178 protein-coding genes, 2 tRNA genes and 1 riboswitch are annotated in these 197,526 nt (G+C 71.3%); of the genes, 69 read left to right on the forward strand and 111 right to left on the reverse strand.

What is annotated here, in order from left to right; all coding sequences use genetic code 11:
- The first annotated feature begins 417 nt into the window (after positions 1-417).
- On the forward strand, positions 418-867 hold the full coding sequence (locus tag ABZ906_RS40840; RefSeq protein WP_361391505.1) for a PTS glucose transporter subunit IIA: 450 nt from the start codon (positions 418-420) through the stop codon (positions 865-867).
- A gap of 77 nt (positions 868-944) precedes the next feature.
- Complete coding sequence (gene ptsP, locus ABZ906_RS40845) at positions 945-2,615, forward strand: phosphoenolpyruvate--protein phosphotransferase (RefSeq protein WP_361192050.1); 1,671 nt, start codon at positions 945-947, stop codon at positions 2,613-2,615.
- A 60-nt stretch (positions 2,616-2,675) separates the two neighbouring features.
- Here the strand turns inward: ptsP and ABZ906_RS40850 are convergent, their stop codons facing one another.
- Positions 2,676-3,572 carry a hypothetical protein gene (locus ABZ906_RS40850; RefSeq protein WP_361391508.1) on the reverse strand — a complete coding sequence of 299 codons (897 nt, stop codon included), beginning with the start codon at positions 3,570-3,572 and terminating at the stop codon, positions 2,676-2,678.
- 75 nt (positions 3,573-3,647) lie between these two features.
- Positions 3,648-5,630: an acetoacetate--CoA ligase gene (locus ABZ906_RS40855; protein WP_361391511.1), complete on the reverse strand. Its 1,983-nt coding sequence runs from the start codon at positions 5,628-5,630 to the stop codon at positions 3,648-3,650.
- Between the two features lie 214 nt (positions 5,631-5,844).
- Here ABZ906_RS40855 and ABZ906_RS40860 point away from each other — a divergent pair, with 214 nt between their 5' ends.
- On the forward strand, positions 5,845-8,238 hold the full coding sequence (locus ABZ906_RS40860) for a glycoside hydrolase family 31 protein (protein ID WP_361391514.1): 2,394 nt from the start codon (positions 5,845-5,847) through the stop codon (positions 8,236-8,238).
- 34 nt (positions 8,239-8,272) lie between these two features.
- Here ABZ906_RS40860 and ABZ906_RS40865 read toward each other — a convergent pair whose 3' ends face one another.
- Positions 8,273-8,833, reverse strand: a complete 561-nt coding sequence (locus ABZ906_RS40865) for an NUDIX domain-containing protein (protein ID WP_361391517.1) — start codon at positions 8,831-8,833, stop codon at positions 8,273-8,275.
- 73 nt (positions 8,834-8,906) lie between these two features.
- Between ABZ906_RS40865 and ABZ906_RS40870 the strand changes: the two genes are divergently transcribed.
- The 5 genes from ABZ906_RS40870 to glpK all read left to right on the forward strand — a co-directional run bounded on the left by ABZ906_RS40870 (position 8,907) and on the right by glpK (position 14,114).
- Positions 8,907-9,713 carry a M15 family metallopeptidase gene (locus tag ABZ906_RS40870; protein WP_361391519.1) on the forward strand — a complete coding sequence of 269 codons (807 nt, stop codon included), beginning with the start codon at positions 8,907-8,909 and terminating at the stop codon, positions 9,711-9,713.
- 102 nt (positions 9,714-9,815) lie between these two features.
- Positions 9,816-10,241: a zinc ribbon domain-containing protein gene (locus ABZ906_RS40875; protein WP_361391789.1), complete on the forward strand. Its 426-nt coding sequence runs from the start codon at positions 9,816-9,818 to the stop codon at positions 10,239-10,241.
- Entirely contained in the window at positions 10,238-11,428 is a 1,191-nt protein-coding gene (locus tag ABZ906_RS40880) for a lipid-transfer protein (RefSeq protein WP_361391522.1), read from the forward strand. The genes ABZ906_RS40875 and ABZ906_RS40880 overlap by 4 nt, the downstream gene beginning before the upstream one ends.
- A 395-nt stretch (positions 11,429-11,823) precedes the next feature.
- Positions 11,824-12,579: an MIP/aquaporin family protein gene (locus ABZ906_RS40885; protein WP_361192071.1), complete on the forward strand. Its 756-nt coding sequence runs from the start codon at positions 11,824-11,826 to the stop codon at positions 12,577-12,579.
- A gap of 14 nt (positions 12,580-12,593) precedes the next feature.
- Positions 12,594-14,114 carry a glycerol kinase GlpK gene (gene glpK, locus ABZ906_RS40890; protein ID WP_361391525.1) on the forward strand — a complete coding sequence of 507 codons (1,521 nt, stop codon included), beginning with the start codon at positions 12,594-12,596 and terminating at the stop codon, positions 14,112-14,114.
- 107 nt (positions 14,115-14,221) lie between these two features.
- Here glpK and ABZ906_RS40895 read toward each other — a convergent pair whose 3' ends face one another.
- From ABZ906_RS40895 to ABZ906_RS40915, 5 genes are read right to left on the reverse strand one after another with little or no spacing between them, the layout of a single operon-like run.
- Positions 14,222-14,827, reverse strand: a complete 606-nt coding sequence (locus tag ABZ906_RS40895) for an ATP/GTP-binding protein (RefSeq protein ID WP_361192076.1) — start codon at positions 14,825-14,827, stop codon at positions 14,222-14,224.
- Positions 14,808-18,470 carry a hydantoinase B/oxoprolinase family protein gene (locus ABZ906_RS40900; protein WP_361391528.1) on the reverse strand — a complete coding sequence of 1,221 codons (3,663 nt, stop codon included), beginning with the start codon at positions 18,468-18,470 and terminating at the stop codon, positions 14,808-14,810. The genes ABZ906_RS40895 and ABZ906_RS40900 overlap by 20 nt, the downstream gene beginning before the upstream one ends.
- A gap of 25 nt (positions 18,471-18,495) precedes the next feature.
- Positions 18,496-18,900, reverse strand: a complete 405-nt coding sequence (locus tag ABZ906_RS40905; RefSeq protein ID WP_361192081.1) for a DUF742 domain-containing protein — start codon at positions 18,898-18,900, stop codon at positions 18,496-18,498.
- 9 nt (positions 18,901-18,909) lie between these two features.
- Positions 18,910-19,350 (reverse strand): roadblock/LC7 domain-containing protein, encoded by a 441-nt coding sequence (locus tag ABZ906_RS40910; protein ID WP_361192084.1) that lies wholly within the window; start codon positions 19,348-19,350, stop codon positions 18,910-18,912.
- Entirely contained in the window at positions 19,347-22,256 is a 2,910-nt protein-coding gene (locus tag ABZ906_RS40915) for a nitrate- and nitrite sensing domain-containing protein (protein WP_361391530.1), read from the reverse strand. The genes ABZ906_RS40910 and ABZ906_RS40915 overlap by 4 nt, the downstream gene beginning before the upstream one ends.
- A 440-nt stretch (positions 22,257-22,696) precedes the next feature.
- On the opposite strand from ABZ906_RS40915, the gene ABZ906_RS40920 reads away from it, so the two are divergent.
- Positions 22,697-23,158 carry a hypothetical protein gene (locus ABZ906_RS40920; RefSeq protein ID WP_361192089.1) on the forward strand — a complete coding sequence of 154 codons (462 nt, stop codon included), beginning with the start codon at positions 22,697-22,699 and terminating at the stop codon, positions 23,156-23,158.
- A 195-nt stretch (positions 23,159-23,353) separates the two neighbouring features.
- On the opposite strand, the gene ABZ906_RS40925 is transcribed toward ABZ906_RS40920, so the two are convergent.
- On the reverse strand, positions 23,354-24,511 hold the full coding sequence (locus ABZ906_RS40925) for an FAD-dependent oxidoreductase (RefSeq protein WP_361391533.1): 1,158 nt from the start codon (positions 24,509-24,511) through the stop codon (positions 23,354-23,356).
- The gene (locus tag ABZ906_RS40930) at positions 24,508-24,828 is read right to left on the reverse strand and encodes a bifunctional 3-phenylpropionate/cinnamic acid dioxygenase ferredoxin subunit (RefSeq protein WP_361192095.1); all 321 of its coding nucleotides are present in this window, start codon (positions 24,826-24,828) and stop codon (positions 24,508-24,510) included. The genes ABZ906_RS40925 and ABZ906_RS40930 overlap by 4 nt, the downstream gene beginning before the upstream one ends.
- Before the next feature lie 190 nt (positions 24,829-25,018).
- On the opposite strand from ABZ906_RS40930, the gene ABZ906_RS40935 reads away from it, so the two are divergent.
- From ABZ906_RS40935 to ABZ906_RS40955, 5 genes are all read left to right on the forward strand, one after another.
- Positions 25,019-25,873, forward strand: a complete 855-nt coding sequence (locus ABZ906_RS40935; protein ID WP_361391536.1) for an IclR family transcriptional regulator — start codon at positions 25,019-25,021, stop codon at positions 25,871-25,873.
- Positions 25,874-26,144: 271 nt separating this feature from the next.
- Positions 26,145-27,230, forward strand: a complete 1,086-nt coding sequence (locus tag ABZ906_RS40940) for an S-(hydroxymethyl)mycothiol dehydrogenase (RefSeq protein WP_361391539.1) — start codon at positions 26,145-26,147, stop codon at positions 27,228-27,230.
- Between the two features lie 41 nt (positions 27,231-27,271).
- On the forward strand, positions 27,272-29,728 hold the full coding sequence (locus ABZ906_RS40945; RefSeq protein ID WP_361391792.1) for an FAD-dependent oxidoreductase: 2,457 nt from the start codon (positions 27,272-27,274) through the stop codon (positions 29,726-29,728).
- 33 nt (positions 29,729-29,761) lie between these two features.
- The gene (solA, locus tag ABZ906_RS40950) at positions 29,762-30,916 is read left to right on the forward strand and encodes an N-methyl-L-tryptophan oxidase (protein WP_361192103.1); all 1,155 of its coding nucleotides are present in this window, start codon (positions 29,762-29,764) and stop codon (positions 30,914-30,916) included.
- 52 nt (positions 30,917-30,968) lie between these two features.
- On the forward strand, positions 30,969-32,096 hold the full coding sequence (locus tag ABZ906_RS40955) for an aromatic ring-hydroxylating dioxygenase subunit alpha (RefSeq protein WP_361391542.1): 1,128 nt from the start codon (positions 30,969-30,971) through the stop codon (positions 32,094-32,096).
- 7 nt (positions 32,097-32,103) lie between these two features.
- Here the strand turns inward: ABZ906_RS40955 and ABZ906_RS40960 are convergent, their stop codons facing one another.
- From ABZ906_RS40960 to ABZ906_RS40980, 5 genes are all read right to left on the reverse strand, one after another.
- Positions 32,104-36,822 (reverse strand): hypothetical protein, encoded by a 4,719-nt coding sequence (locus ABZ906_RS40960; protein ID WP_361391545.1) that lies wholly within the window; start codon positions 36,820-36,822, stop codon positions 32,104-32,106.
- Between the two features lie 68 nt (positions 36,823-36,890).
- Positions 36,891-37,784, reverse strand: coding sequence for a hypothetical protein (locus tag ABZ906_RS40965; RefSeq protein ID WP_361192112.1), 894 nt, complete (start codon positions 37,782-37,784; stop codon positions 36,891-36,893).
- Positions 37,781-37,906 (reverse strand): hypothetical protein, encoded by a 126-nt coding sequence (locus tag ABZ906_RS40970; RefSeq protein ID WP_361391548.1) that lies wholly within the window; start codon positions 37,904-37,906, stop codon positions 37,781-37,783. Before ABZ906_RS40970 ends, ABZ906_RS40965 begins: the two co-directional genes overlap by 4 nt.
- The gene (locus ABZ906_RS40975) at positions 37,903-39,429 is read right to left on the reverse strand and encodes a hypothetical protein (RefSeq protein ID WP_361192119.1); all 1,527 of its coding nucleotides are present in this window, start codon (positions 39,427-39,429) and stop codon (positions 37,903-37,905) included. The genes ABZ906_RS40970 and ABZ906_RS40975 overlap by 4 nt, the downstream gene beginning before the upstream one ends.
- Positions 39,430-39,510: 81 nt before the next feature.
- Positions 39,511-40,227: a GntR family transcriptional regulator gene (locus ABZ906_RS40980; protein WP_361192121.1), complete on the reverse strand. Its 717-nt coding sequence runs from the start codon at positions 40,225-40,227 to the stop codon at positions 39,511-39,513.
- A 170-nt stretch (positions 40,228-40,397) separates the two neighbouring features.
- Here ABZ906_RS40980 and ABZ906_RS40985 point away from each other — a divergent pair, with 170 nt between their 5' ends.
- From ABZ906_RS40985 to ABZ906_RS41005, 5 genes are read left to right on the forward strand one after another with little or no spacing between them, the layout of a single operon-like run.
- Entirely contained in the window at positions 40,398-41,699 is a 1,302-nt protein-coding gene (locus ABZ906_RS40985; RefSeq protein ID WP_361192124.1) for an MFS transporter, read from the forward strand.
- Complete coding sequence (locus tag ABZ906_RS40990; protein WP_361391551.1) at positions 41,696-42,487, forward strand: putative hydro-lyase; 792 nt, start codon at positions 41,696-41,698, stop codon at positions 42,485-42,487. Before ABZ906_RS40985 ends, ABZ906_RS40990 begins: the two co-directional genes overlap by 4 nt.
- Positions 42,488-42,522: 35 nt before the next feature.
- Positions 42,523-43,287: a 5-oxoprolinase subunit PxpA gene (locus ABZ906_RS40995; protein ID WP_361192130.1), complete on the forward strand. Its 765-nt coding sequence runs from the start codon at positions 42,523-42,525 to the stop codon at positions 43,285-43,287.
- A complete protein-coding gene (locus ABZ906_RS41000) occupies positions 43,284-43,919 on the forward strand; it encodes an allophanate hydrolase subunit 1 (protein WP_361391554.1) in 636 nt (211 codons plus the stop codon). The genes ABZ906_RS40995 and ABZ906_RS41000 overlap by 4 nt, the downstream gene beginning before the upstream one ends.
- On the forward strand, positions 43,916-44,785 hold the full coding sequence (locus ABZ906_RS41005; protein ID WP_361391557.1) for a biotin-dependent carboxyltransferase family protein: 870 nt from the start codon (positions 43,916-43,918) through the stop codon (positions 44,783-44,785). Before ABZ906_RS41000 ends, ABZ906_RS41005 begins: the two co-directional genes overlap by 4 nt.
- Positions 44,786-44,801: 16 nt before the next feature.
- Here ABZ906_RS41005 and ABZ906_RS41010 read toward each other — a convergent pair whose 3' ends face one another.
- The 5 genes from ABZ906_RS41010 to ABZ906_RS41030 form a co-directional block, all read right to left on the reverse strand.
- Positions 44,802-45,659, reverse strand: coding sequence for an SGNH/GDSL hydrolase family protein (locus ABZ906_RS41010; RefSeq protein ID WP_361391560.1), 858 nt, complete (start codon positions 45,657-45,659; stop codon positions 44,802-44,804).
- Positions 45,656-46,960 carry a glycosyltransferase gene (locus tag ABZ906_RS41015; RefSeq protein WP_361391563.1) on the reverse strand — a complete coding sequence of 435 codons (1,305 nt, stop codon included), beginning with the start codon at positions 46,958-46,960 and terminating at the stop codon, positions 45,656-45,658. Before ABZ906_RS41015 ends, ABZ906_RS41010 begins: the two co-directional genes overlap by 4 nt.
- Positions 46,957-48,087 carry a glycosyltransferase family 1 protein gene (locus tag ABZ906_RS41020; protein ID WP_361391566.1) on the reverse strand — a complete coding sequence of 377 codons (1,131 nt, stop codon included), beginning with the start codon at positions 48,085-48,087 and terminating at the stop codon, positions 46,957-46,959. Before ABZ906_RS41020 ends, ABZ906_RS41015 begins: the two co-directional genes overlap by 4 nt.
- Positions 48,088-48,221: 134 nt before the next feature.
- A complete protein-coding gene (locus tag ABZ906_RS41025) occupies positions 48,222-49,640 on the reverse strand; it encodes a HEAT repeat domain-containing protein (protein WP_361391569.1) in 1,419 nt (472 codons plus the stop codon).
- A gap of 302 nt (positions 49,641-49,942) precedes the next feature.
- Positions 49,943-50,335: an ankyrin repeat domain-containing protein gene (locus ABZ906_RS41030; protein ID WP_361192150.1), complete on the reverse strand. Its 393-nt coding sequence runs from the start codon at positions 50,333-50,335 to the stop codon at positions 49,943-49,945.
- Positions 50,336-50,631: 296 nt separating this feature from the next.
- On the opposite strand from ABZ906_RS41030, the gene ABZ906_RS41035 reads away from it, so the two are divergent.
- On the forward strand, positions 50,632-50,826 hold the full coding sequence (locus tag ABZ906_RS41035) for a hypothetical protein (RefSeq protein ID WP_160503705.1): 195 nt from the start codon (positions 50,632-50,634) through the stop codon (positions 50,824-50,826).
- 48 nt (positions 50,827-50,874) lie between these two features.
- Entirely contained in the window at positions 50,875-52,527 is a 1,653-nt protein-coding gene (locus tag ABZ906_RS41040; protein WP_361391572.1) for an ATP-binding protein, read from the forward strand.
- 256 nt (positions 52,528-52,783) lie between these two features.
- On the opposite strand, the gene ABZ906_RS41045 is transcribed toward ABZ906_RS41040, so the two are convergent.
- Positions 52,784-54,283 (reverse strand): PLP-dependent aminotransferase family protein, encoded by a 1,500-nt coding sequence (locus ABZ906_RS41045; RefSeq protein WP_361391575.1) that lies wholly within the window; start codon positions 54,281-54,283, stop codon positions 52,784-52,786.
- A 64-nt stretch (positions 54,284-54,347) separates the two neighbouring features.
- On the opposite strand from ABZ906_RS41045, the gene ABZ906_RS41050 reads away from it, so the two are divergent.
- The 4 genes from ABZ906_RS41050 to ABZ906_RS41065 all read left to right on the forward strand — a co-directional run bounded on the left by ABZ906_RS41050 (position 54,348) and on the right by ABZ906_RS41065 (position 57,917).
- On the forward strand, positions 54,348-55,103 hold the full coding sequence (locus ABZ906_RS41050) for a hypothetical protein (protein ID WP_361391578.1): 756 nt from the start codon (positions 54,348-54,350) through the stop codon (positions 55,101-55,103).
- Positions 55,100-55,867, forward strand: a complete 768-nt coding sequence (locus ABZ906_RS41055) for a glycerophosphodiester phosphodiesterase (protein WP_361391580.1) — start codon at positions 55,100-55,102, stop codon at positions 55,865-55,867. Before ABZ906_RS41050 ends, ABZ906_RS41055 begins: the two co-directional genes overlap by 4 nt.
- Positions 55,868-55,915: 48 nt before the next feature.
- On the forward strand, positions 55,916-57,286 hold the full coding sequence (locus tag ABZ906_RS41060; RefSeq protein WP_361391583.1) for an MFS transporter: 1,371 nt from the start codon (positions 55,916-55,918) through the stop codon (positions 57,284-57,286).
- Positions 57,287-57,542: 256 nt separating this feature from the next.
- The gene (locus ABZ906_RS41065) at positions 57,543-57,917 is read left to right on the forward strand and encodes an RNA polymerase-binding protein RbpA (RefSeq protein WP_030360404.1); all 375 of its coding nucleotides are present in this window, start codon (positions 57,543-57,545) and stop codon (positions 57,915-57,917) included.
- A gap of 146 nt (positions 57,918-58,063) precedes the next feature.
- Here ABZ906_RS41065 and fxsA read toward each other — a convergent pair whose 3' ends face one another.
- From fxsA to ABZ906_RS41085, 4 genes are all read right to left on the reverse strand, one after another.
- A complete protein-coding gene (gene fxsA, locus ABZ906_RS41070) occupies positions 58,064-58,645 on the reverse strand; it encodes an FxsA family membrane protein (protein WP_361192170.1) in 582 nt (193 codons plus the stop codon).
- Between the two features lie 72 nt (positions 58,646-58,717).
- A complete protein-coding gene (locus ABZ906_RS41075) occupies positions 58,718-59,683 on the reverse strand; it encodes a polyprenol monophosphomannose synthase (protein WP_361391586.1) in 966 nt (321 codons plus the stop codon).
- Positions 59,684-60,176: 493 nt separating this feature from the next.
- The gene (locus tag ABZ906_RS41080) at positions 60,177-61,820 is read right to left on the reverse strand and encodes an amidohydrolase (RefSeq protein ID WP_361391589.1); all 1,644 of its coding nucleotides are present in this window, start codon (positions 61,818-61,820) and stop codon (positions 60,177-60,179) included.
- Positions 61,821-61,890: 70 nt separating this feature from the next.
- A complete protein-coding gene (locus ABZ906_RS41085; RefSeq protein WP_361192179.1) occupies positions 61,891-62,331 on the reverse strand; it encodes an Lrp/AsnC family transcriptional regulator in 441 nt (146 codons plus the stop codon).
- 199 nt (positions 62,332-62,530) lie between these two features.
- On the opposite strand from ABZ906_RS41085, the gene ABZ906_RS41090 reads away from it, so the two are divergent.
- Complete coding sequence (locus ABZ906_RS41090; protein WP_361391592.1) at positions 62,531-62,977, forward strand: hypothetical protein; 447 nt, start codon at positions 62,531-62,533, stop codon at positions 62,975-62,977.
- A 3-nt stretch (positions 62,978-62,980) separates the two neighbouring features.
- On the opposite strand, the gene ABZ906_RS41095 is transcribed toward ABZ906_RS41090, so the two are convergent.
- Positions 62,981-64,072, reverse strand: coding sequence for a phosphotransferase family protein (locus tag ABZ906_RS41095; RefSeq protein ID WP_361391595.1), 1,092 nt, complete (start codon positions 64,070-64,072; stop codon positions 62,981-62,983).
- 45 nt (positions 64,073-64,117) lie between these two features.
- Positions 64,118-65,245, reverse strand: coding sequence for a hypothetical protein (locus ABZ906_RS41100; RefSeq protein WP_361391598.1), 1,128 nt, complete (start codon positions 65,243-65,245; stop codon positions 64,118-64,120).
- Positions 65,246-65,515: 270 nt separating this feature from the next.
- On the opposite strand from ABZ906_RS41100, the gene ABZ906_RS41105 reads away from it, so the two are divergent.
- Complete coding sequence (locus ABZ906_RS41105) at positions 65,516-65,914, forward strand: hypothetical protein (protein ID WP_361391810.1); 399 nt, start codon at positions 65,516-65,518, stop codon at positions 65,912-65,914.
- On the opposite strand, the gene ABZ906_RS41110 is transcribed toward ABZ906_RS41105, so the two are convergent.
- Positions 65,877-67,052, reverse strand: a complete 1,176-nt coding sequence (locus ABZ906_RS41110) for an acyl-CoA dehydrogenase family protein (RefSeq protein ID WP_361391601.1) — start codon at positions 67,050-67,052, stop codon at positions 65,877-65,879. The genes ABZ906_RS41105 and ABZ906_RS41110 overlap by 38 nt on opposite strands.
- Before the next feature lie 388 nt (positions 67,053-67,440).
- Between ABZ906_RS41110 and ABZ906_RS41115 the strand changes: the two genes are divergently transcribed.
- Positions 67,441-68,694, forward strand: coding sequence for a glycoside hydrolase family 18 protein (locus tag ABZ906_RS41115; RefSeq protein ID WP_361192194.1), 1,254 nt, complete (start codon positions 67,441-67,443; stop codon positions 68,692-68,694).
- A 51-nt stretch (positions 68,695-68,745) separates the two neighbouring features.
- Here ABZ906_RS41115 and ABZ906_RS41120 read toward each other — a convergent pair whose 3' ends face one another.
- Entirely contained in the window at positions 68,746-69,372 is a 627-nt protein-coding gene (locus ABZ906_RS41120) for a TetR/AcrR family transcriptional regulator (protein ID WP_361192196.1), read from the reverse strand.
- Between the two features lie 170 nt (positions 69,373-69,542).
- Between ABZ906_RS41120 and ABZ906_RS41125 the strand changes: the two genes are divergently transcribed.
- The 3 genes from ABZ906_RS41125 to ABZ906_RS41135 all read left to right on the forward strand — a co-directional run bounded on the left by ABZ906_RS41125 (position 69,543) and on the right by ABZ906_RS41135 (position 72,060).
- Positions 69,543-70,157 carry a DUF6230 family protein gene (locus ABZ906_RS41125; RefSeq protein WP_361391604.1) on the forward strand — a complete coding sequence of 205 codons (615 nt, stop codon included), beginning with the start codon at positions 69,543-69,545 and terminating at the stop codon, positions 70,155-70,157.
- Positions 70,158-70,222: 65 nt separating this feature from the next.
- Positions 70,223-71,128, forward strand: a complete 906-nt coding sequence (locus ABZ906_RS41130) for a DUF6114 domain-containing protein (RefSeq protein ID WP_361391795.1) — start codon at positions 70,223-70,225, stop codon at positions 71,126-71,128.
- The gene (locus tag ABZ906_RS41135; protein WP_361391607.1) at positions 71,125-72,060 is read left to right on the forward strand and encodes a hypothetical protein; all 936 of its coding nucleotides are present in this window, start codon (positions 71,125-71,127) and stop codon (positions 72,058-72,060) included. Before ABZ906_RS41130 ends, ABZ906_RS41135 begins: the two co-directional genes overlap by 4 nt.
- On the opposite strand, the gene ABZ906_RS41140 is transcribed toward ABZ906_RS41135, so the two are convergent.
- A complete protein-coding gene (locus ABZ906_RS41140; protein WP_361192204.1) occupies positions 72,038-72,199 on the reverse strand; it encodes an SCO1431 family membrane protein in 162 nt (53 codons plus the stop codon). The genes ABZ906_RS41135 and ABZ906_RS41140 overlap by 23 nt on opposite strands.
- A 316-nt stretch (positions 72,200-72,515) precedes the next feature.
- Between ABZ906_RS41140 and ABZ906_RS41145 the strand changes: the two genes are divergently transcribed.
- The 7 genes from ABZ906_RS41145 to ABZ906_RS41175 all read left to right on the forward strand — a co-directional run bounded on the left by ABZ906_RS41145 (position 72,516) and on the right by ABZ906_RS41175 (position 77,900).
- The gene (locus ABZ906_RS41145; protein ID WP_361391610.1) at positions 72,516-73,997 is read left to right on the forward strand and encodes a M1 family metallopeptidase; all 1,482 of its coding nucleotides are present in this window, start codon (positions 72,516-72,518) and stop codon (positions 73,995-73,997) included.
- 126 nt (positions 73,998-74,123) lie between these two features.
- Positions 74,124-74,351: a hypothetical protein gene (locus ABZ906_RS41150; RefSeq protein WP_361391613.1), complete on the forward strand. Its 228-nt coding sequence runs from the start codon at positions 74,124-74,126 to the stop codon at positions 74,349-74,351.
- Between the two features lie 151 nt (positions 74,352-74,502).
- Positions 74,503-74,817: a hypothetical protein gene (locus ABZ906_RS41155; protein ID WP_361391616.1), complete on the forward strand. Its 315-nt coding sequence runs from the start codon at positions 74,503-74,505 to the stop codon at positions 74,815-74,817.
- Entirely contained in the window at positions 74,814-76,175 is a 1,362-nt protein-coding gene (locus ABZ906_RS41160; RefSeq protein WP_361391619.1) for a hypothetical protein, read from the forward strand. The genes ABZ906_RS41155 and ABZ906_RS41160 overlap by 4 nt, the downstream gene beginning before the upstream one ends.
- Positions 76,176-76,183: 8 nt before the next feature.
- Positions 76,184-76,597, forward strand: a complete 414-nt coding sequence (locus ABZ906_RS41165) for a hypothetical protein (protein WP_361391622.1) — start codon at positions 76,184-76,186, stop codon at positions 76,595-76,597.
- A complete protein-coding gene (locus tag ABZ906_RS41170; protein ID WP_361391625.1) occupies positions 76,584-77,216 on the forward strand; it encodes a hypothetical protein in 633 nt (210 codons plus the stop codon). The genes ABZ906_RS41165 and ABZ906_RS41170 overlap by 14 nt, the downstream gene beginning before the upstream one ends.
- Positions 77,217-77,258: 42 nt before the next feature.
- A complete protein-coding gene (locus tag ABZ906_RS41175; protein ID WP_361391628.1) occupies positions 77,259-77,900 on the forward strand; it encodes a hypothetical protein in 642 nt (213 codons plus the stop codon).
- A gap of 49 nt (positions 77,901-77,949) precedes the next feature.
- Here ABZ906_RS41175 and ABZ906_RS41180 read toward each other — a convergent pair whose 3' ends face one another.
- Complete coding sequence (locus tag ABZ906_RS41180; RefSeq protein ID WP_361391630.1) at positions 77,950-79,314, reverse strand: peptidase C39 family protein; 1,365 nt, start codon at positions 79,312-79,314, stop codon at positions 77,950-77,952.
- Between the two features lie 204 nt (positions 79,315-79,518).
- Between ABZ906_RS41180 and ABZ906_RS41185 the strand changes: the two genes are divergently transcribed.
- Entirely contained in the window at positions 79,519-80,151 is a 633-nt protein-coding gene (locus tag ABZ906_RS41185; RefSeq protein ID WP_361391633.1) for a hypothetical protein, read from the forward strand.
- A gap of 445 nt (positions 80,152-80,596) precedes the next feature.
- Positions 80,597-82,468: an AAA family ATPase gene (locus ABZ906_RS41190; protein WP_361192230.1), complete on the forward strand. Its 1,872-nt coding sequence runs from the start codon at positions 80,597-80,599 to the stop codon at positions 82,466-82,468.
- A gap of 21 nt (positions 82,469-82,489) precedes the next feature.
- Here the strand turns inward: ABZ906_RS41190 and ABZ906_RS41195 are convergent, their stop codons facing one another.
- The 10 genes from ABZ906_RS41195 to ribD all read right to left on the reverse strand — a co-directional run bounded on the left by ABZ906_RS41195 (position 82,490) and on the right by ribD (position 90,955).
- Positions 82,490-83,566, reverse strand: coding sequence for a hemolysin family protein (locus ABZ906_RS41195; protein WP_361391636.1), 1,077 nt, complete (start codon positions 83,564-83,566; stop codon positions 82,490-82,492).
- Positions 83,563-84,906 (reverse strand): hemolysin family protein, encoded by a 1,344-nt coding sequence (locus ABZ906_RS41200; RefSeq protein WP_361391639.1) that lies wholly within the window; start codon positions 84,904-84,906, stop codon positions 83,563-83,565. The genes ABZ906_RS41195 and ABZ906_RS41200 overlap by 4 nt, the downstream gene beginning before the upstream one ends.
- A gap of 198 nt (positions 84,907-85,104) precedes the next feature.
- Positions 85,105-85,551, reverse strand: coding sequence for a PH domain-containing protein (locus ABZ906_RS41205; protein WP_361391642.1), 447 nt, complete (start codon positions 85,549-85,551; stop codon positions 85,105-85,107).
- 23 nt (positions 85,552-85,574) lie between these two features.
- Complete coding sequence (gene hisG, locus ABZ906_RS41210) at positions 85,575-86,423, reverse strand: ATP phosphoribosyltransferase (protein ID WP_361192240.1); 849 nt, start codon at positions 86,421-86,423, stop codon at positions 85,575-85,577.
- 52 nt (positions 86,424-86,475) lie between these two features.
- Positions 86,476-86,748: a phosphoribosyl-ATP diphosphatase gene (locus ABZ906_RS41215; RefSeq protein WP_055564821.1), complete on the reverse strand. Its 273-nt coding sequence runs from the start codon at positions 86,746-86,748 to the stop codon at positions 86,476-86,478.
- Between the two features lie 35 nt (positions 86,749-86,783).
- Positions 86,784-87,269, reverse strand: a complete 486-nt coding sequence (gene ribH, locus ABZ906_RS41220; RefSeq protein ID WP_361192242.1) for a 6,7-dimethyl-8-ribityllumazine synthase — start codon at positions 87,267-87,269, stop codon at positions 86,784-86,786.
- A gap of 39 nt (positions 87,270-87,308) precedes the next feature.
- Positions 87,309-88,607, reverse strand: coding sequence for a bifunctional 3,4-dihydroxy-2-butanone-4-phosphate synthase/GTP cyclohydrolase II (locus ABZ906_RS41225; RefSeq protein WP_361391645.1), 1,299 nt, complete (start codon positions 88,605-88,607; stop codon positions 87,309-87,311).
- Positions 88,604-89,191, reverse strand: coding sequence for a nicotinamide mononucleotide transporter family protein (locus ABZ906_RS41230; protein WP_361192744.1), 588 nt, complete (start codon positions 89,189-89,191; stop codon positions 88,604-88,606). Before ABZ906_RS41230 ends, ABZ906_RS41225 begins: the two co-directional genes overlap by 4 nt.
- A 56-nt stretch (positions 89,192-89,247) precedes the next feature.
- Positions 89,248-89,883: a riboflavin synthase gene (locus ABZ906_RS41235; RefSeq protein WP_361391647.1), complete on the reverse strand. Its 636-nt coding sequence runs from the start codon at positions 89,881-89,883 to the stop codon at positions 89,248-89,250.
- 1 nt (position 89,884) lies between these two features.
- Positions 89,885-90,955: a bifunctional diaminohydroxyphosphoribosylaminopyrimidine deaminase/5-amino-6-(5-phosphoribosylamino)uracil reductase RibD gene (gene ribD / locus ABZ906_RS41240; RefSeq protein ID WP_361391798.1), complete on the reverse strand. Its 1,071-nt coding sequence runs from the start codon at positions 90,953-90,955 to the stop codon at positions 89,885-89,887.
- A 210-nt stretch (positions 90,956-91,165) separates the two neighbouring features.
- A riboswitch (FMN riboswitch) is annotated at positions 91,166-91,296 on the reverse strand.
- Positions 91,297-91,428: 132 nt separating this feature from the next.
- On the opposite strand from ribD, the gene ABZ906_RS41245 reads away from it, so the two are divergent.
- The 3 genes from ABZ906_RS41245 (at position 91,429) to ABZ906_RS41255 (ending at position 93,641) form a co-directional block, all read left to right on the forward strand.
- On the forward strand, positions 91,429-92,319 hold the full coding sequence (locus ABZ906_RS41245; protein WP_361391650.1) for an RNA polymerase sigma-70 factor: 891 nt from the start codon (positions 91,429-91,431) through the stop codon (positions 92,317-92,319).
- Between the two features lie 66 nt (positions 92,320-92,385).
- A complete protein-coding gene (locus ABZ906_RS41250) occupies positions 92,386-93,135 on the forward strand; it encodes an NAD(P)H-binding protein (protein WP_361192252.1) in 750 nt (249 codons plus the stop codon).
- Positions 93,132-93,641, forward strand: a complete 510-nt coding sequence (locus ABZ906_RS41255; protein ID WP_361391653.1) for a hypothetical protein — start codon at positions 93,132-93,134, stop codon at positions 93,639-93,641. The genes ABZ906_RS41250 and ABZ906_RS41255 overlap by 4 nt, the downstream gene beginning before the upstream one ends.
- Here ABZ906_RS41255 and ABZ906_RS41260 read toward each other — a convergent pair.
- Positions 93,574-94,758 carry an ROK family transcriptional regulator gene (locus ABZ906_RS41260; protein WP_361391656.1) on the reverse strand — a complete coding sequence of 395 codons (1,185 nt, stop codon included), beginning with the start codon at positions 94,756-94,758 and terminating at the stop codon, positions 93,574-93,576. The genes ABZ906_RS41255 and ABZ906_RS41260 overlap by 68 nt on opposite strands.
- 96 nt (positions 94,759-94,854) lie before the next feature.
- Between ABZ906_RS41260 and ABZ906_RS41265 the strand changes: the two genes are divergently transcribed.
- Together ABZ906_RS41265 and ABZ906_RS41270 are read left to right on the forward strand one after the other, a co-directional pair.
- Positions 94,855-96,075: an MFS transporter gene (locus ABZ906_RS41265; protein ID WP_361391659.1), complete on the forward strand. Its 1,221-nt coding sequence runs from the start codon at positions 94,855-94,857 to the stop codon at positions 96,073-96,075.
- Between the two features lie 171 nt (positions 96,076-96,246).
- The gene (locus tag ABZ906_RS41270; protein ID WP_361391662.1) at positions 96,247-97,689 is read left to right on the forward strand and encodes a solute carrier family 23 protein; all 1,443 of its coding nucleotides are present in this window, start codon (positions 96,247-96,249) and stop codon (positions 97,687-97,689) included.
- Here ABZ906_RS41270 and ABZ906_RS41275 read toward each other — a convergent pair.
- The gene (locus ABZ906_RS41275) at positions 97,668-98,798 is read right to left on the reverse strand and encodes a glycoside hydrolase family 6 protein (protein WP_361391801.1); all 1,131 of its coding nucleotides are present in this window, start codon (positions 98,796-98,798) and stop codon (positions 97,668-97,670) included. The two genes, ABZ906_RS41270 and ABZ906_RS41275, sit on opposite strands and share 22 nt — an antisense overlap.
- A 224-nt stretch (positions 98,799-99,022) precedes the next feature.
- On the opposite strand from ABZ906_RS41275, the gene ABZ906_RS41280 reads away from it, so the two are divergent.
- Together ABZ906_RS41280 and ABZ906_RS41285 are read left to right on the forward strand one after the other, a co-directional pair.
- Positions 99,023-99,727, forward strand: coding sequence for a DUF5995 family protein (locus ABZ906_RS41280; protein WP_361391664.1), 705 nt, complete (start codon positions 99,023-99,025; stop codon positions 99,725-99,727).
- Positions 99,728-99,815: 88 nt separating this feature from the next.
- Positions 99,816-100,748 (forward strand): LLM class F420-dependent oxidoreductase, encoded by a 933-nt coding sequence (locus ABZ906_RS41285; RefSeq protein WP_361192447.1) that lies wholly within the window; start codon positions 99,816-99,818, stop codon positions 100,746-100,748.
- A gap of 58 nt (positions 100,749-100,806) precedes the next feature.
- Here ABZ906_RS41285 and ABZ906_RS41290 read toward each other — a convergent pair whose 3' ends face one another.
- Both ABZ906_RS41290 and ABZ906_RS41295 read right to left on the reverse strand, forming a co-directional pair.
- The gene (locus tag ABZ906_RS41290) at positions 100,807-102,501 is read right to left on the reverse strand and encodes an NAD(P)/FAD-dependent oxidoreductase (protein ID WP_361391667.1); all 1,695 of its coding nucleotides are present in this window, start codon (positions 102,499-102,501) and stop codon (positions 100,807-100,809) included.
- 59 nt (positions 102,502-102,560) lie between these two features.
- Positions 102,561-103,349: a carbon-nitrogen hydrolase family protein gene (locus tag ABZ906_RS41295; RefSeq protein ID WP_361391804.1), complete on the reverse strand. Its 789-nt coding sequence runs from the start codon at positions 103,347-103,349 to the stop codon at positions 102,561-102,563.
- A gap of 342 nt (positions 103,350-103,691) precedes the next feature.
- Between ABZ906_RS41295 and ABZ906_RS41300 the strand changes: the two genes are divergently transcribed.
- Positions 103,692-104,333, forward strand: a complete 642-nt coding sequence (locus ABZ906_RS41300; RefSeq protein WP_361391670.1) for a Repetin — start codon at positions 103,692-103,694, stop codon at positions 104,331-104,333.
- Positions 104,334-104,514: 181 nt separating this feature from the next.
- Entirely contained in the window at positions 104,515-105,069 is a 555-nt protein-coding gene (locus ABZ906_RS41305; protein WP_361192454.1) for a Repetin, read from the forward strand.
- A 27-nt stretch (positions 105,070-105,096) separates the two neighbouring features.
- Here ABZ906_RS41305 and ABZ906_RS41310 read toward each other — a convergent pair whose 3' ends face one another.
- Together ABZ906_RS41310 and ABZ906_RS41315 are read right to left on the reverse strand one after the other, a co-directional pair.
- A complete protein-coding gene (locus ABZ906_RS41310) occupies positions 105,097-105,552 on the reverse strand; it encodes an Lrp/AsnC family transcriptional regulator (RefSeq protein ID WP_190084898.1) in 456 nt (151 codons plus the stop codon).
- Between the two features lie 10 nt (positions 105,553-105,562).
- The gene (locus ABZ906_RS41315) at positions 105,563-107,026 is read right to left on the reverse strand and encodes an amino acid permease (protein ID WP_361192458.1); all 1,464 of its coding nucleotides are present in this window, start codon (positions 107,024-107,026) and stop codon (positions 105,563-105,565) included.
- 330 nt (positions 107,027-107,356) lie between these two features.
- Between ABZ906_RS41315 and ABZ906_RS41320 the strand changes: the two genes are divergently transcribed.
- The 3 genes from ABZ906_RS41320 to ABZ906_RS41330 are packed head-to-tail and all read left to right on the forward strand — an operon-like array spanning position 107,357 to position 110,366.
- On the forward strand, positions 107,357-108,472 hold the full coding sequence (locus ABZ906_RS41320) for an LLM class flavin-dependent oxidoreductase (protein WP_361391673.1): 1,116 nt from the start codon (positions 107,357-107,359) through the stop codon (positions 108,470-108,472).
- Positions 108,469-109,332 (forward strand): SDR family oxidoreductase, encoded by an 864-nt coding sequence (locus ABZ906_RS41325; RefSeq protein WP_361391676.1) that lies wholly within the window; start codon positions 108,469-108,471, stop codon positions 109,330-109,332. The genes ABZ906_RS41320 and ABZ906_RS41325 overlap by 4 nt, the downstream gene beginning before the upstream one ends.
- Before the next feature lie 8 nt (positions 109,333-109,340).
- Positions 109,341-110,366, forward strand: a complete 1,026-nt coding sequence (locus ABZ906_RS41330; RefSeq protein ID WP_361391679.1) for a GDSL-type esterase/lipase family protein — start codon at positions 109,341-109,343, stop codon at positions 110,364-110,366.
- On the opposite strand, the gene ABZ906_RS41335 is transcribed toward ABZ906_RS41330, so the two are convergent.
- Positions 110,333-110,770, reverse strand: coding sequence for a helix-turn-helix domain-containing protein (locus ABZ906_RS41335; protein ID WP_361192466.1), 438 nt, complete (start codon positions 110,768-110,770; stop codon positions 110,333-110,335). The two genes, ABZ906_RS41330 and ABZ906_RS41335, sit on opposite strands and share 34 nt — an antisense overlap.
- A gap of 91 nt (positions 110,771-110,861) precedes the next feature.
- Here ABZ906_RS41335 and ABZ906_RS41340 point away from each other — a divergent pair, with 91 nt between their 5' ends.
- Positions 110,862-111,674, forward strand: a complete 813-nt coding sequence (locus tag ABZ906_RS41340; protein ID WP_361391682.1) for an NAD(P)H-binding protein — start codon at positions 110,862-110,864, stop codon at positions 111,672-111,674.
- An 83-nt stretch (positions 111,675-111,757) separates the two neighbouring features.
- On the opposite strand, the gene ABZ906_RS41345 is transcribed toward ABZ906_RS41340, so the two are convergent.
- From ABZ906_RS41345 to rpe, 5 genes are all read right to left on the reverse strand, one after another.
- Positions 111,758-113,200: a GuaB1 family IMP dehydrogenase-related protein gene (locus ABZ906_RS41345; protein WP_361192472.1), complete on the reverse strand. Its 1,443-nt coding sequence runs from the start codon at positions 113,198-113,200 to the stop codon at positions 111,758-111,760.
- A gap of 66 nt (positions 113,201-113,266) precedes the next feature.
- Positions 113,267-113,737, reverse strand: coding sequence for a barstar family protein (locus tag ABZ906_RS41350; RefSeq protein ID WP_361391685.1), 471 nt, complete (start codon positions 113,735-113,737; stop codon positions 113,267-113,269).
- A 12-nt stretch (positions 113,738-113,749) separates the two neighbouring features.
- Positions 113,750-114,157: a ribonuclease domain-containing protein gene (locus ABZ906_RS41355; protein WP_361391688.1), complete on the reverse strand. Its 408-nt coding sequence runs from the start codon at positions 114,155-114,157 to the stop codon at positions 113,750-113,752.
- 72 nt (positions 114,158-114,229) lie between these two features.
- Positions 114,230-115,258, reverse strand: coding sequence for a sugar-binding domain-containing protein (locus tag ABZ906_RS41360; protein WP_361192480.1), 1,029 nt, complete (start codon positions 115,256-115,258; stop codon positions 114,230-114,232).
- 193 nt (positions 115,259-115,451) lie between these two features.
- Positions 115,452-116,138 (reverse strand): ribulose-phosphate 3-epimerase, encoded by a 687-nt coding sequence (gene rpe / locus ABZ906_RS41365; protein WP_361192482.1) that lies wholly within the window; start codon positions 116,136-116,138, stop codon positions 115,452-115,454.
- Positions 116,139-116,375: 237 nt separating this feature from the next.
- On the opposite strand from rpe, the gene ABZ906_RS41370 reads away from it, so the two are divergent.
- Complete coding sequence (locus ABZ906_RS41370) at positions 116,376-118,553, forward strand: MMPL family transporter (RefSeq protein ID WP_361192485.1); 2,178 nt, start codon at positions 116,376-116,378, stop codon at positions 118,551-118,553.
- On the opposite strand, the gene ABZ906_RS41375 is transcribed toward ABZ906_RS41370, so the two are convergent.
- Both ABZ906_RS41375 and fmt read right to left on the reverse strand, forming a co-directional pair.
- Entirely contained in the window at positions 118,527-119,975 is a 1,449-nt protein-coding gene (locus tag ABZ906_RS41375) for a transcription antitermination factor NusB (RefSeq protein WP_361391691.1), read from the reverse strand. The two genes, ABZ906_RS41370 and ABZ906_RS41375, sit on opposite strands and share 27 nt — an antisense overlap.
- Before the next feature lie 34 nt (positions 119,976-120,009).
- Positions 120,010-120,954, reverse strand: coding sequence for a methionyl-tRNA formyltransferase (gene fmt / locus ABZ906_RS41380; protein WP_361391694.1), 945 nt, complete (start codon positions 120,952-120,954; stop codon positions 120,010-120,012).
- A gap of 257 nt (positions 120,955-121,211) precedes the next feature.
- Here fmt and ABZ906_RS41385 point away from each other — a divergent pair, with 257 nt between their 5' ends.
- Positions 121,212-121,760: a hypothetical protein gene (locus ABZ906_RS41385; protein WP_361192491.1), complete on the forward strand. Its 549-nt coding sequence runs from the start codon at positions 121,212-121,214 to the stop codon at positions 121,758-121,760.
- Between the two features lie 367 nt (positions 121,761-122,127).
- Here the strand turns inward: ABZ906_RS41385 and ABZ906_RS41390 are convergent, their stop codons facing one another.
- The 14 genes from ABZ906_RS41390 to pyrR form a co-directional block, all read right to left on the reverse strand.
- Complete coding sequence (locus ABZ906_RS41390; RefSeq protein ID WP_361391697.1) at positions 122,128-124,287, reverse strand: primosomal protein N'; 2,160 nt, start codon at positions 124,285-124,287, stop codon at positions 122,128-122,130.
- A 122-nt stretch (positions 124,288-124,409) separates the two neighbouring features.
- Positions 124,410-125,618, reverse strand: a complete 1,209-nt coding sequence (gene metK, locus ABZ906_RS41395) for a methionine adenosyltransferase (protein ID WP_361192496.1) — start codon at positions 125,616-125,618, stop codon at positions 124,410-124,412.
- A 315-nt stretch (positions 125,619-125,933) separates the two neighbouring features.
- Entirely contained in the window at positions 125,934-127,145 is a 1,212-nt protein-coding gene (gene coaBC / locus ABZ906_RS41400) for a bifunctional phosphopantothenoylcysteine decarboxylase/phosphopantothenate--cysteine ligase CoaBC (RefSeq protein ID WP_361391700.1), read from the reverse strand.
- Positions 127,146-127,264: 119 nt separating this feature from the next.
- Entirely contained in the window at positions 127,265-127,537 is a 273-nt protein-coding gene (gene rpoZ / locus ABZ906_RS41405) for a DNA-directed RNA polymerase subunit omega (protein WP_005319902.1), read from the reverse strand.
- Between the two features lie 75 nt (positions 127,538-127,612).
- Complete coding sequence (gene gmk, locus ABZ906_RS41410; protein ID WP_351168671.1) at positions 127,613-128,206, reverse strand: guanylate kinase; 594 nt, start codon at positions 128,204-128,206, stop codon at positions 127,613-127,615.
- A 38-nt stretch (positions 128,207-128,244) separates the two neighbouring features.
- Positions 128,245-128,568 (reverse strand): integration host factor, encoded by a 324-nt coding sequence (locus ABZ906_RS41415; protein WP_005319887.1) that lies wholly within the window; start codon positions 128,566-128,568, stop codon positions 128,245-128,247.
- 287 nt (positions 128,569-128,855) lie between these two features.
- Positions 128,856-129,701, reverse strand: coding sequence for an orotidine-5'-phosphate decarboxylase (gene pyrF, locus ABZ906_RS41420; RefSeq protein ID WP_361391703.1), 846 nt, complete (start codon positions 129,699-129,701; stop codon positions 128,856-128,858).
- Complete coding sequence (locus ABZ906_RS41425) at positions 129,698-130,804, reverse strand: quinone-dependent dihydroorotate dehydrogenase (RefSeq protein ID WP_361391706.1); 1,107 nt, start codon at positions 130,802-130,804, stop codon at positions 129,698-129,700. Before ABZ906_RS41425 ends, pyrF begins: the two co-directional genes overlap by 4 nt.
- A 74-nt stretch (positions 130,805-130,878) precedes the next feature.
- A complete protein-coding gene (carB, locus tag ABZ906_RS41430; protein ID WP_361391709.1) occupies positions 130,879-134,187 on the reverse strand; it encodes a carbamoyl-phosphate synthase large subunit in 3,309 nt (1,102 codons plus the stop codon).
- Entirely contained in the window at positions 134,180-135,337 is a 1,158-nt protein-coding gene (gene carA, locus ABZ906_RS41435; RefSeq protein WP_361391712.1) for a glutamine-hydrolyzing carbamoyl-phosphate synthase small subunit, read from the reverse strand. Before carA ends, carB begins: the two co-directional genes overlap by 8 nt.
- On the reverse strand, positions 135,334-135,906 hold the full coding sequence (locus ABZ906_RS41440; RefSeq protein WP_361391715.1) for a hypothetical protein: 573 nt from the start codon (positions 135,904-135,906) through the stop codon (positions 135,334-135,336). Before ABZ906_RS41440 ends, carA begins: the two co-directional genes overlap by 4 nt.
- Entirely contained in the window at positions 135,903-137,189 is a 1,287-nt protein-coding gene (locus ABZ906_RS41445) for a dihydroorotase (protein WP_361192515.1), read from the reverse strand. The genes ABZ906_RS41440 and ABZ906_RS41445 overlap by 4 nt, the downstream gene beginning before the upstream one ends.
- The gene (locus ABZ906_RS41450; RefSeq protein ID WP_361192763.1) at positions 137,189-138,169 is read right to left on the reverse strand and encodes an aspartate carbamoyltransferase catalytic subunit; all 981 of its coding nucleotides are present in this window, start codon (positions 138,167-138,169) and stop codon (positions 137,189-137,191) included. The genes ABZ906_RS41445 and ABZ906_RS41450 overlap by 1 nt, the downstream gene beginning before the upstream one ends.
- An 82-nt stretch (positions 138,170-138,251) precedes the next feature.
- On the reverse strand, positions 138,252-138,824 hold the full coding sequence (pyrR, locus tag ABZ906_RS41455) for a bifunctional pyr operon transcriptional regulator/uracil phosphoribosyltransferase PyrR (RefSeq protein ID WP_361192518.1): 573 nt from the start codon (positions 138,822-138,824) through the stop codon (positions 138,252-138,254).
- Between the two features lie 198 nt (positions 138,825-139,022).
- Between pyrR and bldD the strand changes: the two genes are divergently transcribed.
- Positions 139,023-139,523 (forward strand): transcriptional regulator BldD, encoded by a 501-nt coding sequence (bldD, locus tag ABZ906_RS41460; protein ID WP_135330908.1) that lies wholly within the window; start codon positions 139,023-139,025, stop codon positions 139,521-139,523.
- A gap of 207 nt (positions 139,524-139,730) precedes the next feature.
- On the opposite strand, the gene nusB is transcribed toward bldD, so the two are convergent.
- From nusB to ABZ906_RS41525, 13 genes are all read right to left on the reverse strand, one after another.
- A complete protein-coding gene (nusB, locus tag ABZ906_RS41465) occupies positions 139,731-140,165 on the reverse strand; it encodes a transcription antitermination factor NusB (RefSeq protein WP_361192520.1) in 435 nt (144 codons plus the stop codon).
- A gap of 2 nt (positions 140,166-140,167) precedes the next feature.
- Positions 140,168-140,734 carry an elongation factor P gene (gene efp / locus ABZ906_RS41470; RefSeq protein WP_190084875.1) on the reverse strand — a complete coding sequence of 189 codons (567 nt, stop codon included), beginning with the start codon at positions 140,732-140,734 and terminating at the stop codon, positions 140,168-140,170.
- A 60-nt stretch (positions 140,735-140,794) separates the two neighbouring features.
- Positions 140,795-141,901, reverse strand: coding sequence for a M24 family metallopeptidase (locus ABZ906_RS41475; protein WP_361192524.1), 1,107 nt, complete (start codon positions 141,899-141,901; stop codon positions 140,795-140,797).
- Positions 141,902-141,985: 84 nt separating this feature from the next.
- Positions 141,986-142,933 carry a Pro-rich N-terminal domain-containing protein gene (locus tag ABZ906_RS41480; RefSeq protein ID WP_361391718.1) on the reverse strand — a complete coding sequence of 316 codons (948 nt, stop codon included), beginning with the start codon at positions 142,931-142,933 and terminating at the stop codon, positions 141,986-141,988.
- Between the two features lie 162 nt (positions 142,934-143,095).
- Complete coding sequence (gene aroB, locus ABZ906_RS41485; RefSeq protein WP_361391721.1) at positions 143,096-144,199, reverse strand: 3-dehydroquinate synthase; 1,104 nt, start codon at positions 144,197-144,199, stop codon at positions 143,096-143,098.
- Positions 144,196-144,711: a shikimate kinase gene (locus ABZ906_RS41490; protein ID WP_361192528.1), complete on the reverse strand. Its 516-nt coding sequence runs from the start codon at positions 144,709-144,711 to the stop codon at positions 144,196-144,198. Before ABZ906_RS41490 ends, aroB begins: the two co-directional genes overlap by 4 nt.
- The gene (gene aroC, locus ABZ906_RS41495; protein WP_361391724.1) at positions 144,708-145,892 is read right to left on the reverse strand and encodes a chorismate synthase; all 1,185 of its coding nucleotides are present in this window, start codon (positions 145,890-145,892) and stop codon (positions 144,708-144,710) included. The genes ABZ906_RS41490 and aroC overlap by 4 nt, the downstream gene beginning before the upstream one ends.
- A 123-nt stretch (positions 145,893-146,015) precedes the next feature.
- The gene (locus tag ABZ906_RS41500) at positions 146,016-146,843 is read right to left on the reverse strand and encodes a shikimate dehydrogenase (protein WP_361391727.1); all 828 of its coding nucleotides are present in this window, start codon (positions 146,841-146,843) and stop codon (positions 146,016-146,018) included.
- Positions 146,843-148,534: an endolytic transglycosylase MltG gene (gene mltG, locus ABZ906_RS41505; protein ID WP_361391730.1), complete on the reverse strand. Its 1,692-nt coding sequence runs from the start codon at positions 148,532-148,534 to the stop codon at positions 146,843-146,845. The genes ABZ906_RS41500 and mltG overlap by 1 nt, the downstream gene beginning before the upstream one ends.
- A 124-nt stretch (positions 148,535-148,658) precedes the next feature.
- Entirely contained in the window at positions 148,659-149,144 is a 486-nt protein-coding gene (ruvX, locus tag ABZ906_RS41510; RefSeq protein ID WP_361192538.1) for a Holliday junction resolvase RuvX, read from the reverse strand.
- Positions 149,144-151,813 (reverse strand): alanine--tRNA ligase, encoded by a 2,670-nt coding sequence (alaS, locus tag ABZ906_RS41515; protein WP_361391733.1) that lies wholly within the window; start codon positions 151,811-151,813, stop codon positions 149,144-149,146. The genes ruvX and alaS overlap by 1 nt, the downstream gene beginning before the upstream one ends.
- The gene (locus ABZ906_RS41520) at positions 151,813-152,178 is read right to left on the reverse strand and encodes a DUF6167 family protein (protein WP_361192543.1); all 366 of its coding nucleotides are present in this window, start codon (positions 152,176-152,178) and stop codon (positions 151,813-151,815) included. The genes alaS and ABZ906_RS41520 overlap by 1 nt, the downstream gene beginning before the upstream one ends.
- A gap of 7 nt (positions 152,179-152,185) precedes the next feature.
- Positions 152,186-152,635, reverse strand: coding sequence for a DUF948 domain-containing protein (locus ABZ906_RS41525; RefSeq protein WP_361192546.1), 450 nt, complete (start codon positions 152,633-152,635; stop codon positions 152,186-152,188).
- A gap of 160 nt (positions 152,636-152,795) precedes the next feature.
- On the opposite strand from ABZ906_RS41525, the gene ABZ906_RS41530 reads away from it, so the two are divergent.
- On the forward strand, positions 152,796-154,976 hold the full coding sequence (locus ABZ906_RS41530; RefSeq protein ID WP_361391736.1) for an AAA family ATPase: 2,181 nt from the start codon (positions 152,796-152,798) through the stop codon (positions 154,974-154,976).
- Here ABZ906_RS41530 and rpsD read toward each other — a convergent pair.
- From rpsD to ABZ906_RS41550, 4 genes are all read right to left on the reverse strand, one after another.
- Positions 154,964-155,578, reverse strand: a complete 615-nt coding sequence (gene rpsD, locus ABZ906_RS41535; RefSeq protein WP_361192551.1) for a 30S ribosomal protein S4 — start codon at positions 155,576-155,578, stop codon at positions 154,964-154,966. The genes ABZ906_RS41530 and rpsD overlap by 13 nt on opposite strands.
- Positions 155,579-155,947: 369 nt before the next feature.
- Entirely contained in the window at positions 155,948-156,676 is a 729-nt protein-coding gene (locus ABZ906_RS41540) for an HNH endonuclease family protein (RefSeq protein WP_361391739.1), read from the reverse strand.
- A gap of 52 nt (positions 156,677-156,728) precedes the next feature.
- Positions 156,729-158,078: a replication-associated recombination protein A gene (locus ABZ906_RS41545; RefSeq protein WP_361192557.1), complete on the reverse strand. Its 1,350-nt coding sequence runs from the start codon at positions 158,076-158,078 to the stop codon at positions 156,729-156,731.
- Between the two features lie 48 nt (positions 158,079-158,126).
- Entirely contained in the window at positions 158,127-158,786 is a 660-nt protein-coding gene (locus ABZ906_RS41550) for a vitamin K epoxide reductase family protein (protein WP_361192559.1), read from the reverse strand.
- 137 nt (positions 158,787-158,923) lie between these two features.
- On the opposite strand from ABZ906_RS41550, the gene ABZ906_RS41555 reads away from it, so the two are divergent.
- From ABZ906_RS41555 to ABZ906_RS41570, 4 genes are read left to right on the forward strand one after another with little or no spacing between them, the layout of a single operon-like run.
- Positions 158,924-159,814 carry an ABC transporter ATP-binding protein gene (locus ABZ906_RS41555; protein WP_361391742.1) on the forward strand — a complete coding sequence of 297 codons (891 nt, stop codon included), beginning with the start codon at positions 158,924-158,926 and terminating at the stop codon, positions 159,812-159,814.
- A complete protein-coding gene (locus ABZ906_RS41560; RefSeq protein ID WP_361192565.1) occupies positions 159,811-160,665 on the forward strand; it encodes an ABC transporter permease in 855 nt (284 codons plus the stop codon). Before ABZ906_RS41555 ends, ABZ906_RS41560 begins: the two co-directional genes overlap by 4 nt.
- A complete protein-coding gene (locus ABZ906_RS41565) occupies positions 160,662-161,903 on the forward strand; it encodes a sensor histidine kinase (protein ID WP_361391745.1) in 1,242 nt (413 codons plus the stop codon). The genes ABZ906_RS41560 and ABZ906_RS41565 overlap by 4 nt, the downstream gene beginning before the upstream one ends.
- Complete coding sequence (locus ABZ906_RS41570; RefSeq protein WP_361192571.1) at positions 161,900-162,526, forward strand: response regulator transcription factor; 627 nt, start codon at positions 161,900-161,902, stop codon at positions 162,524-162,526. Before ABZ906_RS41565 ends, ABZ906_RS41570 begins: the two co-directional genes overlap by 4 nt.
- A 116-nt stretch (positions 162,527-162,642) precedes the next feature.
- Here the strand turns inward: ABZ906_RS41570 and hisS are convergent, their stop codons facing one another.
- Positions 162,643-163,905: a histidine--tRNA ligase gene (hisS, locus tag ABZ906_RS41575; RefSeq protein WP_361391748.1), complete on the reverse strand. Its 1,263-nt coding sequence runs from the start codon at positions 163,903-163,905 to the stop codon at positions 162,643-162,645.
- A gap of 13 nt (positions 163,906-163,918) precedes the next feature.
- Positions 163,919-164,623, reverse strand: a complete 705-nt coding sequence (locus ABZ906_RS41580) for an MBL fold metallo-hydrolase (protein WP_361391751.1) — start codon at positions 164,621-164,623, stop codon at positions 163,919-163,921.
- Positions 164,624-164,768: 145 nt separating this feature from the next.
- On the opposite strand from ABZ906_RS41580, the gene ABZ906_RS41585 reads away from it, so the two are divergent.
- Both ABZ906_RS41585 and ABZ906_RS41590 read left to right on the forward strand, forming a co-directional pair.
- Positions 164,769-165,596 (forward strand): peptidylprolyl isomerase, encoded by an 828-nt coding sequence (locus ABZ906_RS41585; RefSeq protein WP_361391754.1) that lies wholly within the window; start codon positions 164,769-164,771, stop codon positions 165,594-165,596.
- Positions 165,597-165,729: 133 nt separating this feature from the next.
- Complete coding sequence (locus ABZ906_RS41590; RefSeq protein WP_361192582.1) at positions 165,730-166,962, forward strand: DUF349 domain-containing protein; 1,233 nt, start codon at positions 165,730-165,732, stop codon at positions 166,960-166,962.
- An 85-nt stretch (positions 166,963-167,047) separates the two neighbouring features.
- Here the strand turns inward: ABZ906_RS41590 and ABZ906_RS41595 are convergent, their stop codons facing one another.
- The 15 genes from ABZ906_RS41595 to pgsA all read right to left on the reverse strand — a co-directional run bounded on the left by ABZ906_RS41595 (position 167,048) and on the right by pgsA (position 182,494).
- Positions 167,048-169,633, reverse strand: coding sequence for a RelA/SpoT family protein (locus ABZ906_RS41595; RefSeq protein WP_361391757.1), 2,586 nt, complete (start codon positions 169,631-169,633; stop codon positions 167,048-167,050).
- Between the two features lie 221 nt (positions 169,634-169,854).
- The gene (locus ABZ906_RS41600) at positions 169,855-170,403 is read right to left on the reverse strand and encodes an adenine phosphoribosyltransferase (protein WP_361391760.1); all 549 of its coding nucleotides are present in this window, start codon (positions 170,401-170,403) and stop codon (positions 169,855-169,857) included.
- Positions 170,400-171,527, reverse strand: coding sequence for a protein translocase subunit SecF (secF, locus tag ABZ906_RS41605; RefSeq protein WP_361192589.1), 1,128 nt, complete (start codon positions 171,525-171,527; stop codon positions 170,400-170,402). The genes ABZ906_RS41600 and secF overlap by 4 nt, the downstream gene beginning before the upstream one ends.
- 1 nt (position 171,528) lies before the next feature.
- The gene (gene secD, locus ABZ906_RS41610) at positions 171,529-173,316 is read right to left on the reverse strand and encodes a protein translocase subunit SecD (protein WP_361391763.1); all 1,788 of its coding nucleotides are present in this window, start codon (positions 173,314-173,316) and stop codon (positions 171,529-171,531) included.
- Between the two features lie 170 nt (positions 173,317-173,486).
- Positions 173,487-173,957, reverse strand: a complete 471-nt coding sequence (gene yajC, locus ABZ906_RS41615; RefSeq protein ID WP_361192595.1) for a preprotein translocase subunit YajC — start codon at positions 173,955-173,957, stop codon at positions 173,487-173,489.
- 164 nt (positions 173,958-174,121) lie between these two features.
- The gene (gene ruvB / locus ABZ906_RS41620) at positions 174,122-175,207 is read right to left on the reverse strand and encodes a Holliday junction branch migration DNA helicase RuvB (protein ID WP_361192598.1); all 1,086 of its coding nucleotides are present in this window, start codon (positions 175,205-175,207) and stop codon (positions 174,122-174,124) included.
- Positions 175,208-175,279: 72 nt separating this feature from the next.
- A complete protein-coding gene (gene ruvA, locus ABZ906_RS41625; RefSeq protein WP_361391766.1) occupies positions 175,280-175,888 on the reverse strand; it encodes a Holliday junction branch migration protein RuvA in 609 nt (202 codons plus the stop codon).
- On the reverse strand, positions 175,885-176,460 hold the full coding sequence (gene ruvC / locus ABZ906_RS41630; RefSeq protein WP_361391769.1) for a crossover junction endodeoxyribonuclease RuvC: 576 nt from the start codon (positions 176,458-176,460) through the stop codon (positions 175,885-175,887). The genes ruvA and ruvC overlap by 4 nt, the downstream gene beginning before the upstream one ends.
- A 132-nt stretch (positions 176,461-176,592) precedes the next feature.
- Positions 176,593-177,351: a YebC/PmpR family DNA-binding transcriptional regulator gene (locus ABZ906_RS41635; RefSeq protein ID WP_361192606.1), complete on the reverse strand. Its 759-nt coding sequence runs from the start codon at positions 177,349-177,351 to the stop codon at positions 176,593-176,595.
- 75 nt (positions 177,352-177,426) lie between these two features.
- The gene (pdxT, locus tag ABZ906_RS41640) at positions 177,427-178,035 is read right to left on the reverse strand and encodes a pyridoxal 5'-phosphate synthase glutaminase subunit PdxT (RefSeq protein WP_361192608.1); all 609 of its coding nucleotides are present in this window, start codon (positions 178,033-178,035) and stop codon (positions 177,427-177,429) included.
- Positions 178,036-178,047: 12 nt separating this feature from the next.
- Positions 178,048-178,962 carry a pyridoxal 5'-phosphate synthase lyase subunit PdxS gene (gene pdxS, locus ABZ906_RS41645; protein WP_361192611.1) on the reverse strand — a complete coding sequence of 305 codons (915 nt, stop codon included), beginning with the start codon at positions 178,960-178,962 and terminating at the stop codon, positions 178,048-178,050.
- A 162-nt stretch (positions 178,963-179,124) separates the two neighbouring features.
- Positions 179,125-179,670 (reverse strand): hypothetical protein, encoded by a 546-nt coding sequence (locus tag ABZ906_RS41650; protein WP_361192613.1) that lies wholly within the window; start codon positions 179,668-179,670, stop codon positions 179,125-179,127.
- A gap of 63 nt (positions 179,671-179,733) precedes the next feature.
- On the reverse strand, positions 179,734-180,894 hold the full coding sequence (locus ABZ906_RS41655) for a glycosyltransferase family 4 protein (protein WP_361192615.1): 1,161 nt from the start codon (positions 180,892-180,894) through the stop codon (positions 179,734-179,736).
- A complete protein-coding gene (locus ABZ906_RS41660) occupies positions 180,891-181,829 on the reverse strand; it encodes a phosphatidylinositol mannoside acyltransferase (RefSeq protein WP_361391772.1) in 939 nt (312 codons plus the stop codon). The genes ABZ906_RS41655 and ABZ906_RS41660 overlap by 4 nt, the downstream gene beginning before the upstream one ends.
- On the reverse strand, positions 181,826-182,494 hold the full coding sequence (gene pgsA, locus ABZ906_RS41665; RefSeq protein WP_361391775.1) for a phosphatidylinositol phosphate synthase: 669 nt from the start codon (positions 182,492-182,494) through the stop codon (positions 181,826-181,828). Before pgsA ends, ABZ906_RS41660 begins: the two co-directional genes overlap by 4 nt.
- Before the next feature lie 258 nt (positions 182,495-182,752).
- Here pgsA and ABZ906_RS41670 point away from each other — a divergent pair, with 258 nt between their 5' ends.
- Together ABZ906_RS41670 and ABZ906_RS41675 are read left to right on the forward strand one after the other, a co-directional pair.
- Positions 182,753-184,960: an elongation factor G-like protein EF-G2 gene (locus ABZ906_RS41670; RefSeq protein WP_361192624.1), complete on the forward strand. Its 2,208-nt coding sequence runs from the start codon at positions 182,753-182,755 to the stop codon at positions 184,958-184,960.
- 142 nt (positions 184,961-185,102) lie between these two features.
- Entirely contained in the window at positions 185,103-186,770 is a 1,668-nt protein-coding gene (locus tag ABZ906_RS41675; protein ID WP_361192627.1) for a hypothetical protein, read from the forward strand.
- Between the two features lie 2 nt (positions 186,771-186,772).
- On the opposite strand, the gene ABZ906_RS41680 is transcribed toward ABZ906_RS41675, so the two are convergent.
- Positions 186,773-187,336: an HIT domain-containing protein gene (locus ABZ906_RS41680; RefSeq protein ID WP_361192630.1), complete on the reverse strand. Its 564-nt coding sequence runs from the start codon at positions 187,334-187,336 to the stop codon at positions 186,773-186,775.
- Between the two features lie 67 nt (positions 187,337-187,403).
- Between ABZ906_RS41680 and ABZ906_RS41685 the strand changes: the two genes are divergently transcribed.
- On the forward strand, positions 187,404-188,060 hold the full coding sequence (locus ABZ906_RS41685; protein WP_361391778.1) for a potassium channel family protein: 657 nt from the start codon (positions 187,404-187,406) through the stop codon (positions 188,058-188,060).
- Positions 188,061-188,116: 56 nt separating this feature from the next.
- On the opposite strand, the gene thrS is transcribed toward ABZ906_RS41685, so the two are convergent.
- The 3 genes from thrS to ABZ906_RS41700 form a co-directional block, all read right to left on the reverse strand.
- A complete protein-coding gene (gene thrS, locus ABZ906_RS41690) occupies positions 188,117-190,093 on the reverse strand; it encodes a threonine--tRNA ligase (RefSeq protein WP_361391780.1) in 1,977 nt (658 codons plus the stop codon).
- A 129-nt stretch (positions 190,094-190,222) separates the two neighbouring features.
- On the reverse strand, positions 190,223-191,464 hold the full coding sequence (locus tag ABZ906_RS41695; RefSeq protein WP_361391807.1) for a hypothetical protein: 1,242 nt from the start codon (positions 191,462-191,464) through the stop codon (positions 190,223-190,225).
- A complete protein-coding gene (locus ABZ906_RS41700; protein WP_361391783.1) occupies positions 191,461-192,027 on the reverse strand; it encodes a DUF4365 domain-containing protein in 567 nt (188 codons plus the stop codon). The genes ABZ906_RS41695 and ABZ906_RS41700 overlap by 4 nt, the downstream gene beginning before the upstream one ends.
- Before the next feature lie 169 nt (positions 192,028-192,196).
- Here ABZ906_RS41700 and ABZ906_RS41705 point away from each other — a divergent pair, with 169 nt between their 5' ends.
- On the forward strand, positions 192,197-192,922 hold the full coding sequence (locus ABZ906_RS41705) for a 3'-5' exonuclease (protein ID WP_361192642.1): 726 nt from the start codon (positions 192,197-192,199) through the stop codon (positions 192,920-192,922).
- Between the two features lie 81 nt (positions 192,923-193,003).
- On the opposite strand, the gene ABZ906_RS41710 is transcribed toward ABZ906_RS41705, so the two are convergent.
- Positions 193,004-193,075: transfer RNA gene (locus ABZ906_RS41710), tRNA-Val, on the reverse strand.
- Between the two features lie 62 nt (positions 193,076-193,137).
- Positions 193,138-193,584: an SRPBCC family protein gene (locus ABZ906_RS41715; RefSeq protein WP_361192645.1), complete on the reverse strand. Its 447-nt coding sequence runs from the start codon at positions 193,582-193,584 to the stop codon at positions 193,138-193,140.
- A gap of 92 nt (positions 193,585-193,676) precedes the next feature.
- Here ABZ906_RS41715 and ABZ906_RS41720 point away from each other — a divergent pair, with 92 nt between their 5' ends.
- Positions 193,677-196,097 (forward strand): hypothetical protein, encoded by a 2,421-nt coding sequence (locus ABZ906_RS41720; RefSeq protein ID WP_361391786.1) that lies wholly within the window; start codon positions 193,677-193,679, stop codon positions 196,095-196,097.
- 115 nt (positions 196,098-196,212) lie between these two features.
- On the opposite strand, the gene ABZ906_RS41725 is transcribed toward ABZ906_RS41720, so the two are convergent.
- Positions 196,213-196,284 (reverse strand) — tRNA-Val (locus ABZ906_RS41725).
- A 64-nt stretch (positions 196,285-196,348) separates the two neighbouring features.
- On the reverse strand, positions 196,349-196,780 hold the full coding sequence (locus ABZ906_RS41730) for a TIGR02611 family protein (protein WP_190082528.1): 432 nt from the start codon (positions 196,778-196,780) through the stop codon (positions 196,349-196,351).
- 191 nt (positions 196,781-196,971) lie between these two features.
- Between ABZ906_RS41730 and ABZ906_RS41735 the strand changes: the two genes are divergently transcribed.
- Complete coding sequence (locus tag ABZ906_RS41735; RefSeq protein ID WP_003959770.1) at positions 196,972-197,385, forward strand: SsgA family sporulation/cell division regulator; 414 nt, start codon at positions 196,972-196,974, stop codon at positions 197,383-197,385.
- Positions 197,386-197,526 lie beyond the last annotated feature (141 nt).

Here is a 197,526-nt window from a genome sequence, read left to right on the forward strand (position 1 = left end):
CTGGCGTTGACTTTTGGCACGCTGTTGAGTTCTCAAGGAACGGACGCTTCCTTTGTACTCACCCTCTCGGGCTTTCCTCCGGGCGCTTCCCTTCGTTGTGTTCCAAACTCTATCAGGTCTTTTTCGACTCCCTGACCACTCATCTGCGAGCACGCAGAAGCTGACCCAGGGATTAGGATCTGACTTGATAGATGCCGCCGAGTCCGCACGCTTGATCGCGTCGCTGGCCTCAGGCAGGAGTCCGACTGTACATGGGGCGTTGGGCGGGCGCAAATCGTTTGTGCAGTGCCTCTACTCAGTCATCCGGGACCTCTCACGCGGAACCGGGACTTTTTATGACTTACCCTTCTGCACAGTGCGTCGTCCCGGACAGGCAGTGACGGCGGCTACGACTCTCCGCCCCCTGGGAGGCTTGCCATGACCACCGTGACGTCCCCGCTCGTCGGACGCGCCATCGGGCTCTCCGCTGTACCGGACCCCGTGTTCTCCGGCGCGATGGTCGGGCCCGGCACCGCCATCGACCCCGCGCGCGAGCCTTCTGAGGCTGTCGCGCCCGTCGACGGCATCGTCGTCTCGCTCCACCCCCACGCCTTCGTGGTGGTCGACGACCAGGGGCACGGCGTCCTGACGCACCTGGGCATCGACACGGTCCAGCTCAACGGCGAGGGCTTCGAACTGCTCGTGAACAAGGGTGACACCGTGCAGCGCGGTCAGTCCATCGTGCGCTGGAACCCCGCGGGCGTCGAGGCGGCCGGCAAGTCTCCGATCTGCCCCGTCGTGGCACTCGAGGCCACTGCCGAGTCCCTCTCCGACCTCGTGGAGGATGGCGACGTAAAGGCTGGGGACGCTCTCTTCAGCTGGAAGTGACGTCATCGCCGTCCCTGACGGCAGGTAGGACATCCATCGCGGCGGCTGGGCCCGTCGCTCAATCGGAGACGGGTGCAATGGAGACAACGCTGCGAGGCGTCGGCGTGAGCCACGGTGTGGCGATCGGCGAGGTTCGGCACATGGGGACGGCGGTGCTCGAACCGCCCGCCAAGCAGATTCCCGCGGATGAGGCGGAGCGCGAACAGGGGCGCGCCCGCCAGGCGGTGGAAGCTGTGGCGGCCGACCTGAACGCACGGGGCAACCTGGCCGGCGGTGAGGCTCAGGCCGTGCTCGAGGCACAGGCCATGATCGCCCAGGACCCCGAGCTCATGGCGGACGTCGACCGCCGCATCACTGTCGGCAGCTCCGCGGAACGCGCCGTCTATGACGCGTTCTCGCACTACCGCGAGCTGCTCGCGGGCGCCGGCGAGTACATGGCCGGTCGCGTCGCCGACCTCGACGACGTGCGCAACCGTATAGTCGCCCGGCTTCTCGGTGTTCCGATGCCCGGTGTTCCGGACAGCGACGAGCCCTACATCCTGATCGCGCGCGACCTCGCTCCGGCGGACACGGCGCTGCTCGACCCCACGCTGGTCCTCGGCTTCGTCACCGAGGAGGGCGGGCCGACCAGTCACAGCGCGATTCTCGCGCGGGCGCTCGGCGTGCCCGCCATCGTCGCTCTGCCGGGCGCGGGCGAGCTGGCCGAGGGCACCGTTGTCGCCGTGGACGGCAGCACCGGTGAGATCTTCGTCGAGCCGAGCGCGGAGAAGCGCGGTCAGCTCGAGGCCGCCGCTGCCGAGCGCAAGGCCGCGCTTGCCGCGTCGACCGGTCCCGGTGCGACGTCCGACGGGCACAAGGTGCCGCTGCTCGCCAACGTCGGCGGTCCCGCGGACGTGCCGGCGGCCGTGGAGGCCGGGGCCGAGGGTGTCGGTCTGTTCCGGACCGAGTTCCTCTTCCTCGACGACAGCACCAAGGCGCCGTCGGAGGAGAAGCAGGTCGAGGCCTACCGCGCGGTGCTCGAGGCCTTCCCCGAGGGTCGCGTCGTCGTGCGTGTGCTCGACGCGGGTGCCGACAAGCCGCTCGACTTCCTGACGCCCGCCGACGAGCCGAACCCGGCGCTCGGCGTGCGTGGTCTGCGGTCGCTGCTCGATCACCCCGACGTGCTGCGGACGCAGCTGACGGCGCTGGCGAAGGCCGTGGAAGGGCTGCCGGTCTACCTCGAGGTCATGGCGCCGATGGTCGCCGACCGCATCGACGCCAAGGCGTTCGCCGACGCGTGCCGCGAGGCGGGGCTGCAGGCCAAGTTCGGTGCCATGGTGGAGATTCCGTCGGCCGCGCTGCGGGCGCGCTCGATTCTCCAGGAGGTCGAGTTCCTTTCGCTCGGCACCAACGACCTTGCGCAGTACGCCTTTGCCGCCGACCGTCAGGTGGGCGCCGTGTCCCGGCTCCAGGACCCGTGGCAGCCCGCGCTGCTCGACCTGGTCGCGCTGTCCGCCGAGGCGGCAGCGGCCGAGGGCAAGAGCTGTGGCGTGTGCGGTGAGGCGGCGTCCGACCCGCTGCTCGCCTGTGTGCTGACCGGTCTGGGTGTCACCTCTCTCTCGATGGGTGCGGCGTCCATCCCCTACGTGCGGGCGACGCTGGGCAAGTACACGCTGGCGCAGTGCGAGCGTGCGGCGTCCGCCGCTCGTGCCGCGGACAGCGCCGAGGAGGCCCGGAAGGCCGCGCAGGCGGTTCTGTCCGGCGAGTAGCCGGAAGCCAGGTCCGTGAGGGGCGCTCCATCCGACAGCGATGGGGCGCCCCTTCGGTGTTCAGTGCCGGTGTCCCCCTTCGGGCTCCTCGTCCCCGATGGGCGGTGCGGCGCAGTAGTCGACGCCGGATTCCGGGGCGACGAGGTCTCCTGACGCCGCGTCGGTGCAGTAGGCGTCGAAGACCTCGGCTGCCGTGAGGGGCAGCAGTCGCTCGCCGTGCAGGCGCCATCCCTGGACGCGGTCGGGCCTGCCGTCCGCGGTGGTGCGCATGACCAGGCCCGCGGCGCTGCGGGTGGCGATCCCGACCGCGAGGACCGTGGTGAACTCCAGGGCTTCGGTCTCGTCGAGTGCTGCGTTGCCCTCGCTGTCCTGCGCGACGTGCAGTGCGGCGAGGAGGGTCTCCGGGGTGGTGGGCACGCTGCAGACGAGATGGCGGGTGCCGGGGCCGCCCGCGCTGTCGAGAAGTCGGAGAAGGAGGTCCGAGGCCCGGTTGAAGGCGTCCCGGCCGATGTCCTCGCCGCAGACGGCGCAGGTGCCGAGGCGGGCCAGGAGCATCGTCGCGTACTCCCAGGTGACCTGGCGGACGGCCTCGTCGACGAGGTCGGGGAGCAGCTCGGAGAGGGGCCGGCCGTCGTAGGGGACGGTGGGGCCGGTGGCGGCCAGTTCCGCGGTGAAGCGGGTGCGGCTGGCCGGGGCGTCGGGGTTCAGGCCGGTGTCGGCGCAGTACTCCTCGTACTCCTCGGGGTCGAAGAGGGCGACGGTGGTGTGTCCGCCGTCGGAGGCGAGTGTTCTGAGGAGGCCTTCGGCCTGCCGGAGGTAGGTCTCGTGGTCCTCGAAGGTGAAGGTGCGGTAGCGGCGCATGGCCGCGAAGTCGTCCTCGTCGGCCAACAGGCCGATGGTTCCGGCGACTTCGCGGCGTAGTGCCCGTCGCATGGTGGTGTGTCGCGCGCTGGTCATGATTCCCCCTGCGATCCGTTGATCAGTGCTCACTCACGGTAAGGGCGAGCACTGACAACGGCGGCGGGCGGGAGGTCAGGAGCGGGTTCGGGCCAGGTCCTCGTAGAAGCGGAGCAGGTCGAGGTTGTCGACGGAGCCGGGGTTGACCGCCTTGTCCAGTGCGGTGCCCTGGAGCAGTCGTTTGACCGGGACCTCGATGCGCTTGCCGGTGAGGGTGTGCGGGATGCCGGGGACCTCGATGACCTCGTCGGGGACGTGGCGCGGGGAGAGCTGGGCGCGGATCGTCTGCTTGATGCGGTCGCGGAGTCCGTCGTCGAGGGTGGCGCCGGGGGCGAGGTGGATGAACAGGGGCATCCAGTAGCCGCCGTCGGGCTGTTCGACGCCGATGACGAGGGATTCGCGGATCTCCGGGAGGCGTTCGACGGCTTCGTAGATGTCGGCCGAGCCCATGCGGACGCCCTGGCGGTTGAGCGTGGAGTCGGAGCGGCCGTGGATGACGACCGAGCCGTGCGAGGTCACGGTGATCCAGTCGCCGTGGCGCCAGACGCCGGGGTAGGTGTCGAAGTAGCTGTCGTGGTAGCGGGTGCCGTCCGGGTCGTTCCAGAAGCGGATGGGCATGGACGGCATCGGGTTGGTGACCACGAGTTCGCCGACCTCGTCGACGAGGGGCTTGCCTTGGGGGTCCCAGGCCTGGAGGTCGGTGCCGAGGCCGGGGGCCTGGAGCTCGCCGATGTGTACGGGCAGGGTGGGGACGGCTCCGGCGAAGCAGGAGCAGACGTCCGTGCCGCCGCTGACCGAGGCCATCCACAGGCCGCCGGGGGTGTCCTCGAACTCGTCGTGCAGCCAGCGGAAGCCGTCGGGCGGGAGCGGGGAGCCGGTGGTGGCGACGCACTTCACGGTGGAGAGGTCGAAGTCGCGGGCCGGGTGCACGCCCGCCTTGCGGCAGGCCATGACGTACGCCGCCGATGTGCCGAAGAGGGTGGCCTTCGTGCGTTCGGCGATGCGCCACTGGGCGCCGGTGTCGGGATATCCGGGGCTGCCGTCGTACAGGATGATCGTGGTGCCGGTGAGCAGGCCGGAGACGAGGAAGTTCCACATCATCCAGCCGGTGGACGTGTACCAGAAGAAGCGGTCCTGGGGGCCCAGGTCGCAGTGCAGGCCCAGCTGCTTGAGGTGTTCGACCAGGATGCCGCCCTGGGACTGGACGATGGCCTTGGGCAGGCCGGTCGTGCCGGAGGAGTAGAGCACCCACAGGGGGTGGTCGAAGGGGACCGGCTCGAAGACGGGGGCCGTGTCCGATGCGGTGAGGGCGTCCCATTCCAGGGCGCCTTCGGGGGCCTCGGTGCCCAGCAGAGGGATGTGGACGACGGCGCGCAGGGTGGGCAGTTCGCGGCGGAGTTCGGCGACGGCGTCGCGGCGGTCGTGCTCCTTGCCGCCGTAGCGGTAGCCGTCGACGGTGAACAGGACGACCGGTTCGACCTGCTGGAAGCGGTCGAGGACGCTGCGTGCGCCGAAGTCCGGGGCGCAGGAGGTCCAGACGCCGCCGACGGCCGCGGTGGCCAGGAGGGCGACGACGGCCTGCGGGATGTTCGGGACGTAGCCGCTGACGCGGTCTCCGGGGCGCACGCCGAGGGTGCGCAGCTCTGCCGCCAGGGAGCCGACTTGGCGGCGCAGCTCGCCCCAGGTCACGGCGGCCGGTTCGTGGGTCTCGTCGACGTGGAGGAGGGCCGGGTCGTCCGCGCGCGCGGGGTCCTCCGCCGCGCGCAGTGCGTGTTCGGCGTAGTTGAGGGTGGCTTCGGGGAACCATTCGGCGCCCGGCATCGAGCGGTCGCCGAGTACGCGCGCGTAGGGCGTGGAGAACCGCACGTCGAACCAGTCGGTCACGGCCTTCCAGAACGTGTCCAGTTCGTCCACGGACCAGCGGTGCAGTGCCGCGTAGCCGCCGTCGGCGGGGGCTCCGTGGCGTTCGGCGGCCCACGCCTGGAAACGCGTGACCTGCGCGGCGGCGATCCGTTCCTGGTCGGGCTGCCAGAGCGGCGAGGGGTTCGCTGAGGACATGGGTCGGCTCCCGGACTTTGCGCGTCGTATGCGTGTGCGGTGCGCGCGTGCTGGTTGTGCGCGCGACACGGATGACAGGGACGATGCCACGTGATCGATTTCGGCACCAGGGTGTGCCTCACACAGTCGGCGCGGCGACTATGTGCCGTCTCCCCAGGTGAACGGCAGTTGAACGATGCATACGGGCGGCTTCTTCGGTGGCAGGGTGAGCAGCATGAACGGTCGTGACCTGGTGCGTTCGATGAAGGCGGTCAGTTTGGTCGGTACGGCGCAGGGGTTGCGTGCGGTGCGGTCCTCTTGGCGCAGGCGGCGCGTGGACGCCGCCGGGCTCGCCCCCAGGGGGGCCGAGCGCGCGCGGGTGCCGGGGCCGGTGACGGGTGTGGAGCCGGGGCCGGGGGGCGGGGTGGTGCGGTTCGCCCGTTCCGAGCTGCGGGTGCGGGTCACGACGGGCGGGGCGATCTTCTGGGGCTGGGACGGGGCCGAGCCCGATCCGTCGTACGCGCTCGTCAGCGGGAGTCCGGAGGCGGATCCGAGGGCCGTCCTGGAGCCCGACAAGGAGGGCGGGTGGCGGGTGGTGTCGGAGCGGGCGACGGTGGTCGTCTCGCGCCTCGGCGCGGTGGAGCTGCGGATGCCCGGCGGTCTGATGCTGCGCCGGGATCTGCCGCCTCGCTGGTGGGAGCCGGTCGGCGGGGGTGCGGCGCACTGGCTGCAGCGTTCGCAGGTGGCGGCGGACGCGCGGTTCTTCGGCCTCGGGGGACGCGCGCGGGGGCCTCGGCTGCCGGACGGGACGTACCGCTTGTGGAACACCGATCCGGGGGGCTCGTTCGGGCCCGGCGACGGTCCCTTGTCGATCACCATGCCGGTGCAGTTCGTGGTGGCCGACGCGGGTTGTCATCTGGTGTTCCACGACAACACGTGGGACGGCACCGTTGCGGTGCGCGAGGGCGAGGAGGGTGCGGGGTCCGGGCACGACAGGGCGGGGTCGTGCGAGGTGCGCATGGACGGCGGGCCGCTGCGGTGCTGGGTGGTGGTGGGCACCCCCGCGCGCGTGCTGCACACCTGGGCCTCGCTCACCGGTCCGCCCGCGCTGCCTCCCGCGTGGGCGCTCGGGCACCATCACGCGCGGTGGGGCTTCGGCGGTGAGCAGGAGGTGCGGCGGATCGTCGCGGGCTACCGGGAGCGCGGGCTGCCGCTGGATGCCGTACATCTGGACATAGACCACTACGAAGCGCACCAGGTGTTCACCGTCGACAAGGAGACTTATCCCCGTCTGCCGCAGCTGGCGGACGAGTTGCTCGGGGACGGCGTGCGCCTGGTGTCGATCGTCGATCCCGCGGTGAAGGCGGAGCCCGGCAACGAGGTCTACGACAGCGGCAGGGCGACGGACGTCTTCGTGCGGGACGCGGCTGGGCGGCCGGTGCACGGGCTCGTCTGGTCGGGGGTGTCGGTGTATCCGGACTTCACGGACGCGCGGGTGCGGGCGTGGTGGGGCCGTCTCTACAAGGAGCGGCTGGCCCAGGGGTTCGCGGGCTTCTGGCACGACATGAACGAACCGGTGTCGTTCGCCGCCTTCGGGGAGCCGACGCTGCCCCGCTCGGCCCGGCACTCCCTGGAGGGGCGCGGCGGCGACCACCGCGAGGCGCACAACGTGTACGGCCTCGCGATGGCCCGCGCGGGGTACGAGGGGCTGTGCGAACTGCATCCCAAAGAGCGGCCGTTCTTGTTCTCGCGCTCCGGGTGGGCGGGAATGCAGCGCTACGGAGGGACGTGGTCCGGGGATGTGGCCACCGGGTGGCCGGGGTTGCGGGCGTCCCTGTCGCTGGTTCTCGGCCTGGGGCTGTGCGGTGTGCCGTACTCGGGACCTGATGTAGGCGGGTTCGACGGCAGTCCGTCGCCCGAGCTGTATCTGCGGTGGTTCCAGCTCGGGTCGTATCTGCCGCTGTTCCGCACGCATGCCGCGCTGCGGGCCGGGCGCAGGGAGCCCTGGGAGTTCGGTCCCGAGGTGCTTGAGCACGCGCGCGTGGCGCTCGTCGAACGCCGTCGGCTGCTGCCGTACTTCGTGACGCTCGCGCATCTGGCTCGGCGTACGGGGACGCCGTACGTGCGGCCCTTGTGGTGGGGCAGTCCGGAGGACCGGGCGCTGCGGGACTGCGAGGACGCTTTCCTGCTCGGCGACTGTCTTCTCGTGGCGCCCGTGTTCGAGCCGGGGGCGGTCCGCCGCACGGTGCGGCTGCCTGCGGGCCGTTGGTACGACACGGCGACCGGCAAAGCCTACGAAGGGCCTGCCAGGGTGCTCGTCGAGGCCCCTCTTTCGCGTGTCCCGGTGTTCGCGCGGGCCGGGGCGGTGCTGCCGGTGCGGGGCGATGACGGCGGGCTCGAGCTGGAGGTGTGGGCGCCCGCTCCGGGGCGTACGGGGGGCGGTCTTGTGGTCAGGGACGCGGGTGACGGGTGGGAGCAGCCGGAGATAGAGCGGTTCGCCACGCGGTGGGCCGACGGGCGTGTGGTGGTCGAGCGGGACGGCCGGGCCGCCGAGGACGCCGAGGAGGCGGCGGCGGAGGAGGTCGGGCTGCGGGTGACGGTACGGGGGCTGCCCGAGGGCCGGATGTAGCGTCCCGCGGCACGGGACGCCTCGTCTGACGGCGTCAGATGTAGCGCCCTTCGAACCAGGCGCGCGCCGCGGTTGTGTGCAGCGGGAAGGCCAGTTCGGCGGGGCGGTACAGGAGGTGCCAGCCTTCCGTCTCGTCCGTCGGTGCGGGGTCCGGCAGTTCGGCTGCCGGGCGCTCGGGCAGGAGGCCGAAGAGCAGCAGGTATCCGTCGGGTGCGCTGAGCGCTTCGGCGAGGCGGACGTCGCGGCTCTGCGCGTCGATGCCGGTCTCCTCCCTGAGCTCGCGCACGACGGCGTCCCGCCAGTCCTCCCGCTCGTCGATGAACCCTCCGGGCAGGGCCACTCCCCCGCGCGCGGGGGCGATGGTCCGGGTCACGACGACAAGGGCGGTGCCCCGGTCGTCGTAGACGGGTTGCAGCGCGACCGCCACGGGCAGCGGATTGCGGTAGGCGACCGTGCCGCAGGCGGTGCAGGTGCGGGGCCATGCGGTCAGGTCATCGCCGTAGGGCGACCCGCAGCTCGAACAGTGGGAGCCCGGTGCGAGGTTGGCACCATGCGGGGACGGCCGGGGTGGCGGGGGCGATGGGGGTACGGACACGCCGCGGACTGTATCCGATCACTCCGGTGACGGTCTTTCCCTCCGGCACCGGATCCTGATAGATGGACGGTTCATGACAGGACTTGTCCCCGCCCTGCGGAATCTCGCCGTCGCCGCCACCGCTCTGGCCGCCGTGGCCGCGGCCCCGGCCCCCGCCCACGCCAAGCCCGAGCCCAAGGCTCCCGATGAGTTCGTGGCGTTGCGTGACGTCGACCCGACGATCATCCAGGAGATGCGCTACTTCACGCCGCACAACTTCGTGGGTGTGCCGATCGACGGCTACAAGAAGCCGATGTGCATCCTCACCGAGCCGGCGGCGAAGGCACTGCACAAGGCCCAGCGCACGCTGCTGCGCAAGGGCTACTCCCTCAAGGTGTACGACTGCTACCGGCCGCAGCGCGCGGTCGACCAGTTCGTGGACTGGGCCGAGGATCTCGGCGACGTCCGCATGAAGGAGGAGTTCTATCCCCATGTCGACAAGTCGCGGTTGTTCGAGGACGGTTACATCGCGGCGAAGTCCGGGCACAGTCGCGGCTCGACGCTCGATCTGACGGTGGTGAAGCTGCCCGCCCTGCCCACGCGCCCGTACATCCCCGGAGAGGCGCTCACGCCCTGCTACGGACCCAAGGCCGAGCGGTTCCCCGACAACTCCGTGGACATGGGGACGGGCTTCGACTGTTTCGACACCCTCTCCCACACGGATGATCCCCGGATCACCGGCAAGCAGCGCGCCAACCGCGATCTGCTGCGGGGTGTGCTGGGCAAGGCCGGCTTCGTGAACCTTCCCGAGGAGTGGTGGCACTTCACCTACAAGCCCGAGCTCTTCCCGGACACCTACTTCGACTTTCCCGTGACGCGCCGCTCGCTGCACGGGAAGTAGCGGGTACCGCGCTACTGACGCGATCCGGTTGCCCGTGGCACACTTCTGACGTTCCGTCAGATCTGATGTCCTGGAGGGGCCTTGTCGCGTACGCGTACTCCCGTGGTGGCCGGCTGGTTCGCCGGGGAGGGAGACAACTTCCGTCTTCTGGGCACGCGCTGCTCGGCCTGCGCCAGTGTCTTCTTCCCCCGCGAGGACGGCTTCTGCCGCAATCCCGGATGCCCGGGCGGTGACCTCGACGAGGTGCCGCTCTCCCCGCGCGGCCGCGTCTGGTCGTACACGGACAGCCGCTACCGGCCCCCGGCGCCCTATGTGTCCGATCCGGAACTTCCCTGGCAGCCCTACGCGTTGATCGCTGTGGAGCTCGCGGCAGAGCGGATGGTGGTGCTCGGCCAGGCCGCTCCGGGGGTGCGTGTCGCCGATCTGGAGGTCGGCATGGAGGTGGAGGTCGTCCCCGGTGTCCTCGACGAGGACGCCGAGACGACCTGGACGACGTGGTACTGGCGGCCGGTGGGGGTGGGCGCATGACCAGCGAGGTGGCGGTGCTCGGCGCGGGCATGCACCCGTGGGGCAAGTGGGGCCGGAGTTTTATCGAGTACGGCACGGCGGCGGCCCGCGCGGCGCTCGCCGACGCCGGGGTGGACTGGCGCGACGTGGGTTCGATCGTCGGCGCGGACACGGTGCGCGGCGGCTATCCCGGATACGTGGCCGGGGCGACGTTCGCCAAGGCGCTCGGCTGGCAGGGCGCGCGGGTCGCGAGCGTGTACGCGGCGTGCGCTTCCGGGGCGCAGGCGATCAACACCGCGCGTACGCAGATCCTCGCGGGCCTCGCCGACGTCGTCCTGGTGGTCGGGGCCGACGCGGCGCCCAAGGGCTTCTTCCGGCCTGCGGGAGGCGACCGGCACGACGACCCGGACTGGCTGCGGTTCCGGGTGCTGGGTGCCACCAACCCCACGTACTTCGGCCTGTACGCACGCCGCAGGATGGCTGTGCACGGCGACACGCCGGAGGACTTCGCCCTGGTCAAGGTGAAGAACGCGGCGGCGGGGGCGCTCAATCCGAACGCGCGCTACCGCAAGACCGTCACCGCCGAGGAAGTCGCCGCGTCGGCCGTCGTCGCCGATCCCCTGCGACTGCTCGACATCTGCGCGACCTCCGACGGAGCCGCGGCGCTCGTGCTCTCCAGCATGGATTTCGCGCGACGGCACGGCGCGGCCGACCCGGTGCGCATCCGCGCGGTGTCGACGGTGACGCCCACCTATCCGACCACCGTCCTTGACCTGCCGGACATCGCGACGGACTCCGCCGCCGCCGTGGCACCGGACGACGGGACGTTCCGCGCCTCCATCGCGCGCGCGGCGTACGAGGAAGCGGGCATCGGACCCGACGAGCTCTCCCTCGCGGAGGTCTACGACCTCTCCACCGCCCTTGAGCTGCAGTGGTACGAGGACTTGGGGCTCTGCGGCGAGGGAGAGGGGGCCAAGCTGCTGCGGGAGGGGGCGACCGCTCCGGGCGGACGCATACCGGTCAATCCCAGTGGCGGACTCGCCTCCTTCGGAGAGGCCGTTCCGGCTCAGGCCATTGCCCAAGTGTGCGAACTGACGTGGCAGTTGAGGGGGACGGCCGGGGCGAGGCAGGTGGCGGGGGCGCGCGCGGGGATCACCGCGAACCAAGGTCTCTTCGGGCACGGATCATCGGTCGTCGCGGTGCGCTGAGCTCCGTCAGGGGTCCCGCACTGATCGTCACGGGGCGTGGGCGCGGGCCCGGCGCGGAGGAAGGGCTCACGCCGGTTAACCGTTGCCGTCCGCGACCTTGACGCTCCATCACGCCCGGTGAACACTTCCGGTGTCAGTCGGCATCGCCGCACTTCGGCTCCGCGCCATCCAGGGCCCCTGTACGCGCGAAAGGGCCTGCACGAAGGGCCTGTTCAGCGGGTCATCCCCCTCTGGGCGATGCGACTGCGACGGCACGTTCGCCATGGACGCCGGGCGGGGCGCGGGACACGCCTGCCTTCGGCTGACGTCACCGGGCACAGCCAGACAGTAGTCGTGGGAAGCACCCAGCACGGAGTACCGGGGCCACCGCCCCGGGCGAGGCCCTAGGAGCCGCCATGTACTCGAATGGGGACATCTTCGTCGGTGAGGTCATCGGCACCGCGATACTCATTCTCTTCGGCGCCGGCGTATGCGCCGCCGTCACTCTGACCTATTCGAAGGCCAAAGCCTCCGGATGGATCGTCATCGCCTTCGGATGGGGCTTCGGCGTGATGGCGGGGGCGTACACCGCCGCACCGCTCTCCGGGGGCCACCTCAACCCCGCCGTCACGATCGGCATCGCCATCGACACGGGCGACTGGGACAAGGTCTGGATCTACCTGCTCGGACAGATGGTCGGCGCCATGCTCGGTGCCGTACTCGCGTATCTCGTCTACTTCGCGCAGTTCAACGCCAACGTCCGGCGCGCCACGAAGGACGACGCCCCGGGGGTGGACCAGCCGACGCCGACCCTCGGCATCTTCTCGACCATCCCCGAGATCCGTAACCCGGTCGCCAACCTCCTCACCGAGATCATCGGGACCATCGCCCTGGTGCTTCCGCTCCTCGCCTTCGGCCTGACCGAGGGCCTGGGCGAATCCGGCACGCTCGTGCTGATCGTCGCCTTCCTGGTCGTCGGCATCGGCCTCTCGCTCGGCGGACCCACCGGCTATGCCATCAACCCGGCCCGTGACCTGGGCCCGCGCATCGTGCACACGTTCCTGCCGATCCCGAACAAGGGCACGTCCGACTGGAGTTACGCCTGGATCCCCGTGGCCGGGCCGCTGATCGGCGGAGCGCTCGCAGGTCTCATCTACAACGCAGCCTTCTGACTCAAGGGGTAGCCATGCCGGACAACTCCGAGAAGTTCGTCGCCGCCATCGACCAGGGCACCACCTCCAGCCGCTGCATCATCTTCAATCACGGGGGCGAGATCGTCGCCGTCGACCAGCGCGAGCACCGCCAGATCTTTCCCAAGCCGGGCTGGGTGGAGCACGACGCCGCCGAGATCTGGTCGAAGGTGCAGGCCGTGGTCACGGGCGCGGTCGCCAAGGCCGGGCTCCGCACCGACCAGCTCAGTGCCCTCGGCATCACCAACCAGCGCGAGACGACGGTCCTGTGGGACCGCGCCACGGGCAAGCCGGTGCACAACGCGATCGTCTGGCAGGACACCCGGACGTCGGCCCTCTGCAACGAACTGGGCGGCGCGGACGGCCAGGACCGGTTCCGGGAGCAGACCGGACTGCCCCTCGCGAGCTACTTCTCCGGTCCCAAGGCGGCCTGGCTGCTCGACAACGTGCCGGGGCTCAGGGCCCGCGCCGAGCGCGGCGAGATCGCCTTCGGCACGATCGACTCCTGGCTGATCTGGAACCTCACCGGCGGCACGGACGGCGGCGTGCACGTCACGGACGTCACCAACGCCGGGCGCACCATGCTGATGAACCTGGCCACCCTCCAGTGGGACCAGTCGATCCTGTCCGCGATGAACGTCCCCGAGGCGATCCTCCCGGAGATCAGGTCATCCGCGGAGGTCTACGGCACGGCGGTCGGGCAGCTCTCCGGCGTTCCGGTCGCCTCCGCCCTCGGCGACCAGCAGGCGGCCATCTTCGGGCAGGCCTGCTACGACACGGGGACGGCCAAGAACACGTACGGAACCGGCAGTTTCCTGTTGCTCAACACCGGCAACCGCCCCGTTCCCTCGAAGAACGGGCTGCTCACCACGATGGGCTACAAGATCGGCTCCGAGGCGCCCGTCTACTGCCTCGAAGGGGCGATCGCGATCACCGGCGCCCTCGTGCAGTGGTTCCGCGACCAGCTCGGCATCATCCGCAGCGCGGACGAGATCGAGTCTCTCGCCGCGAGCGTGGAGGACAACGGCGGGGCGTACATCGTGCCCGCGTTCTCCGGCCTCTTCGCGCCCTACTGGCGCTCCGACGCGCGCGGTGTCGTCACCGGACTCACCCGGTACGTGACCAAGGCGCACCTGGCGCGTGCCGTCCTGGAGGCGACCAGCTGGCAGACCCGCGAGGTCGTCGACGCCATGTACCAGGACTCCGGGGTGCAGCTGCGGACCCTGAAGGTGGACGGCGGCATGACCAAGAACAATCTGCTGATGCAGCATCAGGCGGACGTTCTCGGGGTGCCGGTGATCCGGCCGAAGATCACCGAGACGACGTGTCTGGGGGCCGCGTACGCCGCCGGGCTCGCGACCGGCGTCTGGAACGACCTCGACGAGCTGAAGGCGCACTGGCAGCAGGACGCCGAATGGACGCCGTCGATGGAGACGGAAGCGCGCGAGCGTGAGTACCACAACTGGCGCAAGGCGGTGGAGCGCAGCTTCGGCTGGCACGACGACGGCGCGAGCTGAGCCGCGTGCCGAGCCGGGGATGACCGCGGCCCGTACCCCGGTCGGTGGGGGTACGGGCCGCGGCTCTGCACACCATCACGCGTTCACGCCTTCACGCCTTCACGTGCTCACGTCGTCGCGGGCTCCCTGGCCGCGGCGGCGGCCGCCATCGCGTGCTGGACCACTCCGATGAGCACTTCCTTGACGGACTGCCGCTCGCGCGCGTCGCACATGACCACGGGGACACCGGGGTCGAGGTCGAGCGCCTGGCGTACGGCGTCGGCGGGGTAACGGGATGCTCCCTCGAAGCAGTTGACGCCGACGACGAAGGGTATGGAGCGGCGCTCGAAGTAGTCGACGGCCGCGAAGCAGTCCTCGAGGCGGCGGGTGTCGGCGAGGACGACGGCGCCCAGCGCACCGGTGGCCAGCTCGTCCCAGAGGAACCAGAAGCGGTCCTGGCCGGGGGTGCCGAAGACGTAGAGGACCAGATCCTCGCGCAGCGTGATGCGGCCGAAGTCCATGGCGACGGTGGTGGTGTGCTTGCCCGAGACGCCGCTGGTGTCGTCGATCGGGCGGCCCGCCTCGCTGAGCAGCTCTTCCGTGCGCAGCGGCTTGATCTCGCTGACGGCGCCGACGAGCGTCGTCTTGCCCACGCCGAAACCGCCCGCCACCAGGATCTTCAGCGTGACCGGCTCGACGGGGGCCTTGCCGCGCTCAGAACGCTTGAAGATCATCGCTCGCTTCTCCTGGATCAGTTGCTGTGGGACGTGTGCTTGCTTCGGGGGTTGCGCTTGCTGCACCGCTGTCGTGCGGGGCGAGTCCGTATCCGCCGCCGCCCGGAGTCTCGATCACCAGTACGTCGCCGGGGCCCGCGTCCGCGAAGTCGCTGCCCTCCAGCGTCTGGACCCGGCCGTCGGCACGCTCCACACGGCCCGTGCCGAGCGCTCCGGGACTGCCGCCCGCCATGCCGTACGGCGCCACCCTGCGGTGCTGCGAGAGCGTGGAGACCGTCATGGGCTCGCGGAAGCGGATGCGGCGCACGGCCCCGTCTCCACCGCGCCACTGCCCGGTGCCGCCGCTGCCCTCACGTACCGCGAACTCTTCGAGCAGCACGGGCAGGCGCCATTCGAGCACTTCGGGGTCGGTGAGCCGGGAGTTGGTCATGTGGGTCTGGACGACGGACGCACCGTCGAAGCCGTCGCCCGCGCCGGATCCGGAGGCCACCGTCTCGTAGTACTGATGGCGGTCGTTTCCGAAGGTGACGTTGTTCATCGTTCCCGAGCCCTCGGCCTGGACGCCGAGGGCGCCGTAGAGGGCCCCGGTGATCGCCTGCGAGGTCTCGACGTTCCCGGCGACGACGGCCGCCGGAGGCTCGGGCGCGAGCAGGGAGCCGGGCGGCACGATGATGCGCAAGGGGCGCAGGCAGCCGTCGTTGAGCGGGATGTCCTCGGCCACCAGGGTGCGGAAGACGTACAGGACCGCGGCGTTGACCACCGCGAAGGGGGCGTTGAAGTTCGTGGTGAGCTGCGGGGACGTACCGGTGAAGTCGATGGTCGCCGAGCGGGCTTCGCGGTCCACCGAGACGCGGACCCTGATGACGGCCCCCGAGTCGGTCGGATAGGCGAACTCGCCCTCCTCCAGGGCGTCGATGACCCGGCGTACCGCTTCTTCGGCGTTGTCCTGCACATGGCTCATGTACGCCTGGACGACGTCGAGCCCGAAGTTCTCGATCATCCGGGCGACTTCGTCGACGCCCTTCTGGTTGGCGGCGATCTGGGCGCGCAGGTCGGCGAGGTTGGTGGCCGGGTTGCGGGAGGGGTACGGGGCGTCGGTGAGCAGGCTCAGGGTCTCGGCCTCGCGGAACCGGCCGGCCTCCGCCAGGAGCCAGTTGTCGAAGAGGATGCCCTCCTCCTCGATGGTGCGGCTGTTCGCCGGCATGGAGCCGGGGGCGATGCCGCCGATCTCCGCGTGGTGCCCGCGCGACGCCACGTAGAAGAGGATCCGCTCCCCCGGAGTGTCGAAGACCGGCGTGATGACCGTGACGTCCGGGAGGTGGGTTCCGCCGTGGTAGGGGTCGTTGACGGCGTAGGAGTCCCCGGAGCGCATGCTGCCGCCGCGGCGCCGGATGACCTCCTTCACGCTGGTGCCCATCGAGCCCAGGTGCACGGGGATGTGCGGGGCGTTGGCGACCAGATTGCCGTCGGGGTCGAAGAGGGCGCAGGAGAAGTCGAGCCTCTCCTTGATGTTGACCGACTGGGACGTGGACTCCAGGCGGGCGCCCATCTGTTCGGCGATCGACATGAAGAGGTTGTTGAAGACTTCCAGGAGGACGGGGTCGGCCGCGGCGCTCGCGTCGGAACCCTCCGGCACCGCCACGCGTTCCATGACCAGGTGCCCCTCGCGTGTCGTGGCCGCCCGCCAGCCGTCGTCCACGACCGTCGTGGCACCGGCCTCGGCGATGATCGCGGGGCCGTCGACGCTCTCGCCGGGCGGCAGCTCCTCGCGGTGGTGCAGGAGCACGTCGCGCCAGGCGCCGCCGGTGTGCAGGCTCACGGTCCGCGGAGCGCCTGCCCGGCCGTCGCCGGCGAGCGCGGAGAGGTCGGGCTGCTCGGTCAGGCCGGTGGCCTCCACGGAGAGCGCCTCGACGACGACGGGGCGGTCCAGGGTGAAGGAGTAGGTGGTGCGATGGCGGTCTTCGAAGACGCGGATCATGCGGTCCGGCTCGGTGAGTTCCACGGTGAGCGTGGTGTCGGTGCCGTCGTAGCGCAGCTGGGCGCGGCGCGTGACGCGGATGCGGTCCTCGGGCACGTCCTCGGCGCGGAGTTCGGCGCGCGCCGCTTCCTCCAGGTCGTCGGCGGTCTTCAGGACGCGGGGCATCGCGGACGGTTCGAGCGGGGCTTCCACGGACTGCTCGCGCATCGCGGTGGTGTCGGCCAGGCCGATGCCGAGCGCGGAGAGGACACCGGCCATGGGCGGTACGAGGACGGTGCGGATGCCGAGCGAGTCGGCGACCATGCAGGCGTGCTGGCCGCCCGCGCCGCCGAACGTCGTGAGGGCGTAGCGGGTGACGTCGTGGCCCTTCTGGACCGAGATGCGTTTGACGGCGGCCGCGATGTTGGCGACCGCGATCCGCAGATATCCCTCGGCGACCTGCTCGGCGGTGCGGTCGTCGCCGGTGCGTTCCGTGATCTCGCGGGCCAGGTCGGCGAAGCGGTCGCGTACGAGCACGCCGTCGAGCGGCTGGTCGCCGTCCGGTCCGAACACCGGCGGGAAGTGGTCGGGCTGGATGCGCCCGAGGGCGACGTTGGCGTCGGTGACCGTCAGCGGGCCGCCGCCCCGGTAGCTCGCCGGGCCCGGAGTGGCGCCCGCGGAGTCGGGGCCCACGCGGTAGCGGCTGCCGTCGAAGTGCAGGACGGAGCCGCCGCCCGCAGCGACGGTGTGGATGTCCAGCATGGGCGCGCGCAGGCGTACGCCCGCGATCTGCGTGGTGAAGACCCGTTCGTACTCGCCCGCGTAGTGCGAGACGTCGGTGGACGTGCCGCCCATGTCGAAGCCGATGACACGGTCGAAGCCCGCGCGCTGCGACATGCGGGCCATGCCGACGATGCCGCCCGCGGGCCCGGACAGGATCGCGTCCTTGCCGCGGAACTGGCCCGCTTCGGTGAGGCCGCCGTTCGACTGCATGAACATCAGGCGCACGCCGTCCAGTTCGGCGGCGACGTGCCGGACGTAGCGGTGCAGGACGGGCGACAGATAGGCGTCGACGACCGCCGTGTCGCCGCGCGGGACCAGCTTCATCAGCGGGCTGACCTCACTGGAGAGTGAGACCTGCGGGAAACCGGTGCGGACGGCGAGGTCGGCGATCGCCTGCTCGTGGGCGGGGTGCAGATGGCTGTGCATGCAGACGACCGCGACGGCCCGGATGCCGTCTTCGTAGGCCTCGCGCAGCGGTCCGGCGAGCAGCTCCAGGTCCGGGGGCCGCAGGACCTCGCCCTCGGCGGTGACCCGTTCGTCGGCCTCGATGACCCGGTCGTAGAGGAGCTCCGGCAGGACGATCTCGCGGGCGAAGATGCGCGGGCGGTTCTGGTACGCGATGCGCAGGGCGTCGCCGAAGCCCCGCGTGATCACCAGGGCGGTGGGCTCGCCCTTGCGCTCCAGGAGGGCGTTGGTGGCGACGGTGGTGCCCATGCGGACCGTGTCCACGCGGGCGCCGGGGGTCTCGCCCAGGAGCTCGCGGATGCCCGCGACGGCGGCGTCGGCGTAGCGGGACGGGTTGTCCGACAGGAGTTTGTGCGTGAGCAGCCGCCCGTCGGGACGCCGCGCGACGATATCCGTGAAGGTGCCGCCCCTGTCGACCCAGAACTGCCAGCCAGTCACGTCTCATTCCCCGCTTCCGCGCTGCTCAGAGCGCCCGGAGGCCGTTGATCACGTCGCGCAGAATACTCTCGTCCGGCAATTCCGCGGGGGGTACGGGCCGTGTCACGTGCACCAGTTCGTCGTCGACGAGATCGCCGATGAGCACGCGGATCACACCGATGGGGAGGTCCAGTTCGGCCGCCAGTTCGGCGACCGACTGGGGGCTGTCACGGCAGAGCCCGACGATGTCCACGTGCTCCGGAGACAGCGTCCTGTCCGCCTCCGGATCACCGGCACGGGCTTCCGCGATGACGACCGCGATCAGATCGAGGCGGTGCTGGGCCGGACTTGTGGTCCGGCCGCGCGTCATCGCGTACGGGCGCACCACCGGTCCGGCGTCGTCGTCGAACCAGCGAGGCGTCCCCTGTGTCCCCTGACCGTCTTCGCTCATACCCTCCCGCTACCCTCCCGTGGGCAGGTCGGTGCGCGGCGCCGTACCCAGATGCACACCCACCCTCTTGACCAGCAGCGTCATTTCGTACGCGACCAGACCGACGTCGGAGTCGGCGTCCGAGAGGACGGCGAGACAGCTGCCGTCGCCCGCGGCCGTGACGAACAGGAAGGCATCGTCGAGCTCGACCACGGTCTGCCGGACCCGGCCCGCCTCGAAGTGGCGTCCGACGCCCTTGGCGAGGCTGTGGAAGCCGGAGGCGACAGCCGCGAGGTGCTCGCTGTCCTCCCTGGTCAGGTCCTTCGACAGGCCGGTGGGCAGGCCGTCGCCGGAGAGCACGAGCGCCTTGCGGATGCTGGCGACCCGCTGGACCAGTTCGTCGAGGAGCCAGTTCAGCTCTCCCGATCCCCCCGGTCCCGCGGTACGTGCGTCGGCCTTCGGTGCGGTCATCGACCGTCCCCCTCAGATGTCGTTCCTGGTGCTGTGCCGTCGGAGGCGTTTTCGTCCGCGGCGTTTTCTTCACGGCCACGCTGCCAGCCACGCTGGAGCGAAGCCATCCGGCTGCGGACCTCGTCGGCGTCGCGCTCTTCCGGCCTGGTCGAGGCCGGTGCCGAGGCACGCTCCGTACGGTGGTCCGGCCCGTCCTTCAACTGTGGGGCGAGATTGGCCTGGCGTACACGCCGGGGCAGTCCGCCGGGGGCGTCCGCGCGCGGGACTTCGGTGGGCGGGGTCTCCGCGGGCGCGGGTTCCGTGCGCCGGCTGCGGCGCGGGAGGTCCGGCGGTGTGTCGGACGCGGTGACGTCGCGGTGCGGCGGGGAGAGGTCGGGCCAGGCCGACTGCGCCTCGGGGCGGCGCGGCAGGTCGATCGGCTCGGCCGCGCCGCGGTCCCGGTCCACGGCGCCGCCCTGGGGGCGCCCCGCGGGTGCCTGGGAGCGCTCGGGGCGCTCGGGGCGCTCGGGGCGCTCCGGCGGTGTGTCGTCGCCCTGGGCCGCGCCCCGCTGCCTGCTGTGGGTCACGGGGCGGCCGTGCGAGGAGACCAGCTTCGGAGTCCTGCGGCGCGGCAGCTGAACGGGGTCCTCGGGGGACGACTGGGGCAGGTCGCCCGGGCGGGTGGGCTCGCGCTCGCCCGTCTCCCGCTCGTCGCGGGCCTGTTGGTGCTGCTCGTCCCCCGGTACCCCGGTCATCCGGCGGCGCGGGCGGAAGAGCCCGCCGCGCTCGCTGTCCTCGTCGCCGAGGTCGCCGAGGTCTCCCAGATCGCCGAGCGCGCCGGGGTAGGAGTCGAGGCCGGCCATGCCCACCGGCGCCTCCAGCTCGACGGGGCCGTCCAGGACGGATGCGGGCAGCCCCGGCAGCTGTACGGGCACCTGGCCGAGCGCGGCCTGCTTGTCGCCCGCGCCGTCGTGGCCGACGGCTTCCTTGGGCTGCGGCCTGTCGAGACGGAAGCCGATGCCGTTCGTGTCCGGCACGTCGTCCGTGAGCAGCGTCTCCGGGATGAAGACCACGGCGGTGGTGCCGCCGTACGGAGAGGGCTGCAGGGAGACGCGCACGCGCTGTCGCTGGGCGAGGCGGCTCACCACGAAGAGGCCGAGGCGGTCGGTGTCGGAGAGTTCGAACTCCGGGGTCTCCGCGAGGCGCAGGTTGGCGTCCAGGAGCGCGTCGGGCGCCATGCCCAGGCCCCGGTCGTGGATCTCCAGGGTGAAGCCGTTGGCCACGTGCTCACCGAGGACCTGCACGGCGGTGTGCGGAGGCGAGAACACCGTGGCGTTCTCCAGGAGTTCGGCCATCAGGTGGGTGAGGTCGGCGACCGCGGGCCCGGTGACGGCGATGCGCGGCAGGCGGCGCACCTCGATGCGTTCGTAGTCCTCGACCTCGGCGACGGCCGCGCGGACGACGTCCATGAGCTGGACGGGCTTGCGCCACTGCCGGGAGGGGGCGGCGCCGGAGAGGATCACGAGGCCCTCGGCGTGCCGCCGCATGCGGGTGGTGAGGTGGTCGAGGCGGAAGAGGTCGGCCAGTTCGTCGGTGTCCTCGGTCCTGCGCTCCATGGTGTCGAGCAGGGTGAGCTGCTTGTGCAGGAGCACCTGGCTGCGGCGGGCGAGGTTGACGAACACCTCGGAGACGCCGCGGCGCAGGTCGGCCTGTTTGACGGCGGCCTCGACGGCGGCGCGCTGCAGGGTGTTGAGCGCCTGGCCGACCTGGCCTATCTCGTCCTTCTCGTACGTCAGCCGGGGTGCCTCGGTCTCCACGTCGACCTGCTCGCCCGCCGCCAGGCGGCGCAGCACGCCGGGCAGCCGGACACCGGACGCCTCGTGGGCCTCCAGGCGCATGCGGCGCAGGTCGCGGATGAGGCTGCTGCCGATGCGTACGGACATGAAGACCGAGAACAGCAGGGCGAGGAGACCGAAGACGCCGGCCACGACGACGCGCACGATGACGCCGACGGCCACCGGCTCGACGCGGTCCTGGTAGCGGTCGCCCGCCGCCTTGTCGCGCTCGGCGAGTTCCTTGAGCGCCTTGCCCGCCGCGGTGTCCCAGCGTGCCGACGTGACGGCGCGCGGGGTGCCGGGGGCGGATTCGACGACGGCCTTCTCGGCACTCCTCAGCTCCGTCGTCTGGGCGCCGTTCCAGTAGCGCTCGTAGCCGGCGCGCTCGTCCTCCGGAAGCAGCGCGAGGCTGTCCTCGTAGAGCAGCGTGCGCTGGGCCCTGAGATCGGAGATCTCCCTGATCTCGGCCTTGGTGAGGCGGCGCGCGACGAGTGCGGAACCGAGGAGCGCGTCCTCGCGGGAGAGCAGTTCGCGTGCGCGGGTCACCCCGACGAGCGCCCGGCCCTGCTGGTCCATCTTCACGTCGTCGAGGGCGTGCAGGGTCGTCAGGAAGCCGTAGCAGGGGTCGATCAGCTTCGTGTACATCTTCAGCGCGCCCGCGCGGGTGATGGTGCCTTCCTCGACCGTGCGGCGCAGCGATTCAAGCCCCTTGAAGGAGTCCAGGAGCGACGCGAGCCGTTCGGCGGACTGCCCCGTGACCTCGTCCCGTACGTCCGGATGCGCCGCGCTCTCCTCGACCTTGGAGACCATGTCGTCGGTGGCCGTGCGGCTGCGGCGCAGCGCCGCGAGCGCGTCGGAGGCGCGGGGATCGGCGAGATAGACGAGGGTCTGGCGGCGTTCCTGCTGGACGACCCTGGCGGTGTCCTCGATCGGGTAGCCGATTCGGTCGACGACATTGGAGACGTCGATGAGGTCCTTGGCCGCCTGACCGGTGAGGTAAGTGGCGAAACCCCACATCGCGGTCAGGGAAATGAGCGGCACCAGCAGCAATGCCACGATCTTCCGGCGGATGGACTTCCCGCGAAAGCGCATGGCCTCCCCCAGATCGGCCCCCTGCGGCCGCGCTATGGCCGGGGGCACACATGTGCGTCAACAAACGGCGTGAGCCTACTACTGACCCACGAGCAACTCGAAGGCGTGTCCGGACGGATTTCAGCCGTGACGGAAAACGAACGTCCCCAGTTGTCCCTTCAATTCGGGAGATTGCATCCCGCGTGTGGCACATGCCACTCGACACATTCCTTCCCGCCGATCGCCCCAGTTGGCCGGAACCCTTCGCTTTTTTGAACCGAGCGGGAATCTTCCGGGCCTCTCGTTCGTCATTCGGTAAGGGAGTTGGGGACTGCGGGCGCGAGTGGCCCGCACGCCGTCACCAGGTGGCGTAAAGCCGCGTATACCGGGCACCCACTGGGGAGTCGGAACCGCCGACGTCTCATGGAACGGCCCGAGGGCATCGGGGGAGTGACAAGTTGATGGGCACGGCAGAACGCCAGAGGACGACCACGGATGAGTACGGGACATCCGCGGATCAGTCCGGCGGGGCACGCAGGGAGTTGTGGGTCGAGGAGCCGGCGCGCAGGCGGCGCCTGCCCGATCCGGTGCGTACGGCCGCGGTGCGAGCCGTGATCATCGTGGCGCTGACCTTGGTGCAGGCGGTGACCGCGTTCCTGTGCGCGCTGGCCGGATCCTGGCTGTCCTTCCCGATGGTGCTCAGCAGCGTGGCCAGCACGGTGGCCGCCACCTGGGGCGTCCTCGACGTATGGGTGACCCGCCAGGTGTGGAACCAGCGGCACGGCGTGGTGTCGGTGCCGAGCAGCACGGCACGTCAGCTGCGGCGCGAGCGGCGCAGGGCCCGCAGGCAGGCCAGGGCCGCGGGGCGGACCGAGGACCGCATACGGCGGCGCGGCCGGGCGGGGCAGTTGTCGCACTCCTAGGCGCGCGCTCCTGGGCACGCGCTCCTAGGTACGGGCACCCTGACGCGTGCCGCTGAGCGCTCGCGCCCCCGGCGCAGGCGCCTCCGGCACAGGCGCCCCCGGCACAGGCGCCGCCGGGCATACGCGCCCTCGGGCACGCACGGCCGGGCGGGCGCGCCTACGCTCCCGCGAGGGTCAGGCCCGCTCCCGCGAGGGTCAGGCCGCGACGGGCATCGCCGCAGGCAAGCCGCGCCGCATCCGCATGAACGGGCGCGGCCGGTCCACCGCGAGGACCGCCGTGGTCTGCCCGCCGCGCTCGTACGCGGCGAGGAAGCTTGCTTCCTCCGTCGAGCCTTCGAGGACACGCACGGTGTCGTCGGGCCGCCGCCGCCCCGCGAACTGGATGCGGGAGCCGTACTGGTCGGACCAGAAGTACGGCAGGGGGCGCACGGCCTCGGCGGTGCGGCCGGCCAGCAAGTTGCCCACGGCGACGCGGGGTTGCTCGGTGGCGCTCGTCCAGTGCTCGGCGCGCGCGGCGCCGACGCGGGCCACGTCGCCCACGGCGACCACCTGCGGCAGCGCGGTGACGCAGCCGTCGTCGCAGAGCACCCCGTCGTCGAGGGCGAGGGTCGAGCCCGCGAGCCAGCCGGTGTTGGGGGTGGCCCCGATGCCGACGACCACCACATCGGCGGGGAGCAACCGGCCGTCGGCCAGCTCCACCCCGCGCACACGCGTGTCGCCGTACAGCGCGGCGACGCCGGTGCCCGTCACGAGCTCCGCTCCCCCGCGCGCGTGCAGCCCCGCGCACACGGCCGCCATCTGCGCGCCCAGTTGCGGGAGCAGCGGCAGCGGGGCGGCCTCGACGACCGTCACGTCGTGTCCGAGCGCCGCGCACGAGGAGGCGGTCTCGGCGCCGATGAATCCGGCGCCGATCACCACGACCCGTTGCGGCCCCGCGGCCAGCTCCGTGCGCAGGGCGCGGGCGTCGTCCAGGGTGCGCAGGGTGTGCACCCCGGCCAGGGAGGGCCCCGGCAGGCGGCGCGCGGACGCCCCCGTGGCGATGACCACCCCGTCGCTCGCGATGGTGCGGCCGTCCGCAAGGAGTACGGTGCGGCCGCGCGGGTCCAGGCCACGGGCGCGCACCCCGAGCAGCCACTCGGCGGCCAGTTCGCCGGTCTCCTCCTCGTCGGAGAGGGCGAGTTGGTCCTCGCCGGACTTCCCGGAGAGGAAGTCCTTGGACAACGGCGGCCTGTCGTACGGTGGATGCGGTTCGTCGCCGATGATCACGAGCCGTCCGTCGAACCCTTGGGCGCGCAGCTCGCGCGCCGCGTAGAGCCCGGCGAGCGAGGCGCCCACCACGGTGATGGTCCTCATGCGGCGGACCCCTCCTCGGCCACGAGGTGGAGGTGGATCGTGCCGTCGTCGACGCTCACCCGGTGGGTGCGCACGGCGCGGCGGGCGGGCAGACAGGTCGGCCGCCCGGTACGGAGATCGAATGAGGCGGCATGGAGCGGGCATTCGACCAGGCATCCTTCGAGCCAGCCCTCGGAGAGAGAGGCGTCCTGGTGACTGCAGGTGTCGTCGATGGCGTAGATCTCGCCGTCGGCGTTGAACACGGCGACGGGCGGTGTGGTGTCGACACGGACGGATTCGCCCGCGGGGAGGTCTTCAAGGCGGCAGACGGGAATCATGGGCCCCCCTCTTGATCTCTCTCGGCCCGGTCCTGACACCTTCTCGGCCCAGGACCCTTCGGTAACATGATGTTTCGCATGGCGCACGAGGGAGCGCTATGCGCAACAGAATCCGGTCGGGATGCCCGCCGCGTCAAGGGCTTCCCGCAGATGCGGCTTCAACGGGCCGCGAGGTGGTGAGAGTTGAGATATGACCGGCACGCGGAAACAGCCTGATCAGAACGAGGAGCCGCGCGGGATCCGGCCCGGAGGCCAGGCCGCGGAGCCCGGCGAGAAGCAGCCGAAAGCGGCCCCGGCTTCCGTCCAGTCCGTGGACCGCGCGGTCAGCGTCCTGGAGATACTCGCCCGGCTCGGCGAGGCCGGGGTCACCGAGATCGCCGACGAGTTGGGGGTGCACAAGTCGACGGCCTTCCGGCTGCTCGGCGTCCTGGAGAACCGCGGCCTGGTGGGCCAGGCCAAGGACCGCGGGAAGTACTTCCTGGGCGCCGGCGTACTGCGCCTCGCGGGGGCGGCGGCAGTGCGCCTGGACATCTCCCAGGAGGGCGGCCCGGTCTGCCGCGACCTCGCCGACGAGCTGGGCGAGACGGTCAACATCGCGATCCTGGACGACGACGCCGCGGTCAACATCATGCAGGCCCGCGGCCCCGCGTCCGTGACCGCGCAGAACTGGCTGGGCAGGCGCACCCCGCTGCACGCCACCTCCAGCGGCAAGATCCTCCTCGCCCATCTGCCCACCACGCTGCGCGAGGGCCTGATAGCGCGCACGCTGCCCCGTCTGACCGAGCACACGGTGACCGGGACGGTGGCGCTGCGCGGCGACCTCGAGGCCGTCGTCGAGCAGGGCTACGCCATCGCCGTGGAGGAGCTCGAAGTGGGCCTGGCCGCCGTCGCCGCTCCGGTGCGCGCGCACGACGGCAAGGTGATCGGGGCGCTCAGCGCGTCGGGGCCCGTGTACCGCCTGACCGATGACCGGCTCACCGAGCTCGCCAAGCGCACGGTCGCCGCAGCCGTGGAGCTCTCGCGGCGGATGGGGTACGGCTTCTGACGTAGCGTCACTGGACGTGCGGTACGAGGGCGGAACCGGGGAATTCCGGTTCCGCCCTCGTCGCGTTCCGGAGCCCTCCCTCGTCGCGTTCCGGACCCGCGGCGGGCTCTCCCCCGCTCCCGGCCCGGTCCCGTGTCGATCGTGTTTCGCCGTGCCCAGCGGATTTGGCAAGGGTTAACTCCCACCCCTTGACGGCCTCTTGATGGCGTTCCCAGTATGTCTCTCATAGCGCAACCCGTCGTGCAGTGCGCAACAGCAGAGGAGTCTGGCCGTGCCACACGAGGTCCGTGCCGTCGTCGCCCTGAAGAAGGCGGCACCCGTCGAGGTGCAGACGATCGTCGTGCCAGATCCCGGACCGGGAGAGGTACTTGTCTCCGTGCAGGCCTGCGGGGTCTGCCACACGGATCTGCATTACCGGGAAGGCGCGATCAACGACGACTTCCCGTTCCTGCTCGGCCACGAGGCCGCCGGCACCATCGAGGCGGTCGGCGCCGACGTCACCGATCTCGCCCCCGGCGACTATGTGGTCCTTGCCTGGCGCGCCCCCTGCGGATCCTGCCGCTCCTGCCTGCGCGGCCGCCCCTGGTACTGCTTCGACTCACGCAACGCCGCCCAGCCGATGACCCTCCTGGACGGCACCCCGCTGAGCCCCGCCCTCGGCATCGGCGCCTTCGCGGAGAAGACCCTGGTCGCCGCCGGGCAGGCCGTGAAGGTCGACCCGGCGGCCCGCCCCGAGGCCGCCGGGCTCATCGGCTGCGGGGTGATGGCCGGATACGGGGCCGCCGTGAACACCGGCCGAGTGGGCCGCGGCGACACCGTGGCCGTCATCGGCTGCGGCGGGGTCGGCAACGCCGCGATCGCCGGGGCCTCCCTCGCGGGGGCGCGCCGGGTCATCGCCGTCGACATCGACGAGGCCAAGCTCGACGGGGCGACCCGGTTCGGCGCCACGCACACCGTCAACTCCCGGCGTACGGACCCGGTCGAGGCGGTCCGCGAGCTGACCGGCGGTTTCGGGGTGGACGTCGCGATCGACGCCGTCGGCACCCCGCCCACGTACAAGCAGGCGTTCTACATGCGCGATCACGCGGGTGTGCTCGTGCAGGTCGGGGTGCCCGACCCGGAGATGAAGATCGATCTGCCTCTCATCGACCTGTTCTCGCGGGGCGGCGCCCTCAAGTCCTCCTGGTACGGGGACTGTCTGCCGACCCGCGATTTCCCGATCCTCGTCGACCAGTACCTCACCCGCAGGCTCGACCTCGGCGGATTCGTCTCCGAGACCATCACGCTCGACCAGGTCGAGGAGGCCTTCGGCAGGATGCACCGCGGTGAGGTCCTGCGTTCGGTGGTGGTCCTGTGACCGCCGGTTCCGAGGACACCCGCTCCGAGACCACTCGCTCCGTGACCGCCCCTGCCGAGACCGCCTCTCCCCCGGCTCCCCGCGTCATCGTCATCGGCGCCGGCATCGTCGGCTGTTCCCTCGCCGACGAGCTGACCGCCCGCGGCTGGACCGACGTCACCGTCCTCGAACAGGGGCCGCTCCCCGCCCCCGGCGGCTCCACCTCGCACGCCCCCGGCCTGGTCTTCCAGACGGGGCCTTCCAAGACCCTGACCGCGTTCGCCGCGTACACGGTCGAGAAGTTCGGGGCGCTGGAGGTGGACGGCCTCCCCTGTTTCAACCCGGTCGGCGGCCTCGAACTCGCCACCACGCCCGAGCGCTGGGCCGACCTGCACCGCAAGGCGGGGTTCGCGGCCTCCCGGGGCATCCGCGCCGAGTTGGTCGGCCCCGCCCGGTGCAAGGAGATGTGGCCGCTCATCGACGAGAGCAAGGTCATCGGCGGTCTGCACACCCCCGACGACGGGCTCGCCCGGGCCGTGCTCGCCTGCCGCGCGCAGATCGAGCGGGCACGCGCGCGTGGGGCACGCTTTCTCGACCGGCACACCGTCACCGGCATCGAGCAGGAGGCAGGACGCGTCACCGCCGTCGTCACCGACCAGGGCACTTTCCCCGCCGACCACGTCGTGTCGGCCGCCGGATTCTGGGGCCCCGTGATCGGGCGCATGGCCGGCGTCGACATCCCCCTCCTGCCCCTCGCCCACCAGTACGCGAAGACCGAGCCGCTCCCCGGGCTCGCGGGCGTCAACGACCCCCGCACGGAAGCTTCGAAGCCGATCCTGCGCTTCCAGGACCGCGATCTGTACTTCCGCGAGCACACCGACCGCATCGGCATCGGTTCCTACGCCCACCGTCCGCTGCCCGTGGACGCGTTCACCGTCCCGGCCTACGACGACGCACCGCAGATGCCGTCCTCGTACCCCTTCACGGAGGAGGATTTCGCGCCGAGCTGGGAGGACTGCCGGTGGCTGCTGCCCGCCCTGCGTGACACCGAGGTGGCGGAGGGCTTCAACGGCGTCTTCTCCTTCACCCCCGACGGCATGCCGGTCCTCGGCGAATCGCGGGCGCTGCGCGGCTTCTGGCTGGCCGAGGCGGTGTGGGTGACGCACTCCGCGGGCGTGGCCAAGGCGGTCGCCGAGTGGATGGTCGACGGGCGGCCCTCCGTCGACGTCCACGACTGCGACCTCACCCGCTTCGAGGACGCCCAGCGCTCCCCCGCCTACGTCGCCGATCGCGGCGCACAGCAGTTCGTCGAGGTCTACGACGTCATCCACCCCCTCCAGCCCATGGAGCAGCCGCGCCCGCTGCGCGTCAGCCCCTTCTACGCCCGGCAACAGGAGCTGGGAGCCGTCTTCCTGGAGGGCGGCGGCTGGGAGCGCCCGCACTGGTACGAGGCGAACGCCCCGCTCCTCGCGGACGTCGAGGTCCCCCCGCGCGACGCCTGGTCGGCCCGCCACTGGTCACCGATCGCCGCCGCCGAGGCGAAGGCGACCCGCGAGAAGGTCGCCCTCTACGACATGACGCCCCTGCGCCGCCTGGAGGTGTCGGGCCCCGGCGCGCTCGCCTTCCTGCAGCGCATGACCTCCAACAACCTGGCCAAGAAGCCCGGCGCGGTGACGTACACCCTCCTCCTGGACGAGACGGGCGGCATCCGCTCCGACCTCACGGTGGCCCGGCTCGCCCCCGACCGCTTCCAGGTCGGCGCCAACAGCCCGGCCGACCTGGACTGGCTCCTGCGCCACGCCCCCGACGACGTGCACCTGCGGGACATCACGTCGGGGACCTGCTGCATCGGCGTCTGGGGCCCGCTCGCCCGCGAGCTCGTCCAGCCGCTCACCCGCGACGACTTCTCGCACGAGGCGTTCGGCTACTTCCGGGCCAGGGAGACGTACATCGGGCATGTCCCGGTGACCGCGATGCGCCTCTCATACGTCGGTGAGCTGGGCTGGGAGCTCTACACCAGCGCCGACACCGGACTCCGGCTCTGGGACACGCTCTGGGAGGCGGGGCAGCGGCACGGCGTGATCGCGGCCGGGCGTTCCGCGTTCAACAGCCTGCGCCTGGAGAAGGGATACCGCGCCTGGGGCCACGACATGACCGCCGAGCACGACCCGTACGAGGCGGGTGTCGGGTTCGCGGTGCGCATGGACCGGGGCGACTTCGTGGGCCGTGCCGCGCTCGAAAAGCTCGGCTTCCCCGCCCGGAAGCTCACGGCGCTCCTGCTCGACGATCCGGCCGCCGTCGTCCTCGGCAAGGAGCCCGTCCATGTCGACGGAGCCCCGGCCGGGTACGTGACCAGCGCTTCGTACGGCTACACGCTGGGCCGCTGCGTCGCCTACGCATGGCTCCCGCCGCAGGAGACGGGCGCGAGCGTGCACATCGAGTACTTCGGCGAGAAGGTCTCCGCGACGGTCGCCGAAGAACCGCTGTTCGACCCGAAGATGACCCGCATCCGTCGCTAGCGGCCATGCGGCCGCTGTTATGGAGGAAGCTCCGTGTCCCCCACCTATGACGTGATCGTGATCGGCCTCGGCGGCATGGGCAGTGCCGCCGCCCACCACCTGTCCGCGCGCGGCGCCCGTGTCCTCGGCCTGGAGAAGTTCGGCCCCGTCCACAACCGCGGCTCCAGCCACGGGGGTTCGCGCATCACCCGGCAGTCCTACTTCGAGGACCCCGCCTACGTCCCGCTGCTCCTGCGCTCGTACGAACTGTACGCACGCCTGGAGCGCGACACCGGCCGCGAGATCGCCACCCTGTGCGGCGGCGTGATGGTCGGCCGCCCCGAGAGCCGCGCCGTCTCCGGTTCGCTGCTCTCCGCACGGCAGTGGGACCTGCCCCACGAGATGCTCGACGCCCCCGAGATACGCCGCCGCTTCCCCACCCTCAGCCCCCGCGACGACGAGGTGGCGCTCTACGAAGCGCGGGCCGGGCTCGTCCGCCCCGAGAACACCGTCGCCGCGCATCTGCAGCTCGCCACGCGGCAAGGCGCCGACCTGCACTTCGAAGAACCGATGACGCGCTGGGAGCCGTACCGGGACGGCGTTCGCGTGCACACCGCCGAGGACACCTACACCGCTGGGCAGCTGGTCATCTGCCCCGGCGCCTGGGCCCCGCAGCTGCTCACCGACATCGGGGTGCCGTTCACCATCGAACGGCAGGTCATGTACTGGTTCCGGCCGACCGGCGGCGAGCGGCCCTTCCTGCCGCAGAACCACCCGATCTACATCTGGGAGGACGCCGACGACGTGCAGGTCTACGGCTTCCCCGCCATCGACGGACCGGATCTCGGCGCCAAGGTCGCCTTCTTCCGCAAGGGCACGCCCTGTACGCCGGAGAACATCGAACGCACGGTCCACGACCACGAGGTCGCGGCGATGGCGGAGCACATGGCGCGCCATATCCCGTCCCTGCCGGGGCAGTTCCTCAAGGCCGCGACCTGCATGTACTCCAATACGCCCGACGAGCACTTCGTCATCACCCGGCATCCGGCCCACCCCGGATCGGTGACCGTCGCGGCCGGGTTCTCCGGGCACGGCTTCAAGTTCGTGCCGGTCGTCGGCGAGATCGTCGCCGATCTGGCCCTCGACGGCGCCACCGAGCACCCGATCGAACTCTTCGACCCCAGCCGCCTGGCCGCCGCGCCCGCCTGAGGACCACGGACTTGAGCAGTACGGACTTGAGCAGTACGGAGGAGTACGCACCGTGACGACGACCCCCGAGGCCCCGTCCACCGGCAGCCTGATGAGCACGCTGCCGGGACACTTCTACACCGACCCGGAGATCTTCCGGCAAGAGCAGGAACGCGTCTTCGAGTCACTCTGGTTCTGCGCGGTGCGCTCCGCCGACCTCGGCAAACCCGGTGCCTTCCGCACCGTCCAGATCGGCCGCGAGAGCGTACTGATCACCCGTTCCCGCTCCGGGGAGCTGCGGGCGTTCCTCAACATCTGCCGCCACCGCGGCGCCCGGCTGTGCACCGAGGAGGCGGGCGAGGTGCGGCGCGCGCTCCAGTGCCCGTACCACGCGTGGACGTACGACCTGGACGGGAAGCTGGTCGCCGCGCCGAACCTGACGAAGATGCCCGACGTCGACCGCGCCGACTACGGCCTGGTCAAGGTCGCGCTGCGGGAATGGCTCGGCTATGCCTGGGTGTGTCTTGCCGACGAGCCGCCCTCCTTCGAGGAGACCGTCATCGGATCAGCCGTGGAACGCCTGGGCGACGCGGCGTCCATCGAACGCTACGGAACCGACGGGCTCGCCCTCGGCAAGCGCGTCACCTACGACGTGCGCGCCAACTGGAAGCTGATCGTCGAGAACTTCATGGAGTGCTATCACTGCGCGACCATCCACCCCGAACTGACCGAGGTCCTGCCGGAGTTCACCGACGGATTCGCCGCGCAGTACTACGTCGGGCACGGCGCCTCGTTCGGTGACGAGGTCAGCGGCTTCACCGTCGACGGCAGCGCGGGCTTCGACCGTCTGCCCGAGGTCGCCGAGGACCAGGACCGGCGCTACTACGCGATCACGATCAAACCGGCGGTGTTCGTCAACCTCGTCCCCGACCACGTGATCCTGCACCGGATGTTCCCGCTGGCCGAGGACCGCACGGTCGTGGAGTGCGACTGGCTGTACGCACCCGAGGTCGTCGCGTCCGGCGTCGACCTCGCCAAGTCCGTGGAGCTCTTCCACCGGGTCAACGAACAGGACTTCGAAGCCTGCGAGCGCACCCAGCCCGCGATGGCGTCACGCGCCTATCGCGGGGGCGGGGTGCTCGTGCCGACCGAGCACCACATCGGCCTCTTCCACCAGTGGCTGACCGAGCGGCTGGCCTAGGCCGTGCTCAGGAGGTGGGTGCCGGGCGCTTGTACATGCGGGTCGCCGTGATCTCCCCGTGCACCGTCTCCTCGGCCGGGTTCTGCTGCGGCAGGCCCGGCCGCAGGTGCTCCTCGACGCTGATGTACTTCAGCCCTGCCCGCAGGTCCGCGTCGTTCCGCAACCGGATGACCAGCGGGAACTCCGCGAGCGCCGTCGTGTCGAACAGGCCGGTGGTGTAGAGCAGCTGTACCCCGAGCGCGTCCGACACGGCCCGCTGGAGCTCCAGGAGATACGTGGCGTTGGCGCGGCCGATGGGGTTGTCCAGGAAGAGCGTGCCGGCGTGCCGGTGCTTGTCGCGGCCCCGGTCGTTGCTGCGCAGGGCGGCCATCGTGCAGTACAGGGCGATGGCGGCGGTGAGCAGCTGGCCGCCGGAGAAGACGTCGCCCATCTGGCCGACCGGCACCCGCTCGGCGCGCAGCACGGCGTCCGGCTTGAGGATCTCGACGGCGATGCCGCGCGGCTCCAGGGCGGCCTGGACTCCGCGCAGCAGCAGGGACATTCCGTCGCGCCGCAGGTCGGAGTTCTTCTTGACCGCGGCCCGCGTGGCCTCGTCGATGACCTCGCCCAGGCGCTCGGTCAGCGTCGCCTGGTCGGGCTCCTCGAAACGGACGCGCAGGAACTCCTGGCCCGACCACTCCCCCAGGCCCTCGGGCAGCTGCGAGAGGCGCTGGGCCGAGCGGAGCGTGGCCAGCGAGGACTCCACGAGCCCGCGCAGGCGGTCCACGATGCTGTCGCGGTTGCGCTCCAGCTGCTCCAGCTCGTCGGTGAGCACGCGCAGGCGGGGCGCGAAGGCGTCGGCCCACTTCTTGGCGTGCTCGGGCAGCGCGGACGCGGGCAGTTCACGGATCTGCTGCCGGGCGGGGGTGCGCACCTGCTCGTAGCGCGTGGAGTTCGCATGGCGTACGAGGATGTCGCTGGCCTCGCGGACGGCGGCCTCGGCGGCGGAGAGGTCGGCGGCGCAGCCGCGCAGGGAGCGGCGGGCCTCGGCCGCGGCCTGGCGGGCCTCTTCGAGGGAGCCGGGGTAGGGCTCGGGCTCTTCGGGTGCTTCCTCCTCGTGGTGCTGCTCGCGCAGCAGGTCGCGCAGGAGGGCCGCCGTCTCGTCGAAGCCTCCGGCGGCGTCCTCGGCGGCGCGGTGGGTGTGCAGGAGCGCGGCGTGGGCGTCCTTGGCCTGGCTCAACGCCTCGGTGTGGGCGGCCAGTTCGCCGGTGGCGGTGCGCAGCAGGGCCTGTGCCTGTTCGGCGTCGGCGGGGACGAGCTCTTCGGGGAGCCCGGTGTGCGCGTCGCCGTCCTGCGGGGCGAGCCGCTCGGCCTCGCCGCGGAGCCGGCCGAGCTGCTCGCTCGCGGCGGACGCGCGGGTCTCGATGAGCTGGACCTGGGCTTCCGCGCGGGCGGACGCGGCCTGCCGGGACGGGCCGTCGGAGCCGTCCGTGCCTTCCAGGAGCAGGGCGGCGCGGGTGCGGACCTTGTTGCTGAGCCGGTCCAGTTCGGCGAGGGCACTGCTCTCGTCGCTCTCGGCGCGGGCCTGTTCGGCGCGCAGGTCGGCGCCGACACCGACCTTCTCGTAGAGCTGGGACGCGGCGCGGTAGGCCTCGCGCAGGGCGGGCAGCGAGGACTTGGGGGCGGCGGGGTCCTCGGGGTCCTCGGGCACGTCCTCGGGGGCGCCCGCGATCTCGGAGCGCTCAGCGCGCAGGGCACGGGCGGTACGGCGGGCGTCGTCGGCGGCACGCTGGGCGGAGCGGCGGTCCTCGTCGGCGGCGCGGGCGCGGTCCAGGCAGGTCTGGGCGCGGGCCTCCGACTCGACGGCGTCGTCGGCCAGTTCGCGCAGCTTGGTCTGCCAGCCCGCGCGCTCGCGCAGCCGGAAGGCGAGTCCCGCGAGGGCGTCGGCGGCGCGCCGCGCGCGCTGGGCGGCTTCCTGGCGCTCGTCGCGCGCGCGTGCCGCTTCGGCGGCCGTCTCATCGGCCTCGGCACGGACCGTACGGGCCTCGGCGAGTTCGCTCTCGGCCTCTTCGGCGAAGGCGCGTGCGCTGCGTGCGGCGGCGGCGAGTTCTTCGATGCGTCCGGCCGGGCAGCCGGTGCGCCAGGAGGCGAGCCGCGCGGCGAGTTCGCGGTCCTTGGCGAGGCGGACGGCGAGCGCCCTGATCTCCTCGTCGCGCCGGGCCGCCCGTGCGCGCAGCGCCGTCCGCTCCTCGTCGGCGGCCTGCTCGTCGTGCATGGCGGGGTTCGGCGGTACGAGGAAGACGCTTTCGTCGCCGCCGCCCGCTTCCTCGCCGGGGGTCGGCGCGAGGAGGGCGGCCGCGGTGCCGACGGCTACCGCGGAGCGGGGCAGCAGCGCGGCGCCCGCGAGGGCTTCGCGGGCGCGGACGTGCGTGGCCGGGTCGGTGATGACGACGCCGTCCACGAGCTCCGGCCGGGCGGCGAGCACGCGCGCGTGGTCGGCGGGGTCGACGGCCTGGGCGAGATAGCGCCAGCCGGGCAGCGCGGGGATGCCGTGTTCGCCGAGGAACTCGACGGTGGCCAGGACGTCCGGGCCTGGCGGAAGGAGCCCGCCGTCACCGAGGGCGCCCAGGATCCGGGAGTCGTCGGCGGCGGCGGTCCGCAGGTCGAAGAGCTGCCGCTCGGCGGAGGCGACGCCGTCCTCCAGGAGCGTGCGCAGATCGTCGGCGCTGCGGTCCAGCTCCGCGAGGGACAGGGGGCCTTCGGCCAGGAGGCGGGTGCCGATCGCGGCGCGGGCCGCGGCGACGGCGGCGCTTTCGTCGGCGGCCGCGTCCGTCCGGTCGCTGCCCGCGCCCGCCTCTGCCGTGGCCTGGCGGGGCAGCGGCACGCCGGCGGGCGAGGCCGCCCCCGGAAGGCCGAGCAGCTCGGCGAGGCGCTCGTCCCCGGCGATCGACTCGGCGGCCCTGCGTTCCGCGTCGTACGCGTGCTCGGCGGCGTCCGCGGCGTCCGCGGCGCGGGCCGCGGTGAGTTCGGAGCGGGCCTCGGCGGCGGCTGCCTCCTTGGCGTGCTCGGCGGCGCGCAGCGAGGTCTCGCGGGCGGTGTCCCAGGCGGCTGCGGCCGACTTCTCGGCGTCGCTCGCGGCGAGTGCCGCGCGTGCCGGGTCGGCGTCGGGTGCGGTGTCGTCGAGCCAGCCCGCGCGGACGGCCTCCGCGGTCTCCTGCTCGACCTCGGTGAGGCGCTGGCGCAGGTGTCCTGCCTCGCTGCGGGCGCGCTGCGCCTCCGTGGCGGCGACCGTGGCGTCGCGGTGGGCGGCCTCGCCGGTCTCCTGGAGTGCGGCCGAGCGCTCCTCTTCCTCGTTCGCCAGTGACTCGGCGCCTTCGGCGGCGGTGTGCAGGACGCGGACGAGGTCGGCGGCCGCCTTGGAGCGGGCGGCCAACGCGGGTGCCGCGTCCCGCTCGGCCTCCAGGATCGCGGAGGCCACGCGCGCGGAACGGTCGGCGGCGGCGCGGTGGCGCAGAACGGCTTCGGCGGCCTGCCAGGCGGAGTGCAGCTGGCGTGCGTCGGCCAGCTCGCGGCGCTGCGCGGCGGCGGCCTTCTCGGCGACGGTGAGCGCCAGGGAGGCGTGCCGGAAGGCCAGTTCGGCGGAGATGAGGGCGGACCTGCCGCGTGCCTCCTCCGCCGAGGTGACCGTGTGCGCGGCGGCGGTGACCCGCTCTGCGAGGTCCCCGGCGCGGCTGCGCTCGGCGACGCCGCGCGCGGAGAGGCGGCGGGCGAGCGTCCGGGTGCGGCGCTCGGCCCCCGCGTGCACGTCACGCGCGCGTGAGCGTGTGTCCGAGGCGTCGACGATCCGGCCGAGCAGGTCGACGGAGCCCGCCGTGAAGTCCCGCTCGGCGATGAGCTCGGAGCGGCGGCCCAGCTTGTTGCCGAAGCCGTGCACCAGGTCGGCGAGGCCGTCCGTGTCGCGGGTGTCCGTGACGGCGCGCAGCAGCAGGTCGGTGAAGTCGGAGTCCTTCTTGACCGCGAAGAGGCCGGCGGCCTCGCCCTCGTCGGCGTTCATCTCCCGCTGGTAGCGGAAGAGTTCGGGGTCGAGGCCCAGGTCGCCGAGGTGTTCGTTCCAGCGGTCGTGGATCTCCTCCCAGTGCACTTCGAGGTGGGGGTAGGCCTTGCCCGCGTCGGTCAGCGCGTCCCGGAAGCCCTTCATGGTGCGCCGCCGCCCCTGAGCGCCCGAGACGCCTTCCACGGAGGGGCGCACCGCGGTGGACTCGGCGACCGGCAGCGAGTCCAGGCTCATGCCGGGGCCGGGCCGGAAGGAGTACCAGGCCTCGGCGAATTTGCGCGGGTCGTTGGAGACCTGCCGTCCGCGCCATTCGCTGACCTTGCCGACGACGACGCACTCGCCGGTCAGGGTGTGCTGCCACTCCAGGGCGACGTGCCCGCAGTCGTCGGCGAGGAGGAACTTGCGCAGGACTCCGGAGCTCGCGCCGCCCAGGGTGTTGCGGTGGCCCGGCAGCATCACGGAGAAGATCAGCTTCAGGAGGACGGACTTGCCGCCGCCGTTCTCCAGGAAGAGCACGCCAGCGGGTGCCGGGCGCAGCGGCGGCCCGGTCGGCTCGTCCTGGAAGAACTCCGCCTGGGCGGGGGCGGGGTCGGGCACCTCCGCGCCGACGCCGCGCAGGTCAAGCACGGTGTCGGCGTAGCGCGCACCGGCGGGGCCGATGGAGTAGAGGCGGACCCGGGACAGCTCGTACATGGCGGCGGACTCTCGTCGTAAGTCGTGCGGAACAGCAGGATGGGGGGAAGCGGGGTGGGGCGAGAGGTTCAGGAGTGGAAGGGCAGGCCCGCGTCGGCGGCCAGTTCCAGGTCGTCGGTCTCGTCGGGGGGCAGCAGGGTCGCGGACCCGTCCGTGACGGGCACGATGCCGAGTTCGAGGAGTTCGGCCATGGCGGCGCCGCCCGCCATGTCGCGCACCTGGAGCTGATAGCGGGCGGTCGTGCGGTACGTGCCTCCGGAGTCGTCGCCCGTGCGCTGCAGGAAACCGGAGTCGGTGAGGAACGCGACGGCCTTGCCGATGATCCCGGTGGTCGATCCCGCGAGGCGGCGGGCGTCCTTGGTGGCGCCCGTCGAGCTGCGCCGTGTCCAGATCCGCCAGGCGGCTTCGAGTCCGGGGGCGTCGGTCGTGGGGTCGGTGTTCTCGCCCTGTTCCTCGGCGCGCTCCTCCAGGCGGTGGCAGGCCTGCCGTACGAAGGCGTCGACTCCATTGACCGTGACCCGGCCGATGTATCCGTCGTCGGCGAGGTCCTCGGGGCGCGGGAACGCCAGGGCGGCGACGGCGAGGTGGGCGAGGCCGTGCAGGAAGCGGTCGGTGGAGTCGGCGGCGGTCCTGCGGGCGTAGTCGCCCATGCGGACGGCGAACACGGAGTCCTCGGCGGCCGTCACGGCCATCCCCGCGCGCGGGGAGACCTCGAGAACGACGAGTCCGAGTCCGGCGGCGACGGCGTCGGCGAGCCGGGCGAACGGCGGGTCTTCGCGGTAGCGGCGCAGCAGTTCCGCGTACTCCTGGTCGCGGGCGGGCTGGAGCTTGGGCTGGAGCCCGAAGGAGACGAGGCGCGCGGCGTCGGCGGCGTCGGCCGGGGTGACGGCGGCGGTCGTCGCGGGCGCCGCCGATGCCTCCGGCTCGCCCCACGCGGTGTGCTCTGCGGGGTGCTCGGTCACGGCTTGTGCTCCTTGCGGCGGTCGTGCTGGAGAGTCTTGAGCGGGTCGGCGGTGCTCACGGCGGAGTCGGTCGTGAACATGACGGAGTGGTTGGTGCTCACGACGGAGTTGACGGTGCTCATGCGACCTCCGTGCGGCCGGCCGCCATACCGGCGGCGTCCAGCAGTGCCGTGCCCACGATGAGGTCGGCGCCGCCGAATTCCGGGTCGTCGAGTTCGGTGCCGTCGTCCACGGCGAACAGGAGCTTCTCCTCGCCCTGGCGGTAGGCGGTGCCGACCGGCGGGCTGGCCGCGTGGACGGCGAGGAGGGCCACCAGATACGGCAGTTCGGTGTCGCGGAGCCGGGCGTCGGCGAGGAGCCCGGAGAGGCGCCGGGGGGCGTCGGCCGGCAGGTCGAGCAGCTCCATGGCCTCGGCGAGCTGTTCCTCGCTGAAGCGGCTGTCGTCGGGGGTGGCGATCAGATCCGGCTCGGGCATCTCCACGCCCAGGTGCTCGCGCTCCTGCGGCGGCGTGAGCAGTATGTCGACGAGGTCCGTGACGCGGACGGAGACCGGTGTGCGCAGTCCCGTCCCGCGCGCGAAGAACGCGTTCGTCACGCGGCTCGCCTGCTCGACCGGGAGCGGCAGGAGCGGGGCGACCAGTTGCCCGTACAGATCGAGCCCGGTGCGTGCGGTGGGTGTCGCGAAGGCCTGGCGGTCCTGCTCGGCACGGAAGAGGGGGCCCGCTTCCAGGAGCCGGGACTGGAGCTGGGTGTGGCGGCGGATGCAGTCCTTGACGATGTCGACCAGCTCGGCGGCCCGGCGCTTCTGCTCGGGGTCCTCGGACTCGTCGCGTGCCTTGCGGATGTTCGTCAGGATGGCGTTCTCGTGGCGGTAGCGGTCCGCCACGTGTTCGAGTGCCTCGGCGATCATGTCGGGGACGGCCTCGAGCCAGTCCACCGCGCGGACGTTGCGCCGGGTGGCGTCCAGGGCCCTGCGGAGCGTTTCCGAATACTGCACGGTTCGGTACCGCGCCTGCTCGGCGGCGAGCTGGGCGTCGGCGAGGCGGCCGCGGTTGATGAGCACCTCGAGCTTCACCTCGGCGGCGATCTGGGCGCTCGTGACGTCGGTGTCGAGGGCGCCCACGAGGACGTTGACCGCTTCGTCCGTCGTGCGGAGATAGACACCGCCGCCGTACCCGGGGACTTCCTCGATCAGCTTGAAGTCGTAGTCCCTGCGCACATAGGAGCCGTCGGTGGCAAAGGTGCCGTACACCGCGCGGAAGCCGCGGTCGACACTGCCTACGTTGATCAGGTTCTCCAGGACCCAGCGGGCGACGCGTTCGTGCTCGGCCACGGGGCGCCGGGGGGCCTGGGCGCCGACGCGCGGGAGCAGCCTGGCCACTATCTGCTCATGATCGGCGCCGGTGTCGAAGTCCATGTTCAGGGTGACCAGGTCGATGGCGGAGAGGGCCACCTCCGCCATCGCGTACACCGAGTACTCGCCCGCGAGGTTGGCCTTGCGCACGTCCAGGTCGTGCAGCGGCGCCGTGCAGGCGAGCGCGCGCAGGCGCCGCGCCAGGCCCTCGTCGGCGGCCGGGCCCGGAGCGGGCCTCGGCCCCGCGCTGAGCTGGGGCGGAACGGTGTCCGTAACGGCAGGCGAAGTCACGGTGCACAGACTAGATCCTCGGTCTGACAACGGTCGAAACGGCGCAGATCTGACAGCCGCCCGGGGAAGCCCGTCCGGTCCTCAGCGGGCTGCCCGCTCACCCTCCGCCACGCGCTGGCCGTAGGCCTCGACGAGGCCGCGCCGCGAGTCGTCCAGGTAGACCGCGAGCAGCCGTTCGGCCTCCGCGGCGTCGCCGTCCTGGAGGACGCCCAGGATCTGCCGGTTGCGGGCGAGGTACGGCTCGTGCAGCCGGCGCGGATCGTCCACCACGTGGAAGGCCAGGCGCAGTTCGGCGAAGACGCTGCGCATCACCTCGTCGGTGCGGGCGCTTCCGGCGAGGGCGACCAGCTCCCGGTGGAAGTGGATGTTGGCGGTGGAGACGCCCTTCCACTTGCGCTCGCGCGCGGCCTTCGTGCCGTCCGCGACGGCGGCCGCGAGTCCGTCGAGCGCGAAGGGCGGGTCTCCGAGTCCGCGGACGACCGCGCATTCCACGAGGCGCCGGGTGCGGTAGATGTCCTCCACGTCCTCAATCGTGAGAACTCGGACAAATACCCCGCGATTGAGCTGGTGGATCAGCAGCCGTTCATGCGTGAGGAGACGGAAGGCCTCGCGCAGGGTGTTGCGCGAGACGCCGAGCGCGCCGCCGATGCTGTCCTCCGACAGGCGCGCCCCCGGCGGGAAATACCCCTCCGCGATACGGCTCCGGAGGATGTCCGAGACCCGCTCCGCGGTGCTGGTGCGCCCCAGGAGCGCGCGGTCGTCGGCCAGTCCGCTCGCGTCAGCCATTCCCTCAGCCATGCCCGGATTCAATCGCAGATACAAGAACGAGACAACATGGGTATTGAGGGATCGTTCAACGATCCTCTACCTTGTCGAGCACGGCGCGGTCCCCTCCTGTGCCCCATGTCCTGCCCGCACCACCTCCTTGCCCGCTCCGCACCCTCCGTCCCCCTTCCTGCGAGGTGCCCATGAGCACACCCCCTCCGCCCCGGACCCTGCCGACCGACCCACGCCCCAAGGACGGCGAACCCGCCGACGACAACGGCGCGTTCGGCTGGCTGCGCGCCCTCGGTCCGCGCGGCCGCCGCGCCTTCGGAGGCGCCTTCGGCGGCTACGCCCTCGACTCCTACGACTACTTCACGCTGCCGCTGAGCATGGTCGCGATCGCCGCGTACTTCGGTCTGGACAGCGGTCAGACCGGCCTGCTCACCACGGTCACGCTGGTCGTCTCCGCCATCGGCGGCGCGATCGCCGGAGTGGTCGCGGACCGGATCGGCCGGGTCAAGGCCCTCCTGATCACGGTCATCACGTACGCCGTCTTCACCGTGGCCTGCGGTTTCGCGCCCAACTACGAGACGCTGCTGGTCTTCCGCGCCCTCCAGGGCCTCGGCTTCGGCGGCGAGTGGGCGGTCGGCGCGATCCTGGTCGCCGAGTACGCCACGGCCAAGAACCGCGGCCGCACGCTCGGCGCGATCCAGAGCGCCTGGGCGGTCGGCTGGGCGCTCGCGGTGATCGTCTACACCGTGGTGTTCCAGTTCCTGGACGAGGACACCGCCTGGCGCGTGATGTTCTGGACCGGCGCGCTGCCCGCCCTCCTCGTCGTCTACGTACGACGCAACGTCCACGACGCCCCCGAGGCGGCCGAGGAACGCAAGAAGAGTGCCCACAAGGGGTCGTTCACCGCGATCTTCAAGCCGGGTCTCCTGCGCATCACGCTCTTCGCGGTGCTGCTCTCCACCGGTGTGCAGGGCGGCTACTACACGCTCGCCACCTGGGTGCCCACGTATCTGAAGAGCGAACGCGGACTCACCGTGGTCGGCACGGGCGGCTACCTCACGTTCCTGATCTCCGGTGCCTTCATCGGCTATCTGGCGGGCGGCTATCTCACCGACATACTCGGCCGCAAACGCAACATCACGCTCTTCGCGTTCCTCTCCGCGGCCAGCATCCTGGCGTACACGAACATCCCGGACGGGGCCAACGGCCTTCTCCTTGTGCTCGGTTTCCCGCTCGGCTTCTGTATGTCGGCCATCTTCAGCGGCTTCGGTTCGTTCCTCAGCGAGCTCTATCCGGCGGCCGTGCGCGGCACCGGGCAGGGCTTCACGTACAACACCGGCCGCGCCGTGGGCGCCGTGTTCCCCACCATGGTCGGCTTCCTGGCCGACAGCTGGGGCGTGGGCGGCGCGCTGGTCTTCGGCGCGATCGGTTACGCGCTCGCCGTGCTCGCGCTGCTCGGGCTGCCCGAGACACGCGGGAAGGAGCTGGTGTGAGCCCCACGACCACGGCGCTCCAGAGCCCCCGGGAAGCCCGCGCGCTCTTCCGTTCGGGCACGAGCGGCCCGACCGCGGGCTGGGCGGCCGGTCACACCCAGGCCAACCTGATCTCCGTGCCCGCCGACTGGGCGTACGACATGCTGCTGTTCTGCCAGCGCAACCCGAAGCCCTGCCCGGTGCTCGACGTCACGGACGCGGGCTCCTGGACCACGCCCCTGGCCCCCGGCGCCGATCTGCGGACGGATCTGCCGCGCTACCGGGTGTGGGAGGACGGCGAGCTGGTCGGCGAACCCACGGACGTGGTCGACCGGTGGCGGGACGACCTGGTGTCGTTCCTCATCGGGTGCAGCTTCACCTTCGAGTCTGCGCTGACCGAGTCCGGCGTGCCGATGCGCCACGTCGAGCAGGGCCGCAACGTCTCCATGTACGTCACCGCGCGCCCCTGCCGTCCGGCGGGCCGGCTGCACGGCCCCATGGTGGTCTCGATGCGCCACGTGCCGCCCGAGCACCTGTCGGCGGCGATCAGGGAGACCGCCCTGATGCCCGCCGTGCACGGCAGTCCGGTGCACTGCGGGGACCCGGCGGGGCTCGGCATCGAGGATCTGGACCGTCCCGACTTCGGTGATCCGGTGGCCGCCGAGCCCGGTGACATCCCGGTGTTCTGGGCATGTGGAGTGACACCGCAGGCCGCCGTGATGGCTTCGCGGCCGCCCTTCGCGATCACGCACGCGCCGGGCCAGATGTTCGTCACCGACGCCCGGGACGAGCAGTACCGGGTGGCCTGAACGGGCCGCCGAACGGAAACAGGAGAGCTACGTAGATGAGCGACGCCGTGATCGACCTCAACGCCGACCTCGGTGAGGGCTTCGGCCGCTGGCGCCTGACCGACGACGAGGAGCTGCTCTCCGTCGTCACGAGCGCCAATGTGGCCTGCGGCTTCCATGCCGGGGACGCGGCCACCATGCGCCGCGTGTGCGAGCAGGCCGCCGCGCGCGGAGTACGGATCGGCGCCCAGGTCTCCTACCGCGACCTGGCGGGCTTCGGGCGCCGCTCCATGGACGTACCGGCCGATGAACTGGCGGCCGAAGTGGCCTACCAGATAGGCGCCCTGGAGGTCTTCGCGCGGGCGGCCGGCACGCGCGTGTCGTACGTGAAGCCGCACGGGGCGCTCTACAACCGCGTCGTCCACGACGAGGACCAGGCGCGTGCCGTCGTCGAAGGGGTCCTGCTCGCGGATCACACGCTGCCCGTCCTCGGTCTTCCGGGATCACTCTTCCTGGAGACGGCGGACAAGGCCGGACTGCCCGTGGTCACCGAGGCGTTCGCGGACCGCGCGTACACCCCGCAGGGAACGCTCGTGCCGCGCGGCAGCGACGGCGCCGTCATCACGGAGGCCGACGCCGTCGTCGAACGCTCGGTGGGCATGGCCCGGTCCGGGTCCGTCACCGCCCTGGACGGGCAGCGGATCGACGTCCGCGCGCGCTCGTTGTGTCTGCACGGCGACACCGCGGGCGCGGTGGCCCTCGCCCGGCAGGTCAGGGCGCGCCTCGAAGCGTCGGGTGTCCGGGTGGAGGCCTTCGCGTGAGGGTGCTCCCGGTCGGCGATCTGGCGCTGCTCGTCGAACTCGCCGACGGCGACGAGGCGCAGGCCCTCCACGCCGAGCTGCTGCGCCGCAGGGCCGCGGGGCTGATCCGCGTACGGGAGATCGTGCCCGCGGCCCGCACGGTGCTCCTGGACGGCCTCGACGACCCCGGCCGGGTCGGAGCGGAGCTCGCCGCCCTGGACATCCCGCCTCTTTCGGCGCGCGCGGAGGACGTACGGGAGATCCCCGTCCGTTACGACGGGCCCGATCTGGCGGACGTGGCGGCGCACTGGGGTGTGCCGGTCGCGGAGGTCGCGCGCATCCACTCCCGGGCCGAATTCCGGGTCGCCTTCTGCGGGTTCGCGCCCGGCTTCGGCTATCTCACCGGCCTTCCCGAGGGCTGCGAAGTGCCCCGGCGGGCCACGCCGCGCACAAGCGTCCCGGCCGGCAGCGTCGCCCTGGCGGGGCCGTACACCGGGATGTATCCGCGCTCGTCGCCCGGCGGCTGGCAGCTGATCGGCACGACCGATGCCGTGCTGTGGGACCACGCGCGCGTGCCCGCCGCGCTGCTCACGCCCGGGCTGCGGGTGCGCTTCGTGCCCGTGGCCGGGGTCTGCACGGCGGAGGCACGATGACGGACCGGGCCTTCGCCGTCGTACGGGCCGGGGCACTGACCACGGTGCAGGACCAGGGCCGTCCCGGACACGCGCACCTCGGAGTGCCGCGCTCCGGGGCCCTCGATCCGGCCGCGGCCCGCCTCGCCAACCGCCTCGTCGGCAACTCGCCCGAGGCCGCCGTCCTGGAGACCACCCTGGCCGGCTGCTCCGTACGGCCGCGGTGCGCGGTGACGGTGGCCGTCGTGGGCGCGCCCTGCCCGGTGACGGTCGACGGCCGTCCGGTGGCGTGGGGAGCACCCGTGCGAGTGCCGGCAGGTGCGCTGCTCGACGTCAAAACGGCCGTCTCCGGAGTACGTTGCTACGTCGCGTTCGGCGGCGGAGTCGCCGTCGACCCGGTGCTCGCGAGCCGTTCGACGGACCTGCTCTCCGGGCTCGGCCCTCCCCCGCTCGCGGACGGAGCCGTCCTGCCCCTGGGGCTCGCCGCCGCGCCCCACGCGCGCGTGGACACCGTCCCGCACCCGGCGCCGCCGCACGAGCTGATCCTGCGGGTGACGTACGGGCCGCGCGCCGACTGGTTCACCGCGTCGGCCCTGCGCACGCTGACCACGCGCGCGTACCGGGTCTCCTCGGCGAGCAACCGCATCGGGCTGCGCACCGAAGGACCCGCTCTGGAACGGGTGTGCGCCGATGAACTCCCCAGCGAGGGCATGGTCCTGGGCGCCGTCCAGGTGCCGCCGGACGGCCGTCCGGTGGTGTTCCTCGCCGATCACCCGACGACCGGCGGCTATCCGGTGATCGCGGTGGTCAGGGAGGCGGATCTGGCCGGGGCCGCGCAGGCGGTGCCGGGGACGCCGGTGCGTTTCGTACCGGCGGGGCGGCGCTGAGGCTCTCCTCGGTCCACTATGCCGCGTCCGGTCGCTCGGCCGCGGTGAGGGCGGCGAGGGCCGCCGTCACCGCGTGGGTGGCGCTCAGGTCGAGCCGGGCGCTGCTGCCCCGGACTTGATGGCGGACCTCGTCGGCCGCGAGGGTGAGCAGCTGGGGCAGCAGATCGGTGCACCGGCGCGCCACCCAGCCGGTGCCCGCGGTGGCGAGCCACAGCAGACCCGCCGACCGTGTGGGCGACGGCAGTTGGGGCTCGCGCGAGGGCGGGCTGCCCGCCGCGATCCCCCGCGCCGCGAGCAGTTCGTGGAAGCGGAGTGCCACCAGCCGGTGGCCGCGCTCGCCGGGATGCAGCCGGTCCGCGCTCCACAGCGTGCGGTCGGCGACCCACTCCTCCTCGGCGAGATGCAGGTGGACGGCGCCGTACCGCTCGGACAGCGCGTGCACCACGGCGTTGACGGCACGCTGTCTGCGGGCCAGCGGGCGGGCCAGGGCTCCGGGGAGGCCGAGCATGGCCCCCGGGTCGGGGAGGCAGGCGGTGAGCAGCCGGGCGCCTTGTCGCGCGCCGGAGGCGTAGACCGTGTCGAGGCTCGCTGCCACGGCCCGGATGTCGAACGTGCAGCGCAGGGTGTCGTTGACGCCGACGATGACGGAGAGCAGGTCGGGCCGCAGCTCCAGGGCCTCGGGCAGCTGCCGGTTCAGCACGTCGCCGGTCTGGGCCCCGCTCGCGGCGAGGTTGTGGAACCGCGCCTCCCCCTCCGGCCCCGCAAGCCCCGCGGCCAGCAGCGCCGCCCATCCCCGCCGGCCTTCGCCCACGGGGTCCCCGATGCCCGCGGTCAGGGAGTCGCCCAGGGCCACGAAGCACGGCCGCCGCTTCACGACGCACGTCCCTCGTGAGGCGCCGCCCCGGACACCCCTCCGCCTGCCGGACCGGCGCCCGGCACCGCCCCGCGGAACGCCTGCCCGCGCCCCGGCCCCGTAGAAGCCTCATGCGCCCCCAAGAAACCCGCCACCGCCCCCTCCCACCCGAAGCACTCCGCACGCGCGCGTGCCGTCTCCCGGCGTATCGGCTCGGGGCGCAGGAGGAGAGCCTGGACGGCGGACGCGAACGCCTCGCCGCCGGGCGACGCCACCGCGCCCGCCCCGCCGACGATCTCCGGCAGCGCAGACGACGCCGCGGCCACCACCGGCGTACCGCAGGCCAGCGCCTCCAGGGCCGCGAGGCCGAACGTCTCGCAGGGGCCCGGCGCCAGACAGACGTCGGCCGTCGCCTGCAGCGCGCCCAGGGCCGCCCGGTCCTCGACGTGCCCCAGGAACGTCACCGGCAACCGCCGCTCGCGCGCCCGCAGTTCGAGGCGGGCGCGCAGCGGCCCGTCACCCGCCACCACGAGCACCGCGGGGACGCCCCGGCCGCGGAGCGCCTCCAGGGCGTCAAGGGCCGTGCCGGGCCGCTTCTCCACGGACAGTCGCGAGCAGAGCAGCAGCAGAACCTCGTCCACGCGTGCGTGGCGCTCGCGCACGCGCGGATCGCGCAGCCCCGGACGGCTGCCCACGAGGTCGACGCCGAGCGGCGCCCTGACGACATTGCGTGCCCCGATGCGGACGAACTCGCGCTCGGCCCACTCCGTGGTGCACACCACGCGCGCGTAGGCGTGCGCCGTACGGGAGTTGAGGGCGTCGGCCGCGCGCAGGGCCGCCTGCCGTGGCATGCCCCAGGATCTGAGGACGCCGTCCGTCGTCTCGTGGGAGACCATCACGGCCGGGATCCTGCGGTGCCGGGCCCATGCGCCGGTCCAGCGCAGGGTCGTGCGGTCACAGACCTCGATGCGGTCGGGGGCGAGGCCTTCGAGGAGCCTGGCCACCCTGCGCCGGTCGGTGAGGACGCGGTAGCCGCCGGTGCCGGGCAGCAGGGTGCCCGGCAGGGTCACGACGCGCCCCTGGTCGGTGTCGCGGGCCCCGGCCCGCTCACCCGGCACGACAAGGACGGGCTCGTGCCCGGCCGCGCGGTAGCCGCGCCCCAACTCGCGCAGTGCGGTACGCAGTCCGCCCGAGGAGGGGGTGACGAAGTTGGCCAGCCGCACGATGCGCAGCGAGGCCGGCTCCCGCGCGCCGGAGCGAGCCGCTGCCGCTGCTGCCGCCGCCGCACGGTAGGCCGCTTCCCTGTAGAGGGCCGCCTTCATGCCGCCACCGCCGTCCGGGCGGCGAGCACCTGGCCGTAGTGGCCGACGAGCTGCTCGCCCACCGCCGCCCAGGTCCGCCCTTCGACGGCCGCGCGCCCGGCCCTTCCGTAGGCGGCACGCAGTCCCGGATCGGCGGCGAGCGCCCAGACCGCGTCACGCACCGCGAGGGCGTCCCGCGGCGGAACCAGGGCTCCGGTGCGGCCGGGGACGACGAGGTCGAGCGGGCCTCCGGCGGCGGGCGCGACCACCGGCACGCCGCTGGCCATGGCCTCCTGCACGGTCTGGCAGAACGTCTCGTGGGGACCTGTGTGCACGAAGAGGTCCAACGAGGCGTAGATCCGGGCGAGTTCGCTCCCGGTGCGGCGTCCGGTCATGACCGCGCCGGGCAGGGCCGCCCGCACGGATGCCTCGCTGGGCCCGTCGCCGACGACGACCACTCGTACGCCCTCCAGGGAGCACACCCCGGCGAGGAGCTCGACCTGCTTCTCGGGAGCGAGGCGCCCCACGTAGCCGACGATCAGCTCGCCGTCCGGCGCGAGTTCACGGCGTACGGACTCGTCCCGCAGGCCGGGCCGGAACCGGGTGGTGTCCACGCCCCGCGGCCACAGCCGCACCCGTGGCACCCCGTGTGCCACCAGATCGCGCAGGGCGGCCGACGAGGGGGCGAGGGTGCGGTCGGCCGCGGAGTGGACGGCACGGATGCGGCGCCAGGCGGTGGCCTCGCCCATCCCCATGTACGTACGCGCGTAGCCGCCCAGATCCGTCTGGTAGACGGCGACGGCGGGGATGCCCAGGCGCGCGGCGGCCGCCATGCCGCGCACGCCGAGGACGAAGGGGCTGGCGAGATGGACGAGGTCGGCCCGGTGCGCGCTCAGCGCGGCCGACAGGCGCCGGCTGGGCAGCGCGACCCTGACCTGCGGATATCCGGGGAGCGGCAGGGAGGGCACACGGATGACGGGGCAGGGCGCACTGGCATCGGCTGCGGCGTGCGCCCCGGCCGCGTGGGCCGGGGCGATGACCAGGGGGTCGTGACCGTGTGCGGCGAGCTGCCGGGTGGTCTGGAGGGCGCAGTGCGCCACGCCGTTGACGTCGGGAGGGAAGGATTCGGTGACGATGACGACACGCATACCCGTGTTGTCGTCGCGCGGGGCGTGGTCACGTCAACGTGGATCTTTCCTGACGAGGAACGTCCCGTGAGCGTTCCCCTCCGCACGCGCTCCCCCCGTTGAGCGCGCCCGGCGTTCCTTCGCCGTGCCGGGCGCTACACCTCGGCCGCGTCGGGGTCGATTCTGCTGCGTACCGCGGTCTGTACCTCGTCCTCCTCGGCGGGGTCCGCGGCGAGCCTTCTGAGCTGGGTGACCACGCGGGCGTCACCGGTCTCGGCGTGCCGTGCGGCGACTTCGCGGGTGGACTCCTCGCAGTCCCACAGGCATTCGACGGCGAATCCGGCGGCGAAGGAGGGATCGGTGGCGGCGAGCGCGCGGGCGGCGCGTCCGCGCAGGTGGGAGGAGGCGGTCTCGCGGTAGACGTGGCGCAGGACGGGGGCCGCGCAGGCGATGCCGAGCCGTCCCGCTCCGTCGACGAGCGTCCAGAGGGTGGGTGCGTCCGGGCCTTCGCCGCGGACGGCTTCGCGGAGGGCGGCGAGGACGAGATTGCTGTCCCGGGCGCCGCCTCTGCAGGCGAGCACCCGTCCGGCGGCGGCGCCGAGCACGTCGGGCCGCAGGGCCCAGCGGCGGGCCCGCTCGACGGCGGCGACGCTCTGCATCCGCTCGAAGGCCTCGGCGGCGGCGTCCACGACGGCTCGTGAGGTGTCCTCCACCGCGAGTTCGATCAGGTCGAAGACTTCGGGATCGTGGGTGTCCGCGAGGTAGCGAAGGGCTGTGCCGCGCGCCCCGTCGGAGCCGTTGCGGGCGGCCTCGATGATCTCGGCGCGGTCGTCAGGACCGGCGACGGCGCTCAGGCAGCGGGCCGCGGGCACATGCAGGACCGCTCCCCGTTCGAGCCCTTCCTGGGCCCAGTCGAAGACGGCCGACACGCTCCAGCCGGGTCGTGGCCCCGACGGCCGCATCTGGCGCTGCCAGCGGTCGAAGGACCCCTGTTCGCGGGCGGCCCGTACGCGGGCGCCGACACTCTCGCGCGGATCCTCCTCCCACAGCCGCCAGGGCCGGGGTTCGTAGGCGTCGCGCACGGTGGCGGCGAGTTCGGCCTCGCCCTCCGCGTCCGAGGGGAATCTGGCGAGCACGGGCACGGCCAGGGCGCGCAGGCCCGCGTCGTCGTCCCGCAGCGCCAGTTCGTCCAGGGCCCAGGCCCAGTTGGCGCCGAAGGCCGCGTACCTGCGCAGCAGTTCGAGGGCGTCGTGCCTGCCGTACGAGGCGAGGTGCCCCAGGACCGCGAGCGCGAGGCCGGTGCGGGAGTCGTCCGTGTCCAGGACGTCCTCGGGGTCGAAGAGATGCCGCTCGATCGCCTCGATCCCGCCGCGGAGATCGAGGTAGAGCCTGGCGTAGTACAGGGAGCGGTTCTCGACCTGCCAGTCGTGGCGGGGGTCGTGGAGCACGCAGGTCTCGAGGGCGGCGAGCGCCTCGGACCGGGGTGCGGTGAGTGCGTGCAGCGTGCCGTCGCCGCGGCCCCGCTGCAGCAGGCCGAGCAGCGTACCGCTGGGCGCTATGACCGGATCGAACATGGGAAACAGCCTCACATCAAGCGTCGACGCAACCGGGAATCGTGAATTACCTGGCCGTGCGCCTACACGTCGGGCTGCCCGCCGTCTCTTGCTTGCTGTAGACCATCTTCCTCTGCCTCTCGTCGGTGGCCCGCATCGATCCGGACGGGAGGTCCGGGGGGCGGGCCGCTCACGGTCCGCGCGGTGCGGCAACTCCTGCCCCGCCGTCGCGTCCGTGAATCACGTCGTCATGATGACCCAGCGGTTCTGCCCGCCGCGACCACATTTCCAGCGCCCCCGTTGTTGCTGGTCAGGTACCCCGCTCAGGCCGCCCCGAACAGGCCGAGCAGCTCCGTCTTGGCGAACATCCGGGCGGTGTCCACCGCCGACGGCGTGCCCGCGGCCGGATCCGCGCCGCCGTCGAGCAGCGCCCTGATCACGGCGTCCTCGCCCTTGAAGACGGCGCCCGCGAGCGGGGTCTGCCCCCGGTCGTTGGCACGGTTGGCGTCACCGCCCCGCTCCAGGAGGGCCCTGACCGCGTCCGCGTGGCCGTGGTAGGCGGCGAGCATGACGAGGGAGTCGCCGCTGTCGTTCGTGAGGTTCGCCGGAACACCCGCGTCCACATAGGCGGAGAGGGCCGCGGTGTCGCCCTGGCGCGCCAGATCGAAGATCTTGGTCGCGAGCTCCACGACTTCCGGGTCGGGGGCTTCACTCATGGACGGGACCGCCTTTCGACTGCGGGGTGAATCGGGACGCGTACGGCGACCGGTGCAGCCGTACGAGTGAATCGACAGGGTACTGCCCGTGCGGGCACATGACGGGGCTCGCCCGCGGCAAAGATCACCAAGGCAACCCGACGACCGCCGGACGCGCAGCCCGGGAGGCCCCCGGAGGCCCGCCATTCGAGCTAAATTCCGGAAAATTACCCCATTTGCACCTTTTATCGTATGGATACATGCTGTGAACCTGGAACAACTCATGGTGACTGTCCCCACCAACCAGGAGAACCGTCATGATCCTTTCCATCTCGGGCGTCGTGCTGCTCGGCATCATCGTCTTCCTGTTCTTCCGCAAGGACGGACTCAAGGCGTCCCACGCGGTGGTCTGCGCGCTCTTCGGCTTCTTCATGGCCGGCACCGCCATCGCCCCGAGCATCAAGGCCGGCAGCGCGAGCCTCGCGAGCCTGCTCGGCGGGATCAAGTTCTGACGCCTCCTGCTCCCCGCAGCACTTCGTTCGCACCATCTGGAGACTGACGTGGCCCGGCGCCCCCTCCCCCGCATCCTGAGCAACGGCACCGCCTCGATCGCCCGCAGCCGGGAGTTCGCCCGGTCGGCCGCCGACAGCGCCACCGACGTCCTCCACCCGCTGATCACGATCACTCGTGGACTGCGCCGCCTCGCGGGGGCCGGGCGGCGCAAGTGGGCCGACACCCCCAAGGACCGGCGGGGACCGCTGCTGTTCCTGGTGGCGTCCGTCGTCCTGGTCGTGGCCCTCATCCCGTTCGGTCCGCTGCTCGCCGCCATCTGCCTGATGGGGGCCGCCGCCTGGACCGGCAGGGAACGCACGGAGCCCGCGCCCACGGGCCCCGACGAGGCGCAGACCCAGCGGTTGCAGTCCCTCTACGAAGCACTCGTCCCCTACTTCTCCGTCCCCGAGGACCCCGCGCCGCTCTTCGCGCACGGCGGCGAGTGGGACAAGGCCCTCACATCCTACGAGTTCGACGGCACCGGACGCGTCTCGCATCTGGTGGTGAGCTACCCCGCGTACTTCACCGACGGCGAGCCCGAATCGCGCGCACGCATCGAGCAGTTGCTGCACGCGAAGTCGGGCCGCGGCCGTGAGTACCACTTCGAGTGGGACGAGGAGGGCAACCGGCTCACGGTGAACGTGCTGCCCCCGCTGCCCACCGACATCGCGGCCCAGCGGTTCGTCACGGCCCCCGGAGAGACCGTGCTCGGCTTCACCGACCCCACCGGTGTCCAGCGCACCCTCCCCGTGACGGACGGCGACGAGCAGCGCGACGTACCCCCCGTCGTCTGGCGCACAGGACCCCGCTCCACCGAGCCGCACCTCCTGGTGGTCGGCGAACCCGGCAGCGGCACCACCACCCTGCTGCGCTCCGTCGCCCTCCAGGCGCTGCTCCACGGCGATGTCCTGATCATCGAGGGCAGCGGCATCGGCGACTACGCCTGCCTGACCGGCCGTGACGGCGTCCTGGCCATCGAGTGCGGGCTCGCCGGGGCGCTGGCGAGCCTGGAGTGGGCGGCACACGAGACGGAGCGGCGCCTCATCTCCGCCAACCGCGCCCGCCAGGCGGGCCACCCCGCCCCCGAGGACACCAAGCGCCCCCTGTGGATCATCCTGGACCGTCCCAGCGTGCTCGGTCATCTGGCCGCCGCCGACGGCCGCAAGGACCCGCAGTCGCTGCTCCAGGTGCCGCTGCGGCACGGCAGGGCGGCGGGCGTCACGGTCGTGGTGGCCGACCAGTTCGACAGCGTGGACGCCCTGAGCGATCCCGTGCGCCAGCACACCCGCGCGCGCGTGGTCCTCGGCCCCGCGACACCCGACCAGATCGAGGACGTCCTCGGGGTGCCGCCCCGCACGACGCCCACGTCCGACGTCCCGCCCGGCCGCGGCTACGCCCGGCTCGGCACCGGCCAGGTGCACCGGCTCCAGGTGCCCGCGACACCCGATCCGTACGACGACGCCACGAGCGAGGCGCACCGCCAGGCGGTGACGGATCTGCTGCCCGCCCGCAGCACCCCCGCCGACGCCGGCGCGGACACCGGCACCGAGGCGGAAGCCGAGGCCGGGCCCGAGGCCCTGGCCGACACGGCCGCCGACGAGGCCGACACCGCGGTGACGGAACCCCGTACGACCCCGCAGCCCGTGCCCGCCGAGGGCTGACGCCCGGCCCACGAAGGCGCGGGCCTCCACGCCCGCGCCTTTGCCCGCGCCTTCACCCGCCCCCGCCGCGCAGCCGATCCCGGCACCCTCAGGCGGGAGGGAGGCCCAGCGCCCCCACGAAGTCCCACGCCACGAAGGCCCGCGGCGCCTCCACGCCCGCGCCTTTGCCCGCGCCCTTGCCCGCCCCGTCTCTCCCGCCGCGCAGCCGATCCCAGCACGCTCAGGCGGGAGGGACGCCCTGCGCCCCCACGAAGTCCTACGCCACGAAGGCCCGCGGCGCCTCCACTCCCCCGACCGCCCCCGTCTCCACGAGGCGCGCGGCGGCCGCGAGGCGCACCGCCGCCTCCTCGGCCACCGCGCCGCCCACGGTGAACGGCAGCCGCACATACCCCTCGAAGGCTCCGTCCACGCCGAAACGCGGCCCTGACGGGACCCTGACCCCGACCCGCTCGCCCATCTCGGCGATGCGGGAGCCGGAGAGGCCGCCGGCCCGCGCCCACAGGGTGAGCCCGCCCTTCGGCACCACGAACTCCCACGAGGGAAGTTCACGACGGACGGCGGCGACCAGGGCGTCGCGGTTCTCGCGGGCCTGGTCCCTGCGCACCCGCACGGCCGACTCCCAGCCGCCGGTGCTCAGGAGCCAGTTCACGGCCAGCTGCTCCAGGACGGGGGTGCCCATGTCGGCGTACGCGCGTGCCGACACCAGGCTGCGGATCACGTCCGGCGCGGCCCGCACCCAGCCGATGCGCATCCCCGCCCAGAAGGCCTTGCTCGCGGAACCGACGGTGATGACGGTCGAGCCCGCGGGATCGAAGCCGCAGACAGGGCGCGGCATCGACACGTCGTCGTCGAGCTGCAGCTCGGTCATCGTCTCGTCGACCACGACGACCGTGCCCGCGGAGCGCGCGGCGTCGACGAGCCCCCGCCGCTGGTCCTCGTCGGCGAGCGCGCCCGTGGGGTTGTGGAAGTCCGCGACCACGTAGGCCAGGCGGGGGGCGGCATCGCGGAGGACCTGCCGCCAGCGGTCCATGTCCCAGCCGCCGAGCCCCTCGGACATGGCGACGGGGACCAGACGGGCACCCGTCTCGCGCATGAGCTGGAGGATGTTGGCGTACGAGGGGGACTCGACGGCGATGCGTTCGCCGCGCGGTGCGAACAGATGGCAGATCGCGTCGATGGCGCCCATCGCGCCGGTCGTCACCATGATCTGTTCGGGCATGGTCGGGATGCCGCGCGCGGTGTAGCGCTCGGCGAGCATCTGGCGCAGGGCGGGCAGACCGGCCGGGAAGTCGCCGTGGGTATGGGCGTACGGAGGGAGCTCTTCCAGGGCGCCCTGGACGGCACGGGTGAGCCAGGGCTCCGGTGCGGGCAGCGCGGCGCAACCCAGATCGATCATGGAGCCGAGCGCCTCGGGGGGAAGCGGTTCGAGCCCGCGCGCGGGGAGCGGGTTTCCGGCCGGAACAGCGGTCCAGCTGCCCGCTCCCCTGCGGGACTCCAGGAAGCCTTCGGTGCGCAGCGCCTCGTACGCGGCCGCGACCGTGGTCCGGCTCACGGCCAGGGACACGGCCAGTTCGCGCTCGGCGGGCAGGCGCGCGGCGACCGGGACGCGGCCTTCGAGGACGAGCATGCGGATGCCGTCGGCGAGGGCGCGGTAGGCCGGCGGGCGGCGCGTGCCGGGGCCCGCGGGGCGTGTCTGCTGAGAGGTGAGCAGCCGGGCGAGCTGCGTGGAGCCCACCGCCGAAGTCCACTGAGCCATGATTCCCAGTCCACCTTCCTGGAATTGGCCATGGTTGGCATCCTGTTACAAGCCACAGAGTGTCATGTGCCAGGCCACATCACCAGCAGGGGGGCACACCTTGTCCATACCGAAGCCACCGAAGGCAGCAAAGCCGTCGAAGGCACCGAAGCCGTCGAAGACCTTTGAGTCGCACCAGCCGCACCTGGCCCGCAGGCTGATCCAGCTGTACGTCGGCCTGGCGCTGTACGGCGTGAGTTCCGGGCTCCTGGTGGTGTCCGGCCTGGGCCTCGAACCGTGGAACGTGCTGCACCAGGGCCTCGCCGAGCTGACCGGGATGTCCATCGGCGTCGTCTCGATCTTCATCGGCGCCGTGGTGCTGCTCCTGTGGATCCCGCTGCGCCAGCGCCCCGGCCTCGGCACGGTGTCCAACGTCTTCGTCGTCGGCCTGGCCATGGACGCCACCCTCGCCCTGATGCCGGACGCGCACGGGCTCGGCGCCCGCATTCCGCTCCTCGTGGCGGGGATCGTCCTGAACGGTGCGGCCACCGGGCTCTACATCTCGGCGAAGTTCGGCCCCGGACCGCGGGACGGCCTGATGACGGGCCTGCACCAGCGCACCGGCCGCTCGATCCGTCTCATGCGGACGCTGGTGGAGGTGGCGGTGGTCGTCACCGGCTTCGTCTTCGGCGGCACAGTGGGCGTCGGAACGGTCCTCTACGCCCTGGCGATCGGCCCCCTCGCCCAGTTCTTCCTGCGCCTCTTCGCCGTCCCCGCGCCGCCCGCGCGTGACACCGCGGCTGCCGGAGGTCAACCGGAGCAGGCAATACTGCAGCCGTGACCACGCGCGTACGCCACCCCTATCTCGACCATCCGGGACCGCTCCCCTTCGCCCACCGCGGCGGGGCGGCGGACGGCCTGGAGAACACCACCGCCGCGTTCCGGCGCGCGGTCGACCTGGGGTACCGCTACATCGAGACGGACGTGCACGCCACGTCGGACGGCCGCCTCGTGGCCTTCCACGACGCGACGCTCGACCGGGTGACGGACACGGCCGGGCAGATCGCCGACCTCCCCTGGAGCGCCGTGCGGCACGCGCGCGTGGCGGGCAGCGAGCCGGTGCCCCTCTTCGAAGAGCTCCTTGAGTCCTTCCCCGACGTCCGCTGGAACGTGGACGTGAAGGCCGAGCCCGCCCTGCGCCCGCTCCTGGACCTGCTGCGCCGCACCGACGCCTGGGACCGCGTGTGCGTCGGGTCGTTCTCCGAGGCCAGGGTGGCCCGGGCCCAGCGGCTCGCGGGCCCCCGCCTCGCCACCTCGTACGGCACCCGGGGCGTGGCGGCCCTGCGGCTGAGCTCCTTCGGTGTCCCCGCCCCCGTGCGCCGTTCCGCGGTGTGCGCGCAGGTGCCCGAGACGCACGCCGGGATCCGGGTGGTGGACCGCCGCTTCGTGCGTGCGGCCCACGCGCGCGGGCTCCAGGTGCACGTCTGGACGGTCAACGACGCGGAGCGGATGGCCGCTCTCCTCGACCTCGGTGTAGATGGCATCATCTCTGATCACATCGAGACGCTGCGCGAAGTGCTGAAGGACCGGGGAGCCTGGGCCTGACCGCCTCCGGGGCGGCAGCGGACCACGGGAACCAGCGAGGGGGCACGGGTGGGCACCGACACCGTGCGGACGACGCCACCGGCCGACGCGAGCGTCGCGGAGCGACGGCGCGAGCAGCGCGGCTGGTACTTCTACGACTGGGCGTGCTCGGTCTATTCGACGAGCGTCCTGACCGTCTTCCTCGGCCCGTATCTGACGCAGATAGCGAAGTCGGCCGCGGACGGCGACGGGTACGTCCGCCCGCTCGGCATACCGATCAGCGCCGGGTCCTTCTTCGCGTACGCGGTGTCGGCCTCGGTGATCCTCTCGGTCTTCGTCATGCCGCTCGCGGGCGCCGCCGCCGACCGCACGGGCCGCAAGAAGCCGCTGCTGGCGGTGGCCGCCTATCTGGGGGCCGCGGCGACGGCCGGCATGTTCTTCCTGGACGGCGACCGCTATCTCCTCGGCGGCTTCCTCCTGATCGTCGCCAACGCCTCGCTCGCCGTCTCGATGGTGCTCTACAACTCCTTTCTGCCGCAGATCGCCCCGCCCGAGGAGCGCGACGCGGTCTCCTCGCGCGGCTGGGCGTTCGGTTACGCGTCGGGCGCGCTGGTCCTGGTGGCGAATCTGGTCCTGTTCCTGGCCCATGACACCTTCGGCGTCTCGGAGTCGACGGCCGTGCGCATCTGCCTGGCGTCGGCGGGCGTGTGGTGGGGCGCCTTCTCCCTCGTACCGCTGCGGCGGCTGCGTGATCGCAGGGTGGCGCCCCCGCAGTCGTCCCGGTCGGCCCAGGGGTCGGCCCGCGGCTGGCGGCAGCTGGCGGCGACCGTGCGCGACATGCGCCGCCATCCGCACACGCTGTCCTTCCTGCTCGCCTACCTCGTCTACAACGACGGCGTGCAGACGGTGATCTCCCAGGCGTCCGTCTACGGCTCCGAAGAGCTCGGCCTCGACCAGTCCACGCTGATCGTGGCGGTCCTCCTCGTACAGGTGCTCGCGGTGGCGGGAGCGCTCGCCATGGGACGCCTCGCACGGACGTACGGGGCCAAGCGCACCATCCTCGGATCGCTCGTGGCGTGGACGGTCACGATCGGGGCCGGGTTCTTCCTGCCCGCGGGCGCGCCGGTGTGGTTCTTCGTGCTCGCGGCGGGGATCGGTCTGGTGCTCGGGGGTTCGCAGGCGCTCTCGCGGTCCCTGTTCTCGCATCTGGTGCCCGCGGGCAAGGAGGCCGAGTACTTCTCCGCGTACGAGATCAGCGACCGCGGCATGGCCTGGCTCGGGCCGCTGATCTTCGGCCTGACGTACCAGCTCACGGGGAGCTACCGCGACGCGATCCTCTCGCTCGTGGCCTTCTTCGTGATCGGTTTCGTCCTGCTCGCGCGGGTACCCGTACGGCGTGCGATCCGCGACGCGGGAAATCCCGTACCCGACAGGATTTAGCAACTGAAGCCAAAGGGCGGTAGTGTACGCGTTTGGCTTACCAGGCGGACCGTTACTGCGCGCTGGAGATTCAGAAACGCAGGGTGACATCCTCTGTCAGATGTGACATACCGGGCGCTGGTGGGTACAACAAGGGGCGGCATACGACGGCGACGCATGACCCTTAACGGGAATCTTTACCGCCGACCGGACGTTGACCGGATGACGACGACAGCGACACCTGTCCTGTGGGCGACAAGCCCGGGAGGCACGATTCATGAGTGAGCGAGCTCTTCGCGGCACGCGCCTCGTGGTGACCAGCTACGAGACCGACCGCGGCATCGACTTGGCTCCGCGCCAGGCCGTGGAGTACGCATGCCAGAACGGACATCGTTTTGAGATGCCCTTCTCGGTAGAGGCGGAAATCCCGCCGGAGTGGGAGTGCAAGGTCTGCGGGGCCCAGGCACTCCTCGTTGACGGCGATGGACCTGAGGAGAAGAAGGGGAAGCCCGCGCGTACGCACTGGGACATGCTCATGGAGCGCCGTACTCGAGAAGAACTCGAGGAGGTCCTGGAGGAGCGCCTCGCGGTTCTCCGTTCAGGAGCCATGAACATCGCGGTGCACCCGCGGGACAGCCGGAAGTCCGCCTGACGGCGAACTGAGCCACACGGCCGACTGAAGAACACCGCACACGAAGGCCGGGGCCACTGCTGAGCAGTGGCCCCGGCCTTCGTGCTGTTCGGGGCCGGCTGTGCGGGCCCGCTGGGCTCAGCGGGCCCGCACAGCTCCCGCTCGGCTCAGCGGGGCGGGAGCTGGGGGTCGTCCGGGTGCGGGTCGCGGGCCGGTCGCTCGTCGTCCCTGATGACCTCGCCCTGGACGACCTTGCCGTCCGGACGGTGCATGCGCGCCTGCTGGAAGGCCTCGCCGAGGCCACCCTGGGTGGCGGCCTCGCGGACCTTGCGCTCGAAGGTCCGCTCGGCCGTACGACTCACGGCCTTCTGGACCGGCGGCACGAGCAGGAGCAGCCCGAGCGCGTCGGAGATCAGCCCCGGCAGGATGATCAGCAGGCCGCCCAGCATCGTCAGGGCGTTGCCCCCGCCCCGCTCGGAGGGATGCGGCGCCAGGCCGCTCTGCTGCTGTTGTACGGCCTCGCTCAGCTCCCGGAAGGCCCGGCGACCGGCGTGCTTGATGACCATGCCGCCGAGCACCACACCGGCCACGAGCAGCAGGAACACCGTGAGCCCGCCCGCGGCGCCCGCCACCATCGTGAGCAGCCAGATCTCCAGGACCAGCCACGCGGCGATGCCGAGCGGCAGGAACCTCAGGACGCGTGAGCGCCGGGGCCGGGCAGGTCGGGTGGGCGATGCGCCAGTCGTCATGGCTCCAGTGTGCCTGGGCCCGGCTCAGACCGGCATAAAGGGATGATCAACAAGCGGCGGCCGGAGCGGCCGTCAGGGGGTCTCGGCAGCCTTGGGGGGCTCCTGCGATCCCGCTGCGTCCTTGCTGTCCTTGGCGTCCGGGGTGTCCGTGACGCCCTTGACGTCCTTGACGTCCCTGACCTCCGTGACGCCCTTGGCGTCCTTCACGTCCCTGACGTCCTTGGCGTCCCTGACGTCCTTGGTGTCCTTGCGGCCGAGCACGCGGCCGACCCGGCCGACGCGCTCCCCCACGCCCCACGCCGTGACGCGCCACAGCGCCTCGGCGACGATGTCCTGGCTCATCTTGCTGTCGCCGAGCTCCCGCTCGACGAAGGTGATCGGCACCTCGACGACGTGGTAGCCCGACTTGATCGCCCGGCGCGCGAGGTCGACCTGGAAGCAGTAGCCCTGCGAGGCGACCTCACCGAGGCCGATGCCTTCGAGGGTCTCGCGGCGGAAGGCGCGGTAGCCGCCCGTGACGTCACGGATCGGCACGTCGAGCATCAGCCGGGAGTACGTGCTGCCGCCGCGGGAGATCATCTCGCGGTACTTGGGCCAGTTCACGATCCGCCCGCCCGGCACCCAGCGCGAGCCCAGCACGAGGTCGGCGCCCTTGAGCGCGGTGAGCAGCCTGGGCAGCTCCTCGGGCTGGTGGGAGCCGTCGGCGTCCATCTCCACGAGCACGCCGTAGTCGTTGTCCAGGCCCCACTGGAAGCCCGCGAGATAGGCCGCGCCGAGGCCTTCCTTGCCCTTGCGGTGCAGCACGTGGACATGCCCGTCCTCGGCCGCGAGTTCATCGGCGATCTTGCCGGTGCCGTCGGGGCTGTTGTCGTCGGCGACGAGGATGTGCGCCTCGGGCACGGCCACGCGGACACGGCCGACGATGGACTGGATGTTCTCCGCCTCGTTGTAGGTCGGAATGATCACCAAGGCCATGCCGAGCGGGCCGAACTGCCTCGCCTGGTCTCCGGTTCCGGAGACCCCACCGCCGTCGTTCACTACTGCCCCTTCGTTCGTACGCAGAGGACCACCATAGTGGCCGCGTCGCGCACGGCCACGGCGGCACGTGCGGTTGGAGGGGGGAGTACTGCGGGTCGGGGCCCGGCGCCCTTCGGGCCGACCTGGGGCCCGCTGGCTGCGGGTCGACCGAGAGCCGTTGTCTACTGAGCGTCCGGGCCCCACCCGGGTCACACCTGCCGGCCCGGTGGAACGTTCCCTCGCGTCCGCGGCGCGGGCGCTGGACCTGGCTCCCAGTGGTGGTGCGCCGGTGCGGCACACCGCCCATGGCCCAGCGGCGTTCGACGGCTTGCGGGGAAATTCTCCGGTCGGACGTCCTTTGGTGGACCCGGCCGAACCTACCGGCCCACGGCGGCGTTCTGTCAATAGCCGTTTGACCTGCGGCGATCCCAAAGACAGCCAGGTCAGTGCCGAGGATACGCAGGTCGTGCGACGCGCCAACGGGCCGCGATCGGCGGTACGCAGCGCCGGGACATCACTCGTCCGGCCGTACGTAGACCGGCTGTCCGAAGACCACCGTGCGCAGGCAGACGGGGAGTTCGGCGCCCGGCGTCAGGTCGGGCAGGCCGGGCGTGCCGGAGCGCGGATCGGTCGACCAACGCGCGACCCGGTCGTCCGGTGCCTGGACCACGAGGTCAGCGGTCCGCCAGACGGCGTAGTCGGCCGGTGCTCCCGGCACCAGGATCCCCGCGTCGTCCCGGCCGATGGCCCGCCAGCCGCCGCGGGTGTGCGCGGTGAACGCGGCCCGCACCGACACCCGGTGCTCGAGGGTCTGATGGAACGCGGCGGCGCGGACGGTGCCCCAGGGATCGAGCGGGGTGACGGGGCTGTCGGAGCCGAAAGCGAGGGGAACGCCGGTGCGCAGGAGGCCCGCGTAAGGGTTGAGCATGCGGGCCCGCTCGGCGCCGAGGCGCTGGACGTACATGCCGTCGTCGCCGCCCCACAGGGCGTCGAAGGCGGGCTGCACGGAGGCGGTGAAGCCCAGTTCGGCGAAGGCGGCGATCGCCTCCGGGGTGAGCATCTCGGCGTGCTCGACGCGGTGTCTGGCGGCGCGGACGCGGGCCCGGCCGACCTTCTCCGAGGCGGCGCGGAAGCCCTCGACGACGGCGGTCATCGCGGCGTCCCCGATGGCGTGGAAGCCCGCCTGGACCCCGGCCTCGGTGCAGGCGACGACGTGCGCGGCGACGGCGGCGGCGTCCAGATAGGCGGTGCCGGTGTGGCCGGAGTCGGCGTACGGCTCGTGCAGGCAGGCGGTGTGCGAGCCGAGCGCGCCGTCCACGAAGAGGTCGCCCGCGGCGCCGTGGGCACCCAGCTCCTTTGCACGGGCGATGCCTTCCTCGCCGTGCTGCGCCCAGTAGCCGACGACGCGGGGCCCGGCCTCTTCCGCGGCGAGACGCAGGAGGCCCGTGAGGTCGTCCTCGCCGGAGATGTCGGGCCCGGCGCACTCGTGCACCGAGCCGATGCCGAGGGACGCGGCATGCCGCAGGGCCGCGCGCTGCGCCTCGGTGCGCTGCTGCGGGGTGAGGGCGCCGAGGGCGGCGGCGCGCACCGCGTGGTGGGCGTCGGCGGTCAGCGGTGCGTCGGCGTGGAAGCCCGTGCGCCCGGTGATACCGGGGACGAGGTCGAGCAGCGCGGTGGTGACGACGGCCGAGTGGACGTCGATGCGGGAGAGATAGAGGGGACGGCCGCCTGCCGCCTCGTCGAGTTCGGCGCGCGTGGGCGGCCGTCCGTCGCTCCAGCGGGCGGCGTCCCAGCCGTGGCCGAGGAGGACACGGTCGTGCGGCCGGGCGGCGGTGTGTTCGCGTACGAGCGCGAGGGCGTCGCCGAGGGAGCGCGCACCCGTCAGATCGAGCCCCGTCAGGGCGAGTCCGGTCGCCGTGGTGTGCACATGCGCATCGGTGAACGCGGGGGTGACGAGCGCGCCGTCGAGGTCGATGACCTCGTCCACGCCGTCGGCGAACGCGTCGGCCGCGCCCTCGGATCCCACCCAGGCGACGTGCCCGCGTTCGACGACCATCGCCGTGGCGAAGGGATCTGCGGGGCTGTGGACGTCTCCGCCGCGCAGCAGCACGGTGCGGTGGCCCTCAGGGCCGTTCTGGGGGGTGGTGCTCTCGCTCATGGGAACAGTCTGGCCCCTGCTGGTCCGGGCCCCGCGCCAGGGTCGCCCGCCGCGGCCGCCCGCGGGCCGCTCAGACCTGCGGGGGCCTGGCCTCGTACGGCGTGGAGAGCACGACCGTGGTCCGGGTGGAGACTCCGGCCAGTGCCCGCAGGCGGCTCAGCAGGTGTTCGAGCTCCAGGGGCGTCGAGACGCGCACCTTGAGGATGTAGTTCTCGTCGCCGGCGACGCTGTGGCACGCCTCGATCTCCGGGACGCCGGCGAGGCGTTCGGCGATGTCGTCGGGCGCGCTGGGGTCGAACGGCTTCACCGAGATGAAAGCCGTGAGCGGCAGGCCCACGGCCTCCGGGTCCACGACCGCGGCATAGCCGCGGATGACACCGCGCTGTTCCAGGCGGCGCACACGCTGGTGCACGGCCGATGTGGACAGGCCCGTGGCCTTGCCCAGGTCGGTGTAGCTCATCCGCCCGTCCTTGACGAGCAGCTGCACGATCTGTCGGTCCAGCTCCTCCATGCGCTGAACCTACAGGGCTCTTGATCCCTCCGGATACCTGTGGGGACGGCGGCGGCATCTTCTCGGGGCATGTGACGAACGACACATACCTGTGACCGTGTCCAAAGGGATGCCACGATTACCTCTACGACGGGACGGGAAGTGCTTGCTGTGGTCGAGGCCGCAGCGCCTTCTCGGCCCACCCAAGGGGGAGAATCCCATGCAGAACTTGAAGCGCCCCGGTCGCTCTGCCCGCAGCAAGCAGCAGCGCTCCGATGAATCCGCGTCCACCTCCGTATCGGAGGGCGTCGAACCGGCCGAGACCGAGTTCGACGCGTACGACACTTTCGAGATGTACCGCGTGACGTGCCCCGACTGCGCGCAGCCGATCGCGCTGCTCGCCGACGAGGACGTTCTGCCCGAGCACGCGCTGTGCGCCACGCGATGGGACCCGTTCGGGCTCACGGTGTGTGCGGGCACGGGCCGCGCCGCGGCCGACGCGGAGCCCGCGGACGATTCGATGGAGGCTCAGGAGCAGGACACGGGCCTGCTGTTGACGCTCCCTCAGGGACTCGACTGGCGGACGCAGCCCTTCTCGCACGTGGGCGGCCAGGGCTCGCGCCCGCGTCGCATCGTCCCCCTGCCCGACCGCCGCTCCGCGGCCTGACGGCTACCAGTAGCTGCCCTGCACCATGGCCGCCAGGCTGGCGTGGTGCAGGATCAGCGTGTCCGGGTCCTCGGGGACCGCGGCCTCACCGAAGTGCACCTGCCGGTAGGCGACGCGCAGCATGACGACGGCGTGCCGCAGCGCCGCGTACAGCGTGTAGAAGTCCATGTCCCGCGGCGTGTGGCCGGTGAGCCGGGCATAGCTCTCCTCGACGCGGTCCCGGCGCAGGAATCCGGGCAGGCCCTCCTGCCCGAAGCTCACCGTCAGGTCCTGGAAGAAGCGGTGCAGGTAGACCGTCCAGCCCAGATCGACCTCGCGGGGCGCGAGCGCGGCCATCTCCCAGTCCAGGACGGCCGCGGGTTCGAAGCCGTCGTAGATGACGTTGCCGATGCGTGCGTCGCCCCAGTTGAGGACGGTCTCGCCCTCGTCGGCCGGCCACCACTCCTCGAGGCGTTCGAAGGCGCTCTCGATGAGGGGCGAGCGGGGCAGCCCGTCGACCACCCATGCGTAGTAGGCGCGTTGGGCCCTCACGTGCCGCCGCAGCGGGCTGCCTTCGCCGGGCAGTGCGAGGAACGCGGCGTCCCCGGCGGGCGCTTGGTCGTGCAGGCGGGCGAGCAGCCGGATCGACGCCTCCTCCAGGTGCGCGCGTTCGGCGTCGCTCGCGGAGTGCAGCCAATTCCCCTCGTACGTATAGGGCATGACGTCCGGCGGCACGCGTCCCTCGACCCGCTCCATGACGAAGAAGGGCGCTCCGAGCGGCGCCGGATCCTCCTCGAGCCACAGCACGCGCGGCACGGGCAGGTCCGTGTTCTCGGCGACGAGCCGCATGGTGCGGTGCTGGCGCGGCAGGTCGTAGACGGGGAAGATCGTGTACGCGGCCGGGTCCGCCGCCACGCGTAACGCGCAGGCGCGCAGCGGGGGTTGCGGGTGCTCGATGTCGAAGAGCAGGGTCTCGCTCGACATGCCGTTGGACTCGGGGACCCGTACGCCGGTGGCCTTGGCGCCGGGCAGCCGGGCGCCGAGCCAGGCCGTGAGCCTGCGGGTGAGCTCCTCCGGGTCGCGGGTGGTGGTGCGGGGGCTGGGCGCTGTCGCCATCACCGGGCTCCTTTCGACTGCTGGTTCTCAGGTCGACTGCTGATCTCAGGGCGCGACCGAGTCGAAGCCGGTGAAGCCGCTCGGGTCGTGGCGGCCGAAGCTGCCGTGTTCGAAGATCCCGTATCCCGTCTGCCCGTTGAGGGTGAAGCGGGCCGCGTGGTCGATGACGCCGTACGCGGCCATGGGATGCGCGGCCGGGTCCGACAGGTCGTACCGGCGGCGGTCGCTCCAGCCGCGCCCCTGCCAGGTGCCGTGCTGCCAGTCGTCGGCGGGCGGATATCCGGCGCCCACGGCCAGCGGCATCGAGGCAAGGACCTCGACGCCGAGCTCCATGGGCTTGCGGTCGTCGGGGTCGGTGAGGTGGATGACGGCGCGTTCGGGGTGGCGGGTGCCGGAGCGGTAGGTGATGTCGGCCTGCGGCCAGCCGAGCTGCCGGTCGCGCGCCCCGTGTCGTACGAGCGTCGCTTCGTTGAGGGTGCGGTAGCCGTCCGCGTCCTCCTGGGCGATGACCATGAGGAAACGGTCCTCGAAGCGCACCGGGCTCCAGATCCAGTGGAAGCCCTCGGTGCCGAACTCCTCCTCAAGGCGACCGCGTTCCTCGCCGGGGATCGGCCGCACGCCCCAGCTGCGGTCGCGCGTCGCGGTCCACTCCCCCGCCGTCACCGGGATGTCATCTCCGCCGACACGGATCACGCCGGTACAGCCGCCCGCCTGGACGAAGCGGCGCCCTTCGAGGGAGAGCCGGTCGCCGCGCCGCTGGATGTGGTGCGGCTCCCAGAGGGCGGGGAAGGAGGCGTTCCACGTGATGTCGTACGAGAGGGAGGCGGGGTCGTCGGGATCGGCGGCGCACCTCAGGCGCAGCCGTTGCAGCGGTTCATCGACGGTGATGGTCAGCGGGCCGACGGAGAGGTTCATCCGGTCGTCGCCGAGCGCGTCCGAGGCGCGTACGGCGTGGAGCGTATCCCCTCTGCGCAGGGTGGCGTAGGCGTCGATCACACCGACGTTCGGGTAGACGCCGAGCCCGAGGATGAGGAGCGATCGGCCCTCGTGGTCGAAGAGGTGGAAGATGCAGCGGTCGTAGGCGTTGCGGTCGCCCGTCGCGACCTGCTTCATGGACAGCGGCACCTGATGGATCGGGTACTCGTCGAGCGGGACGGGACGGTCGTCTGCCACGGCAAACCTCCCTGTTCGCACGGCAGTTGGCGAGCCCGGCGCTGATGCCGGGCCTCCGGCGCGGAGTTGACGGTACGTCAGCTCGTGCGACGGAGCCAGAGACGTGCCGGCCCGCGTTCACGCAAGGCGCCGGGCCGTGTGGGCCGTACGGGCCGTACGGGCGCGGGGCACGGCGGGAAGCGCCCCGCGGCCGCCGCGCGGGCACGTCGCGAACGCACGGTCGAATGCGGCGGGTGGTGACCTGTCCCCCGCGGCGGGCGTTGGCCCTGCATGACCACCCCCACGCCGATGCCCGTGGCGCACCCGCCGACCGGCCGACGCAGGCGCACCCTCCTGACGGCTCCCCCGCCCGACGCCGCAGAATCGGTTCCTCAGCATCCCCAGCAGCCGCCGCTGCACTCTCAGCAGGCGCCGCACCCCCAGCAACCGCAGCACGCGCAGCACCCCCAACAGCCCCCGCAGCACGCCCCGCAGCCCCCGCCGCCGCCTCAACCCCAGCCCCCGCACGTCCTCGACCCGCCGATCTACCGCGCCCTCCTGCGCAACTGGGCCGAGCGGGGCAGGACCCTGCCGGGGCGCCACGACCCGGAGTGGGTGCGGCTCGCGGCGCCGCAGGTCAGGCTCGGCCAGTTCAGCGCGAGTCGGGACCCGCGAGGTGACGGGCGATGACCATCCGCTGGATCTGATTGGTGCCCTCGACGATCTGCAGCACCTTGGCCTCGCGCATGAAGCGCTCCACGGGGAAGTCCGCGGTGTAGCCATAGCCGCCGAGGACCTGCACGGCGTCCGTCGTGACCTTCATCGCGGCGTCCGTGCACAGCAGCTTGGCCATGGCCGCCTGCTTGGAGAACGGCCTGCCCGCGTCGCGCAGCCGCGCCGCGGAGAGATAGAGCGCCCGGCCCGCCTCGATCTGCGTCGCCATGTCCGCCAGCATGAAGCGCAGACCCTGGAAGTCCGCGATCGGCCGCCCGAACTGCTGCCGCTCGGTGGCGTAGCGCAGTGCCTCGTCAAGGGCCGCCTGGGCCACGCCGATGGCGCAGGCCGCGATCCCGAGCCGCCCCGAGTCGAGCGCGGAGAGCGCGATCGCGAAGCCCTGGCCCTCCTCGCCGATGCGGCGGGAGTCGGGGACCCGCACCCCGTCGAAATTGATCTGGGCCGTGGGCGAGCCCTTCATGCCCATCTTCTTCTCGGGCTGCGCCGCGTCCAGACCCTCGGCGTCGCCCGGCACCAGGAACGCGGAGATGCCACGGGCTCCTTCGCCGCCGGTGCGGGCGAGCACGGTGTAGAAGTCGGCGACTCCGCCGTGCGTGATCCACGCCTTCGTTCCGGTGATCACCCAGCCGTCGTCGTCGCGCACGGCCTTCGTCCGCAGGGACGCGGCGTCCGAACCGGAGGCGGGCTCGGAGAGGCAGTACGCCCCGAGCAGTCCGCCGCCGAGCATCGCCGGAAGGTGCTCGGCCTGCTGCTCCTTGGTGCCGTAGCCCGCGAGCGCGTGGCAGGACAGGGAGTGGACGCTGACACCGAGGCCGACGGTGAGCCGGGCGGCGGCGAGCTCTTCGAGAACCTGGAGATAGACCTCGTACGGCTGGTCGCCGCCGCCGAATTCGGAGGAGTACGGAAGCCCGAGCAGTCCGGATTCGGAGAGCAGCGTGAAGACCTCGCGCGGGAAGACCCCGGCGTCCTCTTCGTCGGCCGCCCGGGGAGCTATCTCCCGCTGGACGAGATCACGGACGAGCGAGAACAGATCCCGCGCCTCGTCCGTGGGCAACTGACGGTCCACCGACTGCTGCAAGGTTCGCTCAGGCATGGCGATCGCATCCTCCCTTTCGGCACTGCGGCGGACCCGCGGGGTAGTGCGGCGCCACCGTGTCTCACGCCCCGGCCGGTGGTGCCCTTCCGGGTCGCGGAAGGTGCTGTGACCAGCGGCTGTGGCGCGTTGAGTATGCCCGATCAGCGGCGGCCAGTCACTAGTTAACGACCGCTTACTCAAAAGATAACCGACGGCCGCAAGAGCGGCCCGGAATTGGTCCGAACCATTGACCCCACTGGTCTAGTCCTCCTAGAGTCCAGCCGAACGCCTTACCGCGTTCATGCCAATTCAAGCTTCACCGATGTCCCCGCGACATCCGCAGGGCATCCGCAGGTCAAAAGCACCATGTCCCCCCATGCGCCCTCTCCCCCCACGAGGAGAAACGATGCTCAGACCGCACCTCCCCCGCGCTCCCTTCCGGGCGCTCGTCGCCACCGCGTGTTGTGCCGTTCTCGGCGGAGGTCTGCTCGCCGGCGCGGGCACCGCCGCCGCCGGCCCCGAAACCGGTACCGCCAAGGCCGCGGACTCCAAGGCGGCAGGCTCCAAGGTCGTCGGATACTTCACCGAGTGGGGTGTCTACGACCGGAATTACCACGTCAAGAACATCGACACGTCCGGCTCGGCCGACAAGCTCACGCACATCAACTACGCCTTCGGCAACGTCCAGGGCGGCAAGTGCACGATGGGCGACGCCTACGCTGCCACCGACAAGGCGTACACCGCCGACCAGTCGGTCGACGGCGTGGCCGACACCTGGGACCAGGACCTGCGCGGCAACTTCAACCAGCTGCGCAAGCTGAAGAAGAAGCACCCGGACCTCAAGGTTCTGTGGTCCTTCGGCGGCTGGACCTGGTCCGGCGGCTTCACCGAGGCCGCCAAGAACCCGGCCGCCTTCGCCCAGTCCTGCTACGACCTGGTCGAGAACTCCAAGTGGGCCGACGTCTTCGACGGCATCGACATCGACTGGGAGTACCCGAACGCCTGCGGTCTGACCTGCGACACCAGCGGGCGGGCCGCGTACAAGGACCTGATGTCCGCGGTGCGTTCGAAGTTCGGCGGCGACAACCTCGTCACCGCGGCCATCCCGGCCGACGCGGAGGAGGGCGGCAAGATCGACGCCGCCGACTACGCGGGCGCCGCCCAGTACGTCGACTGGTACAACCCGATGACGTACGACTACTTCGGCGCCTGGGACGCGAAGGGCCCGACCGCCCCGCACTCGCCGCTGAAGGCGTATGAGGGTGCACCCAAGGCGAACTGGAACACCGACTCCACGATCAAGAAGCTCCAGGGTCTGGGTGTCCCGTCGGACAAGCTGCTGCTCGGCATCGGCTTCTACGGCCGCGGCTGGACCGGCGTCACGCAGAAGGAGCCCGGCGGCACCGCCACCGGGGCCGCCGCGGGCAAGTACGAGGCGGGCATCGACGACTACAAGGAACTGAAGACCAAGTGCCCGGCCAACGGCACGGTCGGCGGGACCGCGTACGCCCACTGCGGCAACAACTGGTGGAGCTATGACACCCCGGCGACCATCGCGGGGAAGATGGACTACAAGAACCAGGCCGGTCTCGGCGGCACCTTCTTCTGGGAGCTCAGCGGGGACACGGCGGACGGCGAGCTGATCAAGGCCATCAACTGACCTTGCACACGCGGGTGTTGGGGCGGGAGCCGGACGGCTCCCGCCCCTTCCTCATGGCCTCGGCGGGGCGGGGTAGGACGGCTCGAACTCCTCGATGACGCGCAGGGTGTTCCCCAGGGTCCGCACGAGGAGGTCGCAGACCGTCTCGCGCGAGAGCTCCCGCACGCCGATCCAGTCAAGGGTGACCCCCTCGACGCTGCACAGCCAGCCGAGCAGCGCCGTGCGCGCCAGCTCCGGGATGTCGCGGCGACCGTAGGCGCCGTCGGCGATCGCCCCGATCAAGGCCTCGCGCACCCCGTCGCGTATGGCGTGCACCTCGGCGTCGAAGCCGACGCCGCCGCTGATGATCGTGCGGTACGCGGCCTGGTGGTGCTCGGCGTAGCGCAGATAGCCGTCGATGGTGCTGTGCACCCGCTCCACGGGCGGCAGGTCGTCGTGGCGCCCGGCGCGCTCGACCAGTTCGGCGACGGAGTCCTCGATGATCGCGAGGTAATAGCCGCGCTTGGACTTGAAGTAGTAGTAGATCAGCCCCTTGGCGACGGACGCCTGTTTTGCGATGTCGTCCATCGAGAGCGCGTCGTAGGACGTGTCGGCGAACAACTTCCGCCCGATGGTGATGAGTTCGGCGCGGCGCGCCACGGAGCGGTCGGTGCCGCGCGCCTGCGGACGGGTGTCCACCGGCCGGTCTGTGCCGCGCTGTTGACTATTATTCAATTTCGGCCCTAGTCTCCAACTGCCTCGGGAATCCGCAGTATGGCAGAAGCACGACGGCTGCCGGTTCGGCGTCCGAAGGCGCTCTCTCACGCACTCCCCCTACGCACCTGGACCGACGTACGGGAGGAAGACTCATGAGCGCAGCGCGCACCCCTTTGCGCGAAGGCAGAACCTCCTGGAAGAAGACGGCCGTCGTGGCCCTGCCGGCCGTGCTGGCCGTCGGCGCGATGGCCTCCGTGATGGCCGAGGGGGCGCTCGCCGCCTCCTTCGCCGTCTCGGGCACCAGCTTCCAGGTGTCGTCCGGCAAGCTCACCAGCCAGGGCCTGTCCTCCTACGTACAGACCGACCGGGACATCGACGGCAAGGGGCACCCGGTGGCGCTCCTCGGCATCGGTGACGCGACCCTCTCCGACATCTGCCAGGCCGCCGAGGTCAGGACCCCGGTGGGCAACGTGGTGTTCAAGCTGACCGCGGGCGGCCCGGCGGGCGAGGTCACCGCGAGCAATCTCATCATCGACGGCGAGGACCTGGAAGGCGACGCCCGCTTCGGCACGGCCGAGATCGGCCGGGACGCCTCGACCCTCGACGAGGTGCCGGGCGTCAAGGGCGAGAAGGGCAAGTTCGGGCTCCAGGCCGGGGACATCACCGTCTCCGGGGTGAAGTCCCACGCCTGGTCGGCGACCGGCGGGAACTTCCGGCTCAAGGGCATGAAGCTCGATGTGAGCGTCGGCGGCAAGAAGTGCTTCTGACCGGAGGCCGGAGGGCCTCGGTCCGGGCGCGGGGCAGGGACGGCGGCGGCCGGCTCGACCGGCGGCTGCCGCTGCGCGAGCCGCGCCGGGTGCTGCGCGCGTGGCGGCGCACCCGGCCCTTCTGGGGCGGCCTGCTGCTCGTCCTGGGCGGCGCCGAGCTGCTCCTGGTGCCGCTGTCGCCGCTGACGGTCCTGGTCAGCCTGGGGCTCGGCGGGCTCGCGGCGATCGGGATCGGCCTTGCCCTGATCGCCGCCGGGATCTTCCTGTGGCTGCTGCCGCACGCCCACCACTATGTGAGCGTCAACGCCCTGATCCTCTCGGTGCTCTCCTTCGCGGCCACGAATCTCGGCGGGTTCCTGGTGGGCATGGTGCTCGGGATCATCGGCAGCGCGATGGGGTTCGGCTGGACGCCGGTGCCCGAAGGGACGGAGGAGGAGCGCGAGCGGCCCCGGGTGCGCGACGGGCAGGGCACGCGGACGCTCGGCGTGCTCCTTCCGGTCGTCGTCGTGGGGGCGACGCTGTGGGGCGGCACTCCGGCGAAGGCGGCCCCCGGTGAGGCGATCGTGGCGGCGCGCACTCCGCCGACGGTGACCACCACGCTCTTCTCGCCGCAGGGCTTCACGCTGGCCGGTGTGCGCGAGATCCCCACGGCCGACGGGCCGTTGAAGGTCATGGTGCTGCGCATGAAGGCGGCGTCGCTCACCGACTACCGGCTCACGACGCGCGACGGGAGCAGGGAACTCTCCCTGGGCGCCGACACCTTGGACCTGGACGGCTCCGTCACGCTCTATCTGACGAAGTTCAGGGGCTGCCTGGAGGGGCTGCTCTGCGTGACCTTCACGCCCGACAAGCTGCCGGTGCCGCCCGTCGTACCGCCATTCGTCTTCATGACCGACGTGGAGGCCGAACAGGCCCTGGTGACATCGGACGTGATCGTCGCGGGCGGTCTCACCCTGAAGGCGTCGGCATGATCCAGATCCAGGCCGCCCTGTTCTGGGCGTACGCGATCGGTGCGACGTTCGCGCTCTCCGCGGGACGGCAGCTGCAGGTGTGGGAGCGGATCAACGCGGGTGAGGGGCCGCGGACGCGCAGCCGCGCCGCCAATCCGTATCTGGCGCTCACGGCGCTCTTCGCGGCGGTCCTGCTGGTCCCGACGGGGCTCTTCCTGCTCTGGCAGAACCCGGCATGGGCGACCATGCACGTCGCGGACGGGCACGACGGGGTGTGGGCGGGGTTCGTGCTCTTCTACGCGGGAGGCATCCCCGTCGCGGCGATCCTCGGGTTCCTGGTGGCGCAGGGGCTCGTCCTGGTGGGGGCGGGCTACTGGGCGTATCTCCAGTGCGTGGGCGGGTACTTCCTGCTCTTCGGGACGCTGGTGCACGGCTGGGACGGCCGGGGGTACGAGCGGTTCTTCTCCGCCGGGGCCGGGGACTTCACGGGCTGGCGGCAGGACAGCGTGGTCAACCACGTACTGGACTTCCTGACGTCAGGGACGTTCCTCGCGCTGCTGGTCTTCGGCGCGGCCGTGATCGGCACGATGCTGCTCACGGAGATCGGCTGGCTGATGGAGGGCTGGTCGCTGCCCGGGGCCGACGAGGACCGCAAGGTGCACCGGTTCCTGGCGATCGCCGTCGCGGCGGCCGGGGTGTACGGCCTGCCGTTCGCCGGGGCGCTCGTCGCGAGCGTCCTCGTCCGCCTCCTGGGCGGGTGGATCGGCCTGCCGCTCTTCGCGGTCGTCGCCGGGCTGACGCTGCTGGCGCGGCGCTCGCCCGTGCGATGGCTCTACGGGCTCGTGGGCGTGCCCCGGCGGCACTGGCGGGCGGACCTGGATCCGGTCCTGGAAGGCGAGGGTCAGGAGACCCGGGGTCGAGAGACCCGGGTCACATCAGACCGATCTGCGTGACGAGCATCGCGAGGACGACGACGAGCGTCCAGCCGAGGACGTGCTCGAGGACCTTGGGGCCGTCCTCGTCGGGGCCGCCGGTGCGGGTCGTCGCGCGGGGCTGTGCGGTGGCGGTGGCAGCGGCTGTGGCAGCGGTCATGGCATCACTCGATACGTATGCGTCACGCCTCTCGACGCGACGTCCGGCAGCGGACTCCCCCCACTGACCCATCCACCTTGCCATCGGATCGCGCCGCCGCGGGAGAGAGCTTGGTCACTGGCCCGCCGGATCCCGTACGGCCCGGGCCGCGGGCATCCCGAACGACCCGGGCCGCGGGAATCCCGAACGACCCGGGCCGTGGAATCCCGTACAACTCGGGCGAAGAGATGTGCGTCTCACTACAAGCGGCGGGGCACACCCCCAAGCGCACCCCCGCTGACTCGTCCGCGCAACCTTCTGACCGAAAGGTTTCCCGATGAGCTCGTACCGGACGCCCCGCCGCAGGGCTCGGCTCGCCCTCGCGGCAGCCGTCACCGTGACGGCGGCCCTCACCGGGACGGTGTCGCAGGCCGCGCCGTCCGCATCCGGCACTCCGACACCCGGGGCCGCCGGCCTCGGCGACCCGATGTTCCCCCTCGACGGGAACGGCGGGTACCGCGTCGACCGCTACACCCTGGACTTCGACTGGCAGGCACCGAGAACGCCGTTCGAGGCGACAGCGACGATCAAGGCCACCGCCACGCAGTCGCTCTCCCGCTTCAACCTCGACTTCGGGGGCAACACCCTGCACGGCGTGAAGATCGACGGCACGGCCGCGCGCACCTCCCGCGCGGGGGACGAGCTGACGGTCACGCCCAAGTCCCCGATCACCAAGGGCCGTACGTTCACCGCCAAGGTCACGTACACCGCCGACCCGACGCAGACGCGCCACCGGGACGACGCCATCGAGGACTACGGCTGGATACCCACCGCCGACGGCACGGTGGTCTACCCCCAGCCGAACGGGGCCCGGCTGATCTTCCCGGCGAACGACCACCCCAGCCAGCGGGCGCCGATCACCTTCCGCATCACCACGCCGAAGGACCTGACGGCGGTCGCCAACGGCAAGCTGGTCGAGCGGGCGGAGCGTCCCGGTGACCGGGTGCGCTGGACGTACGACTCCGAGCAGCCGCTGTCCACGCAGCTGGTGCAGCTGGCGGTCGGCAAGTTCAAGCTGGTCGACGGCGAGGGCCCCGGCGGTCTGCCGCTGCGGGACGTCGTCCCGGACGCCCTGGTCGAGCCGACGGCCGAGTACCGCAAGCTGACCCCGGACCATCTCGCCTGGCTCCAGGAGAAGCTCGGCCCCTACCCCTTCGACCGCTACGGCCTCCTGGTCGGCGACACGGACCTGGGTGTCGCCCTGGAGACGCAGACGCTCTCGCTCATCCCGAAGGCCGACCTCCTGGGCACGAAGGTCGACGCCGAGCGGAACATGGTGCACGAGCTGACCCACCAGTGGTTCGGCGACAGCGTCGCCCTCAAGAGCTGGTCGGACCTGTGGGTGAGCGAGGGGCACGCCCGCTTCTACGAGCGGATGTACTCCGAGGAGCACGGCGGCGACAGCTTCGAGGCCGCCATGAAGACCGCCTACGCGGCCCACGACCAGTGGCGCCGCGACTACGGCGCCCCCGCCGAGCCGACCGAGCCGAACCTCTTCAAGCGCATGCGCTACGACGGCTCGGCCCTGGTCCTGTACGCCCTGCGGGAGCAGGTCGGCGAGGCGACGTTCCAGAAGATCGAACGGGCATGGGTGACCGGCTTCCGCGGGAAGACCGCGAGCACCCGGCAGTACATCGACCTGGCGTCGAAGGTAGCGGGACAGGACCTCTCGGGCTTCCTGAAGCCGTGGCTGTACGGCTCGAAGACCCCGCCGATGCCGGGGCACCCGGACTGGGTGGTGGATCCGGTCCAGGGCTGAGCTCCCTGATCGCGGCGTTCGTGTGCGGCGCGGCGTTCGTGTGAAGCACGCCGTCCGCCGCTCGTGCACCGGGATCCGCGGGTGATCCACGGGTACGGTGGGCCTCCCGTCGAGCTGGGAGGTCTCATGTCGGACGACGAGGACTACGCGAACAACGCAAACAGCACGGGCGCCGCAAACAGAGCGGACAACGAGCAGGACCGCGAACGACCGCCGCTCCTCGGCACGGAAATGCGGGAGGCGACGCTGCCCGACGGCTCTCAGGCAGTGGTCGTCGTACAGGCCGGCACCTCCCAGGACGAGGTGGACGCGAAGGCGGCCCGCCTGCGCCGGGGCGCACCCGAGGCGAAGTAGCCCGTTCCGGACAACGGCCCCTCCCGCATCAGCGGGAGGGGCCGTCGTGCTGATGATCGGATCCACCCCGTCGGTTACGATCCCCGGGTCATGAACTGAACAAGCTCTGCGGCCTGCCCGGTACAGCGGTCGGGTCACGGGAGGGAGAGCTGTGTCCGGTAGCGACCTCACGGTCGACTATGAGTTCCTGAGCGGTTGCGAACGCCAACTCGGCAATCTGCACACGACGTTCAAGGACATCGAGAACCGTCGTGACGACATGGAGAAGCACTGGGGTGCCGGGAACGTCGCGGACGCCATGGGTGATTTCGTCGACAACTGGGACGACTACCGCACCAAGCTGATCGAGGGCCTGGAATCGACCGGCAAGCTCGTCGCGGAGACGAAGAAGGCCTTCGAGAAGCTGGACGAGGAACTCGAGAAGCAGACCAAGGGCAAGGGCAAAGGCGAGGGGAAGGGCCGGTGACCACAACGGCATCCAAACGCCGCCCCGTCGACTGGGAGCCGCTGTGCGAGACCGACCCCGTTCCCGGCGACCCGGAGGAGATCCGGGAAGAGGTCCGGCACATGGTGTCGGTCGCCGAGAAGCTGCGTAAGCAGGCAGGGAACCTCAAGGCCATCTCGGACGAGGACAAGCTCAAGGGAAAGTACGTCCAGCGGCTGCGGGAGGACTCCGGCACGCTGGAGAAGCACATGCGGGAGGTGGCTTCCCGGTACGAGCGCGTCCACGGGCACCTCACCAAGTGGGCGAACAAGCTGGAGGACCACCAGGACGACGCCGACCGGATTCTGCGCGAGGCCAAGGAGAAGCACGCCGAGGTCGAGCGGGAGAAGGCCAAGGAAGCCGAGAAGGCGGACAAGGACAAGGACAAGAAGCCGAACCCGTCGGAGAGCGGAGCTGACGGCGACCCGCTGCAGTCGTACAGAACGCGCCTGAGCACCGTCACCGGGAACCGCGACAGCGACGCGAGCCACTGCGCAGGCAAGATCAATGACGAGATCGACGACGTCATCGAGGACTCGTGGTGGGACAACGTCAAGGGCTGGGTCCATGACAACGCGGACATGATCAAGGCCTTCATCGACATTCTCGGCTGGATCGCGACCGGGCTCGGCTTCCTGGCGCTGCTCATTCCGGGTCTGAACCTGGTCATCCTGGGGATCGCGGCCCTCACGATCGGACTCAGACTTCTCCTGGTGGCCTCCGGGGACGCCACCTGGACGGATGTCATCTTCGACGTCGTGGGCGGACTGCTCGTGGTGGGTGGCCTCGGTGCCGCCGCGAAGCTCGCCAATGGCGCCAAGGCCACCGCCGGCGCCGCCCAGGCCGCCAGGACCGCCGGTCTGAGCCGAGGGCTCAGCGGCGTCAAGGGCGTCATGGACGACATGGGCCGGTTGATGACCAAGCTGCCGGAAGGGGCGGGGAAGACGGCCATCGGCGGAGCCCGTAACGCCATGCGCAAGTCCATCTCCCAGAATGTCGGCCTGGTCGCCAAGGGGCCGCTGCGGGTCAGCCCGCTGTCGACCGTGCTGCACCTCGGCGACAAGGAGATGGCCGGCATGGCGAAGATGCTGCAGGCGAACAAGGCCACGTTCCCGGCGGCCGCGGGGGCCGCCGCGGACAAGGCGTACAGGTCCTATCAGGCGGGCCTCGGCGTCGCCTGGACCGGCATGGGGATGGACGTCGTGGACAAGACGCTGGGCAAGAGCGACCTGACGAGCGTGACCTCCGAGAAGTTCGGAACCGGCGAGAAGCCCTACAACGCGGGTTACTCCGACTGGAAGGACAACACCCTCAAGCCCGCCCCCGACACGCACTGGTAGGAACGACCATGGACCTGCACTCGGCGCAACGCATTGCCGAGGCCGAAGCCGCTCGCACCGGACTCGGCACCGGCCCCAACCGTCGGCTCCGGCTGACCCTGATCATCGGCATGCCCCTGTTCCTGCCGGTACTGGGGATCATGATCCTGGTACCGAAGTCCCTGATGAACGACGTCCTTTACGTCTATGAGGCCGCGATCGTCGGCTGCCTTCTGCACTACGTCTGGGTCTTCGCGAAGTACCCGCGATACGCGGGCCGTCCGCCCTACCTCACCCGGGATCTCGCCATGGGCGGCGGCTTCTTCCTGCCCTCGCTGTTCTTCGGCTTCTGGCCGGGCATGATCGCCGCACCGGCGTGGGCGCTCTTCGTCGGCGTCGCCTATGCCCTGGAAGGGAGGCGGGAGCGCCATGACCACCGCTGAGCACCGCAGGGCCCCGAACGGCTTCAACCTGGTGCCGCCGCCCGGCTGGGACGTGATTCCGCTGGAGACGGGGACCCGGGAGGCGATGGACCGCATCGTCCGCAAGGCCGTCGCGCAGCTGCCCGTCGGTTTCCCCAAGGACGACATTCCCAAGGCCCGCCTGAAGCTCATGCAGGAGATGAAGAAGGTCGTCCGCCGGGCCAGTGCCAAGGGCGGAATGACCCTCTACCTCCCTACCGAGCCTCTCCACGGCATCACGCTGCCGGCCTCGATCGTCGCCTCCGAACCGATCGAGATTCCGCGGGTCACACCCGACAGGGGCCCGGAAGCGGTCCTGGCCGCACTCGCCTCCGAGACCCCCGGAGCCGAGATCCGGGAGCTCGACGACACCGCGGCTCTGCGCTCGGAGAAAGAGGTGCCCGCCGACCCCGCCCAGGGCGTCGAGGTCGCACACCGCCGGGTCGAATACTTCGTGCCCGTCCCGGAGAGCACCCCCGACAAGTACCTGACCTTCTCCTTCAGTGCCCTGATCGCGCCCGGTTCGGACCCCGCCTTCCATGACACCCTCGTGGAACTGTTCGACGCCGTCATGAGCACCTTCCGCTGGAGCTATGCCTGAAGCTCCCCCCTCTGCTCGCGCCCCCGACGAAAGAGACCGCGCATGTCCGAAGGCACCCTGTGGAGCACCGACCTCGGTGCCCCTCTGCACGTCGACACGGATGCCAACCCAAACCTCTGGGGCTATCTGCACCTACAGATCGACAAGCGGACCTTCAAGGAATGGCTGGACCTGCATCTGACCGGTCTGGCCGCCGTCCACGACATCGAGCTCACCCGCAAGCTCCGCAAGTTCCACAAGAACTTCTACGAGCAGACGGTGGTGACGCTCCGGGACAAGCTCGGAGCCGACGAGGCGTTCATCTACCACCCCGTCCCGCTGACCTCCATGCCCCTGGTCGTGCACGCCACCCGCATCCACTGCGACGCCCCCGACGCGGCCTCCTGCGAAGGGCTCACCGCGCCCACCGTGCCGCACCCGGAGATCCCCGAGTGGCAGCAGCGAACCGGCAGCATTCCGTTCGCCTCCCCTCACCTGGGCGCGGACGGGGTCCGGGTCACGCTCTCGTACCCCGCGGACAGCAGCATCATGATGACCTCGGTGACGTACCACTGGCACACCCCGCCCGGCGTCCCCGACGTCAGTCTGCGCGGGCACCACGACGATCCGGAGGTCATTGCCGCGGCCATCGAGCCCCTGGACGACTTCGCGCGGACGCTCCGGTTGCCCGGGGCTGCCACGTAACCAGCACGAGGCCCCCTCTCCGTCAGCGGAGAGGGGGCCTCGTGCTGCGTCAGTGGATCCCCACCCCGGCCAGCGCCGCCTTCTGCTTCGCCGAGAGTTTCACCGGGAAGTACAGATAGCAGACGCCTCCCGTGCCGGAGACGACCTTGCCCGTGGAGTTGTAGCGCTTGGTGCGCAGCCAGATGTTCTCCCACTCCCGGCGCTTGTAGATCCGGCGCACCGCCGCGTTGCTGTCGGACGCCGGGTCGTTGGCGATCACGTCGCCCTTCGACGTGAAGCCGATGACCGTCATCAGATGGCCCGCCGTGCCGTAGCCGGCGCCCGTCAGCTCCTCCTTGAGGAACGACTGGGACGTTATGACCGGGATACCGGCGGCGATCAGCGACTCCAGCTCGGTGAGCGAGGCGAGGCGCGTGACGACGCCCTGCATGTCCTTGTACGTCGCCGCGTAGGCCGAGTTGAAGGGCCAGTTGCCGCAGCCCGCGTACTGGTAGTCGAAGGTGTATCGGGCCGCGTGGCACACCTGGGGGTCCGCATAGGACGGGTCGACCCAGGCGAGGTCGGCGGCGGTCGGCTTGCGGCCCCAGAACTCGACGATCATCTGCGACGAGGTGGGGCTGCACCAGGCCTCGCCGCCGTTGTCGTACTCGGGATACTGCCCGGCGTGGATCTCCTGCGAGTAGCGCGGGACCTTCAGTTCCTTGGTGAGCCCCGGCTTGGACGCCGGGACGGTGAAGCGGTCGGGCACCGCGGACGCCATCGCGCCGAGCCGCCACACCGTGGGGGTCTGGGTGGCGCCCGGCTTGCGGTACAGGGTCAGACGCAGTTGGTACGAGGCCAGGCGCAGCCCCGTCGTCGTGTCGTCGATGGAGAAGGTGTCCGTCCAGATGCTGGATTTGCCGTCGCTCTGGTCGTCGACCGACGTACGGCGGATGTCCTTCTCCTTGTCGTCGCCCGAGGTCCAGCGGCCGAGGACGTACCAGGGAGTCTTCGCCTTGTCCGAGTACGTTCCCCGGAGCTCGACCTGGAGCCACGTCCCGGTCGGCGTGCGGGCGTTCCAGGACGCGACGACCTCCGTCGCGGGCACGGTGGGGCGGTGCACGGGCGAGGTCCACCGGGCGTACTCCCAGGTGGCGGTCTTGCCGGTGTGCGGGTCGGCGTAGTCGGTGCGGCCTGCGGCCTCGGCGATCTCCACGGCCGGGCGGGCCCCGGACACGGCGCGGGTGCCTTCGGCAGTGCCGGCGCTCCAGTCCGCGTGCGAGGCCCAGAAGCGGTTGCTCACCGGCCGCTTCGCGCGCGGGGCACCACGCAGGCCGGTCGAGGCGAGCGCGGGGCTCGCCGTGGCGGCGAGTGCGGCCACGGCTGCGGCCGTGGCGAGGACGGTTCTGCGGGACATGTCATCAGCTCGGTCCATGGCGGGACCCCCAGTCGACGTGGGCTCCGGACGGATCCGGAAGGGGCAGGTCAGATGCACGGCGGTAGGCCAACTATGGCTGCTGCACGCCGACTTCTGCCAGCGCTCGGACCACCACCGTGTCCGCCAATATTGGCCTCGACCACTGGCGTGAGCAGGCACGGCGCGCGGAGCAGCGGATTCCGCACCCGTACGCTGGACGGGATGACCGCACACGCCACTCCCCTGTCCCGCGTCGCCGCGGATCTGCTGGCCCTGCCGCCCTCCTGCGGCCCCGTCCGTCTCGTCGCCGTCGACGGGCACGCGGGCTCCGGCAAGTCGACCTTCGCCGACCGCCTCGCCGAGGCCCTGGGCGGCGCGCCCGTGCTGCGCCTCGACGACATCGCGAGCCACGACGAGCTGTTCGGCTGGACGGAGCGGCTGCGCCGGGAGATCGTCGGGCCGCTCTCGCGCGGCGAAACGGCGCGCTACGAGACGTACGACTGGAACGCCCGCCGCTTCGGGCCCCGGGGGCGCTCCCTGCCGCCCGCTCCGGTGGTCCTCGTCGAGGGCGTCGGAGCGGGACGCCGCGCGCTGCGCCCGTTCCTCGCGTGGCTGCTGTGGATGGAGTTGCCCCGCGAGGAGGCTTGGGGCCGGGGGCGTGATCGGGACGGGTCGGTCCAGAGCGACTTCTGGGACGGGTGGGAACCCGCGGAGCGCCGGCACTTCGCACAGGACCCTTCACGCCCCTTCGCTCAGTCTTTGGTGCGACAGTGGCGCGAGGGATATGAGGTAGTGCAGGGGCCGAATGAGACGGCTGCGCAGAGCCAAATCGTCACGCAGAGTGAGGGACTGTAGGCGGTGCGCTGAACCAGCGGAAAGTGACTTCCGGAAGTTCTCATGAGTTTCCATGAGTGCCTCAACTCTGCTTGACCGAGGGCCCTTACAGGACTTACGTTCTGAATGTGCGGCCTTTCGGGGCCGCCCGCAGACGCGAAGCCCCCGGTTGTTCCCCCGTGATCGGGGGCTTCGTTCTGCCTCCTGACCTCGCATACCGGACGCTACGAGCCGCTTTTCGCTCACCCTCGGTGACGACGAGGCTTCCCTTCACCTGCCTGATCCCGCGCTGCGGCACCCTACGGCCGAGTGCTCCTCCGCAGGTACGATGCCCCTCGGTGCGTCTTACGGACGGCTGCTCTGCGCACCGGTTCAACGTCCGTCCGCAGCACGGCGGTTCAGCGAAGTTGCCGACGGGCACCGGTCCGGCGGTACACAAACGGGGGCACGGTTTGTGGGGGACGTGATGGACTTCGACGCGGTGGGCTCACCCGCCCCGGCCGACCTCGCCTGGCTGAGGGGCGTCGACGCCTACACGATGGGCGCCTATCCGCAGGCGGAAGAGGAGTTCCGGGCGGCGGTGCGGATGGATCCGGCGATGGCCGACGGCTGGCTCGGACTGCACGCGCTGCGCATCGACACGACGACGGCACTGCTGCGGATGTTCCAGCACAGGGACAGATTCGGGGAGCAGCGCACCCGGCACGGGCGCACGCTCAACTCCTGGTACTGGCTGGGCTGGTGGGTGCAGCCCGTCCTGGAGAGCACGCGCGATCTGCTGCTCGCGCACGCGTCGCACTGGCTCGACGGACGCCATGTCCCGGAACTGGACCGGGCGTTGGCGGGTCTGCCGCCGGTGGACGCGGATCCGCAGGTGCGGTTCCTGCACGCCTGCCGTTCCTACCTGGTCAAGGACTGGGAGCAGCTGGTCAGGCACACGGACTCGCTGATCGACGACACGATGCTCGGCATCGAGGCCGGCCTCTTCGGCGGCATGGCCCGCGTCCGCCTGGAGATGTACGGCCAGGCAGAACCGCTCCTGTCCGCCGCCCTCATGCGGTGCCGCAGCGAGCAGCCGCAGCGCAAGGAGCTGCGCTACTGGCTGGCGAGGGCGCACGAGGGCACGGGCCGCTCGGCGGCCGCCATGCCGCTGTACCGCGCGGTGCACCGGGTGGACCCCTCCTTCATGGACACCTCCGCGCGGCTCGCGGCCATCGCCGAGGGCGACGGGTACGACGAGGTCACCGACCTGGCGGCGATCGCCCTGACCGGCTTCGGACAGGACGCGATGGAGGGCCCGGACGGGATCGACCCGCTCTTCGGCACCGAGGGCCGCGACCTGAAGCTCACCGAACCCGACCTGCCCCCGGGCGGCGGCCCCGCCGAGACCGACTCCGTGCGCGAGAAGGCGGTCATCCCCGTCCAGCCGGGCATCTCCCAGCTGCCGCCGGGCCCCACCGACCCCGCGCTCCTGGAGGCCGCGCTCGCCGAACTGGAGGGCATGGTCGGCCTGGAGCCGGTGAAGCGGCAGGTCAAGGCGCTCTCGGCGCAGCTGAACATGGCACGCCTGCGGGCCGCGCAAGGACTGCCCGTACAGCCGCCGAAACGACACTTCGTCTTCTCCGGGCCCTCGGGCACCGGCAAGACCACGGTGGCCCGCATCCTGGGCAGGGCGTTCTACGCCCTCGGTCTGCTCGGCGGCGACCATCTGGTGGAGGCGCAGCGCGCGGACCTGGTCGGCGAGTACCTGGGCCAGACGGCCGTGAAGGCCAACGAACTGATCGACTCGGCGATCGGCGGCGTCCTCTTCGTGGACGAGGCCTACTCCCTCTCCAACTCAGGCTACGGCAAGGGCGACGCGTACGGCGACGAGGCCCTCCAGGTGCTCCTCAAGCGCGCCGAGGACAACCGCGACCACCTGGTCGTGATCCTCGCGGGCTACCCCGAGGGCATGGACCGCCTGCTCGCCGCCAACCCGGGACTCTCCTCGCGCTTCACCACCCGCGTGGACTTCCCCTCGTACCGCCCCCTGGAGCTCACCTCCATCGGCGAGGTCCTGGCCGACGAGAACGGCGACGTGTGGGACGAGGAGGCCCTGGACGAACTGCGCTCCATCAGCGGGCACGTCGTCGACCAGGCGTGGATCGACGAGCTCGGCAACGGCCGCTTCCTGCGCACGCTCTACGAGAAGAGCTGCGCCTACCGCGACCTGCGACTCTCCGGCTATCCCGGCGAGCCGAGCCGTGACGACTTGTCGACACTGCGGCTCCCCGACCTGATGCAGGCGTACGGCGAGGTGCTCTCGGGGCGGGGGCCGCAGGACCCGCCGGGGGTCTGAGGCCCCGCCCCGCACGCCCGCTCACACCAGGGCGCCGTCCCTGGACTCCTTGGGCTTGCGCGGAACCGCGACCCGGTGAGCCGGGTCGCGGACCTCGCCGACCAGGAGTTCGAGGACGTCCTCCAGGGCGACCAGGCCGAGCACCTTGCCCGACGCGTCGGCGACCTGCGCCAGATGCGTCGCGGCGCGGCGCATCACCGTCAGGGCGTCGTCCAGGGGAAGCTCGGCGCGCAGCGTCGTCATCGACCGCCAGACCTGCTGCGGCACCGCGCGGTCGGCCTCCGCGCCGTCGGTCAGATCCAGTACGTCCTTCACGTGCAGGTAGCCCATGAAGGCGCCGTTCTCCGCGCGGACCGGGAAGCGGGAGTAACCCGTGCGCCCGGTGAGCTCGATGACCTGCGACGGGGTGACCCCGGCGCCCACCGTCACCAGCGACGCCCGGTCGAGCAGGACGTCCGTCACCGGACGCGAGCCCAGTTCGAGGGCGTCCTCCAGGCGCTCCTGCTCCTCGGGTTCGAGCAGTCCAGCCTGGCCCGAGTCACCGACGAGCCGGTTGAGCTGCTCGCTGGTGAAGACGGCCTCGACCTCGTCCTTGGGCTCGACCCCGAAGAGCTTGAGGACGAGCCGCGCGCACGCCCCGAGCGCCGCCGTGACCGGACGGCAGAGGCGGGCGAAGGCGACGAGGCCCGGGCTGAACCAGAGCGCGGTCTTCTCCGGGGCGGCCATCGCGAGGTTCTTCGGGACCATCTCGCCGACCACGAGGTGGAGGAAGACCACCACGGCGAGCGCGATGGCGTACCCCAGCGGATGGATCGCCCCTTCGGGGATGTGCGCCGCCTCGAAGACGGGCTCCAGGAGATGCGCGACGGTCGGCTCGGCGACCGCGCCCAGCGTCAGCGAGCACACGGTGATGCCGAACTGGGCGGCCGCCATCATCTGCGGCAGGTTCTCCAGGCCGTGGAGGACCTGGCGGGCCCGCTTGCCGTTCAGCGGTTCGATCTGGCTGCGGCGCACGGAGACGAGCGCGAACTCGGCCCCCACGAAGAAGCCGTTGGCGAGGACGAGCAGGAGGGCGAACAGGAGTTGGAGCATGCTCATCGGGCGGCCTCCGCCACACTCATGACGTCCGGGGTCGGTGCCGTGCGTACGAGACGGACCCGCCCGGCGCGGTAGCGGTCCACCTGCCGCACCGCGAGCCGCCAGCCGGGCAGTTCGGCCCGGTCACCGGGGACGGGGATGCGGCCGAGCAGGTCGGCGACGAGTCCGGCCACGGTCTCGTACGGTCCTTCGGGGACGTCGAGCCCTATCCGCTGGAGCGTGTCGACGCGGCAGCTGCCGTCGGCGTCCCACGCGGGGCTGCCGTCCTCGGCCGGGGCCACGGCGATGTCGGGCAGGTCGAGAAGGTCGTGCTCGTCGCGGACCTCACCGACGAGCTCCTCGACGATGTCCTCCAGGGTGACCACTCCGGCCGTGCCGCCGTACTCGTCGACGACGACGGCTATGGGCTGCTGACTGCGCAGCTGTTCGAGGAGTTGCTGCACGGGCAGCGTCTCCGGGACCAGGAGCGGCGTCTGCGCGATGCGTCCCACGGGCGTTCTCAGGCGTTCGTGGGCGGGGACCGCGAGGGCGTCCTTGAGGTGCACCATGCCGACGATCTCGTCGATGCGCTCGCTGTAGACGGGAAAGCGCGAGAGCCCGGTGGCCCGGGTCAGGTTCACCACGTCCTCGGCGGTCGCCGAGGTCTGCAGCGCGCTGACCTTCACCCGCGGGGTCATGACGTGCTGCGCGGTCAGCTCGCCGAGGGAGAGCGTACGGACGAACAGGTCCGCTGTGTCCTGTTCGAGGGCGCCGGCCTGCGCCGAGTGCCGGGCGAGGGAGACCAGTTCGCCGGGGGTGCGGGCCGAGGCCAGCTCCTCGGCGGGCTCGACGCCCAGGAGCCGTACGAGCCGGTTGGCCACGGCGTTCAGGAGGGCGATCACAGGTCGGAAGAGACGCGAGAACACATGCTGCGGGCCCGCGACGAACCGTGCGACCTGGAGCGGCTTGGACACCGCCCAGTTCTTCGGGACCAGTTCGCCGATCACCATCTGCACGGCGGAGGCGAAGAGCATGCCCACCACCACGGAGACGCCCGGTACGGCGCCTTCCGGGAGGCCGGTCGCCGTGAAGGGACCCGCGAGCAGTTGTGCGAGGGCCGGCTCGGCGAGCATGCCGACCACGAGTGAGGTGATGGTGATGCCGAGCTGGGTGCCGGAGAGCTGGAAGGACAGCTCCTTGAGGGCGTCGACGACCCCGCGGGCCCGTCGGTCGCCGTCCGCGGCGGCCTTCTCGGCGTCCGGGCGCTCGACGGTGACGAGCCCGAACTCGGCGGCCACGAAGAAGCCGTTGGCGAGAATCAGCAGGAATGCCGCCCCGAGAAGCAGCAGGGACGTGGTCATGCCGCCGCCTCCCTGGTCTGACCTGTCCCGGTATGTCGGGAGGGGGCGGCGCATGTACTACAGGACGAACCGTCCATCGCCGGAGGGAGTCACTCCTCGGGTAGCAGGAGCCCCTGTGGACCGGGCGGGCCCGACAGGGGCGGGGCGGCACACCATGCGTGCCCCGCCACCAGATTAATCAAGACCCGGCCACCTACGTCAGCCCTGCGGGGCGCGGTCCTCGGCGAGGGCACGCAGCGCACGGGCGTCGCTGATGGCCCGCTGCTTGGCGATGCCCGGCTGGATGCCCATGACGGGGAGGCTGGTGCCGTCGCTGAGATTGAGGAACACCCACGGGTCGCCGGGACGCAGATTGACCTGGACGATCTCGGCCCAGTCCAGGCGCCTGCTGGTGGCGATGTTGACGACGGTCACGCCGGATTCGTCGGCGACGACCTTGGGCCTGCTCAGGAGCGCGAGCACACCGAAGAGCAGCACGCCGGTGAAGATGAAGCTGAGCCGCTCCCCCGCGCTGAGGCCGGGGATGAGCAGCGAGATCACCGTGAGCACCACGAGGATCGCGGCACCCGCGGTGAGCAGGACCGCCCGGGTCCGGCCCGGCCGGAAGGTGACGGGCAGGGCGGGGGTGTCGGACTGCTGGGTCATGGCCGGGGTCTCCTGCCGGGTAATCAGAGGCGGCAGGCGTGGATGGCCGTGGTCAGGATGGCCCGCGCCCCGATGGCGTACAGGTCGTCCATGATCCGCTGGGCCTCCTTGGCCGGGACCATGGAGCGGACGGCGACCCAGCCCTCGTTGTGCAGGGGCGAGATCGTCGGCGACTCCAGGCCGGGCGTGAGGGCGACGGCCTGCTCCAGGTGCTCGGCCCGGCAGTCGTAGTCCATCATCACGTACGACCGGGCGACCAGGACGCCCTGGAGGCGGCGCAGGAACTGCTGCACCTTCGGGTCGTCGGTGTCGGCGCCGGTGCGGCGGATGACGACCGCCTCCGACTTCATGATCGGCTCGCCGAACACTTCGAGGCCCGCGTTGCGCAGCGAGGTGCCGGTCTCCACGACGTCCGCGATGACCTGCGCGACGCCCAGCTCGATGGCGGTCTCCACCGCGCCGTCCAGGTGGACGACGGAGGCGTCGACGCCGCTGTCTGCGAGGTGCTTGGCGACGATTCCCTCGTACGAGGTCGCGACGGTCTTGCCCGCGAGGTCCGCGATGGTGCTCGCGGTGCCCGGCTTCGCGGCGAAGCGGAAGGTGGAGCGTGCGAAACCGAGCGGCAGGATCGTCTCGGCGTTCGCGCCGGAGTCGATCAGGAGGTCCTGGCCGGTGATGCCGATGTCGAGCTTGCCGGCCGAGACATAGATCGCGATGTCCTTGGGCCGGAGGTAGAAGAACTCGACTTCGTTGTCCGGGTCGACGAGGACGAGCTCCTTGGACTCCTTGCGCTGCTGGTATCCGGCCTCATGGAGCATCGCCGACGCAGGTCCGGACAGTGAACCCTTGTTGGGGACGGCGATGCGCAGCATGAGGTCGGATTCCTTTGCGTGACGGGAGAATCGGGCGGTGGGAGCGTACGGCTCAGAGGTGGGCGTACACGTCGTCGAGGGAGATGCCGCGGGCGACCATCATCACCTGCACGTGGTAGAGGAGCTGCGAGATCTCCTCGGCCGCGGCTTCCTTGCCCTCGTGCTCGGCGGCCATCCAGACTTCGGCGGCCTCCTCGACGACCTTCTTGCCGATGGCATGGACGCCCTTGTCGACCAGCTCGGCGGTGCGCGACGTGGCGGGGTCGCCGTTGGCTGCCTTGTGCTGGAGCTCGGTGAAGAGCTCCTCGAAAGTCTTCTTGGACATGATGGCTCTTACTTTACGCGGCTCTCCGGACCCGCTCACCGCCAGGGTTCGGAGATCGTACGCAGCGTGGTCGCGGTGGCCACGGCGGCGGTGACCGCCTCGTGGCCCTTGTCCTCGCGCGAGCCCTCGATGCCCGCCCTGTCCAGGGCCTGCTCCTCGGTGTCGCAGGTGAGGACGCCGAAGCCGACGGGCACTCCGGTGTCCACCGTCACCTGGGTCAGCCCCTGGGTGACGCCCTGGCACACGTACTCGAAGTGCGGGGTTCCGCCGCGGATGACGACGCCGAGGGCCACGATCGCGTCGTAGCCGCGTCCGGCGAGGACCTTGGCGACGACCGGCAGCTCGAAGCTGCCGGGCACGCGCAGGACGGTCGGCTCGTCGATGCCGAGCTCGTGCAGGGCGCGCAGCGCGCCGTCGACGAGGCCGTCCATGACCTTCTCGTGCCACTGGGCGGCGATCACCGCGACCCGCAGGTCTCCGCAGTTCTTCACGCTCAGTTCGGGTGCACCCTTGCCGCTCACGCGCTTCTCCTGGTCGCTCGATGGTTCTTCGTACGTTGCTTACTGATTGCCGCAGGCGGACACCTCGGGGGCGTCCAGCCAGGGCAGGTCGTGACCCATCCGGTCCCGCTTGGTGCGCAGGTAACGGAGGTTGTGCTCGCCGGCCTTGACCGGCATGGGCTCGCGTCCGGTGACCTCGATGCCGTGCCGGACCACCGCGTCGGTCTTGTCGGGGTTGTTCGTCATCAGGCGCACGCTGCGGACGCCGAGGTCGTCCAGGATGCGGGCGCCCGCGCCGTAGTCCCTGGCGTCGGCGGGCAGGCCGAGCTCCAGATTGGCGTCCAGGGTGTCGCTGCCGCGCTCCTGGAGTTCGTAGGCGCGCAGCTTGGAGAGCAGGCCGATGCCACGCCCCTCGTGGCCGCGGAGATAGACCACGATGCCACGGCCTTCGTCCGTGATGCGCTGCATCGACGCTTCGAGCTGCGGGCCGCAGTCGCAGCGCAGGGAGTGGAAGACGTCGCCGGTCAGGCACTCGGAGTGGATGCGGACCAGGACGTCGTCGCCCTCGCCGATCTCGCCGTGCACGAGGGCGACGTGCTCGACGCCGTCGACGGTGGAGCGGTAACCGTACGCCGTGAACTCGCCGAAGGCGGTGGGCAGACGGACCTCGGCCTCGCGGCGGACCGTCGGCTCGGAGCTGCTGCGGTAGGCGATCAGGTCCTCGATGGAGATGATCGTCAGGCCGTGCTTGCGCGCGAAGGGGATCAGCTCCGGCAGGCGGAGCATCGTGCCGTCCTCGCCCGCGATCTCGACGATGGCCCCGGCCGGGCGCAGACCGGCGAGCCGGGCCAGGTCGACCGCGGCCTCCGTGTGGCCGTTGCGCACCAGGACGCCGCCGGACTTGGCGCGCAGCGGGAAGATGTGGCCTGGGCGCACGAAGTCGCCGGCCTCGTACGTGCCCGACGCGAGCATCTGGAGCGTGGTGGCGCGGTCGGCGGCCGAGATGCCGGTGGTGACGCCGTGCGCGCCGCTCGCGTCGACGGAGACCGTGAAGGCCGTGCGCATCGACTCGGTGTTGTGCTCGACCATCTGCGGGAGCTTGAGCCGCTCCAGCTCGTCGCCCTCCATGGGCGCGCAGATGAGGCCGCGGCACTCGCTCATCATGAAGGCGATGATCTCGGGCGTCGCCTTCTCGGCCGCGATGACGAGGTCGCCCTCGTTCTCGCGGTCCTCGTCGTCGACGACCACGACGGGCCGCCCGGCGGCGATGTCGCGGATGGCCGCCTCTACGGGGTCGAGGGCGAGGTCCGAGGCGTCCTCTTCGTGCCCGGTGCTGTACCAAACAGGTGCCGCGCTCATGCCGGGGCTCCTTCCATGACGGGCTGCGAGGACGCGCTGCGCGACCGCAGCCACCAGTCGCGCATGCCCCACAGGACGAGCGCGAGGTAGATGACGTACACGAGACCGGAGAAGGCGAGGCCGCTGCTGAACGCGAGCGGTACGCCGACCACGTCGACCAGGAGCCAGGCGAACCAGAACTCGACCAGACCGCGGGCCTGGGCGACCATCGCGGCGAGCGTGCCGACGAAGATGTACGCGTCGGGCCAGGGATTCCAGGACAGGTCGGGAACGGCGGAGAACAGGGCGCCGACCGCGAGGGTGCCGACGGCCGTGCCGCCCAGCAGCACCCCGCGCTCCTTCCAGGTCGCGAACCGGACGGCGATCGAGCCGTCCTGCGCCTGCTGCTTGCCGTTGCTCCACAGGCGCCAGCCCCACAGGGCCACGCCGATGACGAGCAGCTGCTTGCCGACACCGCCGGAGAGGTGGGCGGAGGCGTAGGCCCCGACGAGGATGACGCCGGAGAGGAACTGGGCGGGCCAGGTCCACACGGAGCGCCGCCAGCCGAGGGCGAGGGCGATCAGGCCGACGGTGTTGCCCACCATGTCGGACCAGATCACGTGCTGCCCGAAGGCCGTGAAGGCTTCGGAGTTGAGCCAGTTCACTTCGTGGCCTCCTGAGCGGGAGCGGCAGCCGGGGCAGCGGCGGCACGGTCGCCGAGCATGCGCTCGACGTACTTCGCGATGATGTCCACCTCGAGGTTGACCGGGTCGCCGGGCTGCTTGATGCCGAGCGTGGTCAGGGCGAGGGTGGTGGGGATGAGGCTGATGGTGAAGTAGTCGGGCCCGGCGTCGACCACGGTCAGGCTGACGCCGTCGACCGTGATGGAGCCCTTCTCCACCACGTAGCGGGAGAGGTCCGCGGGGAGCGAGATCTTGACGATCTCCCAGTTCTCGGAGGGCTTGCGGTCAACGATCTCGCCGGTGCCGTCAACGTGCCCCTGCACGATGTGGCCGCCCAGGCGGTCGCCCACGGCGGTGGGCCGCTCCAGGTTGACCCGCGAGCCCGCCGCGAGCGCGCCGAGGCTGGAGCGGTTCAGGGTCTCGGCCATCACGTCGGCGGTGAACTCCTCGCCCTCGTGCTCCACGACCGTCAGACAGACGCCGTTGACCGCGATGGAGTCGCCGTGCTTCGCGCCGTCGGTGACGACGGGGCCACGGACGCGGAAGCGGGACGCGTCGTCCAGGTTCTCGACGGCGGTGATCTCGCCCAGCTCTTCGACGATTCCGGTGAACACTTCAGTGCTCCTTCGCTACGAGGGTCGCGGTGACGCGCAGGTCGGGGCCGATACGGACGGTCTCGCTCACGTCGAGCCGCAACGCTTCGGTGATGGTCGTGATTCCGCCGCCGGTCAGGACGGCGGGGCCCGCGCCGAGCAGGACGGGGGCGAGGTAGGCGACGACGCGGTCGACGGCGCCCGCGGCGACGAAGGCTCCGGCGAGGGTCGGTCCGCCTTCGAGGAGCACGGAACGCACGCCGCGGGTGTGGAGCTCGTCGAGGAGGGCCGGGACGTCCAACCCGCCCTCGGCGCGGGGGAGTCGGACCGTTTCCGCCTGGCTCCCGGCGGTCACGTCCGCGGCGATCACGTTCTCCGCGATCGCGACGAGCGTGGGCGCCGTGTCGTCCAGGACGCGGGCGCCGGGCGCCACCGCGGTGCCGTTCGTGTCGACGACGACGCGCAGCGGCTGGACGGCGCCTTCGATGCCCCGCACGGCTAGGTGCGGGTCGTCGGCGCGCTGGGTGCCGGAGCCGACGACGACGGCGTCGCACTCGGCGCGCAGCCGGTGGACGTCGGCGCGGGCCCCGGCGGACGTGATCCAGCGGCTGCTGCCGTCGGCGGCGGCGATACGGCCGTCGAGCGAGGCCGCGTACTTCCAGGTGACGTGCGGGCGGCCGAGCCGCACGGAGGTCAGCCAGGCGGCGTTGCCCGCCGCCGCCTCGGCCTCCAGGAGCCCGGACTCCACGTCGACTCCGGCGGTGCGCAGTCGCTGCGCGCCCCCGGTCGCGGCGGGGTTCGGGTCGCCGACCGCGTAGACGACGCGGGCGATCCCGGCGTCGACGAGCGCCTGCGCGCAGGGGCCGGTGCGTCCGGTGTGGTTGCAGGGTTCGAGGGTGACCAGTGCGGTGGCGCCGCGGGCCTTCTCGCCGGCCGCGCGCAGGGCGTGCACCTCGGCGTGCGGGCCGCCGGCGCGCTGGTGGTAGCCCTCGCCGACGGTCTCTCCGGAGGCGTCGATGATCACGCATCCGACGACCGGGTTGGGGCTGGTGGAGCCGAGTCCGAGGGCGGCGAGCTCGATGGCGCGACGCATGGCGGTGCGCTCATGGTCGTTCGCTGCGGCTGCGGTGGCCACCGGGTCCTCCTGCCTCTTCGGGCACGGACTCCGGGGCCTGTCGATGACGACAGAATGTACGGACTGCGACACCGGGAGCGTCGCCGGAAACGAGACCTCTCCCGGGAGACCCGGAATCCGGGTATCCCAAAAACAAGCCACTCGGCGACGTGCACGAATGCCCGCCCGCCGCGCACTGCCTCCCATCCGGACTTTCACCGTCGGTCCAGGAATTTCACCTGGTCAACCGGCCGCTGGAAGCGGTCGGGTCGCGGACTGTAACCGCCGGTTCGGAATTACACCGACCCCGGAGTGCGCTGCTTTTGGTACGAGCCCAGTGTGCCACGCCTGATCGACGCCCATACGGGCGATGGCCTGTGGCCTGGCTCACAGCAGCGCGTGACAGCCCTCTGACCGGCGGTGACGGTCGGCCCTTCTGGCACGCTGAGCGCGTGACCACCGCAGCACTGGCCGAGGAATTCGAGTCGCACCGCCCTCGCATGTTCTCGCTCGCCTACCGCATGCTCGGCTCCGCCCAGGAGGCGGAGGACACCGTTCAGGACGCGTATCTGCGCTGGATCGGCGCGGATCGCGCGAGCGTGGGCCGGCCCGCCGCCTGGCTGGCCAAGGTCGTCACCAACCTCTGCCTGAACCGGCTGACCTCGGCCCGTGCGCGACGCGAGGAGTACGCGGGGCCCTGGCTCCCGGAGCCGGTCGTCACATCGGGCGGCGCGCTCGGTCCGCTGGAGTCGGCGGAACAGCGGGACGCGGTGTCGATGGCGCTCCTGATCCTGCTGGAGCGGCTGACGCCGGTCGAGCGTGCGGTGTTCGTGCTGCGGGAGGCGTTCGCGTACAGCCATCGGGAGATCGCCGGTGTGCTCGGCATCGGCGAGGCCAACTGCCGTCAGCTGTACCGCAGGGCGGTGCGGGCGGTGACCGACGGACGCACGCGGTTCGACGCGGCGGCGCGGCGGCGGGAGTCACTGGTGGAGTCGTTCGTCGCGGCGGCCCGCGAGGGGGATCTCGCGGGCCTGGAGAAGATGCTCGCGGCGGACGTGACGTGGTGGAGCGACGGCGGCGGCAAGGTGACCGCCGCGCGCCGGCCGATCCGGGGCCGCGACAAGGTGCTGCGGTTCCTGGTGGGCGGCATGGAGAACTTCGCGTACGCCATGGATCTCTCGTACGCCGAGGTCAACGGCGCGCCCGCGGTGGTGGCGCGGATGGCGGGGGCGGTCGTGGGCGTCGCGGCGTTCGTGTTCAGGGACGGCCTGGTCAGCGAGGTGCGGGCGGTGGTCAATCCCGACAAGCTGGGCTTCGTCGCGGGGCAGCTGTCACATTCCTGAGGGCTGCGCGGTTCTCAGCCGGTGACGGACGCCGTTCGGGCGTCCCCCTCACGAAGGAGCTCTCCCATGAGCACGATCCTGGTGACCGGCGGCACCGGAACGCTGGGCCGCCCGCTGGTCGGGCGGCTGCGCGCGGACGGACACGACGTGCGTGTCCTGAGCCGGCGCACTCCGCCGTACGCGGTCGACCTGCGGGAGGGCGGCCCGGGTCTCGACGCGGCCGTGGCGGGCGCGGACGTGATCGTGCACTGCGCGAGCGCGCCGCGCGGCGGGGACGAGCGGGCCGCGGGCCTGCTCGTCGAGGCAGCGCGGCGGGCCGGGGTCCCGCATCTGGTCTACATCTCGATCGTCGGCGTGGACCGGGTGCCGCTCGGCTACTACCGCGCGAAGCTCGCCGTGGAGAAGCTGGTCGAGGAGTCGGGTATCGGCTGGACGGTGCTGCGGGCGACGCAGTTCCACGACCTGGTCCTGAACATCCTGGAGACGTCGGCGAAGCTGCCGGTCATGCCGGTGCCCGCGGGCGTCAGCGATCAGCCGGTCGCGGTGGGCGAAGTGGCCCTGCGGCTCGCGGAGCTGGCGGCGGCGCCGCCCGCCGGCCGGGTCCCTGACATGGGAGGACCCGAGGTCCGCACGTTCGAGGACCTGGCCCGCGCCTATCTGCGGGCGACGGGAAAGCGGCGCCCGCTGCTGCCGGTCCGGCTCGCCGGAAAGACGTACCGCGCCCTGCGCGAGGGCGGCCATCTGACCCCCGGCCGGGCGGTGGGCGAGGGCACCTTCGAGGAATTCCTCGCGGCGCGTCAGGACGTGCGGCGATGAGCGGGAGGCCGACTCCGGAGGTGTCCGTGTCCGGCGGAGGCGGACACCCGGGTGCCGGGGCGGCCGGTGGCGGGTCGTCGTTGCTCCGGTGGGGGTTGGGGCTGCTCGCCCTGTCGCAGTTCGGCGTCGGGTTCTGGCAGTTGTTCGCACCCCGGTCCTTCTACGGCTCGCTGTGGGTCTCCGCGCTGCCGCCGTACAACGAGCACCTGATGCGTGACCTGGGCGCGATGGGGGTCGCCCTGGGGGTGGTCTCGGCGGCGGCCGCGCGCAGCATGGAGCCGCGTCTTGTCTCCGTGGCGCTGGTCGCCGATCTGACCTTCACCGTGCCGCACCTGGTCTTCCACTCCACGCATCCGGGCGGGCTCTCCGCGGGGTCGACGGTGATGCTGCTCGGCCTGCTCGGGGGCGCCGTCCTGCTCCCGGCCTGGCTGCTGTGGCTCAGCGCGCGGCGCCCGTCCCGGCCTGGTGGCGCGGACCGAACAGCTCGTCCTGCGCCGCGTCCCTAGCGGCGAGCAGCGCGCCGCGCAGTACCGCGGAGCCGCCGAGCGGGCTCGCCCGTACCTCGGTGTGCAGGGGTGACATGGCGGCGAGGCGGTCGGCCACCCGGGCGGCGAGCACGTCGCCGCCCGCGCGGCCGACCTCGCCGCCCAGGACCACGCAGCCGGGATCGAGGATCGCGGCCATGGCCGCGGCGCCGACGGCGATCCGGTCGGCCGCCGCGTCGAGGTAGGCCTCGTGCCCGGTCTCGGCGGCGTGGCGCACCACGTCGGCGGCGCTCGCGTCCGGCTTCAGGATCCCGTGCTCATCGCCAAGGTCACGGAACGCGGCGGCGCAGGCCAGCGAGTGGAAGCCGCCGTCACATCGGGTGGCGGAGGGCAGTTGCTCGGTGCCGGGCACCGGCAGGAAACCGATCTCGCCGGTGCCGCCGGACGCACCCCGGCGCAGTCGTCCGTCGAGCACGACGGCGGCGCCGACGCCCTCGCCGAGCCACAGGAGCACGAAGGTGTCGCGGTCGTGGGCGGCGCCTTCGCGCTGTTCGGCGCGGGCGGCGAGGTTGGTCTCGTTCTCCACGAGCACGCGGGCCGGGAGCCGCTCCTGGAGGGCTCCGGCGAGACGGCGGTGCCAGGCGGGGAGCCCGCTGGTGCCGCGCAGCTCACCGGTGGCGGGGTCGATGAGGCCGGGCGCGCCGATCGCCACGGTGTGCAGGCGCCGGACACCGCCGTCCCGTGCGGTGCGCTCGACGAGGGCGACGGCCCGCTCGACGGCGGTCCCGGTGCCGGTGTCGCCGCCGATGGGCGCGGAGGCCTCGGCGAGCACCGCGCCGAGCAGATCGGTGACGACCACGGAGACCCCGTCGGCGCGTACGTCGAGGGCGGCGAGGTGCGCCCGGTCGGCGACGATTCCGTAGAGCCGGGCATTGGGTCCCCGGCGCCGGGCACCCGCCTCCCCCACGACCGCTATCAGACCGGAGCCCTGGAGGCGCTCGACGAGGTCGGCCACCGAGGGCCGGGACAGGCCGGTGAGCTGCTTCAACTGGTTGGCCGTCAGCGGCCCTTCGCGCTGCAGGAGCCCCAGGGCGAGCCGGTCGTTGATGGCCCGGGCGGTGCTCGGTGATGCGGGCATGCCGGGATCCTTCCATAAACCTGCTAACTATCAGGCAGGGTTCCTGATAGTTTACGTCGCCGGAGCGGGGCGGTACTCGGGAGGGGCGGAGAGTCGATGAGTGAAGTGATCCTGGACGTAAGGCAGTTGAGGCGGGCGCGGTATGCCGTGGCCGCCGTCTTCTGTGTGCACGGCGCCGTCACCGGCTCCTTCGCGACCCGCGTGCCCTGGATCCAGGAGCACGCCGGGCTCAGCGCGGGCCTGCTCGGTATCGCCCTCGCCTTCCCCGCGATCGGCGCCTCCGTGGCGATGCCGCTCGCGGGCTGGGTCAGCCACCGCTTCGGCGCGCGGACGGCCCTGCGCGGGCTGCTCGCCCTGTGGACGATGGCCCTGATCCTGCCCTCGCTCGCCCCGAACCTGCTCACGCTCTGTGCGGCCCTGTTCGTGTACGGCGCGACGGCGGGCATGTCGGACGTGGCGATGAACGCCCTCGGTGTCGAGGTCGAGACCCGCATGAAGAAGTCGATCATGTCGGGCCTGCACGGCATGTGGAGCGTGGGCGCCCTGATCGGCTCCGCGGCCGGCACGGTCGCCGCGCATCTGGGCTCGGACGCCCGTCTGCACCACGCGCTCGCCGCGGTGACGCTCACCGTCATCGGCCTCGTCGCCTGCCAGGGCGTGCTCGATCTGCAGGCCGAGCCCGAGGAAGCGGCGCCGCCGCGCTTCTCGCTGCCGCCGAAGTCGGCGCTCCTGATCGGCGCGGTCGGCTTCTGCGCGGTCTTCGCCGAGGGCGCGAGCCTGGACTGGTCCGCGGTCTATCTGCGGGACGTCCTCGACTCCTCCGCCGGTGTCGCCGCCGCCTGCACCACCGGCTTCACCCTCACCATGGCGATCGCCCGGCTCGCGGGAGACGCGGTGGTCGACCGCTTCGGATCGGTCCGCACGGTGCGCACGGGCGGCGTGGTCGCGGCGCTCGGCGGACTGCTCGTGGTGGTGGCGCCGCATCCGGCGGTCGCCATGTGCGGCTTCGCGATGCTCGGGCTCGGCATCGCGGTCGTGGTGCCGCTCGCGTTCGCCGCGGCCGGGCGCAGCGGCCCCAATCCCAGCCAGGCCATCGCGGGCGTCGCCACCATCACGTACACGTCGGGTCTGATCGCCCCGTCGGCGATCGGCACGCTCGCCGACGCGACGAGCCTGGTGGTCTCCTTCGGCCTGGTGACGGTCCTTGCCTGCGGGCTCGCGGTGTTCGCGGGTGTCCTGCGCACGGAGGGCCGCGAGGCCGGAGCGGCCGCTTCCGCGGATGCCGCGGGCTCAGCGGCGCCGGGCCCGCGCCCCTGAGCCCGCCGCCGCACCCGCGCCCGCGCCCGTATCCGCATCCGCGTTCGGCCCCGACGGGTAGCCGAACTTATGCCGCACTAACATTGCGCTGATCTTTCCGGTCATTTTCACGGGCCATTCCCGGACACGGGTCAGGCCCACGGCTCGGCGCACAGAAAGCGGAACAGAACCATGGATCTCGGCGTGCGCTGGAGACTGCACGGCGACGGGCGCACCCCCGCGCCCGGAGCCGTCGTCCGTCCCGACGAGCGGCTGTCGTGGCCGCGGACCTTCGGGCTCGGCGCCCAGCACGTGGTCGCCATGTTCGGCGCCTCCTTCGTGGCGCCCGTCCTGATGGGCCTCGACCCGAACCTCGCGATCATGATGTCGGGCGTGGCGACCGTCATCTTCCTGCTCGCCACCCGCGGCCGGGTGCCCAGCTACCTGGGCTGTTCGCTCTCCTTCGTGGGCGTGGCCGCGGTCATCCGCGCGCAGGGCGGCTCGTCGGCGACGGTGACGGGCGCGGTCTTCGTGGTCGGCGCCGCGCTGTTCCTGGTGGGCCTGGCCGTCCAGAAGTTCGGGGCGCGGATCATCCATGCCGCGATGCCGCCGATCGTCACCGGCGCCGTCGTCATGCTGATCGGCTTCAACCTGGCGCCGGTCACCGCCTCCACGTACTGGCCGCAGGACCAGTGGACGGCGCTCCTGGTGATGCTGTTCACCGGTTTGGCCGTGGTCTGCCTGCGCGGATTCTGGTCGCGCGTCGCGATCTTCCTGGGGCTGATCTTCGGGTACGCCCTGTCCTGGGTCCTCGACCTGACCTTCGGCAAGATCCACTCGGCGGACGGCTCGGGCAAGGTCGTCGACCACTGGCGTCTGGACCTCTCCGCCGTCGGCAACGCCGACTGGATCGGCCTGCCGTCCTTCCACGCGCCGAGCTTCGAGTGGTCGGCGATCCTCGTGGCGCTGCCCGTGGTCATCGCCCTGGTCGCGGAGAACGCCGGGCACGTCAAGGCGGTCGGCGAGATGACCGGCGACAACCTGGACGACAAGCTCGGCACGGCGATCTCCGCCGACGGCGCCGCGTCCATGCTCTCCACCGCGGTCGGCGGCCCGCCCAACACCACGTACTCCGAGAACATCGGCGTGATGGCCGCGACCCGCGTCTACTCCACGGCCGCGTACTGGGCCGCCGCCTGCTTCGCCCTGCTCTTCGGCCTCTGCCCCAAGTTCGGCGCGGTCGTGGCGGCCATCCCCGGCGGTGTGCTCGGCGGCATCACCGTCATCCTCTACGGCATGATCGGCCTGCTCGGCGCCCAGATCTGGATCAACGCGGGGGTCGACCTGCGCAATCCGCTGAACCTGGTCCCGGCCGCCGCGGGCATCATCATCGGCGTCGGCGGTGTCTCGCTGAAGATCACCGACAACTTCGAACTGAGCGGCATCGCGCTCGGCACGATCGTCGTGATCACCGGCTATCACGTCCTGCGCGCCTTCGCCCCGCCGCACCTCAAGTCGCAGGAGCCGCTGCTCGATTCGGGCACGTCCACGTACGACAAGAGCGACGATGCCGATGGCGGCGGCGAGGCCACCGGGCCGGGCACCGGCGGCTCTCAGCCGCGCGCCAAGTCGTAGGCGTAGCCCGGCGAGAACGTCCCCGGCTCGCCCCGGCAGCCGTCGGACTCGCCCGGCAGCTTGATCCACAGATAGGCGTCGATGCGGGCGTCGCCGGTACGCAGCGTCGGGTTCTGCCCGAGCCCCCGGCCCGCCGGGTCGCACCACTCGCCGTCCGCCGGGGCGCCGTTGCCGTTGCGGCTGGTGTCGATGACGGCGCCCAGGCCCGCCGGGCCGCCCAGCGCGGACAGGACCCTGCGGGCGTAGGCGGCCTCGTCGGCGGTGCGGCGGAAGTTCGAGACGTTCGTGAAGACGCCGTCGGACGAAGCGGCGGACGCGGCGCCCGCCGCGCGCAGCCGTCCGGCCTGCTCGGCCGCGGAGTTCCAGCCGGAGTGCCCGGCGTCGTAATAGACCCTGGCCCCGGGGTTGGCCGCCTTCAGGGTGCGCCCGGCGCGGGCGAGCGAGGCGTTGCGGGCGGTGCGCCCCTCGGCGTCGAGGCACTCGGACTGGGCGATCGCGTCCGGTTCGAGGATGACGATGACCTCGCCCGAGCCGAGGCCCGCGGCGAACTTCTCGATCCACGCGTCGTACGCCGCGAGGTCCGGCGCCCCGCCCTCGGACGCGCCCCCGCAGTCACGGTCCGGAATCGCGTACGGCACGACGACGGGCACCCGGTTCCCGGCGGCCGACGTCACCGCGCGCACCCGCGAGGTGATGGTCCCCGGTTCGTAGTCCGCGAACCACACGGCCGCGGGCCGGGCGGCGATCCGTGACTCGATGAGCGGCCGCCGGGGGTCGCCGCGGTGGGCCCTGACCCAGTCGATGACCTGGGAATCGCCGTGCCGGTAGAGGGAGCCGGCCGCGGGGGCTGCCGTGCTCGGTTTCTGGGGTCGGCGCGTCGAAGGCTTCGGCGTCGGCTCCGGTCGCGGCGCGGCGGAGGATCGCGCGGGCGACGGCTTCGCCGAGGGGGACTCCGACGCGGACGGCGTCGGCACCGCGGGCAGCGGTTCGAGCGTCGGCGACTTCGTCACCTTCGGGCGCGCCCGGTCCTCGCCGCCGCCCTCGTCCAGGGCGGAGACCATTCCGGCGACGGCGCCGACGGCGGCCACGACCGAGGCCACGGCGACCATCACGCCATGGCGCGCGGCGCGGACGCGTCCGGCCCGGCGCCCGCCGCGATGTCGTGCACGCTTGCCTGCCACGGTCTTCGCCTCCCCCTCCCCCGCGTCCCCCTGACACGGCGTGCATGCCGGTCCCCCTCCCCCGGGGGCACATACGATCGCCGTTCCCTCGTTCTGGGGAAGCGTCCGGTGCGGCGGCACTCGGGCCAGCCTAGGACTGGGACCCTGCCGTCATGGCGCAGTTGGAGCGGTTCGCGGAGTTCGCAGGCCCGGCACACGGGGTGGACGGCGTGGCGACGCGGATGCGTGCCCTGGGGGACGGTTTCCCCTCGGGCGACGGGGTCGGGGTCTTCAACCGGGTCTATCTGTCGGTCACCGAGGAGGTCGCCCGGCACGTGGACAGCGGGAGTTTCCCGGATCGCGGAGCCGCGATCACGCTGGACGTCCTGTTCGCCGAGCGCTATCTGACGGCGGTCGACGCGGCGGCCGCCGACCGCAGGCCGCCCGCCTGCTGGCGGCCGCTGTTCGAACTCCGGCGCCATCCCGGCGTACGTCCGCTGCAGTTCGCGCTCGCGGGCATCAACGCGCACATCGGGCACGACCTTCCGCTGGCCGTCGTGGACACCTGTCGTACGCTCGGCTGCGAACCGGCCGATCTGGCCGACGAGTTCGACCGCGTGGGCGACATCCTCATCTCCCTGGAGGAGCGCATCCGCGAGGATCTGATGCCGGGTCCCGACCTCTTCCAGGTCGCCGATCCGCTCACCCATCTGCTCGGCTCGTGGAGTCTGGAGCGGGCCAGGGACGGCGCGTGGGCGACGGCCCTGGCGATGCAGGCCCTGCGCGAACTGCCGCTCGTGGCCGAGCAGTTCCGCGACCGCCTGGACGGTGCGGTCGGTCTCGTGGGCCGGATGCTCCTCACTCCCCTGCCGGACTGATCCGGTTGCCCCGCTCCCGGCACCGGCGAACTCCCCCGCAATAGCTGTACGTTGAAACCAGTGACCCCGGATGCGAAGGAGCACCAGCATGGCCACACGACTCGGGCTCGGCCTCCCGCAGGGCCGGCAGTACAGCATCGGACGTGACGTCCCGGCCGTGGCCCGCGCGGCCGAGGAGATCGGGTACGAGAGCCTGTGGGTCTATGAACGCATCCTGTTCCCCGAGCCCGCGACGCAGGGCCTGTACGGCATCGAGGGCCTGCCCTGGCCCGACACGTACCGCTCGGTGGCCGATCCGCTGGTCACGCTGACCCTGGCCGCGGCCGCCACCGAGCGGGCCCGCCTGGGCACCAGCGTCCTGATCGCCCCGCTGCACGTTCCCTTCCAACTGGCGCGCACCCTGGCCACGTTGGACGCGGCGAGCGGCGGCCGCGTCGTCGCGGGCCTCGGCACGGGCTGGTCCCACGACGAGTACGCCGCCGCGGGGGTGGCGCCCTTCGAGAAGCGCGGCAAGGTCCTGGACGAGATGATCGACGTCTGCCGGGCGGTGTGGGGGCCGGACCCGGTGTCGTACGAAGGGGAGCTGACCACCATCGCGCCCTCGGTGATCGGCCCCAAGCCCGCCGGGCCCATCCCGATCCTGCTGCCCGCGAACAGCCCGCGCGCCCTGCGCAGGCTGGTCGACCGCGCGGACGGCTGGATGCCGATCGGCACGGGCGCCGAGCAGCTGGCCGAGCAGGCGCAGACACTGAAGGAACTGGCCGCCGAGCGGGGCCGCACGGAGCCGGTCCAGAGCGTCCTGCGGGTCAACGCCCGCTACACGCCGACCGCGTACGAGGGCGAGAAGCGTGCCCCCTTCCGGGGCAACGTCGCCCAGATCGTCGAGGACCTGGCGGCCCACGCCGCGACGGGCGCGGCGGAGGAGATCCTCATCGAGCTGGCGGGCAGCACGCGCGACGCGGAGGAGCTGAAGGACTTGGCGGCGGAGGTGTACGTGGAGGCGAGGGCGGCGGGGGTGTAGGCCCTTGGGGCGCGGGGCTCCGACCAGATCCCCGCCTGCCCCGGACGCGACGGCGCTCTCAGTCCTCGGGCAGCTCGACGGGAGCGATCTCGTCGTACACATCCCCGGGACCGGGGTTGGTCGCGTCGGTCGCACCGCCGAAGTGGTGCATGACACCCCACACGGCGTTCAGCGCGGTCTGCACCGCGCCCTCGGCCCAGCCCGCCGTCCAGGAGATGTCGTCGCCGGCGAGGAAGATCCCCCGCTTGTCCTCGGGCAGCGACTCCTGCATGAAGTGCGTGAAGAGGCGCCGCTGATAGCGGTAGTGGCCCGGCAGGTTCGCCTTGAAGGCGCCCATGAAGTAGGGCTCGTTCTCCCAGGAGACGGTCACCGGGTTGCCGATGATGTGCTTCCTGATGTCGACCTTCGGGTAGATCTCGCCGAGCGACTTGAGCATGACCTCCATGCGCTCGTTCGCCGACAGCGGGAGCCACTTCAGGCTGTCGTCGCACCAGGTGTAGGAGAGGCAGATGACGGCGGGCTTGTCCGGTCCGTCGTCCAGGAGATACGTGCCGCGCGTCATCCGGTCGGTGAGCGTCATCGACATGACGTCCCGGCCCGTCTCCTCGTCCTTGTCCAGCCAGAACGGCCGGTCCACAGGAACGAACAGCTTCGAGGACTCCATGTAGTGGGTCCGCTCCATCGCCGTCCAGTGGTCGATGGGGAAGAGCGTGTCGTCGCACGCGATCTTCGAGAGCAGCATCCACGACTGGGCCGTGAAGATCGCCGCCTGGTAGGTGCGGATGTCGCCCGAGGAGTCGGTGACGGTGACGCGGTTGCCCGCGGTGCGGTCGAGCCGGGTCACGGCGGGCTTCGGCACGCCGCCCTCGTGCAGCGAGCTCAGGGACGTGCCGGGCGCCCAGTGCACGATCTTCTGCGGCTCGCGGTCCCACATCCGCAGCGGCAGCTGCTGGCTGCCGCCGACGATGCCGCGGTGGTGGTCGTCGGCCTCGGTGTAGACGACGCGCAGGATCTCCAGGATGGAGTTCGGGAAGTCGGTGTCCCAGCCGCCGGTGCCGAAGCCGACCTGACCGAAGATCTCGCGGTGCCGGAAGGACTTGAAGGCCTCGGAGTCGCAGAGGAAGCCGTAGAAGGTCTGGTTGTCGAGCTTCTCGACGAGCTTGGACCAGATCTCGCGGATCTTCGGTACGTCGCGCTCGCGCAGGGCGCGGTTCATGTCGGAGAAGTCGGCGCCCTCCTCCAGGCAGGAGTTCCAGGCGTTCATCACGTCGCGGTAGACCTGCGGCAGGTCGTCGACGGAGGTGGCGTAGTGCGACTCGCCCTTGAGGTCCACGACCGTCGAGGGAGTCGACTCGGCGAGGGGGTTGGGGAAGGGCTGGGTCTTGAGGCCGACCAGGTCGATGTAGTGCTGGAGCGCCGTCGAGGACGGCGGGAAGCGCATCGCGCCCATTTCGGCGGTCAGGTCGCCTTCACAGCCGTCGAAGCCGACGGTGCGCAGGCGGCCGCCGATCTGGTCGGCCTCGTAGACGACGGGCTTGAGGCCCATCTTCATCAGTTCGTACGCCGCCACGATGCCGGAGAGGCCGCCCCCGATGACCGCGACCTCCGTGCCGTGCTCGGTCGCGGGTATCTGGCCGAGGCCCGCCGGGTGGGCGAGGAAATCGTCGTACGCGTACGGGAAGTCCGGACCGAACATGGTGATCGGCGGCTGCGCGTCGGTGTGCTGGACGGCGGTGGGCACCGTGGACGTCATGGGGTACGGACTCCTTGCGGGAACGGCAGAACAGAAAGAACGGGAAGCTCGGGGGCGGGTCAGGCCAGGGACGCGTACAGACCCGGGCGGCGGTCGCTCAGGTAGGGGTTGGCCTGGCGCGACGCGGCGAGGAAGGCCGGATCGGCGTCGGCGAACACCAGCTGCTCGCCCCGCCCGGCGCGGGTGCGCGCGACTCCGTCGGGTCCCGCCAGCGTGGAGAGCCCGACGAACTCGAACTCCCCTTCCCGGCCGACCCGGTTGACGTAAGCGACGTACATCTGGTTCTCGAAGGCCCGCACCGGTACGACGGACTCGGCGACGAACTGGAAGGGGTGCATCTGGGCCGTGGGCACCAGCAGCAGGTCGGTGCCGGCGAGGGCGTGCGCGCGGACGTTCTCCGGGAACTCCACGTCGTAGCAGATCATCAGGCCGACCCGCATACCGCCCAACTCGGCCTGGACGACGGCCTGTTCGCCGGGCGTGAAGTGGTCCCGCTCGAAGCAGCCGAAGAGGTGGGTCTTGCGGTAGTTCGCCAGGCGGGCGCCGTCGGGGCCGATCAGCTGGACGGAGTTGAAGACCCGCTCGCCGTCCCGCTCCGGGTAGCCGTAGGCGATCGCGACGCCATGGCGTACGGCGGTCTCGGCGATCGCGGCGGCCGAAGCCCCGTCGGCGGCCTCGGCGAGACGCGGGATGTCGTCGCCGATGGCGTACCCGGTGAGGTACAGCTCCGGGGCCACCAGGAGGTCCGCGCCCGCATCGGCGGCACGGGCGGCGGCTTCGTCGAGCGCCTTCAGGTTGGCGTCGGCGGAGCCAAGGGTGCCCGAGCTCTGGAGCAGGGCGGTGCGCAGCGGGGGCATGGCGGGACCTCGGGGCATGCGAAGGGGCACAAGGGCTGGTGGGGACGGTTAGACGGTACGGTCGGCGGCCATGCCCGGACAAGGCGCGAGCGTTGCGGGCCGCCGCACGATTTGTTGCGTGTCACGGGCCGATGGCGGCGATTCGTTGCGTGGTGGCGTGGGACCGGGGTCGCAGAGGTGTCCACCCGTGGGTGCAGCGGCCTCGGGGGTGTTTTCCGCCGCGCGGCGGAGGCGGAGTGCCGCCCGTGGCCGGACGTGCCGGGACCCCCTTCCGCGAGACCGTGATCTCGCCCGGAAGGACCGGGTGAACGGCACTTCGGACGGAGGCTCCCCGTGAGCCGCACCACACGTACCAAGATCGCTGACCGCCGCCTGCCCGGCCCCCGCAGCCGCGTGATCGCCGTCGGCACCGCCCTGCTGATCTGTGCCGGAGCCGCGGGAGCGGCTGCCGCATCGGACGCGACGGAGGGCGGCGGCGCGGCGCGTGCCGCCTCCGGAAGCCGCCCGCACGCCGAGCAGCGCGAGGCGGCCGCGCTCACCGGCTCGGCGAAGCTGCACCGCAAGACCACCGAGGACGTGACGTTCACCTTCGACGCGCATCTGGCGAAGCGGAACACCATGCGCCCGGACAAGGCGACCGGCACCTTCCGCTTCGTCCACCTCGACAAGCCGGGCGGCAAGGGCGGCTGGGCGAAGGGCCGCATCGACTGCCTGATGACCGGCGGCAAGGTCGCCACGGCCACCGGCATCATCACCGCGACGAACCTGAAGGACATCAAGGGCGGCCGCGTCGGCTTCACGGTCCACGACCTGGGCAAGCAGGACCGCGTGGGCTACAGCTGGGCCTCGGTGGGCGGACCCGACGGCACGAAGAAGCTGCCGAAGTGCACGAGCGCTGCCCCCTTCGAGAAGGTCAGGAAGGGCACCGGCGACTTCACCGTCACGCCCTGGCACCCCACCTACCCGACCGACTGACCCGCGGGGCCCGCCCGTACGGGGGGCGGGCGGGCCCCGCGTCTCCCCCTCACGCACCAGCCGTCCCCCGCCGCGCGGCGGAGCAGGTCACCGCCTCGCGCACGATGCCCGGGGCGCCCGGGACCGGGAGGGTGGATCACGCCCGGAGGGACCGGGCGGACCACAGCCAGACGGGGGCCCCATGAACCGCCGCTCCAACCTCATCCGAGCCGTCGCCGTAGGAGCCGCGCTCCTCGCCCTCGTATCCGGCGCGGGCTCCGCGACCGCGTCGGATGCCCCGCACCACGGGCGCGAGGCCGCCGCCCTGACCGGAACCGCCAAGCTGGACCGCCCGCCGGGCGATGACGCCACCATCACCGTCGACGCCCATCTGGACGCCGCGGACCGCGACGACCCCGGGGCCGCGCACGGCACCGTCAAGATCAGCCACTACATGGAGCGACCCGAGTTCGGCGGCACGGCCGAGGCCCGCGTGGACTGCCTGCTGACCGGCGGAAAGGTGGCCACGGTGTCGGCGGTCGTCACGAAGGCGGACGGTGGCCTCGAAGGGGCGATCGGCAAGCGCCTGGGCCTGACCGTCCACGACCAGGGCAAGCAGGACCGCTTCGGCTACAGCTGGGCCATGGTCGGCATCCCGAACGACCTGCCGGACGACATGCCCAAGTGCGTGAGCGCGGCCCCGTTCGACAAGACGAAGCCGGGCAGCGGGGACCTGCACGTACGGCCGATGAAGTAACGCCCCGAGGGGCGGCGCGGGGAGCGCCTACGCGGGCGACCCCGAAGAAAATCTCCGCATCAGGGGCGAGAGCACGAGGACGGACTTCGTCCGTTCCACGAAATGCTCGCCCGCGATCCGTTCGAGCACCCGCTCGAAGTGCCGCATGTCGGCGGCGAAGACCTGGACGACGGCGTCCGCCTCCCCGGTGACGGTGGAGGCGGACGCGATCTCCGGATACCGCTCGAGCCCCCGCCGAATCGCCTCCGGCGAGGTATTGCGACGGCAGTAGATCTCGATGAACCCCTCGGTCTCCCAGCCGAGCGCGGCCGGATCGACCCGCACGGTGAACCCCGTGATCGCCCCGGTCTCCCGCAGACGGTCCACGCGCCGCTTCACGGCGGGCGCGGAGAGCCCCACCAGCTGGCCGATGTCGGCGTAGGAACGGCGGGCGTCCTCGGCGAGGGCGTGCACGATGCGTTCGTCGAGATCGTTCAGTCGCACTGGGGGTGGATCACTTCTCTGCGGAGGCCAATCGGGAGCGGCTCATGCCGTACAGGAAGTAGAACACGAGGCCGGCGGCCATCCAGACACCGAAGACGATCCAGGTGATGGAGTCGAGGCTGAACATGTTGTAGGCGCAGAAGCCGAAGCCGAGCACCGGGAAGAGCCAGCCCAGCGGCACCCGGAAGGTGCGCGGCATGTCCGGGCGGGTCTTGCGCAGCACGATCACCGCGATGTTGACCAGGCCGAAGGCGAAGAGCGTGCCGATGCTGGTGGCGTCGACGAGCTTGCCGAGCGGGATGACGGAGGCGAGCGCGGCGCAGAACAGCGACACGATGACGGTGTTCACGCGGGGCGTGCCCGTCTTCTTGCTGACCTTGCCGAACACCTTGGGGACCAGGCCGTCGCGGGACATGGCGAACAGGACGCGGGTCTGGCCGTAGAGGACGGTCAGGACGACGGAGGCGATGGAGATGACCGCACCGGCGGCGAGCAGCGTGCCCCAGAAGCTCTGGCCGCTGACGTCGTTCATGATCGCGGCGAGCGTGGCCTCGGAGCCCTCGAAGTCGGCCCAGTTCCAGGCGCCGACGGCGACGGCCGCGACCAGGACGTAGAGCGCGGTGACGATGATCAGCGAGAGCATGATCGCGCGGGGCAGGTCGCGCTGCGGGTTCTTCGCCTCCTCACCGGCGGTGGACGCGGCGTCGAAGCCGATGTACGAGAAGAAGAGGCTGGCCGCGGCGGCGCTGACGCCGGCCGTGCCGAGCGGCATGAAGTCGGAGTAGTTGCCGGACTTGAAGCCCATGAAGCCGATGGTGCAGAAGAGCACGAGCGCGGCGATCTTCACGATGACCATGATCGTGTTGGCCCGCGCCGACTCCTTGGCGCCGCCGAGCAGGAACACCATGGCGAGCAGCACCACGATCAGGCCCGGCAGGTTGATGACGCCGCCCTCGCCGGGTGCCGACGAGAGCACGTCGGGGATGGTGACGCCGATGGTGCCGTCGAGCAGTTCGTTGAGGTATTCGCCCCAGCCGACGGCGACCGCCGCGACCGACACGCCGTACTCCAGGACCAGGCACCAGCCGCAGACCCAGGCGATCAGTTCGCCCATCGTTGCGTACGCGTACGAGTACGAGGATCCGGCGACCGGGATGGAGCCCGCCAGCTCGGCGTACGAGAGCGCGGAGAACAGGGCGGTGAGCCCGGCGAGCACGAAGGACAGGGTCACGGCGGGCCCGGCCTTGGGGACGCTCTCGCCGAGGACGACGAAGATGCCGGTGCCCAGCGTGGCACCGATGCTGATCATGGTCAGCTGCCACATGCCGAGGGAGCGCCGCAGCGAGCCGCCCTCACCCTGGCCGCCCTCCGCGACCAGGAGTTCCACCGGCTTGCGCCGCATCAAGCGGCTGCCGAGCCCGGTACCCCCCGGGGGACTTGGCCGGTTCTGCGGGGGTGCGCCTTGGTCGAGCACGCATGGCTCCTTCATCGCTGCCTGGTCAGGGCGGCGGGACCCGCGGCAGCACCCGGGCATGGCCGGGGACCACCGAGCAGGCGGTCCCCGCCACACCACGTACAGCGGATGACTCTATGAGGCGTGGTTCACGTATGTAATGAAGCAACCTTGCGCAAGTCCGAACGATCGTTGCGTACATCCCCTTCCTGCGGGTCTTCGTTGCGCGGTCCGTTTCGTCCGTTGCGTGCCGAGGGTCCGGGAAGCTCATTGACACTTCGTCAGATCTCCCCCATCGTGCACTCCGGTCGAGCCGATCGCACACCCCCGTCGAGAGGGAGCCAGCAGGCCATGGACCTCGATGTGCTGTACGAGATCGACGTACCGAAGCCCTGGAACGGACCCCACCCGCTCGGCCAGCGCACCGCCGAGCAGCGCGCCTACCGCGAGGCCGTCGAGCAGATCAGGCTCGCGGACCGGGTCGGCTTCCGCACGGTGTGGGCCGTGGAGCACCACTTCCGCGAGGGCCGCTCGCACTGCCCCGCGCCCGAAGTGCTGCTCGGCCATCTCGCGGCGCTCACCGAGCGGATACGCCTCGGCTTCGGCGTCACGCTCACCCCCTTCGGCTTCACTCCCCCGCAGCGGATCGCGGAGAAGGTGGCGGCGGTGGACGTACTGTCCGACGGCCGCGTCGAGTGGGGAACGGGGCGGTCGACTCCCATGGAGCAGACGGCATTTGGCGTCGACCGGGAGCAGTCGCGCGCCGACTGGCGCGAGGCGATCGAGATCGTCACGGGCATGTGGCGCGAGGAGTACTTCGCGTACGAGTCGGAGCGCTTCACCTTCCCCCGGCGGATGGTCACCCCCAAGCCCGTCCAGGATCCGCATCCGCCCTGCTGGATGGCGGCGACATCGCCCGGTTCGGCGGAGACGGCGGGCGCCGCGGGGCTCGGCCTGCTCTCCTTCTCGATCATGCAGCCGCTCGACGCGATGGCCCGTCAGGTCGCCGCCTACCGGGCGGCGGCACGCACTCCGGCGCCCATCACGGACGTCACCACGGACCGCGTCAGCGCGTACACCCTGGTGCACGTGGCGGACCGGCCCTCGCAGCGGGTCTGGGACTCGGTCGCCTGGTGGTACCGCAACCTCGCGCAGTTCACGCTCGACTGGGAGCTGCCGCACCTGACTCCCGACGAGCGCGAGCGGACCTTCCCCTTCCTCACCCCGATCATCGAAGGCAACGTCCCCGTAGAGGAGTTCAACGACGGGGACATGATCCTCATCGGTGACGCGGACACCATCGTCCGCAAGGCCAAGCGCTACGCCGACCTCGGCATCGACCAGCTCATCTGCTACGTCCAGTGGGGTTATCTGGAGCACCAGGAGATCCTGCGCACGATCGAGATCCTGGGCAAGGAAGTCATCCCGGAACTGGCGTCCTACCGGCCCCGGCGGACCGCGCCGTGAGCGAGCCTGCGGCGGTCCGCGCCGTGAGCGAGCCCGCGGCGGGCCCCACGGCGAGCGAGCCTCTCGACACCTCCCCCGTCCCCGACTACGCCGCCCTGCACCGGCTGAACGGCCGCGCCTTCGTCCTGCTCGGCGCGGGCAACGGCATCGGCCGCCAGACCGCGCACGCGCTCTCGGCCGCGGGCGCGCGGGTCCTGTGCGTGGATCTCGACAAGGGTCGCGCCGAAGCGGTCGCGGCGGAGACGGGCGGCGTCGCGTACGTTGCGGACGTGACGCGGCGCGAGGAGGTGCGGGAACTCTTCGCCTACGCAGGAGCGGAGTTGGGCCCGGTCGGCGGTGTCGTCGACATCGTCGGCATGGCCCGCTACACACCCCTGGCCGATCTTGACGACGCCTCCTGGGACTGGCACTTCTCCCTCGTCCTGCGGCACGCCTGGCTCACGGTCCAGTACGGCGGCGAGGCACTCGCGGAGGCGGGCGGCGGCCCCCTGGTCTTCGTCGCGTCGGTGTCGGGTCTGACGGCGGCGCCCCTGCACGCCGCGTACGGGGCGGCCAAGGCGGGCCTGATCTCCCTGGTCCGCTCGGCGGCGGTGGAGTACGGACCGCGCGGGGTACGGGTGAACGCGGTGGCGCCCGGCGTCGTCTGGACTCCGCGCGTGGCGGGCCTGATCGGCGACGAGGGCCGCGCTCGCAACGCCCGCAACGCCCCGCTCGACCGGGTCGCCGAGACCTCGGACATCGCCTCCGCCCTGCTCTTCTTCGCCTCGCCGCTCTCCTCGTACGTCACCGGGCAGACGCTCGTCGTGGACGGCGGGGTCGGCGTGAAGTTCCCGTATCCGACCATCGGCGGCGCGCGGTGAGGGGGTTCGTGCGCGGGGCGGCCTGGTGGACGGAGGACGGCCGGGTGCTGCGCGCCGACCCGGCCGACCGCGAGCGGCTGCCCGGGGACACCTGGGAGCGGGCGGGGCTTCCGGCCGGGGTGCGCCTGGAGTTCACCGCGCGCGGCGTGAGCGCGGTGGAGGTCGCGTACACCGCGTCGCCTCCGTCGGCGGCGGACTCGTACCGGGACACGCCCGCGGTGTTCACGCTGCTCGCGGGCGCGGGCGCGGGCGCGGATGGGGGCACGGGCACGGGCAAGGGCGCGGGCGCCGTCGACACGCCCGCATCGCCGGGCGAGCACCGGGTCCTGGTCCATCTCCCCTCCCCCGACGGCGAGTTCACTCTGCACCTGCCCGAATCACTCCGCCCCGTCCTGCACGCACTGCGGCCGGTCGACGGCACCCTGACGCCCGCCGCGCCTCGCCCGCGCTGGCTCGTCTACGGCGACTCGATCACGGAGGGCTGGTCGGTCTCGCGTCCGCATCTGGCGTGGCCCGCGCTCGCGGGGCGGGCCCTTGGCGTGGAGACGGTGAACCTCGGATACGCGGGCGCGGCACTCGGGGAGTTGGCGTCGGCCGATCAACTCGCCTCACTGGACGGCGACGTGCTCACCGTCGCCTTCGGCACGAACTGCTGGTCGCGTACGCCGCATTCGGCGGGGCTGCTGTACGAGACGGCGCGGGCGTTCCTGGGCCTGGTGCGGCGCGGTCATCCGGAGGCTCCCCTCCTGGTGGTCTCCCCCGTGGTCCGCCCGGACGCCGAGTCGGCGCCCAACGCCCTCGGCGCCACGCTGGAAGAGCTGCGGGCCGCGGTGGAGCGGGCGGCCGTGGACGCGGGGGCGGAGCTGCTGCCGGGCGGCGGTCTTCTGCACGCCGGGCATCTGGTGGACGGGGTGCATCCGGGCGACGCGGGCCACGGCATCCTCGCGCAGGCGGTGACGTCAGCGCTGCGGAAGGGGCTGGGGAAGGTGCTGGCCCGGGGTCACTTGCCGGTGGCTTCGCCGGAGGCGTCATAGGCCTCGCGGGCGGCGGCGATGGCGGGGCGGTGGTCGATGGACCAGTCGGCCAGGGCCTTGATCAGGTGCGTGAGGCTGTGGCCCATCTCCGTCAGTTCGTACTCGACCTGCGGCGGAATCGTCGGGTACACCGTCCGCCTGACCAGGCCGTCGCGCTCCAGGCGGCGCACGGTCAGGGTGAGCATGCGCTGCGAGACGCCGCCGTGGATCCGGCGCTGCAACTCCTTGAACCGCAGGACGCCCGAGGCGAGTTCGACCACCACGTACACGGACCACTTGTCGCCGAGCCGACCGAGGACGTCCCGCACCCCGCACTCGTCCTGCGGGGTCTCACAGCTGATCACCGGCTCCGCGGGGGCCTCGGCTGCCTGCGGGGTGGTTACCGCCGTGTGCCCTGCTGACATGAATGTGCCTCCTTATGCGACGGCGCCGCGCCGACCACGATGGTCGCAAGCCCGGTCACCCGGCAACCACTCACCACGGGGGAACCTTCCCATGCTCATGATCACCGGCGCCACGGGCGCCCTCGGCACACTCGTCACCGCCCGCCTCGCGGACCGCGACGACGTCGTCATCGGCACCCGCAGCCCCGCTCCCGGCGGCCGCCGCACCGACTTCGACGACCCGGCATCGCTGGACTTCACCGGCGTCGGCACCCTCCTCGTCATCTCCGCGGGCGCCGCCGAGGACGACGTCGTCATCGCCCGGCACGAGGCCGCGATATCCGCCGCGGAGAAGGCGGGCGTCGGGCACCTCGTCTACACCAGCCTCAGCGGTGACGGCGACCATCTGACGTACGCGCTCGCCCACCGCTGGACCGAGCGCAGACTGCGCGCGTCCTCGCTGGACTGGACGGTCCTGCGCAACGGCCTGTACGCGGAGTTCCTCGCCGCCGTCGCCGCGCCGGCCTCAGACGGGACCATCGCCGCGCCGCTGGGGACGGGCCGCCTCGCCGCCGTGGCGCGCGAGGACCTGGCCGAGGTCGCGGTGCGGGTGGCGACGGATCCGGCGGCGCACGCGGGCCGCACCTACGAACTGGTCGGCGAAGACGCCCTGGGCGGCGCCGACCTGGCCGCCGCGACCGGCGGTTCGTACGAACCCGGCACGCTCGCCGCGACCCGCGAGGCGATCACCGCGGCCGGCCAGGCACTGCCCTTCCAGGTGCCGATGCTCCTGAGCACGTACGCGGCGATAGCGGGCGGCTTCCTGGACGGGACATCCGTCGAGGACCGGGGGACGCTGCGCTCCCTGCTCGGCAAGGAGCCCCGCCCGGCGATCGAGGTGTACAAGGCCACGGTGCGCCCCTGACGAGGCCCCGTAAGGGACGCGGGGAACTGCGCGACCAGCCACGGCGAACCCGCGGCCGCGTCACGCGGCTCCCCGCGAAACCGCTAGCTCCAGCTGGCGTGAAGGGGCTTGCCCTCCGCATAGCCCGCGGCGCTCTGCACACCCACGGTGGCCCGCTCCGCGAACTCCGCCAGGGACCCCGCGCCCGCGTACGTGCAGGAGGAACGGACACCCGCGATGATCGAGTCGATCAGGTCCTCGACGCCGGGCCGCTCCGGGTCGAGGAACATCCGCGAGGTCGAGATGCCCTCCTCGAACAGCGCCTTGCGGGCGCGGTCGTAGGCCGACTCCTCGCTCGTGCGGTTCTTGACCGCGCGGGCCGACGCCATGCCGAACGATTCCTTGTAGAGGCGGCCGTTGGCGTCCTGCTGCAGGTCGCCCGGGGACTCGTACGTCCCGGCGAACCACGAGCCGATCATGACGTTCGACGCACCGGCGGCCAGCGCCATGGCGACGTCACGCGGGTGCCGGACACCGCCGTCGGCCCATACGTGCTTGCCGAACTTCGCGGCCTCGGCGGCGCATTCGAGCACCGCGGAGAACTGCGGGCGGCCGACGCCGGTCATCATGCGCGTGGTGCACATGGCGCCGGGGCCCACGCCGACCTTGATGATGTCGGCGCCCGCCTCGATCAGGTCCCGTACGCCCTCGGCGGCGACGATGTTGCCCGCGACGATCGGCACCTGCGGGTCGAGCGCGCGCACGGCCTTGACCGCGGCGATCATCGACTCCTGGTGGCCGTGCGCGGTGTCCACGACGAGCGTGTCTGCGCCCGCGTCGAGCAGCTGCTTGGCCTTGCTCGCGACGTCGCCGTTGATGCCGACGGCGGCGGCGATGCGCAGCTTGCCGTTGGCGTCCAGGGCGGGCGAGTAGAGGGTCGCGCGCAGGGCGCCCGTACGGGTCAGGATGCCGGCGAGGCGGCCGTCCTTGCCCACGGCGGGGGCGTAGCGGCGGTTGGCGGCGTCCAGCTTGTTGAAGGCGTCGCGCGGGTCGATGTCCGCGTCGAGCAGCACGAGGTCCTTGGACATGACCTCGGAGATCTGGGTGAAGCGGTCGACGCCGTTCAGGTCCGTGTCGGTGACGACGCCGACCGGCTTCTGGTCGGTGTCCACGACGACGGCGGCGTTGTGCGCGCGCTTGGACAGCAGCGCGAGCGCGTCGGCGACGGTCTGGGTGGGGGCCAGGACGATCGGGGTGTCGAGGACGTGGTGGCGCGTCTTGACCCAGGAGATGACCTCGGTGACGACCTCGATCGGAATGTCCTGCGGGATCACGACGAGGCCGCCGCGGCGGGCGACCGTCTCGGCCATCCGGCGTCCCGCGATGGCGGTCATGTTCGCGACGACCAGCGGAATCGTGGTGCCGGTGCCGTCCGGCGACGAGAGGTCCACGCCCTGACGCGATCCGACGGCGGAACGCCGCGGCACCATGAAGACGTCGTCGTACGTCAGGTCGTACGCAGGCTGGATGTCATTGAGGAAGCGCACGTGCTGCTCATCCCAGTCGATCAGAGGTGGCCCCCGGACAGTTAGGCCGAGGGAAAAGCACGTACTTCAGTGTCCCATGTCCGGGGGCTTGTGCCGCCTGGGATGATCACCCAGCCGGGGCCGGAGAGCCCTGGTCGGATCCTCCAAAGCCCCCTCGCGGTGATCACGGTCCGCCCAGGTTCGGGTGCCGAGCGCGAGAACGATCTCCAGAACCGCCCCGCGGTCCCGTGCGTACTCCACCGCACCGGTGAAGACCTCCTGGGCGACGATCCAGTCCTGGGGTGCCGCTTCGGCGTACTCCTGCCAGCCGCTGACGACGAGGAGCCGGCCGGGTGAGCCGGGCGGCCCCGCCAGATCGGTGAGGGAGTCGGCGAGCGCGTCCCAGTTGCGCCCGAACCAGTCGGGCAGCGCGAGCGCGCCTGCGCAGCGGTCCATGAAGGCCGCTTTTTCGCTCACCCCGCCCAGGTCGAGCGAGACGGTGCTCAGGCCTGCGGCGCGGACGGCCGCGAGGACCGGCGCGAGCGGTTCGGACGTCATCTCAGTACCGCCTCATCTCACTACCGCCCTGAAGGAGGCGTAGTGATCGTCGGTGTAGTAGGTCTCGTCGCCGCTCCCGGTGACGAGACGCCGCGCGCCCCGGTCACGCTCGCCGGGGGTGGGCACGGTGTACTCCCGGTAGTGCCCGCGCCGCTGCTTCGGCAGCTCTCCTTCGTAGTTGCCGAACGTCGAGCCGTCCTTCTCGTACGGGAACGGGCCCCCGTCATCGATGAGCCGCAACGTCCGCCGTGCCTCGACGGGCAGCAGGTCGGCCCGGACGGTGTCCATGCCGCGCGCCCAGGCGGGCGCGGAGGCGCTGCTCCGCGCCTCCCCGCCGCTGCCGGAGGAACACCCGGCGAGGAGAACGGCGAGGCAGACGAGCAGCGCCGCCAGGGCGCGGGGGACGAACCGGGTCAGCATGCGACAGATGCTGCCATGACGCCCCGTAAGGGGCGCGGGGAACTGCGCGACCAGAAAAGGACCCGCAGACAATCAGCCGCCGTCCGGATCCTCCCGATCCAGCGCGGGATGCGGAGTAGCCCCCCTGACCAGCAACTGATCAGCGGCGGCGGTGTCCGTGACCAGGCTGGTGACCAGCCCGGACCGCAGCACCGCGTCGATCGCCGCGGCCTTCCGCTGACCGCCCGCGATGGCGACCACCTCAGGGATACGCCGGAGCCGATCGGCTTCGACGGTGATGCACCGCTCCCCCAGATCACGCCCCACCCGGCGCCCCTCGGCGTCGAAGAGGTGCGCGGACATCTCCGCGGCGACACCGAGCGACGCGTAGTGCGCGCGCTCCTCGTCGCTGAGCATGTCGTGGACGGTGGAGATGCCCGGCTCCCAGGAGCCGATGGAGACGGCGGCGACGGTGACCTTGTCGAAGTACTCGAACGCCCGCGCGATCCCGGTCTGGTTCCGCAGCGCGGCGGCCGTGGCCGGGTCCGGCAGGAGCATCGGCGCGTAGATGGGGTGCGCCTCGCCGCCGGAGACCTGCGCGGCACGCCGCACGGCCTCGACCGACCCGCGTTCGGCCGTTCCGGCGTCGTACACGCCCGTCAGCTGCACCACGGTGCACGGCGGCAGCTGGTCGAGGGCCGCCGCCATATGGATGGTCGAGCGCCCCCACGCGAGGCCGAGCACATCACCCTCGGTCACCAGTTCGCCGAGCAGATCGGCCGCGACCTCGCCGAGGTTCTCCGGATCGGGCGACTCCTCGATCTCGTCGACCGAGGTGGGCGACTCGACGACGACCGCGTGCCGCAGGCCGTAGCGGGCGCGCAGCGCGTCCGAGCGCTCCGCGTCCAGCTCGGCGGGCACACGGATCTCGATCCGTACGAGATCCCGCTCCAGAGCCGTCTCCAGGACCCTGGCCACCTTGAAGCGGCTCACGCCGAACTCCTCGGCGATCTGGATCTTCGATTTGCCCTCGAGATAGAAGCGGCGGGCCATGGCCGCCGCCTGCACCAGCTCCGCGGGTCCCATCCGCATGGCTGACCGGCCGCCCGTCGACACGACCATCTCCTCACTGTCATTTCAAGCAACTGTCATTCGCGCGTACACACGCACCGGCATTCACACGCATTGGTACGCCTTCGCGCGCATTGCCACGACTTATCGCGCAGTGCCGCAGCGCAACCCGGGTTCGCCGTTCATCCTTGCAGATCCGCCGTACTTGATCAGCCCTGGAGGACTGCGTTCATGTACTCGTGGCTCAGTGGCCGCATGCCCATGCAGCCGCGGCCGTCGCCTCGGCAGCCTGGGTGCGCAATGCACGTACCGCCGCTGCCGGGTCGTTCGCCCCGTAGACCGCGGAGCCCGCCACGAAGACGTCGGCGCCGGCCTCGGCGCAGCGCTCGATGGTCTCGGCCGAGACGCCGCCGTCGACCTGGAGCCAGAGTTCGAGGCCGTGCTTGCTGATCAGCTCACGGGTGCGGCGGATCTTCGGGAGCATGATGTCGAGAAACGCCTGCCCTCCGAAGCCCGGCTCGACCGTCATGATCAGCAGCATGTCGAGCTCGGAGAGGAGATCCTCGTACGGCTCGATGGGGGTCGCGGGCTTCAGCGCCATGGAGGCGCGGGCGCCCTTGGCGCGGATCTCGCGGGCGAGACGGACGGGTGCGGCGGCTGCCTCCGCGTGGAAGGTGACCGATCCGGCGCCCGCTTCGACGTACTGCGGAGCCCAGCGATCGACGTCCTCGATCATCAGATGGCAGTCCAGCGGCGTGTCCGTCGCGCGGGCCAGTGACTCTACGACCGGCACCCCCAGGGTGAGGTTCGGGACGAAGTGGTTGTCCATCACGTCGACGTGGAGCCAGTCGGCGCCTTCGACCGCTGTTGCCTCCTCGGCAAGACGGGCGAAATCCGCGGACAGGATGCTGGGGTTGATCTGCACGGCCATGCCCCAAGACTGCCATGCCCGGCGCATGTTGCCCGCCCCGGTCCGAAGCGTGGGCTTCCGGACTCCTCTGACCATGGACCGCGTGCCATGCTGGGCGGTCCACCGGCACCACGTGGGGCAGCGGGGGTAGCCATGCCAGACGAACGGTCGGACGGACGGTCGGACGGGCGCCCGGAGGGACACCCGGGGGGACGACCGGAGGGACGCCCGGAGGGACAGCGCCGGGCGAGCCGCGGCGTGGCCTGGCTGGTGTGCGGGCGGCGCACCAAGTGGCTGGTGGTGCTGTTCTGGCTGGTGGTGATCGTGGTGGCCGCACCGCTCGCCCAGAAGCTCACGGACGCCCAGGACAACCAGGCGTCGTCCTGGCTGCCCAGCTCGGCGGAGTCCACCCAAGTCCTGGAGATCTCCGAGGACTTCAGGCCCGAACAGATCCCGGCGATCGTCGTGTACGCCCGCGAGGGCGGGCTCACCCCGGCCGACCGGGTGCAGATCGCCAGGGACGTCAGGGAGCTCAAGGAGCTGCGCGCCCACGGCATCCGGGGCGCGGAGACCCGCGGCCCCGTCTTCGACACGAGGCCGGTCCGGGACGCCGAGGCGGCGCAGATCTTCGTGCCCATCACCATGGACGAGAAGGGCTGGGAGCGGATCGGCCCCGCGGTCGACTCCATCCGTGAGCGGGTCGGGGAGAGCACCGACGGGCTCGCGGTGCACGTCACCGGGCCCGGCGGTACGTCGGCGGACTTCTCCGAGGCGTTCGAGGGCATCGACTCGACGCTGCTCCTGGCGGCAGGCGGCGTCGTCGTGGTGATCCTCCTGATCACCTACCGCAGTCCGGTCCTCCTGTTCGTCCCGCTGATCTCCGCGGTCGTCTCCCTCTTCACCGCGCAGGCGCTGATCTACCTCCTGGCGGAGCACGCGGGTCTGACGGTCAACGGCCAGAGCGCGGGCATACTCACGGTGCTCGTCTTCGGGGCGGGGACGGACTATGCCCTGCTCCTGGTAGCCCGCTACCGGGAAGAGCTGCGCCGCCACGAGGACCGCCACGAAGCGATGCAGCTCGCCCTGCACCGGGCGGGCCCCGCGGTCATCGCCTCGGGCGCCACGGTCGTCGTCAGCATGCTGGTGCTGCTCACCGCCGAGATGAACTCGACGCGGGGCCTGGGTCCGGTGGCCGCCATCGGTGTCGCGGTCGCCCTGATCGCGATGCTGTCGCTGTTCCCCGCGCTCCTGGTGGTCTGCGGCCGGTGGCTCTTCTGGCCGGTGGTCCCGCACAACGGCTCCGAGGAGCCCACCGAGCGCGGCGTCTGGGCCCGCACGGGCCACCGCATCGCCCACCGCCCGCGTCTGACCTGGAGCATCACGGCGGTGGTCCTCGCGGCGCTCGCGCTCGGCATGACGCAGCTGCGCGCGGAAGGTCTGAGCAACGCGGACTCGTTCACGGACAAGCCGGACTCGATCGTGGGCCAGGAGGTGCAGGCCGAGTACTTCGACGCGGGCAGCGGCGACCCGCTGGTGATCGTGGCGAACGAGCCGCAGGGCATCGAGGTCCGCGCCGCGGTCGCCCGGACCAGCGGAGTGGTCCCGGCGAGCGTCATCGTGCCCACCGGCACGAAACGGGTGCACGAGGGCCAGGTCCTGTTCGAGGCGACCATGACCGACGCCTCCGACAGCGAGGCGGCCAAGCGGACCGTGGAGCGGGTGCGCGACGCGGTGCACGCGGTGCCCGACGCGGACGCGCAGGTGGGCGGCAACACGGCGGCCATCGTGGACATGGACCGCGCCACGACCCACGACAACAAGCTGGTGATCCCGCTCGTCCTCGTGGTCGTCCTGCTGATCCTCGCCCTGCTGCTGCGCGCCCTGGTCGCGCCGCTGCTCCTGATCGCGACGGTCGTTCTCTCCTTCACCGCCGCGCTCGGGATCAGTGCGCTCGCCTTCCGCCACGTCTTCGACTACGCGGGCGAGTCCACGGACTTCCCGCTGTTCGTCTTCGTGTTCCTGGTGGCGCTCGGCATCGACTACAACATCTTCCTGTCGACCCGCATCCGCGAGGAGGCGGGACGACAGGGCACCCGTGCGGGCATCCTCACCGGCCTCGCGGCGACCGGCGCGGTCATCACCTCGGCGGGCCTGGTCCTCGCGGGCACGTTCGCCGCGCTCGGCACGCTCCCGATGGTGGGCTTCGCCGAGATCGGCTTCGCGGTCGCGGTCGGCGTCCTGCTCGACACCTTCGTCGTACGGTCCGTCCTGGTCACCGCGTTGTTCCTGGACGTGGGGCCGAAGGTCTGGTGGCCGCACGCCCTGTCCAAGGACCCGGCCGCCCGCACACCCTCGACCGTGACGGCAGGGTCAGGGTCGGGGGCCGGTGCGGGGACGTCGGAGGCCGAGTCAGGCCGTCCGCCGGATCAGCGCTAGGTACATCGCGTCGGTGCCGTGCAGGTGCGGCCACAGCTGCAGGTCGGGCCCGTCGCCCAGGGCCGGGACGCCGGGCAGCAGCGGGCGGGCGTCGATCAGTTCGGCGCCCGCGTGCTGCTTGAGCACGTCGTCGACGACGGCACGCGTCTCCGCGAGGTGCGGCGAGCAGGTGGCGTAACCGACGACGCCCCCGACCCGCACGGACTCCAACGCGGTGCGCAGCAGCCCCCGTTGGAGCGGCGCGAAGCCGTCCAGGTCCTCGGCACGGCGGCGCCAGCGGGCCTCGGGGCGGCGGCGCAGGGCACCGAGCCCCGTGCAGGGCACGTCCATCAGGACGCGGTCGAAGGTGCCGGGCTGCCACGGAGGGCGGGTGCCGTCGGCGGCGATCACCTCGTACGGGCCGGGGTTGCCCCGCAGCGCCTGCGCGACGAGGCGGGCCCGGTGCGGCTGCTTCTCGGCGGCGAGGAGCGCGGCACCGCGTCCGGCGGCGAGCCCGGCGAGCATGGCCGCCTTGCCGCCGGGTCCGGCGCATCCGTCGAGCCACTTCTCGTCGCGCCCCTCGATCGGGGCGTTCGCGAGTGCGATCGCGACGAGCTGGCTGCCCTCGTCCTGGACCCCGGCACGGCCCTCGCGCACGGCGTCGATCGAACCGGGCTCGCCGCCCTCGCTGAGCCGCACGGCATACGGGGACCAGCGCCCCGGCAGCGCGGACTCCTCGCCGACCGCGTCGAGGAGTTCGTCGGCGGTGGTGCGTCCGGGGCGGGCCACCAGGGTCACCTCGGGCCGTTCGTTGTCGGCCTCGAGGAGGTCCTCGATGCCCGCGCGACCGCCGCCGAGGGCGTCCCAGAGCGCGGAGACGACCCAGCGGGGGTGCGAGTGGACGACGGCGAGGTGGTCCTCGGCGTCCTCGTCGTAGGGCGGCGCGACCTTCTGCAGCCAGCCGTCGAGATCGTCCGACGCGACCTTGCGCAGGACCGCGTTGACGAACTTGGCCCGCCCGTCGCCGAGCACCACACGCGCCAGCTCCACCGACGCGGAGACGGCGGCGTGCGTCGGGATCCGCGTCCCGAGCAGCTGGTGCACGCCCATGTTCAGCACGTCCAGGACCGGCGGGTCGACCTCGCGCAGCGGCCGGTCGATGCAGGCGGCCACGATCGCGTCGTACGTTCCCTGCCTGCGCAGCGTCCCGTAGACGAGCTCGGTGGCGAGCGCCGCGTCCCGCGCGTCGAAATCGCCCTTCTCGCGGGCCTTGCGCAGCAGCGGCGGCAGGACGAGGTTCGCATACGCGTCGCGCTCGTCCACGGCCCGCAGCGCCTCGAAGGCGAGGAAACGGACGGGGTCCTTCTTGGGTCGGCGGTGCGGCTTTCCGGGCTTACCGGACTTGGCCTGCTTCTGGGGACGCCGGCCGGGCTGGTCGTTCAAAGGTGCTCCGCTAGTGGATGGGGGCTGAACCTATTCAGCGTACGTCGGTGTCGCCGAGCCGCTCGTCCGGGGCGATCCGCACCCCGCGCGCCCAGTCGGCGCCGCGCATCGGCTTCTTGCCCTGCGGCTGGACCCAGAGCAGCTCCACGGCGTGCGAGCCCGTGCCGACGTACACGTTGTTCTTGGCAGCGCCGAGCGCGCCGGGCGCGAGGTCGGTGCGGTCGGCGACGAGCGCGGCCTGGATGATCTTCAGCCGCTCCCCGCGGAACACGGACCAGGCACCGGGCGCGGGCGTGCAGCCGCGCACGACCCGGTCGACGCGCAGGGCCGGGGCGGCCCAGTCCACGCGGGCGTCCTCGACGGTGATCTTCGGGGCGAGAGTGATGCCGTCGGCGGGCTGCGGTACGGCCTTCAGGGAGCCGTCCTCGATGCCGTCCATGGTGGCGGCGAGCAGCCCGGAGCCCGCGAAGGCGAGCCGGGTGAGCAGGTCACCGCTGGTGTCGGTGGTCCTGACGACCTCGGTGACGGTGCCGTAGACCGGGCCGGAATCGAGCCCCTGCTCGATCAGGAAGGTGGAGGCACCGGTGATCTCGTCACCCGCCATCACGGCGTGCTGGACGGGCGCGGCACCGCGCCAGGCGGGCAGCAGCGAGAAGTGCAGGTTGACCCAGCCGTGGGCCGGGATGTCCAGGGCGACCTTGGGCAGCAGAGCGCCGTAGGCGACGACCGGGCAGCAGTCGGGCGCGATCTCGCGCAGCCGCGCCAGGAAGTCCTCGTCGCGCGGCTTCGCGGGCCTGAGGATCTCGATCCCGGCCTCCTCCGCGCGCTGGGCGACGGGGCTCGCGACGAGCCTGCGGCCGCGGCCCGCGGGGGCGTCGGGCCGGGTGACGACGGCGGCCACCTCGTGGCGGTCGGAGGCGATCAGGGCGTCCAGGGCGGGAACGGCGACCTCGGGGGTGCCTGCGAAGACGAGCTTCATCGTTGCCTTTAGGCCTCTCGGGACGGGAACGTGCGGGCAGCGCACCAGTCTATGAGCCGCCCTGCCGGGCCGCGCTCCGCGGGGCGACAGGGCGGCTCACCTGGGGGCGTACGCGCGGACACGCGCCCCGTGCATATGCGCATACGCCCCTCCACCGTGACCCCTCACGAACTAGCGCGTTGGTCAAGAAAGAGTTGACCACAACGGGCCGCGCATGCGGCCCGATCCTTTTCAACGCCGGTTCGAGAGGCTTGTTCATGGCCGACCACGCAACCCACGACGCCCAGGCTCGGGCCAGCCTGCACCTCCTGGTACGGGACATCGAGCGGGTCCGCCGGCAGGTGGACGCACTGCGTACGCTCACCGCCCAGCTCGGCAACGTCTACCGCCCGCGCCGCTCCAGCCCCTCCGCGGGCTTCGTCGTGTACGGACGGGCTCCCGCGCCGACCGTCCGCCTCGCCCAGGAGCTGCGGGACAGCGTCGAGACACTGGTGACCGCCGCGGTGGACTTCGACCGCTCGCTGGGCTTCTCGTGGGACGCGGTGGGCTCGGCGCTCGGGGTCACCAAGCAGGCGGTGCACCGCCGTTACGGCGCCCGCCGGGCCACGACCCAGGCGGCGGCGGAGGCGGAGCGGGCCACGGAGACGATTCCCGCCCCCGCGGCCGCCCGTCCCCCGGTCACGGTCGGCGCCCCCCTCCCCGGGGTCCCCGCGGCCCGCGCCATGCCGACCCAGCCCACATCAGGCAGCCCCGCCCTGCGCGAGGACCCCCGCCCCAACGCTTTCCCGGGACCTCGCAACGGCTGACCCCCGACAGCACAGAACAGCGGCTGCCCCTACCGCCCCCACCGGCAGAGGCAGCCGCTGCCTGCTGCGCACAGGCGCCGCGAGCAACCGCCACCTGTTGTGGACAGGCGTCGTGAGCAGCCGCGCCGGTTGTGGGCAGGCATCGCGAACAGCCGCCACCCGTTGCGGACAGGCGCCACGAACAGCCGCGCCGGTTGTGGGCAGGCGTTCCGCAGGGCGGAACGGGTGGGCACAACCCCACCACCGGCCCGACGCCGAACAGCGAAACGGGACCCCGCGCAGTGACAGGCCCCGCGCAGCGGAATCCCCGGCTGGAGGCCGCACCCCCACGCCAAAAGCCGGACCGGCGAAGGGCCGGACGAGGGCCCTAACCGATATCCAGCGGATCCACCCGCACCCGCACAGGCTCCGCGGCCCCCCGCGCCATCCGCGCCGCCTGCGCCACCTTGAGCGAAGCCGCAAGCGCCGCCCCACTCCCCGGCGGCACCCGGACAAGCACCCGCTCCCACCGCTCCCCAGCAGGCGCACCCGCACCCCCGCCCCGCCGCGCCGCACCCGGCGCGCCCCCCGCATCCGGCACGGGAACAGGCCCCAACACCACCGCGTCCCCCGGAAGTTCCGCCCCGGCGAGAAACGCGGACAGCGCCTCCGGGGTCCCCGCCACGGAAGCCATCCGCGACACGGGCGGAAACCCCAGCTCGGCCCGCTCGGAGAGCTCCCGCACGGCATGCCCCACGGGATCCCAGCGCACCAGCGCCTGCACGGGCCGCAGAGTCGGCTCGGCCACGACCACCACGGTCCCGCCGGCCCCCTGCGCCCGCACCAGCGCGGAAGCCCCGATCCACCGCCGCAGCGCATCCTCCCCGGCCCGCAGATCGGGCCGCCCCAGCATGGCCCACCCGTCGAGCAACAGCGCGGCGGCATAGCCGCCCTCGGCGACGGGCTCCGCCCCCGGCGTGCTCACCACCAGCGCGGGCGTCCCCGCGACGGTGTCGAGAACCTGCTCGCGCCCGGACGTCCGCACCGGCACGGCGGGAAACGCCCGCCCCAGCTCCTCGGCCGTACGCCGCGCCCCCACCACCTGCGCCCGCAGCCGGAACCCCCCGCACTCCCCGCAGTGCCAGGCGCCTTCCTCCACCCCGCACCACCCGCACCAGAGACCGCCGCCGTCCCGCGCCTCCAGGGGCCCCGCACAGTGCCTGCACCGCGCGGGCTCCCGGCACCGCTCGCACGCGAGCCGGGGCACGTACCCCCGCCGGGGCACCTGCACGAGGACCGGCCCGTGCTTCAGCCCTTCCCGTACGACGTTCCAGGCGAGCGTGGGCAGCCGCGCGACCCGAGCCGCCTCGTCCCGCGCGAGATCCTGGTCCCCCACGGTCCGTACGAGCGGCGCGGCCCCCCGCACCTGCTCGCGATCGGCGACCAGCGGCGCCGCCCACCCGCTCTCCACGAGCTGCGCGGCCTCCACCGTGCAACTCCAACTCCCCAGCAGGAAGCCGCACTTGTCCCTCGACGCCCGAAGCTCAAGCACCTCCCGCACATGCGGAAAAGGAGCGTTGTCGTCGCTGTGACTGGCATCGCCGTCGTCCCAGACGACGACGAGCCCGAGATTCCGTACGGGGGCGAACATGGCGGCCCGCGTGCCCACGACGGCCCGCACGGAGCCGCGCCGCACGGAAAGCCACTCCCGATAGCGCCGCTCCTGCCCCGCGTCGGCGGTGAGCAGCGCATGCTGCCCGGCCCCCAGCAACTGGGTCAGCGCCGCGTCGACCCTCGCCGCGGGCCGCCCCGCGGGCACCACGACCAGGGCTCCCCGCCCCGAGGCGAGCGTCGCCTGCACGGCCCTGGCGATCTCCTCGGCCCACTCGGGACCGGGCAGGGCGGTCCACACCGCCCTGGGCGCACCCCCGGAGGCGAGCGCCCCCAGGAACTCCGCCCCGTGCCCGTACCGCCGCCAGGACCCCGCTTCGGGCGCGGCCGGAGGCGGCGGCACCTCCCCCGTGTCCCGTCCCTCGGCCCTGGCATGCCGGGGCGGCACGGCCAGTTGCAGCACATCGGCAAGGCTGCCCGCGTACCGATCGGCCACGGCCCGGGCAAGCCCGAGCAGCTCCCCGTCGAGCACGGGCTCGGGCGAGACGACCTGCGCCAGAGCGGCAAGGGGCCCGGAGTAATCGGACTCGGCGACCCGCTCGACGAGAAACCCGTCGATCAGACCCCCGCCCTCGCGCCGCCCGCCCCGCACATTGCGCGCCCCGGCCCCGAACCGCACCCGGACCCGCACCCCGGGCTGGGCCTGCTCGTCCAGCTCCTCGGGCACCGCATAGTCGAAGTACCGGTCAAGATGCAGCACACCCTTGTCCACGAGCACCCGGGCCACGGGCAAACTCTTGGCCAACGCGGCCCCCCGCCACGTCCGCGGCTTGGCCCGCGGCACATCGGCCTTGCGCACCGCTTCCCGGATGAGCGCGAGCTGCTCCGGGGGCTCGGCCCCGCCCGCCCCTTCGGATTTCTGGTTCTCGCTGCTCACAGCAGCATTCCTACCAGACCGCACCGACACGACCGCGAGCCCGAGATGCCCCCGGGCGCGACGAGGCCCGGTACCCCGTCAGGGGCACCGGGCCTCGTCAAAATCCGCTGAGCGGGGGAGCCTTACAGCCCCGCCGCCTTCCGCAGCGCGTCCACGCGGTCCGTGCGCTCCCACGTGAAGTCGGGCAGGGCCCGGCCGAAGTGGCCGTACGCGGCGGTCTGGGAGTAGATCGGGCGGAGCAGGTCGAGGTCGCGGATGATCGCGGCGGGACGGAGGTCGAAGACCTCGCTGATCGCGGCCTCGATCTTGTCCGTGTCGACCGTGGCCGTGCCGAAGGTCTCGACGAAGAGACCGACCGGCTCGGCCTTGCCGATCGCGTACGCGACCTGGACCTCGCAGCGGGCCGCGAGGCCGGCCGCGACGACGTTCTTGGCGACCCAGCGCATGGCGTAGGCGGCCGAGCGGTCGACCTTGGACGGGTCCTTGCCGGAGAAGGCGCCGCCGCCGTGCCGGGCCATGCCGCCGTACGTGTCGATGATGATCTTGCGGCCGGTGAGGCCGGCGTCGCCCATCGGGCCGCCGATCTCGAAGCGTCCGGTCGGGTTGACCAGGAGTCGGTAGCCCTCGGTCTCCAGCTTGATGCCGTCCTCGAGGAGGGCCTTCAGCTCGGGCTCGACCACGAACTCCCGGATGTCGGGGGCCAGGAGCGAGTCCAGGTCGATGTCCGACGCGTGCTGCGAGGAGACCACGACCGTGTCGAGGCGGACGGCCTTGTCGCCGTCGTACTCGATGGTGACCTGGGTCTTGCCGTCGGGGCGCAGGTACGGGATGGTCCCGTTCTTGCGGACCTCGGAGAGGCGGCGCGAGAGCCGGTGCGCGAGGTGGATCGGGAGCGGCATCAGCTCCGGGGTCTCGTCGCAGGCGTAGCCGAACATCAGGCCCTGGTCGCCCGCGCCCTGCTTGTCGAGCTCGTCCTCATCGCCCTCGACACGCTTCTCGTACGCCGTGTCGACGCCCTGCGCGATGTCGGCGGACTGCGAGCCGATGGACACCGAGACGCCGCAGGAGGCGCCGTCGAAGCCCTTCTTCGAGGAGTCGTATCCGATCTCGAGGATCTTGTCGCGGACCAGCTGCGCGATCGGCGCGTACGCCTTGGTGGTCACCTCGCCGGCCACGTGCACCAGGCCGGTGGTGATCAACGTCTCCACGGCGACCCGGGATTTCGGGTCCTCCCGCAGGAGGGCGTCGAGAATGGTGTCGCTGATCTGGTCAGCGATCTTGTCGGGGTGACCCTCGGTCACAGACTCCGAGGTGAAGAGACGGCGGGACACATCGCTCCCTGTGGTTGCAGCGGCTGCTGGCTGATCATTGATGGACGGCCGGGAGCTGCGCCCGGCGTCGTCCGAGACCAGTTTATCGGTCGCACTCGGCCGCCGGACCACGTGTCTCGCCACTTGGGAGTGCTGTGACCTGCGGCACTGCATTGTGCGGTACGACGATCGGTCTCCACCAGAGGGCCCCGCGCCCGAATTTCACGGGTTTGGGGCACCCAATGGGGCGAATGTGACATTCGGGCCCGGGATTCCAGCGGGGTTCCAGTGAGGTTCCGACGGAGGTGGCATCACCCGCGAGTCACCCCGGCTTTGTCAGGAATTCGCCGGCAGGCGTTCGGCGACGAGGTCCCAGACGATGTCCGCGAGCGCTTCCTTGGGGCCGTACGGCACGGGGGTCTCGCTGCCGTCGGCGCCGAGCACGACGGCCTCGTTCTCCTCGGAGCCGAACGTCTTGCGCTCGCCCACTTCGTTGACGACGAGCAGGTCGCAGCCCTTGCGTTCCAGCTTGGCGCGGCCGTTGGCGAGCACGTCGTCGGTCTCGGCGGCGAAGCCGACGACGACCTGGCCGGGGCGCGGCCGCTCGCCGGCGATCTCCGCGAGGATGTCGGGGTTGCGGACCAGGGCGATCGGGGCCGGCTCCTGGCCGTCCTTCTTCTTGATCTTTCCTGCCGCGTACGTCTGCGGGCGGAAATCGGCCACGGCCGCCGCCATCACCACGGCGTCGGCGTCCGCCGAGGCCTTGAGGAACGCCTCGCGGAGCTGGACGGCCGTGCCGACGGGCAGGACGTCGACGCCCGCGGGCGCGGGCAGCGCCGCGTTCGCCGAGACCAGCGTGACGCGGGCGCCGCGCGCCGCCGCGCTGCGGGCCAGCGCGTACCCCTGCTTGCCGGAGGACCGGTTGCCCAGGAAGCGGACCGGGTCGAGCGGCTCACGCGTGCCGCCCGCGCTGACGACGACGTGCCGCCCCGTGAGATCGCGGGCGAGGTCGCCGCGCGCCAGGACACGGCGTACGACCTCGAAGAGCTCCACCGGGTCCGGGAAGCGGCCCTTGCCGGTGTCCACGCCGGTCAGGCGCCCGACGGCGGGCTCGACGACGAGGGCGCCGCGGCGGCGCAGCGTGGCGACGTTCTCCTGTGTGGCCGGGTGCTCCCACATCTCCGTGTGCATGGCGGGGGCGAAGATCACCGGACAGCGGGCGGTGAGGAGGGTGTTCGTCAGGAGGTCGTCGGCGAGGCCGTGGGCCGCCTTCGCCATCATGTCGGCCGTCGCCGGGGCGACGATCACGACGTCGGCGGACTGGCCGATCCGCACGTGCGGCACCTCGTGGACGGATTCCCACACCTCGGTCGACACGGGGTTGCCGGACAGCGCCGACCAGGTCGCCTCCCCCACGAAGTGCAGGGCCGAGTCGGTCGGCACGACGCGTACGTCATGGCCCGACTCGGTCAGCCGCCGCAGCAGCTCACAGGCCTTGTACGCGGCGATACCGCCGCTGACCCCCAGAACGACCTTGGGCTTGCCCACCGTGCCTCCCCGCACTTGTGATCCCCGCATCCGGGAACGTACGACTCCATGACACACCACAGGCCCGGCAGTCGCGCTGCCGGGCCTGTGGTGAAGAAACTGCGGATGAAGAAATGCGACTACTGGGCCGGGCCCTCGATGGCCTCGGACGTCAGCAGGCCCGCGTTGATCTCGCGGAGCGCGATGGAGAGCGGCTTCTCGTGGACGTGCGTGTCCACCAGCGGGCCGACGTACTCCAGCAGGCCCTCACCGAGCTGCGAGTAGTACGCGTTGATCTGGCGCGCGCGCTTGGCGGCGTAGATCACGAGGCTGTACTTCGAGTCGGTCGCTTCGAGGAGCTCATCAATCGGCGGGTTGATGATGCCCTCGGGCGCAGTGATGGAAGAGGACACTCTCTGCCTTCCGATGGGGATTGGCCTTCGAATGGAAAAGGAAGATCAATCCGGGATTACTGAGGATGAAGAAGATCAAACAACTTTCATCAAGGCTAGCAGCTCACGCGCCACGTCCTCGACGGAGGTATTGACCAGGGTCGTGTCGAACTCGGCCTCCGCGGCGAGTTCGATCTTCGCCGCGCCGAGCCTGCGCTCGATCACCTCGGGAGCCTCGGTCCCCCGGCCGGTGAGCCGGCGGACCAGCTCCTCCCAGCTCGGCGGGGCGAGGAAGACCAGCTGAGCCTCGGACATCGACTCGCGGACCAGGCGTGCGCCCTGCAGATCGATCTCCAGGAGGACGGGCTCGCCCGCCTCCAGGCGTTCGAGCACGGCACCCCGGGGCGTGCCGTAGCGGTTGCCCGCGAACTCGGCCCATTCGAGCAGCTCGCTGTTGGCGATCAGCTTGTCCATCTCTTCGTCGGAGACGAAGAAGTAGTGGACGCCGTGCTTCTCGCCGGGGCGCGGCTTTCGGGTGGTGGCCGAGACCGAGAGCCAGACCTCGGGGTGTTCTTTGCGCATATGAGCGACGACCGTGCTCTTGCCGACCCCGGAGGGGCCGGAGAGCACGGTCAGCCGCGGACGTACGTCCGGGGGCACGGGGGTCGTCCCCCGGGATGTAGCAGCCATGCAGCGATTATCCAGGTTCTCAGGAGTGCCTGAGAACGTCAGGCAGCGCCACCACCGAACTCACGCTCCAAGGAGGCGATCTGGTTGGAGCCGAGACCCCGCACACGGCGGCTCTCGGAGATGCCAAGACGCTCCATGATCTGCTTGGCGCGGACCTTGCCCACGCCCGGCAGGGACTCCAGGAGGGCGGAGACCTTCATCTTGCCGATGACATCGTTCTCCTGACCCTGCTTGATGACCTCATGAAGCGAGGCGCCGGAGTGCTTGAGTCGATTCTTGACCTCGGCCCGCTCCCGGCGAGCCGCGGCGGCCTTTTCGAGCGCGGCTGCGCGCTGTTCAGGGGTAAGGGGCGGAAGAGCCACGCCTACGTCACCTCGGATGTCGAACTGTCGGATACGGACCGGTGAGGAACCTAGTCGCCCCACACCTGGTGAGCAACGTGCAACGCGCTTGCCCGTTCGCTCTCGTCGGAGACTAGCGGGCATGGCCGCTGGAGTCAGCGAGAACAGACGAAAAGTCCTGGTCAGCCTCTGTCGAGGTGTACATTTCGGGCAATTCACCCCGGATTTGGCCTGGTGAGCCATCAGCGAAACCTGAGGACGTGGCCGGACACGTCCTTCGAAGACGGAAAAACGCCCCCGGCGGACCCTCAGACGGAGGCGACGGCCTCACGGATCTCGTCCGCGAAGCGGCTCGCCGCGACGCGCAGACCCGCGGCATCGGGACCGTGACGCAGGACACCCCGGCTGACGCTCGGCACGACGTTGCGCACGGCGTCCCCGAAGACACCCGGAAGATCAGCGGGAGTGGCACCCTGCGCCCCGATGCCGGGAGCCAGCAGCGGTCCGTTGACGGCGAGGTCGTACGAGGACAGGTCGCCCAGGGTCGCCCCGACGACGGCGCCGAAGGAACCCAGCGGCTGAGCACCGGCGTTCTCCGCGGCCAGGTGCCCGAGCATCGTCGCGCCGATCGTGCGGCCGTCCTCGCGCACCGCGTGCTGCACCTCGGCGCCCTCCGGGTTGGAGGTGAGGGCGAGCACGAAGAGCCCGGTGCCGTTCTCCCGCGCCAGGTCGACGGCGGGCTTCAGCGAGCCGTAGCCGAGGTAGGGCGAGACCGTCACGGCGTCGGAGAACAGCGGCGAGTCCTTGTGCAGGAAGGTCTCGGCGTACGCGGCCATGGTCGAGCCGATGTCGCCGCGCTTGGCGTCCATGACGACCAGGGCCCCGGCCGCGCGCAGCTCCCGGACCGCCTTCTCCAGTACGGCGGTGCCGCGCGAGCCGAAGCGCTCGAAGAACGCGCTCTGCGGCTTGAACACCGCGACGCTTTCGGCGAGCGCGTCGACGACGGTCCCGGTGAACTTCTCCAGGCCCGCGATGTCGTCGTCCAGGCCCCAGGCGGACAGCAGGGAGGCGTGCGGGTCGATGCCGACGCACAGCGGTCCGCGCTCGTCCATGGCGTGGCGCAGACGCGTACCGAAGGGTTCGAGAGCACTCATGCGGGCTTCCTTGCGTCGGCGCCGACGGCCTCGGCGAGCGTGGCGTACGGGGAGGAGTTCAGACGGGCGGCGAGGCCCTTGTGGATCGCGCGGGCCCAGAAGGGTCCTTCGTAGATGAAGGCGCTGTAGCCCTGCACCAGGGTGGCGCCCGCGAGGATGCGCTGCCAGGCGTCCTCGGCGTTCTCGATGCCGCCGACGCCCACGAGCGTGATCCGGTCGCCCACGCGCGCGTGCAGGCGGCGCAGGACCTCCAGGGAGCGCTCCTTGAGGGGCGCGCCCGAAAGACCGCCGGTCTCGCCGTAGAGCGAAGGTTCGGATCGCAAACCGAGGCCCTCGCGCGCGATGGTCGTGTTCGTGGCGATGATGCCGTCGAGGCCGAGCTCGACGGCCAGGTCGGCGACCGCGTCGATGTCCTCGTCCGCGAGGTCGGGGGCGATCTTCACCAGGAGCGGCACGCGCCGCCCGGTGACGCTGCGGTCCGCCGCCTCGCGCACGGCGGTCAGGAGCGGGCGCAGCGACTCCGTGGCCTGGAGGTTGCGCAGGCCGGGGGTGTTCGGCGATGACACGTTGACCACGAGGTAGTCGGCGTGGGCGGCGAGCCGCTCGGTCGACTTCACGTAGTCGGCGGCGGCCTCCTCCTCGGGGACGACCTTGGTCTTGCCGATGTTGACGCCCACGACCGTCTTGAAGACGGCCCTGCGGGCGCCCAGGCGCTCCGCCACGGCCGCGGAGCCCTCGTTGTTGAAGCCCATGCGGTTGATCAGCGCGCGGTCCTGCACGAGGCGGAAGAGACGCTTCTTGGGGTTGCCGGGCTGCGGCTCGCCCGTGACGGTGCCGATCTCGATGTGGTCGAAGCCCAGCATCGACATGCCGTCGATGGCGACGGCGTTCTTGTCGAAGCCCGCGGCAAGCCCGAACGGCCCGTGCATGCGAAGCCCGAAGGCCTCGGTGCGCAGCTCCTTGTGGCGCGGCGCGAGGGCGGCGGCGACGAACGTGCGCAGCACGGGGACACGGGCCGCGAGCCGGATCCAGCGGAAGGCCAGGTAGTGGGCCTGCTCCGGGTCCATGCGCTTGAAGACGAGGTCGAAGAAGAATTTGTACATGTAGGGGTCCTCAGGAGTCCTCAGGTGTGCTCACCAGAAGGGGGACACCGATTCGGTGTCCCCCTGGTGGGCTGCTAGTCGCGGGCCGCGGTCAGATGCTCCGCGTGTTCCTGGAGCGAACGGACGCCCACGTCCCCGTGGTTGAGCGCGTCGATGCCCTGGACGGCGGCGGCGAGCGCCTGGACCGTCGTCAGGCACGGCACGGAGCGGGACACGGCCGCCGTACGGATGTCGTAGCCGTCGAGGCGGCCGCCGGTGCCGTACGGGGTGTTGACGATGAGGTCGACTCCGCCGTCGTGGATCAGCTGGACGATCGTCTTCTCGCCGTTCGGGCCCTCGCCCTCGGACTGCTTGCGCACGATCGTGGCGTTGATGCCGTTGCGCTTGAGCACCTCGGCCGTGCCGGACGTGGCGAGCAGCTCGAAGCCGTGCGCGACCAGCTCGCGCGCCGGGAAGATCATCGAGCGCTTGTCGCGGTTGGCGACGGAGATGAAGGCGCGGCCCTTGGTCGGCAGCGGGCCGTACGCGCCGGCCTGCGACTTGGCGTAGGCCGTGCCGAAGACCGAGTCGATGCCCATGACCTCGCCCGTGGAGCGCATCTCCGGGCCGAGCACGGTGTCGACGCCTCGACCGTGGATGTCGCGGAAGCGCGACCAGGGCATGACGGCTTCCTTCACCGAGATCGGCGCGTCCATCGGCAGCGTGCCGCCGTCGCCGCTCGCCGGGAGCATGCCCTCGGCGCGCAGTTCGGCGACGGTCGCGCCGAGCGAGATGCGCGCGGCGGCCTTGGCCAGCGGCACCGCGGTCGCCTTCGAGGTGAAGGGGACGGTGCGCGAGGCGCGCGGGTTGGCCTCCAGGACGTAGAGGATGTCCCCGGCCATCGCGAACTGGATGTTGATGAGCCCGCGCACGCCGACTCCCTTGGCGATGCCCTCCGTGGAGGCGCGCAGGCGCTTGATGTCGTGGCCGCCGAGGGTGATCGGGGGCAGCGCGCACGCCGAGTCGCCGGAGTGGATGCCGGCCTCCTCGATGTGCTCCATGACGCCGCCGAGGTAGAGCTCCTCGCCGTCGTAGAGCGCGTCCACGTCGATCTCGATCGCGTCGTCGAGGAAGCGGTCGACGAGGACCGGCCGCGAGGGGCTGATCTCGGTCGACTCCTCGATGTACGCGGAGAGGCGGGTCTCGTCGTAGACGATCTCCATGCCGCGGCCGCCGAGCACGTACGACGGGCGTACGAGGACGGGGTAGCCGATCTCGTCGGCGATGGCCTTGGCCTCGCCGAACGTGGTGGCGGTGCCGTGCTTGGGCGCCGGGAGTCCGGCCTCCGCGAGCACGCGGCCGAAGGCGCCGCGGTCCTCGGCGGCGTGGATGGCCTCGGGCGAGGTGCCCACGACCGGCACGCCGTTGTCCTTGAGCGCCTGCGCGAGGCCGAGCGGGGTCTGGCCGCCGAGCTGGACGATGACGCCCGCGATCGGCCCTGCCTGCGCCTCGGCGTTGACGATCTCCAGGACGTCTTCGAGCGTCAGCGGCTCGAAGTAGAGGCGGTCGGAGGTGTCGTAGTCCGTGGAGACGGTCTCGGGGTTGCAGTTGACCATCACGGTCTCGTAGCCCGCGTCGCTCAGCGCGAAGGAGGCGTGGACGCAGGAGTAGTCGAACTCGATGCCCTGGCCGATGCGGTTGGGACCCGAGCCGAGAATGATCACCGCGGGCTTCTCGCGCCGGGCGACCTCGCTCTCCTCGTCGTACGAGGAGTAGAAGTACGGGGTCTTCGCGGCGAACTCGGCGGCGCAGGTGTCGACCGTCTTGTAGACCGGGCGCACCCCGAGGGCGTGGCGCACCTCGCGGACGACGTCCTCGCGCAGGCCGCGGATCTCGGCGATCTGGTGGTCGGAGAAGCCGTGCCGCTTGGCCTCGGCGAGCAGGTCGGTGTCCAGGCGCTCGGCGGCGGCGAGCTCGTCCGCGATCTCCTTGATCAGGAAGAGCTGGTCGACGAACCACGGGTCGATCTTCGTGGACTCGAAGACCTCCTCGGGGGTGGCGCCCGCGCGGATGGCCTGCATGACGGAGTTGATGCGTCCGTCGGTCGGGCGGACCGCCGCTTCCAGGAGCTCGGCCTTGTCGCCGGGCTCGCCCACGAAGGTGAACTGCGAGCCCTTCTTCTCCAGGGAGCGCAGCGCCTTCTGGAGCGCCTCGGTGAAGTTGCGGCCGATCGCCATGGCCTCGCCGACCGACTTCATGGTGGTCGTCAGGGTCGAGTCCGCCGAGGGGAACTTCTCGAAGGCGAAACGCGGGGCCTTGACCACGACGTAGTCGAGGGTCGGCTCGAAGGAGGCCGGGGTCTTCTCGGTGATGTCGTTCGGGATCTCGTCCAGCGTGTAGCCGACGGCCAGCTTCGCGGCGATCTTCGCGATCGGGAATCCGGTGGCCTTCGACGCGAGCGCGGAGGACCGCGAGACACGCGGGTTCATCTCGATGACGATGACCCGGCCGTCGGTCGGGTCGATGGCGAACTGGATGTTGCAGCCGCCGGTGTCGACGCCGACCTCGCGGATGATCGCGATGCCGACGTCACGCAGGGTCTGGTACTCGCGGTCGGTCAGCGTCATCGCGGGCGCGACGGTGATCGAGTCGCCGGTGTGCACGCCCATCGGGTCGAAGTTCTCGATGGAGCAGACGACCACGACGTTGTCGTTCTTGTCGCGCATCAGCTCCAGCTCGTACTCCTTCCAGCCGAGGATGGACTCCTCCAGGAGCACCTCGGTGGTCGGCGAGAGCGTGAGGCCCTGTCCGGCGATGCGGCGCAGCTCCTCCTCGTCGTGCGCGAAGCCGGAACCGGCGCCGCCCATGGTGAAGGAGGGGCGGACGACGACGGGGTAGCCGCCGAGCTCGTCGACGCCCTTGAGGACGTCGTCCATGGAGTGGCAGATGTACGAGCGGGCGGACTCGCCGTGCCCGATCTTCTTGTTGACCTCTTCGACGACGCCCTTGAAGAGGTCGCGGTCCTCGCCCTTGTTGATCGCCTCGACGTTGGCGCCGATGAGCTCCACGCCGTACTTCTCCAGGACGCCCTGGTCGTGCATGGAGATCGCGGTGTTGAGCGCGGTCTGGCCGCCCAGGGTCGGGAGCAGCGCGTCGGGGCGCTCCTTGGCGATGATCTTCTCGACGAACTCGGGGGTGATCGGCTCGACGTAGGTCGCGTCGGCGATCTCCGGGTCGGTCATGATCGTCGCCGGGTTCGAGTTGACCAGGATGACGCGCAGGCCCTCGGCCTTGAGGACGCGGCAGGCCTGGGTGCCCGAGTAGTCGAACTCCGCTGCCTGGCCGATGACGATCGGACCGGAGCCGATGACCAGGACGGACTGGATATCGGTGCGCTTAGGCACGCTGGGCTCCTTCTGCGGTCATCAGGGAAACGAAGCGGTCGAAGAGGTACGCGGCGTCGTGCGGTCCCGCGGCGGCTTCGGGGTGGTACTGGACGCTGAACGCGGGCTGGTCGAGGAGCTGGAGCCCCTCCACCACCTGGTCGTTCAGGCAGACGTGGGAGACCTCGGCGCGCCCGTAGGGGGTGTCGGAGACCTTGTCGAGGGGCGCGTCGACGGCGAAGCCGTGGTTGTGCGCGGTGACCTCGACCTTGCCGGTCGTGCGGTCCTGCACCGGCTGGTTGATGCCGCGGTGGCCGTACTTCAGCTTGAAGGTGCCGAAGCCGAGCGCGCGGCCGAGGATCTGGTTGCCGAAGCAGATGCCGAAGAGCGGCGTCTTGCGTGCGAGCACGCCCTGCATGACGGAGACCGGGTGGTCCGCGGTGGCCGGGTCGCCGGGTCCGTTCGAGAAGAACACCCCGTCGGGGTTGACGGCGTACACGTCGTCGACCGTGGCGGTGGCGGGCAGGACGTGCACCTCGATGCCGCGTTCGGCCATGCGCTGCGGGGTCATGCCCTTGATGCCGAGGTCCACGGCGGCGACCGTGAACTTCTTGGTGCCGATCGCGGGGACGACGTACGCCTCCTTGGTGGCGACCTCGGCGGAGAGGTCGGCGCCCTTCATCTGCGGGGCAGCCTGCACCTTGGCGAGCAGGTCGTCGTCGCCGGCGCCCGCGAGGGCCTCGCCGGAGAAGATGCCGACGCGCATCGCGCCGCGCTCGCGCAGGTGGCGGGTGAGGGCGCGGGTGTCGATGCCGGAGATGCCGACGACGCCCTGGTTCGCGAGCTGCTCGTCGAGCGAGCGCTTGGCGCGCCAGTTGGAGGGCACGCGCGCGGGGTCGCGCACGACGTAGCCGGAGACCCAGATGCGGGCGGACTCGTCGTCCTCGTCGTTCACGCCCGTGTTGCCCACGTGCGGGGCCGTCATGACGACGACCTGGCGGTGGTACGAGGGGTCGGTGAGGGTCTCCTGGTAGCCGGTCATGCCGGTGGAGAACACCGCTTCGCCGAAGGTCTCCCCCACGGCCCCGTAGGCGCGACCGCGGAAGATGCGACCGTCCTCCAGGACGAGTACGGCGGGAGTTTTGTGCGCTCCCCTGGTGGAGGTCGTCATCGTGCGGTGCCTTCCGTCGTGCTGGTCGTGTTGATCATGTTGTTGATGGCCTCGACCCACTCGGCCTGCTCGGCCGCGTGGTCCGAGCGGAAGCCCGAGTCGATGAGCTTCTCGCCGTGCTCCCAGGTGACGATCAGCAGACCGCCCTCCGCGAGGACCTTTCCGGCGATGCCCTTGTCGAGGCGGGCCTCGCGCAGTTGTCCGGCCGGGACGTGGAAGTCGACCGCGCCGGGGCGTACGACGCTCAGGCCCGCGTCCGTGAGCGTCAGCTCCACGCGGCTGCGGGTACCGAGGCCGTGCGCCACGATGCGGTCGAGCCACTGCCCGGCCGTGGTCGAGCCGTGGTAGCGGCCGGTCAGCTCAAGTTTCGCCGGGGCCGCGTCATCCGGCACCACGGGAAGCGGCGGCAGGTCGCCCTGGAGCGTGCCGCGCCACTTCCAGCCCTCGCGCATCAGCCAGTAGACGAGCGCGATGAAGAGCAGCAGTCCGACGACCCAGCCCGCGCGGGCGGCCCAGTCGGTCACCTCCGCCGATTCCTTCTCGGCGGCCAGTTCCAGAAGAGATGTCACGCGAGCTTCCCGTCGACGAGCGTGGCGCGGCCCCGCAGCCACGTGTGCGTCACGCGGCCCGGCAGCTCACGGCCCTCGTAGGGGGTGTTGCCGCTGCGCGAAGCGAAGCCCGCGGGGTCCACGACTCCACGGTAAGCCGGATCGAGGAGCGTGAGGTTCGCGGGCTCACCAGCCGAGACGGGGCGTCCGTGGCCCGTCGCCCGGCCGATCTCGGCGGGCTTGACGGACATCCGGTCGGCGACGGCGGCCCAGGTCAGCAGGCCGGTCTCGACCATCGTCTGCTGGACGACGGAGAGCGCGGTCTCCAGGCCCACCATGCCCATGGCGGCCGCGGCCCACTCGCAGTCCTTGTCCTCGTGCGGGTGCGGGGCGTGGTCGGTGGCGACGATGTCGATCGTGCCGTCGGCCAGGGCCTCGCGCAGCGCCATGACGTCGCGCTCGGTGCGCAGCGGCGGGTTGACCTTGTAGACGGGGTTGTACGAGCGGACCATCTCGTCCGTCAGGAGCAGGTGGTGCGGGGTGACCTCGGCGGTCACGTCGATGCCGCGCGACTTGGCCCAGCGCACGATCTCGACGGAGCCGGCGGTCGACAGGTGGCAGATGTGCACCCGCGAGCCGACGTGCTCGGCGAGCAGCACGTCCCGCGCGATGATCGACTCCTCGGCGACGGCCGGCCAGCCGCCGAGCCCGAGCTCGGCGGAGACGACGCCCTCGTTCATCTGGGCGCCCTCGGTGAGGCGGGGCTCCTGCGCGTGCTGGGCGACGACGCCACCGAAGGCCTTCACGTACTCCAGGGCGCGGCGCATGATCACCGCGTCGTCGACGCACTTGCCGTCGTCGGAGAAGACGGTGACACCGGCGGCGGACTCGTGCATGGCGCCGAGCTCGGCGAGCTTCTTGCCCTCCAGGCCTACGGTGACGGCGCCGATCGGCTGGACGTCCGCGTAGCCGCCCTCCTGGCCGAGCCGGTAGACCTGCTCGACGACGCCTGCGGTGTCGGCGACGGGGAAGGTGTTGGCCATGGCGAACACGGCGGTGTAGCCGCCGGACGCGGCGGCGCGCGTACCGGTCAGGACGGTCTCGGAGTCCTCGCGGCCGGGCTCGCGCAGGTGGGTGTGCAGGTCGACGAGGCCGGGCAGCAGGATCTTGCCGTCGGCCTCGACGACGGTCGCGTCGCCCGCCTCGATGCCGGTCCCCACTTCGAGGATCGTCTCGCCGTCGATCAGGACGTCCTGCGCGTCGCCGCCGAGCACCTTCGCACCGCGGATCAGGGTCTTGCTCATTACTTGCTCTCCTCGGTACGGGTGTGGGTGACGGCGGGTTCGTTGCCGCCCAGGAGCAGGTACAGGACGGCCATCCGGGTGTGGACGCCGTTGGCGACCTGCTCGATGACCGTGCAGCGGTCGGAGTCGGCGACCTCGGCGGTGATCTCCATGCCGCGGACCATCGGACCGGGGTGCATCACGATGGCGTGCTCCGGCATCTTCGCCATGCGCTCGCCGTCCAGGCCGTAGCGGCGCGAGTACTCGCGCTCGGTCGGGAAGAACGCGGCGTTCATGCGCTCGCGCTGCACGCGCAGCATCATCACGGCGTCGGACTCGGGGAGCACCCGGTCCAGGTCGTACGACACGTCGCAGGGCCAGGTGTCGACGCCGACCGGCACCAGGGTGGGCGGGGCGACCAGGGTGACCTCGGCGCCCAGGGTGTGCAGGAGGTCGACGTTCGAGCGTGCGACGCGGCTGTGCAGGACGTCGCCGACGAGCGTGATGCGCTTGCCCTTCAGGTCCTTGCCGAGGCCCGCGTCCCGGCCGACGAGGCGGCGGCGCATGGTGAAGGCGTCGAGCAGGGCCTGCGTGGGGTGCTGGTGGGTGCCGTCGCCCGCGTTGATCACCGGGGCGTCGATCCAGCCCGAGGTGGCCAGGCGGTAGGGGGCGCCGGACGCGCCGTGCCGGATGACGACGGCGTCGACGCCCATCGCCTCCAGGGTCTGGGCGGTGTCCTTGAGGGACTCGCCCTTGGAGACGCTGGAGCCCTTGGCGGCGAAGTTGATGACGTCGGCGGAGAGGCGCTTCTCGGCGGCCTCGAAGGAGATCCGGGTGCGGGTCGAGTCCTCGAAGAACAGATTGCAGATCGTACGGCCGCGCAGGGCGGGAAGCTTCTTGATCGGCCGGTCGGCGACCCGGGCCATCTCCTCGGCGGTGTCGAGGATGAGAACGGCGTCGTCGCGGGTGAGGTCGGCGGCCGAGATGAGGTGTCGCATCATCTGGGTGTACTCCGTCGTGTGGAGGTGTGCGGGCACGCGGGCGCGCAGGGCTGTGCCCCGGCGCCGGTGAGGGAAGCCGGTCCTACGCGGAAGCGGGCTTGGCACCGAGCAGCACGGCGTCGCGGCCGTCCTCCTCGGCGAGCTGGACCTTGACCGTCTCCCGCAGCGACGTGGGGAGGTTCTTGCCCACGTAATCGGCACGGATCGGCAGCTCGCGGTGGCCGCGGTCGACGAGGACGGCGAGCTGCACCGCGCGCGGGCGGCCGATGTCGTTCAGACCGTCGAGGGCGGCGCGGATGGTGCGGCCGGAGAAGAGCACGTCGTCGACGAGGACGACGAGGCGGCCGTCGATGCCGTCACCGGGGATCTCGGTGCGGGCGAGTGCGCGCGGCGGGTGCATGCGCAGATCGTCGCGGTACATCGTGATGTCGAGTGAGCCAACCGGGATACTGCGTCCGGTGATTTCTTCGAGCTTCTCGGCGAGTCGCCTGGCGAGGAAGACGCCGCGGGTGGGAATGCCGAGCAGCACCACGTCTTCGGCGCCTTTGGCGCGCTCGACGATCTCGTGCGCGATACGGGTCAACACCCGTGCGATGTCCGGGCCTTCGAGCACGGGCCGGGCGACATCGGATTCGTTCGTGTCGTGCGAGTCCATATGAAACGGACCTCCTTCTCCGCCTCACGGGACGGACCTTAAAGGACGTCGGATTTGCGCCATCCACGCTACCAGCACCGACAACACCGCCGGTCACGACCCCCCTCGGAGGGGGCGGTACGGACCATTCGGCTTGACGCACCCAAGTAACGCTGCGTAACCTCACAGTGAGTTACCGTTCTTCGTCCGGGGAGCTATATGTCCAGCGAATACGCCAAACAGCTCGGGGCCAAGCTCCGCGCCATCCGTACCCAGCAGGGCCTTTCCCTCCACGGCGTCGAGGAGAAGTCCCAGGGACGCTGGAAGGCGGTCGTGGTCGGTTCGTACGAACGCGGCGACCGCGCCGTGACCGTACAGCGCCTCGCCGAGCTGGCGGACTTCTACGGCGTCCCGGTCCAGGAGCTGCTGCCCGGCACCGCTCCCGGCGGTGCGGCCGAGCCGCCGCCGAAGCTCGTGCTCGACCTTGAGCGCCTCGCGCACGTCCCGGCCGAGAAGGCAGGACCCCTGCAGCGATACGCGGCCACGATCCAGTCGCAGCGCGGTGACTACAACGGCAAGGTGCTCTCGATCCGCCAGGACGACCTGCGCACTCTCGCCGTGATCTATGACCAGTCGCCCTCGGTTCTCACCGAGCAGCTGATCAGCTGGGGCGTCCTGGACGCGGACGCGCGCCGCGCCGTCGCCCACGACGACGTCTGATCCCGCAAGGGAGAGCTGAGCAGAAACGTAACGCCGGGGTGGCCGGAACCAGTCGGTTCCGGCCACCCCGGCGTTCTTCGTGCGCACAGGGCGCTCCAGGGGCCACAGCGGCACCGCGAGCCCCGGGGGACGCAGGGATTGCCAGAGGGCCCGCAGCGACACGCTGCGGGCCCTCTGAGCGGCTTGTGAGGCCTTCGCCTCGCGGCCTCACGCCTCGTCGCGGCGCAGACTCGGCTTCAGGTCCTTGAAGCGACCGAGCAGGCCGTTCACGAAGGACGGCGAATCGTCCGTGGAGAACTCCTTGGCCAACTGCACGGCCTCGTCCATGACCACCGCGTCCGGCGTCGCGTCGACCCAGATCAGCTCGTAGGCACCGAGCCGCAGGATGTTGCGGTCGACGACCGGCATCCGGTCCAGGGTCCACCCGACCGCGTACTGCGAGATCAGCTCGTCGATGTGGCGCGCGTGCTCCGCGTACCCCTCGACCAGCTCCATCGTGAACTCGCTCACCGGCGGCTGCCGGGTGTCGGACCGCGAGTGACGCACCCAGTCCGCGAGGACCGTCACTACGTCGGCCCCACGCTGGTCGGCCTCGAAGAGGATCTGGAAGGCGCGCTTGCGGGCCGTATTACGAGCAGCCACGGTTAGCTGTTCACCCGGCCGAGGTAGCCGCTGTCACGGGTGTCGACCTTGATCTTCTCGCCCGTGGTGATGAAGAGCGGGACCTGGATCTGGTGGCCGGTCTCCAGCGTCGCGGGCTTGGTGCCGCCGGTGGAGCGGTCGCCCTGGACGCCCGGCTCGGTCTCCTGGATGACGAGCTCGACGGCGGCGGGGAGCTCGACGTAGAGCACCTCGCCCTCGTGCTGCGCGACGGAGGCGGTGAAGCCCTCGATCAGGAAGTTGGCGGCGTCGCCGACGGCCTTGCGGTCGACGTGCAGCTGGTCGTACGTCTCCATGTCCATGAAGACGAAGTAGTCGCCGTCCATGTAGGAGAACTGCATGTCGCGCTTGTCGATCGTCGCCGTGTCGACCTTGACGCCGGCGTTGAAGGTCTTGTCGACGACCTTGCCCGACAGCACGTTCTTGAGCTTGGTGCGCACGAAGGCGGGGCCCTTGCCGGGCTTGACGTGCTGGAACTCGACGACGGACCAGAGCTGGCCCCCGTCGAGCTTGAGCACCAGGCCGTTCTTGAGGTCGTTCGTGGAAGCCACGGTTGCGGAATCTCCTGGACTGACGTGGACGACCCCGGCGCACGCGCACAGCTCGGAAAGCTAGAGCGCGAGCAGCTCCTTGGTCGTGATGGTGAGTAGCTCGGGTCCGCCGTCCGCCTCGGGGCGCACGACGAGCGTGTCATCGATCCGGACACCACCCCGTCCCGGGATGTGAACCCCCGGTTCGACGGTGACCGGCACGCAAGCGTCCAGTTTACCCATGGCCGCGGGCGCCAACTGCGGGTCCTCGTCGATTTCGAGCCCCACCCCGTGTCCCATCAGCGGAGCGAGACCGTCCGCATACCCTGCGGAGTCCAGCACATGACGTGCCGCACGGTCGATGTCGCGGTAGGCGGCGCCCGGTGTCAGAGCCTCCCTGCCCGCCCGCTGAGCGGCGAAGACGAGGTCGTACAGCTCGATCTGCCAGTCCGCGGGAGACGTACCGATGACGAACGTACGCCCGATCTCGCAACGATAACCGCGATAGCTGGCTCCCAGGCAAACAGAGAGGAAATCCCCCTCCTCCACCCGGCGGTCGGAGGGCCGGTGGCCGCCGCGGCCCGAGTTCGGACCGGTGGCGACGGAGGTCGCAAAGGCGGGCCCGTCCGCGCCGTGGTCGACGAGACGGCGCTCCAGTTCCAGGGCAAGATGGCGTTCCGTACGCCCCACGAGAATCGATTCGAGCAGCTCGCCGAGTGCCTGGTCGGCGATCTCGGAGCCGATCCGCAGGCAGGAGATCTCCTCCTCGTCCTTGACGAGGCGCAGTTGTTCGACCGCTCCCCCGAGGTCCGCGAGCCGCAGGCGCGGCGCGACGGAGCCAAGGGCGCGATGCCGGGCGACGGTGAGATCGTGCTCCTCGACGGCCAGCGAATCGGCGCCCTGCGCGGCCGCGAGGTCGGCGCCCGCGACCGCGGGATCACCGCCGGACGCGTCGAGCAGGTGCACCCGCAGCCCTTCGTCGGGCCGCACCTCGCCCTGGTCGTCCCCGGGCGGTCTGCCGCACAGCAGCAGATCCTCGGTCCTGCCCAGCAGGAGCACGGCGCCCTGCGGCGCCGCTCCCGCGAGATACCGCACGTTGGCGGGGCGGGACACGAGCGCCGACGCGCTGCCGCCCGCGGCACAACGCTCCCTCAGCCGCTCACGGCGGGCCGCGTACACCTCTGACATGGGACGAGCCTATGAGCGGTGGCGCGGGACGGCCGTTTCAGCGCGTCCGACCGGGGGCCCCGCGGGGGCGTCGGGCGGCGCGGCCTACCACTGCGGCGGGCTCGCGATGGAGCGGGCCAGGACGTCGTCGAGGACCTGGGCCGTGGCGGGCACGTCCAGCTGGGAGTTGTCGATGATGGGCAGACCCGAGCCGTACCAGCCGGCCATGCGGCCGTGGATACGGGCCACTTCCTCGTCCGTGAGGCGGCGGTTGCCGCTGCGCTCGGCATTGCGCTCCAAGACGATCTCCAGGCCGGGCAGCAGGACCACCGGAAGCAGGCCGGGGCCCACATGCCGCTTCCAGCCGCCGAGGCCGACGACCGGACGGTCGGGGAAGACCGCGTCGTCGAGGATGCAGGAGATGCCGTTGGCCAGGAAGTTCCGTGCGGCGAAACCGCAGGTGCGGCGGGCCAGGCGGTACTGCGCCTCGGAGTGGTCGTTCCACCCGGACTGGGGGTCCGCGAAGCCCGAGCGCACCCATTCCCGTACGTCGTCGAGGCTGATGTGGGCGGTCGGCACCCTGCGGTGCTCCGCCCAGTACTTGGCGACGCTCGTCTTGCCCGCGCCCGCGGGGCCGATCAGCAGGACGGCCAGCGTGGTGGCGCCGGTGTCCGCCCGCGCCGTGCCGGGCGGCGGGCTCGGCATGGCGACGGGGCCGCCGGGCGGGAGCTGTATGTGGCCCGTCGTGTCCGGCGTCGGCGGCACGGGGGCGCCGGGCGCGTGGGTGTGCTGGGAGGTCGCGCCGTGCTGCGGGGCCGGCGCCGCGTGCTGCGGTGCCGGGGCATGCGCGTGCGGGGCCGGTCCCTGCGGGTGCGGGGCCGTGCCCGGTGGATGGGGAGCGCCGGCGAAACCCGGCGCGGGAGGCGGTGGGCCGCCCGGCGCTGCACCCGGCGGCGGACCGCTCGGGTGATGTGCGGCCGGGGACCAGCCAGCGGCCGGTCCGTGCCCCGGCTGATGGGGCGGCGGCAGCGGAGACCCCACTGCGTGCTGCATCCGGTGCCACTCCGTCTCGTGCGACTGACGCTGGTCGGGCGGCGGCCGGGGCCACCCGTTACCGAACGGTACCGCCCCCGGCCGACGTTGTGTGAACGGCCGGGGACGCCGCAGGGTGCCCGTGGCTTGTTCTGGGGGGCCACTTACCCCGTGGGTACGGCTTTACTTCGCGACTTCGCCGTACGCGGCGAGCAGCACCGCCGGGTCGGGTCCCTCCAGGACGGTCGGCTTGCCGAGACCGTCGAGGACGATGAAACGCAGCAGGTCACCGCGGGACTTCTTGTCGACCTTCATGGTCTCCAGAAGCTTGGGCCACTGGTCGTAGCGGTAGCTCAGGGGCAGGCCGACCGACTCCAGGACGGTGCGGTGGCGGTCGGCGGTCGCGTCGTCGAGTCGCCCCGCCAGGCGGCCGAGTTCGGCCGCGAAGGCCATGCCCACGGAGACCGCGGCGCCGTGGCGCCACTTGTAGCGCTCGTTCTTCTCGATGGCGTGGGCGAGGGTGTGGCCGTAGTTGAGGATCTCGCGCAGGCCCGACTCCTTGAGATCGCCGGAGACGACCTCGGCCTTGACCTTGATGGAGCGCTCGATCAGTTCGGCGGTGTGCGGGCCCTGCGGACCGCGCGCGGCCTCGGGGTCCGCCTCGATCAGTTCGAGGATCACCGGGTCGGCGATGAAACCGGCCTTGATGATCTCCGCGAGGCCCGACACGAAGTCGTTGACGGGCAGCGAGTCGAGCGCGGCCAGGTCGCACAGCACCCCGGCCGGCGGGTGGAAGGAGCCCACCAGGTTCTTGCCCTCGGCGGTGTTGATGCCGGTCTTGCCGCCGACCGCGGCGTCCACCATGCCGAGCACGGTGGTCGGCACGGCGATCCAGCGCACCCCGCGCAGCCATGTCGCGGCCACGAAACCGGCGAGGTCCGTGGTGGCCCCGCCGCCGACGCCGATGATGATGTCGCTGCGGGTGAAGCCGGACTGGCCAAGGGCCTTCCAGCAGTACGCGGCGACCTCGGCGGTCTTGGCCTCCTCGGCGTTCGGCACCTGGATGGCGACGACCTCGCAGCCCTGTCCCGCCAGGTCGTCGCGGAGCGCGTCGCCGGTCTCGGCGAGCGCCTCCGGGTGGATGATCGCGACGCGCTTGGTCTGCTCGCCGATCAGGCCGGGCAGCTCACCGAGAAGCTGACGTCCGACGAGGACCTCGTACGGTTCGGTGCCCGCGGTGCCGCCGACCTGGATGCGGGTGGGCGCCTGTTCCGAAATCTCGGTCATGCTTCCTTCAACTCCAGTGCGTCGAGGACCGCCTGGGCGACCTCTTCGGGGGTGCGGTCGTCGGTGGCGACGACGGCGCGGGCGACTTCGGCGTACAAGTGGCGGCGGGCGTTCATCAGTTCGCGCCACTGCTTGCGCGGGTTGACCGCGAGCAGCGGGCGCGCCTGGTTGAGGCCGGTGCGCTTGACCGCTTCCTCGACGTCCATCGACAGATAGATGACCGCGTGCGGGGCGAGGAGCGCGCGGGTCGAGTCGTCGAGGATCGCGCCGCCGCCGAGGGCGAGGATCCCCTCGTGCTCGGCGAGCGCCGTACGCACGGCGTCCCGTTCGAGCGCGCGGAAGTGCGGCTCGCCCTCGTCCACGAAGATCTCCGCGATCTCCCGGCCCTGCGCGAGCACGATGTCGGCGTCGGTGTCCCGGAAGGCGCTGCCCAGGCGCTCGGCGAGCAGGGCGCCCACCGTCGACTTGCCCACGCCCATCGGCCCGACCAGGACGATCTGCGGGCCGGTCACCGGATCTGGAGGTTGTCGAGGTACGAGGTCACGTTGCGCCGGGTCTCGGGCACGCTGTCGCCGCCGAACTTCTCGGCGACGGCGTCGGCCAGGGTCAGCGCGACCATCGCCTCGGCGACGATGCCGGCGGCCGGCACCGCACACACGTCGGAACGCTGGTGGTGCGCCTTGGTGGCCTCGCCGGTGGCGACGTCGACGGTGGCGAGCGCGCGGGGCACGGTCGCGATGGGCTTCATCGCGGCGCGCACGCGCAGAAGTTCACCGGTGGTCAGGCCGCCCTCGGTGCCGCCGGAGCGGCCGGAGGTACGCCGGATGCCGTCGTCGGTGGAGACGATCTCGTCGTGCGCCTGGGAGCCCGGCACCCGCGCGAGGTCGAAGCCGTCGCCGACCTCGACGCCCTTGATGGCCTGGATGCCCATGAGCGCGGCGGCGAGCCGCGCGTCGAGACGCCGGTCCCAGTGCACGTGCGAGCCGAGGCCGACGGGCACGTTGTACGCGAGCACCTCGACGACGCCGCCCAGGGTGTCGCCGTCCTTGTGGGCCTGGTCGATCTCGGCGACCATCGCCTTGCTGGCGTCCGCGTCGAGGCAGCGCACCGGGTCGGCGTCGAGCTTCTCGACGTCGGCGGGGGTCGGGTAGACGCCGTAGGGCGCCTTGGCCGCCGCAAGCTCCGTGACGTGGCTGACGATCTCGATCCCGGCCGTCTCCTTCAGGTACGAACGGGCGACCGCGCCGAGCGCGACGCGGGCCGCGGTCTCGCGTGCGGAGGCGCGCTCCAGGACGGGACGGGCCTCGTCGAAGCCGTACTTCTGCATGCCCGCGAGGTCGGCGTGACCGGGCCGCGGACGGGTCAGCGGGGCGTTGCGGGCCAGGTCGGCGAGGATCTCGGGGTCGACGGGGTCGGCCGCCATGACCTGTTCCCACTTGGGCCACTCGGTGTTGCCCACCATGATCGCCACCGGCGAACCCATGGTCAGGCCGTGCCGGACGCCGCCCAGGAAGGTGACCTCGTCACGCTCGAATTTCATGCGCGCACCGCGCCCATAGCCGAGGCGCCGCCGGGCCAGGTGGTCCGCCACCATCTCCGTGGTGATCGGCACGCCGGCGGGAAGACCCTCCAGCGTCGCGACAAGTGCGGGTCCGTGGGACTCTCCCGCGGTCAGCCAACGCAACCTGCTCAACGGTGCTCCTCATGCTCGCGCCTGGAACTGCGTGGCGCGACCGGGTGCGCGGCCCTGGCCCGCCACCCTGATCCTCCCACGTCGGGGCGCCGGACCTGGCCTCCGGTCCACAAAGCGGACGTCTCAGCGCGCGGCCAGCGCGTGCTCCCCCGCCTTGCGCATGGCGGTCAGCGGCGCGGGCGAGCGCCCGGTCATCTGCTCGACCTGCAGCACCGCCTGGTGCACGAGGAGGTCGAGCCCGCTGACGACGGCTCCGCCGTACATCGACCAGCGGGCCGCCAGAGCGGTGGGCCACGGGTCGTACAGCACGTCGAAGAGGGTCGTGGGCAGCGCGGGCACGGCGGCCGAGAGGGCGTCGGTGGCGCCCGCCGGCGTCGTGGCGATCACCAGCGGCGCGCTCAGCGCCTGCTCGGCGTCCGCCCAGTCCTCCGTGCGCACCTCCACGTCGAGCCGCTCGCCCCACTGCCGCATCTCGTCGGCGCGCGCCTTGCTCCGTACGAACGCGACGACCTCGCCCGTGCAGATCCGGGCGAGCGCGGCCAGGGCGGACGACGCGGTGGCGCCCGCGCCGAGGATCGCCGCGGTCTCGACCTGCTCGATGCCGCGTTCCCGCAGGGCGGCGACCATGCCGGGGATGTCGGTGTTATCGCCGACGCGGCGGCCGTCGTCCTTGAAGACGACGGTGTTGACCGCCTCGACGGACGCGGCGGTCCCGCTGATCTCGTCGAGCAGGGGGATCACCGCGCGCTTGAGCGGCATCGTCAGCGAGAGCCCGGCCCACTCGGGGCCGAGGCCCTTCAGGAACCCGGGCAGGGCCGCCTCGTCGACGTCGAACAGGTCGTACGTCCAGTCGACCAGGCCCAGCTCCCCGTATGCGGCGCGGTGCAGCACCGGGGAGAGGGAGTGGGCGATGGGTGAGCCGAGGACTGCGGCTCGGCGCTCGATGCTCATCAGCCGGAATTCTTCTTCTGTTCCTCGAGGTACTTCTGACGGTTGCGCTCGTGTTCCTCGTTCGTCTCGGCGAACAGCGTCTTGTCCGCGTTGATGGAGACGAAGTAGTACCAGTTCCCCTTGGCCGGATTGAGCGCGGAGTTGAGCGCCTCGTCCCCGGGGTTGCCGATCGGGCCGGGAGGCAGGCCCTTGATCTTGTACGTGTTGTACGGGTCGTTGAACTTGCGCAGATCGTCGACCGTGCCGGTTTCCAAGGTGCTCTCGGCCTTGGCGTAGTTCACCGTCGAGTCGAAGTCGAGAAGCCCGTAGGTCTCGGTGTTGTTCGGCTTGAGGCGGTTGTAGACGACCGTCGCGACCTTGTCGAAGTCGTGCTTGTACTTGCCTTCGGCCTGGACCAGGCTCGCCACCGTGAGCACCTGGAGCGGATCCTTCAGGTTCAGCTGAGCGGCCTTCGACTTGAGGCCCAACTCGTCGTACTTCGCGGTCGAGTGGGCGACCATCTTCTTGAGGACGGTCTCCGGCTTCTGGCCCTTGGCGACCGGGTAGCTGGAGGGGTAAAGGAAGCCTTCGAGCGGATCCTTGATGTCCTTGTTGGTGTTCGCCCAGTCAGGAAGGCCGAGGGATTTCCATTCTTTCTTGGCGATCCCCTCGGTGGTGCCCTTCTTGAGCTCCAGACGCGTATCGATCTCCTTGTAGACCCACGAGTTCCGCTTGCCCTCGGGAATGATGAGGTTATTGCGGCTCTTCGGGCTGAGCATGAGTTCGACCGCGCTCTTGGCGGACATTTCCTTCTTGAGGACGTAGACGCCCTCCTGAATGGTTTCGCCCTTGGGATTCTGCGCCTGCGCGGAGACAAAAGCGTCGACGCTCTTGACGACCCCGGCGTCTTTGAGCTTCTGGCCGATCGTATAACCGCCCGCGCCCTTGGGGATGTCGACGGTCGCGAGACCCGATCCCTCGCCCGCGTAATCCGGCGCCGTACCGAATCGGTCCTGGTAGAACTGATAGCCGAAATAGCCGACCCCGCCGAGACCGCCGGCGAAGACCAGCGTCACGACCAGGCACGCGCAGCCGCTCCTGCGCTTCTTGGGTTTCTTGCCGCCCCGGCCGCCACGACGGTCACCGCGACCGCCCCGGCGCCCCGGCGGCTCGTCGTCGTACTCGTCCTCGTCGTCGTCGGCGCCGGAGAAGAAGGCGTGCTCGCCCTGGTCCGGTCCCGGATCCCAGTCCTGCTGCGGCTCGGGGTCGGAGCGGCGGCGCGACGGCGGCTCCGGCGGGGGGTACGCGTCGGGGGTGCCGTAGTAGTCCGGGCTCTCCGCGCCGTAGCCGCCGGGCTGGTTGCCGTAGGGGTCCGACGGGTCGGCGGCGTACGCGGCCTGGCCGTGCTGGCCCGTGTCCCAGCCGCTGTTGTACTGCTGTTCGGGACCGCCGTTGTACTGCTGGCCGTGACCGGGGTCGTACTGCTGCTGACCAGGGTGTCCGCCGTACTGCTGCTGGCCGTAGCCCTGCTGGGAGCCCGTACTCCAGTCGTCGTACTGCGCCTGCTGCGGCTGCTGAGGGTGGTACTGCCCCTGGCCGCCGTAGGAGGACGGACCGGCGGAGGCCTGCTGTCCTCCCCATCCGCCGTCCCCGTACAACGGGTCCTCCGGATGCCACGGTTCGGAGCCAGGGCCCCGGCCATACTCAGTCATCGATCCCCTACAAGCCGCGAGGCGGGGCCGCCGTCTGAGTGGTCGGGCAACCGTTCCGCCTCTTGATGCTGTGCGGCAGCTGTTCGAACACCGCCGCATCGCGCGGAACGTTACCGTATCGCGATCAGATGACCACTTCGACGCCCTCACCCGGCGGCCTGCCTGACGCCCGTTCGGACTCCAGAGCCTGCTGCAGGATGATGACGGCCGCCGCCTGATCGATGACAGACCTGCCCTTTTTGGACTTCACGCCCGAGGCACGCAGTCCCTGACTGGCCGTCACTGTGGTCATCCTCTCGTCCACGAGCCTCACCGAAATGGGGGCCACCATGCGGGCGAGGTCCTGGACGAACACGCGGATCTTGGCGGCCGCCGGGCCCTCGCCCCCGTTGAGGGAGCGAGGGAGACCGACGACGATCTCGATCGGTTCGTACTCGTCGACGAGCTGCTTCAACCGGCGCTGGGCGGCCGGGACATCACGCCCCGGAACCGTCTCCACCGGCGTGGCGAGGATCCCGTCGGGGTCGCACGAGGCGACCCCGATCCGGGCATCGCCGACGTCGATGGCCAGGCGCCGGCCCCGGCGCATGCCGCCGTCGGAGTCGGACATCAGGCCGTCTCTGCCACGAGGCGCTCGACGGCGGCCATGGCGTCACCGATGGCCGCGGCGTTCTGGCCGCCGCCCTGGGCGACGTCCGGCTTGCCGCCGCCACCGCCGCCGAGGGTCTTGGCGGCCGTACGGACCAGGTCACCGGCCTTGAGACCGCGCTCGCGTGCGGCTTCGTTCGTGGCGATGACCGTCAGCGGGCGACCGTTGGCCGTGGTGAACAGAGCCACGACGGCCGGACGGTCGCCGGGGATGCGGTGGCGCACGTCCAGGACCAGCTTGCGCAGGTCGTCGGCGCCCGTGCCGTCCGGCACCTGGCCGGTGACCAGGGCGACGCCCCGTACGTCCTTGGCCTGGTCGACGAGACCGGCGGCGGCCGCGAGGACCTTCTCGGCGCGGAACTTCTCGATCTCCTTCTCGGCGTCCTTCAGCTTGCCGAGCATGGCGGAGATCTTCTCGGGCAGCTCCTCGGGACGACCCTTGACCAGCTCCTGGAGCTGGGCGACGACCGTGTGCTCCTTGGCGAGGAAGTTGTACGCGTCGACGCCGACCAGCGCCTCGATGCGGCGCACGCCCGAACCGATGGACGACTCGCCGAGCAGCTTCACCAGACCCAGCTGGGAGGTGTTGTGCACGTGCGTGCCGCCGCACAGCTCCTTGGAGAAGTCGCCGATGGTGACCACGCGGACCCGCTCGCCGTACTTCTCGCCGAACTCGGCGATGGCGCCCTGCTTCTTGGCGTCGTCGATCGACATGACCTCGGCCTGCACGTCCAGCTCGTGCGAGAGCACTTCGTTGATCCGCTGCTCGACGTCCGTCATGACGGCCGTGGGCACGGCCGACGGGGAGCCGAAGTCGAAGCGGAAGCGGCCCGGCTGGTTCTCGGAACCGGCCTGGGCGGCCGTCGGGCCGAGCGCGTCGCGCAGCGCCTGGTGCGTGAGGTGCGTGGCGGAGTGGGCGCGGGCGATGGCCGTGCGGCGGCGCGCGTCGATCGAGGCCCACACCGGGGCGCCGACGGTGATCTCGCCGACCTGGACGACACCCTTGTGGACGTGCACGCCGGGGACCGGCTTCTGCACGTCACGGATCTCGACGACCGCGCCGTTGTCCAGACGGATCCGGCCGGTGTCGCCGATCTGGCCGCCGCCCTCGGCGTAGAAGGGGGTGCGGTCGAGGACGACCTCGACCTCGTCGCCCTCGCGGGCGGCGGGCGAGGAGACGCCGTTGACCAGGAGGCCGACGATCGAGGCCTCGTTCTCGGTGAGGGTGTAGCCGGTGAAGTCCGTGGCGCCGGAGGCGTCCGCGATCTCGCGGTAGGCGTGCAGGTCGGCGTGGCCGGTCTTCTTGGCCTGGGCGTCGGCCTTGGCGCGCTCCCGCTGCTCCTTCATCAGGCGCCGGAAGCCGTCCTCGTCCACGGTCAGGCCCTGTTCGGCGGCCATCTCCAGGGTGAGGTCGATCGGGAAGCCCCACGTGTCGTGCAGCAGGAACGCCTTGTCGCCGGAGAGGACCTTGCCGCCGGCGGCCTTGGTCTCGGTGACGGCGGTGTCGAGGATGTTCGTGCCGCCCTTGAGGGCCTTGAGGAAGGCGGCCTCTTCGGCGAGCGCGACGGTCTCGATGCGCTTGCGGTCGGTCTGGAGCTCGGGGTACTGCTCGCCCATCGACTTGATGACCGTGTCGACGAGCTCGGAGACGACCGGGCCCGTGGCACCCATCAGGCGCATGTTGCGGATGGCGCGGCGCATGATGCGGCGCAGCACATAGCCACGGCCTTCGTTGCCCGGCGTGACGCCGTCGCCGATGAGCATCACGGACGTGCGCATGTGGTCGGCGACCACGCGCAGGGAGACGTCCGAGCCCTGCTCGGCGCCGTACCGCACGCCGGTCAGTTCGGTGGCCGTGTCCATGACGACGCGCAGGGTGTCGGTCTCGTACATGTTCTGTACGCCCTGCAGGATCATGGCGAGACGCTCGAGACCGAGGCCGGTGTCGATGTTCTTGCTGGGCAGCTCGCCGAGGATCTCGAAGTCCTCCTTCGAGGTGCCCTCGCCGCGCTCGTACTGCATGAAGACCAGGTTCCAGATCTCCACGTAGCGCTCGTCGTTGACGGCCGGGCCGCCCTCGACGCCGAACTCGGGGCCGCGGTCGTAGTTGATCTCGGAGCAGGGGCCGCAGGGTCCGGGGACGCCCATGGACCAGTAGTTGTCCTTCTTGCCCAGGCGCTGGATGCGCTCGGCGGGGACGCCCACCTTCTCGCGCCAGATGGTCTCGGCCTCGTCGTCGTCGAGGTAGACCGTCACCCACAGGCGCTCGGGGTCCAGGCCGTAGCCGCCGTCCGCCACGGAGCTGGTGAGCAGCTCCCAGGCGTACGTGATGGCGCCTTCCTTGAAGTAGTCGCCGAAGGAGAAGTTGCCGCACATCTGGAAGAACGTGCCGTGCCGCGTGGTCTTGCCGACCTCTTCGATGTCGGGCGTGCGCACGCACTTCTGCACGCTCGTGGCGCGCGAGAACGGCGGCTTGACCTCACCCAGGAAGTAGGGCTTGAAGGGCACCATGCCCGCGGGGACGAGGAGCAGAGTCGGGTCGTCCGCGATGAGCGACGCCGAAGGGACGACGGTGTGCCCGCGCTCCTCGAAGAAGCTCAGCCAGCGGCGGCGAATCTCGGCCGACTCCATCAGTGGTCCTCATTCCGGTTGTACGAGTACTTCGAGTTCGAGAGGTACTTGCCCTGCGTGTTCTTGTCGGTCTTGCTGGTCTTGCCGTTCTCGATGGCCACGACCACCCGGCGCTGCCCCGGAAGTTCGGGGTCGACCGGGGCCTCGAGGCCGAGGGCCTCGCCCAGTTCGGCTTCGCGCTGGGCCATGCCGTCGCGGACGTCGAGAGCGAAGTCCTTGAGCTTGTGACCCGCCTCGACCGCCTTGTTCGCGGCCTGCGCCGCGAGGCTTTCGGGGGTCAGCTGCTTGATCTTGCGGTTGACCTTGGTGGTGGCCCACACACCGGCTGCGGCGCCCGCGGTGAACCAGAACGTACGGCGGAACATCGCTGCGTCAGTCCTTCTTCCGCTTGCCCCGCCGCCGCGCGGAGGGGACCGTGCGCCCCACGATCACGGTACGTCGGGCGGGTGCCGGTGGCACATTGTCTGCTGGGGGTCCGGCCTTGCGGCCCAGGGCCCTGCGCACTCCGTAACCGAACGCGGCGACCTTGACGAGGGGCCCGCCGAAGGTGGAGGCCACCGTCGTGGAGAGCGCCGACGCGTTCGACGTGACTTCCTGGACGTCCGAGGCGATGGCGTCGACCCGCTCGATCTGGGTCTGCGCCGAGCGCACCGCGGTGGAGGCGTCCGCGAGGAGCGGGACGGCCTGCTCGGTCACTTCCGCGACGAGCTTGGTGGTCGCCCTGAGCGTCTGCGCCAGCCTCACGAGCACCACGGCCAGGAAGGAGACCAGGATCGCCCAGAAGACGGCCACCAGGATTCCGGCCACCTCTCCACCCGACACTGCGCACCGCTCCCTGAACATCGGCCCTGAACATCGAAAAGTCGTCCCCCGACCCTATCGCGCCGGGGCGAAGGCTCCGCACCGCATTACCGCGTTCGATCACGGGAGTTACCCCAAGTGATTGTACGGACCGCTTACGCATCGGTACGCTGCGTATCTCATGCGACGCGATCAGCGCTGGGGCGACCACCGGCACAGCACCCCCGTACAGGCTCCAGGGCCCGGCAATCTCCCCCTGGAACTCAACGCCTTCGTGGGACGCACCGCCGAACTCGCCGCTCTCACCGCCGCGTTGGAGAACGGACGCCTGGTCACGGTGACCGGCGTCGGGGGTGTCGGGAAGTCGCGCCTCGCCGTCCGGGCCGCAGCCGACCAGATGCCGCGGGACGGCGTCTGGCTGGTGGAGCTCTCGGCGGTCCGTGACCCGGATCTGGTGGAGCACGCGGTCGCCGACGCGCTGCGTCTGACGGATCACACCCACCGCACGCCGCGCAGGGTGATCGTCGACCATCTCGCGGAGCGGGAAGTCCTCCTCGTCGTCGACGGGTTCGAGTATCTGGTGGAGGCGTGCTCCTCGCTGGTGCGGGATCTGCTGCACCGCTGTCCGGGCCTTCGCGTGCTCGCGGTGGGGCGCCGGCCCCTCGACACCGGCGGCGAGCAGATCTTCCCGCTCGCGCCGCTGCCCACACCGGACGCGGCGGCGCTGTTCGCCGACCGTGCGGCGGCGGGGCTGCCGGGGTTCGCCCTGGACGAGGGCAACGAAGCCGACGTGACGGAGCTGTGCCGCCGCCTGGACGGGATCCCGCTGGCCGTCGAGCTGGCGGCGGGCCGGCTGCGGGCGCTCTCCCCCGCGCAGCTGCTCTCCCGCCTCGACGACCGCTTCGCGCTGCTCACCGGGACCCGGCGCGATGTGCCGCCGCGGCACCAGACCCTGCGTACGGCCATCGGCTGGAGCCATGAGCTGTGCACGACGGGCGAGCGCCTGCTGTGGTCGCGGCTCTCGGTGTTCTGCGGCCCCTTCGACCTGGAGGCGGTCGAGTACATCTGCAGCGGCGAAGGACTGCACGCCGACGACGTGCTCGACGTACTGGGCGAACTGCTCGCCCAGTCCGTCGTGACCCGCGAGGAAGGGCCGACGGGCGTGCGCTACCGCATGCTCGACACGGTCCGGGCGTACGGCGCCGACTGGCTGGAGGCGACCGGGGACGCCGCGCGGATGCGGCGCCGGCACCGAGACTGGTACATGGGGCTCGCGACCTGGTGCGAGCTGGACTGGTTCTCGCCGCGCCAGGCGCGGGTCGCCGAGCTCGTCGACTGCGAACTGCCCAATCTGCGGGGCGCCCTGGAGTACTGCCTGACCGAGCCGGACGAGACGCACCTGGGGCAGTATCTGGCGGGCAGCCTGTGGTTCTACTGGGTGGGCTGCGGGCGGCTCGCGGAGGGACGGCACTGGCTGGACCGTGCGCTCGAACTGGACGGCGGCCACGACGACTCCCGGCTCAAGGCGCTGTGGGTGCTCGGCTATGTCGCGGTCCTCCAGGGCGACACGGTCGCCGCGCTCGCCGCGCTGCAGGAGTGCAAGGACGAGGCGGAACGTACCGGCAGCGCCATCGCGAACGCGTACGCCGTGCACCGCATCGGCTGCCTCGCGCTCCTGACCGACGACATGGAGCGGGCCGAGTCGCTGCTGCGTTCGGCCCTCGACCAGTACCACGAGATCGGCGAGCTCAACAGCAATGTCCTGATGGGCCAGGTCGAGCTGGCGATGGCGCTGGCCTTCCGCGGCGAGATCGCCGACGCGGTCGTGCTCTGCGAGGACGTGCGCCAGGTCTGCGAGGACCACGGCGAGCGCTGGACTCTCGCGTACGCCCTCTATGTGCTCGGCTTCGCGGCCTGGACGCGCGGCGAGCCCGCGACCGCCCGTGACCTGGTCATGCGGTGCCTTGCCCTGGACCACGCCTTCAACGACCTGCTCGGCACGGTGCTGGCGATCGAGCTGCTCGCCCTGTTCACCGCGGTGGAGGGCGATCCCGCCGAGGCCGCGGTCCTCCAGGGCGCCGCGTCGCGCATCTGGCCCTCGGTGGGGCTGCCGCTGTTCGGCTCGGGGAACTTCGGCGGGCCGCACGCGCTGTGCGAGGCGCAGGCCCGCGAGCAGCTGGGCAACGCGCATTACGAGGAGTGCCGGGCCGCCGGAGCGCGGCTGACCGCGGACGCGGCGGTGTCGCGGGCCCTGCGCACGAACGCCGGGGGGAACGCGAAAACCCGCCGCCCGCCCCTCCACGAAGGAAGGACGGGCGACGGGCTGAAGCAGGGAGAGCTACGTCCGGGTCAGCGGGCGTAGTACTCGACGACGAGCTGCTCGTCGCAGATCACGGGGATCTCCTTGCGGTTCGGGTCACGGTCCAGGCGGAAGGCCAGGGCCTTCAGGTTGACCTGGAGGTAACGCGGGATCTCGCCGTCGGGGGCGAAGCCGCCCTCGCGGGAGACCTGGAACAGCGGCTTCTCGCGGCTGCGCTCGCGGACCATCACGACGTCGTCGGGACGGACGCGGAACGACGGCTTGTCGACCTTGCCGCCGTTGACCTCGATGTGGCCGTGGCTGACCATCTGACGGGCCTGGTAGATCGTGCGGGCGATGCCCGAACGCAGGATCAGGGCGTCGAGACGGCGCTCGAGCTCGATGACCAGGGCCTCGCCGGTCTTGCCTTCGGCCTTCTTGGCGCGGTCGTACGCACGGGCCATCTGCTTCTCGCTGATGTCGTACTGCGCGCGCAGACGCTGCTTCTCGAGCAGACGGACCTTGTAGTCCGAGTTCTGCTTGCGCCCACGGCCGTGCTCGCCCGGCGGGTAGGGGCGGGCCTCGAAGTACTTGACGGCCTTCGGGGTCAGCGCGATGCCGAGGGCACGCGACTTCTTGACCTTGGGGCGGGACTGGTTCGTCATGAACCAACCTCTCTGTTCAGTGTGAAATCGGCTTCACCAGGGTTAGGGGAGGTCGCATCCGCAGCCTGGGAAACCCATCGGATCCGGTGACGCTGGATCCGGCGGGCAGCCGCTCCCTGGTCTGGGCACATACGTGCAGCACGCGAGTGGCCCACCGACCGTTTCCCGGAGTACGGGATGGTGGTGGGCTGCCCGCGACACCTTCGACGGTGCGCGACGCTCCTGGAGATTCCCGGACGGTGAGGTCCGGGGCTCCGGCTGGATGTCCCGTTCTGGTGGTGCCGGTACGAGACCGGACACGGGACGCAGCACTTCGGGCAAGTGTACCGGGTGGCGGGGGGTGCCTCAGCCGCGGGCTCAGCCACAGGTTCAGCCGCTGGCTCGGTCACAGGTCGCCAGGAGGTCCTGGAGGGCCAGCTTCTCGGGGGCCGTGACCGTGAGCTCGTACTTGGTCTTGATCCCGGTCCAGCGGCGACCGTACTCGCACCAGTATTCCTTGCGCGGCGGTTTCCACTTGTCGGGGGTCTTGCTGCTCTTCGTGTAGTTCGTCTCTTTGTCCGCGGCGAGCAGGACGTCCAGGTCATTGGCGTACGTGAGCCGCTTCCGCGCCGTCCAGGACCAGGCTCCGGCCCGCCAGGCCGCACCGAGCGCGACGACGTGGTCGGTCTGGATCTGCGAGGCGCGGCGGTAGGAGTACGGCAGCTGCTTGCCGGTGTAGGGGTCGTGCAGGACGCCGGAGAGCACCACGCAGGGGTTGCGGTCGCCCTCGCGCAGGTCCTTCAGGTCGCGTCGCAGGACGTCGTCACGGGTGTCGCAGCCGTTGCGGCCGCCGGGGGCGTCGGTGTCGTCGGACCAGCCGTCGCCGAACGCGGAGCGCTGGTACGTCTGCCAGTTCTTGCCCCGGGCGACGGTGAGGCGGGCGAGCTGGTCGCGGGCCTGGGCGGCGGTGGGCGGAAAGCCGGGGCTCGTGAGGGGGACCGCGGTGGCCGCCCCGCGCTGCTCCTGCCGCGGTGGCGTGCAGGCCGCGGCGAGGACGGCGACGGTGGTGGCGGCGACGAGCAGGGCGGCCCCCGCGCGCGGTCCGGCTGCTGTGCCCATGGCGCCGAGCGTAGGCGGGGGCGCCGGGGCCCGCCCGCCGGGCGCCGCGGGGCTACTCGCCCTTGAGGCGCTCGCGGACCCGCTCGACCACGTCCGCGTACCGCGCCTCGGCTCCATAGCGCGTGGGTTGGTAGTAGCGCTTGGCGGCGACGGTGTCCGGTGCGTACTGCTGGGCGGCGATCGCGCCCGGTACGTCGTGCGGATACACATAGCCCTGGGCGTGGCCGAGCTTGGCCGCTCCCTTGTAGTGCCCGTCGCGCAGGTGGGGCGGCACGGGGCCGGCGAGTCCCGCGCGGACGTCGGCCTGGGCTGACTGGATGGCGATCGTCGCGGCGTTCGACTTCGGGGCCAGGGCGAGGGCGATCGTCGCGTGGCTGAGGGTGAGCGCGGCCTCCGGGAAGCCGATCATGGCGACGGCCTGGGCGGCGGCGACCGCCGTGGGCAGGGCCGTGGGGTCGGCGAGGCCGATGTCCTCGCTGGCGGAGATCATCAGGCGGCGCGCGATGAAGCGGGGGTCCTCGCCCGCCTCGATCATCCGGGCCAGGTAGTGCAGGGCGGCGTCCACGTCCGAACCGCGGATGGACTTGATGAGGGCGCTCGCGACGTCGTAGTGCTGGTCGCCGTCGCGGTCGTACTTCACGGCCGCGCGGTCGACCGACTCCTCCAGGGTCTGGAGGGTGATCTCCTTCTCGCCCTTGGCGAGTGCCGAGCCCGCGCCTGCCTCCAGGGCGGTGAGCGCGCGCCGGGCGTCGCCGCCCGAGATCCGCAGGATGTGCTCCTCGGCGTCCCCGGGCAGCTCCACCGCGCCGCCGAGGCCCCGCTCCTCGGCGAGCGCCCGGCGCAGCAGACCGCGCAGGTCGTCGTCCGTGAGCGGTTCGAGGGTGAGGAGCAGGGAGCGGGACAGGAGCGGGGAGATGATCGAGAAGTACGGGTTCTCGGTCGTCGCGGCGATCAGCGTCACCCAGCGGTTCTCGACGGCGGGAAGCAGCGAGTCCTGCTGGGCCTTGCTGAAGCGGTGGATCTCGTCCAGGAAGAGGACGGTCTCCTTGCCGTGGCCGCCCATCGCCCTGCGCGCCCCGTCGATGACCGCGCGGACTTCCTTGACGCCGGCGGTGATCGCGGAGAGCTCCACGAAGCGTTTGTTGGTGGCCTTGGAGACCACGTACGCGAGGGTCGTCTTGCCGATGCCCGGCGGCCCCCACAGGAACACCGACGAGGGTCCCGCCGGTCCTCCCCCGCCCTCGCCCACCAGCCTCCGCAGGGGCGAGCCCTGCTTCAGCAGATGCTGCTGGCCGACTACTTCTTCGAGGGTGCGCGGGCGCATCCGGACGGCCAGGGGACTTGTCGAAGGGTCCCTCTCCTGGCGGTCCTCGGCAGCTGCGGTGAACAGGTCGGGCTCCACGCTTCGAACCCTACGTCAGCCCTCTGACAACGCCGTCGGCGCTGTCTCTCAGCTGGTCCAGAACTCCCACCAGCGCGTGAGAATGAGCATCCCGATGATGCCGACGTGCAGGACCGGGAGCACCCAGGTGAACTCGGAGAAGAACGTGCGCAGCCAGGAGGGCGCGGGCAACAAGCCGTTGCGGACGTTGAACGAGGTCACGTACCAGAACATGACGATCGTGGCGACCCAGGCCAGGCAGCACCACAGGCACAGCGAGTTGATCTCGTACAGCGACTGGTACTGCAGCCAGGTGCAGAACCCCACCCCGAACAGCGTGCCCGCGTTCAGCGTCAGCCAGTACCAGCGCGGGAAGCGCGCCCGGCCGAGCAGGCTCATCCCGACACAGATCACGACGGCGTACGCGGCGATGCCCAGCATCGGGTTCGGGAAGCCGAAGACGGAGGCCTGCTCGCTCTTCATGATGTTGCCGCAGGACACGACCGGGTTCAGGCTGCAGCCCGGCGTGAAGTCCGGGTCCTCGAGCAGCTTGAACTTGTCCAGCGTGATCACCCACGCCGCCAGCAGCCCCGCCGCCCCCGTGATCACCAGAAGCAGCGCGAACGCACGGCTCCCGCCGACACCGCGCGGGGCGTCCGCGTCCGTTCCGCCCCGCTCGCGATCGTGATCGGAGGGGCGGCTTGCGCTTGCCGGGGTCGTCTTGCTCATCACGCCGTTCCGTCGCTTGTGGGGGCCTGCGGGCACGGACATTGTGCCGCACGCGCGCGTGTGTCCACCGTTCGATGGACATAAGGAGGTACGCACGGAGGTCCCGGAGCGTTCGCTCCGCCGGGACGCTCGACGGCATGACGACGGACAGCGGAACGACGACGGCGAGCACGGGCGACCTCGCGGTGGACGTACGGGGACTGCGCAAGCGCTACGGCGAGGTGACGGCCGTGGACGGCATAGACCTGGCCATCCGGCACGGGGAGGTCTTCGGCATCCTCGGCCCCAATGGCGCGGGCAAGAGCACCACGGTGGAGATCCTTCAGGGCAACCGCGCGCGGGACGGCGGCGAGGTCGCCGTGCTCGGCGCCGACCCGGCGTCCGCGGGGCGTGCGTGGCGCTCACGCGTCGGCATCGTCTGGCAGGACGAATCGGCGCCCGCCGAGTTGACGGTGCGCGAGACGGTACGTCAGTTCGCCCGCTACTACCCGAAGCCGCGCGATCCCGAAGACGTCATCGCGCTCGTCGGCCTGGAGGAGAAGGCGGCGAGCCGCATCAAGAGCCTCTCCGGCGGCCAGCGCCGCCGCCTCGATGTGGCGCTGGGCGTCATCGGCGACCCCGGACTCCTGCTCCTCGACGAGCCGACCACGGGCTTCGACCCGGCCGCGCGACGCCAGTTCTGGGGCTTGATCCGCAGGCTCGCCGACGAGGGCACCACCATCGTGCTCACCACGCACTACCTGGAGGAGGCCGAGGCCCTCGCGCACCGGCTCGCGGTGATCGCCGCGGGCCGGGTGGTGGCCGAGGGCGAGCCCGCCGAGTTGCGCCGCCTGCACGGCACCGGGGCCGTCGTGGAGTGGACCGGCCCGGACGGCACCCCGCACACCGAACGCACCGCCACCCCCACACGGACCATCTCCGGGCTGATGACCCGGTTCGGCGGAGAGATCCCGGGGCTGCGCGTCGACCGCCCCACCCTCGAAGACGTCTATCTGCGGCTCACCGGACAGGAAGGGGACGCGCGATGACATCGACGGCGACACCCACCGGCGTACGGTCCGCCGGGTCCGTCCCCCCGCGGCTGCCCTCGGCCTGGGCGCTCGGTCTGGCTCACGGCGCGATGGAGCTGAGGCAGTTCTTCCGGCTGCGCGAGCAGGTGGTCTTCACATTCGCCTTCCCCGTCGTCTTCCTCTTCCTCTTCGCGTCGATCTTCAGCGACGACGTGGAGGGCGCGGGCATCACGGCGTCGCAGCTCTACGTGGCGGCGATGATCGCCGCGGGCATCATGTCCACCAGCTTCCAGTCGCTCGGCATCTCCATCGCGATCGAGCGCGACGAGAAGGTGCTGCGCCGCCTGCGCGGGACCCCGATGCCGCCCGCCGCCTATTTCCTCGGCAAGATCTGGCTGGTCCTGGTCACGGGCCTCCTGGAGACCGCGGCCCTGCTGGTCGTCGGCGTGACGTTCTTCGGCGTCGATCTGCCGACGAGCGCGGGCAAGTGGCTCACCTTCGCCTGGATCTTCGTGCTCGGCCTCACCGGCTGCGCGCTGCTCGGCATCGCGATCAGCAGCGTCCCGAGGTCCGGGCGCAGCGCCACGTCCGTCGTCGTGCTGCCCTTCCTGGTGTTGCAGTTCATCTCGGGCGTCTACATCGCCATCGACACCATCCCCGACTGGATGCTGAACATCAGCGCCCTCTTCCCGCTGAAGTGGATGTGCCAGGGATTCCGGGGGGTGTTCCTGCCCGAGTCGGCGAACGTCCTGGAACAGGCCGGGAGTTGGGAGTACGGACGCATCGCTCTGGTGCTCGGAGCCTGGTGCGTCGGAGGATTGGTGCTGTGTCTGCTGACCTTCCGGTGGAAGAACCGGCGCGACGGATGAGCGAGCCGGCCGGGCCGCGCGACTCGAACATCTGGCAGCGCACCTTCCGGCTCTGGGACACGTACTTCGCCGTGGTGTGGGTGGCCACCCTGGTCTTCGTGCTCGGCGCGGCGGAGCCGGGGTGGCCCGTCCGGCTCACCACCGCCGGGCTTCTGCTGCTGCTCGTCCCCTGGTACGTGGCGTTCGGGCGCTGCGTGCTGACCGAGGAGGGCGCCGACGAACGGAAGGCGCTGATCTACATGACGGGCACGATCGTGCTGTTCCTGGCGCCGGGCATGCTGGTCGGCCAGACCCGTCTGATGACCTTCGCGCTCATCCCGCAGTGCTTCATCTGTCTGCGGATGCGCCGGGCGCTCGTGGCGGTCACGGTCATCAACGTCGCGCCGGTGGCGGGCTGGGCCCTGCTGTGGCGGCCCCCGTCGCAGGACATCTTCTTCAACTCCGTCTTCGCCGCGGTCACGCTGGTCTTCTCGGTGGCGATGGGCAGCTGGACCGTCCGCATCATCGAGCAGAGCGTCGAGCGGGCCGACCTCATCGCCGACCTGGAGGCGAGCCGCGAGGAGGTCGCGCGGCTCTCCGCCGAGCGCGGCGCCCTCACGGAACGCGAGCGCATGTCGCGCGAGATCCACGACACCCTCGCCCAGGGCTTCACCAGCGTCCTCATGCTCGTCCAGGCCGTGGACGCCGAGCTGGAGCGTGACGTGCCCGCCGCCCGCCGCCACCTGGGGCTGATGGAGGCCACGGCACGGCAGAACCTCGCCGAGGCACGGGCCCTGGTCGCGGGCCGCGCGCCCGCCGATCTGGACGGCGGTTCGCTGCCGGACGCGCTGCGGCGCCTGGCCGACCGGCACGAGGCCGAGCTCTCCGTGACGGGTGACGTGCGCCCGCTGCCGCCGGGCCTGGAGGTGGTGGCCCTGCGCGCCTGCCAGGAGGCTCTGGCCAACGTGCGCAGGCACGCGGGCCCCGGAGCCGCGGCGCGGGTCGCCCTGGCCTACGCCCCCGGTTCGCTCACCCTGGCGGTACGGGATACGGGGTGCGGCTTCGATCCCGGCATACCGCGGCAGGGCTACGGCCTGCGGGGACTGCACGCGCGGGCCGCCGAGGTCAGGGGCACCGCCGAGGTGGAGAGCGGCCCCGGCGACGGCACCACCGTCACCGTCCTGCTCCCGATCCCCGAGCTTCCGGTCTCGGGGCTTCCGGTCTCCGGGCTCCGAAGTCCCGAGAGGACCGCCCTGTGATCCGCATCGTGCTGGCGGACGACCATCCCGTCGTCCGCGAGGGGCTGCGCGCCATGCTGAGCGCGGAGCCGGACCTGGATGTCGTGGCGGAGGCGTCCAGCGGGCCGCGGGCGGAGGCGCTCGCCGCCGAACTGCTGCCGGACATCGTCCTGATGGACCTGCGGATGCCCGGCGGCGGCGGGGCCGACTCGATCGAGCGGATGGCGGCCGCGGGACTGCCCTGCCGGGTCATCGTGCTCACGACGTACGAGACGGACCGCGACATCCTGCGCGCCGTGGAGGCGGGTGCGGCGGGCTATCTCCTGAAGGATCTGGCGCGCGGGGAGCTGGCCGAGGCGGTGCGGGCCGCCGCTCGCGGGGAGACCGTTCTCGCCCCCTCGGTGGCGGCCCGGCTCGTCGACCAGCTGCGGGCCCGCCCGGAGCGGCCCCGGCTGTCCGAGCGCGAGACGGCGGTGCTGCGATTGGTCGCCGACGGGTGCACGAACGCCGAGATCGGGCGGCGGCTGCATGTCGCCGAGTCGACGGTGAAGACGCATCTGCTGCGGGTCTTCGGGAAGCTGGGGGTCGATGACCGGACCGCGGCGGTCACGCATGCGCTGCGCCTCGGGCTGTTCGAGCAGTGACGGGGGCCTCCGGGGTGCGGTGTCGCACCCCGGAGGCCCCCGTCAGCGGTTCTCGTCTCCGCGACCGCGTCGTGGCTGGCCGCGCAGTTCCCCGCACCCCTTCGGGGCACGGCCGATCAGGCCAGCTTGGCCTTCAGGACGGCCACGATCTCGTCCACCGCGACGGCGTCCTGCTCGCCGGACTCCATGTCCTTCAGCTGTACGACGCCCTCGGCGAGGTCACGCTCGCCGGCGACGACGGTGTACCGCGCGCCCGAGCGGTTGGCGTTCTTCATGGCTCCCTTGAGCCCCTTCCCGCCGTACGAGAAGTCCGCCGCGACACCGGCCCTGCGCAGCTCCGTCACCTTGGAGAACAGCACCCGCCGGGCCTCGTCGCCGAGCGGCACCGCGAACACGCTGGTCGCCGAGGGCAGTGCGAGCTCGACGCCCTCCGCCTCCAGGGCCAGGACCGTGCGGTCCACGCCGAGCGCCCAGCCGACCGAGGGCAGCGAGGGGCCGCCGATCATCTCGGACAGGCCGTCGTAGCGGCCGCCGCCGCCCACCGCGGACTGCGAGCCCAGGCCGTCGTGGACGAACTCGAAGGTCGTGCGGGTGTAGTAGTCCAGGCCGCGGACCAGCTTCGGATCGTCCTCGTAGGCGACGCCCTCCGCCTTCAGGAGCTCACGCACCTGCTCGTGGTACGCCTGGCAGGCGTCGCACAGGTAATCGCGCAGCATCGGGGCGCCGACCAGCTGCTTCTGGACGTCGTCACGCTTGTCGTCCAGGACCCGCAGCGGGTTGATGTCGATACGTCGACGTGTCTCCTCGTCCAGGTCGAGCCCGCGCAGGAAGTCCTGCAGCGCGGCGCGGTAGACGGGGCGGCACTCCTTGTCGCCGAGCGAGTTGAGCAGGATGCGGAACTGCCGCAGCCCCAGCGCGCGGTATGCCTGGTCCGCGAGGATGATCAACTCGGCGTCGAGCGCCGGGTCCTCGGCGCCGATCGCCTCGGCACCGACCTGCGAGAAGTGGCGGTAGCGGCCCTTCTGCGGGCGCTCGTAGCGGTAGTACGAGCCGGAGTACCAGAGCTTGACCGGGAGGTTGCCCGCCTTGTGCAGGCTGGCTTCCAGGGCCGCGCGCAGCACGGATGCGGTGCCCTCGGGGCGCAGGGCGAGCTTGTCGCCGCCCTTGGTCTCGAAGGCGTACATCTCCTTGGAGACGATGTCGGTGGATTCGCCGACGCCGCGCGAGAACAGTTCGACGTTCTCGAAGCCGGGCGTCTCGACGTAGCCGTACCCGGAGTTGCGCAGCGGCGCGGCGATGGCCTCGCGCACCGCCAGGTACTTCGCCGAGTCCGGCGGCAGCAGGTCGTATGTGCCCTTGGGGGCCTTGAAGGTGCTCACGGGTTTTCTCTCGTCACATTCCTCGTCGGGGAGCGTCGGCTCCCTGGCCGGCGGCCACCTGGCGCAGGTACGGGTTGGTGGCGCGCTCACGGCCGATGGTCGTGTGCTCGTTGTGACCGGGCAGGACCACGGTCGAGTCGTCGAGCGGCAGGCACACGCGCGCCAGCGACTCGAACATCTCGTCCTGCGATCCGCCGGGCAGGTCGGTGCGTCCGATGGAGCCGGCGAAGAGCAGGTCGCCCGAGAAGAACACCGAGGGGACCTCGGCGGACTCGGGGAGCTGGAAGGTCACCGACCCCTTCGTATGCCCCGGCGCATGCGCGACGGAGAAGTCCAGGCCCGCGAGCTTCAGCCGGGCGCCGTCGGTCAGCTCCTTGACGTCGGAGGGCTCCCCCACGGTCAGTTCGCCGAGCAGCTGCGCGCCGAAGGAACGCCCTATGCCCTTCTCCGGGTCGCTCATCATGTACCGGTCGTCGGGGTGGATCCACGCGGGCACGTCGTGCGCCCCGCAGACCGGGACGACCGAGGCGACATGGTCGATGTGGCCGTGGGTGAGGACGACCGCCACGGGCTTGAGCCGATGCTTCTTGAGCGCGTCCTCGACTCCCTCGGTGGCCTGATGGCCCGGGTCGATGATCACGCACTCCTCGCCTGCGGCGGGGGCGACCACGTAGCAGTTGGTCCCCCAGGCCCCGGCGGGAAACCCGGCAATGAGCACGATCGTCCTTCGTTCGTCGTCCGGCGGAGGTGACCGCGCAGATCGCGGCAGATCAGAGCCTACCGGCGCTCCCGATTCCACAGCTAACCCATATACGGTACGGGGCACACAGAAGCGGTCATCCACGCAGAGGAGAGAGAACCCGGTGGTCAGCAGCGATCAGCGGCGGCGTCAGCTCGCCCGGGAGAAGTTCTTGCGGCAGCAGCAGCGCCGGGAGGCCGCACGGCGCAGGGCGCGGATGCGCAACGCAGTGATCGCCTCGGCGCTCGCGGTGGTCCTGGCCGGCGGCGCGGTGTCGTACGCGGCAGGCGCCTTCGACGACGACGGCAAGCCGCAGGACGAGGCGGCCCCGAACGCGAGCCCCACCACCAAGGCCGACCCCTGCGAGAAGCCGGCGAGCGGCAAGGTGAAGCCGCTCAGCTTCAAGAAGGAACCGGCGATGTCGATCGACAAGTCGGCGGACTACGCGATGAAGCTGAGCACCACCTGCGGCGACATCGACCTCGACCTCACGGCGGCGAAGGCCCCGCACACGGTCAACTCCTTCAACTTCCTGGTGAACAAGGGCTACCTCGACCACACCAAGTGCCACCGGCTCACCGCGGGCGGGATCTACGTCCTCCAGTGCGGCGACCCGAAGGGCACCGGCGAGGGCACCCCCGGCTACTCGATCCCGGACGAGAACCTCAAGGACAAGAAGCTCAAGGGGAACGTGTATCCGGCGGGCACGGTCGCGATGGCCAACCGGTACAGCGCCGAGAAGAAGACGGGCCGGGACACCGGCGGCAGCCAGTTCTTCCTGGTCTACCAGGACAGTCAGCTCCCGCCCGACTACACACCGTTCGGGACCATTTCCGATTCCGGGATGAAGGTGCTCAAGAAGATTGCCGACGCCGGCGAGAGCACCGGGCAGGGCGACGGCGCCCCGAACGCGACGGTCGTCATCAACAAGGCGACCGTCTCGAAATCCTGACCGCCTACAGGCAAACTTCGGACGCGCGGGATGCGGACAGCCGCCCCGCGCGTCGCCTATGTTGGCGGAGACGAAACTGTGGACGATGCCGGGGGCCGGGGGCCCTGCACAGGCATCATGTGGAGGAGGCGCTGTGAGCAGCGACCCGTGGGGCCGCGTCGACGAGACGGGGACCGTGTACGTGCGCAAGGCCGACGGCAGTGAGCGCGAAGTCGGTTCGTGGAAAGCGGGATCTCCTGACGAGGCCCTTGCCTACTTCGAGCGCAAGTACGACGGTCTGGTCGTCGAGATCGGACTTCTCGAGCGCCGGGTGAAAACGACCGATCTGTCGGCCAAGGACGCCATGACCGCCATCGACCACCTGCGCCAGCAGGTGGACGAGGCACACGCGGTCGGCGATCTGGACGCTCTGAGCACGCGTCTGGACAAGCTCGTCGAGACCGTCGACGCGCGCCGTGAAGAGCGCAAGGTCCAAAAGGCCAAGCAGTCGGACGAGGCGAGGCACGCCAAGGAGGCGCTGGTCGTCGAGGCCGAGGAGCTCGCCCAGAGCGAGCAGTGGCGGGCGGCGGGCGAGCGGCTGCGCGCCCTGGTGGACACCTGGAAGGGTCTGCCGCGCCTGGACCGCAAGTCGGACGACGAGCTGTGGCACCGCTTCTCGCATGCCCGCTCGGCGTTCTCCAAGCGTCGCAAGGCCCACTTCGCCTCGCTGGACGCCCAGCGCGAAGAGGCCCGCAAGACCAAGGAGAAGCTGGTCGGCGAGGCCGAGGCCCTCTCGAACTCGACCGACTGGGGTCCGACGGCCGCGCGCTACCGCGACCTGATGACCGAGTGGAAGGCCGCGGGCCGCGCCCAGCGCGAGCACGAGGACGACCTGTGGAACCGCTTCCGCGGCGCCCAGGACGTGTTCTTCGCGGCGCGCAGCGCGGTCTTCGCCGAGCGCGACGCCGAGCAGACGGAGAATCTGAAGCTGAAGGAGGAGCTGGCCGAGGAGGCCGAGAAGCTCGTCCCGGTGAAGGACCTCAAGACGGCACGCGCCGCCTTCCGTACGCTCAACGAGCGCTGGGAGGCCATCGGCCACGTCCCGCGTGACGCGCGGCCGAAGGTCGAGGGCCGGATGCACGCGGTGGAGCGGGCCCTGCAGGACTCCGAGGAAGCCGAGTGGCGCCGGACGAACCCTGAGGCACGCGCGCGTGCCGAGGGTCTGACCGGTCAGCTCCAGGCCGCCGTGGACAAGCTGGGCGAGCAGATCGAGAAGGCGCGTGCCGCGGGCAACAACGCCAAGGCGGACAAGCTCCAGAAGGAGCTCGACGGCCGCCAGGCGCTGCTCGACCAGGCGCTGAAGGGTCTGCACGAGTTCGGCGGCTGACGTTCTCCGCTCACTACGTAGAGGGGCTCCCGTACATGATGTACGGGAGCCCCTCTACGTAGTGGCCCGGTTTGAAGCGGTCCGCTCAAGGCCGCCGCGCCGACGTCACCCTGTAGACGTCGTACACGCCCTCGACTCCCCTGACCGCCTTCAGTACGTGACCCAGGTGCTTGGGGTCGCCCATCTCGAACGTGAAGCGTGAGGTGGCGACCCGGTCGCGGGAGGTCTGGACGGCCGCGGACAGGATGTTCACGTGCTGGTCCGAGAGGATGCGCGTGACGTCCGACAGGAGGCGCGAGCGGTCCAGGGCCTCGACCTGGATGGCGACCAGGAAGACCGAGGACTGGGTGGGCGCCCACTCGACCTCGAGGATGCGCTCGGGCTCACGGGAGAGCGAGTCCACGTTCACGCAGTCGCTGCGGTGCACCGATACGCCGCTGCCGCGCGTGACGAAGCCGATGATCGGGTCTCCGGGGACGGGCGTACAGCAGCGGGCCAGCTTGACCCACACGTCCTCGACGCCCTTGACGACGACGCCGGGGTCGGCGTTGGAGCGGCGCTTGCTGCGGCCCCGCGAGGGCGGTGTGCTCTCGGCGATGTCCTCGTTGGCGGCCTCCTCGCCGCCGAGCGCCTGCACGAGCTTTTGCACGACGGACTGCGCCGTGACATGGCCCTCGCCGATCGCCGCGTACAGGGACGAGATGTCGGGGTAGCGCATCTCGTGCGCGAGGGTGACCAGGGAGTCGCCCGTGAGGATCCGCTGGATCGGCAGGTTCTGCTTGCGCATGGCCCGCGCGATGGCGTCCTTGCCCTGCTCGATCGCCTCGTCGCGGCGCTCCTTGGAGAACCACGCGCGGATCTTGTTGCGTGCCCGCGGCGACTTGACGAAGCCGAGCCAGTCGCGGGACGGGCCCGCGCCCGCCGCCTTGGAGGTGAAGACCTCCACGAGGTCGCCGTTGTCCAGCGTCGATTCGAGCGGTACGAGGCGGCCGTTGACCCGCGCCCCTATGGTGCGGTGGCCCACCTCGGTGTGCACCGCGTACGAGAAGTCGACCGGGGTCGCACCCGCCGGAAGCGCTATGACGTCGCCCTTCGGCGTGAACACGAAGACTTCGTTGCGCGACAGGTCGAAGCGCAGCGACTCCAGGAACTCGCTGGGGTCCTCGGTCTCCTTCTGCCAGTCCAGGAGCTGGCGCAGCCACGCCATGTCGTTGAGGTGGTCGTCCTTGCCGCCGGCCTTCTTCGGTACGTCGGTGCGCACCTTCGAGGCGCCGGCGACGGCCTCCTGCTTGTACTTCCAGTGCGCGGCGATGCCGTACTCGGCGCGGCGGTGCATGTCGAACGTACGGATCTGGAGCTCGACGGGCTTGCCGTTGGGGCCGATGACCGTCGTGTGCAGCGACTGGTACATGTTGAACTTGGGCATCGCGATGTAGTCCTTGAACCGGCCGGGGACCGGGTTCCATCGCGCGTGGACCGTGCCGAGTGCGGCATAGCAGTCGCGGACCGTGTCGACGAGGACGCGGATGCCCACCAGGTCGTAGATCTCCGCGAAGTCACGGCCGCGGACGATCATCTTCTGGTAGACGGAGTAGTAGTGCTTCGGGCGTCCTGTGACGGTCGCCTTGATGCGGGCGGCGCGCAGGTCGGCCTGGACCTCGTCGGTCACTATGGCCAGATACTCGTCGCGCTTGGGGGCTCGCTCGGCGACCAGGCGCACGATCTCGTCGTACATCTTGGGGTAGAGGATCGCGAAGGCGAGGTCCTCCAGCTCCCACTTGATGGTGTTCATGCCCAGGCGGTGCGCCAGCGGAGCGTAGATCTCCAGCGTCTCGCGGGCCTTCTTCTCCTGCTTCTCGCGCTTGAGATAGCGCATCGTGCGCATGTTGTGCAGGCGGTCGGCGAGCTTGATGACCAGGACGCGGGGGTCCTTGGCCATGGCGACGACCATCTTGCGCACGGTCTCGGCCTGCGCGGCCTCGCCGAACTTGACCTTGTCCAGCTTGGTGACGCCGTCGACGAGCAGGGCCACCTGGTCGCCGAAGTCGCGCTTGAGGGTGTCGAGGCCGTACTCGGTGTCCTCGACGGTGTCGTGCAGGAGCCCTGCCATCAGGGTGGCCGGATCCATGCCGAGCTCGGCGAGGATCGTCGTCACCGCGAGCGGGTGCGTGATGTACGGGTCGCCGCTCTTGCGCTTCTGGCCGCGGTGCCAGCGCTCGGCGACCTGGTAGGCCTTCTCGATCTGGCGCAGCGTAGCCGTCTCGATCTTGGGGTCGTTGCTGCGCACTATCCGCAGCAGCGGCTCAAGGACCGGGTTGTACGGGTTGGAGCGCTGGACGCCGAGGCGGGCCAGGCGGGCTCGTACGCGGTTGGAGGAGCCGGAGCGCTCGTTCTTGGCCGCGGTGGGCCGTGGTGTGGGGGTCGTGCTGCCGGCGCGGGCCTCGGTGGGCGGCTTGGACCGCGAAGGTTCGGCGGCCGGCCGCTCGCGCCGGGCCCCCTCGCCGGACGTGCTCGACGCGGACTTGGTGCTGGGGGGCGTGCTCGTCTGCTTCGCCGGCGTCGCGCCCGCTGCGGGCTCTGTGCTCTTCGCGGGCGCAGCAGTGGAGGCCGCCGCGCTCTTGGCCTGCTCTGCGGCCTTGGCGGCGGTGAGTGCCTTGGACTCGTCTGGCAAGAGGCGCTCCCTGTGCGTGCGCGATCCGGGTCCCCCGGTCAGGTCCCGAAGAGCCCATGGTATCGATCCTGGACCTTCGGCTCTCCCCCAGCTCGTGAGACTGGTCACTACGGGAGGGGCGCCTGAGGTTCCGTACCGCGAACGATAGGCCCCTGTGGAGAGAACACCAGAGGCGGGCACCGGATTCCTCCGGGCCCGCCTCGGGTGTGCGTGGTGGCTGCTCAGACGGTGAGAAGGGCCTCCAGCGGGGCGCCCTCCAGGCTCGCCTCCAGCTTGGCGCGGCCGCCGAGGAAGCCGAGCTCCATCAGGACCGCCACCCCGGCGACCTGCGCGCCCGCACGGCGAATCAGGCGCAGGGACGCCTCGGCGGTGCCGCCGGTCGCCAGGACGTCGTCGATGACCAGCACGCGGTCGTCGGCGGCGAGGTCCTCGGCGTGCACCTCGATCTCGGCGCTGCCGTACTCCAGGTCGTACGTCTGGCCGAGCGTCGCTCCGGGGAGCTTGCCCGCCTTGCGTACGGGAATGAACCCAAGCCCGGCGCGCAGGGCGACTGGGGCGCCCAGGATGAAGCCACGAGCCTCCAGGCCCACAATCTTCGTGGCGCCGTACCGCACGGCGAGGTCCGCGAAGGCCTCGGTGAGTGCGGAGAAGGCCTCCGGGTCCGCGAGCAGCGGGGTGATGTCCTTGAACATCACCCCGGGCTCGGGGTAGTCCGGAACGTCCCGGATGCGGCTGAGCAGCAGCTCCGTCGTGCCCGTGACCTCGGTCATCGGCGCTTCCCCGACGGACGCCCGCGGCCGCGGCCCCGCGAGGCGGGCTGCGTGCGCGGGCCGACGACGCCTGCGGGGGTGGCCCCCGCCGGCTCGTCGTCCTGGGGCTCGTCGTCCTCGGCCTGCGGGGCGCTCTCCACGGACTCGCCCTTGGCCGCGGCAGCGGCACGCTTGGCGAGGACGCGCTTCTTGAGCGCCTTCATCGCCGGCTCGGTCTCCTTGAGGTCGGCGACCAGCGGTGTGGCGATGAAGATCGAGGAGTACGCACCGGCCGCGAGGCCGACGAACAGCGACAGCGAGATGTCGTTGAGCATGCCCGCCCCGAGGAAGCCGCCGCCGATGAAGAGCAGTCCGGCGACCGGCAGGAGCGCGACGACCGTGGTGTTGATCGAGCGCACCAGGGTGCTGTTGATGCTGCGGTTGGCGACCTCGCTGTACGTCCACCGCGTCTGCTTGGTGAGGTCCTTCGACTGCTCCTTCAAGCTGTCGAAGACCACCACGGTGTCGTAGAGCGAATAACCGAGGATCGTGAGCAGACCGATGATCGTGCCCTGGGTGACCTCGAAGCCCACCAGGGCGTACACACCGACGGTGATCGTGATGTCGTGGATCAGGGCGATCAGCGCGGCGACCGCCATGCGCCACTCGAAGGCGATCGCCAGATAGATCACCACGAGGACCATGAAGATGATCAGGCCGGTCCAGGCCTTCTTGCTGATCTGCTCACCCCAGCTGGGGCCCACGAGGTCGGCGTTGATGGACTCGGGCTTGAGCTCCATGTCCTTGGCCAGATCAGCCTTGATCTGGTCGGACTTGGCGGTGTCCACGCCGGCGACCTGGATGCGCAGACCGCCCGAGCCGAGCTCCTGGACGACCGCGTCATGGCCGGAGGCGTCTTCCGCGTACTTCTCCGCCTGCGCCACCGAGACGCTGGTCTTCGGGGTGGTGAAGACGGCACCGCCCTCGAACTCGATGCCCATGTTCAGGCCGCGCACCGCCAGGCCGACGATGGCCGTGATGGTGATCAGGATCGAGATGCCGTACCAGATCTTGCGCTTGCCGACGAAGTCGTAGCCGACCTCACCGCGGTAGAGCCTGGCGCCGAGATTGCCGAGCTTCGACACCTCAGGCCTCCTTCGGGTCGACAGGGCCAGCGGCAGAACCAGTGGCACGGCGGGTGCGGCGCAGCGGGGGCTTGGCGCCGAGCCGCTTCGGGTCGAGGCCGGACCACTTGTGGCCGTTCGCGAAGAACTTCTTGCGGGCCATGAGGGTCATCAGCGGCTTGGTGAAGAAGAACACCACCACGACGTCGAGCAGCGTGGTCAGGCCGAGCGTGAACGCGAAGCCCTGGACCTTGCCGACGGTGACGATGAAGAGCACCGCGGCCGCCAGGAACGACACGAAGTCGGAGACCAGGATGGTGCGCCGGGCGCGCGGCCAGGCGCGCTCGACGGCGGGCCGCAGCGTGCGTCCCTCCCTGACCTCGTCCCTGACGCGTTCGAAGAACACGATGAACGAGTCCGCGGTGATACCGATGGCAACGATCGCACCACACACCGCGGGCAGGTTCAGGGTGAAGGAGATGGCCGGGCCGAGCAGCGTCATCAGGGTGTACGTCAGGGCGGCCGAGACCAGGAGGCTCGCGATGGCGATCAGCGAGAGCCCGCGGTAGTAGACGACCAGGTAGATGATGACGAGCGCGAGGCCGATGGCGCCGGCGATCAGACCGGCGTGCAGCTGCTCGCCGCCGAGTGCCGGGCTGACGGTGGTGACGCTCTGCTCGTGGAAGGTGAGCGGCAGCGCGCCGTACGACAGGATGTTGGCGAGGTCCTGGGCCGACTCCTGGGTGAAGCTGCCGGAGATCTCGGCGTTCGAGTTCAGCGTCGTGTTGACGCTGGGGGCCGAGGCCACCTCGCCGTCGAGGACGATGGCGAACTGGTTCATCGGCTGCTGCTGCTGCGAGAGCTTGCTGGTCGTCTTGGAGAACTTCTTCGAGCCACCGCTGGTGAACTCCATGTTGACGACCCAGGCACCGCTCTGCTGGTTGATCGTCGCCTTGGCGTCGTCGACGTCCTTGCCGTTCAGTTCGGCCGGGCCGAGGACGTACTTCTCCCACTGGCCCGCGCTGTTCTTGCCGCAGGCGATGGTCTGGTCGGACGCCTTGACGCCGTCGCCGACCTTGCCGCGCTGCGCCTTGTCGGTGCAGTCGAGCTCGGTGAACTTCTTCTGCAGCGCCTGGGTGGCGGGGTCGGCGGACGGGGTGGGGGTCGGGGCCCCCTTGTCCTTGTCGCTGCCCTTGTCCGAGGCCTTCGGGGTCGGGGTGGCGTCAGCCTTCAGGCCGTCGGTGACGGCGCGGCCCTGAGAGGTGGGCGTGGCGGTCGGGGTCGAGGGCGCCTTGCCGTCGCCCTTCTCCGTCGCCTTGTCCGGGTCCGCGGTGTCCTTGCCCTTGTCCTTGCCCTTGCCCTTGCCGGACGAGCTCGCGGACGGCTCGGGGGTGGGCTCGCCGCTGGCCACCGTCAGGACGGGGCGGAAGTAGAGCTGAGCGGTCGTGCCGACCTGCTCGCGCGCCTGCTTCTCGTTCGTGCCCTTGGGGATGTTGACGATGATGTTGTCTTCGCCCTGGGTCTGCACCTCGGCCTCGGACACACCCAGACCGTTGACGCGGTTGTTGATGATGCTGACCGCGGTGTTCATGTTGGTCGGGTTGATCGCGCTCTTCTTCTGGCCCGGCTCGTCCTTCGCCTGGAGCGTGATGCTCGTGCCGCCGGCGAGGTCGATGCCGAGGCGAGGCGTCGTGTTCCCGGAGAGGAACATCCCTCCGGTGAGCGCCACGAGGGCGATCAGGATGAAGACCAAAGAGCGGCCCGGCTTGCCCGGGGCGCTCTGCCTTCGGCCCTTCTTAGGTGCTGCCACCTTCTCGTTCTCCCTGTCCAACCGCCCGGCGCCCGGTGCACTGCCCCCTCGTTGAGCAGGGAGTTCCCGGGTCGGGCGGCCATGAAATGGTGTCGAGACCCGTCACGAAACCCACGCACTGCGGGGGCCGCGGCAGCGCGAGCGGCGCGCCCCACGGACCCCGGTGGTGGCTACTTCGTGCCGGACTCGCCGTCGGTCTTCTTCGGCTCGGCGTCGTCGGCCTCGGGGGCGCTGTCCGCGTCCTTCTTGCCGAGGTCGATGGGCGAGTCGTCGGAAGCGCCGGCGGCGGGCTCGTCGGTCCCGGTGAGGGAGGAGGCGTCGTCCGGGACGACGGGGTTGTCCGACTTCAGGTCGGCACTCGTGCCGTGGACGATGCGGTTGTACTCGTCGTCCTCGAGGACGGCGCCCACGGCGTTCTTGGCGTAGAAAGCGTGCACGCCAGGAGCCACCTCAAGGAGGACGGCGTCGTCGTGAACCTCCTTGACGGTGGCGTACATGCCGCCGATCGTGCGGATCCCGGTGCCGGGCTGCATCTCATTGCGCATCTGCGCGGCCGCCTGCTGCTTCTTCTTGGCGGAGCGCGTCATCAGGAACATGGCCCCGATGAGCACGATGAAGGGGAGGAGGGTCACGATATTCACGGGACGGAGTTTCCTTCGCATGACCGCGCAGGTAAGCGGCCTGATGGACGGGGGTGGGCACGCCGCCCACAAGGACGGCATCGGCGGAGTCTAAGCGAGTCCGCGCCTAACGAACAACGCTCAGCATGGCACCGCAGTTCCTGACGGTTCCACTACGCGCGCCGTCACGCCCCGAACAGGTCCCCTTGTCCGATTCCGCCCGCCTGCCGCGGCGGAGCGAGGCCGAGATGCGCCCATGCGGCGGGCGTCCCGACCCGGCCGCGCGGGGTGCGCGCGAGGAGCCCCTCCCGCACCAGGAAGGGCTCGGCGACCTCTTCGACCGTCTCGCGCTCCTCCCCCACGGCGACCGCGAGCGTCGACAGGCCCACGGGCCCGCCGCCGAAGAGCTTGAGCAGGGCTTCGAGGACCGCGCGGTCGAGGCGGTCGAGTCCGCGGGCGTCCACCTCGTAGACCTTGAGGGCCGCGGCCGCGATGTCCCTGTTGATCTCTCCGTCGGCCTTGACCTGCGCATAGTCCCGTACGCGGCGCAGCAGGCGGTTGGCGATGCGGGGCGTGCCGCGCGAGCGTCCCGCGATCTCGGCGGCGCCGTCCGGGTCGATCGCCACGTCGAGCAGTTGTGCGGAGCGGTGGATCACGCGTTCCAGCTCGGCGGGTTCGTAGAACTCCATGTGCGCCGTGAAGCCGAAGCGGTCGCGCAGCGGCGGCGGCAGCAGGCCCGCGCGGGTGGTGGCGCCGACCAGGGTGAAGGGCGGCAGCTCCAGCGGAATGGCGGTGGCGCCGGGGCCCTTGCCGACGATGACGTCGACGCGGAAGTCCTCCATCGCCATGTAAAGCATCTCTTCGGCGGGCCGGGACATCCGGTGGATCTCGTCGAGGAAGAGCACCTCTCCCTCCTGGAGGGAGGAGAGGATCGCGGCGAGGTCGCCCGCGTGCTGGATGGCGGGGCCGCTGGTGATGCGGATCGGGGCGCCCATCTCGGCCGCGATGATCATCGAGAGGGTGGTCTTGCCGAGTCCGGGGGCGCCGGAGAGCAGGACGTGGTCGGCGGTGGCGCCTCGGGCGCGGGCCGCGCGCAGGACGAGGTCGAGCTGCTCGCGGACCTTCTCCTGGCCGATGAACTCGTCCAGGTCCTTGGGGCGCAGCGCGGCCTCGACCGCCTGGTCCTCGCCGTCGGCGGACGCACCGACGAGCCGCTCGGCTGCCGCGCCGGGTGCGGCAGTCGCGTCGTCGGTCGTCTCGTCCCAGTTCATGAGCTCGCCTCGCGATGTGGTTCAGGTGGTCAAAGGGCCGGTGGTCAGAGGGCCGCCGGGTCTTCCGCGGCGCTATCGGGTGCGGTTCAGGGTCTGGAGCGCGGCCTTGAGGAGCTGGCCCACCTGCGGCTTCTCGGTTGCCTCTGCCTGCGGGGTGACGGCGGCGACGGCTTCGTCGGCCTCGCGCGTCGCGTACCCGAGGCCGATGAGCGCCGCGTGCAGCTGGTCGCTCCAGCCGGAGGTGACGGGGGTGCCGATCGCGGGGCCGCCGGTGCCGATGGGCTCGCCGAGGCGGTCCTTGTACTCCAGGAGCAGCTTCTGGGCGCCCTTCTTGCCGATGCCCGGCACCGCGGTCAGGGCCTTCTCGTCTCCGGTGGCGACCGCGCGGCGCAGGGCGTCGGGGCTGTGCACGGCGAGCATGGCCTGCGCGAGGCGCGGTCCCACACCGCTGGCGGTCTGCAGGAGCTCGAAGGTCTGGCGCTCGTCGTCGTCCGCGAAGCCGTACAGGGTCAGGGAGTCCTCCCTGACGACCAGGGAGGTGGCGAGCTTGGCCTGCTGGCCGACGCACAGGGTGGAGAGCGTGTTCGGCGCGCACTGGACGGCCATGCCGATGCCGCCGACCTCGACCACCGCGGCATCGGGGGCGAGGGCGGCTACGGGGCCGCTGACGAAGGCGATCATGCGGTACGGCCTTTCTGTGCTGTGGGGGTCCTGGCCGCGTGCGCGGCCGCGGCCTGCTGGAGGCGGTTCTGGGCGACTGCCTGCTGGAGGCGGTTCTGCGCGGGGGCGCGCCAGATGTGGCAGATGGCCAGCGCGAGGGCGTCCGCGGCGTCGGCGGGCTTGGGCGGTGCGTCGAGCCGCAGGAGGCGGGTGACCATCGCCCCGACCTGCGCCTTGTCGGCACGTCCGCTGCCGGTGACGGCGGCCTTGACCTCGCTGGGGGTGTGCAGGGCGACGGGGATGCCGCGGCGCGAGGCGCAGAGCATGGCCACGGCGCTGGCCTGGGCGGTTCCCATGACCGTACGGACGTTGTGCTGGCTGAACACCCGCTCCACGGCGAGGACTTCGGGGTCGTGCTCGTCGAGCCACTGCTCGATGCCCTGCTCGATGGCGACCAGGCGGTGACCGAGCTCGGCGTCCGGCGGCGTCCTTACGACACCGACCCCGCGCATGGTGAGCTGCCGTCCGGCGACCCCGTCGACGACTCCGACGCCGCACCGGGTGAGCCCGGGGTCCACCCCCAGTACGCGCATGCGCGCCCCTCCCCTCGTCGCGGCAGCGATCTTTGACTTGACGCCAGGCTATCCGCTGCCACCGACAACAGCGGCGGGCCGGTGGACGTGTGTCCCATCCGGCCCGCCGAAACTGCTCAGCTCGCGACAGCGCTACGCGTCGACCTTCTCCATGACCTCGTCGCTCACGTCGAAGTTGGCGAAGACGTTCTGGACGTCGTCGCTGTCCTCGAGCGCGTCGATGAGCTTGAAGATCTTCCGCGCGCCCTCCTCGTCCAGCTCGACCTGCATGGTCGGGACGAAGTTGGCGTCGGCCGAGTCGTACTCGATGCCGGCCTCCTGGAGCGCGGTGCGGACCGCGACCATGTCGGTGGCCTCGGAGAGGACCTCGAAGGACTCGCCGAGGTCGTTGACCTCTTCGGCACCCGCGTCCAGGACGGCGCCCAGGACGTCGTCCTCGGACAGCTCGCCCTCGCCCTTGGGAACGACGACGACGCCCTTGCGGTTGAACAGGTACGAGACGGAGCCCGGGTCGGCCATGGAGCCGCCGTTGCGGGTCATCGCCACGCGCACGTCCGATGCCGCGCGGTTGCGGTTGTCGGTGAGGCACTCGATGAGCACCGCGACGCCGTTCGGGCCGTAGCCCTCGTACATGATCGTCTCGTAGTCGGCGCCACCGGCTTCGAGGCCGGCGCCGCGCTTGACCGCGGAGTCGATGTTCTTGTTCGGGACCGAGCTCTTCTTGGCCTTCTGGATGGCGTCGAAGAGGGTCGGGTTCCCGGACACGTCGGCGCCGCCCGTACGGGCCGCGACCTCGATGTTCTTGATCATCTTCGCGAAGAGCTTGCCGCGCTTGGCGTCAATCACGGCCTTCTTGTGCTTCGTCGTAGCCCATTTAGAGTGGCCGGACATCTGCCTGTCTCCTTCGCGTTACCCAACCTGTACGAACGCCCCCGGGTCGAAAGGGCCCGGGAGGTACCCGCGATCCTACAAGGATCCCGTCCCCGCGTTCCCCCGCACCATCCCGACGAACAGCTCGTGCACGCGGTGGTCGCCCGTCAGTTCCGGGTGGAAGGACGTGGCCAGCGCGTTGCCCTGGCGTACGGCGACGATGTGCCCCTCGTGCTCGGCGAGCACCTCCACGCGCGCGCCGACCGACTCGACCCACGGGGCGCGGATGAAGACGCCCTCCACGGGTTCGCCGTCGATGCCCGCGATGTCCACGGCGGCCTCGAAGGACTCGTTCTGACGTCCGAAGGCGTTGCGGCGCACGATCATGTCGATGCCGCCGAAGGTCTCCTGCTCCGAGCGCGGATCGAGGATCTTGTCGGCGAGCATGATCATGCCCGCGCAGCTGCCGTAGACCGGCATACCGGCGCGCACGCGCGCGCGAAGGGGCTCCATCAGGCCGAAGAGGACGGCCAGCTTGGAGATGGTGGTGGACTCGCCGCCGGGGATGACCAGGCCGTCCACCTCCGCCAGCTCTTCGGGGCGCCGGACCGGCCTGGCCACGGCGTCCGCCGAGGCCAGGGCGATCAAGTGCTCCCGTACGTCGCCCTGGAGTGCCAGGACGCCGATCACAGGGGTGTCATTCATTTACGGAGTGCCTTACCAGCCGCGGTTCGCGTAGCGCTCGGCCTCGGGGAGGGTGTCGCAGTTGATGCCGACCATGGCCTCGCCGAGGTTGCGGGACGCGTCCGCGATGATCTTGGGGTCGTCGTAGAAGGTGGTGGCCTTCACGATGGCGGCGGCGCGCGCGGCCGGGTCGCCCGACTTGAAGATGCCGGAGCCGACGAAGACACCCTCGGCGCCGAGCTGGCGCATCAGGGCGGCGTCCGCGGGGGTGGCGACGCCACCGGCCGAGAAGAGGACCACCGGCAGCTTGCCGAGCTCGGAGACCTCCTTGACGAGCTCGTACGGGGCGCGCAGGTCCTTGGCGGCGGCGTACAGCTCGTTGTTGTCGAAGCCGCGCAGCTTGGCGATCTCGTTCTTGATCTGGCGCAGGTGGCGCACGGCCTCGACGACGTTGCCCGTGCCGGCCTCGCCCTTGGAGCGGATCATGGCCGCGCCCTCGGCGATGCGGCGCAGGGCCTCGCCCAGGTTGGTGGCGCCGCACACGAAGGGGGTCGTGAAGGCGAACTTGTCGCTGTGGTTGACCTCGTCGGCCGGGGTCAGGACCTCGGACTCGTCGATGTAGTCGACGCCGAGGGACTGGAGCACCTGGGCCTCGACGAAGTGGCCGATGCGGGACTTGGCCATGACGGGGATGGAGACGGCCTCGATGATCTCTTCGATCATGTTCGGGTCGGACATCCGGGCCACGCCGCCGTCCTTGCGGATGTCGGCCGGGACCCGCTCCAGGGCCATGACGGCGACGGCGCCGGCGTCCTCGGCTATCTTCGCCTGCTCGGCGTTGACCACGTCCATGATGACGCCGCCCTTGAGCTGCTCGGCCATGCCGCGCTTGACGCGCGCGGTGCCGGTCTCGGGCGACTGGCTGGTGCTGGAAGAGGTGGTGGACACGGAGTTGACCTCGCTCGCTGAAGACGGGTTCCTGCGCCTACGAGGAAACTCCCGGCGAGCAGTCCACAGCAAGGGCCAATGGGTGACCGGTGGCTCATTTTTCCCCAACGCCCCTGGTCAGTGAGGACACGGTGGCTCTCGGGGGTGGCCCCCAGCGGGGTTCTAGGCGGTCGCGCGGTCGGCGAGCGCGATCGGCGGTTCGTCGTCCATCTCGAAGGCCATCGGGAACGGCGCGTGCCCCGCGAGGCGGAACCAGCGGACCTTGCGGTGCCTGCGCAGGGCGCGGGCCGCGCGGACGGCGTCGTTGTGGAAGCGGCGGGCCATCGGCACCCGGCGCACGGCGGCGGCCAGCTCGGTCGCCGCCTCGTCGCCGCCGGGGGCCTCGCGCACCACCTCGACCTGTTGCGCCTCCCCGAAGATCGCGCGCAGCGCCTGGCTGAGCTCGCTCTCAGCGACCTCGCGGTGCTCCTCCTCCGCCTGCCGGGCCGCGTGCGCCGCTTCGTAGAGCACGATGGAGGCCGCGGGGTCGAGCACCCCCGATGTGGCCAGCTCCTGGGCGACCGAGGCGCGGCGGAGCAACTGGGCGTCGAGGGCGGCGCGGGCCGCGTCGATGCGGGCGTGCAGCCGGTCGAGACGGCCCGCGGTCCAGCTCAGGTAGAGGCCGATCGCGAAGAGGGCTACCGCGATCCAGATCAGTGTCGAGGTCACCGGCCCGAGGCTAGTCGAGCCGGCCCGCCCTCCGGACCGCCGGGCTGCCCGCTGCCGCGGCGATCAGTCCCGTGCGAGCCCGAACCGCGCCCGGAAGCCGGAGCGTTCGTCGGCGGCCACCGCCGCCGCTCCGTCCGTCACCGTCTCGTACACCGAGAGGATGTCGGCGCCCACCGTCGACCAGTCGAAGCGGCGCACGTGCTTGCTGCCGCGCTCGCGCAGCTCCTCGCGGCGCCCGGGATCGTCGAGGAGCCGCAGGGCCGCGTCGGCCAGCGAGTCCGCGTCCTCGTTGGTGAACAGGTCGCCCGCGGCGCCCTGGTCGAGGACCTGCGCGAAGGCGTCCAGATCGCTGGCGAGGACGGGCGCGCCCGCCGACATCGCCTCGACCAGGATGATCCCGAAGCTCTCGCCCCCGGTGTTGGGAGCGACGTACACATCGACGCTGCGCAGCAGCCGCGCCTTGTCCTCGTCGCTGACCATGCCGAGGAACTCCACGCGCTCGCGCATCTCGACGGGCAGCGAGGAGACGGCCTCGTGCTCGTCGCCGCGGCCCGCGACGAGCAGCCGGGTGTCGGGGCGCTCGGCGAGGATCTTCGGCAGCGCCTTCATCAGCACCGGGAGGCCCTTGCGCGGCTCGTCGATGCGGCCGATGAAGCCGATCGTGCCGCCCTGCCACTCGGCCTTGGGTTCGACCTTCGCGAAGAAGTCGACGTCGACGCCGTTCGGGATGACGACCGCGTCGCCGCCCAGGTGCTCGACGAGCGTGCGGCGCGCGTACTCGCTCACCGCGATGCGCGCGCTGATCTTCTCCAGGGCGGGTTGCAGGATCGGATAGGCGGCGATCATCGCCCGCGAGCGCGGGTTGGACGTGTGGAACGTGGCGACGATCGGGCCCTGGGCCGCCCAGCACGTGAGCAGTCCGAGCGACGGCGAGGTCGGCTCGTGGATGTGGATGACGTCGAAGGTGCCGTCGTGCAGCCAGCGCCGCACCCGCGCGGCCGACAGGAACCCGAAGTTGAGCCGGGCCACCGACCCGTTGTACGGCACGGGAACGGCGCGGCCCGCCGAGACGACGTACGGCGGAAGGGGTGTCTCGTCGTCCGCCGGGGCCAGTACGGACACCTCGTGCCCCAGGCGGATCAGGTGCTCCGCGAGATCCCGGATGTGGAACTGGACGCCGCCCGGCACGTCCCACGAGTAGGGGCAGACGATGCCGATCCTCACGGCGCGGCCCCCTCGGCCGTCTGGCCGGAACCGTCGGCGGGCCCCTTCGCGGGATCCAGATCAGCGAGCCACAAGCGCTGCAGCATGTGCCAGTCCTCCGGATGGTCGGCGATACCCGTGGCGAAGGCGTCTGCCAGCGCCTGCGTCATGACAGACGTCTTCTCCGTACGGGTACCTGTCTCGGGGACGTCGATGGGGGCGTGAACGCGCCCTTTCATGACGGGCGAATCGTCGTACCAGAGCGTGACGGGCAGCAGCAGTGCCCCCGTCTGCTGCGCGAGGATCGCGGGTCCCGCGGGCATCCGCGCGGTGTCCCCGAAGAACTTCACCTCGACGCCGGACTCCGAGAGGTCCCGGTCCGCGACCAGGCAGACCAGGCCGCCCGCGCGAAGCCTTCGCGCCAGCGTGCCGAAGGCCGAGCCGCCCTGGTGGGGAAGGACCTCCATGCCCAGGCCCTCGCGGTAGGCGACGAAGCGGTCGTACAGCGTCTCGGGCTTGAGCCGCTCGGCGACCGTCGTGAACGGCGTGTTCAGCTTCGTGGTCACCCACGCGCCCGCCAGGTCCCAGTTGCCCAGGTGCGGCAGGGCCAGGATGACGCCCTTGCCGGAGGCGAGGCCGTCCGTCAGGTGGTGCAGGTCCTTGGCGGAGAACCCGCCCTCGATGCGCTCCCGGCTCCACGACGGCAGCCGGAACGACTCCATCCAGTAGCGCAGGTACGAGCGCATGCCCGCCCTGGACAGTTCGGCGAGGCGCTCGGGGCTCGCGTCGGGCACCACGCGCGCGTAGTTGGCCTCGAGACGCAGGACGCCCTTGCCGCGCCGCTTCCACGCGGCGTCGGCGATGGTCCTGCCCAGGCGCACCGCCACGGGCTCCGGGAGCTTCTTGACCGAGCTCCAGGCGGCTCCGTAGAGCGCGTCGGTCAGCCGGTCCTTCACGAGGTGGCCTCACTGCCCTGTGCGGCCCCCGCGGCCGCGTCCGCCTCGGCGGACTCCCGGCGCACGGTCACGACACGCTGGATGAGGGTGACGAGGCTGCCGACGGCGACGATCCACAGGGCGACGGGCAGCAGGATGTCGATGCCGGGGACCCCGAACTTGTGCAGCCCCGCGAGACCCGCGGCCACCAGCGTGATCACCAGGCGCTCGGCGCGCTCCACCAGGCCGTTGACGGCGACGGGCAGGCCGATCGCCTCGCCGCGCGCCTTCGTGTACGAGACCACCTGGCCGCTGGCCAGGCAGAAGATGGAGACGGCGCACAGGATGTTGTCGTCGCCCGAGCCCGCGTACCAGAGGGCGAGGCCGCCGAAGATCGCGCTGTCGGCGACCCGGTCGAGCGTCGAGTCCAGGAAGGCTCCCCAGCGGCTGGAGCGTCCCAGCTGCCGCGCCATGTTCCCGTCGACCAGGTCGGAGAACACGAAGAGCGTGATGACGATCGTGCCCCAGAAGAACTCTCCGCGGGGGAAGAAGACCAGCGCGCCCGCCATCACCCCGGCGGTGCCGATGAGGGTGACCGCGTCGGGGCTCACGCCGCGTCGGATGAGAAACGCGGCGAACGGTGTGAGAACACGCGTGAAGAATGCACGCGCGTACTTGTTCAGCATGGCCTTCCCGAGGGGTCGGTGAGCCGCGCGGCCCTGTTGGCCACCGGCTGGCCCATCGTAGTCACGCCCTTGACGGACCGGCTCGCGCCCTCACGATCGCGTACGACGTATGGACGCACAGTGACCCGGGTGGAAAGCTCGAAAGCACCGCGGGCGTCGCCGGAGCCGACCCGCACACGGCCCCGCACGTCCGCGAGCAGCCAGCATCCCCGAGGGGGCTGTGCCTCCTCACCGTGCACGTAACCGGGAGGCCAAGGCATGGGCGACAAGGCGAATGCACACCCCGGAGCCGCCGGCAGGGCTACAGCGGCCGACCACCCCGCGTCCGTACGGAATGTGGTGCTGGTCGGCCACAGCGGATCGGGCAAGACGACTCTCGTGGAGGCCCTCGCGCTGACCGCGGGGGCGGTGAACCGGGCGGGCCGGGTGGAGGACGGCACGGCCGTCTCCGACTACGACGACATCGAGCACCGGCAGCAGCGCTCGGTGCAGCTGTCCCTGGTCCCCGTCGAATGGGGCGGCTACAAGATCAATCTTCTGGACACCCCCGGGTACGCCGATTTCGTCGGCGAGTTACGGGCCGGTCTGCGCGCCGCGGACGCGGCCCTTTTCATCGTTTCGGCCGCCGAGGGCGTCGAGGGCATCACCGGCGCGACCCGCATGGTCTGGGAGGAGTGCGCGGCGGTCGGGATGCCGCGGGCCATCGTGGTGACCCACCTGGAGGCGGCCCGTGCCGACTTCAGGGAGATGACCCGGACGTGTGCCGAGGCCTTCGGCGCCGACGACCCCGACGCGGTGCTTCCGCTGTACCTGCCGCTGCACGGCGCCGAGGGGCCGGACGGCCACGCTCCGGTGACCGGCCTGGTCGGGCTGCTCTCGCAGCGGATCTTCGACTACGCGTCGGGCGAACGCAAGGAGTCCGAACCCGGCGAGGACCAGCTCCCGCTGATCGAGGACGCGCGGAACAAACTGATCGAGGGGATCATCGCCGAGAGCGAGGACGAGTCCCTCATGGACCGCTATCTCAGCGGCGAGGACATCGACTTCAAGACACTCGTCGACGATCTGGAACGGGCCGTGGCGCGCGGCATCTTCCACCCCGTGCTCGCGGCGGCACCCGCGGCCGAGGGCGCCCGGCAGGGCATCGGCACGGTGGAGCTCCTGGAACTGATCACAGGCGGCTTCCCCACCCCTCTGGAGCACCCGGCGCCCGCCGTCACCACACCGGGCGGCACGGCGCGGCCCCCGCTGACCTGCGATCCCGACGGGCCGCTCGTCGCCGAGGTCGTGAAGACGGCGTCCGACCCCTACGTGGGGCGCATCTCGCTCGTACGCGTCTTCTCCGGCACCCTGCGTCCCGAGGAGACCGTGCACGTCTCGGGGCACGGCCTGGCCGACCGGGGCCACGAGGATCACGACGTCGACGAGCGCATCGGCGCGCTGTCCTCCCCCTTCGGCAAGCAGCAGCGCACCCTCACGCGCTGTATCGCGGGCGATCTGGCCTGCGTCGCCAAGCTCAACCGCGCCGAGACGGGCGACACCCTCTCGGCCAAGGACGACCCGCTCCTCATGGAGCCCTGGGACATGCCCGACCCGCTCCTGCCGCTCGCCATCCAGGCGCACAGCAAGGCGGACGAGGACAAGCTCTCCCAAGGGCTCTCCCGGCTTGTCGCCGAGGACCCGACGATGCGCCTGGAGCAGAACCAGGACACCCACCAGGTGGTCCTGTGGTGCCTGGGCGAGGCGCACGCGGACGTCGCCCTGGAGCGGCTGCGCAGCCGCTACGGCGTGCAGGTCGACGTGGTGAGCCACAAGGTCTCCCTGCGGGAGACGTTCGCGGGCAAGTCGGGGGGACGCGGCCGCCACGTGAAGCAGTCCGGCGGCCACGGCCAGTACGCGATCTGCGAGATCGAGGTCGAACCGCTGCCGGGCGGCAGCGGCATCGAGTTCGTCGACAAGGTGGTGGGCGGCGCCGTGCCGCGGCAGTTCATACCGTCCGTCGAGAAGGGCGTGCGCGCGCAGGCCGCGAAGGGCGTGGCCGCGGGCTATCCCCTGATCGACGTGCGCATCACGCTCCTCGACGGCAAGGCCCACTCGGTGGACTCGTCCGACGCCGCGTTCCAGACGGCGGGCGCGCTCGCCCTGCGCGAGGCCGCGGCCGACGCCAGGATCCATCTCCTGGAGCCGGTGGCCGAGGTGCGGGTCCTGGTCGGCGACGACCATGTGGGGCCGGTGATGAGCGACTTCTCGGGGCGCCGCGGCCGGGTGGTCGGCACCGAGCAGGCGCCGGGCGGACGCACGCTCGTACGGGCCGAGGTGCCCGAGATCGAGATCGGGCGGTACGCCGTGGACCTGCGGTCCCTCTCGCAGGGCACCGCACGCTTCAGCCGCACGTACGCACGTCACGAACCCATGCCGCCCCAGCTCTCCGAGAGGATTCGTGAACAGGCCCAGGACGTCTCCTAGTTGAGGGTCGTCGAGGGTATCCGGCAGGGCGCACCGATGCGCCCTGCCGGATGTCGGTGCGCACAGATACGCTGATGACCTGATCAACAGGTGTGTCAGGCAGGGAAGTCGGGAAGAGCCGCAGCAGCGAAGTATTGCGGCGATGGGGGCGGCAGTGGCGGACGACGTATTCGACTTCAGGCCCGGGGCTCAGGTCCCGCTGTCCGGGGCCGCGGGACAGACGGCGGCGACCAATGCCCTCGCGTCGGCCGCGTACCGCGACGACAAGGCCTCGAAGATCCTCGATGCCAACAACGAATGGCACAAGTCCGAGGTGCACAAGGGCCTCTGGTCGCTCATGGCGCCGAATCTGGGCGAGGCGTTCGCGCGGGCCGTGCAGGTGCGGATGCTCGGCGGCGCCCGCAAGCCGCTGATCCAGTCCTTCGGCATGGAACCGCAGTCGATCGTCGAGCACTGCCTCGCGGCGAACAACATCCGCAAGGACCGCGACCGCTGGCTCACCATCGTGATGGTGCTGTGCGGACTGCTGTTCCTACCCGGACTCATCGTCTGGCTGCTGCTGTTCACCATCAAGCAGGCGGTCGTCAAGCGGGACAACAAGCGGGCGAGCGCGATCGCCACGGCCGTCATGGTGGCCGTCGGCATCCTGGCCGTGATCTTCCTCATCAAGCTGCCGATCAGCGGTTTCCTCGGCTGGTACATCCGCGCGGCGATAGTCGTCCCCGTGGCCGGCTGGTTCTGGGCCAAGCTGATCGCCGAGCGCACCGCGAGAGACCTGCGCGAGCGCTGGTCGAGCCTGCTCTCCGGCGGCGGCATCGGCGCGAAGATCCCCGAGGCGGTGCCGGGCAGCCCGGGCGAGACGACGGCCGAGCAGCTCCGCCAGGGCCTGGCCCGCCTCTCGGCCGAGCAGCAGAGCAACTCGGTCTTCTACGCGGGGCCCAAGGGAATACTGGGCATGGGCACGCGCTGGGGCAGCTGGCAGCTCGCCGAGGAGCTGGTCTCCAGCAAGGAAGGCACCGAGATCCACCCGTTCCGCAGCTGGGACGTCATAAAGGCGGTGCACGACCAGCTGCGCCTCCTGGAGCGCGGCCCCCTGCACACCGGCGGTTTCACGAAGCCGTCGATAAAGCACTGGATCGTCACCCCCATCGGGGAGAACGCGAAGGCGGTCGCCCGCCCTTCGGGCACGGAGGTCGAGGCCTTCCAGGTCCGCGGCCACGAGGTACAGCGGATCTGCAACGAGCAGCAGTTCGGCGGCGGCAACCGGCACTATCTGGGCTGCCAGTTCACGCTCTGGGACGGCCAGTTGGTCATCACGATGCTGATCACGGTGACCGTCCTGCACGAGACCCTGCGCATCGAGGTCACCGGCCACGCGCTCGGCCCGGTGCACTCCCTGTTCACGAGCAAGCCCGACCCCAAGGTCAAGAAGGTCTCCAAGCCCATCAAGTTCTGGGAGACCACGGAGCGCAAGCTGCCCCTGATCGACGCGGACGAGGTCGTACGCCTCGCCCTGCGCGCCCCCTTCACCTGGTATCCGCCGATACTGGACCACCTCGGCGGCAAGCTGGTCCTGCCCGAGCCCTTCGGCCTGCGGCACGCCTGGGCGGACAAGCCGTGGCGGCACCGCTTCATGGCCGACGATGCCCTGCGCGCGGCCACACCGGTGCTGCGCGTGGTGCACTCGGCGGCCATCAAGGTGCTCGCGGAGAACGGCGTCGACACCGAGAAGTTCGGTGCACGCTCCGGCTTCCTCAGCGGCGCGGTCCAGGACCCGATGCCGAGGAAGGCGGACGTGTACGACGCGTAGGGCTAGCGGGCGGCGGGCCAGGCGTCGGCCAGCATCTTGCGGGTGTCCGCGAGCAGCTGCGGCAGGATCTTCGTGTGCCCGACGACCGGCATGAAGTTCGTGTCCCCGCCCCAGCGCGGCACGATGTGCTGGTGCAGATGCGCGGCGATACCGGCGCCCGCAACCGTGCCCTGGTTCATGCCGATGTTGAAGCCGTGCGCGCCGGACGCGGCACGCAGCGCCGTCATGGCCTGCTTGGTGAGCTCACCGAGCTCGGCCGTCTCCGGGGCGGTCAGCTCGGTGTAGTCGGCGACGTGGCGGTAGGGCACGACCATCAAGTGGCCGCCGTTGTACGGGTAGAGGTTGAGCACCGCGTACACCTGCTCGCCGCGCGCGATGACCAGGCCGTCCTCGTCGGATTTGGCCGGGATGGTGCAGAAGGGACAGCCGTCGTCGGCGCCCGGACCGCTCGGCTTGTTCTCGCCCTGGATGTACGCCATCCGGTGGGGCGTCCACAGGCGCTGGAACGCGTCTTGCGTCCCCACTCCGATCTGCTGCTCCGGCTCACTCGTCATGCAGTGCAGCATATGACTTGCCGCGATCGGAGCGTGTCGGCGGGGCGCCCGCCGGGTGCGGCACCGCGAAGCTGGGGCGATGACCGATGAATGCCGTCAGACACGCTGGGAGAACCGCACCGAAGCGCTCCTTGCCATGGCGTCGCTTCTCTATCTGACCTTGTACGCGGTACTGGTCCTCGCCCCGGGACTGCCCGAGGGGTGGCGCAACGTCTGCCTCGCGGTGCTCTGCGCGGCCTGGGCCCTGTTCGCCGTGGACTACGCGGTGCGGTGGCGGCTGAGCGGGCAGGGGGCGCGCTTCGTGCGCAGCCACTGGCTGGACACCGTGGTCCTCGTCCTGCCCCTGCTGCGGCCGCTGCGCGTCGTGCACGTCTACGAAGCCGTACAGCGCAGGCACGGGAAGCCGCGTCTGGCGCTGCACGCGCGCGTGGTCGCGTACGCCGGGCTTTCGGCGCTGCTCCTGGGCTTCGCCGCGTCGCTGGCCGTCTACCAGCACGAGCACACGGCGCAGGGCGCGACGATCCGCACCTTCGGGGACTCCGTGTGGTGGGCCGCGGCCACCATCTCGACCGTGGGCTACGGCGACGTGGCCCCCGTGACGCCGGTGGGGCGCCTGATCGCGGTGGGCACGATGGCCTGCGGGCTCGCGCTGCTCGGCGCGGTGACCGGGTCGTTCTCGGCGTGGCTGTTGCAGGTGTTCGCACGGGGAGACGACGAGAGGCCCCCGGGGCGCTGAGCGTCCCGGGGGCCTCTTTCTTAACGCGTCTTCTTTCCCGCATACGCGGGATCAGGTCACACCTGCTCGCGGCTCTCCACCACGGCCAGGAGCTTGGCCAGGGCCTGGTCGCGCGGAATGCCGTTCTCCTGCGAGCCGTCGCGGTAGCGGAAGGAGATCGTGCCGGCGTTCATGTCGTCGTCACCGACGATGATCATGAACGGGACCTTCAGCTTCTGCTGCGTCCTGATCTTCTTCTGCATCCGGTCGGACGAGGCGTCCACCTCGACCCGCAGGCCCTTCTTCTTGGCGTCGGCCGCGAACTCCTGGAGGTAGGGGATGTGCGCGTCCCCGACCGGGATGCCGACGGCCTGCACCGGGGCGAGCCACGGCGGCATCGCACCCGCGTAGTGCTCCAGAAGCACCGCGAAGAACCGCTCGATCGACCCGAAGAGCGCACGGTGGATCATCACCGGACGCTGCTTGGTGCCGTCGGGGCCGGTGTACTCCAGGTTGAAGCGCTCCGGCAGGTTGAAGTCCAGCTGCACGGTCGACATCTGCCAGGTGCGGCCGATGGCGTCCTTGCACTGCACGGAGATCTTCGGGCCGTAGAACGCGGCGCCGCCCGGGTCGGGGACGAGCGGGAGGCCCTGCTTCTCGGCCACCTGCTGCAGCGTCGCGGTGGCCTCTTCCCACACCTCGTCCGCGCCGACGAACTTCTCCGGGTCCTTGGTGGACAGCTCGAGGTAGAAGTCGGTCAGGCCGTAGTCACGCAGGAGGTTCAGGACGAAGGTGAGCGTCTTGTCGAGCTCGTCCGCCATCTGCTCCTTGGTGCAGTAGATGTGCGCGTCGTCCTGGGTGAAGCCGCGGGCCCGGGTCAGACCGTGCACGACGCCCGACTTCTCGTACCGGTACACCGTGCCGAACTCGAAGAGGCGCAGCGGCAGTTCGCGGTAGGAACGCCCGCGCGCATCGAAGATCAGGTTGTGCATCGGGCAGTTCATGGGCTTGAGGTAGTAGTCCACGCCCTCGTCGAGCTGCATGGGCGGGTACATGCCGTCGGCGTACCAGTCCAGGTGGCCCGAGGTCTCGAAGAGCTTCCCCTTCGTGGCGTGCGGGGTGTAGACGAACTCGTACCCCTCCTCCTCGTGGCGGCGGCGCGAGTAGTCCTCCATGACCCGGCGGATGATGCCGCCCCTGGGGTGGAAGACCGCGAGGCCCGAGCCGATCTGCTCCGGGACGGAGAAGAGGTCCAGCTCGCTGCCGAGCTTGCGGTGGTCGCGCTTCTCGGCCTCGGCGAGGAACTCCAGGTGCGCCTTGAGCTCGTCCTTGGTGGGCCAGGCGGTGCCGTAGATGCGCTGGAGCATCGGGTTCTTCTCGCTGCCGCGCCAGTACGCCGCGGCGTTGCGCATCAGCTTGAACGCCGGGATGTTGCGGGTGGTGGGCAGGTGGGGACCGCGGCAGAGGTCCTTCCAGCACAGGTCGCCGGTCTTCGGGTCGAGGTTGTCGTAGATGGTCAGCTCGCCGCCGCCCACCTCGACGTCCGCGCCGTCGTCGCTGGACGCGGAGCCCTTGATGCCGATGAGCTCCAGCTTGTACGGCTCGTCGGCGAGCTCCTCGCGGGCGGCCTCGTCGGTGACGACGCGGCGCGAGAAACGCTGGCCGCGCTTCTGGATCTCCTGCATCTTCTTCTCGACGGCCTTGAGGTCCTCGGGCGTGAAGGGCTTCTCGACGTCGAAGTCGTAGTAGAAGCCGTCCTTGACCGGCGGGCCGATGCCCAGCTTGGCCTCGGGGAAGAGCTCCTGCACGGCCTGCGCCATCACGTGCGCGGTGGAGTGCCGCAGGATGTTCAGGCCGTCCTCGGAGGAGATCTCGACGGGCTCGACCTCCTCGCCGTCCTTTACGGCGTACGCGAGGTCCTTCAGCTCGCCGGCCACGCGGGCGGCGACGATGGTGCGCTCTGTGGAGAAGAGTTCGGCGGCCGTAGTGCCCGTCGTCACCACGCGCTCTTCCCGCTCGGAATCGCGTTGGATGATCACACGGACGTCTGACACCGGTCTCTCCTACCTGAAGGGGGCGCGGCAGATCTGCTCCTGCACGCGAAACGAATCGTACCGAGCCGGGGGCGCCCATCGCGAAACGGTTATGCCCCCGTATCCCGCGGGCCCCGGCCGCGCCCCGTCTCAGTCCCCGCCGCACGCCTCCTCGAAGAAGTCGAGATGCTCCTGGAGCGATTTCATCAGGCGGTCCTTCTCCGCCTCGTCCACCTGCACCGGCACCACTCCCGATGCCCCGGTGAGCCGCCGGAACCCGCCCCGGCTCTCCAGGCGCCCGTGCACCCGGATCGGAAGGCCGACCAGATGGGCGTGGCCCGCGATGCGGTACGACTCCTCGTCCAGCGTCATGCGTACGTGGGGGACGTCCACGCCCGCGAGCACCCGGACCCGCACGGTGCCCTCGCCCCGCGGCCCGGATCTCCGCATCCGCACCACGGCCCCCGTGATCCGCACCGGCATCGCCGGCTCGTCCCGCAGATAGCGGGCGCCCGCCTCCCGGAGCACCGGCAGGTCACCGGGCGAGAACTCGACGGGCCCCGCATCGCCGGCGCACCCCTCGGGCACCCCGGCTGCGGGCGCCCACTGCACGGCGATCCGCGCGCCCTCCGTGCCCCGCACCAGGCCCACGACGGCTTCCGTCAGCTCATGGCTGACGCCCGCCTCGACGGCGCCGTCGAAGGCGTCCATGCCACCGGTGGCGCGCTGGTAGTCGACGGCCTCGCGGACCGCGTACAGCGCCTGGTGCAGCCGCACCGCGATGGGCCGACCGGTCAGGACGGGCACGAATGCGGTGAGCTGCCGCCCGCCGGGAGCGGGCCCGACCAGGACGTTCTCCAGGGCCGCGGCGGCGGGCCCGCGGTGCCGCGCCCCGTAGTACCCGGCACGGCCGCGCGCCGCGAGAGCACCCGCGAGCAGCATCTGCCGTGCCGCCGAGCGCAGTTTCTCCTCCGCCGTCCAGGTCGCGGCGCCCGCCGGGCCCGCCGGGACGTCACGCCACCAGCGGATCTCGTCGCTGGGCACGGCGAGCCCGACAAGGACGTCACGTGCGGACGGCGTCGCACTGCGCGCGAGGGCGGTGAGCGCCTCGCCGAGCAGGTCGTCGCAGTCGGGGAAGGCCCTGCTCTCCGGGACAAGGAGACTTGTGCCGCCCCTGGCGGAGCCCGGCGGAGTCCAGCGGGCGTAGCGGCCCGCCGCTCCTCCGCGCCGGTGCCAGCCGTGCCTGTGGAGCAGGACGCCGAGCACCGCGGGGTCGACCTGCGAGGGGTCGGGGGGATCCTGCGGGCCCGGCCGGCCGTCCCGGGGGCCCGCGGCTTCGACCGGGTGCGGGCGAACGGGGCGTAGCGGCTCTTCGATCGGGCGGTGCATCAGGGTCTCCCTCCCGTCCCGACCCGCGTCATGATCTCGCAGAGGGCCCTGTCGTCGAAGATCCGCGAGGTCGGGACGCGGACGGTGGTCCTGCGCCGGCCGGTCACCCGGTGACCGGCGAGATTGGTCCAGTAACAGCAGTGCCGCAGGTCGAGACGGTCGTGACCCGCGCGCAGCCAGTCGTCCTGCGACCGGGGCACGAGCATCACGACCAGGATCTTGTGCACCGCGACCGGGGTCCTTGCGAGCTTCTCCAGGTGCGGGTTGTCGAGCGTGAAGGAGAACGCGGCGCCCGGCGGGTTCGGCGGTATCTGGTAGGTGCACTTGAGCTGCACCTTGATGGTGACTTCGTCGTCGACCGTGTGCCCGGGGGCGCTGTGGCTGACGTGCCAGTCGATTCCGTTGTCGGGAAAGGGCTGTGAGAGCGAGCACCCCGCCGCGGCGGCGACAGCGTGCAGATAACCCACCTGAAGGGTCTCCATACAGGCGGTGGTGGCGAGTGTGCCGCGCGGCGGTGCGATCCGCTCGGGCAGCAGCCCACCCTGTTCGGGCTGCGCGAGCGCCATGTCCAACGAGCCTTCCGAACCAGTGAATCCCCGCTTCGGGCCGGTCAACTTCCAAACCCTGTACCTCTGTTGTCTCCGGGCCGCGTACGGCGCAAACGGGCCGGGTATCACCGGTGTGGGCAGGGGGAGGAAAGCCATCTGCCGGACATGATCGAGGAGTTGCGTCACTATGACGTGCTGGTACGAGGGGCCCTTGGCCGCATTCGACACGGAGACCACGGGCGTCGACGTCGAGACCGACCGCATTGTGTCGGCCGCCGTCGTCGTCCAGCAGGGCGCGGGAACCCGCCCGCGCATCACCCGCTGGCTGGTGAACCCGGGCGTTCCGGTGCCCGAGAGCGCCACCGCGGTGCACGGACTGACGGAGGAGCATCTTCAGCACAACGGCCGCTGGCCCGCGCCGGTGATGGAGGAGATAGCGAGGGAACTGGCGGAACAGGGCGCGGCGGGCCGCCCCATCGTCGTCATGAACGCGCCCTTCGATCTGACGATCCTGGACCGGGAGTTGCGCAGGCACCGCGCGTCGTCGCTCGGTCATTACATGGCGGGATCACCGCTCTGCGTCCTGGATCCACGGGTCCTGGACAAGCAGCTCGACCGGTACCGCAAGGGCCGTCGCACGCTGACCGATCTGTGCGCGCACTACGCGGTGGAGCTGGACGGCGCGCACGACGCGGCGGCCGACGCGCAGGCCGCCCTCGATGTCGTACGTGCCGTGGGGCAGCGTTTCGCCTCCCGGCTCGAACGGCTCTCGCCCGCCGAGCTGCACGCGTTGCAGGCGGTGTGGCACGCGGCGCAGGCCCGTGGTCTGCAGGCCTGGTTCGCGCGCAGCGGTACGCCGGAGACGGTGGACCCCGCCTGGCCGCTGCGGCCCGAAATGCCCGCGGCCGCCTGACGGTTGCCGTCCGACGACGACGTCTGCCGTCCGAGGGCATGAAAAAACCGGTCCGTCGGTGACGGACCGGCATTCTCCGGGTGGGCGATACTGGGTTCGAACCAGTGACCTCTTCGGTGTGAACGAAGCGCTCTCCCACTGAGCTAATCGCCCGGGAACGGACTGAACAATACAGGTCCCCGCGGGTTTCCATCAAACCGCTTCCGCAGAAGCCGTCAGCCCCGCCTGAGGTGCGCCTTCAGGCCTCGCTCGCCCGCGCGCATCATCAGCGCGTGGTTGAGGAGGAACACGGGTCGGCCTGGGACGGCGAAGCGGCGCATCAGCGGTTTGCGCACCACCACTTCCTGGTCGTAGAGCGCCCGTGTCCCGCCCGGCACCGCCGTGACGGTCCAGCGCGCCCAGCCGTCCAGATCCCCGGTCATGGCGACCTCCAGGATCCCGGCCTCCTGGTCGCGGCGCCGTTCCTCGCCGGTGACGAACAGGTCGTACGGCAGGAGGGAGCGGAAGCGCGCGGTGCCGGTGCGTTCGTCGACGGGTGTCACCTCGCGCACCTGGGGCCACCACGCCGGATAGTCCTCGGCGCGTTCGAGGACGGCGAACACGTCGGCGAGCGGGGCGGGCACGTTCCAGACGCTGCGGAAGCGGTAGTGGCTCCAGTCCATGGACCGAGTCTGCCGTCAGGACGCCGATCTGAGTACGTCCTGAGTATCCGCGCCCATGCCGGGCGCAGTGTCGTGGACCACACTCCACGGACATGACGAACATTCCGCCCCCGGCCGAGGAACTCCGCGTCCTCGACCTGGAGCTGCGCAGCCTCGACGCACGCAGGACACAGTTGCTGCACCGCCGCGCCTGGCTGGTCGGCGTCCTCCAGGCGGCGACCGCGCCCGCGCCCGGGCCTGTCCCCGCATCCCCTCCCCCGCGGCCGGTCCGCGCTCCGGAGGCGACACCGCCGAACGTGCAGAGCGTGCTGCTGACGCTGGGCGGCATCCTGCTCACCGTCGCGGCGATCGCGTTCACGCTGGTGAGCTGGGGCCATCTGGGCATCGGCGGGCGCAGCGCCGTCCTCGCGGCCGTGACCCTGACGGCACTCGGTGTGCCGACGCTGCTGCTGCGCCGGAAGCTGCGTTCGACCGCGGAGACGGTCGCCGCGCTCGGCCTCGCCCTGACCGCCCTCGACGCGTACGCCCTTCATGCCGTCGCCCTGCCGCAGGCCGACGCCCTCGGGTACACCGCTGCCGCGTCCGCCGTGCTCGCCGCGCTGTGGACGGTGTACGGCCTGGTCTTCCCCGAGCTGCGGCTGCCGCTGCCGCTCGCCGCGGCGACAGCTCAACTCCCTCTGTTCCTTTGGGCGCGCGCCGCGGACGCGGGAGAGCACGCGACGGTGACCGCGCTCCTGGTGACGGCGGCGTTCGACGTGGCCGTCGCGCTGCGGGCCGGCGAGGCCGGCGTACGTGTCATCGCGACCGTCTCCGCCTGCGCCGCGGGTCTGTGGGGCGCGCTGGCCGCCGGCTATCTGTCCTGGTCGGCCGCGGATCTGACCGACGCGGTGCGGGCGGGTGCGCTCCTGATCCTCGCGGCGGCGATCGCGCTGGCGGCGGCACGGCTGATCGCGCCGCCTGCGCAGGCGACGGGTGCGGCGTTCGCGGGCGGCCTGCTCGTGGCGGCCGCGGCCGGTGGCGTGCTGCGCGAGGCCCTGCCCGAGGCGTGGGCGGTGCCCGGCTATCTGGCCTGCGCCGTCGCGCTGCTGGCGGTCGTACGCACCGCCTTGCCGCGCCCCGTCCCGCGCGGGATCGCCGGAGCGGCGCTCCTGATCCACGCGCTCGCGGCGCTGTGGACGCTGCCCGCACTGGTCTCCGCGCTCGCCGGGCCCGTCAACTGGGCCGGAAAGGCCTGGTCGGGCGCCCCGTCGAACGCGGCAACCGCGGTCTTCTCCGCGGAACTCCCGGTGCACCACCCGGCCATGGCCTCACTCGTACTCGCCGTGATCGCCGGTGTGCTGCTCGCGGGGGCACGTTTCCTGCCCGTCGCCGAGCCCGCCCTGAGCCCGTCCGTGGCGCGCGCAGGTGCGCTCGGTCTGTCCTGGGCCGCGGTGTTCCTGCTGCCTCCGGCGCTCCAACTCCCCTATGCGGCCGGGGTATCGGCGCACGTCGCGGTGGTCGCGGTGCTGCTGGCCGTCGCGACGCGTGCGGGGTCGAGGCCGCTCGCCCTGACCTCGCTGGGCCTTGCGGTCGCCTCCTCGGTGAGCGTCGCGCTCCTCGCCCTGGCGACCACCTCGGCGACGCTGGGCACGCTGGCCGCCCTGACGGCGCTGTTCCTGGCGGCCACGGTGTTCGCGGCCCGCCGCCCGGAGACGGTCGCGGGAGCGGCGCCCACCGCGGTCTGCGCGGCCGTCTCGTACGCCGCAGCGCTCGCCTGCGTCTCGGGGGCCGCCCTGGGCCTGCGCACGGAGCACACGGGGCTCCTGACGCTCGTCGTACCGGCGCTCGCCGCCCTGGCCGCGGCCCGGCTCGGCCGCCATCCGCTGACGCCGCCGGTCGAGATCACCGGGGCGCTCGCGGGCGGCCTCGCGATCGTCCTCACCGCGGGGCACCCGGCGACCCTCGCCCTGGCGCTCGCGCTCGGCGGGGTCATCGCCGCGGGCACCGCGCTCCGCACGGAACGCCGCCCGGTGGGGTACGCCGCAGGGGCGCTGTTCCTCCTGGCGACCTGGGTGCGCCTGGCCGCCTGGGACGTCGGAACCCCGGAGGCCTACACGCTGCCGGTGACTCTCCCGGCGCTCGTGATCGGCGTGCTGCGGCGCCGCCGTCTCCCGGAGACGTCCTCCTGGACGGCCTACGGCCCCGGCCTGGCGGCGACCCTGCTGCCGAGTCTGGTGGCCGCCTGGGGCGACGCGCACTGGCTGCGTCCACTGCTCCTGGGCACGGCGGCCCTGCTGATCACGCTGATGGGCGCCCGGTACCGGCTGCAGGCCCCGCTGGCGCTCGGCGGTACGGTCCTCGCCCTGGACGCGCTGCACGAACTCGCGCCCTACATCGTCCAAGTGGTGGATGCCCTGCCGCGCTGGCTGCCGCCCGCGCTCGCCGGACTGCTGCTGCTCGCCGTCGGCGCGACGTACGAACAAAGGCTGCGCGACGCCCGCCGGGTACGGGACGTTCTCGGCAGAATGCACTGACTCCGCTTTTCCGTGCGGCAGCCGACGGGGCATCAATTCCCTTGTGCCGCACGGAAAAGGGCGCGAATACGACTGCGGCCCGGAGGCTGTAAGCCTCCGGGCCGCAGTTTCGGGGTGGGCGATACTGGGTTCGAACCAGTGACCTCTTCGGTGTGAACGAAGCGCTCTCCCACTGAGCTAATCGCCCCCGGCGCAGGGAGAACATTACCGCATGTCAGCGGGTGCCTCCGACCGCCCGGAGCCACCCGGGGTCACTCCTTGATCTTCCACGGCATCTCGAGGCCGAACTTCCAGACGTAGATCGCCACGAGCACGGCGATGATCACCAGGCCGATGGTCGTCAGGATGATGTTCCGGCGGCGCACCTTGGGGTCGAGCGCACGCTGCGCGGCCTCGGTGACCTTCCGCTTCGTCCAGCGAAGCACCAGCTGGGCCCAGACGAACTCGGTCGCCCAGATCGCCATTCCCCCGAAGATCACCAGCCACCCCGGTCCGGGCAGCGGCAACATGATGATGCCCGCGACGACCACGGCGAGGCCGACGATGAATACGCCCACCTGCCAGCTGAGGTGCAGCGCCTTGCGGGCCTGGATGAACTCCGGCGCACGCGATCCGAGCGGCTGTTCGTCCTTCGTACCGGTGATTGTTTCAGCAACCCCCGGCTCGTTACTCCCCGTATTCATACGGCCAAACCCTACCGGACGGAAACCGGTCACCGGAATGGGTGTACGTGCCGAACAAACAACCCGCCGTACGAGCTACCTAAAGACACCCAAAACCCTCAGAGGGGTTTACAACGGCACCGTAGGTGGCATGTCGATTTCGCCGACGTGCGAATCCCCGAGCGCACACTGAGCGAAAGGCCCTGGCGCTTATGAACACCACGGTCAGCTGCGAGCTGCACCTGCGCCTCGTTGTGTCGAGCGAGTCCTCACTGCCTGTACCCGCAGGACTGCGGTATGACACGGCCGATCCCTATGCCGTGCACGCCACCTTCCACACCGGAGCCGAGGAAACAGTCGAATGGGTGTTTGCCCGCGACCTCCTCGCCGAGGGCCTTCACCGGCCCACCGGAACCGGCGACGTCCGAGTCTGGCCGTCCCGGAGCCACGGTCAGGGCGTCGTCTGCATCGCCCTGAGTTCCCCTGAGGGTGAGGCTCTGCTCGAAGCCCCGGCGCGGGCCCTGGAATCGTTCCTGAAGCGAACGGACGCTGCCGTGCCGCCCGGCACGGAACACCGCCACTTCGATCTGGATACGGAGCTCTCGCACATCCTGGCCGAAAGTTAGCTCCAGGCCGCGCGAGAGCACCCGGCGCCGTCCGACTCGGGGCGACGGCTCGGGCAGGACAACCGCACAGAGCAGACACACCGGCGCCGTCGCCCGCCGGGTCAACGCACCGGGAGGAGACCTCATCGAGGTGGCCGTCAC

It is taken from the genome of Streptomyces sp. NPDC046925 (assembly GCF_040644915.1).
Lineage (GTDB): Bacteria > Actinomycetota > Actinomycetes > Streptomycetales > Streptomycetaceae > Streptomyces.

Coding starts and splice junctions, on each gene's coding strand:
- ABZ906_RS41715 (WP_361192645.1), bottom strand. CDS start 193,584: ATGGACTGGAGCCACTACCGCTTCCGCAGCGTCTGGAACGTGCCCGCC.
- pdxT (WP_361192608.1), bottom strand. CDS start 178,035: ATGAATGACACCCCTGTGATCGGCGTCCTGGCACTCCAGGGCGACGTA.
- ABZ906_RS41090 (WP_361391592.1), top strand. CDS start 62,531: ATGCAGAACTTGAAGCGCCCCGGTCGCTCTGCCCGCAGCAAGCAGCAG.
- ABZ906_RS41045 (WP_361391575.1), bottom strand. CDS start 54,283: ATGGCTCAGTGGACTTCGGCGGTGGGCTCCACGCAGCTCGCCCGGCTG.
- ABZ906_RS41335 (WP_361192466.1), bottom strand. CDS start 110,770: ATGTCAGCAGGGCACACGGCGGTAACCACCCCGCAGGCAGCCGAGGCC.
- ABZ906_RS41500 (WP_361391727.1), bottom strand. CDS start 146,843: ATGAGCATCGAGCGCCGAGCCGCAGTCCTCGGCTCACCCATCGCCCAC.
- ABZ906_RS40915 (WP_361391530.1), bottom strand. CDS start 22,256: ATGCGCTTTCGCGGGAAGTCCATCCGCCGGAAGATCGTGGCATTGCTG.
- ABZ906_RS40870 (WP_361391519.1), top strand. CDS start 8,907: ATGACAGGACTTGTCCCCGCCCTGCGGAATCTCGCCGTCGCCGCCACC.
- ABZ906_RS41015 (WP_361391563.1), bottom strand. CDS start 46,960: ATGAAGGCGGCCCTCTACAGGGAAGCGGCCTACCGTGCGGCGGCGGCA.
- ptsP (WP_361192050.1), top strand. CDS start 945: ATGGAGACAACGCTGCGAGGCGTCGGCGTGAGCCACGGTGTGGCGATC.
- pyrR (WP_361192518.1), bottom strand. CDS start 138,824: ATGGACTCGCACGACACGAACGAATCCGATGTCGCCCGGCCCGTGCTC.
- ABZ906_RS41425 (WP_361391706.1), bottom strand. CDS start 130,804: ATGTACAAATTCTTCTTCGACCTCGTCTTCAAGCGCATGGACCCGGAG.
- ABZ906_RS41700 (WP_361391783.1), bottom strand. CDS start 192,027: ATGGCGCTCGCGCAGCCCGAACAGGGTGGGCTGCTGCCCGAGCGGATC.
- ABZ906_RS41190 (WP_361192230.1), top strand. CDS start 80,597: ATGGACTTCGACGCGGTGGGCTCACCCGCCCCGGCCGACCTCGCCTGG.
- ABZ906_RS41480 (WP_361391718.1), bottom strand. CDS start 142,933: ATGCAGCACGCAGTGGGGTCTCCGCTGCCGCCGCCCCATCAGCCGGGG.
- ABZ906_RS41290 (WP_361391667.1), bottom strand. CDS start 102,501: ATGACGTCCACGGTGCCCACCGCCGTCCAGCACACCGACGCGCAGCCG.
- glpK (WP_361391525.1), top strand. CDS start 12,594: ATGCCGGACAACTCCGAGAAGTTCGTCGCCGCCATCGACCAGGGCACC.
- ABZ906_RS41260 (WP_361391656.1), bottom strand. CDS start 94,758: ATGCCCGCATCACCGAGCACCGCCCGGGCCATCAACGACCGGCTCGCC.
- ABZ906_RS40880 (WP_361391522.1), top strand. CDS start 10,238: ATGACCAGCGAGGTGGCGGTGCTCGGCGCGGGCATGCACCCGTGGGGC.
- ABZ906_RS40925 (WP_361391533.1), bottom strand. CDS start 24,511: ATGAGGACCATCACCGTGGTGGGCGCCTCGCTCGCCGGGCTCTACGCG.
- ABZ906_RS40985 (WP_361192124.1), top strand. CDS start 40,398: ATGAGCACACCCCCTCCGCCCCGGACCCTGCCGACCGACCCACGCCCC.
- ABZ906_RS41600 (WP_361391760.1), bottom strand. CDS start 170,403: ATGACCGAGGTCACGGGCACGACGGAGCTGCTGCTCAGCCGCATCCGG.
- ABZ906_RS41150 (WP_361391613.1), top strand. CDS start 74,124: ATGTCGGACGACGAGGACTACGCGAACAACGCAAACAGCACGGGCGCC.
- ABZ906_RS41685 (WP_361391778.1), top strand. CDS start 187,404: ATGACCGATGAATGCCGTCAGACACGCTGGGAGAACCGCACCGAAGCG.
- ABZ906_RS41050 (WP_361391578.1), top strand. CDS start 54,348: ATGTGCCAGGCCACATCACCAGCAGGGGGGCACACCTTGTCCATACCG.
- ABZ906_RS41030 (WP_361192150.1), bottom strand. CDS start 50,335: ATGAGTGAAGCCCCCGACCCGGAAGTCGTGGAGCTCGCGACCAAGATC.
- ABZ906_RS41005 (WP_361391557.1), top strand. CDS start 43,916: ATGACGGACCGGGCCTTCGCCGTCGTACGGGCCGGGGCACTGACCACG.
- ABZ906_RS41215 (WP_055564821.1), bottom strand. CDS start 86,748: ATGTCCAAGAAGACTTTCGAGGAGCTCTTCACCGAGCTCCAGCACAAG.
- ABZ906_RS41135 (WP_361391607.1), top strand. CDS start 71,125: ATGATCCAGATCCAGGCCGCCCTGTTCTGGGCGTACGCGATCGGTGCG.
- ABZ906_RS41540 (WP_361391739.1), bottom strand. CDS start 156,676: ATGGGCACAGCAGCCGGACCGCGCGCGGGGGCCGCCCTGCTCGTCGCC.
- ABZ906_RS41450 (WP_361192763.1), bottom strand. CDS start 138,169: ATGATGCGACACCTCATCTCGGCCGCCGACCTCACCCGCGACGACGCC.
- ABZ906_RS41350 (WP_361391685.1), bottom strand. CDS start 113,737: ATGACGTCCGAACCGCTCGCGCCGGTCCTCGCGGCCGTCCGCGCCGCA.
- ABZ906_RS41200 (WP_361391639.1), bottom strand. CDS start 84,906: ATGACCACGTCCCTGCTGCTTCTCGGGGCGGCATTCCTGCTGATTCTC.
- ABZ906_RS41385 (WP_361192491.1), top strand. CDS start 121,212: ATGGCCGACCACGCAACCCACGACGCCCAGGCTCGGGCCAGCCTGCAC.
- ABZ906_RS41560 (WP_361192565.1), top strand. CDS start 159,811: ATGACATCGACGGCGACACCCACCGGCGTACGGTCCGCCGGGTCCGTC.
- ABZ906_RS41095 (WP_361391595.1), bottom strand. CDS start 64,072: ATGGCGACAGCGCCCAGCCCCCGCACCACCACCCGCGACCCGGAGGAG.
- ABZ906_RS41175 (WP_361391628.1), top strand. CDS start 77,259: ATGTCCGAAGGCACCCTGTGGAGCACCGACCTCGGTGCCCCTCTGCAC.
- ABZ906_RS41550 (WP_361192559.1), bottom strand. CDS start 158,786: ATGAGCAAGACGACCCCGGCAAGCGCAAGCCGCCCCTCCGATCACGAT.
- ABZ906_RS40935 (WP_361391536.1), top strand. CDS start 25,019: ATGACCGGCACGCGGAAACAGCCTGATCAGAACGAGGAGCCGCGCGGG.
- ABZ906_RS41360 (WP_361192480.1), bottom strand. CDS start 115,258: ATGGTCGTGTCGACGGGCGGCCGGTCAGCCATGCGGATGGGACCCGCG.
- ABZ906_RS41280 (WP_361391664.1), top strand. CDS start 99,023: ATGGCGCAGTTGGAGCGGTTCGCGGAGTTCGCAGGCCCGGCACACGGG.
- ABZ906_RS41265 (WP_361391659.1), top strand. CDS start 94,855: ATGAGTGAAGTGATCCTGGACGTAAGGCAGTTGAGGCGGGCGCGGTAT.
- ABZ906_RS41180 (WP_361391630.1), bottom strand. CDS start 79,314: ATGGACCGAGCTGATGACATGTCCCGCAGAACCGTCCTCGCCACGGCC.
- ruvC (WP_361391769.1), bottom strand. CDS start 176,460: ATGCGCGTACTGGGGGTGGACCCCGGGCTCACCCGGTGCGGCGTCGGA.
- ABZ906_RS41165 (WP_361391622.1), top strand. CDS start 76,184: ATGGACCTGCACTCGGCGCAACGCATTGCCGAGGCCGAAGCCGCTCGC.
- ABZ906_RS41065 (WP_030360404.1), top strand. CDS start 57,543: ATGAGTGAGCGAGCTCTTCGCGGCACGCGCCTCGTGGTGACCAGCTAC.
- ABZ906_RS40860 (WP_361391514.1), top strand. CDS start 5,845: ATGAACGGTCGTGACCTGGTGCGTTCGATGAAGGCGGTCAGTTTGGTC.
- mltG (WP_361391730.1), bottom strand. CDS start 148,534: ATGACTGAGTATGGCCGGGGCCCTGGCTCCGAACCGTGGCATCCGGAG.
- ABZ906_RS41145 (WP_361391610.1), top strand. CDS start 72,516: ATGAGCTCGTACCGGACGCCCCGCCGCAGGGCTCGGCTCGCCCTCGCG.
- hisG (WP_361192240.1), bottom strand. CDS start 86,423: ATGCTGCGCATCGCCGTCCCCAACAAGGGTTCACTGTCCGGACCTGCG.
- ABZ906_RS41255 (WP_361391653.1), top strand. CDS start 93,132: ATGAGCGGGAGGCCGACTCCGGAGGTGTCCGTGTCCGGCGGAGGCGGA.
- aroB (WP_361391721.1), bottom strand. CDS start 144,199: ATGACCGAGATTTCGGAACAGGCGCCCACCCGCATCCAGGTCGGCGGC.
- ABZ906_RS41035 (WP_160503705.1), top strand. CDS start 50,632: ATGATCCTTTCCATCTCGGGCGTCGTGCTGCTCGGCATCATCGTCTTC.
- ABZ906_RS41720 (WP_361391786.1), top strand. CDS start 193,677: ATGACGAACATTCCGCCCCCGGCCGAGGAACTCCGCGTCCTCGACCTG.
- ABZ906_RS41080 (WP_361391589.1), bottom strand. CDS start 61,820: ATGAGCGAGAGCACCACCCCCCAGAACGGCCCTGAGGGCCACCGCACC.
- ABZ906_RS41230 (WP_361192744.1), bottom strand. CDS start 89,191: ATGGTGGGCAACACCGTCGGCCTGATCGCCCTCGCCCTCGGCTGGCGG.
- ABZ906_RS41565 (WP_361391745.1), top strand. CDS start 160,662: ATGAGCGAGCCGGCCGGGCCGCGCGACTCGAACATCTGGCAGCGCACC.
- ABZ906_RS41730 (WP_190082528.1), bottom strand. CDS start 196,780: ATGAATACGGGGAGTAACGAGCCGGGGGTTGCTGAAACAATCACCGGT.
- ABZ906_RS41680 (WP_361192630.1), bottom strand. CDS start 187,336: ATGCTGCACTGCATGACGAGTGAGCCGGAGCAGCAGATCGGAGTGGGG.
- ABZ906_RS41205 (WP_361391642.1), bottom strand. CDS start 85,551: ATGACCCAGCAGTCCGACACCCCCGCCCTGCCCGTCACCTTCCGGCCG.
- ABZ906_RS41275 (WP_361391801.1), bottom strand. CDS start 98,798: ATGGTCGCCGTGGCCTCGGTCGTGGCCGCCGTCGGCGCCGTCGCCGGA.
- ABZ906_RS40970 (WP_361391548.1), bottom strand. CDS start 37,906: ATGAGCACCGTCAACTCCGTCGTGAGCACCAACCACTCCGTCATGTTC.
- ABZ906_RS40910 (WP_361192084.1), bottom strand. CDS start 19,350: ATGACCGCACCGAAGGCCGACGCACGTACCGCGGGACCGGGGGGATCG.
- ABZ906_RS41270 (WP_361391662.1), top strand. CDS start 96,247: ATGGATCTCGGCGTGCGCTGGAGACTGCACGGCGACGGGCGCACCCCC.
- ABZ906_RS41520 (WP_361192543.1), bottom strand. CDS start 152,178: ATGTTCCGCCGTACGTTCTGGTTCACCGCGGGCGCCGCAGCCGGTGTG.
- ABZ906_RS41320 (WP_361391673.1), top strand. CDS start 107,357: ATGGACCTCGATGTGCTGTACGAGATCGACGTACCGAAGCCCTGGAAC.
- gmk (WP_351168671.1), bottom strand. CDS start 128,206: ATGGCTGCTACATCCCGGGGGACGACCCCCGTGCCCCCGGACGTACGT.
- rpe (WP_361192482.1), bottom strand. CDS start 116,138: ATGGCCGTGCAGATCAACCCCAGCATCCTGTCCGCGGATTTCGCCCGT.
- ABZ906_RS41555 (WP_361391742.1), top strand. CDS start 158,924: ATGACGACGGACAGCGGAACGACGACGGCGAGCACGGGCGACCTCGCG.
- ABZ906_RS41225 (WP_361391645.1), bottom strand. CDS start 88,607: ATGAGCGCGGCACCTGTTTGGTACAGCACCGGGCACGAAGAGGACGCC.
- rpsD (WP_361192551.1), bottom strand. CDS start 155,578: ATGACGAACCAGTCCCGCCCCAAGGTCAAGAAGTCGCGTGCCCTCGGC.
- ABZ906_RS41735 (WP_003959770.1), top strand. CDS start 196,972: ATGAACACCACGGTCAGCTGCGAGCTGCACCTGCGCCTCGTTGTGTCG.
- ABZ906_RS41140 (WP_361192204.1), bottom strand. CDS start 72,199: ATGACCGCTGCCACAGCCGCTGCCACCGCCACCGCACAGCCCCGCGCG.
- ABZ906_RS41110 (WP_361391601.1), bottom strand. CDS start 67,052: ATGCCTGAGCGAACCTTGCAGCAGTCGGTGGACCGTCAGTTGCCCACG.
- ABZ906_RS41475 (WP_361192524.1), bottom strand. CDS start 141,901: ATGTCAGAGGTGTACGCGGCCCGCCGTGAGCGGCTGAGGGAGCGTTGT.
- ABZ906_RS40850 (WP_361391508.1), bottom strand. CDS start 3,572: ATGACCAGCGCGCGACACACCACCATGCGACGGGCACTACGCCGCGAA.
- ABZ906_RS41285 (WP_361192447.1), top strand. CDS start 99,816: ATGGCCACACGACTCGGGCTCGGCCTCCCGCAGGGCCGGCAGTACAGC.
- fxsA (WP_361192170.1), bottom strand. CDS start 58,645: ATGACGACTGGCGCATCGCCCACCCGACCTGCCCGGCCCCGGCGCTCA.
- ABZ906_RS41115 (WP_361192194.1), top strand. CDS start 67,441: ATGCTCAGACCGCACCTCCCCCGCGCTCCCTTCCGGGCGCTCGTCGCC.
- ABZ906_RS41105 (WP_361391810.1), top strand. CDS start 65,516: ATGACCACCCCCACGCCGATGCCCGTGGCGCACCCGCCGACCGGCCGA.
- ABZ906_RS40895 (WP_361192076.1), bottom strand. CDS start 14,827: ATGATCTTCAAGCGTTCTGAGCGCGGCAAGGCCCCCGTCGAGCCGGTC.
- ABZ906_RS40920 (WP_361192089.1), top strand. CDS start 22,697: ATGGGCACGGCAGAACGCCAGAGGACGACCACGGATGAGTACGGGACA.
- ABZ906_RS41355 (WP_361391688.1), bottom strand. CDS start 114,157: ATGCTGACCCGGTTCGTCCCCCGCGCCCTGGCGGCGCTGCTCGTCTGC.
- ABZ906_RS41170 (WP_361391625.1), top strand. CDS start 76,584: ATGACCACCGCTGAGCACCGCAGGGCCCCGAACGGCTTCAACCTGGTG.
- alaS (WP_361391733.1), bottom strand. CDS start 151,813: ATGGAGTCGGCCGAGATTCGCCGCCGCTGGCTGAGCTTCTTCGAGGAG.
- ABZ906_RS40840 (WP_361391505.1), top strand. CDS start 418: ATGACCACCGTGACGTCCCCGCTCGTCGGACGCGCCATCGGGCTCTCC.
- ABZ906_RS41020 (WP_361391566.1), bottom strand. CDS start 48,087: ATGCGTGTCGTCATCGTCACCGAATCCTTCCCTCCCGACGTCAACGGC.
- pyrF (WP_361391703.1), bottom strand. CDS start 129,701: ATGAGTGCTCTCGAACCCTTCGGTACGCGTCTGCGCCACGCCATGGAC.
- ribD (WP_361391798.1), bottom strand. CDS start 90,955: ATGCGTCGCGCCATCGAGCTCGCCGCCCTCGGACTCGGCTCCACCAGC.
- ABZ906_RS41340 (WP_361391682.1), top strand. CDS start 110,862: ATGCTCATGATCACCGGCGCCACGGGCGCCCTCGGCACACTCGTCACC.
- ABZ906_RS40995 (WP_361192130.1), top strand. CDS start 42,523: ATGAGCGACGCCGTGATCGACCTCAACGCCGACCTCGGTGAGGGCTTC.
- carA (WP_361391712.1), bottom strand. CDS start 135,337: ATGACGACCTCCACCAGGGGAGCGCACAAAACTCCCGCCGTACTCGTC.
- pgsA (WP_361391775.1), bottom strand. CDS start 182,494: ATGCTGAACAAGTACGCGCGTGCATTCTTCACGCGTGTTCTCACACCG.
- ABZ906_RS41305 (WP_361192454.1), top strand. CDS start 104,515: ATGAACCGCCGCTCCAACCTCATCCGAGCCGTCGCCGTAGGAGCCGCG.
- ABZ906_RS40980 (WP_361192121.1), bottom strand. CDS start 40,227: ATGGCTGAGGGAATGGCTGACGCGAGCGGACTGGCCGACGACCGCGCG.
- ABZ906_RS41530 (WP_361391736.1), top strand. CDS start 152,796: ATGCGACGCGATCAGCGCTGGGGCGACCACCGGCACAGCACCCCCGTA.
- fmt (WP_361391694.1), bottom strand. CDS start 120,954: ATGAAGCTCGTCTTCGCAGGCACCCCCGAGGTCGCCGTTCCCGCCCTG.
- ABZ906_RS40905 (WP_361192081.1), bottom strand. CDS start 18,900: ATGAGCGAAGACGGTCAGGGGACACAGGGGACGCCTCGCTGGTTCGAC.
- ABZ906_RS41185 (WP_361391633.1), top strand. CDS start 79,519: ATGACCGCACACGCCACTCCCCTGTCCCGCGTCGCCGCGGATCTGCTG.
- ABZ906_RS40960 (WP_361391545.1), bottom strand. CDS start 36,822: ATGTACGAGCTGTCCCGGGTCCGCCTCTACTCCATCGGCCCCGCCGGT.
- ABZ906_RS41445 (WP_361192515.1), bottom strand. CDS start 137,189: ATGAGCAAGACCCTGATCCGCGGTGCGAAGGTGCTCGGCGGCGACGCG.
- ABZ906_RS41025 (WP_361391569.1), bottom strand. CDS start 49,640: ATGTTCGATCCGGTCATAGCGCCCAGCGGTACGCTGCTCGGCCTGCTG.
- ABZ906_RS41675 (WP_361192627.1), top strand. CDS start 185,103: ATGGGGGCGGCAGTGGCGGACGACGTATTCGACTTCAGGCCCGGGGCT.
- ABZ906_RS41195 (WP_361391636.1), bottom strand. CDS start 83,566: ATGAGCATGCTCCAACTCCTGTTCGCCCTCCTGCTCGTCCTCGCCAAC.
- ABZ906_RS41670 (WP_361192624.1), top strand. CDS start 182,753: ATGGGCGACAAGGCGAATGCACACCCCGGAGCCGCCGGCAGGGCTACA.
- ABZ906_RS41635 (WP_361192606.1), bottom strand. CDS start 177,351: ATGTCCGGCCACTCTAAATGGGCTACGACGAAGCACAAGAAGGCCGTG.
- ABZ906_RS41125 (WP_361391604.1), top strand. CDS start 69,543: ATGAGCGCAGCGCGCACCCCTTTGCGCGAAGGCAGAACCTCCTGGAAG.
- ABZ906_RS40855 (WP_361391511.1), bottom strand. CDS start 5,630: ATGTCCTCAGCGAACCCCTCGCCGCTCTGGCAGCCCGACCAGGAACGG.
- ruvB (WP_361192598.1), bottom strand. CDS start 175,207: ATGAACTGGGACGAGACGACCGACGACGCGACTGCCGCACCCGGCGCG.
- ABZ906_RS40885 (WP_361192071.1), top strand. CDS start 11,824: ATGTACTCGAATGGGGACATCTTCGTCGGTGAGGTCATCGGCACCGCG.
- bldD (WP_135330908.1), top strand. CDS start 139,023: ATGTCCAGCGAATACGCCAAACAGCTCGGGGCCAAGCTCCGCGCCATC.
- ruvA (WP_361391766.1), bottom strand. CDS start 175,888: ATGATCGCCTTCGTCAGCGGCCCCGTAGCCGCCCTCGCCCCCGATGCC.
- ABZ906_RS41085 (WP_361192179.1), bottom strand. CDS start 62,331: ATGGAGGAGCTGGACCGACAGATCGTGCAGCTGCTCGTCAAGGACGGG.
- ABZ906_RS41250 (WP_361192252.1), top strand. CDS start 92,386: ATGAGCACGATCCTGGTGACCGGCGGCACCGGAACGCTGGGCCGCCCG.
- ABZ906_RS40930 (WP_361192095.1), bottom strand. CDS start 24,828: ATGATTCCCGTCTGCCGCCTTGAAGACCTCCCCGCGGGCGAATCCGTC.
- ABZ906_RS41705 (WP_361192642.1), top strand. CDS start 192,197: ATGACGTGCTGGTACGAGGGGCCCTTGGCCGCATTCGACACGGAGACC.
- ruvX (WP_361192538.1), bottom strand. CDS start 149,144: ATGTCCGACTCCGACGGCGGCATGCGCCGGGGCCGGCGCCTGGCCATC.